At 42.4% G+C, this 203,110-nt stretch carries 200 protein-coding genes and 1 tRNA gene (1 of these 201 only partly in view); 77 read left to right on the forward strand and 124 right to left on the reverse strand.

What is annotated here, in order from left to right; all coding sequences use genetic code 11:
* Both leuE and F891_RS09235 read left to right on the forward strand, forming a co-directional pair.
* Nucleotides 1-563, forward strand: partial view of a leucine efflux protein LeuE gene (gene leuE / locus F891_RS09230; protein ID WP_004278829.1) — the 3' portion only. 97 nt of this gene lie to the left of the window's left edge; the window shows 563 of its 660 coding nt (coding positions 98-660); the start codon falls outside the window, past its left edge; it ends in the stop codon at nucleotides 561-563.
* Nucleotides 564-672: 109 nt separating this feature from the next.
* Nucleotides 673-1,848 (forward strand): benzoate/H(+) symporter BenE family transporter, encoded by a 1,176-nt coding sequence (locus F891_RS09235; RefSeq protein ID WP_005263304.1) that lies wholly within the window; start codon nucleotides 673-675, stop codon nucleotides 1,846-1,848.
* Between the two features lie 42 nt (nucleotides 1,849-1,890).
* Here the strand turns inward: F891_RS09235 and F891_RS09240 are convergent, their stop codons facing one another.
* From F891_RS09240 to F891_RS17425, 3 genes are all read right to left on the reverse strand, one after another.
* Nucleotides 1,891-2,235, reverse strand: a complete 345-nt coding sequence (locus F891_RS09240) for an SMR family transporter (RefSeq protein ID WP_005263305.1) — start codon at nucleotides 2,233-2,235, stop codon at nucleotides 1,891-1,893.
* 90 nt (nucleotides 2,236-2,325) lie between these two features.
* Nucleotides 2,326-3,312 carry an alpha/beta hydrolase gene (locus F891_RS09245; RefSeq protein ID WP_005263306.1) on the reverse strand — a complete coding sequence of 329 codons (987 nt, stop codon included), beginning with the start codon at nucleotides 3,310-3,312 and terminating at the stop codon, nucleotides 2,326-2,328.
* Between the two features lie 170 nt (nucleotides 3,313-3,482).
* A protein-coding gene (locus F891_RS17425) for an IS5 family transposase (RefSeq protein ID WP_155756697.1) occupies nucleotides 3,483-4,305 on the reverse strand; the annotation gives its coding sequence in 2 pieces (ribosomal slippage) (nucleotides 3,483-3,923 and nucleotides 3,925-4,305; 822 coding nt in all).
* A gap of 159 nt (nucleotides 4,306-4,464) precedes the next feature.
* Here F891_RS17425 and F891_RS09260 point away from each other — a divergent pair.
* Both F891_RS09260 and F891_RS09265 read left to right on the forward strand, forming a co-directional pair.
* Nucleotides 4,465-4,908 (forward strand): universal stress protein, encoded by a 444-nt coding sequence (locus tag F891_RS09260; RefSeq protein ID WP_004278834.1) that lies wholly within the window; start codon nucleotides 4,465-4,467, stop codon nucleotides 4,906-4,908.
* A gap of 133 nt (nucleotides 4,909-5,041) precedes the next feature.
* Nucleotides 5,042-5,488, forward strand: coding sequence for a universal stress protein (locus tag F891_RS09265; RefSeq protein WP_004278835.1), 447 nt, complete (start codon nucleotides 5,042-5,044; stop codon nucleotides 5,486-5,488).
* 33 nt (nucleotides 5,489-5,521) lie between these two features.
* On the opposite strand, the gene F891_RS09270 is transcribed toward F891_RS09265, so the two are convergent.
* Nucleotides 5,522-5,731, reverse strand: a complete 210-nt coding sequence (locus F891_RS09270; protein ID WP_005263307.1) for a hypothetical protein — start codon at nucleotides 5,729-5,731, stop codon at nucleotides 5,522-5,524.
* Between the two features lie 215 nt (nucleotides 5,732-5,946).
* Nucleotides 5,947-8,553, reverse strand: a complete 2,607-nt coding sequence (gene pepN / locus F891_RS09275; protein ID WP_005263309.1) for an aminopeptidase N — start codon at nucleotides 8,551-8,553, stop codon at nucleotides 5,947-5,949.
* 358 nt (nucleotides 8,554-8,911) lie between these two features.
* On the opposite strand from pepN, the gene F891_RS09280 reads away from it, so the two are divergent.
* From F891_RS09280 to thiM, 3 genes are all read left to right on the forward strand, one after another.
* Complete coding sequence (locus F891_RS09280) at nucleotides 8,912-9,169, forward strand: hypothetical protein (protein WP_005263317.1); 258 nt, start codon at nucleotides 8,912-8,914, stop codon at nucleotides 9,167-9,169.
* 160 nt (nucleotides 9,170-9,329) lie between these two features.
* The gene (locus tag F891_RS09285) at nucleotides 9,330-10,490 is read left to right on the forward strand and encodes a hypothetical protein (RefSeq protein ID WP_005263319.1); all 1,161 of its coding nucleotides are present in this window, start codon (nucleotides 9,330-9,332) and stop codon (nucleotides 10,488-10,490) included.
* Between the two features lie 32 nt (nucleotides 10,491-10,522).
* The gene (gene thiM, locus F891_RS09290; protein ID WP_005263322.1) at nucleotides 10,523-11,371 is read left to right on the forward strand and encodes a hydroxyethylthiazole kinase; all 849 of its coding nucleotides are present in this window, start codon (nucleotides 10,523-10,525) and stop codon (nucleotides 11,369-11,371) included.
* Nucleotides 11,372-11,941: 570 nt separating this feature from the next.
* Here thiM and F891_RS09295 read toward each other — a convergent pair.
* Nucleotides 11,942-13,465, reverse strand: a complete 1,524-nt coding sequence (locus F891_RS09295; RefSeq protein ID WP_005263323.1) for a TerC family protein — start codon at nucleotides 13,463-13,465, stop codon at nucleotides 11,942-11,944.
* A 741-nt stretch (nucleotides 13,466-14,206) separates the two neighbouring features.
* On the opposite strand from F891_RS09295, the gene F891_RS09300 reads away from it, so the two are divergent.
* The gene (locus tag F891_RS09300) at nucleotides 14,207-14,671 is read left to right on the forward strand and encodes a MarR family winged helix-turn-helix transcriptional regulator (protein WP_004278843.1); all 465 of its coding nucleotides are present in this window, start codon (nucleotides 14,207-14,209) and stop codon (nucleotides 14,669-14,671) included.
* Nucleotides 14,672-14,749: 78 nt separating this feature from the next.
* Here F891_RS09300 and F891_RS09305 read toward each other — a convergent pair whose 3' ends face one another.
* From F891_RS09305 to F891_RS09325, 5 genes are all read right to left on the reverse strand, one after another.
* Nucleotides 14,750-15,412: an SOS response-associated peptidase family protein gene (locus tag F891_RS09305; RefSeq protein ID WP_005263324.1), complete on the reverse strand. Its 663-nt coding sequence runs from the start codon at nucleotides 15,410-15,412 to the stop codon at nucleotides 14,750-14,752.
* 90 nt (nucleotides 15,413-15,502) lie between these two features.
* Entirely contained in the window at nucleotides 15,503-16,951 is a 1,449-nt protein-coding gene (locus tag F891_RS09310; RefSeq protein ID WP_005263325.1) for an aldehyde dehydrogenase family protein, read from the reverse strand.
* 128 nt (nucleotides 16,952-17,079) lie between these two features.
* Nucleotides 17,080-19,245 carry a malate synthase G gene (locus F891_RS09315; RefSeq protein ID WP_005263330.1) on the reverse strand — a complete coding sequence of 722 codons (2,166 nt, stop codon included), beginning with the start codon at nucleotides 19,243-19,245 and terminating at the stop codon, nucleotides 17,080-17,082.
* Nucleotides 19,246-19,611: 366 nt separating this feature from the next.
* Nucleotides 19,612-20,763, reverse strand: coding sequence for a cell division protein ZapE (zapE, locus tag F891_RS09320; RefSeq protein WP_005252217.1), 1,152 nt, complete (start codon nucleotides 20,761-20,763; stop codon nucleotides 19,612-19,614).
* Nucleotides 20,764-20,847: 84 nt separating this feature from the next.
* Nucleotides 20,848-21,855, reverse strand: a complete 1,008-nt coding sequence (locus F891_RS09325) for a helix-turn-helix domain-containing protein (RefSeq protein ID WP_005263331.1) — start codon at nucleotides 21,853-21,855, stop codon at nucleotides 20,848-20,850.
* Nucleotides 21,856-21,999: 144 nt separating this feature from the next.
* On the opposite strand from F891_RS09325, the gene F891_RS09330 reads away from it, so the two are divergent.
* Nucleotides 22,000-23,496, forward strand: coding sequence for a flavin-containing monooxygenase (locus tag F891_RS09330; protein WP_005263332.1), 1,497 nt, complete (start codon nucleotides 22,000-22,002; stop codon nucleotides 23,494-23,496).
* A gap of 68 nt (nucleotides 23,497-23,564) precedes the next feature.
* Nucleotides 23,565-24,473 carry a LysO family transporter gene (locus F891_RS09335; protein WP_005263337.1) on the forward strand — a complete coding sequence of 303 codons (909 nt, stop codon included), beginning with the start codon at nucleotides 23,565-23,567 and terminating at the stop codon, nucleotides 24,471-24,473.
* A 122-nt stretch (nucleotides 24,474-24,595) separates the two neighbouring features.
* Here F891_RS09335 and F891_RS09340 read toward each other — a convergent pair whose 3' ends face one another.
* The 29 genes from F891_RS09340 to F891_RS09480 form a co-directional block, all read right to left on the reverse strand.
* Nucleotides 24,596-24,823, reverse strand: coding sequence for a hypothetical protein (locus tag F891_RS09340; protein WP_034439435.1), 228 nt, complete (start codon nucleotides 24,821-24,823; stop codon nucleotides 24,596-24,598).
* 86 nt (nucleotides 24,824-24,909) lie between these two features.
* A complete protein-coding gene (pyrF, locus tag F891_RS09345) occupies nucleotides 24,910-25,590 on the reverse strand; it encodes an orotidine-5'-phosphate decarboxylase (RefSeq protein WP_005263339.1) in 681 nt (226 codons plus the stop codon).
* Between the two features lie 36 nt (nucleotides 25,591-25,626).
* Entirely contained in the window at nucleotides 25,627-25,986 is a 360-nt protein-coding gene (locus tag F891_RS09350; protein WP_004278852.1) for a lipopolysaccharide assembly protein LapA domain-containing protein, read from the reverse strand.
* Between the two features lie 24 nt (nucleotides 25,987-26,010).
* Nucleotides 26,011-26,316, reverse strand: a complete 306-nt coding sequence (locus tag F891_RS09355; protein WP_004278853.1) for an integration host factor subunit beta — start codon at nucleotides 26,314-26,316, stop codon at nucleotides 26,011-26,013.
* Nucleotides 26,317-26,479: 163 nt separating this feature from the next.
* Nucleotides 26,480-28,156 carry a 30S ribosomal protein S1 gene (rpsA, locus tag F891_RS09360; RefSeq protein ID WP_004278854.1) on the reverse strand — a complete coding sequence of 559 codons (1,677 nt, stop codon included), beginning with the start codon at nucleotides 28,154-28,156 and terminating at the stop codon, nucleotides 26,480-26,482.
* A 110-nt stretch (nucleotides 28,157-28,266) separates the two neighbouring features.
* A complete protein-coding gene (cmk, locus tag F891_RS09365) occupies nucleotides 28,267-28,950 on the reverse strand; it encodes a (d)CMP kinase (protein ID WP_004645457.1) in 684 nt (227 codons plus the stop codon).
* 17 nt (nucleotides 28,951-28,967) lie between these two features.
* On the reverse strand, nucleotides 28,968-29,399 hold the full coding sequence (locus F891_RS09370; RefSeq protein WP_005263340.1) for an SRPBCC family protein: 432 nt from the start codon (nucleotides 29,397-29,399) through the stop codon (nucleotides 28,968-28,970).
* A 60-nt stretch (nucleotides 29,400-29,459) separates the two neighbouring features.
* Nucleotides 29,460-29,975: a tRNA adenosine(34) deaminase TadA gene (tadA, locus tag F891_RS09375; RefSeq protein ID WP_005263341.1), complete on the reverse strand. Its 516-nt coding sequence runs from the start codon at nucleotides 29,973-29,975 to the stop codon at nucleotides 29,460-29,462.
* 6 nt (nucleotides 29,976-29,981) lie between these two features.
* Nucleotides 29,982-31,103 carry an enoyl-CoA hydratase/isomerase family protein gene (locus F891_RS09380; RefSeq protein WP_005263342.1) on the reverse strand — a complete coding sequence of 374 codons (1,122 nt, stop codon included), beginning with the start codon at nucleotides 31,101-31,103 and terminating at the stop codon, nucleotides 29,982-29,984.
* Entirely contained in the window at nucleotides 31,100-31,813 is a 714-nt protein-coding gene (gene ung / locus F891_RS09385; RefSeq protein WP_005263343.1) for a uracil-DNA glycosylase, read from the reverse strand. The genes F891_RS09380 and ung overlap by 4 nt, the downstream gene beginning before the upstream one ends.
* A 46-nt stretch (nucleotides 31,814-31,859) precedes the next feature.
* Nucleotides 31,860-32,456, reverse strand: coding sequence for a 6-pyruvoyl trahydropterin synthase family protein (locus F891_RS09390; protein ID WP_005263344.1), 597 nt, complete (start codon nucleotides 32,454-32,456; stop codon nucleotides 31,860-31,862).
* A 152-nt stretch (nucleotides 32,457-32,608) separates the two neighbouring features.
* Nucleotides 32,609-33,580, reverse strand: coding sequence for a type II secretion system minor pseudopilin GspK (gspK, locus tag F891_RS09395; protein ID WP_005263345.1), 972 nt, complete (start codon nucleotides 33,578-33,580; stop codon nucleotides 32,609-32,611).
* 6 nt (nucleotides 33,581-33,586) lie between these two features.
* Nucleotides 33,587-34,228 (reverse strand): type II secretion system minor pseudopilin GspJ, encoded by a 642-nt coding sequence (gene gspJ / locus F891_RS09400; RefSeq protein ID WP_005263346.1) that lies wholly within the window; start codon nucleotides 34,226-34,228, stop codon nucleotides 33,587-33,589.
* Nucleotides 34,225-34,650, reverse strand: a complete 426-nt coding sequence (gene gspI, locus F891_RS18420) for a type II secretion system minor pseudopilin GspI (RefSeq protein ID WP_415867431.1) — start codon at nucleotides 34,648-34,650, stop codon at nucleotides 34,225-34,227. Before gspI ends, gspJ begins: the two co-directional genes overlap by 4 nt.
* 133 nt (nucleotides 34,651-34,783) lie before the next feature.
* Nucleotides 34,784-35,335 (reverse strand): type II secretion system protein, encoded by a 552-nt coding sequence (locus F891_RS09410; RefSeq protein ID WP_005263348.1) that lies wholly within the window; start codon nucleotides 35,333-35,335, stop codon nucleotides 34,784-34,786.
* Between the two features lie 9 nt (nucleotides 35,336-35,344).
* Nucleotides 35,345-35,959 (reverse strand): TetR/AcrR family transcriptional regulator, encoded by a 615-nt coding sequence (locus F891_RS09415; RefSeq protein WP_004278873.1) that lies wholly within the window; start codon nucleotides 35,957-35,959, stop codon nucleotides 35,345-35,347.
* A 41-nt stretch (nucleotides 35,960-36,000) separates the two neighbouring features.
* A complete protein-coding gene (locus F891_RS09420) occupies nucleotides 36,001-36,774 on the reverse strand; it encodes a TatD family hydrolase (protein WP_005106566.1) in 774 nt (257 codons plus the stop codon).
* 27 nt (nucleotides 36,775-36,801) lie between these two features.
* Nucleotides 36,802-37,143 (reverse strand): PilZ domain-containing protein, encoded by a 342-nt coding sequence (locus F891_RS09425; protein WP_004278877.1) that lies wholly within the window; start codon nucleotides 37,141-37,143, stop codon nucleotides 36,802-36,804.
* A gap of 15 nt (nucleotides 37,144-37,158) precedes the next feature.
* Complete coding sequence (locus tag F891_RS09430; protein ID WP_005263350.1) at nucleotides 37,159-38,139, reverse strand: DNA polymerase III, delta' subunit; 981 nt, start codon at nucleotides 38,137-38,139, stop codon at nucleotides 37,159-37,161.
* Between the two features lie 14 nt (nucleotides 38,140-38,153).
* The gene (kdsB, locus tag F891_RS09435; protein ID WP_005263351.1) at nucleotides 38,154-38,915 is read right to left on the reverse strand and encodes a 3-deoxy-manno-octulosonate cytidylyltransferase; all 762 of its coding nucleotides are present in this window, start codon (nucleotides 38,913-38,915) and stop codon (nucleotides 38,154-38,156) included.
* A 12-nt stretch (nucleotides 38,916-38,927) separates the two neighbouring features.
* Nucleotides 38,928-39,932, reverse strand: a complete 1,005-nt coding sequence (gene lpxK / locus F891_RS09440; protein ID WP_004645471.1) for a tetraacyldisaccharide 4'-kinase — start codon at nucleotides 39,930-39,932, stop codon at nucleotides 38,928-38,930.
* Between the two features lie 3 nt (nucleotides 39,933-39,935).
* Complete coding sequence (gene msbA / locus F891_RS09445; RefSeq protein WP_005263352.1) at nucleotides 39,936-41,663, reverse strand: lipid A export permease/ATP-binding protein MsbA; 1,728 nt, start codon at nucleotides 41,661-41,663, stop codon at nucleotides 39,936-39,938.
* Complete coding sequence (locus F891_RS09450) at nucleotides 41,663-42,085, reverse strand: ExbD/TolR family protein (protein ID WP_004278885.1); 423 nt, start codon at nucleotides 42,083-42,085, stop codon at nucleotides 41,663-41,665. The genes msbA and F891_RS09450 overlap by 1 nt, the downstream gene beginning before the upstream one ends.
* 10 nt (nucleotides 42,086-42,095) lie before the next feature.
* A complete protein-coding gene (locus F891_RS09455; RefSeq protein ID WP_005263353.1) occupies nucleotides 42,096-42,734 on the reverse strand; it encodes a MotA/TolQ/ExbB proton channel family protein in 639 nt (212 codons plus the stop codon).
* A gap of 31 nt (nucleotides 42,735-42,765) precedes the next feature.
* Complete coding sequence (locus tag F891_RS09460; protein WP_004731487.1) at nucleotides 42,766-43,653, reverse strand: ParB/RepB/Spo0J family partition protein; 888 nt, start codon at nucleotides 43,651-43,653, stop codon at nucleotides 42,766-42,768.
* The gene (locus tag F891_RS09465; RefSeq protein ID WP_004278889.1) at nucleotides 43,650-44,432 is read right to left on the reverse strand and encodes a ParA family protein; all 783 of its coding nucleotides are present in this window, start codon (nucleotides 44,430-44,432) and stop codon (nucleotides 43,650-43,652) included. The genes F891_RS09460 and F891_RS09465 overlap by 4 nt, the downstream gene beginning before the upstream one ends.
* A 25-nt stretch (nucleotides 44,433-44,457) precedes the next feature.
* Nucleotides 44,458-45,090, reverse strand: a complete 633-nt coding sequence (rsmG, locus tag F891_RS09470) for a 16S rRNA (guanine(527)-N(7))-methyltransferase RsmG (RefSeq protein WP_004645477.1) — start codon at nucleotides 45,088-45,090, stop codon at nucleotides 44,458-44,460.
* An 85-nt stretch (nucleotides 45,091-45,175) separates the two neighbouring features.
* The gene (gene murU / locus F891_RS09475) at nucleotides 45,176-45,865 is read right to left on the reverse strand and encodes an N-acetylmuramate alpha-1-phosphate uridylyltransferase MurU (RefSeq protein WP_005252252.1); all 690 of its coding nucleotides are present in this window, start codon (nucleotides 45,863-45,865) and stop codon (nucleotides 45,176-45,178) included.
* The gene (locus tag F891_RS09480; protein ID WP_005252253.1) at nucleotides 45,866-46,879 is read right to left on the reverse strand and encodes an aminoglycoside phosphotransferase family protein; all 1,014 of its coding nucleotides are present in this window, start codon (nucleotides 46,877-46,879) and stop codon (nucleotides 45,866-45,868) included. It abuts the gene before it with no gap.
* Between the two features lie 121 nt (nucleotides 46,880-47,000).
* Here F891_RS09480 and F891_RS09485 point away from each other — a divergent pair, with 121 nt between their 5' ends.
* The 3 genes from F891_RS09485 to F891_RS09495 all read left to right on the forward strand — a co-directional run bounded on the left by F891_RS09485 (nucleotide 47,001) and on the right by F891_RS09495 (nucleotide 52,235).
* The gene (locus F891_RS09485) at nucleotides 47,001-49,454 is read left to right on the forward strand and encodes an LPS-assembly protein LptD (RefSeq protein ID WP_005252254.1); all 2,454 of its coding nucleotides are present in this window, start codon (nucleotides 47,001-47,003) and stop codon (nucleotides 49,452-49,454) included.
* A complete protein-coding gene (locus F891_RS09490) occupies nucleotides 49,454-50,761 on the forward strand; it encodes a peptidylprolyl isomerase (protein ID WP_005252255.1) in 1,308 nt (435 codons plus the stop codon). Before F891_RS09485 ends, F891_RS09490 begins: the two co-directional genes overlap by 1 nt.
* A 169-nt stretch (nucleotides 50,762-50,930) precedes the next feature.
* Nucleotides 50,931-52,235 carry an IS4 family transposase gene (locus F891_RS09495; RefSeq protein WP_005104965.1) on the forward strand — a complete coding sequence of 435 codons (1,305 nt, stop codon included), beginning with the start codon at nucleotides 50,931-50,933 and terminating at the stop codon, nucleotides 52,233-52,235.
* A 49-nt stretch (nucleotides 52,236-52,284) separates the two neighbouring features.
* Here F891_RS09495 and hfq read toward each other — a convergent pair whose 3' ends face one another.
* The 4 genes from hfq to tsaE form a co-directional block, all read right to left on the reverse strand.
* The gene (gene hfq / locus F891_RS09500) at nucleotides 52,285-52,812 is read right to left on the reverse strand and encodes an RNA chaperone Hfq (RefSeq protein WP_005252256.1); all 528 of its coding nucleotides are present in this window, start codon (nucleotides 52,810-52,812) and stop codon (nucleotides 52,285-52,287) included.
* Between the two features lie 92 nt (nucleotides 52,813-52,904).
* The gene (gene miaA / locus F891_RS09505) at nucleotides 52,905-53,849 is read right to left on the reverse strand and encodes a tRNA (adenosine(37)-N6)-dimethylallyltransferase MiaA (RefSeq protein WP_005252258.1); all 945 of its coding nucleotides are present in this window, start codon (nucleotides 53,847-53,849) and stop codon (nucleotides 52,905-52,907) included.
* Nucleotides 53,850-53,855: 6 nt separating this feature from the next.
* Nucleotides 53,856-55,823: a DNA mismatch repair endonuclease MutL gene (mutL, locus tag F891_RS09510; RefSeq protein ID WP_005263356.1), complete on the reverse strand. Its 1,968-nt coding sequence runs from the start codon at nucleotides 55,821-55,823 to the stop codon at nucleotides 53,856-53,858.
* On the reverse strand, nucleotides 55,813-56,292 hold the full coding sequence (gene tsaE, locus F891_RS09515) for a tRNA (adenosine(37)-N6)-threonylcarbamoyltransferase complex ATPase subunit type 1 TsaE (RefSeq protein ID WP_004645485.1): 480 nt from the start codon (nucleotides 56,290-56,292) through the stop codon (nucleotides 55,813-55,815). The genes mutL and tsaE overlap by 11 nt, the downstream gene beginning before the upstream one ends.
* A gap of 126 nt (nucleotides 56,293-56,418) precedes the next feature.
* Between tsaE and F891_RS09520 the strand changes: the two genes are divergently transcribed.
* The 3 genes from F891_RS09520 (at nucleotide 56,419) to F891_RS09530 (ending at nucleotide 58,330) form a co-directional block, all read left to right on the forward strand.
* Nucleotides 56,419-57,327, forward strand: a complete 909-nt coding sequence (locus tag F891_RS09520) for a pseudouridine synthase (protein WP_005103488.1) — start codon at nucleotides 56,419-56,421, stop codon at nucleotides 57,325-57,327.
* Between the two features lie 114 nt (nucleotides 57,328-57,441).
* Nucleotides 57,442-57,789, forward strand: coding sequence for a type II toxin-antitoxin system RelB/DinJ family antitoxin (locus F891_RS09525; RefSeq protein ID WP_004645487.1), 348 nt, complete (start codon nucleotides 57,442-57,444; stop codon nucleotides 57,787-57,789).
* A gap of 97 nt (nucleotides 57,790-57,886) precedes the next feature.
* Nucleotides 57,887-58,330 (forward strand): GNAT family N-acetyltransferase, encoded by a 444-nt coding sequence (locus tag F891_RS09530; protein ID WP_005103489.1) that lies wholly within the window; start codon nucleotides 57,887-57,889, stop codon nucleotides 58,328-58,330.
* Between the two features lie 43 nt (nucleotides 58,331-58,373).
* Here F891_RS09530 and F891_RS09535 read toward each other — a convergent pair whose 3' ends face one another.
* Nucleotides 58,374-59,081, reverse strand: a complete 708-nt coding sequence (locus F891_RS09535; RefSeq protein WP_005103491.1) for a pseudouridine synthase — start codon at nucleotides 59,079-59,081, stop codon at nucleotides 58,374-58,376.
* Between the two features lie 140 nt (nucleotides 59,082-59,221).
* On the opposite strand from F891_RS09535, the gene F891_RS09540 reads away from it, so the two are divergent.
* Entirely contained in the window at nucleotides 59,222-59,674 is a 453-nt protein-coding gene (locus tag F891_RS09540) for a DUF441 domain-containing protein (RefSeq protein WP_005103492.1), read from the forward strand.
* 258 nt (nucleotides 59,675-59,932) lie between these two features.
* Here the strand turns inward: F891_RS09540 and F891_RS09545 are convergent, their stop codons facing one another.
* From F891_RS09545 to hrpA, 6 genes are all read right to left on the reverse strand, one after another.
* Nucleotides 59,933-60,259: a gamma-glutamylcyclotransferase family protein gene (locus F891_RS09545; protein ID WP_005103494.1), complete on the reverse strand. Its 327-nt coding sequence runs from the start codon at nucleotides 60,257-60,259 to the stop codon at nucleotides 59,933-59,935.
* 30 nt (nucleotides 60,260-60,289) lie between these two features.
* Nucleotides 60,290-62,005: an AAA family ATPase gene (locus tag F891_RS09550; protein WP_004645492.1), complete on the reverse strand. Its 1,716-nt coding sequence runs from the start codon at nucleotides 62,003-62,005 to the stop codon at nucleotides 60,290-60,292.
* Nucleotides 62,006-62,095: 90 nt separating this feature from the next.
* Nucleotides 62,096-64,102, reverse strand: a complete 2,007-nt coding sequence (locus tag F891_RS09555) for a hypothetical protein (RefSeq protein WP_005103496.1) — start codon at nucleotides 64,100-64,102, stop codon at nucleotides 62,096-62,098.
* A 196-nt stretch (nucleotides 64,103-64,298) separates the two neighbouring features.
* Nucleotides 64,299-65,051 carry a 1-acyl-sn-glycerol-3-phosphate acyltransferase gene (locus tag F891_RS09560; RefSeq protein ID WP_005103497.1) on the reverse strand — a complete coding sequence of 251 codons (753 nt, stop codon included), beginning with the start codon at nucleotides 65,049-65,051 and terminating at the stop codon, nucleotides 64,299-64,301.
* A 26-nt stretch (nucleotides 65,052-65,077) separates the two neighbouring features.
* Nucleotides 65,078-66,187, reverse strand: a complete 1,110-nt coding sequence (locus F891_RS09565; RefSeq protein WP_004278914.1) for a beta-ketoacyl-ACP synthase III — start codon at nucleotides 66,185-66,187, stop codon at nucleotides 65,078-65,080.
* Nucleotides 66,188-66,217: 30 nt separating this feature from the next.
* Nucleotides 66,218-70,156, reverse strand: coding sequence for an ATP-dependent RNA helicase HrpA (gene hrpA, locus F891_RS09570; RefSeq protein WP_171065635.1), 3,939 nt, complete (start codon nucleotides 70,154-70,156; stop codon nucleotides 66,218-66,220).
* Between the two features lie 489 nt (nucleotides 70,157-70,645).
* Here hrpA and ahpC point away from each other — a divergent pair, with 489 nt between their 5' ends.
* Entirely contained in the window at nucleotides 70,646-71,209 is a 564-nt protein-coding gene (gene ahpC, locus F891_RS09575; RefSeq protein WP_004278916.1) for an alkyl hydroperoxide reductase subunit C, read from the forward strand.
* 292 nt (nucleotides 71,210-71,501) lie between these two features.
* Nucleotides 71,502-71,708 (forward strand): KTSC domain-containing protein, encoded by a 207-nt coding sequence (locus F891_RS09580; RefSeq protein ID WP_004645498.1) that lies wholly within the window; start codon nucleotides 71,502-71,504, stop codon nucleotides 71,706-71,708.
* Between the two features lie 11 nt (nucleotides 71,709-71,719).
* On the opposite strand, the gene F891_RS09585 is transcribed toward F891_RS09580, so the two are convergent.
* Both F891_RS09585 and F891_RS09590 read right to left on the reverse strand, forming a co-directional pair.
* Nucleotides 71,720-72,310, reverse strand: a complete 591-nt coding sequence (locus tag F891_RS09585) for an O-methyltransferase (protein ID WP_005103501.1) — start codon at nucleotides 72,308-72,310, stop codon at nucleotides 71,720-71,722.
* A 24-nt stretch (nucleotides 72,311-72,334) separates the two neighbouring features.
* Entirely contained in the window at nucleotides 72,335-72,553 is a 219-nt protein-coding gene (locus tag F891_RS09590) for a DUF1653 domain-containing protein (RefSeq protein ID WP_034436473.1), read from the reverse strand.
* 233 nt (nucleotides 72,554-72,786) lie between these two features.
* On the opposite strand from F891_RS09590, the gene ahpF (F891_RS09595) reads away from it, so the two are divergent.
* A complete protein-coding gene (ahpF, locus tag F891_RS09595) occupies nucleotides 72,787-74,352 on the forward strand; it encodes an alkyl hydroperoxide reductase subunit F (protein ID WP_005263359.1) in 1,566 nt (521 codons plus the stop codon).
* A gap of 58 nt (nucleotides 74,353-74,410) precedes the next feature.
* Here the strand turns inward: ahpF (F891_RS09595) and F891_RS09600 are convergent, their stop codons facing one another.
* Nucleotides 74,411-75,808 (reverse strand): serine hydrolase, encoded by a 1,398-nt coding sequence (locus F891_RS09600; RefSeq protein ID WP_005263361.1) that lies wholly within the window; start codon nucleotides 75,806-75,808, stop codon nucleotides 74,411-74,413.
* A gap of 381 nt (nucleotides 75,809-76,189) precedes the next feature.
* Here F891_RS09600 and F891_RS17430 point away from each other — a divergent pair, with 381 nt between their 5' ends.
* Together F891_RS17430 and F891_RS09605 are read left to right on the forward strand one after the other, a co-directional pair.
* A complete protein-coding gene (locus F891_RS17430; RefSeq protein ID WP_005103506.1) occupies nucleotides 76,190-76,438 on the forward strand; it encodes a hypothetical protein in 249 nt (82 codons plus the stop codon).
* Between the two features lie 144 nt (nucleotides 76,439-76,582).
* On the forward strand, nucleotides 76,583-76,789 hold the full coding sequence (locus F891_RS09605; protein ID WP_005103508.1) for a hypothetical protein: 207 nt from the start codon (nucleotides 76,583-76,585) through the stop codon (nucleotides 76,787-76,789).
* Here the strand turns inward: F891_RS09605 and F891_RS09610 are convergent.
* Together F891_RS09610 and F891_RS09615 are read right to left on the reverse strand one after the other, a co-directional pair.
* Complete coding sequence (locus F891_RS09610; RefSeq protein ID WP_005103510.1) at nucleotides 76,773-77,411, reverse strand: LysE family transporter; 639 nt, start codon at nucleotides 77,409-77,411, stop codon at nucleotides 76,773-76,775. The genes F891_RS09605 and F891_RS09610 overlap by 17 nt on opposite strands.
* Before the next feature lie 118 nt (nucleotides 77,412-77,529).
* On the reverse strand, nucleotides 77,530-78,096 hold the full coding sequence (locus F891_RS09615) for an FxsA family protein (protein WP_004278924.1): 567 nt from the start codon (nucleotides 78,094-78,096) through the stop codon (nucleotides 77,530-77,532).
* 125 nt (nucleotides 78,097-78,221) lie between these two features.
* Between F891_RS09615 and ruvC the strand changes: the two genes are divergently transcribed.
* On the forward strand, nucleotides 78,222-78,767 hold the full coding sequence (gene ruvC, locus F891_RS09620; protein ID WP_004278925.1) for a crossover junction endodeoxyribonuclease RuvC: 546 nt from the start codon (nucleotides 78,222-78,224) through the stop codon (nucleotides 78,765-78,767).
* Between the two features lie 3 nt (nucleotides 78,768-78,770).
* Here the strand turns inward: ruvC and F891_RS09625 are convergent, their stop codons facing one another.
* Together F891_RS09625 and F891_RS09630 are read right to left on the reverse strand one after the other, a co-directional pair.
* Complete coding sequence (locus F891_RS09625; RefSeq protein WP_005103512.1) at nucleotides 78,771-79,043, reverse strand: acylphosphatase; 273 nt, start codon at nucleotides 79,041-79,043, stop codon at nucleotides 78,771-78,773.
* Nucleotides 79,044-79,053: 10 nt separating this feature from the next.
* A complete protein-coding gene (locus tag F891_RS09630) occupies nucleotides 79,054-80,511 on the reverse strand; it encodes a bifunctional ADP-dependent NAD(P)H-hydrate dehydratase/NAD(P)H-hydrate epimerase (RefSeq protein WP_005103514.1) in 1,458 nt (485 codons plus the stop codon).
* 23 nt (nucleotides 80,512-80,534) lie between these two features.
* On the opposite strand from F891_RS09630, the gene queG reads away from it, so the two are divergent.
* From queG to bioB, 3 genes are all read left to right on the forward strand, one after another.
* Entirely contained in the window at nucleotides 80,535-81,629 is a 1,095-nt protein-coding gene (gene queG, locus F891_RS09635) for a tRNA epoxyqueuosine(34) reductase QueG (RefSeq protein ID WP_005103516.1), read from the forward strand.
* 104 nt (nucleotides 81,630-81,733) lie between these two features.
* Complete coding sequence (locus F891_RS09640) at nucleotides 81,734-81,937, forward strand: hypothetical protein (RefSeq protein WP_004278929.1); 204 nt, start codon at nucleotides 81,734-81,736, stop codon at nucleotides 81,935-81,937.
* A 133-nt stretch (nucleotides 81,938-82,070) separates the two neighbouring features.
* Entirely contained in the window at nucleotides 82,071-83,072 is a 1,002-nt protein-coding gene (gene bioB / locus F891_RS09645; protein ID WP_005106532.1) for a biotin synthase BioB, read from the forward strand.
* Nucleotides 83,073-83,079: 7 nt separating this feature from the next.
* Here bioB and F891_RS09650 read toward each other — a convergent pair whose 3' ends face one another.
* The 3 genes from F891_RS09650 to F891_RS09665 form a co-directional block, all read right to left on the reverse strand.
* Complete coding sequence (locus F891_RS09650; protein WP_034436202.1) at nucleotides 83,080-83,316, reverse strand: hypothetical protein; 237 nt, start codon at nucleotides 83,314-83,316, stop codon at nucleotides 83,080-83,082.
* 834 nt (nucleotides 83,317-84,150) lie between these two features.
* Entirely contained in the window at nucleotides 84,151-84,837 is a 687-nt protein-coding gene (locus F891_RS09660; protein ID WP_005103523.1) for a metallophosphoesterase, read from the reverse strand.
* 33 nt (nucleotides 84,838-84,870) lie between these two features.
* Complete coding sequence (locus tag F891_RS09665; protein ID WP_005103524.1) at nucleotides 84,871-85,860, reverse strand: hypothetical protein; 990 nt, start codon at nucleotides 85,858-85,860, stop codon at nucleotides 84,871-84,873.
* A gap of 103 nt (nucleotides 85,861-85,963) precedes the next feature.
* Between F891_RS09665 and F891_RS09670 the strand changes: the two genes are divergently transcribed.
* Entirely contained in the window at nucleotides 85,964-86,836 is an 873-nt protein-coding gene (locus F891_RS09670) for a competence protein CoiA family protein (protein WP_005103526.1), read from the forward strand.
* Between the two features lie 122 nt (nucleotides 86,837-86,958).
* Here the strand turns inward: F891_RS09670 and F891_RS09675 are convergent, their stop codons facing one another.
* From F891_RS09675 to F891_RS09685, 3 genes are read right to left on the reverse strand one after another with little or no spacing between them, the layout of a single operon-like run.
* Nucleotides 86,959-88,236 carry an McrC family protein gene (locus F891_RS09675; RefSeq protein WP_005103527.1) on the reverse strand — a complete coding sequence of 426 codons (1,278 nt, stop codon included), beginning with the start codon at nucleotides 88,234-88,236 and terminating at the stop codon, nucleotides 86,959-86,961.
* A gap of 12 nt (nucleotides 88,237-88,248) precedes the next feature.
* Complete coding sequence (locus F891_RS09680) at nucleotides 88,249-90,387, reverse strand: AAA family ATPase (RefSeq protein WP_005263363.1); 2,139 nt, start codon at nucleotides 90,385-90,387, stop codon at nucleotides 88,249-88,251.
* A gap of 24 nt (nucleotides 90,388-90,411) precedes the next feature.
* On the reverse strand, nucleotides 90,412-90,690 hold the full coding sequence (locus F891_RS09685; RefSeq protein WP_005263364.1) for a hypothetical protein: 279 nt from the start codon (nucleotides 90,688-90,690) through the stop codon (nucleotides 90,412-90,414).
* A 263-nt stretch (nucleotides 90,691-90,953) separates the two neighbouring features.
* Here F891_RS09685 and F891_RS09690 point away from each other — a divergent pair, with 263 nt between their 5' ends.
* Complete coding sequence (locus F891_RS09690) at nucleotides 90,954-91,886, forward strand: IS5-like element IS17 family transposase (protein WP_000743272.1); 933 nt, start codon at nucleotides 90,954-90,956, stop codon at nucleotides 91,884-91,886.
* 161 nt (nucleotides 91,887-92,047) lie between these two features.
* Here the strand turns inward: F891_RS09690 and F891_RS09695 are convergent, their stop codons facing one another.
* The gene (locus tag F891_RS09695; protein WP_005103529.1) at nucleotides 92,048-93,022 is read right to left on the reverse strand and encodes a calcium/sodium antiporter; all 975 of its coding nucleotides are present in this window, start codon (nucleotides 93,020-93,022) and stop codon (nucleotides 92,048-92,050) included.
* Between the two features lie 172 nt (nucleotides 93,023-93,194).
* Here F891_RS09695 and F891_RS18555 point away from each other — a divergent pair, with 172 nt between their 5' ends.
* The 3 genes from F891_RS18555 to F891_RS18560 all read left to right on the forward strand — a co-directional run bounded on the left by F891_RS18555 (nucleotide 93,195) and on the right by F891_RS18560 (nucleotide 94,394).
* Nucleotides 93,195-93,290 (forward strand): hypothetical protein, encoded by a 96-nt coding sequence (locus tag F891_RS18555; RefSeq protein ID WP_410110854.1) that lies wholly within the window; start codon nucleotides 93,195-93,197, stop codon nucleotides 93,288-93,290.
* On the forward strand, nucleotides 93,284-93,808 hold the full coding sequence (locus F891_RS09700; protein WP_005263365.1) for a TIGR00645 family protein: 525 nt from the start codon (nucleotides 93,284-93,286) through the stop codon (nucleotides 93,806-93,808). The genes F891_RS18555 and F891_RS09700 overlap by 7 nt, the downstream gene beginning before the upstream one ends.
* A 331-nt stretch (nucleotides 93,809-94,139) precedes the next feature.
* The gene (locus tag F891_RS18560) at nucleotides 94,140-94,394 is read left to right on the forward strand and encodes an ArsB/NhaD family transporter (protein ID WP_415867432.1); all 255 of its coding nucleotides are present in this window, start codon (nucleotides 94,140-94,142) and stop codon (nucleotides 94,392-94,394) included.
* Here the strand turns inward: F891_RS18560 and F891_RS09705 are convergent.
* Complete coding sequence (locus tag F891_RS09705) at nucleotides 94,281-97,535, reverse strand: type I restriction endonuclease subunit R (RefSeq protein ID WP_005263366.1); 3,255 nt, start codon at nucleotides 97,533-97,535, stop codon at nucleotides 94,281-94,283. The genes F891_RS18560 and F891_RS09705 overlap by 114 nt on opposite strands.
* A gap of 34 nt (nucleotides 97,536-97,569) precedes the next feature.
* Entirely contained in the window at nucleotides 97,570-98,487 is a 918-nt protein-coding gene (locus F891_RS09710) for an Abi family protein (RefSeq protein ID WP_005263367.1), read from the reverse strand.
* Nucleotides 98,488-98,530: 43 nt separating this feature from the next.
* On the opposite strand from F891_RS09710, the gene F891_RS17445 reads away from it, so the two are divergent.
* Nucleotides 98,531-99,753, forward strand: a protein-coding gene (locus F891_RS17445) for an IS3 family transposase (protein ID WP_148335412.1) whose coding sequence is annotated in 2 segments (ribosomal slippage) — nucleotides 98,531-98,867 and nucleotides 98,867-99,753 — 1,224 coding nt in all. Because the reading frame shifts where the segments join, the coding sequence is not laid out codon by codon here.
* A gap of 235 nt (nucleotides 99,754-99,988) precedes the next feature.
* Here the strand turns inward: F891_RS17445 and F891_RS09725 are convergent.
* Genes F891_RS09725 through F891_RS09735 form a run of 3 tightly spaced genes read right to left on the reverse strand, consistent with a single transcriptional unit; the run spans nucleotide 99,989 to nucleotide 101,718 of the window.
* Entirely contained in the window at nucleotides 99,989-100,345 is a 357-nt protein-coding gene (locus F891_RS09725) for a restriction endonuclease subunit S (RefSeq protein ID WP_228129153.1), read from the reverse strand.
* Between the two features lie 22 nt (nucleotides 100,346-100,367).
* Entirely contained in the window at nucleotides 100,368-101,300 is a 933-nt protein-coding gene (locus tag F891_RS09730) for an IS5-like element IS17 family transposase (RefSeq protein WP_000743272.1), read from the reverse strand.
* 7 nt (nucleotides 101,301-101,307) lie between these two features.
* Nucleotides 101,308-101,718 (reverse strand): transposase family protein, encoded by a 411-nt coding sequence (locus F891_RS09735; protein ID WP_005263371.1) that lies wholly within the window; start codon nucleotides 101,716-101,718, stop codon nucleotides 101,308-101,310.
* 109 nt (nucleotides 101,719-101,827) lie between these two features.
* On the opposite strand from F891_RS09735, the gene F891_RS09740 reads away from it, so the two are divergent.
* The gene (locus F891_RS09740) at nucleotides 101,828-102,544 is read left to right on the forward strand and encodes a hypothetical protein (protein ID WP_005263373.1); all 717 of its coding nucleotides are present in this window, start codon (nucleotides 101,828-101,830) and stop codon (nucleotides 102,542-102,544) included.
* Here the strand turns inward: F891_RS09740 and F891_RS09745 are convergent.
* On the reverse strand, nucleotides 102,539-102,862 hold the full coding sequence (locus tag F891_RS09745; protein WP_005263381.1) for a hypothetical protein: 324 nt from the start codon (nucleotides 102,860-102,862) through the stop codon (nucleotides 102,539-102,541). The genes F891_RS09740 and F891_RS09745 overlap by 6 nt on opposite strands.
* 147 nt (nucleotides 102,863-103,009) lie before the next feature.
* On the opposite strand from F891_RS09745, the gene F891_RS09750 reads away from it, so the two are divergent.
* Complete coding sequence (locus F891_RS09750) at nucleotides 103,010-103,336, forward strand: helix-turn-helix domain-containing protein (RefSeq protein WP_005263383.1); 327 nt, start codon at nucleotides 103,010-103,012, stop codon at nucleotides 103,334-103,336.
* Between the two features lie 154 nt (nucleotides 103,337-103,490).
* Here F891_RS09750 and F891_RS17455 read toward each other — a convergent pair whose 3' ends face one another.
* The 3 genes from F891_RS17455 to F891_RS09765 form a co-directional block, all read right to left on the reverse strand.
* The gene (locus F891_RS17455) at nucleotides 103,491-103,856 is read right to left on the reverse strand and encodes a helix-turn-helix transcriptional regulator (protein WP_005263385.1); all 366 of its coding nucleotides are present in this window, start codon (nucleotides 103,854-103,856) and stop codon (nucleotides 103,491-103,493) included.
* 37 nt (nucleotides 103,857-103,893) lie between these two features.
* Entirely contained in the window at nucleotides 103,894-105,141 is a 1,248-nt protein-coding gene (locus tag F891_RS09760; protein ID WP_005263388.1) for a tyrosine-type recombinase/integrase, read from the reverse strand.
* A 193-nt stretch (nucleotides 105,142-105,334) separates the two neighbouring features.
* A tRNA-Ile gene (locus F891_RS09765) sits at nucleotides 105,335-105,411 on the reverse strand.
* A gap of 798 nt (nucleotides 105,412-106,209) precedes the next feature.
* Here F891_RS09765 and F891_RS09775 point away from each other — a divergent pair.
* Together F891_RS09775 and F891_RS09780 are read left to right on the forward strand one after the other, a co-directional pair.
* Nucleotides 106,210-106,764, forward strand: a complete 555-nt coding sequence (locus F891_RS09775; RefSeq protein WP_026056524.1) for a 1-acyl-sn-glycerol-3-phosphate acyltransferase — start codon at nucleotides 106,210-106,212, stop codon at nucleotides 106,762-106,764.
* A 248-nt stretch (nucleotides 106,765-107,012) separates the two neighbouring features.
* Nucleotides 107,013-107,762 (forward strand): YebC/PmpR family DNA-binding transcriptional regulator, encoded by a 750-nt coding sequence (locus tag F891_RS09780; protein WP_004278933.1) that lies wholly within the window; start codon nucleotides 107,013-107,015, stop codon nucleotides 107,760-107,762.
* Between the two features lie 68 nt (nucleotides 107,763-107,830).
* On the opposite strand, the gene F891_RS09785 is transcribed toward F891_RS09780, so the two are convergent.
* Nucleotides 107,831-108,301 (reverse strand): Lrp/AsnC family transcriptional regulator, encoded by a 471-nt coding sequence (locus tag F891_RS09785; protein WP_004645518.1) that lies wholly within the window; start codon nucleotides 108,299-108,301, stop codon nucleotides 107,831-107,833.
* Between the two features lie 380 nt (nucleotides 108,302-108,681).
* Here F891_RS09785 and F891_RS09790 point away from each other — a divergent pair, with 380 nt between their 5' ends.
* Complete coding sequence (locus F891_RS09790) at nucleotides 108,682-110,316, forward strand: beta strand repeat-containing protein (protein ID WP_005103556.1); 1,635 nt, start codon at nucleotides 108,682-108,684, stop codon at nucleotides 110,314-110,316.
* A gap of 64 nt (nucleotides 110,317-110,380) precedes the next feature.
* On the opposite strand, the gene F891_RS09795 is transcribed toward F891_RS09790, so the two are convergent.
* Nucleotides 110,381-111,145 (reverse strand): glutathione S-transferase family protein, encoded by a 765-nt coding sequence (locus F891_RS09795; RefSeq protein ID WP_004645522.1) that lies wholly within the window; start codon nucleotides 111,143-111,145, stop codon nucleotides 110,381-110,383.
* Nucleotides 111,146-111,439: 294 nt separating this feature from the next.
* Here F891_RS09795 and ychF point away from each other — a divergent pair, with 294 nt between their 5' ends.
* Together ychF and F891_RS09805 are read left to right on the forward strand one after the other, a co-directional pair.
* Complete coding sequence (gene ychF / locus F891_RS09800) at nucleotides 111,440-112,531, forward strand: redox-regulated ATPase YchF (RefSeq protein ID WP_004645523.1); 1,092 nt, start codon at nucleotides 111,440-111,442, stop codon at nucleotides 112,529-112,531.
* Between the two features lie 210 nt (nucleotides 112,532-112,741).
* Nucleotides 112,742-113,359 (forward strand): superoxide dismutase, encoded by a 618-nt coding sequence (locus tag F891_RS09805; RefSeq protein ID WP_005103557.1) that lies wholly within the window; start codon nucleotides 112,742-112,744, stop codon nucleotides 113,357-113,359.
* A gap of 190 nt (nucleotides 113,360-113,549) precedes the next feature.
* Here the strand turns inward: F891_RS09805 and F891_RS09810 are convergent, their stop codons facing one another.
* Entirely contained in the window at nucleotides 113,550-114,047 is a 498-nt protein-coding gene (locus F891_RS09810) for a hypothetical protein (protein ID WP_005103559.1), read from the reverse strand.
* A gap of 103 nt (nucleotides 114,048-114,150) precedes the next feature.
* On the opposite strand from F891_RS09810, the gene F891_RS09815 reads away from it, so the two are divergent.
* The 6 genes from F891_RS09815 (at nucleotide 114,151) to dapC (ending at nucleotide 121,201) form a co-directional block, all read left to right on the forward strand.
* Complete coding sequence (locus F891_RS09815) at nucleotides 114,151-114,903, forward strand: AzlC family ABC transporter permease (protein WP_004278940.1); 753 nt, start codon at nucleotides 114,151-114,153, stop codon at nucleotides 114,901-114,903.
* Nucleotides 114,900-115,247 carry an L-valine transporter subunit YgaH gene (gene ygaH / locus F891_RS09820; RefSeq protein WP_004278941.1) on the forward strand — a complete coding sequence of 116 codons (348 nt, stop codon included), beginning with the start codon at nucleotides 114,900-114,902 and terminating at the stop codon, nucleotides 115,245-115,247. Before F891_RS09815 ends, ygaH begins: the two co-directional genes overlap by 4 nt.
* A gap of 94 nt (nucleotides 115,248-115,341) precedes the next feature.
* Nucleotides 115,342-115,986 (forward strand): hypothetical protein, encoded by a 645-nt coding sequence (locus tag F891_RS09825; protein WP_005252263.1) that lies wholly within the window; start codon nucleotides 115,342-115,344, stop codon nucleotides 115,984-115,986.
* A 114-nt stretch (nucleotides 115,987-116,100) separates the two neighbouring features.
* On the forward strand, nucleotides 116,101-117,315 hold the full coding sequence (gene purT / locus F891_RS09830; protein ID WP_171066343.1) for a formate-dependent phosphoribosylglycinamide formyltransferase: 1,215 nt from the start codon (nucleotides 116,101-116,103) through the stop codon (nucleotides 117,313-117,315).
* A gap of 26 nt (nucleotides 117,316-117,341) precedes the next feature.
* Nucleotides 117,342-120,014, forward strand: coding sequence for a [protein-PII] uridylyltransferase (glnD, locus tag F891_RS09835; RefSeq protein ID WP_005263392.1), 2,673 nt, complete (start codon nucleotides 117,342-117,344; stop codon nucleotides 120,012-120,014).
* Nucleotides 120,015-120,031: 17 nt separating this feature from the next.
* Complete coding sequence (gene dapC, locus F891_RS09840; RefSeq protein WP_004278945.1) at nucleotides 120,032-121,201, forward strand: succinyldiaminopimelate transaminase; 1,170 nt, start codon at nucleotides 120,032-120,034, stop codon at nucleotides 121,199-121,201.
* 102 nt (nucleotides 121,202-121,303) lie between these two features.
* Here the strand turns inward: dapC and F891_RS09845 are convergent, their stop codons facing one another.
* Nucleotides 121,304-121,780 carry a glutathione peroxidase gene (locus tag F891_RS09845; protein ID WP_004278946.1) on the reverse strand — a complete coding sequence of 159 codons (477 nt, stop codon included), beginning with the start codon at nucleotides 121,778-121,780 and terminating at the stop codon, nucleotides 121,304-121,306.
* Complete coding sequence (msrB, locus tag F891_RS09850) at nucleotides 121,777-122,196, reverse strand: peptide-methionine (R)-S-oxide reductase MsrB (RefSeq protein WP_004645533.1); 420 nt, start codon at nucleotides 122,194-122,196, stop codon at nucleotides 121,777-121,779. The genes F891_RS09845 and msrB overlap by 4 nt, the downstream gene beginning before the upstream one ends.
* Before the next feature lie 228 nt (nucleotides 122,197-122,424).
* On the opposite strand from msrB, the gene F891_RS09855 reads away from it, so the two are divergent.
* On the forward strand, nucleotides 122,425-123,855 hold the full coding sequence (locus F891_RS09855; RefSeq protein ID WP_005252270.1) for a pyridoxal phosphate-dependent aminotransferase: 1,431 nt from the start codon (nucleotides 122,425-122,427) through the stop codon (nucleotides 123,853-123,855).
* A gap of 212 nt (nucleotides 123,856-124,067) precedes the next feature.
* Entirely contained in the window at nucleotides 124,068-125,279 is a 1,212-nt protein-coding gene (locus F891_RS09860; protein WP_005263393.1) for a YbfB/YjiJ family MFS transporter, read from the forward strand.
* Here the strand turns inward: F891_RS09860 and F891_RS09865 are convergent.
* The 3 genes from F891_RS09865 to icd all read right to left on the reverse strand — a co-directional run bounded on the left by F891_RS09865 (nucleotide 125,258) and on the right by icd (nucleotide 127,644).
* Nucleotides 125,258-125,815, reverse strand: a complete 558-nt coding sequence (locus F891_RS09865; RefSeq protein ID WP_005263394.1) for a M23 family metallopeptidase — start codon at nucleotides 125,813-125,815, stop codon at nucleotides 125,258-125,260. The two genes, F891_RS09860 and F891_RS09865, sit on opposite strands and share 22 nt — an antisense overlap.
* A 143-nt stretch (nucleotides 125,816-125,958) precedes the next feature.
* Nucleotides 125,959-126,090: a hypothetical protein gene (locus F891_RS18425; RefSeq protein ID WP_004645538.1), complete on the reverse strand. Its 132-nt coding sequence runs from the start codon at nucleotides 126,088-126,090 to the stop codon at nucleotides 125,959-125,961.
* A gap of 297 nt (nucleotides 126,091-126,387) precedes the next feature.
* Nucleotides 126,388-127,644, reverse strand: coding sequence for an NADP-dependent isocitrate dehydrogenase (gene icd / locus F891_RS09870; RefSeq protein ID WP_005263395.1), 1,257 nt, complete (start codon nucleotides 127,642-127,644; stop codon nucleotides 126,388-126,390).
* 194 nt (nucleotides 127,645-127,838) lie between these two features.
* Here icd and F891_RS09875 point away from each other — a divergent pair, with 194 nt between their 5' ends.
* From F891_RS09875 to F891_RS09885, 4 genes are all read left to right on the forward strand, one after another.
* Complete coding sequence (locus tag F891_RS09875; RefSeq protein ID WP_005263396.1) at nucleotides 127,839-128,627, forward strand: rRNA large subunit pseudouridine synthase E; 789 nt, start codon at nucleotides 127,839-127,841, stop codon at nucleotides 128,625-128,627.
* A 117-nt stretch (nucleotides 128,628-128,744) separates the two neighbouring features.
* Nucleotides 128,745-129,140, forward strand: coding sequence for a hydroxyisourate hydrolase (uraH, locus tag F891_RS09880; RefSeq protein ID WP_005265745.1), 396 nt, complete (start codon nucleotides 128,745-128,747; stop codon nucleotides 129,138-129,140).
* A gap of 299 nt (nucleotides 129,141-129,439) precedes the next feature.
* Nucleotides 129,440-129,835: a transposase family protein gene (locus F891_RS17460; RefSeq protein ID WP_008306679.1), complete on the forward strand. Its 396-nt coding sequence runs from the start codon at nucleotides 129,440-129,442 to the stop codon at nucleotides 129,833-129,835.
* Complete coding sequence (locus F891_RS09885; RefSeq protein WP_004809604.1) at nucleotides 129,783-130,253, forward strand: IS5/IS1182 family transposase; 471 nt, start codon at nucleotides 129,783-129,785, stop codon at nucleotides 130,251-130,253. Before F891_RS17460 ends, F891_RS09885 begins: the two co-directional genes overlap by 53 nt.
* A gap of 1 nt (nucleotide 130,254) precedes the next feature.
* Here F891_RS09885 and F891_RS17465 read toward each other — a convergent pair whose 3' ends face one another.
* Nucleotides 130,255-130,902, reverse strand: a complete 648-nt coding sequence (locus F891_RS17465; protein WP_322111759.1) for a DUF2971 domain-containing protein — start codon at nucleotides 130,900-130,902, stop codon at nucleotides 130,255-130,257.
* Between the two features lie 399 nt (nucleotides 130,903-131,301).
* Between F891_RS17465 and paaI the strand changes: the two genes are divergently transcribed.
* Nucleotides 131,302-131,694 carry a hydroxyphenylacetyl-CoA thioesterase PaaI gene (paaI, locus tag F891_RS09900; RefSeq protein WP_004645544.1) on the forward strand — a complete coding sequence of 131 codons (393 nt, stop codon included), beginning with the start codon at nucleotides 131,302-131,304 and terminating at the stop codon, nucleotides 131,692-131,694.
* A 76-nt stretch (nucleotides 131,695-131,770) separates the two neighbouring features.
* Here paaI and F891_RS09905 read toward each other — a convergent pair whose 3' ends face one another.
* Nucleotides 131,771-133,474, reverse strand: coding sequence for a M61 family metallopeptidase (locus F891_RS09905; protein ID WP_005263414.1), 1,704 nt, complete (start codon nucleotides 133,472-133,474; stop codon nucleotides 131,771-131,773).
* Between the two features lie 175 nt (nucleotides 133,475-133,649).
* Here F891_RS09905 and F891_RS09910 point away from each other — a divergent pair, with 175 nt between their 5' ends.
* From F891_RS09910 to slyD, 3 genes are all read left to right on the forward strand, one after another.
* Nucleotides 133,650-134,963, forward strand: coding sequence for a D-alanyl-D-alanine carboxypeptidase PBP6B (locus tag F891_RS09910; RefSeq protein WP_005263415.1), 1,314 nt, complete (start codon nucleotides 133,650-133,652; stop codon nucleotides 134,961-134,963).
* A gap of 250 nt (nucleotides 134,964-135,213) precedes the next feature.
* On the forward strand, nucleotides 135,214-136,500 hold the full coding sequence (locus F891_RS09915) for an NAD(P)/FAD-dependent oxidoreductase (RefSeq protein ID WP_005263416.1): 1,287 nt from the start codon (nucleotides 135,214-135,216) through the stop codon (nucleotides 136,498-136,500).
* Between the two features lie 136 nt (nucleotides 136,501-136,636).
* Nucleotides 136,637-137,119: a peptidylprolyl isomerase gene (slyD, locus tag F891_RS09920; RefSeq protein ID WP_004278960.1), complete on the forward strand. Its 483-nt coding sequence runs from the start codon at nucleotides 136,637-136,639 to the stop codon at nucleotides 137,117-137,119.
* A 167-nt stretch (nucleotides 137,120-137,286) separates the two neighbouring features.
* Here the strand turns inward: slyD and F891_RS09925 are convergent, their stop codons facing one another.
* From F891_RS09925 to F891_RS09945, 5 genes are all read right to left on the reverse strand, one after another.
* Entirely contained in the window at nucleotides 137,287-138,060 is a 774-nt protein-coding gene (locus F891_RS09925; protein ID WP_005263417.1) for a M48 family metallopeptidase, read from the reverse strand.
* Between the two features lie 112 nt (nucleotides 138,061-138,172).
* Nucleotides 138,173-138,481 carry a hypothetical protein gene (locus F891_RS09930; protein ID WP_005263419.1) on the reverse strand — a complete coding sequence of 103 codons (309 nt, stop codon included), beginning with the start codon at nucleotides 138,479-138,481 and terminating at the stop codon, nucleotides 138,173-138,175.
* A gap of 160 nt (nucleotides 138,482-138,641) precedes the next feature.
* The gene (locus F891_RS09935; protein WP_004278963.1) at nucleotides 138,642-139,961 is read right to left on the reverse strand and encodes an adenylosuccinate synthase; all 1,320 of its coding nucleotides are present in this window, start codon (nucleotides 139,959-139,961) and stop codon (nucleotides 138,642-138,644) included.
* 70 nt (nucleotides 139,962-140,031) lie between these two features.
* Nucleotides 140,032-141,198 carry an ATP phosphoribosyltransferase regulatory subunit gene (locus F891_RS09940; RefSeq protein ID WP_004278964.1) on the reverse strand — a complete coding sequence of 389 codons (1,167 nt, stop codon included), beginning with the start codon at nucleotides 141,196-141,198 and terminating at the stop codon, nucleotides 140,032-140,034.
* 206 nt (nucleotides 141,199-141,404) lie between these two features.
* Nucleotides 141,405-141,860, reverse strand: a complete 456-nt coding sequence (locus F891_RS09945; RefSeq protein ID WP_004645552.1) for an Lrp/AsnC family transcriptional regulator — start codon at nucleotides 141,858-141,860, stop codon at nucleotides 141,405-141,407.
* 147 nt (nucleotides 141,861-142,007) lie between these two features.
* On the opposite strand from F891_RS09945, the gene F891_RS09950 reads away from it, so the two are divergent.
* Together F891_RS09950 and F891_RS09955 are read left to right on the forward strand one after the other, a co-directional pair.
* On the forward strand, nucleotides 142,008-142,757 hold the full coding sequence (locus tag F891_RS09950) for an AzlC family ABC transporter permease (protein ID WP_005263420.1): 750 nt from the start codon (nucleotides 142,008-142,010) through the stop codon (nucleotides 142,755-142,757).
* Nucleotides 142,754-143,053, forward strand: coding sequence for an AzlD family protein (locus F891_RS09955; protein WP_005263421.1), 300 nt, complete (start codon nucleotides 142,754-142,756; stop codon nucleotides 143,051-143,053). Before F891_RS09950 ends, F891_RS09955 begins: the two co-directional genes overlap by 4 nt.
* A 42-nt stretch (nucleotides 143,054-143,095) precedes the next feature.
* Here F891_RS09955 and F891_RS09960 read toward each other — a convergent pair whose 3' ends face one another.
* Nucleotides 143,096-143,392 (reverse strand): hypothetical protein, encoded by a 297-nt coding sequence (locus F891_RS09960; protein ID WP_004278968.1) that lies wholly within the window; start codon nucleotides 143,390-143,392, stop codon nucleotides 143,096-143,098.
* A 192-nt stretch (nucleotides 143,393-143,584) separates the two neighbouring features.
* Nucleotides 143,585-144,607 carry a type I glyceraldehyde-3-phosphate dehydrogenase gene (locus F891_RS09965; RefSeq protein ID WP_004278969.1) on the reverse strand — a complete coding sequence of 341 codons (1,023 nt, stop codon included), beginning with the start codon at nucleotides 144,605-144,607 and terminating at the stop codon, nucleotides 143,585-143,587.
* A gap of 388 nt (nucleotides 144,608-144,995) precedes the next feature.
* On the opposite strand from F891_RS09965, the gene alaS reads away from it, so the two are divergent.
* The 3 genes from alaS (at nucleotide 144,996) to csrA (ending at nucleotide 149,539) form a co-directional block, all read left to right on the forward strand.
* The gene (gene alaS, locus F891_RS09970; protein ID WP_171066344.1) at nucleotides 144,996-147,689 is read left to right on the forward strand and encodes an alanine--tRNA ligase; all 2,694 of its coding nucleotides are present in this window, start codon (nucleotides 144,996-144,998) and stop codon (nucleotides 147,687-147,689) included.
* A 64-nt stretch (nucleotides 147,690-147,753) separates the two neighbouring features.
* The gene (locus tag F891_RS09975; protein ID WP_004278971.1) at nucleotides 147,754-149,034 is read left to right on the forward strand and encodes an aspartate kinase; all 1,281 of its coding nucleotides are present in this window, start codon (nucleotides 147,754-147,756) and stop codon (nucleotides 149,032-149,034) included.
* Nucleotides 149,035-149,284: 250 nt separating this feature from the next.
* The gene (gene csrA / locus F891_RS09980) at nucleotides 149,285-149,539 is read left to right on the forward strand and encodes a carbon storage regulator CsrA (protein ID WP_004278972.1); all 255 of its coding nucleotides are present in this window, start codon (nucleotides 149,285-149,287) and stop codon (nucleotides 149,537-149,539) included.
* Nucleotides 149,540-149,634: 95 nt separating this feature from the next.
* On the opposite strand, the gene rnhB is transcribed toward csrA, so the two are convergent.
* Nucleotides 149,635-150,222, reverse strand: a complete 588-nt coding sequence (rnhB, locus tag F891_RS09985) for a ribonuclease HII (RefSeq protein ID WP_004278973.1) — start codon at nucleotides 150,220-150,222, stop codon at nucleotides 149,635-149,637.
* A 59-nt stretch (nucleotides 150,223-150,281) separates the two neighbouring features.
* Entirely contained in the window at nucleotides 150,282-150,653 is a 372-nt protein-coding gene (locus F891_RS09990) for a hypothetical protein (protein WP_004278974.1), read from the reverse strand.
* A 217-nt stretch (nucleotides 150,654-150,870) separates the two neighbouring features.
* Between F891_RS09990 and F891_RS09995 the strand changes: the two genes are divergently transcribed.
* The gene (locus F891_RS09995; RefSeq protein ID WP_004278975.1) at nucleotides 150,871-151,434 is read left to right on the forward strand and encodes a cytochrome b; all 564 of its coding nucleotides are present in this window, start codon (nucleotides 150,871-150,873) and stop codon (nucleotides 151,432-151,434) included.
* Between the two features lie 43 nt (nucleotides 151,435-151,477).
* Here the strand turns inward: F891_RS09995 and F891_RS10000 are convergent, their stop codons facing one another.
* The 4 genes from F891_RS10000 to yaaA form a co-directional block, all read right to left on the reverse strand.
* A complete protein-coding gene (locus F891_RS10000) occupies nucleotides 151,478-151,831 on the reverse strand; it encodes a hypothetical protein (RefSeq protein ID WP_004278976.1) in 354 nt (117 codons plus the stop codon).
* Between the two features lie 46 nt (nucleotides 151,832-151,877).
* The gene (locus F891_RS10005; protein WP_004278977.1) at nucleotides 151,878-152,879 is read right to left on the reverse strand and encodes an adenosine deaminase; all 1,002 of its coding nucleotides are present in this window, start codon (nucleotides 152,877-152,879) and stop codon (nucleotides 151,878-151,880) included.
* A 76-nt stretch (nucleotides 152,880-152,955) separates the two neighbouring features.
* The gene (locus F891_RS10010) at nucleotides 152,956-154,278 is read right to left on the reverse strand and encodes an NCS2 family permease (protein WP_004278978.1); all 1,323 of its coding nucleotides are present in this window, start codon (nucleotides 154,276-154,278) and stop codon (nucleotides 152,956-152,958) included.
* A 1,208-nt stretch (nucleotides 154,279-155,486) separates the two neighbouring features.
* Entirely contained in the window at nucleotides 155,487-156,269 is a 783-nt protein-coding gene (yaaA, locus tag F891_RS10015; RefSeq protein ID WP_004278979.1) for a peroxide stress protein YaaA, read from the reverse strand.
* Nucleotides 156,270-156,392: 123 nt separating this feature from the next.
* On the opposite strand from yaaA, the gene F891_RS10020 reads away from it, so the two are divergent.
* On the forward strand, nucleotides 156,393-157,025 hold the full coding sequence (locus tag F891_RS10020; RefSeq protein WP_004645565.1) for an alpha/beta hydrolase: 633 nt from the start codon (nucleotides 156,393-156,395) through the stop codon (nucleotides 157,023-157,025).
* 32 nt (nucleotides 157,026-157,057) lie between these two features.
* Here F891_RS10020 and F891_RS10025 read toward each other — a convergent pair whose 3' ends face one another.
* From F891_RS10025 to pheA, 5 genes are all read right to left on the reverse strand, one after another.
* Entirely contained in the window at nucleotides 157,058-157,600 is a 543-nt protein-coding gene (locus F891_RS10025) for a GNAT family N-acetyltransferase (RefSeq protein ID WP_004278982.1), read from the reverse strand.
* The gene (locus F891_RS10030) at nucleotides 157,588-157,950 is read right to left on the reverse strand and encodes a hypothetical protein (protein WP_004278984.1); all 363 of its coding nucleotides are present in this window, start codon (nucleotides 157,948-157,950) and stop codon (nucleotides 157,588-157,590) included. The genes F891_RS10025 and F891_RS10030 overlap by 13 nt, the downstream gene beginning before the upstream one ends.
* A 99-nt stretch (nucleotides 157,951-158,049) precedes the next feature.
* Entirely contained in the window at nucleotides 158,050-160,296 is a 2,247-nt protein-coding gene (locus F891_RS10035) for a bifunctional prephenate dehydrogenase/3-phosphoshikimate 1-carboxyvinyltransferase (protein WP_004278985.1), read from the reverse strand.
* A gap of 3 nt (nucleotides 160,297-160,299) precedes the next feature.
* Nucleotides 160,300-161,391, reverse strand: coding sequence for a histidinol-phosphate transaminase (gene hisC, locus F891_RS10040; protein ID WP_004645569.1), 1,092 nt, complete (start codon nucleotides 161,389-161,391; stop codon nucleotides 160,300-160,302).
* A gap of 66 nt (nucleotides 161,392-161,457) precedes the next feature.
* Complete coding sequence (gene pheA, locus F891_RS10045; RefSeq protein WP_004278987.1) at nucleotides 161,458-162,567, reverse strand: prephenate dehydratase; 1,110 nt, start codon at nucleotides 162,565-162,567, stop codon at nucleotides 161,458-161,460.
* A 487-nt stretch (nucleotides 162,568-163,054) separates the two neighbouring features.
* Between pheA and F891_RS10050 the strand changes: the two genes are divergently transcribed.
* A complete protein-coding gene (locus F891_RS10050) occupies nucleotides 163,055-163,573 on the forward strand; it encodes a DJ-1/PfpI family protein (protein ID WP_004731605.1) in 519 nt (172 codons plus the stop codon).
* 85 nt (nucleotides 163,574-163,658) lie between these two features.
* On the opposite strand, the gene F891_RS10055 is transcribed toward F891_RS10050, so the two are convergent.
* Both F891_RS10055 and F891_RS10060 read right to left on the reverse strand, forming a co-directional pair.
* The gene (locus tag F891_RS10055; protein WP_004278989.1) at nucleotides 163,659-164,801 is read right to left on the reverse strand and encodes an acyl-CoA dehydrogenase family protein; all 1,143 of its coding nucleotides are present in this window, start codon (nucleotides 164,799-164,801) and stop codon (nucleotides 163,659-163,661) included.
* Between the two features lie 159 nt (nucleotides 164,802-164,960).
* On the reverse strand, nucleotides 164,961-166,304 hold the full coding sequence (locus F891_RS10060; RefSeq protein ID WP_004278990.1) for a dicarboxylate/amino acid:cation symporter: 1,344 nt from the start codon (nucleotides 166,302-166,304) through the stop codon (nucleotides 164,961-164,963).
* A gap of 409 nt (nucleotides 166,305-166,713) precedes the next feature.
* On the opposite strand from F891_RS10060, the gene F891_RS10070 reads away from it, so the two are divergent.
* Complete coding sequence (locus F891_RS10070; protein WP_004278991.1) at nucleotides 166,714-167,715, forward strand: glycosyl transferase family protein; 1,002 nt, start codon at nucleotides 166,714-166,716, stop codon at nucleotides 167,713-167,715.
* A gap of 85 nt (nucleotides 167,716-167,800) precedes the next feature.
* Here F891_RS10070 and F891_RS10075 read toward each other — a convergent pair whose 3' ends face one another.
* Both F891_RS10075 and F891_RS10080 read right to left on the reverse strand, forming a co-directional pair.
* Entirely contained in the window at nucleotides 167,801-168,073 is a 273-nt protein-coding gene (locus tag F891_RS10075) for a YeaC family protein (protein ID WP_004278992.1), read from the reverse strand.
* A 3-nt stretch (nucleotides 168,074-168,076) separates the two neighbouring features.
* A complete protein-coding gene (locus tag F891_RS10080) occupies nucleotides 168,077-169,015 on the reverse strand; it encodes an NAD(+) kinase (protein WP_004645573.1) in 939 nt (312 codons plus the stop codon).
* 191 nt (nucleotides 169,016-169,206) lie between these two features.
* On the opposite strand from F891_RS10080, the gene mrcB reads away from it, so the two are divergent.
* The gene (gene mrcB, locus F891_RS10085; protein WP_005103605.1) at nucleotides 169,207-171,597 is read left to right on the forward strand and encodes a penicillin-binding protein 1B; all 2,391 of its coding nucleotides are present in this window, start codon (nucleotides 169,207-169,209) and stop codon (nucleotides 171,595-171,597) included.
* Between the two features lie 14 nt (nucleotides 171,598-171,611).
* Nucleotides 171,612-172,157, forward strand: coding sequence for a hypothetical protein (locus tag F891_RS10090; protein ID WP_005103606.1), 546 nt, complete (start codon nucleotides 171,612-171,614; stop codon nucleotides 172,155-172,157).
* Between the two features lie 58 nt (nucleotides 172,158-172,215).
* On the opposite strand, the gene F891_RS10095 is transcribed toward F891_RS10090, so the two are convergent.
* Complete coding sequence (locus F891_RS10095) at nucleotides 172,216-173,115, reverse strand: NUDIX domain-containing protein (RefSeq protein WP_005103610.1); 900 nt, start codon at nucleotides 173,113-173,115, stop codon at nucleotides 172,216-172,218.
* 138 nt (nucleotides 173,116-173,253) lie between these two features.
* Here F891_RS10095 and hemP point away from each other — a divergent pair, with 138 nt between their 5' ends.
* Nucleotides 173,254-173,424, forward strand: a complete 171-nt coding sequence (gene hemP / locus F891_RS10100; RefSeq protein ID WP_004645578.1) for a hemin uptake protein HemP — start codon at nucleotides 173,254-173,256, stop codon at nucleotides 173,422-173,424.
* Nucleotides 173,425-173,497: 73 nt separating this feature from the next.
* Here hemP and F891_RS10105 read toward each other — a convergent pair whose 3' ends face one another.
* From F891_RS10105 to F891_RS10120, 4 genes are all read right to left on the reverse strand, one after another.
* Nucleotides 173,498-174,832, reverse strand: a complete 1,335-nt coding sequence (locus tag F891_RS10105; RefSeq protein ID WP_005263428.1) for a sensor histidine kinase — start codon at nucleotides 174,830-174,832, stop codon at nucleotides 173,498-173,500.
* A 4-nt stretch (nucleotides 174,833-174,836) separates the two neighbouring features.
* The gene (locus tag F891_RS10110; RefSeq protein ID WP_005263430.1) at nucleotides 174,837-175,502 is read right to left on the reverse strand and encodes a response regulator transcription factor; all 666 of its coding nucleotides are present in this window, start codon (nucleotides 175,500-175,502) and stop codon (nucleotides 174,837-174,839) included.
* Nucleotides 175,503-175,637: 135 nt separating this feature from the next.
* Nucleotides 175,638-176,003, reverse strand: coding sequence for a NirD/YgiW/YdeI family stress tolerance protein (locus tag F891_RS10115; protein WP_004645581.1), 366 nt, complete (start codon nucleotides 176,001-176,003; stop codon nucleotides 175,638-175,640).
* Nucleotides 176,004-176,096: 93 nt separating this feature from the next.
* Nucleotides 176,097-177,854, reverse strand: a complete 1,758-nt coding sequence (locus F891_RS10120) for a type IV pilus assembly ATPase TfpB (RefSeq protein ID WP_004279001.1) — start codon at nucleotides 177,852-177,854, stop codon at nucleotides 176,097-176,099.
* A gap of 209 nt (nucleotides 177,855-178,063) precedes the next feature.
* On the opposite strand from F891_RS10120, the gene F891_RS10125 reads away from it, so the two are divergent.
* A complete protein-coding gene (locus tag F891_RS10125) occupies nucleotides 178,064-179,314 on the forward strand; it encodes an MgtC/SapB family protein (protein ID WP_005103613.1) in 1,251 nt (416 codons plus the stop codon).
* Nucleotide 179,315: 1 nt separating this feature from the next.
* Here F891_RS10125 and tsaA read toward each other — a convergent pair whose 3' ends face one another.
* Nucleotides 179,316-180,035, reverse strand: coding sequence for a tRNA (N6-threonylcarbamoyladenosine(37)-N6)-methyltransferase TrmO (gene tsaA / locus F891_RS10130; RefSeq protein WP_004731629.1), 720 nt, complete (start codon nucleotides 180,033-180,035; stop codon nucleotides 179,316-179,318).
* 105 nt (nucleotides 180,036-180,140) lie between these two features.
* On the opposite strand from tsaA, the gene F891_RS10135 reads away from it, so the two are divergent.
* Complete coding sequence (locus F891_RS10135; RefSeq protein WP_004279005.1) at nucleotides 180,141-180,920, forward strand: ferredoxin--NADP reductase; 780 nt, start codon at nucleotides 180,141-180,143, stop codon at nucleotides 180,918-180,920.
* A 64-nt stretch (nucleotides 180,921-180,984) separates the two neighbouring features.
* Here the strand turns inward: F891_RS10135 and F891_RS10140 are convergent, their stop codons facing one another.
* The 3 genes from F891_RS10140 to F891_RS10150 all read right to left on the reverse strand — a co-directional run bounded on the left by F891_RS10140 (nucleotide 180,985) and on the right by F891_RS10150 (nucleotide 182,232).
* The gene (locus tag F891_RS10140) at nucleotides 180,985-181,167 is read right to left on the reverse strand and encodes a YgdI/YgdR family lipoprotein (protein ID WP_004279008.1); all 183 of its coding nucleotides are present in this window, start codon (nucleotides 181,165-181,167) and stop codon (nucleotides 180,985-180,987) included.
* A gap of 18 nt (nucleotides 181,168-181,185) precedes the next feature.
* On the reverse strand, nucleotides 181,186-181,437 hold the full coding sequence (locus F891_RS10145; RefSeq protein ID WP_004279009.1) for a hypothetical protein: 252 nt from the start codon (nucleotides 181,435-181,437) through the stop codon (nucleotides 181,186-181,188).
* A 171-nt stretch (nucleotides 181,438-181,608) separates the two neighbouring features.
* Nucleotides 181,609-182,232 (reverse strand): cation efflux transmembrane domain-containing protein, encoded by a 624-nt coding sequence (locus tag F891_RS10150; protein WP_004279010.1) that lies wholly within the window; start codon nucleotides 182,230-182,232, stop codon nucleotides 181,609-181,611.
* A gap of 86 nt (nucleotides 182,233-182,318) precedes the next feature.
* On the opposite strand from F891_RS10150, the gene F891_RS10155 reads away from it, so the two are divergent.
* From F891_RS10155 to F891_RS10165, 3 genes are all read left to right on the forward strand, one after another.
* Nucleotides 182,319-182,729, forward strand: a complete 411-nt coding sequence (locus F891_RS10155) for a Cd(II)/Pb(II)-responsive transcriptional regulator (RefSeq protein WP_004279012.1) — start codon at nucleotides 182,319-182,321, stop codon at nucleotides 182,727-182,729.
* Nucleotides 182,730-182,862: 133 nt separating this feature from the next.
* Nucleotides 182,863-184,272: a prephenate-dependent tRNA uridine(34) hydroxylase TrhP gene (gene yegQ, locus F891_RS10160; protein ID WP_004645587.1), complete on the forward strand. Its 1,410-nt coding sequence runs from the start codon at nucleotides 182,863-182,865 to the stop codon at nucleotides 184,270-184,272.
* Nucleotides 184,273-184,274: 2 nt separating this feature from the next.
* A complete protein-coding gene (locus tag F891_RS10165; protein WP_004645588.1) occupies nucleotides 184,275-184,529 on the forward strand; it encodes a YfhL family 4Fe-4S dicluster ferredoxin in 255 nt (84 codons plus the stop codon).
* A gap of 250 nt (nucleotides 184,530-184,779) precedes the next feature.
* Here F891_RS10165 and ahpF (F891_RS10170) read toward each other — a convergent pair whose 3' ends face one another.
* The 7 genes from ahpF (F891_RS10170) to F891_RS10200 form a co-directional block, all read right to left on the reverse strand.
* Nucleotides 184,780-186,345, reverse strand: a complete 1,566-nt coding sequence (gene ahpF / locus F891_RS10170; protein WP_005263434.1) for an alkyl hydroperoxide reductase subunit F — start codon at nucleotides 186,343-186,345, stop codon at nucleotides 184,780-184,782.
* 245 nt (nucleotides 186,346-186,590) lie between these two features.
* Entirely contained in the window at nucleotides 186,591-187,508 is a 918-nt protein-coding gene (locus F891_RS10175; RefSeq protein ID WP_004279019.1) for a hypothetical protein, read from the reverse strand.
* A gap of 37 nt (nucleotides 187,509-187,545) precedes the next feature.
* On the reverse strand, nucleotides 187,546-188,679 hold the full coding sequence (locus tag F891_RS10180; RefSeq protein ID WP_004279020.1) for a toxic anion resistance protein: 1,134 nt from the start codon (nucleotides 188,677-188,679) through the stop codon (nucleotides 187,546-187,548).
* Between the two features lie 16 nt (nucleotides 188,680-188,695).
* Entirely contained in the window at nucleotides 188,696-189,487 is a 792-nt protein-coding gene (locus F891_RS10185; RefSeq protein WP_004279021.1) for a hypothetical protein, read from the reverse strand.
* A 341-nt stretch (nucleotides 189,488-189,828) separates the two neighbouring features.
* Nucleotides 189,829-190,233, reverse strand: coding sequence for a nucleoside diphosphate kinase regulator (rnk, locus tag F891_RS10190; RefSeq protein ID WP_004279022.1), 405 nt, complete (start codon nucleotides 190,231-190,233; stop codon nucleotides 189,829-189,831).
* Between the two features lie 505 nt (nucleotides 190,234-190,738).
* Complete coding sequence (gene glyA, locus F891_RS10195; protein WP_004279023.1) at nucleotides 190,739-191,989, reverse strand: serine hydroxymethyltransferase; 1,251 nt, start codon at nucleotides 191,987-191,989, stop codon at nucleotides 190,739-190,741.
* 154 nt (nucleotides 191,990-192,143) lie between these two features.
* Entirely contained in the window at nucleotides 192,144-193,388 is a 1,245-nt protein-coding gene (locus F891_RS10200; protein ID WP_005263436.1) for an alpha/beta hydrolase, read from the reverse strand.
* A gap of 331 nt (nucleotides 193,389-193,719) precedes the next feature.
* Here F891_RS10200 and F891_RS10205 point away from each other — a divergent pair, with 331 nt between their 5' ends.
* The 3 genes from F891_RS10205 (at nucleotide 193,720) to F891_RS10215 (ending at nucleotide 195,737) form a co-directional block, all read left to right on the forward strand.
* Nucleotides 193,720-194,418 carry a DUF3820 family protein gene (locus F891_RS10205; protein WP_004645595.1) on the forward strand — a complete coding sequence of 233 codons (699 nt, stop codon included), beginning with the start codon at nucleotides 193,720-193,722 and terminating at the stop codon, nucleotides 194,416-194,418.
* 101 nt (nucleotides 194,419-194,519) lie between these two features.
* Entirely contained in the window at nucleotides 194,520-195,185 is a 666-nt protein-coding gene (locus F891_RS10210) for a hypothetical protein (RefSeq protein ID WP_005263439.1), read from the forward strand.
* A 201-nt stretch (nucleotides 195,186-195,386) separates the two neighbouring features.
* Nucleotides 195,387-195,737, forward strand: a complete 351-nt coding sequence (locus tag F891_RS10215) for a hypothetical protein (protein ID WP_005263440.1) — start codon at nucleotides 195,387-195,389, stop codon at nucleotides 195,735-195,737.
* Nucleotides 195,738-195,988: 251 nt separating this feature from the next.
* Here F891_RS10215 and F891_RS10220 read toward each other — a convergent pair whose 3' ends face one another.
* Entirely contained in the window at nucleotides 195,989-196,207 is a 219-nt protein-coding gene (locus tag F891_RS10220; RefSeq protein ID WP_005263443.1) for a hypothetical protein, read from the reverse strand.
* Between the two features lie 993 nt (nucleotides 196,208-197,200).
* Between F891_RS10220 and F891_RS10230 the strand changes: the two genes are divergently transcribed.
* Both F891_RS10230 and F891_RS10235 read left to right on the forward strand, forming a co-directional pair.
* Nucleotides 197,201-198,772, forward strand: a complete 1,572-nt coding sequence (locus tag F891_RS10230; RefSeq protein ID WP_005103628.1) for a sensor domain-containing diguanylate cyclase — start codon at nucleotides 197,201-197,203, stop codon at nucleotides 198,770-198,772.
* An 887-nt stretch (nucleotides 198,773-199,659) separates the two neighbouring features.
* Entirely contained in the window at nucleotides 199,660-199,935 is a 276-nt protein-coding gene (locus tag F891_RS10235; protein WP_005263446.1) for a hypothetical protein, read from the forward strand.
* 96 nt (nucleotides 199,936-200,031) lie between these two features.
* On the opposite strand, the gene F891_RS10240 is transcribed toward F891_RS10235, so the two are convergent.
* The gene (locus F891_RS10240; RefSeq protein ID WP_005263448.1) at nucleotides 200,032-202,809 is read right to left on the reverse strand and encodes a class I SAM-dependent DNA methyltransferase; all 2,778 of its coding nucleotides are present in this window, start codon (nucleotides 202,807-202,809) and stop codon (nucleotides 200,032-200,034) included.
* Between the last annotated feature and the right edge of the window lie 301 nt (nucleotides 202,810-203,110).

Below are 203,110 nucleotides of genomic sequence, written 5' to 3' on the forward strand. Positions count from 1 at the left end.
CGCGCTTTGGGATTAAGACGGGATATATGGGTGCCTTGGGGGTTTATACGGGCGATCTGATCCTGATTATATGTACAGCATTGGGAGCAGCTTCTTTACTGCATGCCTTTCCGGTACTGTTTATTGCACTGAAAGTTATTGGAGCGATCTATCTCAGTTACTTGGGTATCAAGCTAATCATTGCGGCCTACCAGACTTTCTTTCCGGAAAAGTCATCACAACGCGTCCAGATTAAAAAGACGACTCCAGATACGGTAGAATCTGTTCAGCCCTTTCGTACAGCGCTCACAATCAGTATTTTAAATCCCAAAGCGATTCTGTTTTATCTGTCTTTTTTTGTGCAGTTTGTCGATCCTGCCTATCCTTATCCAGCCCTGACATTCACGCTTCTGGCTGTAATCTTGCAATTGATCAGTATGACCTATCTTTCAATCCTGATTTTTTCTGGTGTAAAACTGGCGTCCTATTTCAACCAAAATTATAAAGTGACTGCCAGCTGTGTCGCAGCGGTCGGGATCCTGTTTTGCGGTTTTGGCCTTAAACTGGCGACTTCAACTTTCTAGCAATGATCGGCTTCAAACCAGTAGACCTTTGGATAAAATTGTTAAAAACATTGTGTTGATACGTGAAAAGCGTATGATTTAAACGCATTTAAATATTGTGTCATGGATGATGCCAAAACTTTTACAAGATCTCTCCTTTCCAGCCATTATGGCCGGTTTTATTACCTGCATGATTGGTATCAGCGTTTCCGCCGTACTCGTGATTGAAGCTGCTCAAAGCCTGGGCGCGAATGCTGCACAAATCAGCTCCTGGTTATGGGCACTGGGTATCGGCATTGGTGTATCCGGACTTTTACTGTCCTGGAAATACCGCTATCCGATTTCAACGGCCTGGTCGACTGCCGGTCTGGCCTTGGTCATTGCCTCTGCTGGCCAGTACAGTCTGGGCGAAGCCATTGGTGCTTTTCTGATTTCCGGAATCCTGGTGGCCTGTCTGGGATTTTTTGGAATTTTCGAGCGAATTTTCCAGTTTATTCCACAAAGTTTGACCAGTGCCATGCTGGCGGGCGTGTTATTAAAATTTGGCATCTCGGTCTTTGGCAGCCTGCAACAGTCATGGGAATTTGTACTCTGTGTGCTGGCCATTTATCTGGTTTCCAAGAAACTGACAATGCGCTATAGCATCGTAATTACGGTCTTGATGGCCATTACGCTCTGCCCATTCTTTATTGATTTCAGCGTTCCGCAGCTGAACTGGAGTATTGCCCAGCCGGTATGGATCACTCCCGAATTTAGCCTGCAGGCTGTTTTAGGACTGGCATTACCCTTGATGGTCATTAATCTGGCTTCACAGTACCTGCCTGGCTTGGCCGTCATTAAAAGCTATGGCTATCCACCCAAGGTAAATCCGATTTTAGGCTGGACGGGTATGACACAGGCACTGCTGGCTCCTTTTGGCTGTTTCAGTGTCAATCTTGCCGCCATCAGTGCAGCCGTCAGCCTGGACGCCCAGGCACATCCCGATCCGGCCAAACGTTATATTGCAGGGATGAGCTGTGGCCTGTTTTATATTCTCATGGGTTTCTTTGCTGCGACCCTGACCAGTCTATTGATGGCTTTTCCTGGCATTCTGATTACGGTATTGGCAGGAATTGCCCTGTTTGGCACCATTGGCCACAATATCGCGCTGGCTTTTCAGGACAGTCATGACCGTGAAGCAGCACTGATGACATTCCTGTTTAGCGCCTCTAATATCCAGTTTTTCGGGATTGGTTCAGCGTTCTGGGGCCTGCTACTAGGCCTGATGGTTTACATGCTGTTTAAGCTCAAACCGCAAGCGGCTTAAGTTCATCTAGAAAATAGAGGCAGTGATCATCTCTGTCTCTGTTTAATGGCTTGCAGTTTGGGAAAACAGGTTAATCACCACCACACCTGCAATAATCAGCGCGATCCCAATGAAAGCAGGCAAATCAAGTGCCTGCTTAAAGATCACATAGCCCACAATGGCGGTCAAAATGATGCCTACTCCCGCCCAGATTGCATATGCAATGCCTAAGGGGATTACTTTAATCACCTGAGACAGCAAATAAAACGCAATACAGAATAAAACGACTACTGCCAGAGATGGCCATAATCGGGTAAAGCCTTCAGACTTCACCAGAAATGTTGATCCAGTCACTTCGGCAATAATAGCCAATGCCAACAACAAATATGCCCATGAGACAGGATTCATTTTTTAAACTCCAAACAATTTTTCAATGATTGCTGTCGGGACGATCTGACATGATCAATCTTGAGAGATTCATTTTGCACCGTTTTCTCTTCAAGGGGAAAGCTGATGTAAAAAATCCAGGGTTTTGACAAAGGTTTGCTGACTTTCCTTTTTTCCCATAAAAAACTGATATTCATGAATGAGCCAGGCCTTAGACTCTGGATAAAATATTTCAGTCACAGGAATCTGCTGTTCCTTCAAAGCTTTTACAAATGGTAGCGACTGAGTATCGGTCAGGAAGTCCTTATTCCCGCCACTGATGAACACGGGCGGATAAGACGGCGTAATATACTGAATCGGAGAAATCTGCTTTAAAAACTCGGCATCATATTTACGATCGCCGGTATAAGCCTGAATCAGGTTAAAGACACCCCATTCGATAATTTTCATTTCTTCAGGTGCTGTGCTGGCAAATGCTTCCAAGTCATAAATTCCACAATGCAAGATTAAACCTTTAAGCTGCGTAGGTTGCAGATGAGGCTGAATACCGGATTGGTTGGCAAATACAGGGTTGGTCAAAAGAGCGGCGTAATGGCTGGCCATATTCGCCCCGGCAGAATCTCCGGCCAGATATAAGTTCTGGGCATCGATTTGGTAGGTGTCTGCATAGGTATCGAGAAATTCAAGTGCCTGATTGATCTGGTGTAACTGGCTAGGATAGGTCGCTTTTGGTGCAAACTGGTATTGTACGGATACCACATTATAGCCCTGTGCCGCCAGCAGCTTGAAATAACCGCGTGCATGTTCTTTAGAACCTGAAATCCAGCCGCCGCCATGAATCCAGACAATAGTCGGTCGCGGGCCAATACTGGCAATATTCTGCGGCTGATACAGATCCAAAGATAATTTCTGTTGCGGCGCATAGGTAATATTTTGCTGGACGATAACCGCACCAGGCGCATAATGATCCATCACTTTTTGCTGCAAGCCTGTGGTCAGGTTAAAAGCACCGGCAATGACTTTACTGTTCTGTGCGGTCTGACAGCCGGAAAGAATAACTGAACTTATGAGCAAAAGATGAATGGCAAAAAACCTCAAAACAGTCCCCTATACATGATCTAAAAACAGGCTACGGCAGTTTAAACCATCCTGCTGTAAACGAGGACTATTCATCCTCTTATTTTTGATCATTAAAACTGCAAATCCGAGTCTTTTACTCTGTTTTTTTCATCACTTTTACATGAAAAATAGATCTCTTGCGAAAGTCATTATTGCAAGTTTATCCGGTTTACGAGTGCAGCAATTAAGTTAATGCGTAAACCGAATCTTTTCCGTCTATTTCGATAGCGTTCACTTAATATTCTAAATGTTTTCAATTGACTATTAATGTGTTCGATCACAACTCGTATTTTTCCAATCATTTTATTGTACCTTTTCTCAACATCAAATAAGGGTAAATTCTTCTTTTTCTTTATTGGCAGCAATAATTTAAAGCCATCTTGCTCTAATCCGTAGTACCCTAAATCGGTCATAACATATTCACAATGTTTGAATTTCTTAACCGTTTTTCTTGCCAATTTAATATCATGCTGACTGCCATTCGATATATCTAGCCCTATGATTTGTTTGCTGTTCGGATGATAGATCACTTGTGCTTTTAGCGTATGTTTCTTCTTTTTACCACTGTAGAACTTACTCTGATTTTTTTTTCGGACGTTCTATTGAACATTCTGTCGCATCAATAATGACCCAGTTAAAGTGTTCGTCTGCTGTGGTAATGCTTCGTTTTGGCAGAGTAAAACGTCTTGATTTCATCAATGCATCTTCAACCTTTTTAATGGTTCGATTCACATTACTTTCAGCGATATGGTAATTTGCCGCTAATTCCAGTTGAGTGCTGTAGTTCCGTAAGTAATTGAGAGTTAATAACAACTGATCCTCTATATCTAAAGTATGAGGACGACCTGATTTCTTTTTGAGTGATTCTGCTTTTTCTAAAACCTCTACCATTTCAGTAAAAACTTGTCGAGGTACGCCAACCAAGCGTTTGAATTCAGAATCTGAAAAACGATTTAATTTCTGATATCTCATGAAATTTATATTGAGGTGGTTTTTACTTTCGCAAGAGGTCTAATATTTGTAATTTAATGAGTTTTTTCAATTTTACCGCTTTTTTGCAATTGCACCCGCCACAGCACTGTGCTATCAATAAACCAAGCCTAAAAATCAGACAACCTGCGGAGAAAAGCCATGGCTTATCAACATATTTTAGTCCCAGTGGACGGTTCAGAAATTTCCTTTTCTGCAGTACGACATGCTGCCAAAATTGCCAAGGCATTCGGTAGTCAGCTTTCCCTGATCAGCCTGATCGCAGAAGATCCTTTTACCGAGGCTGATTTCTATTATAGCTCCTCCATCATGAAGGAATATTTTATCGAAGCACATGCCAATGCCAAAAAGGCCTTGAAAGAAGCCACTGCCATCGCAGCCGGTGAAGGTATTGAAGCGCAATCCCGCATTGTCACAGGTTTAGTCAATGCAGAGCATATTGCTGAAACCGCGGGTGAAGTGAAAGCAGACCTGATTGTTATGGGTTCTCATGGCCGTAAAGGCTTCCAGAAAATGATTCTGGGCAGCTTTGCACAAGATGTATTGGGTGCGAGTGAAATTCCCGTACTGATCGTGAAAAAATAATCCTGACGCTGCGCATCTTCAAGATGCGCAGTACTTGCTACTTTACATTTGAACCTCTAGCAAAACATGCTGTGGAGATTTACTCGCTCAAACCACCCCCCGCTTACTGCAATAATAAATATGAGGAAGCACCATGAATAACTATGATCATCTTCTCGTAGCACTCGATGAGTCCTCGATTTCCTATGCTGCCGCAGATCACGCCCTGGAACTGGCCAAAGTATTTCATAGCCATGTCACTTTACTCAGTGTGATTGCGGTAGATCCCTTTAAGGGCGTAGATTTTTACAAAGTTGCTCCAGCAGTCACAGATTACTTTATGCATGCAGAACAAAATGCACTTGATCGTTTAAATGAACTGAAACTGAACTTTGTTCGTGATGGCATCCAGGTGACGACAAAAATCCTGCATGGCATGGCACCGTCAGAAGGCATTATGCAGGCTGCAAATGAATCCCCGACCGATATGATCATTATGGGTTCACATGGTCGTAAAGGTCTGCAAAAACTCATGCTGGGCAGTGTCGCTCAGAATGTTCTGGCACTTTCCTCTATTCCCGTACTTATCGTCAGACAATAAGATGCTTGATCAAAGCCTGTATGATGCAGGCTTTTAACGAAGTTTTTGATTTAACTCAGTCAAGAAAATTTCAGCATCAAGCTGGCTTTGAAATACTTTTTTGTATTCTCCGACCTGCTGAATGGAATGCGGCGTGTATTGAATGGAGATTTCAAGTAAGCCATTTTCAGGATTCTTGCTGACATGTACGGCAATAATATGCTGGCTATTTAAATAAAAACCATCTTCAATTTTCACTAACATATCTTGGACAACCTCTAGTAAGCGAATCTGTAGATCCCTTTACCTAGCTTACAGCTTAATAAACAAATACTCTTTTCCGTATAATCATACTGTAACACCCTTTGGTACTTAACTCGGCCTTTAGAGAAATTCAACTGTATTTAAAGCCAGCGTTTGAAATAAACAGGAAATAAAAAACCGGATCAGGTCGATCCGGTTTTTTATGAATATTGATGTTATACGCTGAGCATACTATTGAGTGTCTCAGACACATTTTTAGATTTAACCAGTGGCTTTAAGGTTTCAAGCTGTGCTTTCACTTCACTGCGTTGCGGTTCTGCCAAGGTATACCAGCGTGACAATACCTGTAGCAAACGTGAGCCTACAATCGGATTTTTCTCGTCCAGATATTTTGCCAGTCCAATAAAATGCTGCACGCCAAAGCTCCAGGTATTGACCGGATTAGCATTCAGCCCCCCGCTCACTGCACGGATACGGTTAGGCACAGCCAGATCATAATCCGGATGCTGGGTCAGATACGCAATCGTTGCATCCGTTGCTTTTGGATGTGCTGCCTGAACCATAAACCATTGGTCTAAAGACAAGGCTTCATCTTCAAAGCGGCTATAGAAATCTGCCAAAGCTTCTTCTGCTTGTGGTGCATCATTCCAGACCAAGACTTTCAGCGCACCCAAACGTTCAGACATATTGCCTGTGTGATATTGCTCATGGGCTAAATCAAAGGCAAATGCATCTCCCTGACGAGCCATCATCGTCAGCATGATGTTTCTTAAGGCGCGCACACCCATTGCTTGCGAAAACTCAGATTGCAGATCAGGATCCAGATTGAGATAAGTTTCTTTCGCTGTTTCTCCAAAGGCACGTGCCAAGGTATGCAGCAAAGCCTCACGCTTTTCCTGAATCATGACCGGATTATAATCCTGATCAATACGGCTACCCAAATAGCCTTCAGACGGTACATCAAACAGACGTGATGCCAACAGTGGATCTTTCTCAATCACATCCGGCAAGGTATTAAGCATAGCCTCGATATAAATTTCTGCAGGCTGGTCATCCAGCAAGATACGTTCAAGTAAGGTTTGGGTCGCCTGCCACTGGTTAAAACCATTGGTCTCATATTGCAACAGGAAAGCCAGTTCTTTTTCTGAATAGTCAAAGTCCAGATTCACAGGTGCAGAGAAATTACGCAGCAAGGACACCACCGGTTTTGCTGTCACACCGCTAAATTCGATCGTGGCTTCATCCTGATCAAATAGATACACGCCATCTTTGACGCCATTTTCAAAGAGTGCTTCAGAATTTAGCGTTAGCTGTTCACCGCTTTCAGCATCAAACAGTGCCAAAGCCACGGGAATGGGTACTGCTTTCAGATTTGGATATTTAGCATGGGTTTTCAGGCTTTGCTTAAAGCTGAGGCGATAGATTTGGGTCTCTACATCATATTCAGCTTTTGCTTGAAGTTTAGGCGTACCCGGCTGGTTATACCAGGTCAGGAAATTTGAAAGATCTACACCTGAACCTGCTGTTAGTGCAGCCACCCAGTCCTCAACCGTTACCGCCTGACCATCATGACGGCGGAAATATTCATCGGTTCCCTGACGGAATTTTTCCTTGCCAAGCAAGGTCGCCATCATGCGGTTAATTTCCGCACCTTTTTCATAAACGGTGGCGGTATAGAAGTTGTTAATTTCTACAAAATGATCCGGACGCGGTGGATGTGACAATGGTCCTGAATCTTCCGGGAACTGATGCGCTTTCAGAACCGCCACATCATCAATACGCTGTACCGCAGCCGACTGTAAATCTTCCGAGAAAGACTGGTCACGGAATACAGTCAGGCCCTCCTTAAGACATAACTGGAACCAGTCACGACAGGTAATCCGGTTACCGGTCCAGTTATGGAAATATTCATGCGCAATGACTGACTGCACTCGCATGATAGCAGCATCAGTGGTGTACTCTTCATCGGCCAGCACGCATGAAGTATTAAAGATATTCAAACCTTTATTTTCCATGGCGCCCATATTGAATGCACTGGTCGCCACAATCATGTAGTTATCCAGATCATAAGGCAGACCATAATGCTCCTCATCCCAGCGCATGGAATGTTTGAGCGCTTCCATGGCGATTTTGCATTTTGGAATATCTTTTTCTTCTGCATAGATTTCCAGAGCTACATTGCGACCTTCTGACGTGACATAAGAATCTTTCATCACTGCCAAATCACCAATGACACAGGCGAACAAATAGCTCGGTTTCTTGGTCGGATCCTGCCAGATGGCATAGTGACGATTGGCATCGACTTCACCGGTTTCCAGCAGGTTACCATTCGCGAGCAAAACCGGATATTTCTTGTCTGCTTCGACACGCGTCGTAAAGACCGACAACACATCCGGACGGTCTGGATAGAAAGTAATTTTACGGAAACCTTCTGGTTCATTTTGGGTCACAAACAGATCTGAACTGGCCTGATACAGACCTTCCAGCATAGTGTTACTTTCAGGATGAATTTTAACCACAATTTCAAGTGAGGCCTGATCAGGTGCATGTGCAATGACCAGCTGTTCAGCATCCAAGTGGTAGTCACTGGCATTCAGGGTTTGACCATTTAACCGAATCGATTGCAGCTCCAGATCGCGGCCAAGCAGAACCAGATCGCCAGCAGTCTGACGCTGCATCTCCAGCTTGCTGCTGACCAGACTGTGGTCACTGTAGACTTGAATATTCAGGTCGATGGAATCAACAACAAAGGAAGGTTTTTGATAGTCTTTTAAATAAATGGTTTGATCCGCTTCGATCACCGGGTTTGCCGCAATATTCATGTCCTGTCCTAATCTTTTATCGTGTTCGACATTGTTCATGTCAAAATCATACGCCAAGTTTTAAACGCTGTCTTTGCATTTGTATTGTTAGATCTAATATGGGCATTTCATGCACCACTTTCAATGCATTCTGCCTAATTGAGCAGCACTCGGCTCTACATAAGAAATATCTGTGCCATAAAAATAGTCAGGATCATAATTTCTTACATTTTCATAAATCACTGATTTAGAAATATATAATTTTATTTTCAGAGTACTACATAAATACTGATTAAAAAATGAGCACACTTCTTGCTACAGTTAAACTGTGTTTTTCCACACTTCCAATGAAAGAATAATGATAACGATGAGGTGAGCCATGTATTTAAAACAGCATGTTGTACGGATCGAAAATATCAAAACTTTGCAGACCCTGGATCAGGCCAATATTGACCATAAAGTGATTGCACTGTTGATGAGCTGTGAAGGAATTCCACTTCAGGCCCATGAAGTAACTGCCATTCTCAACAGCTACGATGCACTCGGTGCCAAAAAAGTGCCCTCTAAAAAGGTTCAGGCCTTAATTCATGCTAAACATCGCGGCGAGGAGGACGACACATTACCCTGCCCGGTTTAAAAAGCATCATTTCATGTTTTAAAATCAGAGCTACTTCGGTAGCTCTTCTTCTGTTTGGGTGACTATTTTTGATTTAGAAAAATTGCACCAGTCCACTACGTTTGCATCTCATCAGCCGTGTATAATCAAATGCCCGTCCATTCTAGAGTTGCCCGCGACCATGGTATTCAGTGTTCTGCAAAAACAGCTTGATGAAAGTACCCACTGCCCGCTGTGTAAGGCATCGATGTATTGGATTGAGGCAGAGCAATATGATCAGGAACTGAGCTATCATGAATGCAGCCATTGCCAGCATCAGCTTTATTCTGATCAAAAACACAATTGTTATTGTGAACGATGTCTGGCGCAGCGTAAACGCATGCTCAAGGAAGTCCGTTTACAGGAAAATCGTCAATATCATAAAAAACAGGATCGACCGGTTCTTGAGCTAAATCAGCTCAGTTTTATTAATAAACTGTTTTTACTCGCGATTCTGGATGAGCAGGTTCAGGAATATAGCCAGCACCGCGAATATATTGACTGGCATCAAATTCGATATTACTCCATCAGTCCCAACTATCTGTTCCAACATGGTCTGGTGAAAAGCCTGATCAGGGATCAGGTTCTGATTCCCAAAGATCTCCAGCAGGAAAATCAGCATTATTATATTAATGTCCGACTGGATGGCTATTCTGAACCGACCCTGTTCAGCATTACCCAGCAGCTGCGCAATTGGTTTTATCAAAACCTGAGTCAGGGTGTGCCCTTTAAAAGTGCAGATGAAGTCAAAGATGCACTCTATTGCCTGCTGTATGAAGAAATCATTCAGTTTGCCCAATTCTATTGCCGTAGCTGGAATGTGCAGATTGCCGGAAATCAGGGCTTTCAGACTTTTTGCTATCGTCTTTTGGATGTACTGGCTGTGGGCCAGATTTATTATCTGGTACAAACGGGACTTGAATATCTGTACAAACAAAAAGCCCTTAAGCCACGCAATGAAAACTTTATTAATACCAATCTGCTGAAAAAAACCTTGCAGCAGTATCGCGAACGTTCAGTGACAGAAAAATGGGAAACCTCTACCCTGCCACGTCCATCGCAACTGGCATTCAGCAAGATGAGCGAAATCCTGTTTTATCGTTTTCTGGGCTATGATGAAAATATCTTCTTCCAGCCAGTGTGGCGTTCGTGGCACAAGATCGAACCCCGCCTGAAATTTTATTCCCAGAAACGTTGTATGCACTGCGGCTCACAGGAACTGTCGGTAGATTATGATGCCAGTGACTATGTCAGCCTGTTCTGTCGTAGCTGCAAGCATCAAGACCATTATTTTACCCGCTGACCGAATAGACAACTTATCTTCCACTTTTATAAATGATCATTATGACGACTTCTACGCAAGCACTACAGCAAACGCTTCTAGATCAGATCTGTGAGGCCTGGTTAAAGCTACAGCAACAGCAGCCCTTGGTACATATCATGACCAATACCGTGGCCAGCAATTATGTCGCCAATGTTGTACTGGCTGCACATGCGTCTCCGGCCATGATCGACAATCCGTTTGAAGCTGAAAGTTTTGCCAAGATTGCAGCAGCAATCAGTTTGAATCTGGGTACACCGACGACAGAGCAGGTTCAGGCGATGCAGATTGCTGCGAAAACTGCACATCAATTGCAAAAACCGTGGGTGCTTGATCCGGTCGGTTATGGAACAGTTCTGCACTGGCGTTCTGGCATCGTAGATCAGTTGATGCATTCCCAACCTACGATTTTACGAGGCAATGCTTCTGAAATTGGCGCTTTGGCCGGTAAGCAGATTGAGTCCAAGGGTGTAGACAGCACGGTAGACAGCGCAGATGTTTATTTACAGGCGCAAACTTTGCTGGATGATTGTGAATGTATCGCGATCTCCGGTGAATCCGATTACATTATTTCTAGAGACTATCCTGTGATACAGGTGTCAGGTGGTTCTGCTTTACAGCCCCGAATCACGGCAATGGGATGTGCACTCGGTGCACTGATTGCTGCCTATAGTGCGGTGACCTCTCCAACCCTCGCTGCATTAACGGCACATGTACATTTTGCCATTGCCGGACAATTGGCATTCGAACGCGCACAACAGTTAGGCAGTTTTAATGTCGCCTTTCTAGATGAAATCCATCAGCTTAATACTGAAACAATCCGACAATATGCCAGCTTCAAAATTCTGCCGGAATTCATTTAGTTTATTGGCTGCTTTACGGGGTGTTTAGGCTTAAATAGGTGAACGCCCCTATTTAGATTGATCCTGCTCATTTGCTCTATTGATCTCCTTAGAAATGTTCTGTCTAGCTCTTTCGGAGATCATTTTTGAGTAATTCTATTCCGGATTGAGCAGGCTTCATACAACTTATCTAATGATTTTCATACAAACGGTTTCCATTTTACTTAAGATCTGTTTGCATCATGCAAATCTAGTTCATGTGAATTGTAGTTCAATTTTTTGTCGGTATTTAAACATGACCTTTAAGTTTTGATTAACAGGTTACATGAATCAATATTTGAAGCCTGATCATGCTTACTTTTGATTGCTGATTTGACTTTTTCGGTTTCAAAATCTCAGCACAATACCCGGATATTCAGCTCAATCGGGAACATGACTAATAGTATGAATAGACTGATAAAAATCCGTTCAAACAATGAGCTAACTTTCATTTCAATGAATCAGCTTTATAAATATGCATTAAAAAAGCCAGCTGTCACCAAAGCAACTGACTTTTAAGATTTGAACAAACAAAGTGTTTAAAACACCTGTTTAACCTGCGTAATGAATGCTGACCGACTTGATACGATTGCTTTCAATTTCAGTGACTTTGAACTGAACACCTTGATAATTTAACTCGGTACCCACTTCAACCGTACTGTTGGTTTTATCCAGAATCAAACCCGCCACACTGATATAACCAGCATCTTCATCAATCAGATCAATCATGCCAAGTTCCAGCTCAAGCTGATACAAGTCTAACATGCCCGATGCGATCCAGTGCGTATCATCCACTTTCACCAGATCCAGCTGTTCGTCTGCATCCGGGAATTCACCAGCAATTGCTTCAAATACATCCAGCGGTGAAATCAGACCCTGTACATTACCAAACTCGTCACTCACCAAGACCAAAGAACCTTTAGAAGTACGCAAGGTATTAATCGCGTCAATAACTTTCATCTTTTCAAAGATATAAATTGGGCGATGACGTTTAATCAGTGCTTTTAATTCTTCCGGCTCTTCCAGTACATCCAATAATTCTTTGGCACGTACTACGCTAATCACCTTATCTAGGCTACCGCGACATACCGGGAACAGACTGTGTGGAACAGACAGAATTTTTTCACGGATCTGTTCTGGGTTATCTTCTAGATCAACCCATGAAATCTGACCGCGCGGCGTCATGATCGAAGCAACTGAACGCTCTGCAAGGGTAAGCACCCCACCAATCATATAGCGTTCTTCATCTGCAAAGGTTTCTTGTGCCTCATTATTTTGACTGTCGGTCGTCTCTAGCTTGCCACCCATTAACTTCAGGATTGAGTCAGCCGTACGATGACGCAAAGGAATCTTAGATTCATGTTTAGCAGCATTACGCTGACCGAACTGGTTGAATGCTTCGATTATGATCGCAACACCAATACCTGAATAGATATAGCCTTTAGGAATATGGAAACCAAAACCTTCTGCAATCAGACTGATACCAATTAAAAGCAGGAAGCTTAAACACAGAATCACCACGGTTGGATGGCGGTTCACAAAGTTAGTCAATGGTTTCGATGCCAGTAGCATCACGCCCATTGCAACAATCATGGCAGCCATCATGACATAAATGTTGTCGACCATACCAATGGCGGTAATTACTGAATCTAAAGAGAAAACAGCATCTAAAACAACAATCTGTGCAACAACAGCAGTGAAACTTGCATATACCACATTGGTAGACACTGTGACTTCAGGTTTACCTTCAATCTTTTCATGCAGCTCAGTAACGGCCTTATACACCAGGAACAAGCCACCAAATAACAAGATCAGGTCCCGACCAGAGAAGGTCCAGTTAAACACAGTAATCAATGGTTGTGTCAAAGTGACCAACCAGGCAATGGCAAATAACAGGCCTAGACGCATGAATAATGCGAGAGACAAACCAATAACACGTGCTTTATCGCGTTGTTCAGGAGGAAGTTTTTCAGCCAGAATGGCAATGAAGACTAGGTTATCAATACCTAAAACAATTTCAAGAATAATAAGAGTAATTAAACCTACCCAGATTCCGGGATCTAATAAAAATTCCATTAGAGAATGACCCCGTTCGAGTAAGCTAGAAATAGAGATGGAAGATCAACGCACGGCGAGGGATCCATTAAAATTTAACCTATGCAACTTAAGACTATTCCATTATGCATAAACTGAGTATTTTGTAATGTATTAATTTACAAAAAAATTACATGATCATGATTTTATTGAGACTTTTATGATCAACTGATTGATGCTGAAACTGATTAATTTTAATTTTTTCTACATCATTTATTCGAATTGAATTAAAAATAAACAGAATTTAGTTTGATTAGACCATTACTTTTAAGGTCACTTAAAGATTAGAGCATAAACTATTTTTTTATTAAAAGAACAATCACTTAAAAATATAGCTGTAAATAATCATTTACTATATTGACTAAAACCACTCAATCACCCTATATTTCTTAAATCGATTAATTTATTGAAATACAATTATTTGCATTAAAACCTATTGAGACAGGCTGCTTAAGAACAATAAAAAGTCTTGGAAAACATTTCTACTCACGAAATACATAATGAGGAATTAAATTTATACAAAATATTATCGCCTTTCATCCGATTTTAAAGAACAGTCTCCGCGCCAGATAAGGCTCACATGCAGAACTGATCAACTCCTTGGGATGTTAAGCAAAACTAAAAGTGTTAGCGCTTTAACATTTTTAAAATAAAGGTTGAAATATGCATAAACTTTTTCATAAAATGAAAGGGCCCTAGAAAAATAAATACAAGGAACATTTCATGACTAAGAAATATGCAAAATTTTTGCCGTGTACGGAAGAATTTAATTTAGAAAACTTTCCATATTATTGGGTAACTCAGGTTCATGCTCAATACGTCGTTAATGTCGATCATGCACTAAAAAAGTATGGTGTTGACAATTCCCGCCGCCGCATCCTTCTTGCACTAAAAGCCAAACCGCATGCCAGTGTTTCTGATTTGTCAGAGATGGTTGTTTCTAAAATGTCGACCACGACTAAAATTGTCTACCGCTTAAAAGACGAAGGTCTGGTTGAAACCTATTCATGTGAGGATGACGCACGGATTACCCGAGTATTTTTGACCGACAAAGGCATGCAAATGACGCATAAGATCAATGATCTGACAAATGTGGTACTGGAACAGTCATTTGAAGGCCTGACGCCTTTGCAAATTGAAAAAACCATGGAAAGTTTACGTCATATTTTCAAAAATTTAGCTCGTTAAGAGACCTACTTTTTATTTTAAATAGACGCTGGCGAATTGGCGCATACTTTACAATAATAAATAATTCGCCAGAGCTTTCTAAAAATCAAAAAAGTTCAGTTGTGGACTGACTTTTTTGATTTTTTCTTTTGGTACATGTGAACATTCAAACTCTTCTACCGGAAAGCCCTCTACAAAGCTACGAATATCCGGATGCCTTAGCGTTAGCCATTCTTGCAGTCGCTGCTGTGGAATCACAATAACCGAGCGTTTGATATTACCCGGCTCATGAAACTCCTTCATCATGGGATGGTCAATTGCATCCATGGTAATCATACTGGCAGAGCGTACAATTTCACCTTGTACCCGAGCAATCTCATACACAGCTGCAATAAAAGTCGCCTGACCATCTTTACGTCTTACACCCCAACGCTGCGGTTTATTGTCAAAATATTTGGACTCATAAAATTCTGATACCGGAATAACGCCAAAATGACATCTAGCAGTGGCCTCAGCAAAGGTGGGCTTTTGCAATAAAGTTTCATTTCTGGCGTTATAAGTCTTGGTGCCTATAGTTTTGTCTTCTGCCCATTTCGGAATAAGTCCAAAATTCACGGAACGCCATTCCAGTCCTTGAGCTGAATGAAATAAAAGCGGCGTAGCATAATTGGGATAGACCTCCTCTGGATATTCAAAAGGAATTTCTGGCAATCCCAGATTATGCAACTGTTCTAAGGTTAAAGGCTTAAAGTTGGCGCACATGGCTTATATATAAATCATTCGACCATAAGATTATAGCGTGATGCCAAGTCGAAGCCTGTCGTATTTCTATAGTTTTAGGCGCGTTGACTGTTATGAATTCGGTACAGTCAACCAATGTGTCCGGGTAAACTCCTCAAAAATCCAGCGACCATTAAAACGACCCAATCCTGAATTTTTCTCGCCGCCAAAGGGTGCGTTTGATTGGTCTGCAACACTAATGCCATTAATATGTGTCATACCAATATCCAGTTGTTCCGCAAACGCGCTGCCTCGCTCGATGTTTGAGGTACATACTGCACTGGACAAACCGAACTCGGTCGCATTGGCCAGATTTAAAGCATGTGCTTCATCCCGGGCTTTTAAAATAGGTAAAATCGGCCCAAAGCTTTCTTGCTGCGCTAAATCGGAATCTCCCGCGACATCAATAAAAATATGTGGATAAACCAGATTTCCTTCAATTCCCCCCTCATACACCAGTTGTGCGCCCTGCTCGCTGCCTGTTTGAATGATCTGTTGATGCTTTTTAACCTGACTCTGGTTAATGATCGGACCAATCACGGTATCTTCCAGATTTGGATCACCCACCGGAATCATTTTGATCCGATCCAGAAGCTTATCTACATAAGCATCATGAATAGAGGCATCGACAATGACCCGATTGGTACTCATGCAAATTTGTCCCTGATGCATAAAACGCCCCATCAGCGTCAGTTCAACTGCTAGATCAAGATTGGCATCATCCAGAATGACCAAAGGTGCATTGCCACCCAGTTCAAGTGCCAAACGCTTGATTCGGGAACTGGCCAAGGCTTTGCTACCGACACTTTTCCCCACTTCAGTCGAACCGGTAAATGAAATCATTTTCGGCACCGAATGCTCAACAAAATAATCCCCGATTTCACTACCAGCACCGGCAACAATATTCAGTGCACCTACAGGCAAACCTGCCTCTTCAAAGAGTTTGCCGATTAAGGTACCGCCAGTCACTGGCGTATCACTGGCCGGCTTCAGCACGACGGTATTGCCACAGGCAATTGCAGTAGCCACTGAGCGTAAAGACAAATGAAATGGGAAGTTCCATGGACTGATGACTGCAATCACGCCTAAAGGCTTGCGCAAAACCATACTTTTACGTGCTGGATCTTTGCTTTGGAGCTGTTCAGTTTGGATCTGATCTGGAAAAGCCAGACTTTCCTGAATGATGCCCAGAGCAGCATCTACCTCAACACCAGCTTTAATACGTGTACTGCCTGATTCAATAATGAGCCAGTCAATGATTTCATCACGACGCTGCTGAATAATTGTGATCACATTTTGCAGCACTGTTTTACGTACTTCAATGGATTTCAAAACACCCTGCTGGAAAGCCTGCTCTGCTGCGGTATAAGCACTGTCGACATCGACAGAACGGGCAGCTGGCATACTAAAAATTTCGCTCTGGGTATAGGGGTTGATATTTTTTATTGTTCTGGTTGAAGTACCGGCTTGCCACTGACCATGAATAAACTGCTGGTCTAAATTTTGATATACCGTTGTCATTTTATTGTTTCCTCGCATGCTTTGCCCCACTTTAAAAGTTCGGCTGGAAAATTTCTAGTCAGAACGACAGCGGCTTACCATTAGACAATAAAAAAGCCTCCGAAGAGGCTTTTTTAAGCTAGACAGGATTAATCACCTGTATAACCTTTTAACTTTAAACGCGCTGCATGTAAAAGCGGCTCGGTATAACCTGATGGCTGCTCACCACCTTTAAAGATCAGGTCAGATGCTGCCTGGAATGCAATATTGTTGGCAAAGTCAGCAGACATTGGCGTATACAGTGGATCATTGGCATTTTGCTCATCCACAATTTTCGCCATACGTTGCATGACTTCTTCTACCTGTTCACGACTTACGATACCGTGACGCAACCAGTTCGCAACATGTTGTGAAGAAATACGTAAAGTCGCACGGTCTTCCATTAAACCGACATCATTGATGTCTGGAACTTTAGAACAACCTACACCCAAATCTACCCAGCGAACCACATAACCTAAAATACCTTGACAGTTATTTTCGAGTTCTTTGGTTTTTTCTTCTTCAGACCAGTTAGTGTCTTTCGCCAATGGTGGTGTCAACAAATCATCTAGAGATAAAGGCTGAGTCGACAATAATTCTTGCTGACGGTCTGCAACATTAATCTGGTGATAGTGAATCGCGTGAATCACCGCACCTGTAGGTGATGGAACCCATGCACAGCTCGCACCCGCTTCAGGATGTTCAGTTTTGGTTTTGTACATGTCAAGCAGCATGTCTGGCTTTGGCCACATGCCTTTACCGATTTGTGCTTTACCACGTAAACCTGCTTGCAGACCAATCATCACGTTACGGTTTTCATAAGCCGGGAACCAGATTTGGCCTTTTACTTCGCCTTTACGAACGAATGGACCAGCTTCCATAAAGGTATGGATTTCATCGCCGGTACGGTCCATGAAACCTGTATTGATGAAGATCGTACGATCTTTGGCTTGTGCAATACAGTTCTTCAAGTTCACAGAAGTACGGCGTTCTTCATCCATAATCCCGATTTTTAAAGTTTTTGCAGGTAAGCCAAGTGCCTGTTCTGCACGTTCAAACAATTCAACGGCAAATGCCACTTCTTCAGGACCATGCATTTTCGGCTTAACGATATACATTGAACCTTGACGCGAGTTCTTGATCGTGTTTTCACCTTTGATGTCTACAAAAGACAACAATGGCGTAACCAATGCATCCATGATGCCTTCATAGATTTCTGCGCCATCTACCAGAATCGCAGGGTTTGTCATTAAATGACCAACATTACGCAGCAACATCAATGAACGGCCGTGAACTTTAGTTTCACCACCTTCTACATTTTTGAAAGTACGGTCTTCATTCAGTTTACGGGTAACAGTTTTACCGTTTTTCTCAATAGACTCTTCTAAAGTACCTTTCATCAGGCCTAACCAGTTACGGTAGCCTTCTACTTTCTCTTCAGCATCAACAGCTGCAATCGAGTCTTCCAAGTCCTGAATGGTCGTAACCGCAGCTTCAAGAACTACATCTTTTACACCAGCGGCATCAGTTTGGCCAATCGGGCTGCTGGCATCAATTTGCACAATAGCGTGCAGGCCATTATTTTTAAATACGATTTCAGTCGGTGCTGAAGCTTCGCCATTGTAGCCAACGAATTTAGCTGCATCTGCCACAGTTGTTTTTGAACCGTCTTTTAGGGTAACAACCAGTGCATTAGCTTCAACTGCGTATTGAGTTGCATCTGCATGCGAACCTTGTGCCAATGGGAAAGTTTCGTCGAGGAAATTCTTTGCAAATGCGACAACTTTTTCACCACGTTTCGGGTTATAGCCTTTGCCTTTTTCCGCGCCATCTTCTTCAGAGATGACATCGAAGCCATAAAGTGCATCGTACAAAGAACCCCAACGTGCGTTTGCAGCGTTCAAGCAGTAACGTGCATTACGTACTGGTACCACCAACTGTGGACCTGCCAGTATTGCAATTTCTTCGTCTACATTTTCAGTGCTGATTTGAAAATCTTCTACTTCTGGTAACAAGTAGCCAATTTCAGTCAAGAAAGCTTTGTAAGCTTGTAATTCAAATGTGTTATTGCGGTGCCATTCATCAATTTTCGCCTGAATGTCATCACGCTTAGCCAAAAGTGCTTTATTTTTAGGGCTAAGATCAACAACGACTTGTTCAAAGTTTTTCCAGTATGTTTCGCTGTCTAAACCAGAACCTGGTAGTGCTTCATTTTCGATGAAATCGTAAAGTTCTTTAGCAATCGCTAACTTGCCTTTTTGAATACGTGCAGTCATTGTCTTTCCTGATATTGCTACTTTTTATACAAGAGATTCTAGTATACCGATTAAAATCTAGCTGAATAGTATTATCACATTGCTAAATACTGAGCATTTTTTCCAATATGAATACCCTCATAAACATATTTGATATTTCTCAGTTACAAATAGATATCATTCTGCTAAATACCTTAATGACAGTGTATAAAGTTTTCGAAATGTAGAAATTAGACTTAAGTTCAGATTTTCGAGTAAAAATTATGCATTCTAGTTATACACGATCATATTTAGACCAAGATTAAGCCATGTTTAATCAGGCTTGTCGACAATTCAAGTGGTTATTTTTATAAAAAAAGCGCTGGTGAATGACCAGCGCTTTTATTCTTACTCTCCGTTCACGGAGGCGATTTTCTCAATCTGGCGATGTTCAGAATTCAGGTATTCATCTGACTGCATTTCCAGCAAACGGGAACGGGTCCGTTCAATTTCAAAGGCCAGTTTTTCACCCTGATAAATATCCACGATATTATCTTCTGAGGTTAAGAGTAACTTGACGCCACGGTCATAAAATTCATCGACCAGATAAATAAAACGGCGCGTTCCATCATTCAGGAAATCGGTCAGATGCGGTACATTACTCACCAAAACCGTATTATAAATATTGGCGATTTCAATAAAATCAGCCGGACTGCGTGGCTTTAAACACAGTTCAGAAAATTCACACCACAATACATCTTCAGTATGTGACACGGTTTCAACAATACGGTTGTTGATAATAATCGGCTCTTCAGAACAGGTCTGAGTCTGGGTCAAAGCGCTAAAACGTTGAGCAATCCAGTTTTTATGATCATGTGTTAACGGGAATTTAAACAGTTGTGCCTGTTTCAAAACCCGTAGACGGTAATCGACTCCGGCATCGACATTTAAGACCACACAGTTTTTCTTGACCAGTTCGATGGTAGGCATAAAACGGTCACGGTGAATGCCGTTCTTATATAAACCGTCCGGTGCGATATTCGAAGTAGCGACCAAGGTGATACCACGTTCAAACAGCTTCTGGAACAGATCGCTCAGGATCATTGCATCCGTCACGTTAGACACAAAAAATTCATCAAAACAGATAATGACCGCTTCTTTATAAATTCGATCCGCCACGATATCTAGCGGATTACGCTGTCCGGATAATTTGTTTAACTCACGATGCACATGCTGCATAAAATGGTGAAAATGCATCCGGGTTTTACGGCGAAACGGAATCGAATCGTAAAACTGATCCATTAACCAAGTTTTTCCACGCCCCACACCACCCCACATGTACACCCCTTTCGGAGATGTCTGACGGCGAAAGCGGCGAAATGCTTTTTTCGATGCCTTAAAACGCTGAATCAATTCCAGCCAGACACGATTCAGTTCATGTACTGCCATTGCCTGTGCTTCATCAGGCATAAACTGTCCCGAAGAGATCGCTTGTGCATAACGTTCTGCAGGAGAAATCGGACTAAAAGCGGTGCTGTGCTGTGAATTAAAATCGGACATAGAATTTCATACTATTTGGGATCAATTTAATTATAGCGGAGTTTAATCAACACGCTATAACACTTTGGCATAAACAAGCTTAGGCTATTTTATATATTGCCGAGGACTTTGCCCAAACCAGCGTTTAAAGGCATGGTTAAAAGCAGCCGGCTCGGAATAGCCTAATAATTCTGCAATCATTTCAATCGAATACTGTTTGTATTCAATCAGTCGCAAAGCTTTATCTTTAATAATTTCTTCGCGAATCTGCTTATAACTGGTATCACACTGCTGTAACTGATGCCGTAAGGTTCGTTCCGGGATATTCAGCGCCTGTGCCGTTTCAGCCATGCTCGGCATCAGGCCGCTTTGGATCTCCAGATAATCCTGCACGCGCTGCACCACAGTCGGCGTCTGCTCATCCTGTTGCAAGCGTTCCAGTTCAGCCAGACATTTGGCTTCATAGACGGCAAAAGTCACCGCATCCGCAGAGGGAATTTTAATATCCAGCACTGCTTCATCAAACCAGAATGCTGCCCGAGATGCATCAAACTGTACCTGTGTTCCATAATAATCATGGTAGACCTTTAAGGTATTCAGATCTTCTGGATAGGCAAATGGCAACTCGATCCGCAAATCAGGTTTGGATAAGCTCATCAATTTGTAGATTTCCCGGATAAACTTAAACGTTCCGGAAATCTCTGCCTGTGCCAGCAACATTCTCAAATGATCATCCTGCTGCTTGGCTCGATAACATAGCGCGCTATGATGCTCGCTTTGCTGCAAGGCCAACTGACCGGTCAAATGCGTCAACTGCTGAAAACGGATCACCTGATTCAATGCATCACGTACCGTAGGACTGGTCACCAGCAACATGAGTAAGGGACCATAACCTGCCAAAGCATAATGCTGGCCAATCAATAATCCCTGTTCAGGTTGGATTTCCTGTCCTACAACCTTAAGCACATCATGTTCCAGACTGGGGTGGATCACCGAGCTTGGATCAAAGGCATCTACACGCAGTCCAATGTTTTGCAGTTTCTGATCGACATCCATGCCAGCCTTGCGCATCCCTTGAAGCAAATACATCAGACTGAGAACAGAACGTTTCATAACCATACAAATACAATGTGATTGCTCTAGTTGTACTATAAAAATAATGTGTCGGCTATTGCCGTTTAGATCAATTTTCTATCTAATCACCAAGGAGCAAATTACGATAAATATCCAACATTAAAATAAGTAAGGAATGTACTGATGCTAGATCATGCCACCGCTACACGCTCCCACCCTCATACCAAAGTTGCCATTATTGGAGCCGGTTTCGGCGGTATTGCCATGGCAATACGTTTACAACAGCATGGTATTTATGACTTTATTATTCTGGAAAAAGGGAGCGATTTTGGCGGAACTTGGCGGGACAATCAGTACCCTGGAGCAGCCTGTGATGTGCAATCACATTTGTATTCCTTGTCATTTGCTCCAAAAAGTAATTGGTCCAAGCGTTATGCGGAAGCACCCGAGATATTTTCTTATATTCAGGATCTGGTGACCGATTATAACCTGCGTGCTTTTTGCCGTTTAAATACCGAGGTACTGGCAGCACATTACCAGGCAGAGCGCTGTCTGTGGCAATTGCAGCTACAGGATCAAAGTATCCTTGAAGCCCAGTTTGTTATCTTCGCTTCCGGGCCATTACATATTCCCCAAATCCCACATATACTCGGTATTGAGAAATTTCAGGGCAAAGTTTTTCATTCTGCGCAATGGGATCACGCTTATGATCTGACTGGCAAAAATGTTGCATCGATTGGGACAGGTGGCAGTGCCATTCAATATATTCCGGAAATTGCCCCGCAATGCAAACATCTGTATGTCATGCAACGTACTGCGGCCTGGGTCATTCCTCGTGATGAACGCGCCTACCCGAATCTTGAAAAGAAACTCTTTAAAAAATATGACTGGTTTCGAAAGTTACATCGCACGCGCCTATATTGGTCAAATGAATCGCGTGTCGTACCGATTGTCAAACCGAGCATTATGAAATTCACCCAAAAACTGGCAGAACTACTGATTAAATATGAGGTTAAAAATCCTGAATTAGCCAAAAAACTGACTCCCGATTACATCATGGGCTGTAAACGCATTCTGGTTTCAAACCGCTACTTTCCGACTTTTAACCGCCACAATGTAGAACTAGTGACCGAGAAGATTCAGGAACTGACTGAACACAGTATCATTACACAAGATGGAAAAGAGCGGCCGATTGACTGTCTGATTTATGGCACTGGATTCATTACCGATCCGCGCATCTATATGAAGAATTTTCAATGTACCGGGCTCGATGGCGTAGAACTGAATGAAGTCTGGAAACAAGGCGCTGAAAGTTATTATGGCATTTGCGTGAAAGACTTCCCAAACCTGTTTCAGTTATTGGGCCCAAATACCCTATTGGCACACAACTCTGTCATTTTTATGATTGAGGCACAAGTCGAATATATTTTGCAATTGATGCAACTGGTCGATCGATCCCAAAGCGATGCCATCATGGTCAAAGACCAGGCACAGGATGCATTTAATCAGCAGGTGCAACATATGTTTGAAAAGACTGTGTGGCAATCTGGCTGCGTCAGCTGGTATCAGCAGGAAGGCGGCAAGAACTTTGCCTTATGGCCAACCTATACCTGGAAATACTGGCTCAAAACAAAAAAGCCAAATGCCGCAGATTATCGATTATTGAATAAAGTCGCCTAAAAGCTTTTTACCATCTGACATCAAGCGGTGGCATAATTTATAGGTAATTTTTTCAATCCATTAAACTTATGCAATCGCTTTGGCTTATCTTTCAGCTTCTATTCTGTCTAGCACTCGGTTTTGCCATGGCAAAACGAATTCCGATTTCGATTATTAAAATCTGTTTCAAGCTATTGCCCTATTTTAGCTATGTTTTATTGATTGCAATTGCCTTTGAATTTTCACAACTGGTAGATGAATTACAGCATCCTCTCCAGATTTTGAGTACGTCAATTAGTATTGCCTTTCTAACCTCACTCGGCGCTTTTGCATTTTGTTACCTACTATTTAAATGGGCAGGTTTTCTTCCGAGTTCAGGCCGGGTATCTCTCGATCTGGTAGTTAAATCCTTGCTGAATATGAGCTATGCTTTTTTAGCTCTCGCAGGTGGATATTGTTTACATGCGGGCTTGAATCTGTTTGATCTATCCTTGCAAATCAGCACCTGGCATTTGTTGCTGGTATTTATGTTCATGATTGGCTTGGATCTGGCTTATTCACCTTTAGATCGTTCCTGGTTAAATTTTAAAATTCTAATGGTTCCGATCGGTTGTATTTTCGGTTCATTATTTGCAGTCATAGCCTATTCATTCTGGAACACCGACATTAGTCTGAAAGATTTGATCATGCTGTCACAAGGCTATGGATTTTACTCAATGTCAGGCGTTGTCGTGACAGAACTTCGAAATGCAGAACTCGGCAGCATTGCGCTAATGAATGACCTGTTTAGAGAAATTTTTGCCATCTTACTGATGTATTGTATGGGCTGGAGATACCCAAGATCCGCCATTTCCGCAGCGGGTGCAACTGCGATGGATGTGACTCTACCGATGGTTAAACAGGCCTGCGGGCATGATTTTATTCCACATGCCATGGTCAGTGGTTTTATTTTGTCACTGTTAGCACCAGTCATGGTGAGTGTACTGGCAGCGATTTAATTGCTTTATCGCTATCTCAATCTCACTAAATTCCTCTTTTATAAAGAGGGACTCTCCTCCCTGATTCAGTTTAAAAGCAGAATTTTAAAACGAAGCACAAGCAAGTAGGCCAAGAGGGCTGACTAAAAACTTAAATCAATATCACTTAAGGTATCGCCTACTGTTTCAATAACATCTGAAGCAAGACTGATGGCATCAGATGCAAAACTGACCACATCGATCCCCGCTGTCCAATCTGCTGAGCTTGCCTTTTGTTGTTGCTGTTTTTGTTGCTTAAGCTGTTCCGCCTGTTGAATATTTTGAATCAGGTCATTGTGTGCTTTTTCTAATTGTCGTTCAGATGAAGTCATCATTTTTTCTTTTTATTTTATAACCAATTTTTTCGATATATAAAAAAAGCCTTTCGACTGAAAGGCTTTTTGTCATTCAAACCATATTAAAGCGTTGCCAAAATATCTTTTAAGGTTTGGCGCATATTTTTAGACTGAGTAATCGGGCGACCAATGACCAGATGTGTTGAGCCATCTATCATTGCCTGTTTCGGTGTCACAATACGTTTCTGGTCATCTGCATTCGACCCTTCTGGACGAATGCCGGGTGTCACCAATGCAAAGTCTTTTCCAATCGTTTCACGCAACATTTTCGCTTCTTGAGCTGAGCAGACGACACCATCTAGACCACTATCTTTTGTTAGTTGTGCCAGACGTTTTACATGCTCATTTGGTTCAATATCCAGACCAATATCTTTCAAGTCTTCACGGCCCATTGACGTCAATACAGTTACTGCAATCAACTGAGTCTTATAATTACCTGCTTGCAAACGCTCTACACAGGTTTCCATCATCTTACGGCCACCTGATGCATGCACATTCACCATCCACACACCCAAATCTGCTGCCGCGCATACAGCCTGTGCTGTTGTATTTGGAATATCATGAAATTTCAGATCCAGAAATACATCAAAGCCTTTATCTTGAAGTGCTTTGACAATGATTGGACCTTCATGGGTAAATAACTCTTTACCAACTTTTAGTCGACACAAGGCAGGATCTAACTGTTCTGCAATGGCTAAGGCATCAAATTGGCTTTTGGCATCTAGTGCGACGATGATACTCAAGAGATTACCCCTTCATATAGGCAAAAAATAAGCCCATTATAATGGGCTTTGATTTTCATTGGTAATATCTAATACAGTTTTTTCATGCCGGGTATGGGCTGCTGCTTCAGCTGCCATTAACTTGGCTGTATTCAACTGTTCCTTACGTAGATGTTCAATGTCTTTACGCAGTCGTTTTATTTCCCAATTCGTCTGAAAAACCCGGAAGATCTGAACGCCCAATAACAGGCCCAAAACGACACCTAAAGATAACGTGAGGAGAAGCAATAATCCAAGGCGCATTGCGGGAACTTGAGTAAATAACAAGTCCACTGACAATTCGGTACCGTTTTGCAAAACCAAAGCTAATGAATAACCAAACAGGACCAATAAAAGAATGACCAGAACGTAACGCATGAACACCCCGCAAAATATTTACAATTATTTTTGTGCAGACTCGTTCACAGCGTCACGAAGTGCCTTGCCTGGTTTAAAGTGCGGGACTGCTTTTGCAGCCACTTCTACAGATTTACCAGTTTTAGGGTTACGACCTACGCGCGGTTCACGGTGATGCAATGCAAAACTACCAAATCCACGAATCTCGATACGATTGTCAGTTGATAAAGCTTCTATCATTTGATCGATCATAATTTTAACGGCTTCTTCCACTAAAGGCTCAGCCAAATGCGGATTTTTTAACGCAATACGCTCTATTAAGTCAGACTTATTAAGTGCTTCAGTAGTCATCTGCGACCTCTTTAATTATCAAGCTACTTGGGATCTATTTCCCGATAATAACCTGTTTAAATACAAAACGGTAGCGCAATAATTAAATACTACGCTACCGTTTACAGTATTTGTATAAAAAGTATTAGTTAACTTACATTAACAATACAATTCAAACGCTTACTTAGTTGCCCATTTGAGCTTTGATCAGGTCACCAATCGTCTTAGGACCATTGTCTTGACCAGCAGGAGCTGTTTTCAAGTTAGCAACTGCTTCTTTCTCTTCAGCTTCGTCTTTCGCTTTGATAGACAAGTTGATTGCGCGAGATTTACGATCTACGTTGATGATCTTCGCTTCAACTTCTTGACCAACTTCAAGGAACTTAGTTGCATCTTCAACGCGATCGCGGTTGATTTCAGATGCTTTCAAAGTCGCTTCAACTTCGTCAGCTAACTTAACAGTAGCGCCTTTAGCGTCAACTGCAGTTACAGTACCTTTAACCAAAGCACCGCGTTCGTTAGCAGCAAGGAAGTCATTGAACGGATCGTTGTTCATTTGCTTGATGCCAAGGCTGATACGGTTGCCTTCAGCGTCTACAGAAAGGATAACCGCTTCAACAGTGTCGCCTTTCTTGTAACGACGAATCGCTTCTTCGCCTTGTTCGTTCCAAGAAATATCAGACAAGTGAACTAGACCGTCGATACCGCCTGGTAAACCGATGAAGATACCGAAGTCAGTGATAGATTTGATCGTACCAGAAACTTTTTCGCCTTTATCGTGGTCTTTAGCAAACTCTTCCCATGGGTTAGCACGAGTTTGTTTGATACCAAGAGAAATACGACGACGTTCTTCATCAACTTCAAGAACCATAACATCAACTTCATCACCAATCTGAACAACTTTAGATGGGTGGATGTTTTTGTTAGTGTGATCCATTTCTGAAACGTGTACTAAACCTTCAACGCCTTCAGCGATTTCAGCGAAACAACCGTAGTCAGTCAGGTTAGTTACGCGCGCTTTAACGATTGAACCTTTAGGGTAACGGTTCATGATCGCTAACCATGGATCTTCCCCAAGTTGTTTAAGACCTAGAGAAACACGGTTACGTTCGCGGTCGAATTTAAGTACTTTAACAGTAACTTCTTGACCAACTTCAACAACTTCTGAAGGGTGCTTGATACGTTTCCAAGCCATGTCAGTGATGTGAAGAAGACCATCAATACCGCCAAGGTCAACGAATGCGCCGTAGTCAGTAAGATTTTTGATAGTACCAGTAACTGTTTGACCTTCTTCAAGCTGAGCAAGAAGAGCTTCACGGTCAGCTGAAGATTCAGCTTCCATAACAGCACGACGTGAAACAACAACGTTGTTACGTTTAGCGTCAAGTTTGATTACTTTGAATTCTAACTCTTTGCCTTCTAGGTGAGTAGTATCACGAATAGGACGAGTATCAACTAAAGAACCTGGAAGGAACGCACGTACTGGACCGATGTCAACAGTGAAACCACCTTTAACTTTACCAGAGATAACACCAGTAACGATTTCGCCGTCTTCAAAGATTTTTTCAAGTTTAGTCCAAGTTTCTGCGCGTTTAGCTTTTTCGCGAGAAAGAACTGTTTGACCCATACCGTTGTCAAGTGCTTCAACAACTACGTCTACAGTGTCGCCAACTTGAACTTCAAGTTCGCGCTGTTCATTTAAGAACTCAGCACGGTCAACAACGCCTTCAGATTTAAGGCCAGTGTCAACAGTTACCCAATCAGAGTCAATGCTTACTACAACGCCTTGGATAACTGCACCCTTTTCAACGTTGAGGTTTAATTCGCTTGCTTCAAAGAGGGCTGCAAAAGATTCGGTCATGATATTTCCGATAAAGTCAGCGGTCTTGGATCAGACAAGGCCGGTTTAATTAAGCATCTACATAGTCCATATAAAACTGATCAAGCTATGCGTTTGCTGATAAAATTGGGTTAGTTTGCTAATTGCTGATCCACATAAGTGGTCATCAGCTGGAATACTTCATCGATATTCAAATCTGAACTATCGATAATGTAAGCATCATCCGCAGGCTTGAGTGGAGCGACAGTGCGTTCCATATCTCGTTTATCGCGAGCGATGATATTAGCTAAAATGTCGCTTATTTTAACATCCAGCCCCATGCCCTGCAACTGCTTTACACGTCTTTGCGCACGGGATTCAGCCGAGGCCGTCAAATATATTTTTGCCTGGGCGTTCGGGAAGATACTTGTCGCCATATCGCGTCCGTCTGCTACCAGACCCGGTGCCTGCGCAAAGGCATGTTGGCGTGAAACCATCGCTGTTCTAAGCTCAGGAATTGCTGCAACTTTTGAAGCAAACTCTCCTACCCGCTCAGTGCGAATAGTTTGGGACACATCTTCACCATCCAGCCACACCTGCACTCCAGTGTCGGTACTGACAAACTGGATATCTAAATTTGTTGCGATTTGTACGCATTCTGGCAATTTCGTGTCTAGAGAATCCAGCAAATCATGGTGATGCAATGACAAACCCAAAAGGCGGTATAAAGCACCAGAATCCAATAAGTGAAACTGATAATGTGCAGCCAGTTTCGCTGCTAACGTGCCCTTGCCAGACCCACTTGGACCATCAATGGTAATAATTTGAACTGTCATTGCTTTCCCGTTGTTGTTTAAACAGATTTTGCGAGTTTTGTCAGGCCTAGTTTAATCGCTGCCTGTAACTGTGCAAGGATTAATTTACTCACAAAAGGCGCACGTGCCTGCAATTCAATCGTATAAGTTACTAGCGTTTTGTCATCAGCCAGTGCTTCAAATTCAATAATACCCAAATGATGCTTGATTAACGGATTTTTAATAATCTGGTATTCGATGCGATTATTTGGCTCGAACAAGGTAATTTGTTCTTTCAGCGGCTTTATTGGCCCCATACCCATTGCACGTACCGAACCGAGTCCATCAGGATATTCAGCATCCGCAGAATCCTTGATCCGCTCAACCTGCATCGGCGCGAAAGCAATATTATAGGTGGCATGCTTAGACATTAAATTAAAGACATCATCAAGCGCTGCCGGGAATTCTTTTTTTACTTGAATACTATTCATTATTGTTCCTGAAGATTGCAGATATTTGAAAGTAAGCAAATTTTAGCGGATAAAGCAGATTTATTTCTGCGTATTTAATAATTTTTCTTGTAACTTGAGTTCTCGTTTCTGCTCGCGGCGCAACTTAAAAAATGCACTGAGCTGTTCAGAGCATTGCTGCTGCATGCAGCCTGCCTCGAAAGGAAATACGTGATTATAATAACCAGTTTCAAACAGTTGACGCGCACTCACCAGTGAACCTGCTTTCGCTTCAAATGCGCCAAATACTACCCGTGAAACCCGTGAATGCACCAGCGCCCCAACACACATGGTGCACGGCTCAAGAGTCACATAGAGCACTGCATCATCAGGTAAACGATAATTTTGGATGTTTTGACACGCGTCACGTAGCGCAACAATTTCAGCATGCGCAGTCGGATCATTCAACGAGATGGGCGCATTAAACCCCCGACCAATGATCTGATTCTGGCTGACGATAATTGCCCCAACAGGGATTTCTCCCTGTGCAGCAGCAAGTGCAGCCTGCTCGTAAGCACGCTGCATCCAGTATTCATCTGTAAATTGTGTTTCGGACATTGGGGCTTAAATCACACCATAATGTTTGAGCAGCTCATTCCAGCTTTCAATAGTCGTAACTGGAGGATTTCCAGACAGGATGCCTTTTAAACTCATATCTGCACCCTTTTTCCACTCAGGACTAAGGTCTTTATCGACCAGACGTGCACGCACACCTTCGACAAAATCATGATGACGGATTTTCCAATCAGAAATTTGAACTTCCAGTTCGAAAACTTCATTCCAGGAATGTACCTGCTTACCCCATTGCCATAATAGCCAGGTCAAGGCTGCAGTGGTTGGTGAACCTTTTTTCAGGTTTTCACTGGCCTGACGTAACCAGTCACTGCGTGCATCACTCAGGCCAATAATCGACTCATAATCATGCTCAAAGTTGATGCCACGGCAAACACTATGAATCACGTCCAGAGAGTTTTGTAGCGGTCCCGGGCCTACCGGACGGTGCATACTATTCAGGGTATCATCAATGGCACGGAAGTCACCCGCAGGATAATGTTCCCAGTCAATATTAATGACTTTATCCAAAACTGAATCACGCTGTGCATCACAAATATGCGTTGCCCAACCAATACCATAAGCACCAGCAGCGGTCATGATCGAACCGGTCAAGCCGGTAAATAGACCAATCGCACCACGATCTGCCAGGAAGCGGGTTGCACCCACGTCTGGATACAAACCGATATTGATTTCAGGCATGGCCAAACGTGAATATGGCGTCACTAAACGGAAAGGCGCTGCCATAAACAGGCCCAAGCCACCACCCATCACATAACCTTCACCCCAGACTAAAACGGGTTTGGCATAATTATGCAATAACAGATCAAGTGCATATTCTTGTTCAAAGAATTTATTGGCAGCCGCGACTTCGTCATTAATAACTAACTGACGCAGCTTACGCACATCCCCACCCGCACAAAAAGCTTTCGGAGTGGTTGAATCCAGCCAGATAGCCTTTACGCTGTCATCATGATGAAAATCCTGAAATACTTCCAAGAGTGCGGAAGCAATCGATTCATCGAGAGCATGCAAAGATTTAGGGCGATTTAAACGAACGATACGCCAACCATTGTGCGCTTCTTCAACAATCAAATCCGGATGATAATGTTTAGTAAGGGGAGAATATTTCATGCGTCCAGCTGCCAATCTATAGGCTCAATGCCATGTTGTTTGAGGTAGTTATTCGATTTTGAAAATACTTTACAACCAAAAAAACCACCACGGTTTGCGGCCAAAGGCGATGGATGTGCTGCCTTTAACACGAGATGCTTGTCTTGATTAATGCGCTGTCCTTTACGCTGTGCGTATGCGCCCCAAAGAATAAAGACAATATGTTCACGCTGTTCATTTAATACATCAATGACGTGATCAGTAAACGCTTCCCAACCGCGCTTTTGATGCGAAGTCGGCTGACCTGCTTCGACGGTCAGTACTGCATTTAACAGAAGCACACCCTGCTCTGCCCAATGCGTCAAGTCACCATGCTTCGGTCTTTCAACCCCGACATCAGCATGTAACTCATGAAAAATATTACGCAAAGATGGTGGTAATGCAACCCCCTTTTGCACGGAAAAGCTTAATCCATGCGCCTGATTTGGGCCATGATAAGGATCTTGCCCTAAAATCACCACTTTTACCCGATCTAGCGGTGTGGTATTCAAAGCATTAAAAATCAGATGATTGGGAGGATAAATGATTTTATCTGCTTTTTTTTCTTCAACGAGAAACGCTTTTAATTCATCCATTTTCGGACTGAGCAAAAATTCACTCAATCCATATTTCCAGCTTTCATCCAACTGAACTTTATTCAGCTTGGCCAGTTGCTGTTCATTTAAAGACATTCTTCAATCCTAAATCTATGTCAATGGATTTAAAGTCACGCAGACTTTAAATCTGTACCTGTAAATCTACTGTAGGGTTATGAAATGGTGTGCCCTGTTTGAGCTTGGCAAACATGTCCGGATCTGTCCATTCAGCTTGCACCTGTTCAGAGAACTCAAGTTGTTGCAGGCTCAAAATTCCCATTTGTTCATTTTGAATATCTTCTAAAAAGCTTTGTGCATAGCCGGTGTCGGTTTCATGCACAATCACAGAATAGACTTCGACATCGCCTTCGCCATTTTGCGTCACCGTCGATGCCAGCACCTGTTGTGCCAGAAAGAAGAAAATACGAGAAAACTGTTCAGCTGATGGCGATACCGGCAAAGACACCCAGCGCGCACTGAAATTCTTGCAGGCCTGAATATATTCCGGATCGTCATTTTGCCAGAAGCAGATGGCATGATCGAAAGAATCAAAGAAATCCTTAATCACACCTTTAAGCAGGCCAAAGTCATAGACCATTTGACCATGATCTAGCTTCGAGGCTTTTAGCAATAACTCGACTTTATAACTATGGCCATGGATCGAACGCTTACAGCGATCTGACGTGCAGTTACGCACAATATGAGCATTCTCAAACTTAAATAACTTACGAATTAACATATGCCGTAATGTCGTCAAAAAATAGGTGAATTAATTTTGATTATAAAGCAAAAGTAAAGCTTTGAGGATTAATTTTGCTGTTTAGCATAATAGGGAAAAGGCATCAGCCCGGCATTTGCGCTTATCCAGCCTGTACAATTCATGAGCTAAAATTAAAAGGGTGCCATACTGCGGTAGGCCACATAAACCTGTTTGTCCTGACGAACCAGATCACTACTAAACTGACGTTTACGCTCACTCAGCATCACTTCAATACGTGCTTTAAAGTGATTGGATTGCACTCCAAGCAGGTTATTAAACAGGTTATGTTTGGCTGCATCCACCTGAGCAAAGGGTTCTAGTGTCCAGAGATCAGCCACATTGGAAAAATATTCCAGATTTGCCTGACGGCGATCCAGCAATTGCTGCACAGTATTCACATCCAGCTTTTCATCCATGCTCGCCAAAAGAAATGCAGATGCGGTATTAATATTGACCGTAGTATCTGCTACAGACGCAGTACTTAGATAAGGTGCGATTAGTTTGTACTTATTCTCTTCAAAACCTCGTATCAGTTTCAGCTCTTCAACGCTATGAAATTTAGCATTCGGAGGCAGAGAACCATTCGGCAAACCCTGATAATAATTGGATTCTGCACCCATAGGTCCACTCGGCATTTCATCTTCATCCTGCCAGTCGATCACGGCTTCACTCAACTGCTCTGGCAATCCAGCACGTTTTAATATCAGCTCGAACCAGGCTTTAGCGTTTTCATTCACCGTGCCTTCGGCGGTGATCAAGCTATTTAAATTAAACTTGCCTGATTCATCCTGCACAATTCCGGAGACATAACCGTCATCTACCGGAAAAGCCGGCATGGGCTGCGCCCAGGTTTCCTGCAGATGGTCGACCTCTGCAGCATTTTCAGCATCATCGACCAGCAATTCAGAAAAAAAGGCCTCGGCACTCTTGGCATACATGAGAGACTGGTTTTGTCGCATCAAATAGGCAGTGCTTTCAGCAGTTGCAGCCTGACGCTGGGCAATCGTGGCCGCCAAAATAGTCGCTAGCGCTACCATCACCAGAATGGTAATCAGTGCAATGCCCTGCTGCTGCTTGATCATGATCGCTTTCTTCATTTTCATTTCTTATTATTCTGAGCTGGGTTGACCGGTGTTCTGAGTATCAAGCAAAAAGTCCGTATTTAATAAACTAAACATCCATTCATAACTGACGCCATTCACGGCTAAATTGATTTTAATCCCTTTAGGCAACCTTTGCTTCTGCTCTAATTGGTTCAGGTCTGCAGAAGCGTCCGGCCATTGCGTGAGTCCATTCGGATTGAGTACGACGATCTGGAATTGTTCCACTTCCGACAATAAAACACTGGATTCGGGCTGATCTTGACCGGTCTGATTCAGATTCCGGTATTTCAAGCGATAAAGTTTCTGTTCATCGGCTCGATACTGATATTCAATGCGTTCATCTGGGGAAATCCCCTCTTCCAAAGGGTCAGTCACTCCAGTTTTACTGAAATTAAAGCGTCCGTTCTGCAGCACTAGAGCCGGCTGAATATCGCCATTGATATTGGCCGTTAAGGGTACTGCCTGTACGGTATCTCGCAGAATCTGCTGATAGGTTTGCTGTAACTGACCTAAACGCTGTTCATGAATCACATTCTGATCTTTGGTTTTGACAATATAATCAAAAACTTTCCAGCCCAAAGCAGACAGCACCGCAAAGATCGCAATTGCGACCATTAATTCAACCAGGGTAAATCCTTTAGGCTTCATGGAGTATTGTTCATACGATGATTAAAGAACATCAGGCTGGTGATACCAGATTCCACCTGACCACTGTCCTGATTAACCAGACTCACCTGCAGCTCGATCCGTTGTACATTCGGACTGACCGTCGGTTCGCTGCGCTTGTCAATCTGCCAGGTTTCACCTTGCTGGGTCAGCTGTTTGGAAGCCGTCCCTTCCATCCATTCCTGATTGATTTCCATTTGTGCCACTTCATTTAAGGCAACAAACTGTGCTTTGGTACGTAGAATTGCATTCGAGGTCGACTGGGTATATTGCATTGCGACTTTGGTCAAGGTCATGGCTGCGGTCGCAAAAATTGCCAGGGCCACCATGACTTCCAATAAGGTAAAACCTGAGGCACGATTAAGTCGAGTAACACTCGACCGTGCCGCAAGTCCGAAAGCTATGCTTGAGGAGCAGCTATAAACGAAACAACGTTTCGTCCGAGCGCAAGATGAAGAACTCTGTTCAGAGTGCACACGATTAAGGCGAGTAATACTCGGCCTGATAGCACCAAATCCAGTATTCTGCTTGAAATATCTAGATTTCATTGATTTTACCCAGATGATCAATCTCAATCGCAGCACCCACTTCACGGTCTTCCAAAAAGAATTGAATCCGCACCGGTTTGACTTCACCATTGCCGAGCCAGATCAGTTTAGGTGCATTGGCCTGAGTCAGATCACGATTTTGTGCATTGGTATAACGCTGCTGTTCCAGCGCCTGCATCTGAAAGGACACATGATCAGGTAAATTACGCAATTTGAAATCTGCATAACTCTGCCATTTCTCATTTTGCAGGTTCTGTTCAGTCTGCGCTGCTGAACGATATTCTATAATTCCATAACGAAATGGCGTGACATCTGTTGCTGGCTGAACGTCAAGCGCGAGTATTCTAGACTGGTCATTGGCCTCGCGTAGCACCCGTTGCAAGTCTACTAATAAAATTTCCCGTGCCTGCATTGCTTTGCGCTGATCGACACCACTGGTATTGAGCAGCACTAGTGAAGCCATAATCCCCATAATCACAATCACCACCATCAATTCGATTAAGGTAAAGCCACGAACTGCACTGTGAGGTGATCTGATCATAGGACAACCTTAGACAAACTGGTCGGCAGAATGCACCTGCTTGGGCAAAGCCAGCGCCTGATCGATATAGGCCACACGCAAGGTATCGCGTGAACCCAAGTAACGCTGATAGAAACTGGAATTGAGAATTGCGGCTGCACCATGGGTCAGCGACCAGATCGACGCTAGATAATCGCGTACCGACATGCGGCTGTTGATCGATGCCAGATAAGTTTCTGTCATACGGATAATCAGGCGTAAGCGCTGTTTGCGCACCTGATAAAGTTCGCTAAACAGGTGCTGGATTCCAACCCCAGTCGTCGACAGGCGTTCTTCAATTTGATGAAACAGCACAGTACGTTCAGGATGATGCAAATGATGCAGCATAAAGAAGGCCAGATGTTCAGGAAAGGCTTTATCGCTATCCTGAATCATTTCCAGCAACATGCGCTCATTTCGGATAATCAGCAGCATGTATAGTTCATCTTTACTCTGGAAATGTTTATAAAGTGTCCCTTTGGCCAGATCAAGCTCGGCGGCAAGCGCATCAAGCGTCATTCCTGCTTCACCATTTTCTAACAGGAGTTGCTCTGCTACTTGAAAAATCAAGGTTTCTCTTGCTCGAAACTGAGCTTGACGATCCATCTTCACCCTATAAACTCTCTTTGTACTTTATATAACTTTATTTACTTTAAATTCAGAAGATTTTCAAAGTTCTGCTTTGTGATAAAAGCCATTTCTTCTAGCGACTTATCATATACATCGCAAAGCGCTTTGGCTACATAAGGAACGTATTTAGGCTCATTAGATTTGCCACGATACGGCATTGGCGCAAGATAAGGACTATCGGTTTCAATCAGCACACGATCCAGCGGAACCTGTTTGGCGACATCACGCAGATCCTGCGCATTTTTAAAGGAAACAATGCCGGAAAATGACACATAATAGCCGCAGTCCAGTACCGCTTTGGCGGTTTCCCAGTCTTCGGTAAAACAATGCAAAATCCCGTGAGTCGATTTTTCCGCGCGAATAATATCGACGGTATCATGCTTGGCGGAACGGGTATGAACGACTACAGGTTTTTTGGTGATTTGTGACGCATGGATATGCCGGGCGAAACAGGCTTTTTGCTCTGCAATAAAATCGGTACTGTGATAATAGTCCAGACCTGTTTCACCGAGTGCCCAGACTTTCTCCGGTTGCGCCAGTTCGACCAGATATTCAGTCGTGGCACGCGCCATGGTTGCAGCATCTTCGCAAGGATGTACGCCAACGGTATATCCGACATCTGCATGACGCGCGGCAATTTTGGCCAGCTCGATATGATCATCCAGATCGACCGAGATACTCATGAATTTGGAAACACCGGCTTCACGAGCCTGAGCCAATGCCTGATCCAGATCACCATGATATGGTGTCAAATCAAGCAGGGTTAAATGACAATGAGTATCTACAAACACGATGCGTTCCTACCAAGGGTAAATTAACTACATAGTGTAACTTTTACGTCCTTCAGATTTAAGACCTGCAACCAGACGATCTGCTTCATTTTTAAAATAAACGCCTTTTTCACCGCTTAACTGGATGCCAAAGCCTTGTGGCTTGATGCCATTCTGCTTTTGCGAGACCCAGATGACTTTACCGGTTAAAGGAATTTTCTGGGTCTGGTCAGGCAAAGTCGTCAATACAAAAACCTCTTCGCCCAGTTTGACCGGCTGCTTGGAAGGAATAAAAAGCCCACCACCCACAACATAAGGCATATAGCTGGCAAACAGTGTTTCAATGTCAGGAATATTGGCCTGAATAATACCGCCCATACGTGGTTGCATGTGATTTCCCCTTAATTAAAGATTCATCAGCTTGATAAACAATTCATCAATAACCAGATTGCTTTGGACATTCTGTTCAAGGAATTGTTTAGCGCGCTGAAAATCTTCATAAATTTTAAAAAGTGCTTCTAATGAATATTGTTCGGCAAGTACATTGAATTCAAGGTCAATGTTTTTCACCGTCTGATTTAGCTTGACACAAATTAAATCGGACAACAAGTATTCAAACATTTGAGCAAAGTCACCAAAATTCAGGTTTTTATTCCATTTGGTCGCAATTGCCATCGGCATATTTTTTTGCATGACCAGTTTTTGCCAGTCTTGCAGGAATTCCTGACGTAGTGGCAGCCAGGCACTTTGTGCAACCTCTAGTGCCTGTAACGGCATCTGATTGGACAGGTTCATCAATAACTGTTGTTGGCTAGCACCTGCATCTGGGAGCTGATTCTGGACATAATCGCTAAATTGTTCTGCGGAAATCCGGTCCAAAGCAAAATGCTGCAAACGACTGCGTATAGTCGCGGGCAATTTTAAATAATGATTCGCCAGTAAAATAATGACCGTATTATCACCGGGTTCTTCCAGTGTTTTGAGTAAGGCATTGGCAGAGGCAATATTCAAGGCTTCTGCCGGCTCAATCATAATCACGCGCCAGCCATCTACAGTCTGTTGCACAAAAGGCAGCAGATCGCGAATCTTCTCGATCTTGATTTTGGCATTCTGTTTTTTATTGTCGTCATCGGTACTGATATGCACATAGTTGGGATGGGTGTCTGCCTTTAACCATTGACAGCTACTGCATTCACCACATGGCCCGGCAGGCTGACGATTCAGGCATAACACCCAAGCCAGAAACTGTTGGGTAAACGCTTCTTTGCCACAGCCTTTTTTTCCATAAAACAATAAACCATGCCCAAGCTTGGGAAAGCGCCCGGTCAGGGTTTCCCAAACCTGTTGCTGCCATGGATAGATATGTGCATTGACATCAAAAGGCATGTATTTGACTCTTCTTAGGCAAAATGGGAAAGATCCATCTGATTCAGGCGATCCAGATCTTCCTGGGTATCCACCCCTGGCGGCAAATTGGCTTCAGCCACCGCAATGGCAATACGGTGTCCATTTTCCAGTACCCGTAACTGTTCTAGAGATTCCAGTTTCTCCAGCACACCCATTTCCCAGGTCACATATTCTTGCAACAGTGTTACCCGATAGGCATATAGACCTAAATGACGATAGGCCTGATCATGCAACTTCAGTTCAGCCAGTTTCGCGCCATCACGGTCATAAGGAATGGTAGCACGGCTAAAATACAGTGCCTGCTGCTGTTTTGACATTACGACTTTTACAATGCTGTCGCGTTTGAATTCATCCAGTTGATGGATCGGCTCACATAGCGTCGACATGGAAGATTCAGGCTGATCTTCCAAGAGTTGAGCAACCTGTTTTACCAGTTGCGCCGGCAGTAAAGGTTCATCCCCCTGTACATTGACAATGATGTCATCACTGGCCCAGCCTTTAGTTCGAGCCACTTCACTCAAGCGGTCTGTGCCTGAAGGATGATCCGCTGAGGTAATCACCACATCAATGCCTTCAGCACGGCAAACGGCTGCAATACGCTCATCATCAGTTGCCACACACAGATCGTCAAAACCTTGCACTTTTTTGGCTTGGTCCACTACCCGCAGAATCATGGGACGACCATGAATTTCCAGCAAAGGTTTACCCGGTAAACGTGAACTGGCGAAACGTGCAGGAATAACAATGTGTTTCATAATGAATGAGCCTTAAGAAATTTGAATACCGTATTGTTGTAACTGTTGCTGCAAGACTGTATAGCAGGCTGGCGATAGGACTGCATCGACTGGCACCACCCAGATATCCTGTTTAAAATCTGGATATTGTTTAAGTAGCGCCATAATTTTTATTGCGTCTTTTTCAGTGGTAATAATCGGATTGTTATCATCGAACTGTAAATCTTCAATGTCATAGTCATGATGGTCTGGAAACTCATGACACTGAAATTGTTCTATGCCTAAATTTTGCAAGGTCTGATAAAACCGCTGTGGAAAGCCAATGCCGACTACCGCATAAAAAGCCGCTTGAGGATCAAAGATTTTATTGTTGTCCTGATTAAGCAAATAAGGCTGTGATGCAGCCAGATGCATATGCAGTTCAGAGCTTGGGTTAGCCGAATGCTCAATTACGGTTCCCGTTTTCAAACGGGTCACTGGTTCACGTAGATAACCTTCTGGAAGCAGTTTCTGATTACCCAGACCGCGATTATTATCCAGCACAATCCACTCAATCTGGCGATTCAAGGCCCAATGCTGCAGGCCATCATCACAGATAATCAGATCCAGTTCATGTTTGTGCAGCAATAACTCGATACTTTTCTGCCGGTTGGGACCAACTGCCATCGGCACGCCTGTTGCCTGTACAATCAAGGCAGGCTCATCTCCGACAATCTCCGGCAAGGTATTAAAGTCGACATAGGCAGGAAATGGACCTTGGCCGCCATAGCCTCGACTGATCACGCCTACCCGAACATTTTTCTCGGTTAAATAATCCACCAGATGAATCAGCAAAGGTGTTTTACCGCTGCCACCGACTGTGATGTTACCAATCACCATAACGGGAATCGGTGCACTATAACTTTTTTTAATGCCTTTTTGATAAAGCCAGTGATTGCTGACAAAACCCAGGCGATATAACCATGACAAAGGACGCAGCACCACCAGCCACTTTGCCTGTGCATTCCAAGCATCCTGAATGATTTGTGCCAGTGCCATAAGTTACTGTTCCTCAAAGTTACGCTGATGCAACTGATAATAAGCACCATGTAACGCAATCAGTTCGGCATGACTGCCCTGCTCAACAATACGGCCCTGATCCATGACCACAATACGATCAGCATTTTCAATCGTCGATAAACGATGTGCAATTACGATGGTGGTACGGTCCTGCATGGCTTTATCAAAGGCACGCTGAATAAAGTATTCCGACTCGTTATCCAGTGCACTGGTTGCTTCATCCAGAATCAGGATAGAGGCATTTTTCAAAATTGCGCGTGCGATGGCGATGCGCTGACGCTGGCCACCAGACAGGTTTAAACCCTGGGCACCCAGCTGAGTATCATAACCTTGCGGCAATGCCATAATAAAATCATGTGCATAGGCTGCTTTTGCTGCCGCAATAATATCTTCATCGGAGGCACCTTCAAGCTGACCATAAGCAATATTTTCCCGCACGGTTCTGTTAAACAGTACTACTTGCTGGTTCACCATGGCAATCTGGGTTCGCAAGGCGGTAATTTCAAAATCTTCAATCGGTTTCTGATCCAGCAGGATCTGCCCCGAAGTCGCATCCTGATAACGTACCAGCAGGTTCACCAGCGAGCTTTTACCGGCCCCAGAACGACCGACCAGCGCCACTGTTTCACCGGCCTTCACCTTTAAATTAAAATCATGAATGGCATGATGACCATCATCATAAATCAGGTTGACATCTTTAAATTCAATGTCGCCTTTTAGGCTATCAGTCAACGTCCCGGTATTTTTTTCCTCAGGCATATCTAGCAATTCAAATACTGAATGCGCTGCGGCCATACCACGTTGAATCTTCTCGTTAATGTCGGTCAAAGCCTTGATTGGTCTTGCCAGCATACCCGCCGCAGTAATATAAGCGACAAATTCACCCGCAGAGGTATCACCCAGAATTTGCGGACGCAAGGCAATAAACATCACGATACTCAGTGAAATCGACATGATCAGCTGAACCACAGGACTATTCAACTGTTGCACAGCGACCATTTTCAAGCCACGACGCAAGTTTTCAAGCGAGTTCTGTTTAAAGCGTTCCTGCTCAGAACTTTGCCCGCCAAAACCCTTGACGATCAGGTTGGCATTCACCGTTTCCTGCACCACATGGTTCACATCACCCATGGTGTCTTGTACTTGCTGCGATAATTTACGCATCCGTCTTGCAGCTTTACTGATAATAAAACCGATGACGGGTGCAAAAATCAGGATACACATAGTCAGACGCCAGTTGGTATACAACAGGTAGCCTAACAATGCCAGAGTGATCAAACCTTGTTGCAACAAGGTCCTTAAAGCTTCAGTTGAAGCAGCCGTCAGCTGTTCAACGTTATACATAATTTTGGCAGTAATATGCCCGCTGGTATTGTCCAGATAATACTGGGACGGTAAACGCAGCAATTTTGCAAAAACTTCCTGACGGATATTGAACACCAGATTACGGGAAATTACTGCAGTAAAATACCCCCCCATGAACAGACCCAAGCCCCGGAAGAACATGAGTATGACCACCAAAAATGGGAAAAGTGAAGTGAAACTCTGGTCTTTATTTTGAATCGCCTCAATAATATATTCCAGTAATTTAGCGACAGAGACTTCCGTAGCCGCATTAATAGAAAAACCCAGCAGGACAAGCAATGCAATGCCCCAAAACGGTTTTAAATAACTTAAAAGGCGAAGATAGACCTTAAAATCGTGCTTCACTAATAACCTCGGGTGGGTACTTTGGTACTGATATTGATATTCACAAAGCCGAGCTGCCCGGCCACATCCATGACACGAATCACGTCCTGATGACTGGCTTTTGCGTCAGCTGCGATGACAAACATTAAATCACGGCGTTCATTTGAAATCTGTTTAATTGCAGTATTTAAATCCGCAACTTCCTTGCTGGCCAAGGATTGACCATTGACTGCATAATGACCATTAGCATCCACAATCACTTCAACTTTCTGATCATAGCTTTTAGGCGGTACCCCTTGCGCGTCAGGCAAGGTTAGATTCATTCGGCTCATTTGACTAAAAGTCGTCGACAAAAGCAAAAAGACCAGAATAAACAGCAGACAGTCAATCATTGGTGTCAGATTAATATGCACATCTTCCACCTGGTTGCGTTTGAATTTCATCATCCGCCTCCTAGCTGGCTTTTTGCATGTCTTGGTCTATGTCTGCATGATTGCGATAAAAAAGATCCGCATGAAACAAAGTCGCTTGCTGCTCAAGTTCAGCCACATATTCCTGAACAAGACGCTGAAAATAACGGTGCGCAAACAGTGCAGGAATTGCAATCAGCATACCGGCTGCTGTGGTAATTAAAGCCTTAGAAATACCGGGCATCATCAAGACCGGATCACTTCCAGTTCCCACATCGATCATCAGGAAAGACTCAATAATCCCAAGTACAGTCCCCAACAAACCGAGTAAGGGTGCAACTGCACTCAGCGTACCCAGAAAATTAATATTTTTTTCCAGATACCCGATTTCCTGTGAAGCCGCTATTTCCATCTGCGCGCGAGCATACTGCTCACCCTGCTGTTTAGTCGCATAACCTGCGGTAAATACCCGGCCCAAAGTGCTTTGCTTTAAGGCCGCACTTTGATTCATTTTTTGCATAACTTGTGCTGTATTTTGCGAAGGCCCCATCAGCAGGGTCAACGGAAGCACTGCATTCTTTTTCAGACGAATCAGACGCTCGATCGAAATCGCCAGCATAAAGATAGAACACAAGACCAGGGGCAGCATAAGCCAGCCACCTGCTTTAACCAATTCCCACATCTAATTTATTCCCCAATAAAAAATAGATAAATTATTCATCTTCTAAAATAGAAAGAATGCCATCCAGCTCTTCTAAAGAGTGATAGCTAATAACCAGTTTCCCTTTACCTTGCTTGTTATAGTCAATTTTAACATCTGCACTGAAACGCTCTGAAAGGCGCTGAGTCAATTGCTGAATATCCGGTGCTACAGCTTCTTTTACTTTTTCTTGTTTAGGTGTATTGAAATCACGGACTAACTGCTCGGTTTGACGAACAGACAGACTTTTTTCAATTACGATATCTGCAACTTTGAGCTGATCTTTAGCTTTTAAGGTTAAGATCGCACGTGCATGCCCCATATCCAGCAAACCTTGCTGCATAAAGTCTTTCACTTCTTCTGCCAGGCTAAGCAGGCGAAGTAGGTTACTCACTGTCGTACGCGCTTTACCCACGGTATCGGCAATTTCCTGATGGCTTAGGCCAAATTCTTCATGAAAACGCTGCAAGGCCATCGCCTGATCAATCGGATTCAGATCCTGACGCTGGATGTTTTCAATCAAGGCCAGTGCAATCGCAACCTGATCATTCAGATCACGTACAATCGCAGGAACCTCGGTCAAACCCGCTAACTGTGCCGCACGCCAGCGACGCTCACCCGCAATAATTTCATACGGATAGCGTTCATCATCAACCGGACGGATCACGATGGGCTGCATGATGCCATGCTTTTCAATCGATGCCGCCAGTTCCTGCAAATCCTGCTCGTTAATATAACGGCGTGGCTGGTATTCACCGCGCTTGAGCAAGTTTACATCGATCTGTTTCAGCTGACCATGGTCAAGACCTTGGGCTTCGAGTTGTAATTTTTCTTTTTGAATTGATCCCAGCAAGGCATCCAAGCCACGACCTTTGGCGAGTCCACGTTTCTTGACGGTCATGCTTTACTTCCTTTTTTCACTTTGCTTTTCTTTAATACTTCAGCTGCCAGATTTAAGTAAGCAACTGCACCCTTTGAGCTTTTTTCAAAATAAATCACCGGCAAACCGTGTGCTGGCGCTTCTGCCAGACGAATGTTCCGTGGAATCACGGTTTCATACAGTTTTTTACCGAAATATTGTTCTAATTCTTCAGATACGTCACGGGTTAAGGCATTACGTGCATCGTACATGGTGCGTAATACACCAACAATTTGCAGGTCCGGATTCAATGCTTGCTGAATCCGATCGATGGTTTGGGTTAAATCCGCCAGACCTTCCAGTGCATAATATTCACACTGCATTGGAATCAGCACACCATCCACGGCTGCCAAAGCATTGACAGTAATCAGGCTAAGACTCGGTGCACAATCGACAATGATATAGTCAAATGAAGATTCAATTTCCTGCAATGCATCCCGCAAAATGAACTCGCGCCCTTCCTGTTCTGCAATCGCCAACTCAACCCCGGCCAGATCACGGTTTGCCCCAAGAACCTTGTAACCCACTTCCGCCTTAGAGATCGCCGTTTCAATCGGCACTTCACCCAGCAGTACATCAGTGACCGAATAAAGCAGATCATTCTTCTGAATGCCAGACCCCATGGTCGCATTGCCTTGCGAATCCATATCGACCAGCAAAACACGTTTTTTTAACACAGCTAAAGATGCCGCCAAATTTACTGCGGTTGTGGTTTTACCTACACCACCTTTTTGGTTTGCAATCGCAATAATTTGTGCCATGTTGCCCCCAATCCCTTTAAAAATCTTAAATACGTTTTAATAGAAGTAAATGACGCTGTTCGTCTAAGCGCGGAACTTTAAGTTCAATAATCTCACAACTAAATTCATTTTTTAAAGTAGCAACTTCATCTTCAGGAATTAAGCCTTTCATTGAGGCAATAATTGTTTGCTCATGCATATACGGTTTAGAAGCATCCACAAAGTCTGTTAATGATGCAAAGGCACGACTGGTAATCACATCAAATTGACCCAGCTCATTGATGCTGTCTTCGTTTTCTACACGCGTTTGCACGGCAATGACATTTTTGAGTTTTAAGTCAGCAATAAACTGCTTGAGGAAACGAATTTTTTTACCGTTAGAATCCAGTAATACACATTCACGCTCAGGCTGACATAAAGCAATGATCATGCCCGGCATACCACCACCTGTGCCGATATCCAGTAAACGGCCTGCTGGTAAATCTTTCAGAATGCTCAGACTGTCGAGCAGATGCTTGACCAGCATTTCCTTAGGATCACGGATTGCAGTCAAATTGTATGCTTTGTTCCACAGCACCAAAGCATCCTGATACTTGAGTAATAAATTTAAAGCCTCATCAGATAGCTCTAAACCCAAAGCCTGGCTACCCTGCTTTAGTTCTTGAAAAAACATGTGCATAAACAATCTACGCTCGAAAAAGTTAGGTGGAAGTATACCGTTTTCTCTATATTGGCACAGTAGGCAGTGCTTAGCGAATATTCACTTAAGCAAACTTCCCTTCACGGATCGCCGTATCCAGTGCCGTTAAACGCTCCGGGGTTCCTACATCAACCCAAATGCCTGTCAGTTTAGAAGCGGCTACCTGCTGACTCTGCATTGCTGCTTTTAGCAAGGGCGCTAAAGGACGTTTTCCAGCCTCTAAGCCTGCAAACATTTTCGGATCAAGTACGGATACACCACTAAAAGTCAGGTTTTCACCTTCGACTTGCTGATCAAAGGTATAAGCTTTCCCTTCTGCAAGCGTGAAATCACCCTCTGGATGTTGTTCAGGGTTCTGCACAAGTACGAGATGCGCCAAATTATCCTTTAGATCAATATCCAGTAAAGGTGCAAAATCCATCGTGGTCCAGACATCACCATTTAACAGAATAAAAGGTTCATCACCGAGTAGTGGCAAGGCATTGATAATCCCCCCAGCGGTTTCCAGACCTTCACCCTCATGTGACCAAAGGATGTGTACACCAAATTGTGAACCATTACCCAAAACTTGAGCGAGTTTTTCACCCAACCAAGCCGTATTGATGACAATTTCAGTGACTCCGATCGCAGCCAGTTTTTCAATATGCCAGACGATAAGCGGTTTGCCACCTACCTCAAGCAAAGGCTTGGGGGTATGCAAAGTTAATGGGCGCATACGATTGCCGAGTCCTGCGGCCAAAATCATCGCTTTCATTTACGCAGCCACCTCGTATGCACCGTATTTAGCTTCAAATGTAGGCATTACTCGTTCATGCATAAACTGCATAAATGGCTGTAATTCCGGATAAGGCTTAGATTCTTCTAACAAGTACCACATCACACGTGGTAAGTCTTTGAGATAACCTGATTTACCATCACGCTCAAACAGACGTACAAAAATACCTAAAATCTTGATATGGCGTTGAATTGCCATCATATCGGCATCTTTTTTAAACTGGACAAAGTCACGATCTTGTTTAGATGCTGCGGGCAACAAATCATAGAAAGTCTTGAACCAGCGATAAACACGATCGGCATTCCACTGTACATAGGCATCGCGGGTAATCGAGATCAGGTCATAAGTATCTGCACCAATCACGGCATCCTGAAAATCAATCACACCGAGTTCGGTTTCATTGTCGATTTTCATCAGGTTACGGCTATGAAAATCCCGATGTACAATCACCTGTGGCTGTGCCAATGCGGCATTGGCCAGAATCGCAAAAGTACGTTTGATCAAGGTGTTTTCTGATTCAGTCGGTTGAACCTTTAACGCTGGCAACATCCAGTCAGTCAGCAATTCCATTTCTGAGATCATTTTTTCATAAGAATATGCCGGGAAATGCCCTTCTCCAGCAATCGATTGCAGCTGAATGAGCTGCTTAAAGCTTTGCTCATAATAGGCATCTACAGTCTCGTCATTGAGCAGATTCGACAGCAGCACATCACCAAAGTCTTCAAGGAGTAAAAAGCCATTTTCCAGGTCTTTTGCCACGATATGCGGAACGCGCACGCCATGTGCATCAAAAAACTCATCTATCGTCACAAAAGGCACACAATCTTCTTTTTCTGGTGGTGCATCCATCAGCATAAATGTTTTATTATTCAGTTTGATTCGTGCATAACGACGGAAGCTGGCATCACCTGCTAAAAAATGAGTTTCAAATTGATCTGAACCGAGTACAGAGGCAATCCAAGATTGTATCAATTGTTCGCGTTGTGTATTCATTTGCAATTAATTCTAATACAGGCTGAGTTTTTAAAGTGCTAAGTGTAGCTACTTATCAACTTTTTCTCTATGATGCGACAATAATTAATTGCGATAAAAGCATGATTGGTTAATGAGACAAATGAAGCATCACTTTAAAATAAATCCTCTAGCGACTGCGATCTTAACCCTTTTATGTGGCAGCTCAGCCTCCGGCTATGCTGCATCAAATGTCTCGTCCGATGTAAACGCAGAACAACTCAAACAGCGCATTAATGAGACCTATCTAGGTGAAGCATTCTTCTCGCAATATTATGTCGATAAATCCTCTGCTGAAGCACAGCAACGTCAGGGACAATATTTAAGCTCTGCCTACTGTAAAGGTGCCTGGGTCACCCCGATTGCCCCAGATGCAGCAACCGTTGCGCCAGATCAGGCTACATCCACCATTACTGCAGATTATGGTCACTACAATCCAGCAGGCGACTCTTATTTAGAAGGCAATGTCATCATTGACCAGCAAGGTCGCCAGATTCGTGCCGAACGCGTAACCATTGATCAAACCCAGACTTATGCCAAGGCAGAGGGTCGAGTACAACTTGCGCAAGGTGGATTAATCTCGCAAAGTGATGATATCAACTATAATCTGAAAACCCAGCAAGGCGATCTAAATAACAGCTTCTATATCGCAGAACAGCAACATGCGCATGGTCGGGCAGAAAAGATCGCCAGAACCTCAACCGAGACGGTAGAACTGGAAAATGCGACCTATACCACCTGTCCACCTGAGCAAAAACCGACTTGGAAAATCCAGGCAGAAAAAATCAAGCTGAACCAGGAAACTGGACGTGGTGAAACCCGTAATACCAAACTCTATGTCAAAGATGTTCCGGTCTTGGCAGTTCCCTATTTTAACTTCCCGATTGATGACCGCCGCACTACTGGTATTCTAACCCCCACATTTGGCTTTACCAATGATGGTGGTCTGGAACTGGGTGTTCCGGTTTACCTGAATTTAGCACCGCAATATGATGCGACGATTACGCCGCGTTATATTGGCGATCGCGGTGCAATGCTGGATGGCGAGTTCCGTTATTTGACTGAGAATTATGGTGAAGGCCGTATTTGGGGAGGTTATTTACCTTCTGATGAAAGCTATAGCGATGAAGACCGTAAAAGCCTGCATTTCTTACATAACTGGCAGATCAATAATCAGCTCTCCACCAACCTTGAATATAACTACGCTTCAGACAAAGATTACTTCGCCGATCTGGATAACAACCCGAACTCTAAAACTGATCTGAACTTACGCCGTGCCTGGGAAGTCAATTACAAAAATGGTATTCCTGGCTTAAAGGCACAATTCAAAGTCGAAGATTTCCAAACCCTAGATCCAACCGTACTGGATGAAGACCGTCCTTATGCACGTTTGCCGCAGCTTTTAGTCAATTATAAAACTGGCAATCCATTGGGATTACAGCTTGAGTTTAATAACGATACGGCTTATTTCCAGAAAGACCTGCGAAATTTCGCTGATACTGATCCAAAGGGTGAGAAGGTATATCAACCAAGTGGTACACGAATCTATAACGACTTTTCCGTGCGTTATAATCATTATACCCCGTGGTCATTCTTCATACCTCAGGCGACTGTACGCAATATCAATACTTTCTATGATGAAAAAACCCAAAGCCGTAGCGTGTCTAGTGAAAATAATTCAATTGTAGTACCACAATTCACGCTGGACACCGGTTTAATTTTCGAAAAAGAAGGTACGTATCTACAGACCTTAACGCCTCGTCTGTTCTACGCCTATTCACCATATGAAAACCAGCAGAATCAGCCGAACTTTGATTCAGTCGTTGCTTCGATTAATTATGATCAACTTTTCAGTGCGCGTCGCTTTTATGGTAATGACCGTTTGGAAGACAATAATTTCGCTTCTCTCGGCCTCAGCTATAGCCTGTTTAATGAAGAAGGTCTGGAGCGCCTGCGTGCCAGCGTTGGACAGAGCTTTTTCTTTGAAGATCGCCGTGTGACACTGGAAAATGATGCAGATGAATTTGACCGTGAAAGCCATACCGGCCCTGTTATTCAACTGACGAGTCAACTGTCAAATAATGTTCACGTTAATCTGAACTCAAGCTGGATGTCGAATGGATCGAATGCCCAGCGCGATCTGCAGGTTTATTATACCGGTGATCAAGGCAATCTTTATAACTTAGGCTATTTCTATCGCAAAGATATTCCGAACCGTCAGGACAACTATGACCAGATTGTCGGTTCATTTATCCAGCCCATTGCCAACAACTGGCGTCTGGTTGGACATGCGCAGTTTGACCTGGATAATAGTGTCGCACGGGAATATTTACTTGGCGTGAACTATGAGTCATGCTGTTGGGGAGTTTCTGTTTATGGTCGCTCATATTACAATGACTTAGATGACGTTAATGATTCAAACGTCAAAGCCAAACGCGCTATTATGGCCGAAGTCAGCCTGAAAGGCTTAGGTGGGTTAAGCAGCAAACTCACCTCATTACTAGAAAATCGTATTCTAGGTTTTAACAATATCAATCAAACTTGGACAGAACGTTAATGAAGACAAAACAGTTAAAACAAATTTTTAAAGCAACCGCACTTGCGCTATGCCTTTCTTCAGCGATGACGACTTTTGCTGTTGCCCAACCTAAAGATGAAGTTGTAGCTGTAGTCGACAATAGTATTATTCTGCGTAGTGATTTGGCTCAAGGTGTAGCTGAAATCTCTCATCAGCTGCAAAAACAGAAAAAGGCAGTTCCACCACAACAATATCTTGAGCAACAAGCCTTAGAGCAACTGATTATTCGTCAAGCACAGCTTGAACAAGTTAAACGTTATAATATTCGTCCAGATGAAAAAGCTTTAAATGAAGCCGTTCTGAAAGTTGCCCGTGATTCTGGTTCACCGAGTCTGGAAGCCTTCCAGCAGAAGCTGGATGCCATGGCACCAAATACCTATGCTTCTTTACGTAACCGTATTGCTGAAGATTTAGCACTGAATCGTTTACGTCAACAAATCGTGACTTCACGCATTCAGATCACAGATCAAGATGTTAAAAACTTCCTAAACACCCCGCAAGGTCAGGCTTTGCTTGGCAGTCAGGTCCATGTACTGCATTTACGGGTAAGCGGTGAAAATGCTGAACAAATTGCAACACAGGTAAAGCAAGAATTAAATAGCAGCAATGACATTCAGGCGATCAGTAAAAAATACAGCACTGGCGGCATTAAGGTCGAAGCTGCTGATATGGGTGTGAGAAACCTGTCAGAAATTCCAGCAGAACTGGCTGCACGCGTGACCACCCTGCAACCGGGCCAGACGTCTGAACTGATCCCTGTCGCTGATGGTATACATGTTCTGAAACTCTTGGAGCGTAAAGGTGGCGAACAGAAAGCCCTTGTTCCTCAATATTTAACAGGACACATTCTGATTCAACCGTCTGAAGTGGTCAGTCCTGAAAATGCCAAGCAGATGATTGACAGTCTGTATAATCGCCTGAAACAAGGTGAAGATTTTACTGTTTTAGCTTCAACTTTCTCTAACGATACTGGCTCGGCTCGTGATGGCGGAAGTCTTGGCTGGGTTAGCCCTGGGGTAATGGTGCCTGAATTTGAACAGCAGATGAAAAGCACCCCAGTGGGTCAGTTCAGCAAGCCGTTTCAATCCCAGTTTGGCTGGCATATTCTGCAAGTGAGCGAAACACGTCAACAAGATATGACCCAAGAATATCAGGAACGTATGGCTCGCCAATTACTGGGTGAGCGTCAATTTGATGCCGAATTAGATAGCTGGTTACGTGAAACACGCAATAATGCCTATGTGGAAATCAAAGACCCACAACTGGATCCTAAACGTAACCGTTAAGTCTTACCAGAATGCTAAAAAGCCAATGGTATCTCGTTGGCTTTTTTATTTAAACAACTAAAACTTACAGATCTAAAAAAACCTCTCATATAGAGTAATGCCAGTCAGTTAAGCAGACATTAGAAAAATGTAGTAAAAATGAGTGTATGCCAATACGCTCATTTTTTTTATGACTTTATCTGAAAATTTAGATTGCACCCTTCAACATTCTTTGCCTTCACTCAGCCATTTCAGTGAACTCATTGATTTAAACTGGATTAAAGAAAGCCTACATCAAACAGGTAAGGCTTCTATCAGGAGAAGAAAATTACCTGCCGAACATGTGGTATGGCTGGTAATTGGGCTTGCCCTATTTCGAGATCAACCGATCGGGTATGTCGTAGAGCAACTAAAACTTGTGTTTGGTACAACAGAATATTGTGTCCCCAGTGCAGCAGTGCAAGCACGACAACGTTTAGGACGAGAGCCCTTGAATACCTTGTTTTCTCTACTCAGCCAAGCCTGGTTTGAAGAATCCCAACAGCAATACTCAAACTTTCATGGCCTTAGTGTATGTGCTGTTGACGGGGTGGTTTGGTCTATGCCTTATACAGACGAGAATTTTGAACACTTTGGCTCATCTAAGGGTAAAACCGCTGCAGCCCCTTATCCACAAGTGAGAGCAACCTGCCTGGTAAATACCAGCACCCATGAAATCATTGATGCCCAAATAGGTAGCATGGATCAGGGTGAACTTACACTGGCAAATCGATTATGTCCTCCATCGCATAGTATTACCTTGTTTGATCGAGCCTATTTCTCTGCTGATTTCTTGATTGACTGGCAAACACGAGTAGAAGCCAGTCATTGGTTAATGAGAGCAAAAGATAATTTACGCTATGAGATCATTAAACGTAATTCCCCGCATGACTTTCAAATCAAAATGCCTCTTTCAGCTAGAGCCAGGAAGCTAAATCCATCATTAGGAGAATATTGGGAAGCGCGTTTGATTGAAGTTGAGCAGGCAGGGAAAATTAGACGTTATATCACTTCATTAATGGATTCAAAGGCATATCCACTGATAGGCTTGGCGAAGCTTTATGCCCAGCGCTGGGAAATAGAAATGTGTTACCGAGAAATCAAAAGTGATTTACAGGAAGGTAAGCATTTGAGGAGCAAGCAACCTGATTTAATTTATCAAGAATTATGGGGGGTCTTCATTGCCTATAATATTCTAAGAAGACAAATGAAACATATGGCTCAACGTGCAAAAGTCAGTCCTTTGAGAATCAGCTTTCATATTGCCTCTATCAGCATCCTGAATATATTAAGATTTGATTCTTTAGACTCCGCAGGGAATTTACCTAAACATCTAGAAAGTTTACTGGAGAAATCGAGGAGGTATGTTTTGCCTGAGAGAAGGGTTAGAAGTTGCCCACGAGTTGTGAAAGGAAAACCGCAGAAATACCCAAGAAAATGCCAGTCAATTTCTTAACTGACTGGCATTACTCATATAGAGAGGTTTTTTTAATTTTCAAACTCGATTAACGATTGTTTTCATCGTCTGAAGAGTCTTCAAATTTAGTATCGTTGTCAAAGCCAGCGCCTTGACCGCCAAAGCCTGCACCTTGACCACCGAAGCCGCCTTGACCACCGAAGCCAGCGCCTTGACCACCGAAGCCACCTTGACCACCGAAGCCAGCGCCTTGACCGCCGAAGCCGCCTTGACCACCGAAACCGCCGCCTTGACCGCCGAAGCCGCCTTGACCACCGAAGCCGCCAGTGCCTTGACCGCCACCAAAGCCACCTGCAGCACCTTGACCACCGAAGCCTGCACCTTGTGGACCAGCAGGCGCGCCAGCAGGACGTGGATTACGTGCAGGCACTACAGTTGAAATTGCATGCTTATAAACCATTTGGCTTACTGTATTTTTTAATAAAACCACGTATTGGTCAAAAGATTCGATATGACCTTGTAATTTAATACCGTTTACCAGGAAGATAGATACTGGGATACGTTCCTTACGGAGAGAATTCAAGAATGGATCCTGTAAAGTTTGACCTTTAGACATGTTATAACTCCAAAAAAAATTAAAAATCAGCGCAAAAACTATCTCTATTTTTCAATTAAAAATTATAAAAAAGATAGTCCCTAAATTTTGCTTTATCCGTGACAGTTTCGCAAGTCTTCTTGAGCCTGCTGTAGCGTAAAATATGTTGTAAATTTATGCTTTTCTTGCAAAGACCTTAACCACGTATATTGACGTTTTGCAAGTTGTCGTGTCGCAAATAAAGCTTTATCCTCCATTTCCCGTTGCTTTTCCTTGGTTTTATCAGCATTTTTTAAGAATTCTATAGCCTGACGATAACCCACAGAACGCATGGAAGGTAAATTTTCATTAAAATCGTATTTTTCAATTAAATTCACAACTTCATTTAAAAAACCGCTTTTCCACATAATTTCCAGACGTTGTTCAATACGCCCATGTAATTCTAACCGATCTGGCATCAGCGCATAATTATGGAAACTGTAACGATATGGTAAGTTTTTAGGTTGTTCTGCCTGTAGTTTTGTAATCGGCTCACCAGTCAATTTAAAAACTTCCAAGGCACGAATAATGCGCTGCTTGTCGCTGACCTTGAATTTTTCACCGGCAATCGGATCAACTGCACATAATTCTGCATAAACAGCCTCCCAGCCTTCCTGCTCACCCTTGGCTTCGATCTCAGCTCGAATAGCATAGTCTGCACTTGGTAGGTTATCTGACAAGCCTTCAAGCAAGGCCTTAAAATACAGCATGGTTCCGCCAACCAGAATTGGGGTTTTACCACGCGCATGGATATCATCAATCAGGCGGCAAGCATCTTCGACAAAGTTGGCTGCAGAATACACTTCAAGTGGACTGATAATATCAATCAGATGATGCGGATAGCGCGCCAGCTCCTCTTTAGAGGGCTTGGCTGTACCAATGTCCATTTCCCGATAAACCAGCGCAGAATCGACCGAAATCAGCTCAAATTTTCCTTGCTCATACAGCTCACATGCCAAAGCGGTTTTACCACTTGCAGTTGGCCCCATTAAATTGATGACCGGCAATTGATTGGACATGTAAAACTACTCTCCTCGAGCAAAAAGTTTATCTAGTTGAGCCAATGGAAAGGCGCGCCAAGTCGGACGGCCATGATTACATTGACTGGCAAATTCGGTTTGCTCCATCTGACGCAGCAAGGCATTCATCTCAGACAAGCTTAAAATACGATGTGCACGCACTGCACCATGACAGGCCATGCCTGCCAGAATCTGGTCACGCTTCTGCAATAGACTTTGTGCCTGATCACCCGGATCTAAATCATTCAATAATTCAGGAATCAGGGCATCGAAATCGGCCTTGTGCAGAATAGCCGGTACACCACGTACGATGACTTGCTCATCACCATACTGATCGATTTCCAGACCCAAACGTGCTAGTTGCTCCTTAAGTTCTTCTACCCGCATCGCCTGCATCCGGCTAATGTTTACGACCTTTGGAATCAGCAGTTGCTGTGACGTCCAGAATTCAGGCTTATCCCAAGCCGATTTCATTTGCTGCAAAACGATACGTTCATGTGCTGCATGCATATCAACAATAATCAGACCTTCGGTATTTTGCGCCAGAATATAGATACCATGTAACTGGGCAATGGCAATGCCCAATGGATGCTCATCGACTTTAGACTTTACATATGTCTGAAAAGACTGAGCAGGATTAAGGGTTTCAGTTTCTGAACTCTCTCTCAGCGGAGCTAAATAACTTTGCAAGGCATTATTCAGCTGCTGTGAACCTGCATAGGATGCACTGTAGTCTCGAGCATAATTCACAGCTTGTGGATGTGAAGAAGCAAAATCGGTCGGCACATCAGAAGCTTCGTTTTCATCTGCAGTAGATATCGTTCTAGCTACCTGTTGCTGCGAATGCGCAGCCTGATGCAGGCTAAACTGCTCCTGATAGCGTGGTTGTGGCGCCACAAAATTAGGCTGTTGATCCTGTTTCATCGCCTCGGCCAGATCCGCAGTCGCAGTCTGGAATTGTGCCAGCGTTTCCTTGGCATAATGCCGCACAAACTCATGTACTTCACGTTGATTCAGGAAGCGAATTTCATGCTTGGTCGGATGGACGTTAACATCGATATTTTCAGGATCAACTTCCAAAAACAGTAAATAGGCCGCATGCTGATGACCATGCAAAATACCGTCATAGGCCATACGCAAGGCATGAGAAATAGTTTTGTCTTTGACAATCCGGCCATTTACATAGACATATTGTAGATCCGCCTGTGCACGCGCATCTGAAGGATGGCCGAGCCAGCCAGATAAACGCATGTTGATACTGTCTGCATCCATCCAGTAGGCATTTTCAGTAAACTGGCGGCCAAGCAATTGCTGTACCCGCTGAAAACGCAAAGCGCCGCTATCCGCCACGGGTAAATTCAGTTTGATGCTTTCATTATGTTCTAGCACAAAACGGATATCAAAATGCGTCAGTGCCATACGGCGCACAATTTCTTCGATATGACCAAATTCAGTGCCCGGTTTTTTCAGGAATTTACGCCGTGCAGGCACATTAAAAAACAAATCCTGAACCCGGATATGCGTCCCTTTTGAGGCCGCAACAGCCTGAATTTCCTGATGATCAAAAGCCGTGCCATTGACTTCGACCTGATAACCGATGCCCTCGTCACTTTGACTGCTGATCATGGTCAGGCGTGAAACTGCTGCTATCGACGCCAGTGCTTCGCCACGAAAGCCCAGACTGCTAATCGCATACAGCTCATCAGCACTCTGGATTTTGCTGGTGGCATGACGCATCACGGCCAGCGGCAAATCCTCATGATGAATTCCGCGTCCATTGTCGATGATTTCAATTAAAGTACTGCCGCCCTGTTCGACCCGAATGATCAGCTCTGTCGCCCCCGCATCAATCGAGTTTTCCAGTAACTCCTTGACCACAGAAGCCGGACGTTCAATCACCTCACCTGCGGCAATCTGGTTGGCAAGTGCAGGATCAAGGGCACGAATACGGCGCAGACTTAAATCATTCGACATGTGAAAATTGACGCTCCAGAGCCTCTCGTAAAGCAAGATTCGATGAAATCAGGCTTGCAGTACGGGTAAGTTCATCTTCAGATTTTAAAATTTCAATAATCAGGTCAGCTTGCGGAATTTCATCACCACCTTTAGATGGCCATTCAAATAAAAATAGCGCATTCGGTGTTTCCAGGTAATCCCGGATGCCCATCAGTTCCAGTTCATACGGATCATTCAGACGATACAAGTCAAAATGAAAAATATCCTGACCATTAATTTGATAGGGTTCGACCAGTGTATAAGTTGGACTTTTCACTGAACCTTTATGACCCAGCTGTTGCAAATAATAACGTGTTAACGTCGTTTTTCCTGCCCCTAGGTCACCAATCAGATACACGACCCCCGCAGGGAAATTCTCCGCCAGAACCTTGGCTAGTTTTTGGGTATCGTCTTCATGATTTAAAGTGACATTAAATGAATAAGGCATATTACTCACGACATGATGCAAAAGAATAAATATGATAGCATCGCCACGCTTTAAAAGCCTATTCACCCGTGTGAGAAACTGTATTTTTTCACAGCATCTGTTCCTTAAGAGGTTAATCTGCCTGCCATGCAACCAACTGTTGAATTTAACCCGCCCATGCTCAATGGGGTCAGTGCCAGTAAAGTATTTTTGCCAGCCAGTCCGGATGCGTCCCTGACAGTTTTTGCTTATTTATGCACACAATTCGCGCATATCACAGCAGATGAATGGCAGTCCCGTTTCAACGAAGGTCTGGTCTATGATGCTCAGGGCAATCAATTAACCACAGAAAGTCCATTTCAGGCTAATAGCCATTGTTACTATTATCGCTTTTTGGCACATGAAGTGCATGTTCCTTTTCAACATCAGATTTTATTTGAAAATGAGCATTTCATGGTGGTCGATAAACCGCATTTTTTGACTATGAGTCCGACCGGACAATATGTGCAGGAAACGCTATTGGTTCGGCTTAAAAAACAAACCGGCAATGAGCATTTAACGCCCATTCACCGGCTGGATCGTGAAACGGCAGGTGTGGTCCTGATTTCCAAATGCGTGGAATCGCGTGGAATCTATCAGCAGATGTTTGCCACACGTCAGGTTCAGAAAACCTATCATGCGATTGCGGCCTATCACCCTGATTTAAAATTTCCATTGATCACGCGATTAAGAATGGAAAAGGGACAGCCCTTTTATACCATGCACGTGCTAGACGGAACGCCGAATAGCGAGACGGTGATTGACCTGCTGGAACATAATACAGAATGGGCTAAATATGAGCTGAAACCGCATACTGGCAAACAACATCAATTACGGGTGCATTTGAATCATCTGGGTATTCCGATCCGTCATGATCCCTTTTATCCACAGGTAGCACACAAGGCGGAAGATGATTTTTATGCACCTTTAAGTTTATTGGCCAAACATATTCAATTCATCGATCCGATCACGCAGAAAAGCTTAAATTTCAGCTCGCAACTTGAATTGACACTGTAAATCGCTTGTCATTACAGATTATTTTCTAAAATCGGTCGCTTTAAGATTGAATTTCAAACGTAATTGATTAGAATAAAGGCGAAAAGTTAAGTAATTTAAAGCTTTAAAAATATTATGAGAAAAACTGAAGTTTATCAAATTCGCTTGGACTCGCAAGAGAAGAAACAAGCCTTTGCGGTATTTAAGCAATTGGGGATTACGCCAGCTCAGGCCGTACGTCTTTTTTTCAAGCAGGTGGTGATTACCAAATCGATCCCCTTCTCGATTGAAAACCAGAATATCAATCTGGAACAACTGATCCGCTTGCGCAAGCTGAAACAAAATGAAGCTAAAACCGAGCAAAATGCACTTTCCAGTTCTGCCCTGAATCTGCTGGATGATCAGGAGATCCAGCTGGATGATGATCATCTTGATTTATTTGAAGAACTGAATGCCATTTTGGGTGAAAGCGACAAAATTTAACATTGTTGCATTTCCGAACAATTTCTAAAGCCTGCCACTCATAAACTTCGCTATGCTTGATGCTGATAATCAATAAAAAATTAGCATGGAGTATGCAATGCTTGTACGACGCGCCCAGTCAGCAGACCTGAATCAGCTGGCGGTATTATTTGATGAATATCGACAGTTTTATGGTACGTCTTCCAATCCTGAACTCTCTTACCAATTTTTAAAACAGCGTTTTGAAGATGGGCAGACTGTTATTTTTATCAATACCAAAGATGATACATTTACCGGCTTTATTATCCTGTATCTGGGTTTTTCTTCGGTGGCCTGCTCGACCTATTATATTCTGGATGATGTCTATATCACGCCGGTTTTTCGGCGTCAGGGCGCAGCCAAACAACTGATTGATACCGCGATTTTATTTGCCAAACATGAACAAACCTTAAGAATCACCCTAGAAACCCAAAAGAATAATTATCAATCGCATAAAGTGTATGAATCCATGGGATTTATCAAGGATGATGAATTTCAGACCTATCACTGTTTCCTGAAATAAGTCCTAATCTTTTTCATCACATTTCAAGCGAATAAAAAATTTATTATTCTGAGCGGAATTTGGCCTGTGCCACCTGTTCAGCATTTAAATACAGCCATTCTCCTTCAGCCAGTTCAGGCAAGGCCAAAGCACCAATCTGTGCACGATGTAGCTGTTCCACTTTATTGCCTACGGCAGCTAGCATGCGCTTCACCTGATGATAGACGCCTTGATGAATGGTCATTTGTAGACGATTTTCAGCCAATCGAGTCACTTCAGTAGCTGCAAAAATTCCTTTTTCATTTCTCAATTCAACACCCTGTTCTAGTTGCTGAATCTGTTCATCCGTGACTGGATCTGCAGTTTGCATCTGATAAACTTTGGCGACATGCTTTTTCGGATGGGTGAGCGCTTGCAGGAACTGTCCATCATCGGTCAGGAGTAGCAGTCCGGTGGTATCCTGATCCAGACGGCCTACACACTGAATCCCCCGATTCAGCAGAATGTCATCAAACAGATCAAACACACTAAAATGATGCGTCGCCTGATGCGAACACTCGTAGCCTTGTGGCTTATTTAATGCGATATAGACTTTTTCCCGATAGGTATGACTTTTCCCATAAACCTCGAAATTTAAGTTATTCAAATCCAGTTTATGTTTAGGATTGTCAATCACTTCATCTTGAATTGAAACAGCACCATTTTTAATCAGTTGCTGACAATGCTTGCGGGAGCCGAAACCTTGTGACTGCAACATTTTTTCCAATAGCATCTGTTTATACCTGTATCGAGTGAAGACCTGTGCATTCTATCCTGAAACAGTCCTGAATTTGGTTTCTTCCGCTGTTTTCTAGGTATCATGCGTTGAAAAGCTCTACAATAGCTTTATTTTTCATTCTTTCTCTCCCGCTTATGTCGCAACTTGATCTGAATCTGATTGTTCTTTTGGTTTTACTGGCTTGCGGTATTTTCAGTCACAATAGTGCCGTCACCATTGCTGCAGCGGTGTTAATCGTTTTAAAAATCACGCCTCTCAGCAGTTTATTACCCTATGTACAGGCGCACGGTTTAAATATCGGGATTATTATTCTGACCATTGGTGTTCTGACACCAATTGCCAGTGGCAAAATTTCAGGGGAAAGTACTCTCAAATCTTTCCTGAGCTGGAAGTCTTTGCTGGCAATTGCGATTGGGGTCTTTGTCGCTTGGCTGGGAGGACGTGGAGTGAAGCTGATGTCCAATCAGCCAGATGTAGTGGCCGGACTGTTATTAGGCACAGTAGCAGGTGTAGCAGTATTACGCGGTGTTCCAGTCGGTCCTTTAATTGCGGCTGGGATTTTATCCTTATTGATTAGTACACAATAATGTTCAAATCATCAGCGCCCTTCACCAGTATGCAATGATTTCTCAAGAAGAATCACATGACCGGAAATATGCAGATCACCCCTTGATTATCTTGCGCTAAGCTTTAAAGCAGTGCTTCAGGCTTGCTCAGAAGATACTACCGAATCAACAGAATACTTTATTAATCCAATCTTTCAAAACTGAGATAAAGGAAAGTGCATGATCTTTAAAAGTGGTAATCCGATAAAATTTGAAACCCAATAAATGACACCTACCAGTCTAATCTTTCAAAGCATAGACCAAACTTTCTATCATCTCACCATTTTCCAAATATACTTTAACCGGAATACGCTGATATTCATCGCCTTCAAATGCATCCAGTTCATCCCAATATTGGGGAAGATTCTCGGATATGAATACATAACCCGGAACAGTCTCACCCGAATCACTAAGCTGAATACCCGGGCTACCCAGCTCAGCACCCCAACCACGCTGCTGCAAATGCCCACGAATATAACCGGCTTTCCAGCTTCCTTCAATCCGCTCCATGACAGGGGCATTGGGTTGCTGCGGACGAAGCGTGCCGTATACGAATAAACTGTGCATCTTAAGAACTCTTAAACATCATTTTGATGATTATTCTACAAATAGTAGAGCCAAACGCACCTGGTCATAAGCCATTTTAGGTGTAGTGAGTTCCACAATCGGACGCAGCTTAATAGAACCGTCATCATTAAAATGTTCCGAGTTTTGACGCTTGGTCAGGCGTTTATAAATCTTGCGCACCTGCTCCACCACTTCCTCACCCGGATGCGCCAGCGAGATATCTAGTCCTTGCTCTTTATGCAAACGCCCCAAATGATTAATGATGGTTGCCGGGGTCAAACCACGTTCAGTCGCGATATCGGCAATTTCATAACCTTCTTCAAACAGTTCACGCGTTTCGTCTAGCGTTGCAGTGGCATAGCTTTGTTTTCCAGCATTCTTGGAAATTTTCTTCTCATTGCGCTGAATTTCAACTTCATTCAAAGTCCCGCCACAATGTCGGATAAAGGCCTTATGCTGTGCCGTCAAATCGACATTTTCAAAATTCGCTTCAGCCTCATCAGAAAGTTCCTGAAAACGGCGATCGGCTTTAATCGCCAGACTATCAAGTTCCAAAGCCTGTTCATTAAAGCCTTTTAAACGTAAGCCATTTAAGCTTTTTAAACGGGACAACGCGACATAGCCCTGTCCTTTTTCAAAGGTATGACTCAGATCAATTTCAGCGGCTTCCAGGGTCATGCCTTGTGATTTATGAATGGTAATCGCCCAAGCCAGACGCAATGGAATCTGCTGGAAACTGGCAATGGTTTTACCGGCCTCATTGTCTACCGACCAGGTTTCAGGCTCAACGACCAGTGTCGTGCCATCAGTCAGTTTGACTTTAGGCAGCACACCATATTCATCATCTTCTTCAAAACTGATCACTTCGCCCAGACTGCCATTGATATAACCCATATCAAAGTTGTTTTTCACAAACATGACTTTGGCATGTTTTTTCAGGGTTAAGGCTTCAGGCGCTCGCACTGACGATTTTAAAGTCTCGATCAGCTTTTCATTGCCATCACACTGCGCATCAAACTGACGCGGATCATTGTCAATTTCATTCAGATGTTTAAAGTTAATACTGTCCACATCCATATTATGCGTATACAGGCGCGTATAGGTCTCGCCGATTTCTTGATGTCGGGTGGCCTGTAAAGCCGTGCGATGTTCATGGCTAATCGCCTGCGCACGGATCGCATTCAGAATGTCATTCAGATAATCATTGCCCTGACGATGCTGCTCGGTCAGGTAACAGACACGAAACTTGGCTTCGACCCAAGCATCCGACATAAAGCAGAATTTGTCGCGGTTGCGCTCATCATTTTTACCGACTGGCGGTAACTGGAAAAAGTCCCCTGCTACAATCACCTGAATACCACCAAAGGCTTCATCACTTTCTTTGAAATATTTCAGTACCTGATTGACCAGATTCAGTTGCTTGGCATGCAGCATTGAAATTTCGTCAATAATCAGGACTTGCGCATTTTCCAGATGTTCTTTTAAGTATTTGCGCTCTTTCATCCGCTTTAAGTCTTCTTCAGACAAAAAGTCTTTAATGCCAATGCCTGCCCAAGTATGAATGGTCATACCGTTCATGTGTGTGGCTGCAATACCGGTCGATGCGGTAATCGCGACGGCGACCTTACGTGCCTTTAAATAATTAATATATTGATTCAGCGTATAGGTTTTTCCTGCACCGGCAGAACCGGTTAAAAAGACATTTTCTCCTGCTTTGAGTAACTTAAGGGCAGTTTCCTGTTTCATAAGAGCAATACCGTAAAAGAACGGCTATAGCCTAACGATTTTTAGCGGAAAAGTTAAGCGTCATGGAGGAAAACAAGCTGTATTGAACTGTCAGGCCTGCAAGTTGAGCCAGTTAATAAAATGCATGGCGATATTACTGTATTCAGCTTCTGCTTTCTGGTTATTCGGATATTCCAGCTGATCAAAAATCACCTGTCCATTCACTAATTGACACCCCAAGATCAAGGGTAGGCGCACAGCAGGATGAGACATACGAAAGGCCACATACTGCCCTTCCAAAATTTGCTGAGCATAGCTTGCCGCCAGACAGTTCCTGAAAATTTTAGATTCCTCTAAAATCCGATCCAAAGTTTTAAGTTCTTCAAAACGCCAGTTGAAATACAGTAAAAATGAAACCTGAGTGATTGGTGTCCAGTTCACCAGTGCGAACTGTTTTTTCAGCTTGGCGATCATTTCCTGCTTTTGAACCTGATCATGCCAGACGACCGCCTGATTAAACAAACTGGTCCAGCTCAGATTTTTCGGTATTTCTGTATGGCTGGAAAAATACTCTACCAGATAGTCACGCACATAACTGTCAAATAGCGACTCACGTACATGCCCGCTTTGCAAATAAAACAGCTGCCTGAACTCAGTAAAAGGAATGCGATAGCGGTGCAGAACATTATAGAAATCACGATTCTGCTGGCTTTGAGGCTGAATATACACCAGAACCTCATCGGGTAAATGCGCCGTAATTTTATATAAATGCTGCATATAAGCCTGCATCATCCGGCTCAAGTTCAGATAAACCTTTTTAGTCAGCTGATCATCCATTTTAACCACATTGCGCAGCAGCTCCATCCATTCGTCCAGATACAGAATTGAAGGGCTAATCGCAATCCGCTGATCCTCAATCGATTGGCGTGTGCCTTTTAATACCACCGCCTGATTATACTGATGCTGAAACCAGTCATGCTGGATTGCATATTCATGCATGCTATGAATAAACAGTCGCGCCGAGACATATTGAAAATATTGCAAAGTCGCCAAAATAATCTGGGGATGAATATGATGGCTGTCTACAAAACTTAAGGCAGTTACTGCAACGCGTACACTGCTATGCTGGATATTATTACTGATCCAGTCCAGTACCTCGGCCGGTTGCTTGAAGATCCAGTTCACGGCACGATGACAATCAAATAGTGGCAATCGGGCTACTTTTTTCTGCCATAAATACGGATGATTTTCCAGGAAATTCCGTTTGGATAATAAATCATCCCGATGCCACACGTCCCGGTTCATCAATCGGACAAAACCGAGCAAATTACTTTGCTCCTCAGCATGCCGATATAGCAAACAGATATCATCAGTATGATCATTCAATTCATGCAGATTAAAGCGCTCTTCAAAAGACAGCGACATAATCCGGAACAGTGCCGGAGGCAAAAACTGTGCGGCGCTAAAATAGAACTCATCCAGACTGTCCATCAATGACTGGATCGACAGGAATTCATCCTGCTGTAGACACTCCAAAGAAAAAGCCTGTTGCAAGCTTTCAAGAATCTGCTGTGGAATCTCTTGTTCAGCCTGAATAAAGTTTTGCATGACAGGTGCTGTATACAACCCGGCCTTGATCAGCTGCTGGTCGATAATCTCAGCTTGAACAATCGACATTTGCTGCAAAAATTCGGACACCCGTTCCAGGCCATTAACCCACGCATAAACCTGAGCCAGGATAAGCTGACGTAACTGTTTGGCTTTGTCGCGTAAATACAGCGAATGCTGTGGTTTTAAATCGCCAGTCAGGAAATAGATATCCTGTAAAAAGAATTCCTCCAGGGCTTCTGCCTTACATTGCTGAAAATAAAAATGACTGTCAACCAAAGCAGGTGCAGCTCCAGAGTCTAGTGCATAGGGAGTATGAAACTGGATATAAAACAGACCATCCAGCAATTCAATCCGGCACTGATCCTGCTGAATTTTTATTAAATTTTGTGCATTCAGATGACCAATTATTGCCATCTGATCAAGATAAAGCTGGTTCAGCTCTGGAGAAATCCGTAAACATTGTTGTGCCAATAACCTTAAAGATGCTACCAAGCTTTCCTGTTCCATACGTACACCTCGGTCATCTTAGAATCATCTTATTTTTATATTGGATCATGCTGAGTCCTTGATCGCCAATCAGTGAACACTTAAAAATACATTATGGCATCACTTGCACTATAAAACCGTCCATGCATCCTCATTGCTAAAAATAGAACATTTCAATAGATCATAGCCTAGATTTTACAGGAAGAATTTTTCTTTTTTAGTCTTGCTGACGTAGCGCCTTAAGCTCGGCCAAGCCGGTATAAATATGTTGCTGCAAGCTGTGTCGAAATGCAATCAGCTCTTCCTGAGTCTGAACCTGAGCAATCGATTGTCGCGGCATAAACTGAAAATAAAATGGCAGGCGTTTTGGGAATAATCGTTTAGGCAAAGATGGAATCACATCGCCCTGACGTAATAATTTATTGAGTTGTGGTACTTTGAGGAGTTTTTGAAAATATTTATGCTGGATGATCTTATTGGCATCAAAGCCAATCTCATAGACTTCATCCCCACCAAGCGCAGCAAAAGGGACAATATCATAGTTGAATTCCTGAGCCAGCTTTAAAAATCCGTAGCGTTGCTTCCAGATCAGTTGATACTGTTCACCCTGACGTTTGAGTACTTCGCGTCCACCTCCCGGAAAGACCAGAATAGAATAACCCTGCTGCATCACAGCACGTACATAATGCTGGATGCCATCAACTGCCCCAAACTTCTTCACGGCTTCACGCCATAACGGTACATAAAAATGGCTATGATCCGCAATACTGACCACAGCCACCTTATGTTCGTTATAGAGATAATCAATCAGCATCGGCGAATCAAAGATGCCGTACATGGAATGATTACCGACATACATTGCAGGCCGACTGGCATCAATATATTCAGCCCCTAAAAAGGTAGGGGTAAAATATAATTTGGATAAGCCACTTAAGCGTCTAATCCATTGCCCATCATGTTTGACCTGCAAGCTGTCTGCTCCTTATCTACTCCGGACTATGCCACGCGCTTTTGGACCAGAATCGAACCCACCGAATAACCGGCACCAAATGAACACAATACACCGTATTCACCATCTTCAACTTCATGTGCAGTACGGTGCAAGGCAATGATCACCCCGGCAGAAGAAGTGTTGGCAAACTCATTCAGAATGATCGGTACCAGACCAGGTTTGGCATTTTCTTTGCCGACGACCAGTTTCAGGATTAGTTCATTCATGCTGGCATTGGCCTGGTGTAACCAGAAGCGTTTAACACCTGTCGGCTCAATCTGATTCTTTTCCAGTTGCGCAGTAATCATTTTCGCAACCAGTGGACAGACTTCTTTAAATACCTTACGACCATCCTGACGGAAACGCTTGTCGTCAATGTCAGCATTTTCAGAGGTATTCAAGAAACCGAAGTTATTGCGGATGTTATTCGAGAACTGGGTAAACAACTCAGAATCCAGAATTTCAAAACCGGTTTTGCTGTCGGTATTTTCAATAATTGAAGCGGTTGCCACATCACCAAAAATAAAGTGACAGTCACGTGAACGGAAATCGGTATGTGCAGAGGTAATTTCCACATTCACTAATAACACACGGCGCGCGCCTGCTTTGATCGCATCATAAGCCTGTTTCAGACCAAATGTTGCTGCAGAACACGCCACGTTCATGTCATAGGCATAACCTTTGATGCCTAGAGCGGTCTGAATCTCGATCGCCACAGCAGGATAAGCACGTTGCAAATTCGAACATGACAAGATCACGATATCAATGTCTTCGGCAGTCACACCGGCATTTTCCATCGCCTGCTTGGCTGCGATTACACCCCATTCTGCCTGCAGTGAAATTTCATCATCTGCACGTTCACGTAAATTTGGACGTAAGCGTTTTGGATCAAGAATACCTGATTTTTCTACGACATAACGGCGTTGTACGCCAGATGCTTTTTCAATAAAGTCTGCGCTAGAACCACGACGTGCTTCCACTTCGCCTGCAGCGATTTTGTCAGCATTTTCGTGATTAAACAGTTCCACATAAGCATTTAAACTTTCAACTAATTCTTCATTGGTGATGACATGTTCCGGATGGAATAAGCCAGTACCCGTAATGCGGATGCCCATGTAAAATTCCTTATCTGAATTACCTATATCTTAACTGATTCCAAGACGATCCCATACTTTTTGCAAGCGAGTTGGAGACACGGGTGCTTTTGTTTTCATCGGTTGTGAAAACAATGAGATTCTTAACTCCTCGACCATGAAATATAATTCTTTCAGACGAGGGTCATCTTTAAACTGAAATAATTTTTCCATCCATTGATCAATTTGGTCAATGGCGGAATTGTCCCTTTGTAGATTATTGGGCAAGCGCTCCAAACGTAAGATCAAAGCTTTTAAATAACGTGGAAATTCAACCCAGACATCAGAAGGTTTACGATAAACAAAATCAGAAAGACTCATTAAATCAAGCTGATCTTCAATATCATTGATATTTTTTTCAAACACAGAATGGTCTAAAACCAATAATTTCCGGCGGATTTCCTGCCACTGGATATAAATATCCGTGATCTCTTTCAGGGAAATTTGGCCATAAGTTAGGAAAGATTTTTTTACATCTTCAACCAGCTTTTGGAACTCTTGCGCATTGACAGGAAGCTCATTAATGGACATGTGTATTGTGGCATAAACTAACATTTGTTCCAGTTGTGCCTTATCACCGAGTGGTGAATAAGCCAGCGCCAGAGGTTTGGAAATCTGTTTTTTCAACTGACGAGTCAAGTCTCCGAGTTGCATATGCACCAGTCGGATCACCCCTTCACGATGTTTTTTGACCGCTTCAGCCTGATCATTGAAAGTCTGAATCACTACACCCGATTCATCTTTCTGCTCTAGGGCAGCAAAAGCTTTGGTTGGAACCAGCGCCTGATATTGCTTGACCACGACACCGGTGACTTTTTGCGAGGCTTCAAATACAAAGCTTTCTGGGAAGGTTTTAAATTCACCTTTAAGCTGTTTGACCGGACTATGCGTTTCAGTCCGGCAGCGCGCTTTCAGCTCAGCAAGATCACGCCCTTGTTCAATGACACGGCCTTTTTCATCAGTAACTTTAATAAAAGGCAACAGATACTGATCGACCCGGTCAAAGCTGAAATCTTTCTCCGTGATTTGATCGCCTCGCAACTGGAATGCCAAGAAACTAAAAATATGTTTCTGTAAATCCTGCGCATCTACTTTTGCTATGAGTTTTTGTGCAGTATCCGGAATCGGCACCAGATTACGGCGCTTATCCTTCGGCAAAGCTTTTAGCAATGCTTCAATCAGATCCAGACGCCAACCCGGAATCCCCCATGACCAGATACCTTCATCGACCTGGGCCAAGGCTTGCAGGGGAATTTTAACTGTCGCGCCATCTTCATCATGACTCGGGTCAAAACGATAGGTTGCAGCCAGACGCAGGCTACCATTGTGCAAATAGTCCGGAAATTGTTGTGTCGTCGGCCGGTCATTCAGCCATAGCGCATCATCATCGACAAATAAATAACGCGGATTCTGAGGCTCAACCGTGGCACGCCAGTCTTCAAAAGTACGACGGCTGGCCACTTCAGGCGGCACTTTCGAGGCATAGAACTGGTAAATGGTTTCTTCATCAACCACCAGATCACGACGGCGTAATTTGTCTTCTACTCGCTCGACTTCTTCCAGTTTAAGCAAGTTATGCTTTAAAAATGGTGGAGTAATGCCTAAATGCCCAGTGGTTAAAGCATCCCGCAAGAAAATTTCATGCGCGGCCGCCTGATCTACTTTTTCATAATTGATTGGGCGTTTCGGCTCAATAATCAGACCAAATAATGAAATCTGATCATAGGCATTCACCACACCAGCTTTTTTCGACCAGTGCGGTTCAAAATAATGATGCTTGAGCAGGTCACGCGCGGCCAGCAGAATCCATTCCGGCTCAATCTTGGCTAGGGTACGCAAATACACCTGGGAAGTCTCGACCATTTCAAAGGCCATCACCCACGGCGTATTGGTCTTGTGCAAGGTAGAAGCTGGGAAAATCCGTGCTTTTTGCTGACGCACCGCCATAAAAACATTACGCTCATCGGTCTTGTTGGCGATAAATGATAAGAGACCGGTCAACAAGGCACGGTGCAGATTCTCATAACTGGCTTTATTTTCATTAAATGACAGTTTTAAACCCTTAGCCAAATCCACCAGCTGCTCATGAGTTTTCTTCCATTCACGTAAACGCAGCCAGCTCAGGAAGTGATTACGCGCAAAAGTACGGCGCTTATTTTCACTCATGCTTTCGCGATTATTGTGTAGCGTTTCCCAAAGCTTGATATAGAACAGGAAATCAGAATCGGCTTCACGGAATAGTGCATGTTTCTGATCCGCCTGCATCTGCTTGTCCGCAGGGCGTTCACGCGGGTCCTGAACTGCAAGTGCGGCCACAATCACCAGCACTTCATTCAGCACGCCAAAATGTGCACCACCAAGAATCATGCGGGCCAGACGTGGATCGATCGGCATTTTCGCCATTTGCTGACCGATCTTGGTTAAGCCACGGCTTTGAAGTCTCCCTTTCTCGAAGGGTGAGGCGTTATGCGACGCAAGAGAGGGATTTGCTTGATCATCTTCAGTTTTAGGAGAATTTTTCTCAGCCATTGCCCCCAGTTCAATGAGGAGCTTGCGGCCATCATTGACCAAACGATGATCTGGTGGTTCGATGAAATCAAAATCTTCGAGTGAACCCAAGCTCAGACTTTGCATCTGCAAAATTACAGATGCCAGGTTGGTTCGCTTTATTTCTGGTTCGGTAAACTCAGGACGGCTCAGGAAGTCTTCCTCAGAATACAGACGTATACAGACACCCGGCGCAATACGACCACAACGACCTTTACGCTGGTTCGCGGCTGCCTGAGAAACGGCTTCAATTGGTAGACGTTGCACCCGTGAACGATAGTTATAACGCGAAATACGGGCAAAACCGCTATCAATCACATACCGGATATTCGGAACGGTTAAAGCTGTTTCTGCTACGTTGGTGGCAATAATAATGCGTCGCCCGCCACCAGAAGGATTAAAGATTTTCTGCTGTTCGGCCAGCGCCAGACGCGCATATAAAGTTAATACTTCCGTATGGCGTGGCCCATGTTTGATCAGGGTTTCCTGTAACTCGCGAATTTCCTGCTCGGTACTGGCAAAAATCAGGATATCGGCATGTTCGGGATGACCTTTTTCCTGTGCATCCTGAAAGCATTCTTCGACTGCTTTGACCACAGCGCGAGGCAGGTTTTCTTCAAAATCATCAAACTCATCATCATCACTACCGCCAATGCTCATTTCCGAGATCGGGCGATAACGCAGCTCTACCGGGAAGCTGCGGCCTTCCACTTCAAAAATTGGTGCACCATTAAAGTAACTGCTAAAACGGTTTACATCCAGGGTTGCTGAAGTAATGATGACTTTCAGATCGGGACGACGTGGCAATAGCTGCTTCAGATAACCCATAATGAAGTCGATATTCAGCGAACGTTCATGCGCTTCATCAATAATAATCGTGTCATATTTGGTCAGGTATCGGTCATGCGTCAGTTCGGCCAGTAAAATACCGTCTGTCATCAAACGCACAATTGAGTCTTGTGAACCCTGTTCCGTAAAACGTACTTTAAAGGAAATTGATTCACCGAGTTTTTCGCCAACTTCTTCGGCAATACGCTGTGATACGCTGCGGGCTGCCAGTCGACGCGGCTGGGTATGTCCGATCATTCCGGTCAGGCCACGTCCAGCCAGCATAGCAATTTGCGGTAACTGGGTGGTTTTACCAGAACCGGTTTCACCAGCTACAATAATAACCTGATGCTTTTGAATCGCGGTAATCAGCTTGTCAGCATACTGGGTTACCGGCAGATCCTGATTTAGCTTGATGTTCGGAAGACGCTCAAGCCGTTGCCGTACTTTCAGATTGGATTTTTCAAATAATTCCTGATACTGCTTAGCATCTGCGTCTTTCCCTTTTTTCAGTCGATTTAAACGGTGACGGTCACGCGCCATTATCCATTGATCTACATTTAAATGACTCTGCACAGAGAAAACACCCACATCAAAAAACCGGAAAGGTTTATTTTACTTGGTTCATTAGATTTCAGATAGTCGTAGTTCTGTTAAGTGCCGGACAAATTGGCTTTGGCTGCCTGATTTCTCTCAATTCCGCACTATAAACCTGTCAAAATATCTAAATGACACGCATGAGTTTCCCTGATTAGATTTAATCATAAGTCCAAGTTTGGAATTGATATTTAAATTATTTTGTGGAAATTATGCTTTTTTCCGAATTGACCCTTGAATTTTTTGGTTTCAACATCATGTTTGCTAGCACGAGGAAAAAGAGATAATTTTGTCATCAGGCCATCATCTTGATGCTGCTCAATGAACAAAGCGATTTTGCCAAAGTGGCGCGTTTTTACTTAATTCGGTTTTTCCGATGTTTGTAATGTAAAAATACCATTTTAGCATCAACCAAAATTTCGATACTCTTATTCAAAATCAAAGACTACCTCAATCATGGAGACAATGATGAGCTTAATTAATACTGAAGTTAAACCATTTAAAGCAACTGCATTCCAAAACGGCAAATTCATTGAAGTTACTGAAGCTGACCTGAAAGGCAAATGGTCTGTTGTATTCTTCTACCCAGCTGACTTCACTTTCGTTTGCCCGACTGAACTTGGTGACCTTGCTGACAACTACGCTGAATTCCAAAAACTAGGCGTTGAAATCTACTCAGTTTCTACTGACACGCATTTCACTCACAAAGCTTGGCACGATTCTTCAGAAGAAATCAAAAAAATCCAGTATGTAATGGTTGGTGATGCAAACTGGACTCTTGCTAAAAACTTTGACGTATTAATCGAAGCTGACGGCCTTGCTGATCGTGGTACTTTCGTGATCGATCCAGAAGGTAAAATCCAAATCGTTGAAATCAACGCTGGTGGTATCGGCCGTGACGCTCAAGAACTTCTTCGTAAAGTTAAAGCAGCTCAGTATGTACACGCTCACCCAGGCGAAGTTTGCCCAGCTAAATGGAAAGAAGGCGATGCAACTCTTGCTCCTTCAATCGACCTAGTGGGTAAAATCTAATTTTAATTAGATTGAACTGATTCAAAAAAACCACGCTTTTTAGCGTGGTTTTTTATGGTTTGAACTTTTATGTCAGTGCAATACTGGATTTTATTTTTTTAAATTATTTTGTTAGGACTTAAAATATTGCAGTCCTATTTCTTTCTTGATCCATCATATAAAAATTCAGGCATATCTTTTGCTTCGCTTTCTCATAATCCTTACCGATTCTTACAATTGAGCTATACATCTGCAGAGCCATATGGCATAAGTTCAAATGATAAGATAAGAAATATTCAGTGGAGGAACGCATATGCAAAAACTGCTTACCGTGATTTCTTGGAAATACAATCCCTCAAGCCGCCACCTGAAAATTGTATACAGTAATGGTCATGCCGAGCTGTATCATCCCGTACCTGAATTTATTTATGACAACCTGTTAAGACGCCAAGACAAAGCCGCATTCGTAGAAAAGTATCTCGAATATAATTTACATTTTAATAAAATTTGCATGGATTGAAGTGAATCCATTTAACGAAATCCCACCATCAGCAAACCTGCGCCTATGGGTACAATACTCATGATAAAACGTGGGTCTTGCTGAATTAAGGCAATAAACTCTTCGACTTCTGCTGCATGTGAAATGACATTATCAACTACCAGTAACCCGCCCTTTGCTTTAAGTAATCGACTCAAATGTGGCCAGTAACTGACATAAGCATCTCGTTCAGCATCTAACAGGATAAAATCAAATATTTCCTTTTCTGCCTCCAGATAAACCTGAGCATCAATTACTTTAAAATTGATTAAATCTGCAAGATCTATTTCTGTCGCATATTGCTTTGCCTGAGCAACCCGTTCTGCATTAATTTCAAGAGTTGTAATCATGGCTTGAGTCTGCCGAGCCGCTTCTGCCAGCCATAAAGTGGAATAACCAGTAGAAGTCCCAATTTCCAGAATACTTTTGGATTGTTGCGCACGAATCAGCATAGATAAAAATCGGCCTGATTCTGGTTCTATATTACGATATCGGTGCAGTCGATCTGACTGCTTAAGATCATGCCTATGAAATTTTTCATATAATTTTTGCATGAATCCTTCAAATTCATCTGAGTTTTGCATCACTCTTCCCTGAGTCTGTTGGGCTTAAAGTGCCTGAATCAATTTAAAACGCTCTACTTCACGATCATCGTTAGTGGTAATGGTTTCAGTGAACATCGTTAAAGGACGTACCCAAATTGAATAATCACCGTAGAGACATTGATAAACCACCAGCTTTTCTTCAGTTTCACTGTGCGTGGCGACATGAAACACCTGATAAAGCTGTCCCTTATAATGTTGATAAATACCGCGTTGTAATTCCATCATTCAAGTCTCAAATATCTTGTTTTAATCTTAGCTGAAAATCATTATTCTTGCTCTAAACTACTTGAAAATTAATCTTTTGAATCCATATAGAACTTTGAAATTAATGATGAATTTTTCAATAAATCTGTAAATCCGATCAACAAAATAAAAACAAACTGTTTTACCTATTTATGCAATTCATTTAATATCCTGTTATCAAATAAACATTTACTCCTTTGGAGACGTTAGCAATGTTAGACCAAAATACTTCAGCTCAACTTAAAACCTTATTAGAACGCCTGGAAGGCCCGATTGAACTGGTCGCGACTTTAGATGGCTCTGACAAATCAGCCAAAATCCAGGAACTGGTTGCCGAAGTGGCTGCACTGTCTGACCTGGTCACTGCACGCTTTGACGGGACCAATGCACGTGCGCCAAGTTTCGGGATTGCCAAACAAGGTGAGGAACCGCGTGTGTTCTTTGCAGGCTTGCCAATGGGCCATGAGTTCACTTCGCTGATCCTGGCATTGCTGCAAACTTCCGGTTATGCACCGAAAGTCTCGGATGAAGTGCTGGCGAATATCAAGAGCCTGGGTGTTCAATCCAACTTTGACGTATTTGTATCGTTAAGCTGCCATAACTGTCCGGATGTGGTTCAGGCACTCAACCTGATTGCCATCTATAACCCGGGCACTACTGCCACTATGATTGATGGGGCTTTCTTCCAGGAAGAAGTGGAAGAACGCAAGATCATGGCGGTGCCGATGGTATTCCAGGACAACCAGCATATCGGTCAGGGTCGTATGACACTGGAAGAAATCATTGCCAAGCTGGATAGCAATGCCGCTGCCAAAGATGCGAAAAAGCTGAATGCCAAAGATGCCTTTGATGTCCTGGTGATCGGTGGTGGTCCTGCAGGGAATACTTCAGCCATCTATGCAGCACGTAAAGGCATTAAAACCGGGATCGTGGCTGAACGCATGGGCGGTCAGGTCATGGATACCATGGATATTGAAAACTTTACGTCTGTACAGAAGACCCAAGGTCCGAAGTTTGCTGCCGAGATGGAAGCCCACGTGCGTGAATACGGGGTCGATATCATGAACTTGCAACGTGTCTCTAACATCAAAGGTGCGGATGAAACTGCGAATGGTTTAGTTGAAGTGACACTTGAAAACGGTGCAAAACTTGAATCGAAGACTGTGATCCTATCTACAGGTGCACGCTGGAGAGAGATGAATGTTCCAGGTGAGCAGGAATACAAAACTCGTGGTGTGGCATACTGTCCGCACTGTGATGGTCCACTGTTCAAAGGCAAACGTGTTGCTGTGATTGGTGGCGGTAACTCAGGTGTTGAAGCCGCGATTGACCTGGCAGGGATTGTAGAACATGTCACGCTGGTGGAATTTGATACTAAGTTGCGTGCGGATCAGGTGCTGCAAGACAAACTCAACAGTTTGCCAAACACTACGGTGATCAAGAATGCCCTCTCGACTGAAGTACTGGGCGATGGCTCACAGGTGACCGGCCTGAAATATAAAGACCGTGCCACCGATGAAGAGCATGTGGTTGAGCTGGCGGGGATCTTCGTGCAAATCGGTTTGTTGCCAAATACGGACTTCCTGAAAGAAACAGCTGTTGAGCTAACCAACCGTGGCGAGATTGTGATTAATGACCGCAACGAAACCAATGTGAAAGGCGTATTTGCTGCAGGTGACTGTACCACTGTACCCTACAAGCAGATCATCATCGCGACCGGTGAAGGTGCCAAGGCGTCATTGTCTGCATTTGATTACATTATCCGTTCAGGGCAGTAATCTCAGCGATAAAAAAGCCAGTCATCATGACTGGCTTTTTTTGTTTTAAGTACAGTTTCTATTTCAATAACTCGACTGCTAACTGCTCGATATTAGCCATTTCTGGATGAGCGGCAGATACGTTGGCTAAGATGGTCACTGCTTTTTTCTTATTTAGATCCAATACCAAAATTGAGGTATGCCCTGCGGTATTCCCCCCATGCCAAATCATTTTCTGGCCATTTTCGCCTTCACGAATAAACCAACCCAATCCCATTTGGTAATTCCCAACTTTGGCTGAAGTGGGTTGCTGGGTCAGCTGAATGGCAGGATTTTTTGCCTCAAGTTGGGCTTTCACAAAACGTTTCATATCTTCAACCGTAGAAAGCAGCCCGCCCGCACCTAAAAACACGTCGAAATCCCAAGTTGGAATTTGTTTGCCAGTTACATCCAAAGCAGGTACAAGACGTTTGTCCGCTTGCACTTGATTCACAAAGCTACTTTGCATGCCGTATGGCTTAAAAATATATTGCTGATACAAGTTTTCTAGTGTGGTTTTTTCTGCCAAAGCCAATGTATGCCCAAGTAAACCTATTCCTAAATTAGAATAAATTGGTGCTTTGCTGTTTAACTGGTCTGCATATAAGGTCAAATTATTTTTCAGATACGCATTTAGTTTTTCTACATCATAATCTTTATAAGGATTTGAATCGTCATCCGTTGCCAAGTTACTTGGTAAACGCTCCAATCCTGAAGTATGGTTGGATAAATCTTTGAATTTCAGTTGAATATTATCTTTAAACTGAAATGGATAATAACGGTTGATACTATCTTCCAACCCAATTTTCTTTTGGGTGACCAATTCCGCTAAGACTGTCGCTGTAAACACCTTGGTGATGGAACCAATGCCAAAAACAAGATCTTGATTAGCTTTCTCATGAATTTTATTGTCATGTTTATGCACACCCAAATATTGTGTTTTGCTAGGGTCTAACACAGCAATCGCTACTTGAGTATTTTCAGGAAAAGTACGTGTGGCTGCAAAAATTTTCTCTGCAAGGTTTTTTGGATAGCTTTGAATATAGTTTTCCGTTGTGTTATTAGCAGCATTTGATTCAATATATGGGCTAAATAATAAACCTGTCATTTGCTGTTGATCATTCAGGCTCAAAGATAATTTAAGACGATCCTTTTCAAACATCACTTTATAAATCGCTGTAGATTTACCTTTGTTCTCAATGAACTCAATATTTTGAATAGATCCTAGCTGCTTTTTGATATCTTCAGATACTTTTTTTAGCACGGTAACAGGAAAAGCTTCTTGCATTTTAGGAGAAAAACGTTGATACATTGCTTCATATGCAGCCGCGTTAAAGTCTTGATGAAACTGTGTGATTACTTTTTTTTCTAGATCAGTTTGTGAAAAAACTTGCCCCATCGTACATAATGCTGCAAGTAACACTGCCATTTTTTTCATGCTGTTGCTCTTTGTTCTAGTATTTATCTTTACATAACATAAACTATCATAATTGTTTAAATATTAAACATACTTTCATGCATGAATTTCCATTATATACGACTGATTTTAATTAAAATTCATGAATTAATTTCAGCACTTATGATTGTTTATACAGAATCTAGACTGTTCAAACAACATCACTCGTCAGCTCTAAAAATTCTGTTAAATTAATTATTTTTAACTGTATATTTATTATGCAAACAATGCTTCAGTAATTTTTTTGTTAAACCCCATAGGCATAGTTCATGCATTGATTTAGAATCTAATGTGTAAAAAATGCTGATGTACATTAGAAAAATAAATTATTCACTGGAATGCTGTGAATTCAAGGAGATCATCATGCTACGTTACCAGTATCATTGTGCCTGCTGTGAAAAAGTAGTCGACTCTACAGAAAAATCATGCTCAAACTGCGGCTCACATCATATTCGCAGCCCTTTTGGTTTCTGGGTTTTGTGTGTAATCGCCTGTCTCGTTACAGCAATTGTGTTTAAAGTGGTGCATTTGTATGTGCAGTCACAACAAGAAGTTCCCGTACAACACTCTATACTGGACGTTTTAAAAGAAGAAGATAAAAGACTTCGCTAATTTCATTCATCTCACAGCAAAGACCTGTTGGTTCAAACAGGTCTTTTTATTACTCTTGAATAATTCAAATAGCTATGCGGAAAATAGCCTCATCAAATCCAGATTTGATTTACAATAGTTGTGGATTTGAATGAGAGATGTGCCATGGTTCAGTTAATTAAAAAAGGTGGATTGCGCGAACGTGCCAACCGTAGCCGTAGCTATCAAGGCTCTGAAAATACTGAAACCACCTTAAAGCCTAATCGTTATCAAACGGCGGTTAAAACACTAGACAACTCAGCCTCTCCTGCCCCGACCTCACCAATATCTCCAGTATTAAATGAAGATATACCACTTAATTCATCAGAATAAGTGCGTCATACCATAACCACAATGCAAATAGCAGAAATAGTCCGCCTGAAATCATATCAATATAACTCCCCGAACGCTGGTACAAGGTTTTAATTTTTGGTTGGGAAATCAACAGCATCAATAAAGCAAAGGTGATAAAGGTCTGCAAAGGAATAATCACTGCCAGCTGTGTTTTCAAATAATCAGAAGCAGACGAACTTAAGGCCAGTGAAAATACGCTACTAAAATAGATCAGTGTTTTGGGATTAGAAAGATTGGTCCATAAGCCCAACATAAAATAGTTTTTAGCTTGTACCTGTCCATTTGTATCGTCGTCGGCCTGATGTCTATTTTTAAAGCTATGCACACCACCCTTTAACATGGCCCATCCCATCTTCGCCAGGAACATGCCACCGAGCACCATCAATACCTGTTGAATCCATGGAAACTGGTCAATTAAAACAGTAAAACCCGCAAGTGTCAGTATTACCCAAACCACGATACCAGCAGAGATCCCTGCAATAATTTTCAGGGCATTCTGGCGTGTGGTGGATGCGGCACTTTTGGCAATGAGCAAAATATCGGGACCGGGACTTAGTTGAGCAACAAAATGTAGGAGACAGATCGTAAAAAGCAGAGACATTAAAATAAGGTAAATTTATAAAAATATATTATAACGTTTGTTTAAAGACATTAGAAAGTTCCAATAAAAAACCGAATCATCAGATTCGGTTTAAATAGAGTTTTTTTAAAGAAAACAATTATTTCGGATTGATATCTTTCATTTCAATTTTTTTCGCCTCAGGTCTTACTTCACGCGCTTCACCATCAATAATGGTGGAATCGCCGCGACCTGATTGCTGATTTTGCATATCCTGCATTTGACGCATCATCTCGGCAAATGGATTTTGGCCTTGTGCCCCACCCATATCGCCCATCATGCCACCCATCATTTTTTCCATCATGAGTTGCTGACGTTTCATCATCGCTTTCATTATGGCCGCCTTAAAGACCTGCTGAACCGCTGGAATGAGCATCAATACAGCTAATACATCGGTAATCAATCCAGGAATAAGCAGAAAGAAACCTGCCAGAATTTTAGGTAAATTTCCTGTTAATGCAGGATCTGCACTCATCTGTCCCATCTGCATTTGCTGCATCTGTGGCATGACACCGGCCGAGTATTTACGGATCAGATTCATACCAATAAAAAATGCGGCTACAAACCAGAAAAATACGTACCACATGCTCCCGACGAGGTCACCCACGCCAATCCAGACAAATACTTCTAGGATTAAGCCTGCAAGGATAATAAGAAATAATTTCATGAAAATTAATCTAATCTCAGTAAAATAAATAATAGGATGCTGGAATCAACTGCTTCATCAGGATCAAGCTTTTTTGATACGCTTATGTAACAATATGGGCATTATTCTATTTTTAAAGTGCGGGCATGTCATTAATTATTGGGATTGACCCCGGTTCTCGTTTAACCGGTTACGGAATTATCGAAAAAGACGGCTCCAAACTGACTTTTGTTGATGCCGGCACCATCAGAACAGAAACGACAGAAATGCCTGAACGTTTAAAACGCATCTTTGCCGGCGTGGAGCGCATTGTAAAATTTTATGGCCCCACTGAAGCTGCGGTCGAACAGGTCTTTATGGCACAAAATCCGGATTCTGCCTTAAAACTCGGTCAAGCCCGTGGTGCTGCTGTTGCTGCCTTGGTCAATCTGGATTTGAAAGTCGCTGAATATACCGCGCGCCAGATCAAGCAGTCGGTAGTAGGTTATGGTGCTGCCGATAAAGAACAGGTGCAGATGATGGTGATGAATATTCTAAAACTCAGCATCAAACCGCAACAGGATGCTGCCGATGCCTTAGCTGCTGCCATTTGTCATGCTCATGCTTCAGGCAGTATGAGTAAAATGGCGGTGTTGAATGCTCTAGGCGGTATGGCACGCGGCCGGAGTCGTGTCAGCAGCCGTCGTCGCTAAGGTTCAGCGCAATATTTTAAAGTCTTGAACATCTAGGTCAGATTCCAGATGCTCTTGAATAACCGCTTGTACAGTTGCACGAGCAGGCCCTTGCCAACTTCGTGCAATCATTTCGTCAAGCTGGGAGTCTGTTCCAACAATAACAGCCTCCACCTCACCTGTGCTCAAGTTTTTCACATATCCTTTCAGTCCAAGTGCTTGAGCCTGCTCGGCAAACCAGTAACGGTATCCAACTCCTTGGACTTGGCCTGAAATATTCAGTTTGATGACTGGCACACTATTCTCCTTAACGATTCACCACCTGATAAATCGCATATTTCATATTTTGAGCCTGTAAACCGCGTTCACCATTCTTGGCCAATTCATCACCTGCAAGTGCATGTAAAGTTACGATTTCATGCAAATGAATTTTTTGTGCAAATTGCGCCTTTAGACTGGCAATCATGCCAGCCAGCACGTCCCCCATTCCGCCAGTGCCCATACCAGCATTCCCAGCATTGCAGATGTAAAGCCTTTCTTCCAGAATCAGGCTGCCTGAACCTTTTAGCACCCACTGTCCCTGATATTTTTGTTGCAGGGCATGAATGGCTGCAATCCGATCCATTTCAACTTCCGCAGTGCTACATGCTAGCAAAGTTGCAGCTTCTCCTGGATGTGGTGTGGCATAAGTCTGGGAATTCAAAACTTGAGGCTGCTTGGCCAGAAACCATAAGGCATCCGCATCCAAAACAACCTCCAGATCAGATTGCTGAGTCAGCTCAAACCAAGCTGTATATTGTTGCTCTGACCAAGAATCACGACCTAATCCCATGCCAAAACAGACTGCATCGACCTGCTGAATCAGTGCTTGGCGTTGCTCCTGAGTTAAAAGATTGATATCACGCAGCATGATATTTGGTGCACGTGACAAAATCGCAGTATGGTGTTTTGCATCACAGACGATCGTCACTTTACCTGCTCCGGCAGCAAATGCTGCCTCTGCTGCCATGATCACTGCCCCCCCCATATCGGCATGACCACCTACAACCAAGACATGACCATAACTGCCTTTATGACCAAAGGCTTCACGCTTCGGCAATTGAATCTGATGTGATGAAAGACAAGCAATTGGTTGAAGCTCAGTATCTGTCGGGATAGCAGAAATCAGTTCGATCTTGCCCGCATATTCTTTGCCTTGTCCGGTAAACAGTCCTGCCTTAAGCCCTAAACCCGTGAAAGTGTAGTCAGCTTTAATCGCAACAGGCAAAGGCTGGCCGGTATTGGCATCCAATCCACTCGGAATATCAATTGAGATTTTTAATCCAGTTTGCTGATTGATCGTTTGAATAACATTTTGCCAGTCAAAGTCCAGCTGACGGTTTAGACCAATTCCGAATAAGGCATCGATATAGACCTCACATTCAGATTGAAAATCAAAATGCGAATAAGGCTGCAAGCCAGCTTGCTGAGCTTCCTGCACAGCCGATGCTAAATCTTTGGAATTACCCAAATCAACTGCATAAATATCAACACTGAAGCCCGCCTGTTTGAGATATTTGGCCACAAGATAGCCATCGCAGGCATTATTACCCTGACCACAGCAGACAGCGATTTTTTTTATTTTTTGCTGGGAAAATAAAGTGATCAGCCGCTGACTAATCCCCCAGGCGACTTGTTGCATTAAACCGTAGGAACTATTTTGCTGTTGAAACCAGCGCTGCTCCCATGCTTGTAGATCACGGCTATGGTAAACTTGTTGCTGCATTTCTTATTCCCTGTCTTTGGTTTATGGCAACTCCCGATTCTCAAGCGCAAATTAAAGTTTATCAACAAGATCCAGCCGAGCTAAAAGCATGGATTAAAGCGCAGGCTTTAGAATTGGGTTTTTCTGATTGTGTCATTGCCAAACCAGATGCTCAAGCAGAATTAGCACGCTTACAGGAATATCTGGATCGTGGTTATCATGGTGACATGAAGTTTCTGGAAGAGAATCTGGAAAAACGTGCCAATCCCGCCTTACTGGTTCCCGGCACACGTAGCATTATCTGTGTGCGTATGGATTATCTGGTCGACGCACCAGAACCACGTTATATCCCTTATGCACCCAACTCTGCCATTATCGCGCGTTATGCTCGTGGCCGGGATTATCATAAAACCATGCGCGGTCGCCTGAAAACCTTGGCGACAAAAATCCGGGGAAAAATCGGAGATTTTGAATCACGTCCTTTTGCGGATTCTGCACCCATTTTTGAAAAATCGCTGGCTGAAAGTGCCGGCATGGGCTGGACAGGTAAACACACCCTGCTGATTCATAAAACATCAGGCTCATTCTTTGTACTGGGTGAACTGTTTACTTCACTGGAACTGCCCTTTGATGAACCCGCGACCAAACATTGTGGCTCCTGTACTGCGTGTATCGACATCTGTCCGACTCAAGCCATTGTCGAGCCTTATATGTTAGATGCTCGCCGCTGTATCGCCTATCTGACCATCGAATATAAAGGCATTATTCCAGAAGATTTGCGACGCGGAATTGGTAACCGGGTTTTTGGTTGTGACGATTGCCAGCTGATATGTCCATGGAACAGTTTTGCCCAAGTGACCTCGATAGAGGATTTTCATCCGCGGCATGGACTGGATCAAGTAAGTTTACTGGATTTATGGCAATGGGATGAAGCCACGTTTTTAAGTGCGACTGAAGGCAGTCCGATGCGTCGTACGGGTTATCAAAGCTTTATGCGCAATATCGCCATTGGTTTGGGCAATGCACCCTTTGATGGGCAGATTATTCCGGCCCTTCAGCAACAGCGTAATCAACATGATGAAATTGTGCAGGTACATATCGATTGGGCTATTCAAGAACAACTGGCAAAATCCAGTTAATTTTCCATCTTTACCTAGCGTCACAGTTTCACTTAAAAGCCTTACACACCCATGTTTCAGACTATGGCATAAATAAAAATAGTCAGAAATGAAGTGGAGGAAAGATGATGTCATCAAAAAATCCAAATCAAGAACTGCTGGAGCAGCTTCAGCATGACCAGCAGAAGCAACAACAGCAGCAGCCGCAACATGGCCCGATTAATTCCCCAAAAAACAATCAGCATGAACAGGATCAGCGCGTGTTTAACAAGCAGCACCGTAGTGATCTGCATGGCCAGGATATTCATGGAAATCACAGTAATAAATAATCTGGCAACTGAAAAACAAAGCTCACCTCGTGTGGGCTTTGTCATTTATATAAGGTCATATTTTGCTAGTGAAGCAAAAGCTTATTTTTATTAAGATGAACCGAATGATAAATAAGCACAGATAGGGAAAGAGATGAACAGTAGTGATGCGGTACGTAATGATTGGTCACGTGAAGAAATACAAGCTCTATATCAACAGCCTTTAATGGATTTAGTGTTCCAGGCGCAACAGGTTCATCGTGAACATTTCACTGCGAATACCGTTCAGGTGAGCACCCTGCTTTCGATTAAAACCGGTAAATGTCCTGAAGACTGTAAATACTGTTCACAATCAGCGCATTATGATTCCAAACTGGAAGCTGAAAAACGCATTGCAGTCGATAAAGTGATTCAGGAAGCCAAACAGGCGCTGGCATCAGGCAGTTCACGCTTTTGTATGGGGGCTGCATGGCGCAACCCGCATGAACGCGATATGCCTTATGTGCTGGAAATGGTACGTGAAGTTAAAGCACTCGGTCTGGAAACCTGCATGACACTGGGGATGCTAAATGGATCACAGGCTGAACGCTTGAAAGATGCAGGACTGGATTATTACAACCATAATCTGGACACTTCTCGTGAATACTATTCACATATCATCAGCACGCGTAGCTTTGATGATCGTCTGGATACTCTGGATCATGTGCGTCAAGCTGGTATGAAAGTCTGTAGTGGCGGTATTGTGGGTCTGGGCGAAAGTCGTGATGACCGGATTGGTTTGTTATATGAGCTTGCAACTCTGGCAATCCATCCTGAATCTGTGCCAATTAATATGTTGGTGCCGATTGAAGGCACACCGATGGCAGATGTAGAAAAACTGGATGTGATTGAATGGATTCGTACCATTGCCGTAGCACGCTTGTTGATGCCTAAAAGCTATATTCGCCTTTCTGCAGGGCGTGAATCCTTAAGCGATTCGGATCAGGCTTTGGCATTTATGGCTGGTGCCAATTCTATTTTCTCTGGTGAAAAACTGCTGACGACCCCTAATACATCCCAAAGTCGAGATCAGCAACTTTTTGCAAAATTAGGTTTAGTTGCAGAACAGCCAAAACCGAGTGTTCGCAGTCTGGCTACAGATGCCATGGCAAGCTAACAACTGTTTAACTTGATGAACTCGCAGAAAAGTTATGTGCAGTAATTAAAATGCCATAACGGGCATTCAGATAATCTCCGACTCGGATTTGATCTACTCCATTGGCATGATGCACCATCAGCGCTTGCGTGACTGCATCATAGCTAAAGGAGTCATAACTATCTTGATGCAGGCTGAGCCAGTGCAGCGTATCTGCCAGGTTGCTGTCGACGATATAGGTATCTGCATGAAAATCTTTACTCATATGCCTGTTCATCGTGATGAAATTTCCCTTTAATTTTAACGGAAATTAGCCCATAACAAGCATAAAAAAGTGAGCCATTGCTCACTTTTCTTGCAAAAACTTTAGTCCTTATTCGTACCGCACTTACGACACTCCCTGTGTTCCCCGATTTCTTGCATTTGCTCATATTCATAAATATGCAAACAAAACAATTTTCTTAAAAGCTGAAGCATCATTGAAACTCCTGTTTAATCATTTTTTTAATACGCTTCTTAAGATATTCCGTCCTGAAACATCATGATTTTTGACTAAAAAATCATCTCATATTAATTAGCATAATTTTTTCAGTTGTAAAATGCATTTCATCTACTTTTCACTTTTTTTGCAGATATTCTTTGAACTACATCACAATTATTTCATAAATATGAACTTTTTTTTGATTAAAGAGGATGTTTATGGAATTTAGATAACAAAAGTAATATCTGAGGGAGATGCTTTTTTATTAAGCTGGTAACGAAGAATCTTTATTGAAAGGCAAACTAGAAAAGTTCATTATCAGTGGAGGCAACCCATTTTAAGCCCTTCGAGATAAGAACGACGATCAATTAAGTGAATTGCTTACTTCAGATTTCATAATATCCAAAAACAAAAAACCCTTTACGATTAATGCACGTAAGGGGTTGTTTTATATGGTGGGCCCAGACGGACAAAAACTATCACCTATCCTATTGTTTTTATTACACTAATTACTTTAAAAAAATTACAGGATACAAGCTAGGATACATGGTTTAAATGTTCATTTTTTAATCAATTAAACTTTATTTACCACCAAACTCCCCTACCACATCGCCAGATTCATTGGATTTTTACAATACAAAGTTTCTTGGTAAAAAAGGAACCAACATCAATGTAATGGCAGTTATCGATTTTAGTATGCTCTTTTACAATGGTATGTCCTAGATAAATTTCATCTATATTTTCGACAACATCATAGTGAACGTAATGCTGACGAATTCGTCCTCTCCCCCACAGCGCATTAGCATAAGCAGAACTTACACCTGAAATTTTATAGTCGCCTTTTGCAATGTCTTGCTTGAAAGCATTCCAATCATGTATATCAATATCAGCATGTACCACACCAATCTTTTTATGTTCCAATTGAACTTCGATTACTAAAGGCAATTGCTTAAAACGCTCGATAATTTCTAGTTGCTGTATTTGGGATAACTGATAAAACCATTCTCCACCGTTACGTGCGTGAATATCTCTAATTTTAGAGTCATGAAGTGACTTTATACACATTTCCTCATGGTTACCACGCACCGTATAGAACCATGGCTCACCCAATAAGGAAATACATGCTAAGTTTTCTTCACCTCGATCTACAAGATCGCCAGTACAAATAAGCACATCATTTTGAAAATCAAAATTAATGTTTTGGAGCTCCTGCATCAACAGGCTATAACAGCCATGTAAATCACCAACCACATATATATTATCCATTTGATTTGCATTGATTGTACAAATAGGAGAATAGCTCATTGACTTAATTCTTCACACTTAATTTTAATATCATTACCGACTTAACAGCTTTCCAATCATAAGCACTCGATCAAAGCTATACACATGCGCAAAAGGACTTTCTACACAACGTCCAACTAATGGCAAATTATGATCAGTTTGGCCAGTTCTAAGTACAACCTCTGCTGAACAAATAGGACATATCCCTCTAAACCGAGTTACACGTGTTAATTGATTACGCTCTCTATCACGATACATCTCAATATCAGCATGTTCTTCAGCTAATGAAATAAACGTCATAGGTGCTTTAATGACACGATGCTCCGGTAAATTCCACATTGGAACGAACCAATATTTGAATGATAGGTAAGAAAATCCAATTAGACAGACTATAAATAACAAATCAAGTGTCGTGAAGTTTTGTCCTTCACGTACTAAAACTATTGAAAATGCACAAATATATAAAGCCCATGAAATAAAACCGCCAAAGAGAACTATCAGCATAAACAGTCCTCTTATACTTTTATTTTTTATTTCACCATTCTTAAATATAAATCGATAAAACCACGACATCTTTATTGCTGAAGAATCTACACGTTCATAAGTGATGTACTCAATATCTTCCTCATTTACTAATTTTTCATCAACACTTTCAATTACAGTCTCTTGAATGTCCAACCAAAAAAGACGCTCATTACCTTTTCCACCAACAGTGTCGTTCGTGCGTACAACCGGCACATATCCGATTTCGGAAAATTTTTGAATATGCTTAGAACTTAAACGCTCAAGGTATTCATTCAGTTTTCTTTCATTGATCCATTTTCCTAATTCTTTTGGATCTACGTTATCCGCAGAAAGCTTCCCATCTACAGCTGCCTTCAATTTATACCTTGAATAGGCAACATGATCATCAACTTGCCCCTTTAATAGCCCAAGCGTCGCAGCACACATTACCTTTAAGCATTCATAAGCCCTATTTTGTGCTAAATCATCCTTGAGCACATTCCATAAAATTGAAAAAACTTTTAATTTTAATTCAAACACTTAAACCCCCACATACCCGTATATACCCCGTTTATACAGTGTTATCAGAATTAGACCATAAGCATAGTGAGTGAGTAAATCAACTTCACTAAGGATTTTAGTCATGACGATGCATATTGCATTAAACGAAAATAATAAATTGGTTAATATTGAGCAGGTTGAACGTGGACTCGCTTGCCAGTGTACTTGCTTTGAATGCGGTGAAGCCGTTATCGCTCGTAAAGGTGAGATTAAGGAACATCATTTTGCTCATGCAAGTAATAAAGTAAGCTGTACGATTAACTCTGAATCCGTACTACATAAATATGCCAAAGAGGTTATTCTTGAATCTATGGGACTTATGCTTCCTGCTCTACCTGACTCAGATAGTGAAGCTGCATGGTGGACCTTCGAAAAATTATTACCTGAATTTTCTCTCGGTTTAATTCGCCCTGACCTTATTGGTTATTTTGATGGCGAACCTATTTTAATTGAGATCGCAGTCACTCATTTTATTGATGCTGAAAAACTAAAACGCATTGAGGTTTTTAAATCAAAATGTATTGAAGTCGATTTATCATCACTTCTTAAAAATGATATTGCAATTCCAAGTACAGAAGCCAAACAGCAAATCCTCGAGAACCTAGACAATAGAAAATGGATTTACCCACTTCCGCAAGAACAATCCACTCAGCAACAAATAGCTTCTACTTCCTTCAAAGTAACCACCACACTACCAGTAACGCCTGAACTACAGAACACCAGTCCGAATTGGCAGGACTATAAATTTAAAGTTAAAGGCATGCACCTTAATGTTCGCCATTTTGCTAGTGGTATGATTTCAGTAAATAGTGCATACAACCCTGCAATCACTGCGATGCTAAAAGAATGGAAACGTGAAGGACGCGGCTCATACAATCCTACATATAAATCTTGGAACTACTGGCTCCCATTTTCGGAACAGGTTTTACAAAGACTCAAAGAACTCAATGAATAAAGGCATATTACCCATAAATACTTGTCTAATCACGACAAATGATAAGTACTTAAATTGGGACCTATCTAGCTAAAAAGTAGCTTTAAGTCCCAAATATGGTACTAACCTCACAAGATAAAAGACTAAATAATTTTAAAATTTTCTGGCTCATCCAGATTAAATGGTACGACTCGCAGCTTTGCACCATCCGTTTGCCTAAACTCAAACTCATCTAAAGGCCGATTAAACTTTTCAACTCTATAAGGATAAATCAATATTACTTCGCTCTCATGTTCTAAGTAAAAGTGACTGTAAGCAAACATCTGCTGAATATCACTGTCTTTTAAACCGTATCGTCCACTACGATCACTTTGATCAATCAACTTCCATTTGGTATCCATGACAATATTTTTATCATCAGATCGCTCAATAAAAATATCTGGCTTGAGTTTGAAGATATTGCTATTTTGATGTTTACAGATATGTTCCATCGCATGCTGTGTCTTGACCTTGGATTCAGGCAAGTTACGGCGCAGATGATAGGCCACGTAGTGCTCGAACAACTTTTCCATTGGGAACAGCAGGCTCATACCACGCCACTCACCGGACGTTGATACAGGCATATATTCGCCAAGGATTAGCTCAGTCCAAAGCTTAATCTCATCATAGAGCGCAAGTAAGCGTCCTGATTGCCATTGTCTCAAATCCTGCCTTATGTTCTGACTTCGTGGTATTTCACCCGTCATCAGGCGGAGTTCTTGCGCTAATTTCCAATTACTCGCATCTTTAGCCTTTTTACAGACGATTTCCAATGCGGTACGAATCAGCCTATTTTCAGGGCGATTGACCTCATATACATCATGTTCGATTGGGAAAATATGCCTTTTAGAAGGAGGCTGGCGCATGTATTTTACATGCTGCAACTGCCCTCTTAAGAATTTCTGCTCTTCCTGAACTCGATTGTAGTCAAAACGTAAGCCACGTTGAACCAATCGTTCAAAAGAGGCTAAAAACTGGCTGATAATCCACTCATGCAGTGACTGTTTAAAGCGATTTAGGTTCGCCGCACCCGCTTCACGGTAGGGTAAATGCAAAGAAACACTGAGCATTTTCTGAAGCAGTCTACGTTCTTGCTGAATGATACTTTGATCATCAGTCCCACTCATTTCCACATGCTTCGGCAGTATTTCAATACGTGTGCCACATTTGGTTTCAATGACACCCACATACTGATCTAGCTTGATCTTTCTTCGACCTGCCAATTCAAATACTTTCGCGCCGTGCTTTGAAAAGGATGCAGCCAACTCACACAAATGCTCAAAGGCAGACTCAGAAATATAAGCATGGTCTAGTGTCGACTTAGGACAGCCTTCATAAGCGATACTGATGAAGGCATATTCTCGAACTGTAAAATCAGGCATAGATATCCCCGATTAATGCTTAATGATCTTAGTAAAACTTTCAATTGAATCAAATGTGGAATCAACTAATTCCCAGGTTTTTTGATCTTCAAAGAAGCCTTCTGAACCAGTATCGACATTAGGGAATAAAGCTGATTTTTCCACTACTTTTGGTTTAAGCATGCCATTGGCATTTAAGACCATATTGATCTTTGACCAATCATCAAAAAAGTATTCTTGAAGCTGTGGAATAATCCTCTGCTTAAAAATATCTGCGAGATTTTGCAAGGTTGGCTGATCTTTCAATGACATGAAATTAGCATGACCAATGCAATGATCACGATCCAGCAGGACTTCAATACGTTGATTAATGACCGTTAGTAACTGTTGAACATCTACGTCTTCGACATTCACATCATTTAGTAATTCTGGCTTTGGAGGCATTTCAATAAAGGTAAAGCGACGGCGCAAGGCAATATCTAAACCTGTTAAAGAGCGGTCAGATGAGTTCATCGTCCCAATCAGATAAACATTATCAGGCACACAAAATTCTTTTTTAGAATATGGCAAAGTTACAGATAAAGCTTCATCTGCTCCTTCACGTTTTGAAGCTTCAATTAAAGTAATCAATTCACCAAAGATACGTGAAATATTACCTCGGTTGATTTCATCAACAATCAATACATATTTATTTTCTAAGTTACTTGAATGCTTAGCTTCTGGCTGTAACAAAGCTGATAGCTTCGATTTATCAACAGCATTTTCTAAGTTATAGACTGTTGATTGAGAGAAAATTTTCTTAAAGTAATCCTCATTTTTCAAACTTGGTGAAAAAGTTTTTAGCCAATTGACCTTTCTGAGCTGATGATATCCAAACTCCTGATTTTCATCATACTCATAATTCCCTGTAACCTCAGCAATTGCTCTAAACTTCAAATTCCCATCAGTAATAACGACTAAATCACCATTCTGAATTTTATTCTTGAAAGTATTCACATAACCAGCAGCTGTATCTTCACTGTCTTTAGGATAATTAACTTCAGCTAATTTACTCTTGATGAACTGTATATTTTCGCACTTACTAAAATTAACTGCATCCCCCCATCCTAGCAGAATGACATTATTGTCTAAACAAGAGCGGTACAGGTCATCTTCAATCCCTGCTTTCCCCAAAGACATCTTCCAGACTTTTTTATTTGATAGGTCAATTTCATCTTCAATATTGGATTGAACATTTCCTTTAGCCAACTCAACGATTTCTTTAAATACCCCTGCTTTAACCGGATATTTTAAATTTCCTTTATCATCCGTTTCAGCACGAATCCCTTCTACAAAATCTTCATAGCTAAAGCTTTGATGAAAGGTGACAAATTTGATTTGCCCTTGAGATTTATATTCATCAAACCGTTTTTTGAGCACCGTGCGATCTTCATTCTCTAATGATTCAAGGGTTTTATTTTCAATAATGGATAGTGCATGGTTGATTGTATGAAATGTCTTACCTGTACCCGCAGCGCCAAATAAGATACGGTTTAAAGGTTGTTGAGTCATGACTTCATCCATTAATTCTTCAGTTTGCTGTTTCTTTTGTTTGTTATCCAGGTAGCCTTTTCTTACCATCGCAAAAAGCTTTTCTACATAAGGGAAAAATTGCTGTTCTCCCTTATCAGCCAATAAAAGAGGTAAAAACTCTGGAAGTGGTAATTTAGGGTATAGATGATCATAGCCAATACGTTTTGTATTCACTTTACTCACAATTGGAATGATGAAAGGATCGTTAAAATCCTGATATAAAAATGCAATCGTCCACTTCAGTCCTTTAGTAAACTGAATTTGGTCAATTGCCTTTAAGTCACGGCGCTGAGCTGCATCTACAATCTCAAGTATTTCTTGCTTGAGTGTTTCAAATGCGAGACTTGCATCATCCCCAAGCCGTTTATTCCATGAATACGGCTTTTCATTATGATATTTGTCGTTATCTCCTAGGCCTATAGGCTCCCAAATATCAAAATAACAAGCAAAGGTAGGATCGCCTTGTGTTGGATCAAAGCTGTCAATTTGCGTAATAAAACATTCTTTATTTTTAGCTTGGTGGTAGTGCTCAAGTGTAAGGTCTTTTAAACGGTCTATTGGCCAAAACTTTAAAAATTCCTTTACTTTGCGCTCAAGCACCGTAGCGTGAGATTGATGTATTTCTTATTCATACCAATCACAGAATTCCTCAAGTTCTTGAGCCGATTCTATCTCGATATAATAAGCTCTATTACCTAACCACAAGTTTTTACTTTGTGATTTTAATCCACTATGCCGCCCATCATGCTCAGAGTATTTTCCGTTAGGAACTTCTTTCGTGGATTTGAATTGAAATCTATAATCCGTACAACCTTCAGGATCTATTTCAATAAAGAAACTTGCTTTTGAACCCGTCAGTACCAATGCAATTTCACGTCCAACCTCATTGGTAACAACAGTCATCTTTTGACGACTGATATATTGATCAGGATATTTTGCATTTAAAATTTCATCTGCTTCTGTTGGTGTCAGATAGGTCTGCTTAGGATGAGCCTCTATATACTCTTGCGCGCTATCATCTTGACTAACGCGTTTTTAGGTTTGATATTCAACTAAGCTTTCTGTCGCTTTAACCTCTGTGGTCTAACGGTCCAAACCATGATCTCCAATACGGCTTTGTTGCACAAACCTATCTGTAAAGGCTTTTTCAGCGATATAATTTTCAAATGAAGAAGCCTACACACAAAATCTACCGCACAACCAATTGGCCCGCATATAACCGAGCACTCATGAGTCGCGGAAATATTGCCATTTGGTTTGATCCTGCTACGCAATGGTATGCTCCATCAAAAGGCAAACAAGGGCGAAATCAAACCTACTCCGACGCAGCTATCCAATGCTGCTTAATGATTAAATCCTTATTCCGTCTATCTTTACGTATGGTCACTGGCTTTGTGCAAAGTCTGATTAAACTTTGCGGATTAAATTGGACCGCACCAGATTACAGTACGCTTTGTAGAAGACAAAAGCATATTGATATTGCAATCAGCTACCAAAAAAGTAGCGATGGGCTGCATCTACTCGTAGACTCTACAGGCATGAAGTTTCTAGGTGAGGGCGAATGGAAACGCAAGAAACATGGAGCTGAATATCGTCGCCAATGGCGTAAACTACATATTGGTATAGATGCCAAAACCCTACAAATACGCGCTATTCAGCTCACAACCAATAATGTCAGTGATTCACAGGTGCTTGGTGATTTACTTAATCAGATTCCACAAGATGAGCAGATTGACTCTGTTTATACCGATGGAGCTTATGACACCAAGCAATGCCGTCAGGTCATTGCAGATCGGCAAGCACATGCGGTGATTCCACCTAGAAAAAATGCGAAACCATGGAAAGATACAAAGAGTAGCTCGCTAGAGCGAAATGAATTACTTCGAACAGTTAAACGTTTAGGCAGGACATTATGGAAAAAATGGTCAGGCTATCATCGGCGCAGTTTGGTGGAAACCAAGATGCATTGCATCAAATTATTAGGCGATAAATTAATGGCAAGAAGCTTTCCTAGTCAGGTGAATGAAATTCATGCACGTGTAGCAGTCCTCAACAGATTTACGGAATTAGGTCGACCACTTACCCAAGTTACGCCTTAAATTTGGCTCAATTAGGGGCGCTTTGCATTTCAAATCTTTGTGCAACAAAGCCCTCCAATACTATCACTTTGAATACGCCTAGGTAGTTACATGAAAATCTATGACGGATCATTAGAAACTGTAAACTGTCGAATCAAACGTAGGTGATTATTAGTAACTTGCTACAGACTGACCGTCTGAATTAACCAGACAGTATAGCCGACGAAAAATAGTACTAAAGTAGTGCCAGAAGTACGACCGAATACACGCTTGGTTTTAAATGCAAATAGACACATCACAAACAGTAGTAAGGTTAAGAGACTCATCGCTAATATATCACGCGACAGAATAATGCTACTCGGAGTAATAGGCGCAATGAGTGCTGCTATACCTACGACTCCTAAAGTATTAAAAACGTTAGAGCCTATAATATTACCCAAAGCCATATCATGCTCACCTTTACGTGCGGCCGACAAGCTCGCAACTAATTCAGGCAGTGACGTACCGATAGCGACGATAGTGAGACCAATGATAAGCTCACTCAAGCCCCATAAAGTAGCAAGTTCAGTAGCGCCCCAAACGATAGCGCGCGAGCTTAGTATTAATACGAACAAACCAAGAAATAACCTACCTAAACCTTGTGCCATACTGTGTTCAGCCTTTGCAGTTTCTTCTACAGTATCGTCTTCATGTTCGTGGTTGCCTTCACGCAGGCTCAAGATGATTTGTATGCCTAAGACAACGACTAGAAGCACTATCAATACTATACCGTCGGTATTACCTAAGACACCATCGCTTAATTGCCAAGCAGCTACTGCCGTCACCAACAGTAGTAAAGGCATATCACGATTGATAATACTTTTTCGGATAATAATTGGACTTATTAATACCGTTGCGCCTAATACTAAGGCGATATTAACAATGTTAGAACCATAAGCATTACCCAATGCCAGCCCAGGGCTACCTTCTAAAGCAGCTAACATGGACACTATCATCTCTGGTGCTGAAGTGCCTAAACCTAGAATGATGACACCAATCAAAAAGCTGGGTACATTCAGCTTATTAGCTAAAGCGACGGCACCATCAATAAAAACATCAGCACTCCAAACCAAGATTGCTAGACCTACTACTACTACTGCTAGCATTGCTAACCACATCAGTGCGTTTCCTTATAAAAATTAGAGTAATCGTTAAGAAAAATGGGCATAAAAAATTGAGCAATAGAAGGCTCAGTTTTATAGTAGCATAAGCAACCAGCGCAATTATGAGGAAAGGTATTATTGTTTTTTATACTTTGAAGTCCTTAATGTCTCATTCAGTCTTGAAAGCATGATTAGTGCATTTGCGATTACCAATGATGTGATTGTCATCATATTAAGCCTTATAATTAATACCATCAAAAACCTTAAGATATCCATATGCTAAAGAAAACTGAGCAAAGATTAGAGAAAATCATATTTAATAGCCGTTGGCTACTAGCCCCATTTTATTTGGGATTAGTGCTCGGTATTATTTTATTATTTATCAAGTTTTTCCAAGAAATGTGGCATATGATCACCCATGTGCTCAGTGCGTCTGAAGCCGATGTGATCGTTGGTGCGTTAGCTCTTATCGACATGTCATTGGTCGCAAGTTTGTTACTCATCATTATATTCAGTGGTTACGAAATTTTTGTCTCAAAAATTGATACAGGGGGTCATGAGGATCGTCCTGAATGGATGGGAAAAACTAATTTCTCTGGCCTAAAACTTAAAGTCATTGGTGCTATTGTTGCCATTTCTGCTATCGATCTTCTTAAATCATTTATGGATATACCCAAAGATATGAGCGAGGGTGATGCTGATAGATTGATGTGGAAAGTGATTATTCATATGACGTTTGTACTTTCAGGCCTATTGTTTGCCTTGATGGACAAGATTGTTGGTGATACTAAAAAACATTAAAAAAAGCTCAATAGAAATCTATTTATTAATTTACGCAAATAGGCGCAAAGGAGCGTAGATGGCATGAGCTAGTTTATTAACCTTATTCGATGACATTAGTATGATGAGTGTTTATGTGACTTGTGCATTAAAATCCTGATGGTAATCTAATCAAGATCTATGAACGTCTAACAGAGATAGAGATTTTAACAAAACTTAAAAATAAGCAGCCAACCTTTTTAGTAGCAGGCACTGAGGGTAATTATGTCAACTAAGATATTTGATGTGGTAGTAACTGGCGGCGGTTGGCACAGGCTTTCTATCAGCTATCGTAGCGTATGTAATGAATAATATGCCGTCAACCCTTATCGGCGCACTTGCTATTGATAGCGCTCAAGTGCCTGCCGCAACGCGTCAGCTGATGATTTATGCCAATGTTATTGGTAATGATTTAGGGACAAAATTAACCCCAATTGGTAGCCTAGCAACCTTGTTATGGTTCTTTATTCACCAACACATCATAAATAATATGCGCAAATTGCTTCATCTTCGCAGGATCACTCATCAACTGTGTCATTTGCTCCATATGCGCTGCATTACTGTCTAATACAGCATCATCAAGCGCCGTGTCAAACTCACCCAGCATGGCCTGTTCACGGGTATTGTTTTGGATCTGCTTCATCATGCGTGTGTTCTCAGACATCTTATCTGCGACGGTATGCACATAATTAATCATGTCTTTATCGGTCAGCTTATCCGTGATAAAGATCTCATTCACACGGCTTAAAATCACCGACAGGAAGTCTTCTTTCTTGTCTTTCGCCTTGGCTGTACCCAAATCATTCCCAGGCTCCAATTTATGCTCAGTACTGTCTGCTTTAAGCTGAATATCCTGCTGACGAAGCTTAGACAAGCGGTAATGGCTCATTGCTACATTACTCAGATCAATTTCATCTTCGTCCGCAGCTTGTTCACGCAGCATCGGGCGCAAGTTACGGGCAAAAAGACTGAGCTTCTCCAACTCCTTGTCGTCATATTCCACGATCTGCGACATAAACTCATAGAAACGGGTAAAACTGCCTAAATCCTTTTTAAAGATTTCCAGAGCATCACGGGCTTTCTTCGCTTCTGCAAACTCATTTTCCGCATTGGCAATTAGTACGGCGTCACCTGTCTGTTTACAGCGTTCTAAACGGTTCTTAGTGACATCATAATCATTCACGGCTGCCGTGTAACGATGTTGCCAGCGTTGCATCGCAGGCTTACAGATATTGGCAAGTGCCGCATTGGATTTGTTCTTGCTATAAAAAGCTTCTGTAAACTGCTCTACCTCAGTCATCAGGAACATACCTGCTGACTTCAACTTGTTGGCCAAATCGTACACCTGATCAGGATTGGACACATCTGCCAGTTCTGCCGTTTGGTAGTAAGGTTGGAAGGCATCCAGAATATCTTGCGGTTCATTAAAGAAATCCAGAACAAAGGTGCCAGTTTCTGCTTTACCCGGATAAGTACGATTCAAACGAGATAATGTCTGTACGCATTCCACGCCACCCAATTTCTTATCGACATACATTGCACACAGTTTTGGCTGGTCAAAGCCGGTCTGGAATTTATTCGCCACAATCATCACCTGAAAGTCATCGCTATCAAATGCCTTACGCATCTCACGACCTTTCATATTCGGGTTCATATTGCTTTCAGTAAATTTCTGACCTAACAGATGGCTACTGTCTGCATCATTGGCATTAAATTCTACATCGCCTGAGAATGCCACCATGGCTTGAATGTTGGCATAGTTCTGTTCAGTAATGTATTTATCAAAGGCTTGTTTATAGCGTACCGCTTCTTTACGAGAACTGGTCACCACCATGGCTTTGGCTTGTCCGCCGAGTAAGCCCATAATATTTTTCTTAAAATGCTCAATAATGATATGCACTTTTTGCGAGATATTATGATCGTGTAAGCGTACCCACTGATTCAGCTTGGTCTTGGCTTTCTTGGCATCGACCTGAGCATCTTTTTCTTCGATCTTCTGCTTGAGCTTATAGATCACTTTATAGTTGGTGTAATTCTTCAGCACGTCCAAAATAAAGCCTTCTTCAATCGCTTGGCGCATGGAATAGACATGATATGCCACAGGAATATTGGTTTTAGACGGCGGCATGCTTGGATCGGGCAAGCGTCCAAACAGTTGTAAGGTTTTATCCTTTGGTGTTGCGGTAAAGGCATAGAAGCTTAGGTTAGCACTGCCCTTACGTGATGCCATCACTGCATCGAGTACATCTTCAGAAGAAAGCTGTTCATCTTCTTCACGCTCTTCAATCATTAGGGTTTCTTTGAGCTGACGCGCCGTGGAACCGCTTTGCGATGAATGGGCTTCATCGGCAATGACGGCGTATTTACGTTCTTTTAAACTGGTGCTGTTTTCAATGGCACGTAGGACAAATGGAAAGGTTTGAATGGTCACAATAATAATTGGCTGCGCCATTTCCAAGGCTTTTGCCAATTTCTCAGATTTTGAACCATCGCCTTCTTTGTTGTTAATTCTGCCCACAACGCCATCAGCATGTTCAAACTGGTAGATGGTATCTTGTAGCTGTGCATCCAGGATGGTTCGGTCTGTCACCACAATCACCGAATCAAACATCTTTTTGTTATTGGCATCATACAGACTGGAAAGCTGATGCGCCGTCCATGCAATCGAGTTGGATTTACCCGAACCGGCACTGTGCTGAATCAGGTATTTTTGCCCTGTGCCTTCTTTAAGGGAATCTTGAACCAAGTTATTCACCACTTTCCATTGGTGATAGCGGGGGAAGATCAGGCTTTCTTTTTTGTATTTACGCCCTTCCCAGTCTTCCTTTTCTTCAATCTGTAAATGAATGAAGTTACCCAAAATATTCAGCAAGCTATCCGGGGTTAAGACTTCATTCCATAAATAGCCTGTAGCGTATTCATTGACATCTTCAGGCACATCATTGCCTGCACCCTGTTCTTTGGTGCCTTTGTTAAATGGCAGGAAGTAGGTGCTGTCACCACTTAAATGCGTCGCCATATAGACTTCATACTGACTGACGGCAAAATGCACCAATGCCCCGCGTTTAAACATCAGCAAGGGTTCAGGCTTGTTGGTTTCAGGGTCTTTGGGCAATCGGGTTTTTCGATACTGTGTCATGGCATTTTGCACAGCCTGTTTAAACTCGGACTTGAGCTCCAGAGTTGCCACAGGAAAGCCATTGATAAACAGTACCAGGTCAATCCGCCATTTTTTGGCTTGCTTGCCTGTTGCCTCTAATTCGGCTTTGGATGTGTATGGGCTATAGACTAGTTCAGGCACGACACGGCAGATGTTTTGCTGATAGCGTTCATTCAGTTCAGGGTTTAAGCTATGTTCAGGTTTAAACTGACAGAATGAAAAGCGTGTGCCACGGGTCTTGATGCCATGACGTAGTATGCCCAATGTGCCATAACTACGGGATTCAACATCGGTGGCATTGATATCGGCTTTTTTAAGTTGAGCCACCACGGTATCTAAAAAATGGCGTTCGGTATCATTGGGGAAGATGTTTTTAAATTTCTGCCACTCGACCTGTTGGGTCTTTTGTACAAAGTCTAAAACATCTTGCTCATACAAGGCTTTTTCACAATTGTAGCCTTGCCCAGAACCCACAATCCAACCATGCGATTGCATTTGCGCAATAATATCTTGCTGGAAGATAGTTTCTAAAGTTGCATCTAATCTCATGTTTCCCCTACCCCTAAATACTCAAATTTCTTTATTACTGTTCTATTTGCCAAACTGGATAGCTTTGCCAATCTTCAGGAAAGCCCATCGCTGTTTTTGATATGTTGTGATGTGTCAAAAGCAGATCAACCAGACGTTTACGCCATGTATGCTGCGGGGCGATTTTGTCCATGAAATAGAGTAGAAATACCAGACTGTTATAAATTTTTCGATCTGATGCGTTGGTATTTTCAAAATTGCATTGCACCCGAAGCCCCAGTGGCTTACTGCGTGGCTTAGCAATGGTTTTGGTAAATTTTCGGTTCCATAGTCTTGAATGATGGGCACAGGTATTTCTTAAGTAAACAAAGTGCTGTAACAGCCCTTCAAACTGTTTTTCATCGCAATCAAAATGACTGGAAATGGCTTTACGTGTCTGAATCGGTGCCAGCAGCTGATACCATTTAGACAGTTGCCCAAAACTCATGACTTCGCAGGTGGCCCAGATTGGTGGTAATTCAGGATCATCATAGCTGCGTTTATAGTGTTCTATAAAAACTTCATCTGCGCGGGACACTTCAGTTTTCAGTGATTCGAGTAAGCTTTGCCATCTAAAGGCGGGTTTAAAGTATTGCCCTTGCAGATAGGCATGACAACCATGCCGATGTGCCAGTTCATAGGCAAAACGGGTACGAACGGCAACTTCCAGGCGTTCTATGGCATCCAGGATAAGTAACCTTAATTCACGATCAAATACATACAGCTCTAACACCTGTTCAAAACTGGTATCTGGTTTAAAGCAATGTGGTGAATGGCTGTATTCAAACGGAAGCCAGTAGGCACCTAAGCGATAATAATTGATTTGCTCTAGGTAAAATTGTGCCTGTTGTTCATTGGCAAACTGCATACCACGCGCTTTTAATAACTCGATCTGTTCAGCAAAGGTTTTGGCAGGCTTATTAAAAGATTTCATTGTCCCGTCCTGAAATAAGTTTACACCTTAAGAGACTTATTTTATGGAACATAAACGAGAACAACGAGTTAAACGTACACAACGTGACTATAGCTTTGCCTTTAAAATGATGGTGGTACATGAAGTAGAAAAAGGGCAAATTACTTATAAGCAAGCTCAGGCAAAATATGGTATTCAAGGAAGATCAACTGTGCTGGTATGGTTACGCAAGCACGGACAACAGGACTGGACTTCGAATATGCCGACTTCTTCTAAACGCCAATTGACACCCCAACAACGAATCCGCCAATTAGAAAAGCAGTTAGCCGCAGAAAAGCTTAAAACTGAATTTATTCAGGATGTGATTTATCACATTGATAAAGAATGTGGGACTGATCTTGGAAAAAAGTATACCGAGCACGTTTCAAAGATTGGCAAAGCCAAAGAAGACTAAGCGTTTCACGTTATTGTCAGTGGTTGGGAATCACCCGACAAGCTTATTATCAAGCAGAAAAACGTGCTCAAATGACTGCACAAGCAACTGAACAAATACTTGAGTTGGTTATGGAATATCGCTGTCTCATGCCAAGTATCGGAACACGTAAGCTGTATTGGCTTATTAAAGGCAAATTGTTGCAACGTGGTTTAAAGTGTGGACGGGATCAGTTATTTAAAATATTGAAAGAAAATAACTTATTGATTCGCCCTAAGCGTCGCTATACAAAAACTACGGATAGCAAGCATTGGATGAAGAAGCATCCAAATTTATTAAAGGATTATTCAGCGGTGCAAGCCAATGAAGTCTTTGTTAGTGATATTACCTATGTTGAGAGTGCTGAAGGTGTGCATTATTTATCCTTGGTGACAGATGCTTATACCCGACAGATTAAAGGTTATAAGTTATCGAATGATATGCGTGCAGAGAATGTTGTGCAGGCACTACATATGGCGATGCAGCATGTGACAGATCGGGCAGCCAGGATGATTCACCATTCAGACAGAGGCTCTCAGTATTGCTCTGAGCTATATCAATCGGCATTGCGCCATTATGGGATATGTCCTTCCATGACAGATGGCAAGGACTGTTATCAGAATGCATTAGCAGAGCGAATTAATGGAATATTAAAGCAGGAGTTTTTAACCACGCGATGTCAAACCATGAAGGAGTTAGATCACTTAATTGCGGAATCTATCATGATTTACAATTGTTATAGACCGCATTTAAGTTTAAATATGAACACCCCGAATCAGATGTATGAGCAAACAAAAACCGAGCTAATTGCTTAACTCGGTTTGAAGTGGAATACTGTCAATCTATTTCAGGACAAGACACATAGAGGACTTACCCCTATTTTTATATTTTTTAGGGCTCCTGAAACAAGTAACCCGACAGTTTGAGGATGCAATTGCTTGCCTAGCCTTGTCGGGTGTTGTTGAGCATATAGTGAATCATTGCAATTATTTATGCAATGATTTTTTGTATCTGCTTGATTCCACATTTGTTTGAGGCAACTGAGAATATTCATAGGCTTAACTCCGTTTTAGCCTCATTGGGGTGTTGCCAGTTGCTGACATTGATTTTGCCTGTCACCGCAGATGAAATTAGAGCTGTACGGCGTTCTTTTAATAATTCAATTTGCTTTATACAATCATTGACTAGTTTGTCAAAAACTCGTTCTTTAGCAGAAAGAAAATCCGCAATTTGCTTTTGTTCTTCTAAACTTGAAAATGGAACGGCTAGTTTTTTTAGTAACTCTTGGCTGAGCGATGCTCGTGTTACAAGGTTCATTTCTTTAACGAAGAATGCCCTTAATAGAATATTACGGAAATAAAATTTTGAATATTCAGGGGCTTTGTTGCACAAAGATTTGAAATGCAAAGCGCCCCTAATTGAGCCAAATTTAAGGCGTAACTTGGGTAAGTGGTCGACCTAATTCCGTAAATCTGTTGAGGACTGCTACACGTGCATGAATTTCATTCACCTGACTAGGAAAGCTTCTTGCCATTAATTTATCGCCTAATAATTTGATGCAATGCATCTTGGTTTCCACCAAACTGCGCCGATGATAGCCTGACCATTTTTTCCATAATGTCCTGCCTAAACGTTTAACTGTTCGAAGTAATTCATTTCGCTCTAGCGAGCTACTCTTTGTATCTTTCCATGGTTTCGCATTTTTTCTAGGTGGAATCACCGCATGTGCTTGCCGATCTGCAATGACCTGACGGCATTGCTTGGTGTCATAAGCTCCATCGGTATAAACAGAGTCAATCTGCTCATCTTGTGGAATCTGATTAAGTAAATCACCAAGCACCTGTGAATCACTGACATTATTGGTTGTGAGCTGAATAGCGCGTATTTGTAGGGTTTTGGCATCTATACCAATATGTAGTTTACGCCATTGGCGACGATATTCAGCTCCATGTTTCTTGCGTTTCCATTCGCCCTCACCTAGAAACTTCATGCCTGTAGAGTCTACGAGTAGATGCAGCCCATCGCTACTTTTTTGGTAGCTGATTGCAATATCAATATGCTTTTGTCTTCTACAAAGCGTACTGTAATCTGGTGCGGTCCAATTTAATCCGCAAAGTTTAATCAGACTTTGCACAAAGCCAGTGACCATACGTAAAGATAGACGGAATAAGGATTTAATCATTAAGCAGCATTGGATAGCTGCGTCGGAGTAGGTTTGATTTCGCCCTTGTTTGCCTTTTGATGGCGCATACCATTGCGTAGCAGGATCAAACCAAATGGCAATATTTCCGCGACTCATGAGTGCTCGGTTATATGCGGGCCAATTGGTTGTGCGGTAGATTTTGTGTGTAGGCTTCTTCATTTGAAAATTATATCGCTGAAAAAGCCTTTACAGATAGGTTTGTGCAACAAAGCCTTTCAGTGGCATCAATCACAACAACTTCCCAATCCACTTCATCTCGATTAGGAAGTTGTTTTGGCAAGTTGAATTTTCCAGAACGGATTAAGGTATCTTCAATAACACGTGTGATACGAATTGCACTCGTTTCAGATACACCGTAACTCATACCAAGATGGAAAAATGTTCGATATTCTCTCCAATATTCTATACATAAGAGCAAACGATCTTCCAACGGTAATTTATGCGGTCGTCCTTTACCAATATGACCAGGTAAATGCTTATTTAGCTCGGCCAACATGAGGTTAAATGTAGCCCAACTAACACCGGTAAGCCTACGAAACTTAACGTCTGATAATTTTTGAATATCTTTGAATTTCATCCAAGGATTATCCCTTGAATTAAATAATTTTGCTGATTAATTTAAGATCAAATAAATTGTACGTTTTTTGATTTATGACGGAAGTCTAATAAAAATAAAACCTATAACAATGCCTGATGAATACATCAACACATCTAAGATTAAAGGTGATTTAGTTCAAGCAGAAGATAGCAATTTTTTCTATGGAACCAGTAAATCTAGTTATCCATTTTCTCTAGTCATAAAAATACTCAAGGCATTAGATCAATCTTATACACCTGAGCTTCTTGCTCAAAAGTATGACTTTTCAATTGAGACCCTCATACTGTGGCAACAAAATATACTTAGACTCAAACAACTCAAAAATCGCAAGAACCGGCCTCGCTTCATTATTAATGCTGATAAATCACAACGCATACTTCCGCATATTGAAACAACGGAAGAAAAAATAGTCTTAGAATATTTTTTTAAACAGCTCAACCAGCATAGTTGTGATGATATCCATATATTAAATTCACTCCATATTTTTGAAATGAAGGCTAACATTTCACATGCTGGATTAATCTTTAATAGTGCTGAAGTAAGACTAGCAAATCGATTTTTGACAGGTATTTATTCTTTATTTCCAACAAAATATTGGCAGATCGCTCTACCCCTTAAAATCTCACAAGATAAGCTTACTGAAAAACTGCAGATTAAATCAATACCTTACCGAATGAACAGCAGTTTAAGTAATGCTTTTAAGCTTGAGCTAGTATCCCAAAATAATGAAAAGGCACTAACCGTCTTACGCTATTGCATGTTGGTTTTACTGATCCTATGTACACCGTCGCAACCTAGATCATAGCTGATCTGGCTGATAACCTGAAAACTCATAAAAGTCATGCAACAATTGAGTATAGACATCTGAAAAATTTATTAAGTTTTCTGGTTGTAAACCATAATGGTCAAAATAGCGATCATCAATGAAATAAGCTAATCCTATGTGCGTGTTGAGATAAGTTGATACGCCCAGTTGCCTACAAAAGTCAGGATTATATTGCAACTGTAATTGCGTATTACAAATAATTTTTGAGGCTACAATTTTAGCTACATTGCGAATATTCAGATGTCGAATACTAGGATGCATCGATGTCAAAATTCGACTCGAAGAATAATTCATCATGAGCGTTTGGCCTTCAATTGATTTAGATTTTTATCAAGTAATGATTTAGTTACTTCTCGTTTCACAAGTAAGCATCTAAACTATGTCTATATTTATATAAAAACATGACTAAAACGTCAAGTTTTTATTGTCTATTTGGCGGTAATAATGACACTTGAATTAGACTCGAATGAACTTAAAATTCGATTGAAAGAAGTCAGAAAGATACGAAAGCTGACACAGCAAGAACTTGCTGAAAAAACGGGAATACCCGTAACCTCTATTGCGCATTTTGAGTCGGGCTCACGTAAACCTTCTTTAGAAAATTTTTATAAGCTCATTGTCGTACTTAATATATCAGCAGACTACATCCTAGGACGAAGTAAAGATATGAGTGCATTAGGTGTTGATCCCCTTGTGAGCACCCTGCAAAAATTACCTGAGGTTGAGCGAAGAATGATTGAGAAATTTATTGTTTCTTTAGATCATAACTAGAGTCGACCCTGCATATAGAATCTGAAGACTAGAAAATTAAAAAACCACTTAAAGTGGTTTTTTTGCATAGCCCCGAAATGGATATAAACACATTGTGTGTTTGCTATGTGGAATTGATCATCTAGTATTGCCTAGATGGTTGTTTAAATAGTGATTATTCACTCCTACATTTAGCTTTGTAAGTTTTATACCACTCTTCAATTTCGGCTGTATCAAAATATACTGCTGCTTGACGAGTACTACATTCTTTTAATGGCCGTGGAAATGAAAGATCATTTTCGATGATTTTACGTAAGCAATCTCGTGTTACATTAAGCAACTCACAAACTTGGTTGTATTTTAAGCGAAATGGCTTCATATTGTGACAAACCACTGGTATATCTAAATCATCAATTTTTTTAACAGTACGTACAATACTACGACGAGTATGTGATGTATGTGCTCTAAAATGATCCAATTGAGGATCCTCGTTTAATAATAGAGAAATCATGCTATCAAAAAAAAATAATTCAAATCCCATCCGTCCTAAAACACAAAAAAGTGATCACTTTTTTGTGTTAATGCTTGAGTAAAGACTCTATATAATTACTCCACCACTCCATTATTTCGTAGCGTTCTTCTAGATGTGCTTCTTTATCATATGCCCCTTTAACGCCACCTTTTAAATGGGACAATGCAGACTCGATCACCTGAGATTTAGAACTAAAATTTTTATTCAAATTTGTTGATGCAATATGCCTAAATCCATGAGGATTTTGCTTACCTCGATACCCCAACCTGTTTAATGCCGCATTAAATGTCAGATTAGAAATCGGTTTATTAATATTGTCACGGCTTGGAAATAAGTATTCACTTTCTGGAGAAATCTCTTTTAACTCTATTAGAAGGTTCATAACATGTTGAGATAGCGGTATACCATGCTCAATGCCTCTTTTCATCATACTCGGCGGTCGGATCCATACAGCTTCAACAAAATCAAATTGTTCCCATCGTGCCTGTCTCAGCTCCCCTGGTCGAGGGAACATGTGAATTAAAAGCTCTAAGCCGATCGCCACGGGTCGAGAAGATGAATTTCTGATTAAAGAAATCATTTCAGGTAACTCATGAATTTTTACATGCTTCATGCTCTCTGTTTCCCCTTTAGCTAAATGATCTCTTATACCTTCTAAAGGGTTATATAAGAGATCTTTCTTAAATTTAGCTAAACTATAGGCTCCATAGCAGTATGAGATCAATTTTTCAATACGGTTAAAAATACCTTCGTTAATTTGTTTTTCTGTATAATGATTTAACCACTCTCTAGAAGTAATTGTAGCGTACTCCCGATCCCCAAAAACTGATAAAAGATGTTTCTCAATAGACTGTTTTTCTTTTCGATATGTTTCAGCTTTCCACGTTAATTTCTTACGTTCTAACCACTCATTCATTAAAGTAGAAAATAAGGCATCTTTATCTTGTAACTTTATTTTTTTAATCTCAGCCTGTGTTTTTATTTCAAGCGTGCCATTTAACATACCTTCTGCTTTTTCTCGTGCCTGTACATAATTTACTGTTGGATAAGCCCCCAAACCAATCCATGCCCATTTACCTTGATCATTCTTATAGCGATACTGCCAAGACTTTTTACCGTTTGGCTGAACTCGACAATACAATCCAGCAATGTCTGTGGGTTGACGATATTCTTTAGCTTTCGGCTTGAGTGCTTTGTAAATATCTTCAACGCTTTTTTTACGTCTTACACTTACATTCTGAGGTGTATTTTTTGAATGAGCGTTTACATCACTTTTTACATCATTTGTTTTCATAACTTATGGAATCTCCAGAGATTTTTTCCTTGGTGTATCCCTGAGTTATATTTTATTTAAAGGATACAAACAAGGATACACAGGACGTGTTCCCATATGAAGTTATATACATTTAAGTAAAGCATTAAAAAACCCTTAACTCTATTAGAATTAAGGGTTTAGATCTTATATAAAGCTATATAAGTATAAAATTTGGTGGGCCCAGACAGACTTGAACTGTCGACCAACGGATTATGAGTCCGCTGCTCTAACCAACTGAGCTATAGGCCCTATATGCTGAAAACTTTATTTATCAATAAGTTCAGGCGTCATGAATACTAGCTAAGATTTTTTGGAAAGACAAGTGCTTTTATAACTGCTTGAACATTTAGGCAGCAATCATGGGCGACTTGTCTTAGTCAAAATTCAGTTACTTAAGACTTCAGTATAGGAGGCATATAGAAAAATGAGATACATGCTGCATCATTTAAGATAAATGAGCCTGTATCTTGAATTTAATCCGGTCTACTAAGCGTAAAACTGATAGATTTAAGGTCTTAGTATATCTATAAGGTATCAAAATTCTTTATTACTCAGGCAGCAATGTTAAAGGAATAGCCTAGAACTAAAGAAGATAGAATGACTAGAATTCAGACTTCATTTCTTCGTCTTTATGTAAATCCTGCTTAATTTCGATCAAAGACCATACAATTATAAGCGCAAAAATCAATAGGGAGACTACGAAGGCTGTCATGTACGTCATACTTTTCAATCTCAGAGTAGAAAGAATAAGAAAATAGAAAAGACCTGTATCAGTCTTCTTCTTCGACAAAAGTCTAATAACTAAAGTGTGCTCTGGATAGTCATTTTTTCATCATTTTAAGACTTTTTTTGTATCTAATGATATTTTTAAGATCTTAATATTGTTTTATTTATATATATTAACTCTTAATCTTGCAGCTTAAAAAGATGAATAAATCATAGATTTTTACATTATTCGCTGATTTTATTGGAAAGCCTATTGACTGTATGGGCGAACAAGATGAAATTATGCAGTTCTCTACATACAGCTTTTACTTCTCCGTACTTATGCTAAATAAATTCCTTGGCGAATCTGCATTTAAACTTGCAGGTTGGCAATATCATGTCGAACCCGATGTGCTTGAAGATAAACAGGTCATTATTGGGTTTGAACATACCTCAATGATGGATGCGGTACTGTCAATTGCCCTGTTCCAGATTTATGACCTCAAGGTTCATACCTTGATTAAAAAAGAATTATTTAAAGGACCGTTTAAACCGCTATTGAACGCTGTGGGTGGTATTCCGGTTGACCGCAAGGCCAGTAAAGATATCGTGACCCAGATGGTGGAACATTTTCAGAACAATGAAAAGTTCAATCTGGTGATTGCTCCCGAAGCAACACGGGCTAAACAAGGTGAAGCACGCAAACCAATCCGTACCGGTTTCTGGCATATTGCCAAGGCTGCCAATGTACCAATCGTGTTGTTATACGCCAATTCCAGAACCAAGCAAGGTGGCATTCTTGGCAAGATCTATCCGACAGACCTTGCGCATGACCTGGCTTTGATCAAGCAACTATATAAAGACAAGGTTGGCCTGGATATCGTTATTCCAGAATAAGCTTTTTAAAAATAAAAGCACGGACATAATCAGCGATTCTGCTGTTTATGTCCAAGTCATCTGTCTATATCAATGTATAAATAGAATTATAAATCTCCCTATCCTCTTTCTATTTTTCCTCGATATTGCACTTTTTTTGTTTTTATCCTGAAATCTCAAATCCAGGCACTTTTTTTTAAAAAAACGCTTATGGTAGAATTTCGGCATTCTGATAGGCATACAGCCAATCTACAAGGAGCATAGTTCGCATGGCGGGTCATTCCAAGTGGGCCAATATTAAGCATCGCAAAGCAAAACAAGATGCGAGTCGTGGTAAAGTTTTTACCAAATACATTCGTGAATTAACCACTGCTGCAAAGCTTGGTGGTCCAGATACTGCAAGCAACCCTCGTCTACGTGCTGTGGTTGAAAAAGCATTATCAGTGAATATGACACGTGATGTGATCAACCGTGCCATTCAACGTGGTGCTGGTGGCGAAGATAACGACGACCTGAAAGAAGTGACCTACGAAGGTTATGGTGTAGGTGGTGTTGCGGTTATTGTTGAAACCATGACTGACAACTTGAACCGTACTGTGCCTGACGTACGTCATTGCTTCTCTAAAACTGATGGTAACTTAGGCACCAATGGTTCGGTGGCATTCCTGTTCACGAAACGTGGTGAGATCACTTTTGAAGATGTGTCTTTGGAAGATCAAATCATGGAAGTGGCATTAGAAGCAGGTGCTGAAGACATCGAAGTCACTGAAGATGATATCCTGGTCATTACCACACCTGAAGCTTTCGGTGATGTTCAAGATGCTTTAACTGCTGCAGGTTTAAAATCTGACAATGCTGAAGTAGTGATGAGCCCTTCTACCAAAGCAGAGATCACAGACATCGACCAGGCGAAAAAAATCATGAAAATGATTGATATGCTTGAAGATCTGGATGATGTACAAAACGTATATACCAACGTTGAATTCTCAGATGCTGTTTTAGCAGAACTTGATGCTTAACTGTCACTGATTCAAAAAACGCACCTTAGGGTGCGTTTTTTTGTGGCTGTCGACCACCCTAGCTTTGATTAAACTTTATTGAGTAATCCGCTACAGTTAAAGACATTATATTCTTTAATGACAAAGCTGGAATGCAGTGCCACCACATGCTCAATTTTTCCAATCCGCTTAAGCAGGATTTCACTATAATTTTCCATATCCCTTGCCACCACTTCGACAATAAAGTCCGCAGACTGACCGGTGACCAAAAAGGCATTAATCACTTCGGGAATACTTTCCAGTTCTTCCAGGAATTTAGCAAAAGTATCGCTATCATGTTTGCTTAAGGATACCTGTAACAGCACATGCAGGCTGAAACCTAATTTCTGGTAATTGATTTCACGTTTTAAGCCACTGATAATATTATGATCGATTAAGTGTTTGATCCTGCGATGCACCGAACTGACAGATAAATTCACCCGCTCGGACAGTTCATTCAGATTGACATCTTCATGGGTCAATATTTCTAGAATATGTTTATCGAAACGATCCAGTTCCATTTTTATACTCTTATATCAATAATCAATAGATGCAGAAAATTTTGCGCCATCTCTGTTATACAATATTTATTTATTTTTCACAAAATTTTCATATTCTGAAATTTTTTTCCAAATGGGATCTTATTTTATAAATACGGTTTTCATACTGAATCAAATGACCGTTAATCGCATTAATTAAAAATATGACCAATGGTATTTTACGTTAAATCTTTATTTTTAAATTATTTAAATTGGGTAAACACGGCAACAGATAGGCTATTCCCCTCAGCCCCCACACGACTTAACCGCCCATCTTTTACAAGTGTATAGAAATAGATTAAAACAAAGGCGCTTTAAAAACAAAAATAGCGCATTTCAAAAATATTACACAAGGAACGGTCATGGCTTCTAAACTTTTAAGCTTGATAAAAACAAAAGTGAGTCCTGTTTTAACCGTCGAAACCCAAACGAAGAGCTTATTGGGCGGCTTATTCGGTGGAACGACATCAGGCACCCTCACCAATCTTATTGGCAATCTCACCGGATCCAATACTCAACCTTCAGTCAGCTCATTATTAAATAATCTCCTTTCTGGAAGCAGCCTGAGTACGACAAATCTCAGCAATTTATTAACTCAGTTTTCTGGTTCGAATGCCTCAAGTTTAAATATTCAAAGCCTGATCAGTAGCTTAACTCAATCCAATGGCGGTAGCTTTAATATTACCCAGGTCACCAACTTATTAAAGAGCTTAATGGGGAGCAATAGCAGCAGCCTGGATCTTGAGGCTATTTCTAAACTGGTGGGCGGCTTATTGGGCGGCAGTACGGGCAATATTGATATTGGTAAAATTTCTCAACTGGTCGGTGGCCTGATCGGCGGTTCAAGTAATATTGATATTGGTGCCATTGCGGGTCTGGTCAGCAACCTCATCGGTGGTAATGGTGATATCGATATCGCGAAAATTGCTCAACTGGTTATTGGCTTAATCGGTGGTTCAAGCAATATTGATATCGGTGCGATTGCTAGTCTAGTCGGCAACCTGATCGGCGGTAATGGCGAGATTGATATCGCACAAATCGCTCAACTGGTTGGCGGCCTGATTGGTGGGTCTGGCGGCCTAGGTGGCGTGGACATTGGTGCGATTGCAGGTCTGGTCGGCAACCTGATTGGTGGCAATGGCGAGATTGATATCGCACAAATTGCTGAATTGGTCGGTGGTCTGATCGGCGGTTCTGGCGGTTTAGGTGATATAGATATTGGAGCAATTGCAGGTCTGGTGGGTGGCTTAATCGGTGGCAATGGCGAGATTGATATTGCGCAAATCGCTCAACTGGTTAGTGGCCTGATCGGCGGTTCTGGCGGATTGGGCGGTGTAGATATTGGTGCCATCGCAGGTCTGGTCGGCAACCTGATTGGCGGTAATGGTGAAATTGATATCGCACAAATTGCTGAATTGGTCGGTAGTCTGATCGGTGGTTCTGACGGTTTAGGTGATATAGATATTGGAGCAATTGCAGGTCTGGTGGGTGGCTTAATCGGTGGCAATGCAGGCGGTGATTTTGATCTTGGTGCTATTACCGATTTAATTAGCGGCTTTGTAGGCGGAAATGCAACAGGTGGTTTTGATGTCGGTGGCTTCACTGACTTACTGAGCGGTCTGATTGCGAATGGTTCAAATGGCATAGATTTAGGTGGATTATTAGGCAATCTCAATCTCGGTAGCGATCTGGATCTGGGTGGTATGATCGAAGGTATTTCCTCTGCTTCAAACGGCTTTGACTTAGGCAGTATTGCCGAAGGTGTTGGTCAGTTGGTTGGTAGTGGCTCTTCGATTGAATTGCCTGACCTCGGTGATCTTGTCCAAGGTGTGGGTACGACTGATTCCAATATTGATCTGTCTGCTATCCTGCCGGGCATTAAAGATACAATTCAGAATATCGGCAGTGGCGGTTCTTCATCCGGATTTGATTTTGGTTCACTCCTCAATAATTTTACTAAAAATATTGATATCGACCAGACTAATCCTTGGGGTTAATCATAATCTCATTAAAAAACGCGCTTCATGCGCGTTTTTTTAATTCTTGGATTAGCATTTAAACTTATACACCACGCCAGTCTACCCGTGCATTGCGTTCGGTTCGGTAAATACGGCAAATATATTCACCCAGTGGTAGCTCATTCAAATACTGCTGATAGTCGCGATATTCTTCGGACAAGGTTTCAAAATTTTCTTTTTCCCACGGCGTACCTGGAATCGCCAGAAGCGGTGCCAACATGGAACAAACTGCAATATCCGCCAGACCTAAACGATTTCCGACAAAATAATGCCCACCTTGGCTGACCAGCATCTGATTAAGCTGCTGTACAGCAACATCGATGTGTTGTTTAGATTCCGCCACGGTTTCCTCATTCAATGCATACCCCTTGGCCACCATCGCTTTCAATAAAGGTTTAGAAAATTTTTCAAACTGGCGCAGATAGCCCTGCTCACCAATTAAAATATCCAGAGATTCATGATCAGAAGTCAGTGCTTGAGAGAGCATCCAGCGACGGACATGACGACCCAATTCCAAAGTAATTTCATTAATTTCTAAAGCTTTATTTCGAAAATATCCTTCCGCGTGCAGTAAACGATGTTCTGGATAAGTATCATCCAGATACAGAGCAATCTGGGTGGAATCTGCGATCCATCGATCCTGATCACGCAAAATAGGCAGACGATTCTGTCCTGTTTTCAGGCGGGCAAAAGCGCGGTGTACCCCGGGTATCAGATTATGAGCAACATAATACAACTCTTTATGGTCCAGCATCCAACGTGCTTTTTCGCAAAAGTGAGATAAAGGAAACTGGTATAAAGTTCGCATGTATGCTCCATGTTTATCGTTATTGGATCAGGGCGTGTAGGCCGCTGTTTTATTCAGATACTTTAGTCACTCACTTTTAGAAAAACAATGTGATTTTTATTCAAAAGTAAAATACTGGCTGATTATTCCTCTATGGTTGGTGGACTCACTACACATCCCGGAAAGCTCAGCGAGTCATTTTAGGTCGCCAGAAGCATTTGATTGCAATAAACCACAAGCACATGACCTGACTTTAGTCATGCTTTCATGTAAAATCGGGGGCAATTTTTATATAACGCTTTTGTGAGTTATTTCATGGGTTTTAATTGCGGTATTGTCGGCTTGCCGAACGTTGGTAAATCTACACTTTTCAATGCCTTAACCAAAGCTGCTATTGCTGCAGAAAACTTCCCTTTCTGTACGATCGAACCAAACACCGGAATTGTACCTGTTCCTGATCCACGTTTAGACAAATTGACTGCAATTGTTAAACCGCAACGTGTTATTCCGACTTCTATGGAGTTTGTAGACATCGCAGGTCTGGTAGCAGGTGCTTCTAAGGGTGAAGGCTTGGGTAACCAGTTCCTGGCCAACATTCGTGAAACTGATGCAATTGCTCACGTTGTGCGTTGTTTTGAAGATGAAAACGTGATTCATGTGAATGGTCGTATTGATCCACTGGATGACATCGCTACGATTAATACCGAACTTGCGCTCGCAGACTTAGATGCTGTAGCCAAAGCAATTACGCGTTTGACTAAATCTGCTAAAGGTGGTGACAAAGAAGCGCTAGCCACTAAAGCTGTATTGGAAAAAATCCAGCCTTTACTGGATGAAGGTAAACCGGCTCGCGCAGCAGACCTAGATGATGACGAACGTAAACTGGTTCGTGGTTTTGGCTTAATGACCCTTAAACCAACCATGTATATTGCCAACGTTGCTGAAGACGGTTTTGAGAACAACCCACATTTAGATGCAGTGAGAAAATTGGCTGCTGAAGAAAATGCGATTGTAGTTCCACTGTGCAACCAGATTGAAGCTGAAATTTCATTGCTTGAAGATGAAGACCGTGCTGAATTCCTTGAAGCAATGGGCATGGAAGAACCTGGCTTAAACGTGGTGATTCGCGCGGGTTATTCACTGCTTGGCCTACAAACTTACTTCACCGCGGGTGTACAAGAAGTTCGTGCCTGGACCGTAAAAGTTGGCGCAACTGCACCACAGGCAGCAGGCGTGATTCATACCGACTTTGAAAAAGGCTTTATCCGTGCAGAATGTATCGCTTATGATGATTTCGTGCAGTACAACGGCGAAGCCGGTGCGAAAGAAGCAGGCAAATGGCGTCTAGAAGGTAAAACTTACATCGTTCAGGATGGCGATGTTTTACACTTCCGTTTTAACGTTTAAGTCATTGCTGTTAAAAAAAGCCCCTTCTTGGGGTTTTTTTATTGCTTATAAAAAGAGGATTCATACGTATAACAGGCTTTCTGGAAGCGCATAAGATCAACACATATTAACAATAATGATAACTATTCTCATATATGAATATTAAATTAGAGTGTATCTTAAATCTAATGAAAAATAACCTAACTCCATTCTCCCCAAGGAATCCTGCCAATGAGCTACACCTTGCCTGTACTGCCTTATGCTTATGATGCGCTAGAGCCTCATATCGATAGCAAGACTATGGAAATTCATCATAGCAAGCATCATCAAACCTATATCAATAATATTAATGCAGGAATAGCAGGCACTGAATGGGAAGATTTATCAGTCGAAGCCTTAATTAGCAAATTCAATGAAGTGCCCGAGCAACTCAGACAGAACGTGATGAACAATGCTGGTGGACATGCCAATCATTCCCTGTTCTGGACAGTGATGAGTCCAGACGGCGGTGGTCATCCCGAAGCTGAAATTGCCAAGGCAATCGAACATGAATTAGGAGGATTCGAGGCATTTAAAGAAGCGTTTACCCAAGCAGGGCTTAGCCGTTTTGGTAGTGGGTGGGCCTGGTTAAGTATGGCGCCAGATCAAACGCTTATTGTAGAAAGTAGCGCCAATCAGGATTCTCCGCTGATGCATGGCAATATTCCCCTTTTAGGTCTGGATGTTTGGGAACATGCCTATTATTTACAATATCAAAACCGTCGTCCGGAATATATCTCGGCTTTTTTCAATGTCGTGAACTGGGAAGAAGTGAATCGTCGTTATCTGGAAGCGTTGAACGCGCTTTAAATCTTTGAGGAGATCGGTCATGTCTATACGTACACTGATTCAACGCATGATTGGCAGCACACTCCTGATCTGCGGTGTAATGGTGCTTTTATTAGAACATGTATGGATGCCCTATTTTTAAAGTTTATTTTGCTAAAAAAGCCAGTCTGAATGACTGGCTTTTTATAGGTACATTTAAATGGGCAAAGGTTTATTGCATATTGGCAATTGCAGTACCTTTTTGCTTAGGATCGGTATTTCCGAGTGCAGGATGGGCAATGGCATTCTGACATTGCATTTTATCGCGCTCATAATCTGCCTGTTTTTGTTGTAGGCTGTTGCCATTTTCCATGGTCGTCCGCGCCCAGATTTCCAGACTGGTCAAAGCTTTACGACACAGAGCATATTTGCCTTCGGTCACCGAATCGGTCATTTTGACATTAATACGCCAGTCTGTACTCAATTTACGTGCTGGTTGACGTACCTGTGTTTCCAGCTGATCCACTTCTTTATTATAGACCAGTGGATCCACTTCATTGATCAGTTGCCATGCGGCATTGGCATAAGTCGTCGCATCATTAGTCAATTTAGGTGCCGGTTTAATTTCTGGCTTATCAGTCGATTGACTGTCATTCCCACACGCTTGTAACAATATTGCCGTGCTTATTAAAGCAGCAATCAGCATCGCACGTGTCTTGAACATCCACATATCAGGCTCGCCAATTTAAACATTTCGGCACTATGCTATTAAATTCACGTAGAATACACAATCTTCATTTGACCCATCGTTCAACTCTCCTTCAAGGTGTGTCGTGTCTGAACCGAATCAACTCGCTACGCAACCTGCTGGCTTCTGGCAAGGTGCAAAAGATAGCCAAGCGATTATCTTCACTTATTTACCAGTGTCGTTTGCTTTTGGTGTTTCAGCCACCCAGTTTGGCTTTACCGCCTGGGAAGCACTGTTCCTGTCCTGCTCGATGTATGCAGGTGCCAGCCAGTTCCTGGTGGTCGCGCTCTTAGGTAGTGGAACATCTATCTGGATGACGGCATTAACCGTGATTGCCTTAGACATTCGTCATCTGCTTTATGGCCCTGCGTTACAAAATCTGATTCAAGACCGGCTGAATTTAAAGAAAACGGCAATCTGGTCTTGGGGTTTGACCGATGAAGTTTTTGCCTCCGGCATGATCAAGCTCTCGCAACGGCGACAGGAATGGTCAGAATCCTGGATGCTGGGTTTAAGCCTGTTTAGCTGGATGTCCTGGGCACTCGGATCTTTCCTCGGTGGATTGTTTGCCGATCAGGTCAGCAACCTGCCGCAATTCTTACAGGCTGCGCTGGATTTCTTGTTACCTGCGCTGTTCCTGAGCTTCTTGTTAGCCGCTTTTGAGAAAAAACATACTTTTGTTGTAGCTGTCACAATTCTGGTGTCTGCGATTGCCTGTTATTTTATCGACCTGTCTGCCGCGATCTTTATCGGTATAAGTTCTGGTATTTTCGCAGGCCTGTTCAAGCACTATATTTTGAAACAGCCAGATCCTGAACACGCAGGAGATCAAGCATGAATCTAGAGATTATTCTGGTCGGGATTTTAGTCGGGATTGCCAATTTTGCCTCGCGCTTTGGTCCTTTTTTTGTCATTCAAAAATTTCAGCAAGGTTCGCAAAAACGTGGAGCATTGTGGCTAAAAATTGCCTTGGGTTCAATTGGCATTGCTGCGATCAGCTCCATGTTGGTGGTTGCTACCCTGCCACCTTTATTAGAAACACCGAATAAAAGTTTTGCGATGCTGGTTGGCTTTATTGTGCTCACGGTTTTGTACTTTAAGTTTAAACGGATTGTGATGGCGACACTGACCGCAGCGCTCACCTATGGGTTGGTTTACACTTATGTTCCGGTACCCTTTTAAGCTTTAACTCGTTGATCAATTGAAACAAAGACTTATGCTAAACTCATAGTATAGGTCTTTTTTTATATAACAATAAAAACAAGGAAGGATGCGCATGTTTGAAGTCAAACAGGTGATTGAAGGCAAAATCTTTATTCATCATCGGCGCGATGAAATGTTAACCGTATTCCATCGACATGAAGTGCCGGCACAATATTTTGAATGTTTTATCAATGCTCAAAATTTTACCGGACATTTTGTCGAAATACATGCTCAACCAGCAGATCAAGTTCGGGTGGTTTATATTAAAAAGAATAGCACCCATCAAATTATTGCTATGCTTAATCAGAGCCAATACGTGCTGCATCTTCATCCTTTGACATTGATTTTGGGTAAATGGAGCTTCAGACATCGTGTCCTGCCGAATACTCTAAAAATTTTTGCTGGTTTATTTGCGCTCCTTTTTATTCTTTTTTCAGCTACCGCCTTTTCAGCAGATCAGTTCCAGCTCACCACCATCTTGCGAGACTGCATTCAATTCACAGTTTTTGGGCTACTGTTATTTTTGCTGTGCTTTGTACTGCCTTTTGTATTGCCCTATGCGTATTTCCTGCATGTTCGTACATTACGTCTGTTAAAGATGCTAAATATCAATACTGAACAAGTTGCACAAATAGAAAAGCTCAAGTCTCAAAGCGGGATTTATCTTCTGCAAACGCAGTCTGACAGCGATGTGAAAATGACAGCGCCTCCTTATTAAATCTAGAAAAACTTTATAAATAAAACTGTTGGTCAATATCACAATTTTGTATGAATCTTGGCTTAACTGTCGGCTCAGTTCTGCTATGCTAAAAGTCCATAAAATCAAGCATGGATGATCCACATGAGCGTGACTATTGGTACTCCCCTTCAATCTTCTGCCTATAAAGTTCTATTATTGGGTTCTGGTGAACTGGGCAAGGAAGTGGTGATTTCACTACAACGCCTTGGAGTCGAAGTTCATGCTGCTGACCGTTATGATCATGCCCCTGCCATGCAGGTTGCGCATTATTCCTATACCTTGAATATGGCAGATGCTGTAGAACTCAAACAACTCATCAATCAAATCCAGCCACATTTAATTGTTCCTGAAATTGAAGCGATTGCGACCGAAGTTCTGCTTGAAATAGAAGCCCAGAACATTGCTACAGTCATTCCTTCTGCTAAAGCCGTCAATCTGACCATGAACCGTGAAGGTATTCGTCGTCTGGCTGCGGAAGAACTCGGTCTGCCAACTTCAGCTTACCGTTTTGCCGACAGTTTAGAATCCTTCCGCGCGGCCTGTGACGATGTCGGCTATCCAAACTTTGTGAAACCGGTGATGTCATCTTCAGGCAAAGGTCAGTCTCGTGTTACCCGTTTTGATGAAGTCGATGCTGCCTGGGAATATGCGCAAACCGGTGGCCGGGTCAATCAGGGTACTGTGATTGTAGAATCACAAATTGACTTTGATTTTGAAATTACCTTATTGACTGTTCGTGCAAAAAATCCAGAAACCGGCGAAATCGAAACGTCTTATTGCGACCCGATCGGACATCGTCAGGACTCAGGTGATTATGTGGAAAGCTGGCAGCCTCAACCGATGACTCCAGCCGCGCTGGAAGAATCCAAGCGCATTGCCAACAAGGTCACTACAGCACTTGGTGGCTGCGGAATCTTTGGAGTGGAACTCTTTGTAAAAGGCGAAAAAGTATGGTTTAGTGAGGTTTCCCCACGTCCACACGATACTGGACTGGTGACTTTAGCCTCCCAATTTCAAAGTGAATTTGAGCTGCATGCACGTGCTATTTTAGGCTTGCCGGTGAATACTGCACGACATAGTGTGGCTGCCAGTGCGGTAATTTATGCTGGGGTAGATGATCGCAATCTTTCCTTTTCTGGCCTGAATCTTGCTTTAGCAGACGGCAATACCGATTTGCGCCTGTTTGGCAAACCTGAAGGTTTTAAACGTCGTCGTATGGGCGTTGCCACAGCACGTGCGGAAAACATTGAACAGGCACGTGAACTGGCCCTCCAGGTCGCCAACCAAGTTAGCGTCAACCAAAACTAAGCTGAAATACCAACGGACGACTGTATATGATCAACACCCATCCACTGCTGAATTACGCTAAAAGCAACCATGACATTAAAGCCATCAATCAATGGCGCAGTGATGTCGAAAATCAGCTTCAGGAGAGTTTTGAAAATGGCCAGTCGATTCGGGATATTATTCTGGCGCGTTCCAATCTGATCGATGAAGCCCTGCAGTTTCTCTGGCAGCATGCCGAACTGGATCAAACCGATTTGGCCCTGTTTGCTGTCGGGGGTTATGGCCGTCGTGAAATGCTGCCTTATTCTGATGTCGATATCATGATCTTGTCAGAAGACGAGATTAACCCGGAACAGGAACAACTGATTTCTACATTTATTTCATCGCTTTGGGATGTAGGGAATTTCAAACCCGGTATCAGTGTCCGCACCATCAATGAATGTGTTAATCAGGCCAGCAGTGATCTGACCGTTGCCACCACCCTGATTGAAGCCCGCCTGATTATTGGCAATGAAAACCTGTGCAAATGGCCACGTCGCATCGTGTCACGTACCTGGACCGACAAAACCTTTTTTGATGCCAAGATGGATGAGCAGCATAAACGCTATGCTCAGCACAACAATACCGAAAGCAATCTGGAACCGGATATTAAAAATGCGCCGGGCGGTATTCGTGACATCAACCAGATTGGATGGATTGCCAAACGGCATTTCCGCGTCAATCGCATTTACGATCTGGTGCACCTCGGTTTTATTTCAGAATTTGAACTCGGTGTGCTCGAGGAAGCAGAGAGTTTTCTCTGGGAAATCCGTCATCACCTGCACCGCCTGACCAAGCGCGATGAAAACCGCTTACTGTTCGATTATCAGCGCGACATTGCAGCCAAATTTGGCTATGTACGTGAAGAGGCGCATCATCCGAACTATCCAATTGAACAGTTCATGAAGCGCTATTACCGCAGTGCGCAGCAAGTGTCTACACTGAACGAAATGCTGCTGGCCTATTTTAATGAATCGGTCATTACGCCACGTTTACCGCAATATGAACGCCAGATCGAAGAAATCAACCAGAACTTTAAACTGGTCGATGGCAAACTGGCTGTGCAACATCATAAGATTTTCTCGGAAAATCCAAGCGCAATTCTGGAAATTTTCTATCTGCTGGCCAATCGTCCTGAAATCGAAGGCATTCGTGCGCGTACCTTACGCCTGCTGACCTTGGCTGGAAAACGTATTGATCAGGATTTCCGTGATAATCCGGTGCATCAGGCACTGTTTATGGCGATTATCCGTTCACCGCATCGACTCTATGACACCATGGTTGCCATGAAGCGTTATGGTGTGCTTGGAAATTACATCCCGGCCTTTGGACAGATTCTGGGACTGATGCAATATGACCTGTTCCATATCTATACGGTCGATGCACATACCTTATTGCTGCTGCGTAATTTAAACCGCTTTAAAGAACCTGAATTTGCCAAGGAATTTCCGGTGGTCAGTTCAGTGTTTCAGCGTCTGACCCGTCGTGACATAGTCTATCTGGCAGCAATTTTCCATGATATTGCTAAAGGTCGTGGCGGTGACCACAGTGAACTCGGTGCCAGCGACGCGATTAAATTCTGCCGTAGCCATGGCTTTACTGAACGCGAAAGTAATCTGGTGGCCTGGCTGATCCAAAATCATCTGATGATGTCGGTGACTGCCCAGAAAAAAGATATTTCCGATCCGGATGTGGTCAAAGAATTCGCCGAAAAAATGGGTGACATGGAACATCTGGACTATCTGTACACCCTGACAGTCGCCGATATTAACGCCACCAATCCGAAGCTGTGGAATACCTGGCGCGCTTCGCTGATGCGTCAACTATATACTCAGGCACGTGACGTAATCCGTTCTGGTCTGGGCCGTCCGGTTGATTATCAAATGCTGATTGAAGATACTAAATTTGCAGCCAGTGAACTTCTGGTTCAGGACTTCTCACTGGATGAGGTAGAAAAAGTCTGGCAGGAACTTGGTGATGACTATTTCCTCAAAGAAACAGCAGATGAAATTGCCTGGCATACCCGTGCCATTTTACAACACGGCGATAATCCTGCCCCACTGGTGCTGATGCGGGCGCACCGTAAATATGCGCAGGATGCGGTACAGATCTTTATTTATACGCAGGATCAACCCAACCTGTTTGCCACCACCGTGGCTATTCTGGATCGTATGAATCTGGATGTACAAGACGCACGGATTATTACAGCGACTAAAGCCTTCAGTCTGGATACCTATGTAGTACTGGACCGTTTTGGTACCTTATTGACCGATCCGGAACGCGAAGCCACAGTGATTGAAGCTCTGAAAGATGCCTTGAGTCATTCTGATGAATATCCGGGCCTGATGCAGCGCCGGATTCCGCGTCAATTACGTCATTTCGATATTGAAAATACAGTCGATATTAGTATCAATCCTGCCTTGAATCAAAATATGGTCGAAATCGCTACTCTCGATCATCCCGGTTTACTTGCCAAAATCGGTGGTTTATTTATGATGCAAGGCCTGGATATCCACTCTGCCAAAATTGCTACACTTGGCGAACGTGCCGAAGACATATTTTTTGTCACCAAAAAAGATGGCAACCCTATGACACCTGAAGAATCTGCTGAATTTGCAGCTGCACTTAAAACTGCGCTGGATGAAGCCTCTCATCAGGTTTGTAGTCAACACTCACATTAAAACGCGGTTACTTATTCATGAACTCTAGCTTGTCTCTACTGCATCCTTATCCGTTTGAAAAGTTAAATCAGCTTTTTGCGGATATCCAGCCTGCAAATATGCCTTTAATTCCCCTGTCGATTGGTGAACCGAAGCATCCTGCACCGGAGTTTGTGAAACAAGCGATTATCGATAACTTTAAACATTTATCGACCTATCCAAACAGTAAAGGCCTGCCTGAGCTACGCGAAAGTATTGCTCAATGGCTGACGCGCCGTTTTAAGCTAAATAGCATCAGTGCAGACAGCAATATCCTGCCTGTTTCTGGTACGCGTGAAGCGATTTTCTCGTTTGTACAGGCTTTGGTAAATCGTGAAGAGGCACCTTATGTGGTGATGCCGAATCCGTTTTATCAGATTTATGAAGGTGCAACACTGCTCGCAGGCGCCAAACCATATTTCATCAACTGTACTGAAGAAAATAACTACCTTGGTGATTTTGATGCTGTTCCGGCAGAAGTCTGGGAAAAAACGGCACTGTTATTTGTCTGTACTCCGGGCAATCCAACCGGTGCAGTGCTGTCTAAAGAACAGTTTAAAAAACTGATTGCCCTGTCGGATCAATATAACTTTGTGATTGCTTCAGACGAATGCTATTCGGAGCTGTGGTTTGATCAGGCACCTGTAGGTTTACTGGAAGTTTGTGCTGAAATCGGCCGGGATGACTATAAAAACTGCGTGGTGTTCCATTCACTGTCTAAACGCTCTAACCTTCCGGGTATGCGTTCAGGTTTTGTTGCCGGTGATGCCAGCCTGTTAAAACCTTATTTGCAATATCGTACTTACCACGGCGCAGCGATGCCGGTACAACATCAACTGGCTTCAATCGCTGCCTGGGATGATGAAGCGCATGTGGAAGAAAACCGGGTGCAATACCGTGCCAAGTTTGATTTATTTCAACAGGAACTCGGACATTTATTGCCACTCAAAAAACCGGATGCAGGTTTCTATTACTGGTTAAAAGTTGACAATGATGAAGCCTTTGCTAAACGCCTGATGGAAGAAGCACATATTAAAGTACTTCCGGGTCGTTATTTATCCCGCGATACTGAACAGGGTAATCCGGGTGAAAATCATGTACGTCTGGCACTTGTGGCCGATCTGGCGCAATGTGAAGAAGTCATTCAACGCCTGAAAGCCATCCTCTAAGTTTTAATCAAAACTAAAAAACCCACTGGTTTAAAGTGGGTTTTTTACTTGAAATCAGATGAGTTCTATTTTTATCTCATACTGAGAAAATAACACAGAGTCTTACAACACTTTTGCAATTTCATCCTCAAGATCTTCAGGCTTGGTGGTTGGTGCAAAACGGTTCAATACCTTGCCATCACGGCCAATCAGGAACTTGGTAAAATTCCATTTAATTCCATTGCCTAAAATACCTTTGGAATTATTGGTTAAATAGCGAAAAATGGCGTGCGCTTCAGGGCCTTTGACATCTACCTTGGAAAACATCGGGAAAGATACCCCGTAATTCTTCTGGCAAAATTCACCAATCTGTTCATTGGAACCCGGATCTTGGCCGCCAAACTGGTTACATGGAAATCCCAAAATTTCCAGACCTTGATCTTTATATTTTTCGTAAAGTTTTTCTAATCCTGAAAACTGGGGGGTAAAACCACACTTACTCGCTGTATTGACGATCAAAAGTACCTTGCCTTCATAATCTGCAAGTGGCTTGCTTTTGCCATCTAACAATTCAGCTTCAAACTGATAAATGTTAGTCATGGATAGGTTTCCTCATCATTTTTTTCTTGTGTTTCTAAGTCCAAAGAAGCCGAGTTGACACAATAACGCAAACCGGTCGGTTCTGGGCCATCCGGGAAAACATGCCCTAAGTGTGCGTCACAATGATGACAAACAATCTCAGTTCTGACCATTCCGTGTGAAGTATCAGGTAATTCTTCTACCACCGAACTACTGACAGGACGGTAGAAACTTGGCCAGCCACAGCCGCTGTCATACTTGGTCTCAGAAGAGAACAGTGGCGTGCCGCAGCAACGACATACATAAGTGCCATCTTGCTTGGTATTCCAGTATTTTCCAGTAAATGCCGGCTCGGTTCCCTTCTCGCGCGTAATGCGAAACTCCTCAGGTGATAACTCTCTTTGCCATTCCCGGTCTGATTTATTGAGTTTTCCCATGATCACATACCTTTTTATCTTGCTATTTAAAATAGGATAATCCTATATTTACGTGATTCATTTTAAAAATTCTAGTCTTTATTCAACATTTTACAAAAGACATATAATGCCCAAAAAAGCAAAAAGAAAGCAAATATAAAAATAAAAGTAAGCAATTTTTACATTAAATGTTTTTTAGTGAGCAAATTTAATGGTATTCTTAGCTCTAAATTTGCTCAGGATTAAAAAATGTCGCAAAAAAAGAGCGTAATTTTTAAAAATCTGCTGCCTGTGATCAAACAATATCAGCAGCTTGGATTTACGCATGAAAAAATTGTTGCACTACTTCGAGATGAACATGATCTCGATCTAGTCACAACTGAGACATTTAAAAGTTATTTATATCGTTATGCAAAAGTGACCTCCACTCCTTCCGAGAACATCAAAATGCCGAACACTTTCCAAACCCCTCGCGAGATCAAGAAATCATCTAAGCTCGAGCATGTATGCTACGACATTCGCGGACCTGTGTTACGAGCGGCCATCGAGATGGAAGAAGCCGGTCACAAAATTATCAAATTAAATATTGGCAATCCTGCCCCATTCGGTTTTGAAGCGCCGCAGGAAATTATCAACGATGTGGCTTTAAACCTGCCGAATGCGATTGGCTATACCGATTCCAAAGGGATTTTCCCGGCGCGTAAGGCGATCTGTCAGTATTATCAGCAAAAAGGCATTCTAGATATGCACGTCAATGACGTCTATATCGGTAATGGTGTGTCTGAACTGATCGTGATGGCCATGCAGGGTCTGCTGGATGATGGCGATGAAATGCTGATTCCAATGCCAGATTATCCACTCTGGACGGCGGCAGTGAATCTGTCTGGAGGTACAGCGATTCACTATAAATGTGATGAAGAAAATCACTGGTATCCAGATATTGCTGATATGGAAAGCAAAATCACGCCGAATACCCGTGGTATTGTGATTATCAACCCGAATAACCCGACCGGTTCGGTTTACCCACGTCATGTGTTGCAACAAATCGTCGACTTGGCCAAGAAATATGACCTGATTTTATTTGCTGACGAAATCTACGACAAAATTATTTACGATGGGATTGAGCATGTTGCTGTAGCAGCTCTGGCTGGCGATCAGCTCTGTGTTTCGTTTAACGGTTTATCTAAAGCCTATCGTATTGCTGGTTTCCGTTCCGGCTGGATGGCCATTACCGGCAATAAAGCACGTGCAGCAGACTATATCGAAGGTCTGGATATGCTTGCATCGATGCGTCTGTGTGCCAACCATCAGGCACAATATGCAATTCAGACTGCACTGGGCGGTTATCAGTCAATTAACGACCTGATTCGTTCGGGTGGGCGTTTATATGAACAGCGCAATATTGCCTGGGAAATGCTGAACGAGATTCCAGGTGTGTCTTGTGTCAAACCTGAAGGCGCAATGTATTGCTTCCCGAAACTGGATCCGAATGTGTATCCAATTCAGGACGATGAAAAACTGATGCTGGATTTGTTACGTGCAGAGAAAGTACTTCTGGTTCAAGGAACAGGCTTTAACTGGCCAACACCGGATCATTTCCGTGTAGTGTTCCTGCCGGCTGAAAATGAACTGCGTGAAGCCATTACCCGTGTTGGCCGTTTCCTGGCCAAGATGCGTTAATTCTTGAAATAGACAATATAAAAAACCGCGTTGATACGCGGTTTTTTATTTCTCTGAAAAAATTCAGGCTTTTGACTGATGAAATCTTAAAAATCATACCGGTTTCTTTGAGCAAATTTCTGCACTCAATGGTTTCTTCTCAGGCAATTTCCCCTCAATCATGAAGATTCATGTTATTTTTTGATCAAATATAAAATTCTATGAGTACACGGATGTCCTCAAACACAATGAAGCTCAGCCTGTTTCTCTGTCTTAGTATGTGCTTGGGCATTGGCATTCTTCGTTTCTCTTACACCGCGTTGTTACCTGGCACACGCGAAGCCTTTGGCTGGAGTACAGATTTTGCCAGTCTCTTGGGCAGTGCCAATTTGCTGGGTTATTTAATCGGTGCATTTACGGCCATGCGTCTGCCTCAAGACCGCAGCATGAGTACCTATATTCAAATTTCAGCCTTTGCCGGTATGCTCAGCCTGATGTGCTGTGCATTTTCTGGTTTTTCTGAAGTATGGTATATCGCTTGGCGGATTATTTCCGGGATCAGCGGTGGACTGATGATGATCTTATCGCCGAGTGTGGTTGCACAGTGCTGTGAACTTCAAGACCGTCTTAAAATCAACTTTATTGGTTTTAGTGGGATTGGACTAGGCGTTTTAATTGCGACCCTGTTTCTGCCTTATCTGGATCAAATTTCCATACAGACTGCATGGCTAATCTTATGTGGTTTTGCTTTGCTTATCTGTATCGTTTTAAGTCTACTGATTCAGAAATTTAAGCCATATTTGTCGGCACAAGCTCCTGCGGTTACCTCTCATCTATCTCTGAATAGCGTCTTTTATAGTTTACTTACAGTTTATGCTTGTAGTGCTTTCGCTTATATACCGCATTCACTCTTCTGGATTGATTATTTAAGCCAGCAGTTGGGATTGAGCTTGTTCTGGATTAATTTCAACTGGATTCTGTATGGACTAGGTAGTGCTTTAGGCGCCTTGAGTGCTTATGCACTGGCCAGAAAATGGGGTAATTTTGTTGCCCTGAAAATTCTTTATAGTCTTTATATTGTGGCTATTTTTATTGCAACCCTAGATGCCAGCCCATTGCTTACTTTTAGCTCTTCCTTTTTTACCGGGATGCTAAATCCGGCTGTGGTGTTCCTGACCTCCTATACCATTTTGCAACTGTATGGACTGGCTTATAAAAAGCTCTGGAGTATTGCCACCTTGTGTTTTGCCTCGATTCAGCTAATCGGTGGGCTCAGTTTTAGTGCGCTGCAATATTTTGGATTGAGCTATCATCAACAGTTCATACTGGCCACATTTGTTCTTTTATCAGGAACGTTACAATTGTTCTGGTACACACGTCCTGTCAGACTCAAATCTGAACAACAAACTCAGCCAGTGTCTGCTCATGGAGAAAGGACTAAATAAGGATAAGGATTGGTTGCTCCTTGCCCACCTAAATAAATCCCATAATGTAAATGCGGCGGGGTATTTTTGGCATTACCTGTATTCCCCACATAAGCGATGACTTCACCTGCCTCAACCCAGTCGCCTTCCTGAATATGTTCTGCATAGTCATCCAGATGTGCATAATAATGTTGGCTCATATTTGGACCGGTCACCCAGATGATTTTTCCACCCAGATTGTTGGTGCCAATCCTACGCACAATCCCTGGGGTCGCGCTAAATACTGGCGTACCGCGTTTGGCAAAAATATCCGTCCCTTCGTGTTTACGACCGTCACTACGCGCTGCTCCCCAAGTATCATTAATCTGACCAACTCTGACGCCTTCAACCGGAATCTGTAGCGGAGCTTCTAACTGGGCTCTCTGTAATTGCCAATACAGATAAGGGCTTTTCCAACCTGCTGCTTCACCTGAAGGCGGTGGCTGACAGGCAGTTAGTAGAAAACCTATAGATAACAGTAAGCTTATAATCCGAAGAAATTTCACCAATATTCGCATTAAATTAAATAGATGACTTTTATCTTAATCACAACCGCCTAATTTAAAGTCACAATCCTGTTATTTTTAGTGATGATTTTATACAAGCGTTCAAATAACAAAACCCTCAAATGAGGGTTTTGTTATTTTAGGTGGATAGGAGATTATCTACGTTTTTTAGCACGAGATGGTTTCGATGGTTGTTGCTGTTGTTGCTGTTGCTGCTCTTCATTCTGAGCATTGTCCTGCTTGTCTTTTTGTTGGACCTGCTTATGTCTCGCTTTAGCTTTAGCCATGATTTACTCCTTTGGAGAAACGTCTCTATTCACTGGAAGTTCCATTCATCACTGTAACGTTTATACAAAATAAGCCAATCGCTGAGCTGTATCCAAATACGTCAATGTAATACAGTGTTTACTAAGTTATTCAGCTTAGAACGAATCATTTCTAGGCTCATTACACTTCTTACATGATCTTGCAGCCTGATACTTATTTTAACGTTTAGCTCTTAGCTGTTCAGACTTTTTCTGAAAATAAAACTATAAAAAACCCGCAATTACTGCGGGCTTTAACTCATAAATTGCCTCGCAATTTTAGGCATCCATCTTAGCAATAATCGCTTCACCAAACTCAGAACAACGAAGCAAGGTCGCCCCTGGCATCAAGCGTTCGAAATCGTAAGTCACCGTTTTTTCCGCAATCGCACCCGAAATCCCCTTAATGATCAGGTCGGCAGCTTCTATCCAGCCCATATCACGTAACATCATTTCTGCAGACAAAATAATCGAACCCGGGTTTACTTTATCCTGTCCAGCATATTTAGGTGCTGTACCGTGGGTTGCTTCATAAACTGCAATCGAACCGCCAATATTGGCACCTGGTGCAATTCCGATCCCACCGACTTCCGCAGCCAGCGCATCAGAAATATAGTCACCATTTAAGTTGAGTGTCGCAATCACAGAATAATCCGCCGGGCGCATCAAAATTTGCTGCAAGAAGGCATCGGCAATGACATCTTTAATAATAATGTCTTTGCCTGTTCTTGGATTTTTGATTTTAACCCACGGACCACCATCTAAAAGCTCACCGCCGAAACGTTCCAGCGCGACTTCATAGCCCCACTCTTTAAATGCCCCTTCAGTGTATTTCATGATATTGCCTTTGTGTACCAAAGTCACACTAGGCTTGTCATTTTCGATGGCGAACTGAATCGCTTTACGCACCAGACGCTGGCTACCTTCTTTGGAGACAGGTTTGATTCCGATTCCACAATTGTCTTCAAAGCGGATGTTGGTTACACCCATTTCTTCTTTCAGAAACTTGATAACTTTTTTCGCTTCCGGAGAATCTGCTTTCCATTCAATACCGGCATAAATATCTTCTGAATTCTCACGGAAAATCACCATGTCGGTCAGTTCCGGATTATGTACTGGCGAAGGTACCCCTTCAAACCAGCGCACCGGACGTACACAGACATATAAATCCAGTTCCTGACGTAAAGCCACATTCAAGGAACGAATACCACCACCGACTGGCGTGGTCAGTGGACCTTTAATCGATATCACATAATCGCGCAGTGCTTCGAGAGTTTCTTCAGGCATATAGGTGCCGTAAATTTTGTCAGCTTTTTCACCGCAGTAGACTTCCATCCATTCGATGGAACGCTTCCCGGCGTATGCTTTTTGCACAGCAGCATCTACCACAGTTCGCATTGTTGGTGTAATATCTGCACCGATTCCATCCCCTTCGATAAATGGGATAATTGGATTATTTGGTACGTTGAGTGACAGGTCTGCATTAACGGTAATTTTGGTACCATCCACAGGTACTACGATTTTTTGATATCCCATTATTAGTATTCTCCCGGATGCCGCTGACAAATCTAAAATAATTGCCGATTAGGCAATACTTTCAACTGTTCTTAACGCATAATATTCTAATCCAGATTTGTTGTTTTTGAGATTTATACGGGAAATAACTAAATTTCCCTTTTAAATAAACCTCTACATTTTTTAAATTAATGTAATTATAGAAGTTATTTCCTATGAAAATCGTCATTCTAAACAAACCTTATGACGTCCTCTCCCAATTCCGTGCGGATGAAAAGCACCCAACCATGGCTGATTTTGTCAACAACAAAGATTTACGTCTTGCTGGCCGTTTGGACATGGACTCAGAAGGTCTGGTTTTCCTCACCGATCACGGTGGTCTCAACCAATATATCACCAATCCTGCCAATAAAAAGTTTAAAACTTATATGGTGCAAGTTGAAGGTGATGTGACCGAAGAAGCACTAGAACAGCTTCGTAAAGGCGTTGAACTGAAAGATGGCATGACGCTTCCTGCACGTGCTGAAAAAGTATCTGAACCTGAATGGTTATGGGAGCGTAATCCTCCTGTACGTTTCCGTGCCTCTGTTCCAACGTCTTGGGTTGAGATTTCGATCTGTGAAGGTCGTAACCGTCAGATTCGTCGTATGACATCTGCTGTCGGCTTCCCTACACTGCGTTTGATCCGTACCAAAATTGGTGAGATTGATTTGGTTCGTATGGGATTGCAACCGGGCGAAACCAGAGAAATTGAACCCTTACTTTATCCAGACTTTCAGAATGTTCCTGCGGAAGAACCATACCGTTCACGCTCTTATGTTAAAAAGCCGGGTGGTACGGGTGGTAAGCCAATGGTTCGTAAAAATAAAGATGGTTCTGTGAAAAAGTCTGGCACCAAACGTATCTGGCAAATGGATGAAAGTGAAAAGCCGCGTCGTAAGACCAATGGCACAACTCGTCCAAATACCAAAGCACCACGTGGTCGCGGTCGCGGTCGTGGCTAAGTTTGAATAGATTTAATCAAGCTCACTTCGGTGGGCTTTTTTTATTACATAACTTCAATATTTTTTATTTTTCAGTCTATTAGAATCAATTGAAGTGTTCATTTTACGATGAGTCTCATGAAAAGAATAATTTGTGCTTTAGCTGCGACTTCCCTTTCAACTTTTAGCTTTGCCAATCCACTAAGTGTTCATGTGCTTAATCAAGAAACTGGCCTACCCTCTGCTAATGTCACGGTCACCCTAGAAGCTCAGCAAGGTGAGAAATGGGTAAAGCTCAATGAAGCCAAGACAGACAGTAATGGTCGTATTAAAGAATTTTATCCTAAAGACACCGCGTTACAAAAAGGCGTTTATAAAGTAACGTTTAAAACGGGTGATTGGTTTAAGGCCAATAATCAACGGACGTTCTTCCCTGAAGTACCGGTGGTTTTTGTGATTGATGGTGCTTTAGAGCACTACCATATTCCACTGCTATTAAGTTCTTATGGGTATTCGACGTATCGGGGGAATTAAAATGTAGGACATGTTGTCACCAAATTTTTAACCCATATTCAAAAGGCTATATTTTTCATTGACTTCATCCAAAGTGAAATATCTTTTAATTTGGCGTAAATTATTCTTTTCATAAAAAAATCCTGCGAAGATAACAGGCTGATTTTTCTTAATCGATTCTTCCTTCGAGATATGGATACTATTTAGCTCATAAAAATATGGTTCTTTACTAATAGATCTCTTTCATAAATCAAAAAACGACCTTCTTTTTGGTTAATATTTGCACTCCGGATTTCTTGGCATTCGTGCATAATCTGCGGATGAAATACATCGATTCAAACAAGCTTTCTGATCCTCAGTTCAAGCGATACACAGGCATCTCATGGTCAACTTTCTATTTGATGGTTGAGCAATTGCAGAAGCATGTCTCTGCCAAAGGCAGACCGCCCAAGTTAAGCCTGGAGGATCAGGTTCTGCTCTGTCTGAGCTATTGGCGGGAATACCGAACCTTATTTCACGTTGCGACGAGTTACGGGGTTTCAGAGCCCACAGCCTCAAGAATTGTCCGTCATGTTGAAGACTGCCTGATTCGGTCCAATCTGTTTAATTTACCCAAAGATTTACCCGAGGGCGAAGGCATCGACTGGAATGTTGTGATCGTGGATGCCACGGAAATTCCAATCCAAAGGCCTAAAAAAACAGAAGAAAAGCTATAGCGGTAAGAAAAAGACCCATACCTTTAAAGTACAGGCCATGATTCACTACAAAACTCAGCAAATTCTGAGTTTATGTACCAGTCGCGGTGCAGTGCATGATTTCGAGTTGTTCAAACGCAATTTAAACCAGATTCCTTTTGGGGCTTTTATCCTTGCAGATAAAGGCTATCAGGGGATTTATGTGTTGTATCCGAATAGCCTGTTGCCATTAAAAGCCAAAAGACACTGTAAATTGGATCCTGAATTGAAAATCTATAATCAAGAAATCAATAAAAGAAGAATCGGAATTGAGCATGTATTTGGCAGCCTGAAAACCTTCAAAATCCTTGCTGAGCGTTATCGAAATAGAGGTAAAAGGCTTGGTTTGAGATTCAATTTAATCGCTGGAATCTACAACTTGGAGCTGAGTAAAAAATGATTTATGAAAGACATCTAATGATGTCTGCAACCTTATCAAAATAACCTCTTTCAACCCCTCGACCATAGTCATTATAGTCAATCAAATTCTTTGAAATTAGATGAACTTTGTCTTTGTATTTTTGAGCATCTTGATAAATATCTGCTATCTCATAACAATCAAACTCATAACTATCCGATTTTAATTTCATTTGATAATACTTAATACCTCTTCCTTTCAATACTTCCATGACTTGCTGTTGGCATACTGTTGCATAAGAATCCGGCAATTTATTGTTGTTTTTTACGAGATCAATTTTTGATTTAGGCATCCTCATTCCGAAGTAGATTGCTTTCACTGCCCTATAATCATAGTTAAATCTACCAAAAGGTTCGATACAAATCCTGTACTCTTCTTCGTGTCGCCATTTTATAGATTTAGTCCCTGTTGTAACTCGCAATAATTTTTCCACAGCTGTCGCTCCATTTTTGAATACATGATCAAACTTCAACTCTGGTCTTTGTTCAGCATAATCAATCTCAAACGCAGCACTTATAGGTCTCAGCTCATCAAGCTTTTCAAAATCATATTCAATACAGAATCCAGTATGTGAATCGGCATAATATGCCCAAAGTAATTCGTCCTTTTGAATTCGACTTAGAGAGTAAATCCCGACCTCCTTCCTAACTTTTTGACATAGTTAATCAAATTCTTTCCTAATATCAGAAGTCGAAGAACCAAATATATTATGAAACAGCTCAAATACTTTATGAATGTCTTTTTCACTGAATAGATTCTCAGATGAATCATTCAGCTGTGTCGAATGTGGAGCATAAAAATAATTTTTCTGTAAAGCTTCCAAATCACGTTTTGAACCATATCTATATTTATATAATTTCATTTTATCCAATACAAAACCCATACCTAAATATAGGTTTTACCTGCTTTTTCTTATGTGTGCAAACAAGATTTTTAACTCTGCCCTCTTGTCATTCTGACTATCTAATGCTATTTATGATTCATATATTTAATAATTTAAAATAAAACGTATCTTAAAAGGAGTTTTGTAATGGATCAGCAAGTCAGCCAGATGTTTAATCAGGACCGGTTAATTCAGCATCTTGGTGCTCATCTGGTTTCTTATAACCACAATTATGCAAAGATCGAATTAAAGGTGACTGAACAGCATTTACAGGGTCATCAGACCTGTAACGGTGCCGTGATTTTCGCACTGGCAGATGCAGCTTTTGCAATTGCCTGCAATACCGGTGAACATCCGGCAGTTGGTCAACATTGCGGTATTCATTATTTAAAACCGGGCTTGCTTGGCGACACACTGACTGCTGTAGCTGAACACAAAGCCAGCAGTGGCCGTAGTGGCATTTATGATATTCAGGTGATGAATCAACATAATCAAATTGTGGCAGAATTCCGTGGCACATCACGACTGATCATTAAATAATTTTTTCTCAAAATTTAATGCAATAAAAAACCGGTGACTATGCACCGGTTTTTTTAAATGACGAACAAGTGAAGCTTTAAGCTTTAAGCCATTTCTCGACTTTAGCCGGATCTTCCACTTTCAATTCCACTTCGGTCAGTTCAGAACCCGCGGCTTGAACGTCGAAGGTCATCATTTCATCACGACGGAATGCATGTACCGTAAAAATACCTTGCTGTTTTGCATAGCTTTCAATGAGTTTGGTCGTTGCTTTTAAGCCATCAATTGCAATAATGACATCATTGGCAGAAAGGCCAGCGAGCACAGCGGCACTATCACGACGCGCAGATTGAACCAGCACACCTTCCGGCTTATCTACCAGCTTTAGACCGAATGGCAAAGACTTGTCATTTTTCAGGCTATAACCCATACCAAACTCAGGGAAGAGCTGATCAAGCGGCAATTCATCTGTGGTATTGATCAAGTGATTAATCTGTTCTGACCAATCATCACCAGTCAGCTCTTTGCATAATTCAAAGATTGTCCGTTCATGTACCTGAACACCCTTCTGAGCGTTTTCATACAAACGACGCATCAGGGCATCCAGACTTGAACCACGTAAACGCAGACCTAAGTCTAGGCACAATGCAACTAAACAACCTTTGTTGTAATAGCTGGTACCCGCATTATTCGAGTTTTCATCCTGACGATAGAATTTCACCCAGGCATCAAAACTGGATTCAGACACTGACTGAATCGCACGCCCTGGATTTTGTAAATAACGGTCAATCTGTGCTTTTAACAAAGCAATATACGATTCCTGATTAATCACGCCACTGCGCAGCAAAATCAAATCATCGTAATAAGAGGTAAAACCTTCAAAGATCCATAACAGAGAGGTATAGCCTTCTCTGTTTAAATCATAGTTAACAAAGTTTTCAGGGCGAATGAATTTCACCAACCAGGAATGGAAATATTCATGGCTACATAAGCCGAGGAAACGCTGATAATCTTTCGACGGTTCTTCAGGTTCATTGGCTTTCGGCAAGTCATCACGCGGTGAAATCAGGCTGGTAGAATTTGGATGCTCCAAACCGCCATAGCTATTGCCGGTTGCCATGGTCATAAAGGTATAGTCTGTAAACGGCGCTGAACCAAACATTGAAATTTCTGTGGCACAGATTTTTTCAATGTCCTGCTGCATACGCGCGGCATTCATGGCATGTTTACCTGAGACCACAAATTCATGTGGAATGCCATTTGCTTCAAAACTGAAACGGGTTTGTTCTGCCAGCTCAAATGGTGCGTCAATCAATTCGGCATAGTTTTTGGCTTTGAGCGTGAAACGGCCTTTGACCAGACTTTTGGCTTGCATACCGGTTGCCAGCTGAAAATGCTTTAATTCATCTGGCAGGAAAATTTCCAGTTCAATTTCTTTATTTTCCTGACCTTCTAGCCCTAAACATGCACAAGCCGGGTTCACGTAGAGACGATTTTGATCCACATATGCACCACGAACGGACAGATCATAGGCATAGACATCATATTCCACTGTAATCAGTTCATGATCAGTATTGAATAAACGCCATTTGTTCTTTTCAAATTTCTGGATCTGTAACTGGCGCCCATCTTCATCATAGGCTTTAACTGCTTCAATGTGCTTGGAAAATTCCCGGATCAGATAGCTTCCCGGAATCCAGGTCGGCAATGACAGGACTTGGGTTGGGTCCGCAAGAAAACGAACAGTCACGTGAATAAGATGCTGACGATAATCGTCAAATTCAATTTGATAATGCAACATAATGAACGATATAAAATTAAAATAAATGAGATATAGCTTAGCTTAGCATTTTTTAAGCCAGTATGGTTTAGCTGTCTTATTTGTCTACATTTACGACTAGCTATCTGTATAAAAAAGGCATAGCATGCGTGAAAATTAAATCGTTCAACACCCAGCGGGTTATCAAGGAACACCATTGAAATACATCATCTCACTGATTGCGGTATTCAGTTTATTTATTTCTGCATTTTCACATGCTGCCCTACTCAATATTGTGCCTGAAAGCGTTGAAGCTGAAGCCTGGACCATTCTGGATTCACAGTCTGGTCAAGTCATTGCAGAGCACAATGCCGACGTTCAGCGTGCTCCGGCTTCGCTGACCAAAATGATGGTGGCTTATATTGCCTTAAAGGAAATTGAGGCCGGAAAATTAAATAAAAATGAAGTGTTAACCGCGACCTCTGTGGTTAAAACCGTGATGTGGGATGAGTCACAGATGTACCTGAAAGAAGGTGATCTGATTTCAGTCGATCAGCTTCTGGCGGGCTTAATTATCATGTCTGCCAATGATGCCGCGGTGACGCTGGCTGAGAAAATTTCGGGTGGTATTCCGCAGTTTGTTGAACGTATGAATCAGGAAGCCAAAGCACTGGGCATGCAACATACCAATTTCCAGAATCCGGCCGGTATTACCATGCCTGAGCATTATTCGACTGCCGCCGATTTAGCCAGACTGTCTATGGCGGTGGTGAATGAAACTCCGGATTATCTGTATTATTCCAAGCAGCCAAGCTTTACCTACAATCAGCATTTTCATCGTGCGACCAACCGTGTGCTTCAGGTCGATCCTACAGTAGATGGTTTAAAAACCGGTTTTACCCGTGCAGCGGGCTATAATCTGGCGCTGACAGCCAATCGCGTCACCGCAGATTTTGAAATGCCAAATCGCCGTCTGATTGTGGTGGTGCTGGGTACTAAAAGTGCAGCAAAACGCGCTGAAGTATCACATAAGCTGATGAATCTGGCTTATACCTATACCCGCAATGAAGTGGCGATCAAAGATCAACAGCTACTGGCTGAATTGCCTGTGATTAAATCCACTTTAAAAATGTTTAAGGTGCAAACCAAGCAACCGCAGATCATTACCACTTCTTTATATGATCAGGGCTACAGCATTGACCTGAACCAGTTTGATCAAACCCAACAGCGTGTCATGCTGAATACAGGTGATGGCGTTTTAAAAAGTATCGAGCCATTACAGGAAACTCAGACTCATATCAATGTTGAAGTGAAAGCATCTGAACTCATTGCACCTTTGGCGACCATGATGCCTTTGGCGACCATTCAGGTTTATCAGAATAATCAGTTGATTCGCACCATTCAAATTGAAGATCATGTCGAAATTGAAGAAGCCAATCTGTTTCAGAAGTTCTTTAGCTGGCTACAAGGCTTATTCGGTTTATTTTCAGACAATACACCAAGCGTAAAGCTTTATCCTTTAGATAGATAATAGCGCTACATCTCAAGTCACTTTTCTTTAAGCTAGAAGATCTCCTCTCTGATCTTCTAGCAGATTCCCTTTATCAATCTCGCTCTCCCCTTGCTTCCTCAAAGCAGCGATACTTACCTGCTCTCACAGAATTGCTACGTTTTGTAATTTGTATAACAATTTTAATCAAGACGCGTTTTAGTGCATGCCATAGTATATTTTCTCTCTATTTCTCTTATTTTTATTAAAAAAATAAACAGGTTAATCATATATGACAGCACATAAAATCGTGATTGTGGGTGGTGGTGCCGGTGGTCTGGAACTGGCGACTCAGCTGGGTGAGAGCTTGGGTAAAAGCGGTAAAGCCCAGATTATTCTGGTCGATCAAAAACTGACACACATTTGGAAACCGCTGCTGCATGAAGTTGCCGCAGGCACCTTAAATCCACATGAAGAAGAAACTAATTATTTTGCCCATTCAGCCGCACATCATTATGAATTTGTCTTGGGGACATTTACCGGTCTGGATCGTGAAGCGAAACAGATTGTGGTAGAAACAGAATATTTCTCCAAAAAAGCCCAAGCCAAGAAGAACCAGCGCATCGACTATGACACCCTGGTACTGGCCTTGGGTTCTACCTCGAATGACTTTAATACCGAAGGCGTCAAACAGTTCTGTCATTTTCTCGACAGCCGTCCACAAGCTGATATCTTTCAGCAGGATCTGTTGCATCTCTACTTGAATGCTCAACATGAAGCTTCGAGCCGTGAACTGAATATCGCGATTATTGGCGCCGGTGCAACCGGAGTAGAACTGGCAGCTGAACTGGTGGAAGCCAAACACAATTTCTTTAAATATGGCTTAAACAAGGTCGACCCAAATAAAGTCAAAATTACCCTGATTGAAGCGGCGGATCGTATTCTGACTGCACTCTCGCCGAAAGTCGCCGAACATACCATGCAACAGCTGGAAAAATTTGGCATTGAGGTTTTGACCAGTCACCGCGTGGCCAAGGTTGATGAAGACAAGATTTATTTTGCAGATGGCTCAAGTCTGGATGCCGAGATTAAAGTCTGGGCTGCAGGCATCAAAGCACCTGAAGTCTTGGCACAACTGCAAGATATGGAAAAAGACAATATTCACCGGTTGAAAGTCTACTCCACCCTGCAAACCAAATCTGATCCAGACATTTTTGCTTTTGGTGACTGTGCACACTGCCAGCCTGCTGCAGATGAACCAGTCTTGGGTCCACGTGCACAAGTGGCTAGCCAACAGGCCAATTTTCTGGCGAATGCCTTGAAAGCGCGTGTCAATGAAGAAAACTATTTACCGATGTTTAAATTTTCTGACAAAGGTTCACTGATTTCCTTAAGCCAGAATAAAGCCGTCGGCGAGTTGCTCGGTCAGGTGAATGTTCAAGGCTTTGTTGCCAAGTCAATGTACGTTTCTTTATACCGAATTCATCAGGCGACCATTCATGGTTATGCGCATGCCGGCATTCTGACTGCAAAAGATTTTGTTACACGAAAAATTTCTCCAAAGCTGAAATTGCATTGAAATTCCAGAATTTGGCCCAATCAATGAAAAAATCGTCAACAAAATTGTCAAATTGCGTTTTTTTGCTAATTTTAGTCTACAAAAATGCAATTTCACTTTATGATGTACCCTTAAAAAATTGAATGGATCAATTAACATGACTGCTATTGCAAATAACCTCGTGGTTTCTTTCCACTACACATTGACTAACGCAGAGGGTGAAACTCTCGACCAATCTCAAGGTGAACCACTTGCCTATTTGCACGGTGCAGGTAACATCATCCCAGGTTTAGAAAATGCGTTAGAAGGCAAAACTGTAGGTGAAAAATTCACTGTAAACGTTCCTGCTGCTGAAGGTTATGGCGAATACAACCCTGACCTAGTTCAAGAAGTTCCTGCGCAAATGTTCCAAGGCGTAGACAACATTCAGGCAGGCATGCAGTTCCAAGCTCAAACTGATGACGGCGTGCAAATCGTAACTGTTAAAGCAGTTGAAGGCGACAATGTTGTTGTTGATGCTAACTTCCCACTTGCTGGTCAAGACCTGACTTTCGAAGTTGAAATCGTATCTGTTCGTGAAGCTTCTCAAGAAGAATTAGATCACGGTCACGTACACGGTGTAGGCGGTCACCAACACTAAGATCTTATGATCTTGAGTGAAAAAAGGCAAAGTCTGACTTTGCCTTTTTTATTGCCTGAAAATAGCCCGTAGAATATTAATCACCCAATTAGCTATAAAAAAAAGCAGAGCCATTGCCCTGCCTTTCCAATCCGATCAAGATCTCCTTTTACAGGATGATTAGTGGATTATTTGTTTTGGTTATAAATCTGCATGGCTGCTGGCAACTGTTGACGCATTTGTCCAATACGCTGGCTATTCGATGGATGCGTAGACAGGAAGGTTGCACCACTGCTGCCACCGAGTTTGTTCATTTTTTCCCACAGGGTAATGGCTGCATTCGGGTTATAACCTGCGCGCGCCATCAGCATTAAACCACCTTGGTCAGCACGGCTTTCCAGATTACGCGAGTATGGCAAGCCAATTCCGATCTGACTACCCAATTGTGCGGCTGCAGCACCACCTTGACCCACACCTGCTGCATTCAAGCCGATACCCAAGGCCAGATCAGTCAGGGCCTGAGCACCGATTTTCTGCTTAGAATGCTCTTCTAAAGCATGCACCATTTCATGACCCATAATCGCTGCAATTTCAGCATCGGTCAGATTCAGTTTATTCACGATACCCGTATAGAATACAACCTTACCACCTGGCGCAACAAAGGCGTTAACCTGGTCAGATTTGAGCACAGCCAATTGCCACTGGAATGCCGTACCGGTTTGATTCATCTGGTTAGCAACCGGTTTCAAACGGTTAAATACATTATTAATCCGTTTATAGGTCGCTGAACTGGTATCCAGTTGACCTTTGTTCTTCGCATCATTGACCATGGCATTATAGCTTTGGCTCGCAGATGCATTTAAGGTCGCAGTATCTGCCCCTGCCATATCGGCAATGGTGGTACAACCTGATAATGTGACGACTGTAGCAGCAGCCATACTCAATAAAAGTTTATTCTTCATTATAATTTACTCCACCTTGGCTCAAGGGCAATTTACATTGTAAAAATTATAAGTGAAAGCGCGTAGCAGCTAAACGCTTAATTCATTCATCTTCTTATAAATTATGTAATTTTTAAGCCAAATACTGTATCGCCAACCAATAAATCAGACAAATAATATTGAGGCCCAAGTAAACCTGACTCAGTGGTTTGATTTTCTGTTCAAGCACTTCGTCTTTACGTTTGAAATATAAAAAAGCATTTTGCAATAAAATAATAGGCACTAATATACATGCAATAATGACACTCAGACCAATCAGCACCGCATAAATCACTTCGGGGTTTTGGGTTTGCGCACGAATAATCATCATGGCCATTGTTGGCGCCCCGCCCATCGCGAATAACAATGAATAAAACATGGTCGCCGATATATTTTTTTGCATCCTGCTGCTCATTTTTCTTTCTTTATATACCGCTATGTTAAAGCACATCACGTGGTATTACCGATGCAACTTTAGTCTTGAAATAGCTGCATAAATTCAGGATATAAAAAAACCCATCCGGAAATGGGTTTTTATCATTCAAGCTTTAATCAAATGAAGATTAAGCATCAAACGGGTGGCGAAGAACAATCGTTTCTTCACGGTCTGGACCTGTTGAAATGATGTCGATTGGACATTCAATCAATTGCTCAAGACGTTTTACATAGTTCAATGCAGCTTCTGGCAATTGATCCAGTGATTTCGCACCGAAAGTTGACTCAGACCAGCCTGGCATAGTTTCGTAAATCGGTTTTAAAGTTTCGAATGCAAGCGCATCAGAAGAACCGACACAACCAGAATCTGCAGCTTCATAACCCACACAGATTTTCACTTCTTCTAAACCGTCAAGAACGTCAAGTTTAGTCAGGCAAATACCAGAAAGTGAGTTTACATCAACTGAACGGCGTAGGATTTCAGCATCGAACCAGCCACAACGACGTTGACGGCCAGTAGAGGCACCAAATTCATTACCAATCGTACCGAGGTGTTTACCAATCGCATCACCCGTGTCATTTGCAGCGTCATACACCAACTCAGTTGGGAATGGACCTGCACCTACACGCGTTGTATACGCTTTGGTAATACCCAGTACATAGTCAAGATGCAAAGGACCCAGACCTGAACCAGAGCTTACGCCACCAGCAGTGGTATTCGAAGAAGTCACATACGGATATGTACCGTGGTCAACGTCAAGAAGTGAACCTTGCGCGCCTTCGAACATGATGTTGTCACCGTTTTTACGGTAGTTATGCAATTCAGTGGTCACATCCACAACCAGTGGCGCAACAACTTTACGCCATTCGTCGCAAAGTGCCAGCACATCTTCCAATTTAACTGCTTCAACACCGTAGTATTCAGTCAGCTGGAAGTTATGGTAGTCCAGAAGTTCAGTTAACTGAGCAGTCAGATGTTCACCACCACGTACTAGGTCAGCAACACGTACTGCACGACGCGCTACTTTGTCTTCGTATGCAGGACCGATACCACGACCTGTCGTACCAATCTTCGCATTACCACGTTTTTTCTCACGCGCCTGATCAAGTGCGATGTGGTTCGGAAGAATCAATGGACAGTTAGGAGAAATGCGTAAACGTTCTTTAACAGGAACGCCTTCTTTTTCAAGAATGTCCATCTCTTTGATGAGCGCTTCAGGAGAAAGAACAACACCGTTACCAATTAAGCACAATACGTTTTCACGTAAAATACCTGATGGAATGAGGTGTAAGACAGTTTTCTTACCACCAACCACAAGAGTGTGACCTGCGTTATGTCCGCCTTGATAACGAACTACCGCTGCCGCTTGATCTGTGAGCAGGTCGACGATTTTACCTTTACCTTCGTCGCCCCATTGGGTACCAAGTACCACAACATTCTTGCCCATAATAGCCTCATTACATCATGCTGTTAAAGTTGAAAGCCCCGCTCAGCGACATGAACACTGAGCCAAGCAGTTAAATCGTTTTGACTGTCCACTCACCATTCGCATTCACCAGCTGGTGCGTCGCATATGGAATCGAGTTTAAATCATCATTACCCAGTAACTGAATTACACTTAAGCCTTGTGCACGAATATTCTGAATTGCATTCAGAAGTTCTGCATCAGTGCCTTTAGGTGCAACCACGACCTGTACCGCATCAAACTGGCCTGCGCTTAAAGCATATAAGTCACAAGAGAAACCGGTTGCCGGACGCGCACGGCCAAAATGTTCACCAATGCCATCATAACGGCCACCTTGTGCCAGTGCAGCTGCACGGTTCGGTGCATAAACTGCATACATCAAGCCAGTATGATAATGGTATGAACGTAATTCAACCACATCAATACCAATACTCAAGTTTGGCCAACGGGTTTGAACTTCGTCTTTGGTGGTTTGCAAGACATTAAAAGCCTGCGTAAATGCTGGATTTGCCAACACTTCAGCACTTAAATGCGCTTGTAATGCATCCAGGTCGCTGGCATAGCGTCCAAGGGCATAAAAATCCTGACCAAATTTCAGGTCTGCCGTGAATTCTTCTAATTCTGGCAAAGCCTTGCGTTGGTATAAATCAGATAATTGCTGTTCAGCGACTTTGTTCAAGCCTGCTTGAGCCACCAGACTGCGGAATAAACCGACATGACCTAAGTCCAGATGGATACCATCTGCCAGACCTGTCTCCTGAATCAGACTGATCATCAAATCGACCATTTCCACATCGGCATCGATGCTGTCTGAACCAAAGAGCTCCGCACCTAACTGTAGTGGCGCGCGCGAGGTATTAAAACCGCGAGGCTTGGTATGCAGAACGGTTCCTGCATAGCAGTAACGTGCCACACCTTCCACTGGATGTACATGCGCATCAATACGAGCCACTTGTGGTGTCATATCGGCACGCACACCAAGCAAACGACCAGAAAGCTGATCGATTACCTTAAAAGTGGCTAAGTCTAAATCTTGATTCGATTCTGAGAGAGAAGATAGAGATTCGATGTATTCAATGAATGGCGTGTACACCAGCTGATAACCTCGAGATGCAAGGAAATCCAGTGATTTACGGCGCAGACTTTCAATAACTTGCGCTTGTTCTGGTAATACATCAGCTACACCATCAGGTAATAACCATGTCTCTGAAATGGGCATGTTGTAAACCTAAATTCTTGTCAGCGCGGAACGAATCCGCATAAAAAAATCGGGAGCACACCCGATTTCTCCTAGTCTAGCACGATAGTTTTGGCTGTGCATCGCAAATTTTATAATTTTCGCTACCTGATGAAATCAACAACAATAGTGTCAACTATCAGCGTTTTAATGCACATTCAAAACAAATAGCATGAAAAAATCCGGTATTAAACCAAAGGCAATGCAGTCGTGCTTTTAACCGTTTGCAATGGAATTTCAGTTTTTACGCTTTGAATGCAGGGAATTTGGGTTAAATGATGAATCTGAAATTTACGATAGGCATCCAGATCAGCCACCACAATTCTTAAAAAGAAATCACAATCGCCCGCCATTAGCTGGCATTCAACCACTTCTGGCATTTCCTTGATCGCTTCGACAAATTGGTCGACCACGGCAGCTTCTTGAGACTTGAGCCAGACACGTGCAAACACACTCATCGCCAAATTGACCTTTTGCGGATTCAGCAGCGCGACATATTGCTCAATCACACCATCATCTTCCAGCTGTTTCACCCGTCTTAAACAGGGTGACGGTGACAAGCCAATTAATTGAGCCAGTTCATTATTTTGTAGTTTTCCATTCTTTTGCAGCTCATGCAAAATGCGTTTATCTATTTGATCCATATTTATACTTTGGCATTTAAAACCCTTTAAATTTAATTTAGCGCAATTTAATTTCAAATAAAACTCAAATATCTTTCATTACAATAGCAAATAGCCTGAATATCGCCATAAAATATGGTTTAGTTTTGCAGTACCCAGGTCATTTCCATGCTTTTGTTTAGACAAAGCACCGCAGCGGTGGTTGTTCCTACCGATTTCAGCGAATTTCAACGTGGCATGAAAGATTCTATCCCCATGCTTTTAGGGATTATTCCCTTTGCGCTGGTGTTGGGTGCGACGGCGGTACAGAAGAATTTCAGCTTGCTCGAAGTGCCGTTACTGACAGGTCTGAACTTTGCCGGTGGTTCTGAGTTTGCCATTTTGGAAGTCTGGAGCAGTCCGCCAAATTTACTCATGCTGATGTTCATTACCTTTCTGGTAAATAGCCGGCATCTGTTGATGGGTGCCAGTTTGGTGCCGTATTTAAAGCATCTCCCGAATCGTAAAGTTTTTCCGGCGCTATTTTTTATGGTCGATGAAAGCTGGGCGCTCGGTCTAGCTGATGCACAAAGGAAACAGGCGCACTTGGGTTATCGTGCTGCGTTTAGCATGCCTTATTATGCTGGCCTGTGTTTTTGCCTGTACTTGATGTGGGTCGGATTTACCACACTCGGCGCCATGCTTGGACCTGTATTAGGTGACATCAACCGTTTTGGTTTCGATATGGCCTTTCCTGCTGTATTTCTGGTGTTACTGAGAAGTATGTGGAAAGGTTTTGAGGCTGCCCGGCCATGGCTGGTCAGTTTAGTCTGTGCGGCTTTGGCTTATTTATATTTACCTGCGGGCTGGTATGTACCGATTGGCGCCTTGTCTGGAATCGCTTCGGCATTTTTCCTGATTCAAGAGGATCAAACATGATCCAGATGAGCACCTTGGTGGCCATTATTCTGATTGCTGCGACCACTTATTTAACCCGGATCTTGGGCTATGTCTTGTTAAAAAATAAAACACTAACACAGCGCCAGCGAAAAATTCTGGAAGTAGTCCCCGGCTGCGTGCTGATTTCAGTGATTGCACCCTATTTTGTACGCGACCATCCTGCAGACCTGATCGCCTTGGCTTTAACGCTATTTGCCGCTACACGTTTTGGATTATTACCGACCGTCGCCATCAGTATGGTTTCTGCTGCAATTTTAAGAATTTTAATAATCTAACGCTAGAAAAACCCCTTTAAATGATCTCTAAAGGGGTTTTGTTTATTTCTGTGGATCAACCACTTTGGTCAGCAAACTGACCAGTTCGGCATTTTGCAATTCAACCTGCTGAAGTTTGGCTGTGGTCTGATCCAGCACTTCCTGCTGCACATGCATTTTTTTGGCTAGATCCTGCATGATTTCCAGGGTCTTTTTTAAATTTTCTTCCAGATGCACGATTTTTTCTTCGACTGGCACGCCTTCCACGCTACGTGGCTCATCACTCTGATTAAACTGCAGCCAGATCAGAAAAATTACCGCCAAAGTCAGCAGTATAATAAATCCCCAAACCACCATCATGTGCTTGCTCTTATTTCATTTTATTGTCTTTATCTTAACGAAAAATGCTGCAGATAACGTAAATAATTCAGCCTCAATTCCTGATTTTCGATCAATTACCGGCAAATTCTCTTAAAACATGGCTTGCAGAATATTTACAGGCAAGAAAAAAGCACCGTATCTCGGTGCTTTTGAGGTTTAGATAACCCGAACTTAATGAAATGATTCACATAAATCCAGCAGACGGTTGGCATAGCCCCACTCGTTATCGTACCAGGCAAAGACTTTGGCTTGATGCCCAACGACTAGAGTCTGGGTCAAATCCACAATCAATGAATATGGGGAATGATTAAAATCACTCGATACCAATGGCTCATCTGTCACGGCCATAATTTCCGCAAAATCCTGCTGGGCAGCCTTGATCAGCACTTCATTCAGCTTGTGATCGGTAATCGGCGACTGGGAGACAAACGTTAAATCAATCGCGGCCACATTAATGGTCGGCACCCGAATTGAATAACCATCAATACGATCTTCCATTTTTGGCATGACACGCTTTAAGGCACCGAGTGCGCTCGAAGTCGTAGGAATGATGTTATGGCCTGAAGCACGTGCACGACGCAAATCACGATGCGCATGATCCAGTACCGACTGATCCGCCGTTACAGCATGGATTTCAGTCATCAGGGCGCTAGTGATGCCAAAAGCATCATCGACAATTTTGACCAGTGGCACCAAAGCCTGTGTAGTACAAGAAACACTGGAAATGATCTGGTCCGATGCTTTGACTTCATGATGATTGACACCATAGACAATCGCGGCATCGACCGTATCAAAAGGTGCTGCGCCGATAATCACACGTTTCGCCCCTGCTCCAATATGCTGGGTCGCGGCTTCACGAGAACGGAACAGTCCAGTACATTCAAGCACTACATCTACCGCCAAGTTTTGCCAAGGCAACTTAGCCGGCTGCGACTCACACAAAACCTGTACTTTTAATGCAGCATCTTGATAGCTGATATGCATATAGATATGTTCAGTATCATAGCTGAGATCCACCTGCCCCGGAAAACGGCCATGGGTCGAGTCATATTTAAACAGGTGAATCAGGGTTTCAACATCGGCAATATCGTTAATGGCAACGATTTCAAAATTAAAATCTTTCGGGTTTTCAAACCATGCACGCAGTACATTCCGTCCAATACGCCCAAATCCATTGATTGCCACTCGTTGCATGACTCGACCTTTTATATGCCTATTTTAAAACTCTTCTATGTTAAAGGATTTCTGGCGCCGTACATTAAAAAACTTCAGTGAAAATACTGATTTTCGATTATTTTATTTCTGATCCATCCGTCTGTATCTGGGTCATTTAAAATTCCAGTTATTTTTAATGTGATGGATATCCACGAATTCTACTGTGGGAAAATTCAATTTAATTATTCAGCGAAAAACCTGAGTAAATAAATCCTTCGCAATTGGTTTTAAAATGATTGGTGCATACTGCTTTTTCCGTTATAATTTGGCGTTTTAAATTTTTAAGCCCCGCATTGCAGCAGAGCTCTTGTATGCTTGTCAGACTGTGGTGTTTTAGCCAAATCGGAAATTATGGAGTGACTTGGTTGTGAGTACTCGTTTTATGACATCAGCTGAAATTCGTGAAGCATTTTTGCGTTACTTTGAATCGCAAGGGCATACACGTGTCGCGTCGAGTTCTCTAGTACCTGCCAATGACCCAACTTTGCTGTTCACCAATGCTGGTATGAACCAGTTTAAAGATTGCTTCTTAGGTCTAGAAAAACGCGATTATGTACGTGCAGTGTCATCACAAAAATGCGTACGCGCAGGTGGTAAGCACAATGACTTAGACAATGTGGGTTATACAGCACGTCACCACACTTTCTTTGAAATGTTGGGTAACTTCTCATTTGGTGATTACTTCAAACGTGATGCGATCAAATTTGCCTGGGACTTTTTGACTAACGAAGAATGGCTTGGTCTTCCTAAAGATAAACTCTATGCAACCGTTTACCACACCGATGATGAAGCCTTTGACATCTGGAACAAAGAAATCGGTCTAGACGCTTCTCGCATTATCCGCATTGGCGATAACAAAGGCGGTCAATACGCATCAGATAACTTCTGGGCAATGGGCGATACCGGTCCATGTGGTCCATGTTCTGAAATCTTCTTTGACCACGGTGAGCATATCTGGGGTGGCCTGCCAGGCACGCCTGAAGAAGATGGTGACCGCTTCATTGAAATCTGGAACAACGTTTTCATGCAGTTCAACCGTACTGCGGATGGTGTATTACACCCTCTTCCAGCGCCTTCTGTGGATACAGGTATGGGCTTGGAGCGTATTTCTGCCGTTTTACAGCACGTCAACTCAAACTACGAAATCGACCTGTTCCAGCATTTACTTAAAGCTGCGGCTGAAATCATTGGTTTGAACACTACAGCACTTGAAGCTGAAGCTGCTGAGAAAGGGACACCAGTTCAGTATCCTGCTTCATTGAAAGTCGTTGCGGACCATGCACGTTCATGTTCATTCTTGATCGCTGATGGCGTAAATCCATCGAATGAAGGCCGTGGTTATGTACTACGTCGTATTATCCGTCGTGCAGTACGTCATGGTAACAAATTAGGCGCAACAGGTTCGTTCTTCCACAAAATGTTGAAGCCACTGATCGAAGTGATGGGCGATGCATACCCTGAACTTGCTGCTCAACAAGCACGTATCGAAGCACAACTTCTTAAAGAAGAAGAACAATTTGCCAAAACACTTGAGCAAGGTTTGAAATTGCTTGAAGGTGAATTGGCACAGTTAAAAGGTTCTGTGATTCCGGGTGAAGTAGTATTTAAACTTTACGACACTTACGGCTTCCCGACAGACTTGACTGCAGATATCGCACGTGAACGTGACTTAACTATTGATGAAGCTGGTTTCGAAACTGAAATGGCTGCACAGCGTCAACGCGCACGTGATGCAGGTAAATTCGCGATCGACTATAATTCTGTTGTGAAAGTCGAAGGTGAAACTCAGTTTGATGGTTATGACGCAACTGCAGGTGAAGGTCAAATCATCGCAATCTACAAAGATGGCGAGCAAGTTGATGAAGTGTTTGAAGGCGATGAAGCACTGATCGTACTCAACCAAACACCTTTCTACGCAGAAAGCGGCGGTCAAATCGGTGATACAGGTATCTTTAAAAACGATACTGGTATTTTCGAAGTTCAAGATACCAAAAAATCTGGTGGCGCATTTGTACACCAAGGTATCGTGACGATGGGTAACTTGAAAGTTACTCAAAATGTAGAAGCAACAGTAAAAGCAGATATTCGTGCAGCAACTGCGCGCAACCACTCTGCGACTCACCTGCTACATGCTGCGTTACGTCAAATTTTAGGTTCACATGTACAGCAAAAAGGTTCATTGGTTGCATCTGATGTGTTACGTTTTGACTTTGCCAATGACCAACCTGTAAGCTTTGAACAGCTGCAAGAAATTGAACGTTTGGTCAATGCTGAAGTGATTGCCAATACTGCGGTGTCTACTGAACTTCTGGATATCGAGTCTGCGAAAGCTAAAGGCGCGATGATGCTGTTTGGCGAGAAATACGGTGACGAAGTACGTGTACTGTCTATGGGTTCAGTGATTGAAGAGAAAAACTTCTCAATCGAACTTTGCGGTGGTATTCACGTAAAACGTACCGGTGATATCGGTCTGTTCAAAATCACCTCTGAAGGTGGTGTGGCAGCCGGTGTACGTCGTATTGAAGCAGTAACAGGCACTAAAGCAGTTGAAGTTGCGCAAAAAGCCGATCGCGATATCAATACGATTAACGGTTTGCTCAAAGCACAAAAAGACCAGACTTTAGAAAAAGTTGAAGCGTTGGTTGATACTGCATCGAGCTTGCAGAAACAGATCGAACAACTCAATCAAAAACTTGCTAGCCTGCAAGCCGGTGAACTTCTAAGCCAAGTTCAAAGCATTGCAGGTCGTGCAACCTTGATTACAACTGTTGAAAACATGGATGCGAAAGCACTTCGCAACCTGCACGACGGTGTGAAATCAAAATTAGAAAATGCAGTGATTGTTCTTGCAGGTGTAGAGGGTGACAAGGTGAGCTTGATCGCATCTGTGGCAAAAGACTTTACTGCTTCTATTAAAGCAGGTGACATCATCAAACATTTAGCGAATGAGCTAGGTGGTAAAGGTGGTGGTAAACCTGACTTGGCACAAGGTGGCGCGCCACTTAACGAGAAGTTTGCTCCAGTGATGGCAGATTTAACTGCCTGGCTTGCAGCAAAATAAAACTTCAATTTTGTGTAACTGACCCTGATGGGTACATCAGGGTCATGGCTTATATGGAACAACTATGGCATTAATCGTTCAAAAATATGGCGGTACCTCTATGGGTACTCCCGAGCGCATTTTAAATGTTGCTCGTCGTGTAAAGCGCTGGCATGACCACGGCCACAAGGTAGTGGTAGTGGTATCAGCAATGAGTGGCGAAACCAATCGTCTGCTTGCTTTAGCGAAGGCCATTACCGAAACCCCTGACCCACGTGAACTAGACCAAATGGTATCTACGGGTGAACAGGTTACGATTTCTATGTTAGCAATGGCGCTGAACTCAATTGGAGTTGAAGCAAAATCACTAACAGGTCGCCAGGTTGGCATGAAAACCGACAGCTCATTCAATAAGGCACGTATCGAATCCATTGATACTGAAGTCCTAAACTCAAATCTGGATGCAGGCCGCGTACTTGTCGTTGCCGGTTTCCAGGGTTTTGATGAACATGGCAATACCACCACTTTAGGGCGTGGCGGTTCTGATACTTCAGGTGTTGCAATTGCTGCCGCCCTCAAAGCAGATGAATGCCAGATTTATACCGACGTTGACGGTGTATATACCACCGATCCACGTGTTGCACCAAAAGCAAAAAAAGTTGATCGTATTTCATTTGAAGAAATGCTTGAGATGGCGTCACTCGGTTCTAAAGTCCTGCAAATTCGTTCAGTTGAATTTGCTGGTAAATACCAGGTGCCTTTACGCGTATTATCAAGTTTCGACAATGACAACGATGGCGCATTCGACGAAGAGTTTAAGCAAAACGTTGGTACACTTATTACGACTGAATTGGAAGACAATATGGAACAGCCAATTATCTCCGGTATCGCATTTAACCGTGACGAAGCAAAATTAACTATTTTAGGCGTGCCTGACGAACCGGGTATTGCTTCTAAAATTTTGTGCCCGATTGGTGATGCCAATGTTGAAGTGGATATGATTATCCAGAACGTTGAAGAAGATGGTACAACTGATTTCACTTTTACTGTGAACCGTGGCGAATTAAATAAAGCCAAAGCCATTCTTGAAGCAACTGCTCAAGAAATTGGTGCACGTGAAGTTGCGACTCGTTCAGATATCGTAAAAGTATCGATCGTAGGTGTCGGTATGCGTTCACATGCCGGTGTAGCGAGCAAAATGTTTACAGCATTGGCAGATGAAGGTATTAACATCCTGATGATCTCGACGTCTGAAATCAAGATTTCTGTGATCATTGAAGAAAATTATCTTGAACTTGCGGTTCGTTCATTGCATACCGCATTCGGTTTAGACCGTGAACAAGGCGAATCTAGCGCACGTGCTTAAGCGTTAAGACAGAATATTGTCATTGTTTGACAGTATTTTATAAAAGTCTACAAAAATGCAGAGCCACTATAGTTTTTTTTATAGTGGCTCTGTTATATTAAGCCTGAGGATTTTTAACCAGCTGAGATAGATTAAAATCTTTCACCCAGATGACAGAATTTCTATCCAGATCTTATTTTGTAATTTTTGGTTGTGCTTTTTGTTTTACATTCAATAGATTGCAGGTTTTGCATTTTGCAAGGAGAAAAACATGCTGATTCTGACTCGACGCGTCGGGGAAACTTTAATGATTGGTGATCAAGTCAGTGTGACTGTGCTTGGTGTAAAAGGTAACCAGGTTCGTATCGGGGTAAATGCTCCGAAAGAAGTCTCTGTGCACCGTGAAGAGATTTACCAGCGTATCCAGCATGAACGTGCAATGCATGAACATCTTCAACATATCGATCAAGATTACCAACCTTCTTATGAAGACGATAGCCAGACACAAAATAACTTTAACCGTTAATGTTTGTGCGAAGAATAAAGCGGCTTTTGAGCCGCTTTAAATTTGTCTAAATTTTATACAAAAATATTAAATACTTAGATAATTTAAAATAAAACTTAAAGTTCTGCACCCTGCTGTAATGCTGCAATCACCTTTTTTACCGGCCCAAAACTGCGACGATGCTCATCAATCACGCCATGTAAGGCAATCGCTTCAAAATGTGCCTTGGTCGGATAACCCTTGTGCTTGGCAAAGCCAAATTGCGGATGCTTCTGGTCCATCTCGATCATCTGATGATCACGGGTTACTTTCGCCAGAATACTGGCTGCTGAAATTTCAGCATGCAGTGCATCACCACCCACCACGGCATCACAGCTCATAGCAAGGCCCTGTGGAATCTTGTTGCCATCGACCAATACATGCTCAGGCTGAACTGGCAAAGCTTCTACAGCACGGCGCATGGCCAGCAAAGAAGCTTGCAAAATATTATGTTCATCAATCTCTGCCGCAGAAGCCTCAGCAATGGCCCATGCCAGCGCTTTTTCCTGAATCTCGATAAAAAGTTTTTCACGCTTCTTTTCAGTGAGTTTTTTAGAATCATTTAAACCCTCAATCGGGTTGTTCGGATCCAAAATAACTGCCGCAGCGACCACCGAACCCACTAATGGCCCACGCCCTGCTTCATCTACACCAGCAATCTTCATGTCTATTTTTCCATAAAAAATAGGCTGAACCAGTCAGCCTATTTCAATTTAATCTTGGCTTAGTTTACAGCTTCAGCTACACAAGCGTTAATGGTTTTTGCAACCACATTGCCGACAATCGTCGCACGTGCTGCCGGGTCAATCGCTGCAGTCGCCAAATCTACCGCTGTTACGCTTTGGGGTGCTTTTTCGCTGACACAGCCACAAATTTCAGTCTGGATATTCTGCTTTTGGGTCGTAGTCATTAGACGTGTAGCTGTTTGCCATGCTGGAATATTATTCAGCTCAGTCGTACATTTTGCATTGATCGCGATTTTAAGCGCAGCCCCACCCAGCTGTTGAGTCGTGGTTTGCGTTTCAGGGCTGCCTGTTGTTGCACAAGCCGATAAAACCAAAGTAAGCGGAGCAAGTGCAGCCAATAATTTTTTCACAGATCTGTTCCTTGTTTATTCATATATGAAGCGTGACGCTATTGTGCCGAAATTCACCTGAATAAGAAATCTATAAATCATCCTGAATGTTTAATCTGCACCCAGCCATTTCAATGGATGTTGCATGAAAGCCACCATAGCGTTGCAGATTTGGAATTGCTGGGCTGATTCGCCCTTTGCTAAGGTGCATCCATCTTTGAGGGCAATCGAAAATCACATGGAAAAAGTACAATATTACACGCGCACGGTACAATGGTTGCACTGGATCATGGCAGTTATCTTTATTGCGGCCTGGCTGATTGGTTTTTATAGTGGGAATTTTTTAAGTTATGAAGTCGATGGCAGCTTTAAAGGCGATGTCATCACCCTGCATAAAAATATCGCCACCACCATTATTTTCCTGTTGGTTGTGCGAATTTTCTGGCGTTATACCCACCCTGCCCCTGAACTACCGGACACTATGTCACCCCGGATGAAAACTTTGGCACATGCAGGTCATCTGGCTTTGTATTTTATGCTGATTGCCCTACCTGTCACCGGCTGTTTATATAGCTGGAGTCTGGGCTATCCAGCACCAGTGCTATATTTATTTAACCTGCCGGCACTGATTTCAGAAAATCCGGCTGTAACCGCGATCGTAAAACCCCTGCATATCTGGCTTTCCTGGGCAGTTGGCTTACTTTTAGTTGGACATATTTTCGCAGCACTGAAACATCATTTTATCGATAAAGATCATGTACTCAACAGCATGACCCGACAATCCAAATCTTCTAAAAAATAATCTGCAAAACCACACTCAATCAGCTTTCATTGCAAAGCTGATTTTATTTTAAGAACTCGGTCATGCAGCCTTTCAGACTGTTTGCAATAGCCTGTTGCGTGAGTTTTGACTTTACTTCTTCATCCAGAGTCGCTTTCAGTAAAGTGCTTGCCGGAATATCCTTGAGTGCATGCTCACCTACACATGAACAGACATTTTGCTCAAGTTCAGCTTTATTTTTGTCCTGCATAAAATAGGTCGAGGCAGTCCAGAATTTAGATGCTTTCAATTCTTTTGCACATTGGTATTCAATCACGGGTTTTAAAGTACGCTGTGTCAAAGTCATATCTGCATTTGAGCAGGCAGATATCAACACGCTACTGATGAGTAGAATTACATGTTTCAACTTCATATCCATTTATAAAAAACAAAGGCAGAGCGTACCCTGCCTGTTATCTAAAAACTTAAACCAGGGCACGGATCTGGTTGATCCATTGCTCTTTATCAGCATCGGTAATAAAAGAAGCTTCAAATGAGTTGATGGCCAACTGCTTCAATTCCTCGTTGCTTAAATCCAGTGCTTCAGCAATGGCAATAAAATTGTCATTCATATAACCACCAAAATAAGATGGATCATCTGAATTGACCGTGACATGCACACCTTGCTGTAAGAGGCGACGGATATTATGCTGCTGCATATCATCCACGACGCAGAGTTTCAGGTTTGACAATGGGCAAACCGTCAGTGGCATCTTTTCTGCGATCAGGCGCTGCATTAACGCCGGATCCTCTTCCGAACGTACACCATGATCAATACGATTTACTTTCAGCAAATCTAAAGCTTCCCAGACATAGGCTGCCGGGCCTTCCTCACCTGCATGTGCTACAACCAAGAAACCTGCTTCACGCGCTTTAGCAAAGACACGTTCAAACTTTGAAGGTGGATGCCCGACTTCACTTGAGTCCAAACCGACTGCAATAATCTGGTCTTTATAAGGTAAGGCCTGTTCCAATGTTGCAAATGCAGCATCTTCACTTAAATGACGCAAGAAGCACATAATCAGATGTGAACTGATACCAAGTTTAGTTTTGGCATCATCACAGGCTTTTTGCAAGCCGTTGATCACGGTTGCAAAAGCAACGCCACGATCGGTATGGGTCTGTGGATCAAAGAACATTTCAATATGCACGACCCGGTCTTCAGCACATTTCTCAAAATACGCCCAGGCCAGATCATAAAAATCCTGTTCATGAATCAATACAGTAGCACCAGCATAATAAATATCCAGGAAGGACTGAAGATTATGAAAGTTATAGGCCTGTTTAACTTCTTCAACAGATTTATACGGGATGGCAATTTTATTACGCTGAGCGATCGCAAACATTAGCTCAGGCTCAAAAGTGCCCTCAATATGAACATGAAGCTCGGCTTTTGGCAAAGCTCGAATCAACTCAAGACGGTTCATCGCTTCTCCTCATGAAACCTAAAATAATAAAAAAAGGGTGCAAACTGAGTTTACACCCTTTCCAAATCTAGAAAAATTAGCCGCCAAATAGTGCGAATTTAAGCGTCCATAGTACTGCAACAATCCAGACCATATACGGTACAGTTGATGCCTTACCGGTTAACAATTTGATCAGTGCATAGCTAATGAAGCCCATCGCAATACCATCCGCAATCGAATAGGTAAATGGCATAAATACAATGGTTAAAAATGCAGGGACTGCTTCTGTAATGTCTTCCCAGTCAATATGCACGATACCTTGAATCATTAAGACACCGACAAATAACAGCGCTGGCGCGGTTGCAAAGCTTGGTACAGACTGTGCCAATGGTGCCAGGAACAAACAGGCAACAAACAGGATACCGACTACGACGGCAGTTAGACCTGTACGGCCACCGGCTGCTACGCCTGCAGAAGATTCAATGTATGGTGTAGTCGATGAGGTACCTAAAGCTGCACCTGCAACAATTGCAGAAGAGTCAGCAAAAAGTGCTTTTTTCAAACGCGGCAGTTTGCCATCTTTCAACAAGCCTGCACGGTGTGAAACACCTACGAGCGTACCGGTTGAGTCAAACAGATCAACCAGAAAGAAGACAAAAATCACGCCAATTAAACTGGCAGTGAACAGACCTTCAAAGCTCATTTGCATAAATGTGGGTGCAATCGATGGCACTGCGCCAACCACACCTTTAAATTCACTCAGACCCAATGCTGCTGAAATACCGGTTAACACCAAAATACTGATGATGATCGCACCACGCACTTTAAAGTGATGCATCACAACAACCAGAAGGAAACCAAATAATGCAAGTAAAACCGATGGTTGTTTTAAATCACCCAAACCTACCAATGTAGCGGGATTATCCACAATCAGGCCGGCATTTTTCAAAGCAATCAGCGCAAGGAATAAGCCAATACCACCACCGATGGCCAGTTTCAGCGACATTGGAATCGCATTGACAATGGCTTCACGGATTTTGAATATGCTGATCGCAATAAACACAAGACCGGAGATAAACACAGCCCCAAGTGCTGTTTGCCAAGGCACACCCATTCCCAAACATACGGAATAGGTAAAGAAGGCATTCAAGCCCATGCCTGGTGCAAGTGCAATTGGATAATTTGCAATCAAGCCCATGACTAAACAGCCAATCGCGGCTGCAAGACAGGTTGCTACAAAGACAGCCCCATGATCCATCCCCGTTTCGGACAAAATCATCGGATTGACAATAATGATGTAACACATCGTTAAGAATGTTGTCACACCGGCAAGAACTTCTGTACGGAAACTGGTTTTGTTTTCACTCAGTTTAAACAGACGTTCAAGCATACTTTCTGAAGATGGATTAGGAGTCGTCATGACCTAGCCCCTATTGAGTAAACTTTATGCTTTAAGCAAGCCGTCAAATAAATGAAATTTTATAAAAAAATTCATCAATTTTAAGGATGTGTTAGCAACGAATATGCCAGCATAGCCATTTGACGGGTTAAAATGTTGGAACAGCTTACAGCCCCAGGGCTATGCTATAAAAACCCAAAAAAAATCTAAACAAAAAAGCTGCATAACCTTTATGCAGCTTTATTTTCTCGATTTAAATCAAATGCTTAACAAGATGAATTCTGCTTCATCCTGATCGTTGGCAAATTATAACACATTGATTTCTTATTGCTTATTTGATTTTACACTTTATTAGAAATTAATATATTCCAGGTGAATATTTAAAAAATTTTATTATATTTATTATGTTTTTAATTTTACTAATCCAGCCCAATTGGCGGGAGGAAGGTAGTACAAGCTGCTTAATGTCGATGCCGATTGGATTCCAGCAATTTGCTTGAATCACGTCCATCGTTCAAGACATGACGGATCTTTTCATATTTTCTGATTTCGGACTGTTTATGGACACAAAATCCTAATAAACTGATCATTAAGGCAAAAACAGGGATAGCATATATTTTCATTTTTATTATGCTGCTTTGTAACACTATGCAATTATGCTAACAAAAAACCTAACAAACTTGTGACATAGTTTACATTTAACCCGATAGAAGGCATTTATTTATCCTCTAAATATTAATTTTATGTCGTTTTATTTATTAATACTTAATTAATTTATAATTCTTTTTTCAAAAAATCGATCCTATTAAAAATCCTTTTAAAAAAAACTAAATAATTGAATTTAATATATTTTTTAAACCACCTAAAAGAAGTTTATTCAAAATTAAGATATGGAGATAAATGAAATCTAACCTATTCAATAGAAATTATTTCGATTTATTTTATCGGCCTTTTCCAAGAATGCTCAACTTTAATTTTTAGAATAAAATGATCTAAATAAGGGAGATTTTGCTAGGGATTTCAAGATGTTTAGCGATATTTTTTATTTTTAATTACCTTGAAGCTCTACCTGATATTCAAGAATTACAGATTTTATAGTTGTCATGATGCTGTCTATTATTCCCTACTCACATCACATGCATGTACATAGTTCAAGAACCTAACCATAATAACGACATCCCAATATCCGGCATATATATCCTCATGCTGAATACTGGGAATCATCTCATTTATGCACTCAGTTGTTCATCACGTTTGAACACCAGTTCTCCCTTAAGTGAACTGTCTGCATCGAAATAATAGCCATCGCTATTAAAAGCTTTCAACTCTTCGACACAATCAATTTTATTTTCAATCATAAAACGCGCCATGAGACCGCGTGCTTTTTTGGCATAGAAACTAATCACTTTATATTTGCCATTTTTCTGATCCAGAAATACCGGCTTGATAATGTCTGCCTGAATTTTGCACTCGTTGACTGATTTGTAATATTCATCAGAGGCGATATTCACCAGGATTTCAGAATTTGCTGCTGCTAGATCCTGATTAATCAGATCAGTAATGTGATGTGCCCAGAAGTCATATAGGTTATGCCCGCGGGAATTGGCCAATTTGGTTCCCATTTCCAGACGGTACGGCATCATCAAATCCAAGGGACGTAAGAGTCCATATAATCCAGACAACATGCGTAAACGGTCTTGTGCATAGTGCAGATCTTCATGTTTTAAACTATAGGCATCCAGACCTGTATAGACATCGCCTTTAAATGCAAAAATCGCCTGACGGGCATTGGCTAAATTAAAATTCGGTTGCCAGTCATTAAAACGTGCGGTATTTAAAGTGGCAATTTTTTCACTAACACTCATTAAGCTGGAAATTTCTGTTGCAGAAAGTGTGCGACAAACGTTGATCAAGTCCTGTGAATGTTCTAATAATCTCGCTTGAGTAAATTGGTCAGTCGGTAATGGAGTATCGTAATCGAGAGTTTTGGCTGGAGAAATTAAAGCGAGCATGGCAACCTGGTCAAAAAATGATTAATCAAACTATATCAGTCTGCTTATTTTAATTCCAATTCATGTTTTTATTCACCATAATCGTTAAAATGCACGATTCTCCTGTTAATCATCGGTTTTTATATGCCCGAGCAAATTTTTCTTCAAGGGCCTGCGGGTCAGATTGAAGTTTTTGTGGATTATCCTCAGGGTGAAGTGAAAGGATTCGCGGTAGTTTGTCACCCCCATCCATTGCAAGGCGGTACACCACAACATAAGGTTCCGGTTTTACTGGCACAAATGTATCTGGAACGTGGCTGTATTGTGTATCGTCCAAGTTTCCGTGGTTCTGGTCAAAGTGAAGGTATACACGACGAGGGCTTCGGTGAGACGGATGATGTATTAGAAGTCATTCGGTTCGCTCGCAACCAGCATATTGCCCTGCCTTTTTATGCAGGCGGTTTTAGTTTTGGTGCGCATGTCATGGCAAAAAGCTATGCAGCCTTACCGGTAGAACTGCAACCAAAGCAAACCATTTTATGTGGTCTGCCGACTGCAACAGTAGCTGGTATTCGTCATTATGTGACACCAGCCATCAAAGGCGACATTCTGTTCATTCACGGTGAAGCCGATGAAGTGACTTTGCTCTCAGATATGATTGAATGGGCAAAGCCACAACGCCATTTAGTGACCGTATTACCTGGTGCCAACCATTTCTTTACCGGCTATTTAAAGCAATTACGGATCGCAATGACCCGGTACTTAGCGCTTGGCTAAATAAAAAAACCCATCAAATGATGGGTTTTTTATTAAAAGACAAAATCTTCTGCAAAAATTTCATACATCACAGCCCGATATTTAGGCTTATCGATGTAGCGGATAATTTTTCCGCCCAAGCGTTCTGCAATTTTACGGCTAGCCCAGTTTTCTTCTGCTACCGGGTAGCTTAAAACTTGAATCCCTAATGTATTGAAAGCATAAGCCACAACACAATGCACTACCTCATGTCCATAATGATGACCATGTGCAGTTTCACGAATCCAAATACCGACTTCAGGTATTTCATCATGAAGTCGATGCAAACCACATAGCCCAATAAATTCTTGTGTTTCAATATGACGGATCACAAATACATATTCTTTATAATCAGTCATATTTTCCAGCCAATTTTGCCAGACTGTTGCAAATCCCTGTTCAGATTGTGGTGGGTCCCACGCCATAAAACGTGTCAAACTCGGCGTAATTGAAGCATAAGTTTCTTTGGCATCGGCTGATTTAAAACAATTCAGGATCAAGCGTTTACTTTGCAGTGTAGGCAAAGCTGATTGAGTCTGTTGAATTAGCTCTTCCATTCAAACTCGCTAAAGCGTTCCTGCTCTTTTAGAGAGGTTTCCACTGCCTGTGCAAGCTGATTAAGCAAACTTCTTTCGGTGATACGATCCAGCCAGTCCTGTTCTTCTTCAGGATATGAGGCAATCTCACAGACCAGATGCCCTTGTTCATCTCTGGTTTCGCAACTCACTGATAAAGGCAGCGCATGTTCTTCTACGCTGACGGCAACCTGAGCACCACTTTGGCTTAAGGTCTGAAAACCGTATTTACCTAATTTTTCGGCAAGTAAATGTGCTACATATTCCTGGGTTTCTTGACCATCCCGTGGTGTTTGGCTCTGGGTATTGGCCATGAATTTTAATTTTCGCATCGCTACTTCCAAATGGCTTTTTTCTTATATGGGTTTAGCATAAGCAATATAAACAAAACAGCCAAGCAAAAGCTTGGCTGTTTCACATAATTTTAAAAATTATTCTGATACTTGAATTGGCAGTCCTGCGATTGAGGTCAATTCTGTGAAGGTCGGGAAACTGGTTGCGACCGTTTCGGTTCCGACAATCTTGATCTGCTCCGAATTACGCAAACCGGCAATCGAAAAACTCATCGCGATACGGTGATCGTGATGCGATTCAATTTCACCACCCGTAAAGATTGGCGACCAGTCACCAGACTTGCCCTTACCTTCAATGATGATGCCATCGTCCGTTGGGGTACAGTCGATGCCCATGGTTTGAAGACCGTCGGCCATCACTTGAATACGATCCGATTCTTTTACGCGAAGCTCGGCAGCACCGGTCAGGATGGTTTGACCTTCGGCACATGCAGCCGCAATGAATAGCGCCGGGAATTCATCAATTGCCAATGGCACCTGATCTTCCGGCATATGAATGCCTTTTAAGGTACGTGTACCACGGATACGAATATCGGCAATCGGTTCACCGCCTGCAATACGCTCGTTTTCAACTGTAATGTCCGCACCCATTTGCTTGAGGATTTCGACCACACCAGTACGGGTCGGGTTAATGCCAACTGCTTCAAGGGTCACATCCGAGTTTTCAGTAATGGCCGCACCGACCATAAAGAAAGCAGCAGAAGAAATATCTGAAGGCACCTGAATATTGGTTCCAACCAGCTTTCCGCCACCTTGCAGTGAAATTCGATTACCTTCGGTTTTCACTTCATAACCAAAGGCACGTAGCATACGTTCAGTATGGTCGCGTGTTGGTTCTGGTTCAGTCACCGAAGTTTCACCTTCTGCCCATAGACCTGCAAGTAAAATCCCTGATTTCACCTGAGCAGAGGCCATTGGCAAATCGTACTGAATCCCTTTCAGGTTTTGGTTGCCGGTGATGGATACAGGTGGCGTACCTCGCTCACCAGTGGTCTGAATTTGCGCACCCATTTCACGTAAAGGCTTGGCAATACGCTCCATTGGACGCTTGGATAAAGATGCGTCACCAGTCATGACTGAATCAAATTTCTGTGCTGCTAGCATACCCGACAGCAAACGCATTGAAGTGCCTGAGTTGCCCATATAAATGGCAGACTGCGGCGCTTTTAAGCCTTGCATGCCAACACCATGAATGGTGACTTCACCATTTTTAGGGCCTTCAATGCTGACTCCCATATCACGGAAAGCTTGCAGTGTCGCTAGAGCATCCTCACCTTCCAAAAAGCCGGTCACATGTGTGGTACCTTCTGCAATCGCACCAAACATGATCGAGCGATGTGACACAGATTTGTCACCTGGCACGGTAAATTTACCCTGAAATTTCTTGGCACCCGGCTGAATGGTAAATTGTTGTGTCACTTTATTTTTCTCCATGAAAGGTTTCTTGGCGAGCATATGGTTGAAATGCTGGCGAGCTGCCTGCGCATGACCCAATAAGCCCATCAATGCGTGGGAATCTTCATCTTCAATCAATTTGCGAATAATCGCGAGCTGCTGTTCAAAGCCATCAACAGCATTCAGAACTGCTTTTTTGTTGGCAAAAAAGATGTCATGCCACATTTGTGGATCGCTAGCGGCAATTCGCGAGAAATCCCGGAAGCCACCGGCAGCATAACGAAATATATCTAAATTGTCTTCACGCTTGGCCAATTGCTCAACCAAGTTGAATGCCATGAGATGCGGAAGATGACTGGTATGCGCCAGCACTTCATCGTGCTTGTCGACATCCATACAAATCACTTCGGCTTTCGCCGCTTGCCACAGCTGAATCAGTTTATCGACGGCCCAGTCTGCACTGCTTGGCAGTGGCGTCAAGATCACCTTGTGATTGGCAAATAAATCAACTTTACCTGCATGCACCCCGGTATGCTCGGCACCTGCAATCGGATGGCCCGGTACAAAACCTTCAGGCAGTTCATCGCCAAAAACCGCTTTCGCTGCATCGACCACATTACCTTTGGTACTACCCACATCAGTAATAATGGTATTGGCAGATAAATAAGGCTTGATGGCTTCCAGCACCTTTTGCGTGGCACGCACCGGTAATGCAAGCACTACCAGATCAGCACCTTTGACCGCTTCCACAGGATCTGCATAGCCTTCGGAAATCAGGCCAAGAGATTTAGCATCTTCCAAAGTCTTTTGTGAACGTGTCGATGCAACAATGTCATTGGCCAAATGCTCAGCTCGAATGACACGCGCCAGACTTGAACCAATCAGTCCAAGCCCGATAAATGCAACTTTTTCAAACAGTGGCTGCGACATGGTTTAAGCTTTTGCCTCTAAACCGAGTACTTTAGCCAATGCGCTTAAGAATTTCGCATTTTCTGCTTCAGTACCAATCGATACACGAATGTGATTAGAAATACCGACCGGACGCACAATCACCCCTTGCTTAAGCAAACCATTGAAGGTTGCTGATGGGTCTGCTTGTACATCTACCAGAATAAAGTTGGCACGTGAAGGTACATAGTTAAGACCCAAAGCCTTAAAGCCAGCCTCAAGTTGCGCCATACCGGCTTTATTCACTTCACGAGAACGCGCGATAAAATCTTCATCTTTCAGTGCAGCCACCGCAGCCACCATCGCAAGATGGTTGACATTAAATGGTTGACGAATACGGTTCAGGTAATCTGTCACTTCAACTGAAGCCAGAGCAAAACCAACACGTAGTGCAGCCAAACCATAACACTTCGACAAAGTACGGCTAACGATCAGGTTTGGATATTGCGCAAGGAATTTCAAGCTGTTGAAGTTTTCCGGGAAATATTCAACATACGCTTCATCCAGAACCACAATCACATTGGCAGGAACTTTTTGCATGAAAGCTTCAAATTCAGCTTCTTCGAACCAGGTTCCAGTTGGATTGTTCGGGTTTGCAATGAAGACGAGTTTGGTATTGTCTTGAATTGCAGCCGCCATTGCTTCCAAGTCATGCGAGAAGCCTTTTGCTGGTACTTCGATCGCTTGTGCATTAATGGCTTGAGTTACCAATGCATAAACTGCAAAAGCATGCTGGCTATACACCACCGAATCATTTTCTGAAACGAATGCACGGGCAAACATTTCCAGTAAGTCGTTTGAACCATTCCCTAAGGTAATCTGATCATGATTAAAACCAAACTGGGTTTTGATCTGATCTTTCAGGATAAAACCACCACCATCCGGATAACGGCCAATTTCAGCAATTTCCGCAGCTACCGCTTCTTTGACTTTATCTGAACAACCTAGCGGGTTTTCATTTGAAGCCAGTTTGACGATATCGGTAAGCCCCAACTCGCGCTCAAGTTCACTGATTGGCTTACCCGGTTGATATGGCTTTAATTTTGAGATGCCTGAATTGGCTGGAACAAACGACATTTTAGACTTCCAATTTTAGGTATAAAACAGTGGTCAGCATCCTCGCCCTGACCACGGATAGCTGACTTAAAGTACAGCTGCAGGATATGAACCGAGCACGCGAACTTCTTTGACCAAAGGACGAATTTCTTCAATGGCTGCTTTCACGTGTTCCTGCTCAATATGGCCTTCAAGATCAATAAAGAACACATAAGCCCATTTTTCAGGAAGTGCAGGCCGGGTTTCAATACTGGTCAGACTGATATTGTGCTTGGCAAATGGCGCCAGAATTTCCAGCAAAGCCCCGGCACGATCATGTGCTGAAATCAGTAATGAAGTCTTGTCATTACCACTTTGCGGCACTTTTTCACGACCAATCACCAAGAAGCGTGTGGTATTTTCAGGATTGTCCTCGATATTGCTATGCATGATTTCGAGATCATAAATGCTCGCGGCAATTTCAGAGGCAATCGCGGCAGAATGCCATTCATTACGAATACGGCGCGCTGCTTCTGCGTTGGAGCTTAAAGCGACACGTTCCACACCCGGATAATGGGCATCCAGCCACTTACGGCATTGTGCCAAAGTCTGCTGATGCGCATAAATCTGCTTGATGCTGTCTTTACGGGTATTTTCAGAAATCAGGAACTGATGGTGAATCGGTAATTCAACTTCGCCAATTACATTCAGGTTCGATGTTTTAAAACAGTCCAAAGTATGGTTGACCACGCCTTCAGAAGAATTTTCTACCGGCACCAGACCATAATGGGCACTGCCCGCTTCCACGTCACGGAAAACTTCATCAATGGTCGGTAAAGGACGAACCACAGCATCATGACCAAAGTGCTTGAGTACCGCAGAATGGGTATAAGTCCCGACTGGGCCAAGGAAAGCAATGCTTTGCGGAGCTTCAAGTGCAAGACAGGCCGACATGATTTCACGGAACAGACGCGCCATGGTGGTATCAGACAATGGCCCTTCATTACGTTCCATGACATTACGCAAAACCTGAGCTTCACGTTCTGGGCGGTAAAACAGCGGATTCTCTTCTGAGGCAAACTTTGCTTTTGCCACAGCTTCAGCCAAACGTGCCCGACGGTTAATCAATTGCTGAATTTGCTGATCAACAGAATCGATATCTTCACGAATTTTTACCAAATCAAGAGAAGTCGTGGTGTTTTGATCGTCGTTGATCATTGTTCTGTCGCCCTTCATAAACCTTATCTGTTCAGTATAACAATAGTGAGCTTTCAAATGTTACGCAATATGACATTGGTAGATTAAGTCTTAAAAACATACAGTTGATTTTAACCGTTTATCGCTTTTGGTCATATCTAGTAACATTTACTTCAGCTTTTCTGCTTGATTTACATTATTAAATTGTAAACTTTGCCTGTCCATATTAACTGATTTTAAGGAAGATGAAATATCACTATTTCTTAATCTATATAGCGGTTTTAAGCATAAGAAAATTAAAATAATTGCTTTGCAAACGTCATTTTTGAACCATTCATATCTAAGATAGATTTCACAATAAAATGCACACTCTGCAACACCATTTTTATCGACTTCTCTTTGATTTCACTTATTTTTTACATTAAATCACTACTCCATTACAAAGCAGAGACGATTTTTTAACCAATCATAGATAGTCTAACTTAAAACAAGCGTTTGGGTGTCAGTCATGCCAAAAAGAATAGCTGTACTTTTGACGAATAATTTTGAAGATCAGGAATATCTTGAACCCGTTGCGGCCTTGCTTGAAGCAAAGCATAGCATCTGTAATATTGAGTTTAATGCAGGAAACGTGGTCTATGGTCTGCATGGCTGTTCTGCAGTGACGATTGACCGGGGCATCGAACAAATCAGTATTGATGATTTTGATGCCTTGCTGATTCCTGGCGGTGAATCTGCAGTTTCCTTATCTACCGATCTCCGGGTGCTGCAGTTTATTCAGGCTTTTAATCAAGCCAAGAAAACCATCTTTAGTTTATGTGATGCATCATTATTACTATGTGAAGCAGATGTGCTAAAAAATCGAATTATTACCAGTATTCGCGCGCATGCCAGTCGCGTACAACGTGCCGGTGGCACGTATTATGATGCAGAACTGGTGAATGACAATAATCAGTTGATTTCATCGCGTCTACCCAATGATTTACCCATTTTTATTCATGAATGTTTGGATGTCTTAAAATCATAAAGTCTTAAAAAATATTTCCCATCTTGGCTATGTTCTCCCCCTATAAAAAAGAGTCCTTCGGGACTCTTTTTTTATGGTTGAGCTATTAACGTCCTAACAGACCGCGTGCCACGATCTCTTTCATGATTTCATTGGTACCCCCATAAATCCGCTGGATCCGCGCATCAACGAAGAAACGTGAAATTGGATATTCAGTCATATAGCCATAACCCCCAAATAATTGCAGGAGATTGTCCGCGATTTTCATCTGCATATCGGTAGAAAAGCTTTTCAATGCTGCTGCAGTTTCTACATCCAGCTTCCCTTGCATATAAAGCTCAAGATTCTGGTTATAAAAAGCTGCGGTCGCCAATTCATCAATTTTCGCTTGCGCAAGCACAAAACGGGTATTCTGGAATTGGCCGATGGCCTGACCAAAAGCCTGACGCTCTTTCACATATTGTGTAGTCACATCAATAGAGCCACGAATAGCGCCTAAAGCGGTGGCAGCAATGGCGGTACGCTCACGCGGCAATTCCTGCATCAGGTAAGCAAATCCCTGTCCCGGCTGACCCAGTAATTGCTCCTTTGGCACTTTAACATTGTCGAAGAACAGCTCAGACGTATCCTGAGCATGCAGGCCAATTTTGTCCAGATTGGTGCCTTTTTTAAAGCCTTCCAGATGAGTATCAACCAGCAGCAATGAAACGCCTTTGGCGCGGGCTTGCGGATCAGTTTTGACGGCAAGCACCACCAAGTCAGCATGCTGACCATTGGAAATAAAGGTTTTTGAGCCATTTAACAGATAATATTCATCCTGCAAGATAGCGCTGGTGCGCATGGCTTGTAAATCTGAACCTGCGCCTGGCTCGGTCATACCGATCGCACCGACCACTTCACCGGTCACCATTTTTGGTAACCAGTATTTTTTCTGTTCTTCGGTACCGATATGCAGGATATACGGTGCTGCAATATCGGAATGACAAGACAGACCTGTGGCAATGGCACTGTATCCGGCACGTGCAGATTCTTCGATCAACATCAATGAATAATCGGTCGGCACCCCATAGCCACCATATTCTTCCGGAACATCGACACACAAGAAGCCATTTTCACCGAGTGCATTCCAGACTGAACGCGGCATCAGACCTTCACGTTCCCACTGGTCATAGTATGGTGCGACATGTTCGTTCATAAAGCGTTTAAAATTATCGCGGAATAATTCTAGATCGGCATCGTAGGCAAGCATTCTATTGTCCTTGTTGTTTATCATTTGAGTTTCCTTTTCACAGACTATCGACTTTCATGCTCCCTGTCATGTGCCGGCATTCATCTTTTTACTAACTTCACAGTCAATAAAAAAGGGAAGCCGAAGCTTCCCTTTTAGACACGAAAGACAGACTCAAACTTAGTGAGCGTTATTTCCTTCTTGCGCCATTTTTTCATCAATTTCTGCAGGATTTGCTAAAGCATAGTTCAGCTTGTCCATATCTAACTGGCCAACCCATTTCGCAACCACTAAAGTCGCCAAAGAGTTACCAACCAGATTGGTCAAGGCACGAGCTTCAGACATGAAACGGTCAATACCGAGAATCAAGGCCAGACCTGCAACAGGAATATTACCTACGGCAGCCAAGGTTGCCGCCATCACAATAAAGCCTGAACCAGTCACACCTGCCGCACCCTTAGATGAGATCAGAAGTACCAGAAGCAGGGTAATTTGATGAGACAAATCAAGTTGCGTATTGGTCGCTTGTGCAATGAAGATCGCAGCCATCGTCAAGTAAATCGACGTACCATCCAGGTTAAATGAGTAACCAGTTGGAATCACCAGACCTACTACCGACTTCTCGGCACCGGCAAGTTCCAGTTTCTTCAACATACGTGGTAATACTGACTCTGAAGATGACGTCCCCAGTACAATCAGAAGTTCTTCGCGAATCAGGCGGATCATCTTCATGATGCTGAAACCAGCAAAACGCGCAATTGAGCCCAATACGATGAAAATAAATAGTACACAGGTGATATAGAAACAAATGATCAACTGTGCCAGCTGAGCAAGAGAACCAATACCATATTTACCAATTGTAAATGCCATCGCACCAAATGCACCGATTGGAGCAAGTTTCATCACCATGTTCACGATGTTGAAGAATACATGTGAAATCTGGTCAATGAGTTTCAGGACTGGCTTGCCTTGATCACCCAGCTTATGCAGTGCGAAACCAAAAATGATCGCGAACAATAGAACTTGCAGAATTTCGCCTTCCGCAAATGCGCCCACAACCGTATTTGGAATGATGTTCATCAGGAAGTCGATAGTCGATTGTGACTCACCTGAAGCGACATATTTACTGATGCCAGTGGTATCCAGTGAAGCAGGATCAACGTTCATGCCCACACCAGGCTTGACGATGTTAATCACGACCAGACCGATGACCAAAGCAATCGTGGATACGATCTCGAAGTAAAGTAAAGCCACACCACCAGTTTTACCGACTGATTTCATGCTTTCCATACCTGCAATACCGCTGACCACGGTACAGAAAATCACAGGTGCGATAATCATTTTAATCAGACGGATAAATGCATCACCAAGCGGTTTAAGCTGTTCGCCCAAGCCAGGGACATGCTGTTCTACGCCATTGATAATTTGCGTACCACTAGGCGAAAAATGCCCGACCAGAATACCTGCGATAATGGCCACAATCACTTGAAAATACAGTGACTTATAAATTGGTTGTTTCGCCATAATAAATCTACTTGAACGATATCAAAAATAAGAAAGACCATTTTGAGAAATATACTGACCTCTTCATCCCTTCTCAGGATGAACCGGATCAAGTCTCAAAAGGCTCAAGAGAATGTTCAAAAATGATAATCAGCCATGCATTGAATCTGACACTCAAGTATCAGACCAAAGTATTAAATGGGAGAAAGAGATTAAGAAAAATTAAACAGACTCTAAAAATTGCCTAAATTTTACCGAATATTCAGACTAAATGTGCATAACTTATTATGCGCTTGTTTATGTTTTAACCAGAATAGATTAGACATTAGTCGATAATCAGATTTAACTGATTGTTTTACGTATACTGAAATGTTTATGGATTTTCACCCTCTCCCTTGACATTAATATTTTCTGCAAGCTGTAAAAAGTTATGAATACCAAAAGAAATATTTATAAAGATTTCGAACATCCCTTTGCCCAATATGTACGCATTGTGGGTAAAGGGAAAAATGGCGCCCGCTCTCTCAGCTATGATGAAGCCTATCAAGCCTTTAGCATGATTTTAAAAAATGAAGTGCTGGATGTGCAGTTAGGTGCATTCTTGATGTTATTGCGGGTCAAGGAAGAATCTGTAGATGAGTTGGCCGGTTTTGTACAGGCGACACGGGATCAGCTGAATTTCAAAAAACTGGATGTCGATCTGGACTGGTCTTCATATGCAGGCAAACGCAAACATTATCCATGGTTTATTCTGGCAGCCCTGACACTGGCCAAGCATGGTTATAATATTGTGATGCATGGTGCCTCGGGCCATACCATGAACCGCGTTTACACCGAACAGGTGCTGACTTACTTAGGCTATCCAATCTGTCAAAATGATGCCGAGGTTGAACAGCAGCTACAACAACAGCATTTTGCTTATATCCCGCTAGAAGTGATTTCTCCAATTCTGGCGGACTTGATTACGCTGCGTAATGTCATGGGGCTACGCTCCCCAATTCATACCTTGGCGCGTCTGATCAATCCGTTTAATGCCAAAGCGACCCTGCAAGCAATTTTCCATCCGGCTTATCGTGGTTCGCATCAGCAAGCGGCTTTCCGCTTAGGCTATAAAAACAGCGCAGTGATTAAAGGTGAAGGCGGCGAATTCGAGCGTAATCCGGATGCCAAAACGCTTATCTGTGGCATTAAAGATGGTGAACTATATGAGCATGAACTGCCGAAACTAACTGACTACCGCAGTCCGATTGAAGAAGAACTGGATCTGGCGCTATTTAAAGCTGTCTGGGACGGTCAGCAAAGCCATGATTATGGCGAGATTGCAGTGATAGAAACTATGGGCATTGCGCTATATACCATGGGCGTGTGTGACAGCTTTGAAGCTGCGATGCAAAAAGCCAAAACCTTATGGGTGAATCGCCACACGGTTTAATCTTTATAGTATAAAGAAAAAAAGCATTGTTAATCACTTAACAATGCTTTTTTTAATTGTATTGCTATTGGCTGGGAATTAAGCCTTAAACAAAACGAATCGGCTTGAATTCTGGTTCATTTTTGTGATGATCATCATCACATTCCTCACCCTCTTCTTTAGTACCGCGATCGATATAACCGCTGCGCTCATTTTCAGGCAGGTTTTTCATTTCCCAGGCATACACTGCCTGCATACAGGTCTGACGCTGTTCTGGTGTCAAGGCTACACCGTTTGGCCACTTTCCAATTTCGACTGCTGTTCTTAGACGTTCAACAATCTCAGGATTGAGTACGGCAAGCATTTGTTCAATATTCATGATTTAATCCTGCTTAAAATAATCAAAGTCCTGATTCCACCCCAGTTTGGTTCGACAGGCATTATAAAAGTCATAACCCGGTGGATGCAGAAGATTCAGTTTAAAGGGATGCTTGCGAATATGGACGCTATCTCCCACATTCAAAGACACACTGTGTTGTCCATCCGCACTAACCATCGGCAGTACGCGATTTTCACGAATCAGTAATTTAATTTCACTATGTCCACCGACCACAATCGGGCGTGAAGACAAGGTATGCGGATGCATCGGTACCAAGGCAATCGCATCCATACTTGGATGTACAATCGGGCCACCACCAGAAAGCGCATAAGCCGTAGAACCAGTCGGCGTAGAGACTATCAGGCCATCGCTGTGCTGACGATAGACATATTGTCCATCAATATTCAGTTCAAAATCGATCATATGTACCGATTTCCCTGAATGTAGCACCACATCATTTAGAGCAATGGCATCGTAAATCACTTCACCTTTGGAGCGAATTTCGACTTCGAGTAAAAAGCGTCGCTCAGTCTGAAAGTCACCCTTTAATACCTGATCCAGCTTGAATATCACTTCAGTCGGCTTGATATCCGTTAAAAACCCCAGACGACCACGGTTAACCCCGATCACCGGGGTATTGTACTTGACCAAGGCGCGTGCTGCATGTAATAGCGAGCCGTCACCGCCCACGACAATCACCAGATCCACCACCTCACCCAATAAGGCACGACTGACGGTTTGGGTATTTTGATAGGGAACAAGTTCAGCTGTCGCTGCATCAAAAACTGGGTGTAGGCCTAAATTGAGAAGATGATCGTGAATAAGGCATAAGGTTTCAACCACCGACGATTTATCAGGACGTCCTATTAACCCGATATTTCGAAAGGTCTTATGGGAAATTTGCACCAGTGTCGTCGCTCCGCTACGAATCCTGCTTATCATAACATTAAGCTATACCTGGATGACAATTTATAACAGTGCTTCATAGGTAGGAAATTATTTGAAATATATTCGAATTAAGGAGAAATTGTGGGGTTTCATTTTAATTTTAAGCGCATTTCTTGATTAAATATTGCAAAATAATGAAAAGCTTCGCATGATTAGCACAATTTCACAGGATCTTATAAGTATTTATGAAATCTGAACGTGGCATGGGGTTTCTTGCCTTAATTTTTTCTATTATTGTCATTTCTATCTTTGTAGCATTTAGTATCTATTTGATTAGATTAGACAATATTGTACGCGACAAGTTTGAAGGTCAGCGCTGGGATATTCCGGCCAAGGTCTTCGCACGTCCGATGGAAGTGTACGTGAATGCCCCAGTCAGCCTGCAGGATTTCCAACAAGAATTAAAATTACTCGGTTATAAAAATTCGGATAGTTATACTAAATCAGGCAACTTTGTCACCACGGGTAATACCCTGTATGTGCATACACGCGGCTTTGATTTTGGTGACCGGGTTGAACCGGAACAAATATTGAAAGTCAGTTTCAGCGGTGAACAGATTGCAGAAGTCAGCGCAACCAAACCGTCTTCAAGCGGGATTGCGCGTTTAGAACCTTTATTAATTGGTGGGATTTATCCGCAGCATAACGAAGACCGTGTGCTGATCAAGCTAAATAAAGTGCCTAAGCCCTTGATCGAAGCGCTGATCGCGACCGAAGACCGTAAGTTCTATGAGCATCATGGGGTTTCACCGCGTGGTATTGCACGTGCCGTAGTCAGCAATATTACCGGTGGTAAACGTCAGGGTGGCTCAACCTTGACCCAGCAGCTGGTCAAAAATTTCTATTTAACCCCTGAGCGCACCTTAAAACGTAAAGTGAATGAAGCCTTTATGGCGATGCTGATTGAATTGCATTATGACAAGAATGAAATTCTAGAAGCTTATCTGAATGAGGTAAATCTCGGCCAGAATGGTAACTACTCCATTAATGGTTATGGTCTGGCATCGCAGTTTTATTTTGGCCTGCCACTGCGTGAACTGAATATTTCCCAGCAAGCATTTTTGGTGGGTTTAGTCCAAGGCCCGAGTCTATACAATCCATGGCGCAATCCTGAAAGTGCGAAAAAACGCCGTGATATCGTCCTGAATAATATGCTGGTGATGGGCTATCTGACTCAGGAACAATATGAAAAAGAAACCGCACGTCCGTTAAATGTCATTTCAAAACCGACTTTAGGCCCTGCCCGCTTCCCGGATTTTCTGGATATTGTACGTCGTCAATTACGCACAGATTATCAGGAAACCGATCTGACCAATCAGGGTCTGCGAATTTTCACTACTTTAGATCCTTTGGCCCAAACCAGAATTCAGGACAGCTTTAAAGAGACGGTGGCGCGTTTAAGCAAATCCAATCCGGGTCGCCTGAAAGATTTACAGGGTGCGGTATTGGTATCGCATCCGGAAAATGGTGAGCTGGTGGCCGCACTAGGTTCTACTCAAGATTTTACCGGCTTTAACCGTGCAGTCGATGCCAAGCGTCAAGTCGGTTCCCTATTAAAGCCTGTGATTTACCTGAGCGCACTAGAATCGAACCGTTATCACTGGGCGAGCCCGATTGAAGACAGTGAAATCAGCATTAAGAGTGATGGCAAAACCTGGACGCCGAAAAACTATAGTGGTCGCGGACATGGTGTCATTCCAATGTCACAAGCACTATCGCAATCCTATAACCTGTCTACTGTGCGTTTAGCACAAGAATTTGGCCTGTCTACCTTTATTAATCATCTGAAAAAATTTGGTGTAACTTCAGATATTCCATCTTATCCGTCGATTTACTTGGGTGCGGTAGATATGTCCCCGATGGAAGTGATGAACATTTACGGCAACTTTGCTACAGGCGGCTTTAAATATCCAACTAAAGCCATCCGCTCTGTGGTGGATGCCAACGGCCGCTCTCTGGATCGTTATAGCCTGAGTGTACAACCGACTATTGATCCTGCTTCCGCTTATGCCCTGAATTATGGCTTACAACAGGTCATGTCGAATGGTACAGGCCGTGCAGCCTATAACAGCTTGCCACGCAGTCTGAATCTTGCCGGTAAGTCCGGTACCACGAATGACAGCCGTGACTCATGGTTTGCCGGATATTCAGGTAATTATATGACCGTGGTCTGGCTCGGTCTGGATGACAATAAAGTCACTGGCTTGACCGGTTCATCGGGTGCCCTGCCCGTTTGGACCAATGTCATGAAACAGTTGCGCCAGAAACCGGTGAATCTGCCACAGCCGAATGAAATCGAATGGCATTGGCTAGATCGTCATACGGGTTTGTTGTCTGCACAAGGCTGTGAAGGCGCCATGTATATCCCGATTTCGCGTCATGCCCTGCCAAATCAGGCGACTGCCTGCGGCATCTCGCACTATGCGACGGAACCTTATGATATTGATTCAGAACCTGCGCCATCTGATGCTGAACAGGATGATATGAGTCGCTACATACAAGAAAGTGAAACAGAAATAGAACGCGATCTTGAGAGCGAAACCCGTATTATCGCCAGTGGAAGTTATAGCCATTAATTGAGTCTATGTTTATGTTAAGAAAAATCCTCCCTGGTTTGCTCATCCTCAGTCTGGTGGGCTGCCAAAGTATCTCTGAGCCAGAAAAGCCAGTTACCCCAGTCAAGCCTGCGACGGAAAAACCTAAGGCAAAAACGCCAGACAGCGTAGTGATTACGCCTTATGACCGTCCTGACATCAAACGTCAGAAAATTGTCATTCCTGAACAGAAGCCGAAAAGCCAAAAGTTTGATGATGGCCGTAATCTGCCGGCTTTCAAGAGTCTGATGCAGCAAACCCAGCAGGCCTATACCAAGCAGCAGTTCGCTCAAGCTGAAGCGTCTGCAACTCAGGCACAGCGACTGGCCCCTCAGGCACCGGAAACCTATTTATACTTGGGTATGATTGCTAACCGTAAAAATCAGCCAGCAAGCGCCGATGCTTTTGCCTTACGTGGCCTGAGTTATGCACAATCTAGTGCCATGAAAAAGCAGCTTTGGCAAGTGCGCCTTAAATCTGCTCAGTTGCGGAAAAATGCCAAAGCGATTCAGCAAGCTCAACAGGCATTGAAAAAGCTTTAAGATAATTTTCCATAGAAACTGACTTACCAATAGAAAATTTATTTTATAAATAAAGTGTTTAAATATAGCGAATGCCGGCAATGCCATAAGCGTGCTGGCTTTTTGCATACTCAAGCTCATCAGCCTTCATTCCACCCAAAGCAAAAACCGGAATCTGTACCTGCTCTGCCATTTGCTTGAATTGCTCCCAGCCTAGCGCAGGCGTGTCCGGATGCGTTGCGGTCGCCAGTACCGGACTCAGCAAGGCTGCTTCACAACCGATCTGTTCTGCATGCATTAAAGCACTCAGGTCATGACAGGCTGCCAGATAACGATAACCAGATTTCAATTCACCTTGTTTCAAGTCCATCAATTGAATCTGTTTTAGATGAATCGTACGAATCGTCTGCTGCTGCAATTCATTCAGTTGTGACCAAAGCTGCTGATTAATGATTAACTTGGAGAGTTGATCTACCGGATATTGCTGTAATTGCATGATCCGTTCAGGCGTTGCTTCCACGCGCCAATACAACATTTGATCTGTATCCAGACTTGATAAGATATCCAGATCCTCAGCAATCTTGATGCGCTGCGGCCATTGCAGCTTTTGAATCATGGACTGATTGGCTTTCGGGAAATTCAGCTGACCAGGTTCTTCCCGGCTATACCAACGCCAAGGCTGTTTGATTTCAGCCAGTTGAGTAGGCTGTACTGAAGCATGAAAAATATGCAAATTGACGATGAGATCTTCATATTCATGAGAAATAAAATCAGAAGCATGCCAGCGTTCGATATCAACCCCGACCTCTTCAATCACTTCGCGGCGGCAGGCTTCGACTGGTAATTCGCCCTGTTCAACTTTTCCGCCTGGAAATTCATATTTATTGCCCTGATGCTGCTTGGCCTCACGCCAGCCGACTAGAACCTGATTTTGATAAAATAAAAGCGCAATTGCGACATGAATTGTAGCTTTAGTCATGATGTACAGAACCGGTAAAGTTTTACAGATTGTAAGCAAATTAGAGTTTTTTATAAATTGCTCAATATTTCGTTGACAGATCTATTCGATAATGATTATCATTTAAATCAATCCAAAACACACCACGGAGTCGACGGAATGAACGCCCCATTTAGCCTATTCACCCGTAACAATGATACTCACCATGCCTTGCCAATGCTGCACTCCAACAATCTGTTTGCACTGGGTCGTGAAATCCGGATCATGCATGCCGGCGAAGAATACCGCTTGCGCCTGACCCGCAACAACCGTCTTATTCTGACCAAATAATTAAAACAATCTAAAATAACAAACGTGGGAAGCAGCAGTATGAATCAGCGCATACTGCTTTTTAATCTTCTAATCATGAGATTTTGCCATCAGGCTCAAAACTCAATGACACTTTAAGTCCACCCAAGTCCGACGGCGCATAGTCAATTTTAGCTGCATGCAGTGCCATAATTTTCTGGCAAATGGACAGGCCTAAACCCGAACCCTGAGTTCGCGTACCCAAAGCCCGATAAAAACGTTCACCTAAACGTTCCAGTACCTCATCAGCAATCCCCTCTCCTGAGTTTTCAATCAGTAACTGTATCTGATGCTGCTCAATAACTGTTCGGATCTCGACCTGTCCCTGTTGCGGCGTATAACGGATCGCATTGTCGACCAGATTGCGAATACAACTAAAAATCAGTTCTGGATTCGCTTCGATCACAGCATCCTCAAGTTTTAGATTCCAATGAATGTCTTTTTCTTCTGCAAAAGGCTGCAAGGCCTGCAAAGCCTCCTGAACCAGATTCTTAAGATTAATCGTTTGCGTTGCTAATTGCCCTGTTCGCTCCGGATCGAGTCGTGCCAGCAAGAGTAAATTTTCCAGCACCTGCGTACCGCGGTTGACATCATTTTGGATCAACTGTAATGCCTGAGGGAGCTGTGCATCATCTTGATATTTGCGTTTTAAAACCTGTAGCCGCATTTGAATCGCAGACAGTGGCGAACGCAGCTCATGTGAAGCATCTGCAGTAAAGCGCTGTTCAGCAGCCAGTGATTTCTCCAGCCGGCCGAGCATGGCATTCAGCTGACGAATGATCGGTTGCAGTTCAGTGATTTCAGGGTCAGGTGTTTTAATAGGACTCAGATCCTGAGCAGTCTTGGAACCAATCGCGCGGGAAATCTTGTTTAATGGCCGTAACTGGCGTCTGATCGCAACACGCAAAATCAGCCATTGCACTAGCCATAAGATGAATAAGATCCCGGCAAAGCCCAAGGTGGTTTGCCAGAGTTCATCGAAACGTACTGAAAGTGGCTGTACGATTTTGACCTGAAGGTCGTCATCTTCCGCAGTCAGAATACGGATAAAATGGCCATTTTCATAAGCAAACTGGAAGCCGTTGTTCTGTGCTTTTGGAATGGGATTAATTAATTCATCATCAATCGAAGTTGTCAGTACCTGCTGATCCAGCAACAAGGCATACTGGATATCGAACTGTTCACTGAGTTCATCGACCTGGGCGTCTTTGGCCTGGGTCACATCGCCAAGCAGCAACTCAGAAATCTGCTCCATTAATTCATCATGCAGCTGACTGGCTTGATAACTGGAAATTCCCAATAACAGCAGCCAGGCCAATATTCCAGCCAAGATGGAACTAAACAGTGCATGTTTGATCAGCCGGGTTTGCAGGGAAATAGCAGCCGACATGGGGTTAAGCCTCAGCCTTATGCATACGATAGCCCAAGCCACGAATGGTCTTGATCATCTGGCTGCCAATTTTTTTACGCAGCTGATAGATAAATACTTCAATGGCATTACTTTCAATTTCATCGCCCCAGGCGTACAGCGATTCTTCCAGCTGTTCACGGGTGACAATATGTTCAGGCTGCTGCATCAGCTTGTATAGAATTTGAAATTCCTTCGCAGTCAGATTCACAGCTTGACCTTCTTTAGTCAGGGTTTTGGCTTGAGTATCCAGACTGAGATCCTGCCAGAGCAGGATATGATTCGGTGTTTGCTGCTTCTGTCTGAGCTGGGCACGTACCCGGGCCGAAAGTTCTTCCAGACTAAAAGGTTTGACCAGATAATCATTCGCGCCTAAATCCAGACCTTCAACCCGGTCATCAATACTGTCTTTGGCCGTAATAAAAATCACCGGCGTATCTTGCTGTTGGCTGCGCAAACTTTTCAAAATCTCGTCTCCAGTGGCATTCGGCAGGCCGCGATCCAGCAAAATGCAGTCATATTGATGCTGTTCAATCGCCAGGATCGCATGATCACCGCGCTCTACCCGATCAATCACATAACCATCCATTTCCAGCCAGGTCTGGATACTGTCTGCCTGAGACTGATCATCTTCTGCCAAAAGAATACGCATATTCTGCTCCGTTTGCTTCCTTGTTCTATCTTGCCCTGAAAAAGCAGCAGACTCAAAAAAACCACATGCTTTTTGGTAACTTGCATGTGGTTTTTTGTTGCTATGTTCAAACTGATTTCAGCAAATCAGGCGATATTAGAAGCGAACCTGATCAACCTCAATTTCAACACGTTTTGCCGGTTTATAATCAATGTCGATTTCACCTGTGATGATTACCGGTGTTTTGGCTGAAATCGGTTTGCCTTGCCAAAGTTCGTCATCAATCTCAACCGTAATGGTGCCTGTACTGTCGCGGAACTGGTATTTTTCATCACCGACTGCTTTCACGACATAACCTTTGAGCTGAACTTTGCTGTCATCTTTCATGGCCAGTGCCTGTTTGACTGTAGTCGATTTAGCAAAAGCGGCCTGATTCACAGCCGTGTCACTACTTGCTATCGTAGCTGTCGCGATAGAACCCATCAATGCAGCTGCCAAAACCGTATTTATCATCATTTTCATCGCAGTTACCTCTTTAAAGTCTTGCCTTGTTTCGATGATGCTATTAAAACAGCCAAACATGAATTGAATCTTAAGATTGCTTCATTTTCAAAATTAATTTAAGGGCACCACTCTCAGGACTTCTTCAAGCGTGGTCACACCTTCCAGAATCTTGCGCGCCCCGGCAATTCTGAGCGGCTCTACGCCTTCTTTTTTCGCCTGCTGACGCAGCTGGTTCAGGTTAGCATCCGCACCAATCAACTGTTTGGTGGTCAGACTCAGTGGCATAAACTCATAAATCCCGATACGGCCTTTATAGCCGGTATGCCGACATTCTTCACAGCCTACCGCCTTAAAGACAAATTCCGGTCGCGGCAAAGGATAATCGGCTGCCAGATGCTGCCACTCCTGCTCGTTCAGGAAACTTTCCTGTTTGCAGTGTGGACACAGCTTACGAACCAAACGTTGAGCCAGAACACCCAAGATGGTTGCTGCTGTCAAAAATGGCTGTACGCCTAAATCATGCAGACGGGTCAGACTCGACGGCGCATCATTGGTATGTAAAGTCGATAGAACCAGGTGACCGGTCAATGCTGCCTGAATCGCCATATTGGCAGTGTCCTGATCACGAATTTCTCCAACCATGATAATGTCCGGGTCCTGACGCATTAGTGCGCGCACGCCGTCAGCAAAACCGAGATCAATACCATTATTGACCTGCATCTGGTTAAAGCTAGGTTCCAGCATCTCGATCGGATCTTCAATCGTGCAGACGTTGACCTGTTCAGTCGCCAGCTGCTTCAGAGTTGAATAAAGCGTAGTAGTTTTACCGGAACCGGTCGGACCGGTCACCAGAATAATGCCATGACTATGACTGGTCAGATTGTTCCAGTCGTTGAGCAGATGACCTTCAAAACCGAGTTGCTGAAAACTTCTCACCAGCACTTCCGGATCGAAAATACGCATTACCAGTTTTTCACCAAAAGCTGTCGGTAAGGTCGACAGGCGCAGTTCAGTTTCCTGTCCTTTGGGCGTGCGGGTTTTCAGTCGGCCATCCTGTGGCTTACGTTTTTCCGCCACGTTCATTCGGCCCAGAATCTTGATTCGGGAAATGACGGCGGTCAATGTATTGGCCGGCATATTGTAAATCGTATGCAGCACCCCATCAATCCGGAAACGGATCTTGCCGGTGTCTTTACGTGGTTCCATGTGAATATCACTGGCACCTTGTTCAAAGGCAAATTGCAGCACCCAGTCCACCAGTTTGACAATATGCTGGTCATTGGCATCCGGATTCTGTGAATCACCCAATTGCAGCAAGGCTTCGACGCCCTTATTTTCCCGGTCATAGGCAGAGGATTTTTGTGAACCACTGACTGCACGACTGACCTGATAATATTCAGTAATATAACGTTGTAATTGTTCTGGATTCAGTAATACCCGTTGTATTTTTTTCGGGGAAATATTTTGCTCGAGATTCGACACCCATTCGGTTTTATAAGGCTGATCCGTGGCGATCAGAACTTTGTCTGCCTGAATTTCTACTGCCAAAATATGGTTGCGCAGTGCATATTCCTGCGACATGACATGGGTCAATGCCTGTACATCAGCTTTAAGCGGATCAATAATATAGAACATCAATCCGGTTTTTTCTGCCAGCCACTGACATAAACGGTTCAGGGTCAAAGTCGTTTGGGGATGGGACTGATCGACCAGATTAAAATTGGCAATCCACTGTAAAGGGTGCCATTTTAATTGTTCACGTTGCCGATGAGTGGTTTGTACCAGCATTCGGTCGCGTTCACTGATTTTACCGTCTTTAAAGAGTTGGTCTAGACACCATGCCGTATCCATTTCAAAGTCAAATTTCATTATTATCAGTCCCCAAACTTGCCTCCACTATAACAAGTTTTTGCAGTTTTTCGCATGCTCCCCACCTTTTGAATGTACGTTTCTATTTCAATCTCAAAAAGAAAGTAAAGAATGGATTTGATCGTTACCGCAACATTTTTAATCTATGCAAACCTGATCTCATCACATATATTTTTAAATAATCAACTCTTAGCTTGCTGAGGTCACAGATGGATCTGACTGCGGTTCCCCTGCATGCGCATTCTTTTCATGAACTGCTCACGATACTCACCTCGGCATTGGGCTGCGGCCTATTGATTGGTCTGGAGCGGGAACGACATAAACAACGTGAGCAGCAACCGAGTTTTGCCGGCTTACGTTCCTTTGCAATCTGTGCTTTATTGGGTGCACTGTGTTTCCTGTTTGGAATCGTGATTGCTGTAATAGGTGCTTTGATCGTGGGTGGTATGGTCATTTTATCCATCAAAAATCAGCCTGATGATCCGGGCATTACCACAGAGCTTGCATTTGTGATGACCTATTTTGTTGGCGCCATGTGTTTGTGGAATATTCCTCTGGCAGCCGGTCTTTCTGTGCTCTTAACCGGTATTTTGATGGCCAAACATACCATGCACAATATTGCCGGAAAATGGATTAAAGAAGCCGAATTTAGGGATGGACTATTATTACTGGCCTTAATTTTGATTGGTCTGCCGCTGACCCCTGACCGGCCTTTTTGGGGCGAAGTGCTTAATCCTTATCTTATTCTCAAATTACTGACCTTAATTTTAGTGGTACAAGCTCTGGCTCATATTGCGAAACGCTTTTTCTCGACTAAAAATGCCCTGATGCTGTCCTCCATCGCTTCCGGTTTTGTTTCCAGTACGGCGACCATCGCTCAGTTGGGCTTACAGGTCCGTAAAGGTGAAATGGATGCACGATCGAATGCCGGTGCCGCGCTGATGTCCTGTATCTCGACTATTGTGTTGCTATTGATTGTGATCGGGGGCGTATCCTGGAGCTGGCTTAAAATCCTGCTCTTGCCCTCTTTAGTTGCCGTAATCCTTCTGGCAGCCTGTGCATTTTTATTATTGCGCAAGGCAAAACCTGCGCCGAGCATGGAATCGTCAGACAGCCAGATGTTCAGCTTAAAAGAAGCTGTGATTATTGCAGTCACATTAACATTGATTCAGGCTGGAGTTTACGGACTGGAGGTCTGGCTCGGGGATGCCGGCTTACTGGCCGGGACCTTGCTCGCCTCTTTATTCGAGATTCATGCCGCGATGGCCAGTGTCGTCGTTCAAGGCGATCCTTCAAATATGCGTCTGATTTATGCCCTGCTTTTAGGTCTGGGTGCTCATGCCCTGGCCAAGTCAGCCAATGCAGCTTTGACCGGTGGCTGGAAGTTTGTCCTTTATTTTGCGCCTGTGCAGATTTTGCATATGGCAGTGTTGATTGGGGTTTTGTGGTGGAACCTATAATCTAGGAAGGAATATGCTGGATAGCAACAATTAGCACTTGCTGAGCATGAATTTTGAAATGGATATCAACATTTGCAAACTTCATCCCATATACCCGTTCTTCATCTTCCTGATATGCAGGTCTTGGATCTAAAGATAAGACAGCTTCCAGTTCCTGAATAGTCTGCACAGAAATTTTTCCATTTCCTAGTAATTGTTGCTTTTGCTGCTCCGCTTCATCGCTCCAAATGACGGTTTTACGTGGTGGTTCATCCTGTGCATAACCGCTTTGTGCTTCAATGATGGCATCCGAATATTGAATATAAGGTTTGATATCCATAATTGGCGTGCCATCGAGCAAGTCACTCCCTGTCACATACACTCGAACATGTTTGCTCACTTTTCTCACTTCTTTGAGTTTGACCACAGATAAACCAATCGGTGATGGACGATACATGCTGCGCGTAGCAAACACGCCTATTTTCTTGTTACCACCCAAACGCGGCGGACGCACTTGTGGACGAAACTGGCTGTTGTGCTGGTTTTTATTGTCATGAAATTGCCAGACCAGCCACAAATGACTGAATTCTTCAATTCCCTCAAAGGCGAGCAGGTCATTATAGGACCCGACCATTTCAATATAGCTTTCGACCTGAACCAGATTCGGCTGACGAGGAATACCAAATTTTTCTTTATAGGGAGAACGCATATAACCAATAATCGGCAGCGTCAGTTCAGTCATCATCACTTTTTTTGATAAGCTCAATTAAATATATTCAGTTTATCGAGAATGAATTTAGATTAGAATAGCAAGCTGTTCTAATTTGATAATTTATTGAGACCTTTAATGGCTGCTTTTAACGTCGAAAAGATTACTCACGTCCACCACTGGAATGATACTTTATTCTCTTTTAAAACGACTCGTGACACTGCTTTGCGTTTTAAAAACGGTCAGTTTGTAATGATCGGCCTTGAAGTCAATGGCAAGCCGTTAATGCGCGCATATTCAATTGCAAGCGCCAACTACGAAGAAGAGTTAGAATTTTTCTCAATTAAAGTGCCTGATGGTCCACTGACTTCGATTTTACAGAAAGTCAAAGTCGGTGATGACATTTTGGTTTCTAAAAAGCCGACAGGTACATTGGTACTTGATGACTTGAACCCAGGTAAAAATCTTTACCTTCTTTCTTCTGGTACTGGTCTTGCACCGTTCCTGTCGACTATTCGCGATCCTGAAACTTATGAGCGTTTTGAAAAAATCATCGTAGTTCACGGTACCCGTTTCATTTCAGAACTGGCTTATCAAGATTTGATCCTGAATGAAGTGCCAAATCATGAATTCTTCTCTGAACTCGGCGCGAAAGAAAAATTGGTATATTACCCAACCGTCACCCGTGAAGAATATCCAAACCAAGGTCGTGTAACCACCGCGATTGAAACCGGTGAACTGTTTGAAAAAATCGGTCTGCCACGTTTCAACCCGGAAACTGACCGTGCCATGTTATGCGGTAGCCCTGCATTCCTAGATGACGTTGCTGCGCTTCTTGATCAACACGGTCTGAAAGAATCTCCGAAAATGGGCGTTTTAGGCGATTACGTGATTGAACGTGCATTCGTTGAAAAATAAGATTTTCTAAACTAAAAAACCGGACTTAAAAGTCCGGTTTTTTATTGGAACCATCACTAAATAATTAACGATCGCGACCTTCCTGGTTTGCAGAACCTGAACAGCCTGCGCCACCTGCAATGATGAAACCCGTTTGCGCTTTACATGAACCAATCATACGGCCATGAGAGTCAAATGTAGTTACTGACGATGCACAGCCCGTCAATACAACAGTCGCTACAAGTGCAATAAGTGCTGATAATTTCATGATATTCCCCTTTATTATTTACGGTTTTAAATTAATCTGATTTTGGCTTGGTGGCGTTGGTAATAGGCCTGTATTCGCATCTGGCGTATTGTAATTCACACCTAAGGCATCGCCTGAACCACTACAATGTGCACTTGCGGTCGAAAGTAGGCCACGCGTCGCCATACATGAACCGATGATTTTTCCTGTTGCATCATAAGTCACGACTTTGGAACTACAAGCGGCTAGCCCCGATATTGCCAATATTGAAAAAATTTTAATTAAATTCACATTAACCCTCGCACGATGCAAAAAACTAAATTATTAAAATTTATGTATATTTTCTGAATTTCGCCAGAGATTCTAATTTAATTTGTTTATTTGTAAAGCTTTATTTTTCAAATATTATAAAAATGGAAATAAATAAAAAGCTGCCCTGCAGGACAGCTTTAAATATAAAAATTAGCTGGATTTATGTTTAAGTGATCTTTCTTCCAGAGACTGCTTAATCACTTGATAACCTGATGTGATGCCGAGTGTAGCGATAATTACAGCCACAATAATATCCGGCCAAAGACTGCCTGTACCAAATACGCCTACGGCTGCCAAAATGACCGCAAAGTTGCCAATTGCATCATTACGGCTACAGAGCCAGACCGACCGCATATTGGAATCACCTTCACGAAAAGCATAAAGAATTGCTGCTGTAAATACATTCGCCACTAAGGCTAGGATGCCAATCAGGCCCATTGTCAGTGCTTCAGGTGGAATGCCTTGCAGATAGGCGTAAATCACTTTGCCAATCACTACCAGACCAAACAATGCCATGGTCATCCCCTTTACCAAAGCGACTGTTGCCCGCCAATACAGACTCGCACCAAGTACAGCCAAAGAAATCCCGTAATTGACGGCATCACCAAAGAAATCTAGCGCGTCTGCCCACAAGGCTGATGAATGTGCATATGCACCACCGATCAGCTCCACTACAAATAAAGTGAAGTTTACCAGCAAGGCAATCCATAGCGCTGCTCTAAATTTGCTGTTGGGCTTGATGGGTGCCGGTTCAGGACTACAACTACAGGCCATATAACTCCCCCGATGATTTTTTATCCAAAATACGATAAATTGATTAGAAACTATGGACTAACTCCAAGGTCAAGCATGAGGGCGATATGTCAGTTTATTTGATTTCAGAAATGGCCAAAAAAACTGGTCTAAGCACCGATACCTTACGTTTTTATGAGAAAAAAGGCTTTATTCAGCCGAATTTTCGAGCAAGTAATCAGTATCGTTATTATGGTGAAGACACATTAAAAAGACTGCTTTTTATCAAGCGTTGTCGTGCCTTGGACATGTCATTAAAAGAGATTGAAACCCTGATTCAACTTGAACAAAATCCGGAGCAGGAGTGCTGTGCCGTAAACCAATTGATTGATCAGCATCTTTCGGATATTTCAAATAAAATTAAAGAATTACAAATATTTGAACGGCAACTGATCACACTGAGAGAACGTTGCAACACCCCAACCACTATTGATCATTGCCAGATTTTAAAAACGCTTGAAAATCCTGAAAATGACTGAATATTGAAGATATTTTATGGAGGATTCCCTACTTAAAAAAGAACCTTGTTTTACATCCAAATCGCGTATTTCCGAGTGATTTACTAGGTTGAATCCAAATTCCAGATGATTAGAATAAAGCCGTACTTTTTATATGTCTTTCGATTTGATCATGAGCATTACCACTGTTACCGAACTTCTCTCACCTGCTGGCTCACTGAAAAATATGCGCTATGCCTTTGCTTATGGTGCAGATGCAGTCTATGCCGGTCAGCCGCGTTATAGCCTGCGGGTTCGGAATAATGAATTTGACCATGACAATCTCGCCATTGGCATTAAAGAAGCACATGAACTCGGCAAAAAGTTCTATGTGGTGGTCAATATCCAGCCGCATAACTCCAAGCTGAAAAATTTTATTCGTGATTTAGCGCCTGTAGTGGCGATGCAGCCAGATGCGTTGATCATGTCCGATCCAGGTCTGATCATGCTGGTGCGTGAACATTTTCCAGAGATGGATATTCACTTGTCTGTTCAGGCCAATGCCGTGAACTGGGCAACCGTGAAATTCTGGAAAAATATGGGCCTGACCCGCGTGATTCTGTCACGTGAATTGTCGATTGAAGAAATTGCAGAAATCAAACAGCAAGTGCCCGATATGGAGATTGAAGTCTTTGTTCATGGTGCACTGTGCATGGCCTATTCTGGCCGTTGCATGCTGTCAGGCTATATGAACAAACGTGATGCCAATCAGGGTGCCTGCACCAATGCCTGCCGCTGGGAATATAAAGTGCTGGATGCTAAGGAAGATGAAACCGGTGATGTGATTCCAGTGAAAAATCTGGATTCAGGCTGCTGCTCCAAAGATGCCGACGAACAACACATGCAAGAACAACATCAGTTTGATGAGCCTGTGTTATTGCAGCGGAATGATGAAGATATGTTTGCCGCAGAAGAAGATGAACACGGCACTTATTTTATGAACTCGAAAGATCTGCGTGCAGTCCAGCATGTAGAGCGCTTAACTAAAGTGGGTGTGCATTCACTGAAAATCGAAGGCCGTACCAAGTCTTATTTCTATTGCGCCCGTACTGCTCAAATTTACCGTAAAGCGATTGATGATGCGCTTGCGGGTAAACCTTTTGATCCGTCACTGATGACACAATTGGAAGGCTTAGCGAATCGTGGTTATACCGAAGGTTTTCTACGCCGCCATGTGCATAGTGAATATCAGAATTATGAACATGGTTCTTCCAGTTTTGATCATCAAATTTTCTGTGGTGAAGTACTGGAGCGCAATGGAGATTACATCAAGATCGATGTGAAAAACCGTTTTATCGTCGGTGACTCACTCGAACTGATGACGACTAAAGGCAATATCACTTTCAATTTAACCGAAATGAAAGACAAAAAAGGTAATCTGATCGAAGACGCCAAAGGTTCAGGTCATATCGTTGAGATTCCAGTTCCGGCAGATGTTGATATGCAATATGCCCTGCTCATCCGTAATCTGCCAAGCTCGACTATGGATATTTCGGCATCTTCACTGGCTTATCAAGCGAGTTAAATATGGCACTACTAATTACCGACAAATGCATCAATTGCGATATGTGTTTACCGGAATGCCCAAATGACGCGATTTATGAGGGTGCGAAAGTTTATGAAATTGATGTGAACCGTTGTACAGAATGCGTCGGTTTTTATGAGCATCAGACCTGTGTAGATGTCTGTCCGATTGAATGCATTGTTCCACATCCGGAGTATCGGGAAACACAAGAACAATTACTGGAAAAATTTAAGGGTTTGAACTTATTTAAATCTTAAAAATGAAGCGATGGAATAAACATTGCTTTATATAAAAACAACCTTGGGGAAAGTATAAAAATAAGGGTTGAAAACAAAAACTGTGCAGAGGAAAGGAACAGCTGAAAGTGCGTGGGGACACTTTTGGCTGTTCCAATAATAAATATAAAAAAAGGAACTCGGGTGTTAGCGTCCTGAGTTCCTATAAAGCGATAATAATGTATTTATAAGATATAGCACCTCGGTTTTGGGGAACCCAGGTGCTATTTTTTTATTGTCCTGAACGGATGATGTAATCAAAAGCAGACAGTGACGCCTTGGCACCTTCACCGGTCGCGATGATGATCTGCTTGTACGGCACTGTGGTACAGTCACCTGCAGCAAATACACCTTTCACATTGGTTTCATTGCGATCGTTAATCACGATCTCACCACGGTTGGTCAGCTCAACTGGGGTTTCTTTCAGGAAGTCCGTATTTGGCAACAAACCGATCTGCACGAAGATCCCTGCAAGTTCAACTGTATGCTCTTCATCCGTAGCACGGTCTTTGTATTTCAGTGCAGTCACTTGTGCACCGTCACCCAGTACTTCAGTCGACAAGGCATTCTTGATCACGGTGGTGTTCGGCAAGCTGTTCAGTTTGTCTTGCAGCACCTGATCCGCACGCAATTTGGTATCAAATTCCACCAAAGTTACATGCTCTACAATCCCTGCCAGGTCGATCGCAGCTTCCACCCCCGAGTTACCACCGCCAATCACGGCGACGCGTTTGCCTTTGAACAGTGGACCATCACAGTGCGGGCAGTAGGCCACACCACGAGTTTTGTATTCCTGCTCACCTGGAACGTTCATCTCTCTCCAGCGTGCGCCGGTCGACAGAATCACGGTTTTAGATTCCAGTTTGGCACCATTCTCTAAAGTCACTTCCACCAGACCATTGGCCGTTTCGTCTGCCCCTTTGATATCAGACACGCGTTGCAGGTTCATGATGTCGACCCCGTATTCACGCACGTGGGCTTCCATCTCGGCAGCAAATTTAGGACCTTGGGTCTTCTGTACAGACGTAAAGTTTTCAATATCCATGGTATCCATGACCTGACCGCCCATGCGTTCAGCCACGATCCCGGTTTTAATGCCTTTACGTGCTGCATAGATGGCTGAAGTATTCCCTGCAGGACCACCACCGATCACCAGGACATCAAAGGCATCTTTGGCATTCAGCTTTTTCGCATCTTTGGCAGCGGCATTGCTATCCAGCTTGGCAATGATTTCTTCCAGTGTCATACGACCCTGACCGATATGCTGGTTGTCCTGGAATACCATCGGCACCGCCATGATCTTGCGTTCTTCCACTTCTTCCTGGAAGAAAGCCCCATCAATCATAGTGGCAGTAGTGCCCGGGTTATAGATGGCAATCAGGTTGAGTGCCTGAACCACATCCGGACAGTTATGGCAGCTTAACGATACAAATACGTCAAAGTTGGATTGAACACCCAGGCTCTTGATATTCGCCAGCACTTCATCCGAGACTTTCGGTGCATAACCGGAAGTTTGCAGCAATGCCAGGATCAGCGAAGTGAACTCATGGCCCATTGGCAAGCCTGCAAAGAACACACGCGGTTCCTCACCTTGTTTGGCAATCCCGAAACTTGGCGCACGTGCATTGGTCCCGTCAAAGCGTGCAGTGACCAGGTCAGACAGTGCAGCCACTTCGGCAACCAGTTCCTGGATTTTGGCTGATTTGTCAGAGCCATCTAAAGTCGCGACCAGTTCAATCGGGCCTTCCAGGCGTTCTAATAAGGTTTTAAGTTGAGCTGAAGTATTTTGGTCTAACATTGCTAACGTCTCCAAAGGAGTAAATGTTTATTTGATAACAGGATATTAAATGAATTGCATAAATAGGTAAAACAGGTTGTTTTTATTTTATTGATCGATATTTTAGATTATTAAGCTAAACCTAGTTTTTTTTACTGCCTTATTTAAATTTTTGAGCTGTGTTAAGCAAGTTGAATAGGTTATCTTAAAAATAGCATTGAAATTTTATCAAAAAAATGCTCCCTATTCAGGAGCATTTTGGGAAATTAATGAATCCGCTGTTCGATACGGAGTGATCGACCCTTGATTGAGTTGGCCAAGAAAAACAAGATTAGGCTAAGTAGTGCCGATAAAATAGCAACACCAATAATAACCAGATTCGTGATCTGATTTAACTGATCCGCCTGTTGCACCTGTGTATTTACACTCTTGGCGACTGGTGTCATGGCTTGACCATAGACCTGTTGCTGCATGGTCCAGATTTGTTCAGGCTTGAAACCATATTGTTCAAATTTAGGATCCTGTTTTTCTGCTTCAACCAGGTTTAAAACATAAGGTTTTGCGGCAGATAAATCCTGCGGCTTATGCAGCAATGCCGTTTGCGCCAGTAAATAAGATTTCACCGGTGCTGCAATCTCTGAATCAGCCAGATAACGAGCAATTTCACTGTCATTAATATTGCTGTCATAATACACCACTTGCTGATAAGCATCATCCCGATCATTACGTAGATCATGCTGCCAGTAAGTCAATCCTGACCAGATCACGATAAAAGCAATCAGCCAGGCGACAAATTTCAGCACAAAAGACTGAAAGCGAACATAAAAGAAACGCAACTTTTTCAGTAAGCCAATCACAAAAAATGCACCGATAAAAGAGGCAAAAATTTTAATAATCAGCCAGCCAAACCAGCTCAGCAAACTAAAAAAATAATCCGGACTATCACCAATGCTGGCCAGTGTGGCATCTACACTGACCGGTAAATGCAATTGCTGTACTTGGGTACTCAGGCCAAAAAAGCCATAGACCAGTTCCTGCTGGAAAAATAGGCTGATCAATGAGGCTATAAATATGGTAGAAGTAGTCAAACCCAATAGCATCAAATTGCGTTGACGTTTCTTGAGTGCAACTACCCCCTGCTTGATGTCCTGAGGCTTAACGGCGTATTCATCTAAGGGCGGCAATCTCTACTCCTTCTTTCAGATTTTGGCCCTACCTGATTTAGTTGGGCGTGGATCCACTGGTACTTGATTCAATCACCAAATGATTCAGATTATCTTGCAAAGCTTTCAAACGCACGGTTGCTTCTGTGCGTTTTTGTACACCTTCTTTCTGGATCTGAATCACATCATTTACAGTTTTAATGAGGGTATTTTGCACATGTTCAAGCGTTTCGATGTCAATCACCGAGCGCTGGTTGGCTTTAGCAGTATCGACCGAGTTCTGATGTAACAGGTCAGCATTACGGCGCAGCAGCTCATTGGTGGCATCATCAATGGTATTGGCCAGCTGTACACTGTTCTTCTGTTCGCTCAATGAAATTGCGAGACTGATCTGGTTTTTCCACGCCGGTAAAGTAATGTTTTTGATCGCATAGAACTTGTCGACCAGCATCAGGTTATTCGACTGGATAATCCGGATCATTGGCAAGGTCTGCATGGCAGATTGCTGCAATACCTGTAAATCACTGACACGTTTTTCCAGATTATTGGCCAGATGGTTCAGGTCATAAATTTTCTGGGTGGTGCTCTGATCGTGCGGCAAGGCGGTTAAAGTGGAAATTTCCTGCTGCAGCTCCTGTTCGCGTAAACGGCCTGCGGCGATATGTACCCCGAGCTGTTTATATTCATCCTGTACCCCGTCAAACATTTTATCCAGGGTATCAACACGTGCTTTCAAACCGGATTGCGAGGTTTCAATCTCTTTCACCAGTACATCTAGCTGCTCTTTAGTGGTATTGAAATGCGCATCAAAGTTATCTTTCGCACCTTTGAATTTGCTAATGATATTGCCAAAAAAACCCGAACTTTTCTTTTTATTGAGAATACTGCTGGTATTCAGCTGCTGAGCCACCTGTACCACCTGATTCAGCTTCTGTCCTGTCGCATCCAGATCTCTATTTTGCACCAGATTCAGTAATTCATCGGTATAGGTCGAAGTTTTGGTCGCAATATTTTTGCCATATTCAGCCACGCTGTTATGACTCATGTTCTGCAACTCTTTACGTGCAGCCAGCACCTCCTGAAAGTCAGCAGGCTGTAAGCCCAGTTCTTTCAGGTCCATTTGCTGGAATTTTTGTTCGACCAGTTCATTCGAGCTTTCAACAGGTAAATTTACTAAATCAGACTTGGTCATAGTTCACCTTATATTGTTATGTTTTCGAGGGTTTCTCGAGGGATTTTTTTAACGTTTTAATCAGACTCTCACGGCTATTATCAAGTTTTTCCAGATCACTTGTCGAGTGTTTCGTCTGGCTTTGTTTGACATGATATTGCCAGGCCGGAATCAAGACCTGCTGTGCTTCCTTAAAGCGATCCAGCAGGCTAAAGGAAAGCTGCTGCGAAAGCTGCATCTGGGTAATGGCGATGTCATTACTGCTTTGCAAGGTACGTAAGGTATTAATTTTCTTGGAGAGGCGTTCTGAAAAATTATCCAAGGGATGCTGGTTTTTGACGAATAGCGGATATTCAGACAGAAACTCGTCTGCTGCGACAATGTGCTTGGCCATCTGTTCGCGCAACCCCAAAAGCTGCTGAAAACGTGACTGCGATTTCTGAATTTCAATCTGCAATTTACGGCTTAAGTGATCGGCCTGATCGAGCAAACGGTCTAGCCGTTGATAATATTCCACCTGACTTGAGCCATAATCCAGATCGATGCCTAGCCATTTCTGTAGGGCATTAAATTTACGTTTTTTCAGATATTTTTTAGATTCTGCCAAAGCCTGAATCAATTGCTCAATGGTATGGCTTAACTGTTGGGTCAAGTGCGGGTCTACACCATTCAGTAGAACGGACTGTGCCTGAATCAAAGCATCTGCATAATGATTCAGCCCATATTGATTATCCAGTACAGGCACAAGCTCATTACGCTTAATCGCCAGAATTTCCTCACGATCAAGCATCATGTCAGTCAAGGCAGGTAGAGCTTCAAAGCGCGACATGGTTGAGGCGATATCCTTTAAAAAAAGTGAAACAAAGAAGTCTAGAACATCTTCGAATGTAGCAAAAAAACAGACTGCGTTGTGTATATTTATCCAGAAATTCGTTACATCACTTTAACTAAATGCATGTTTTATCTTTATTTTAATTATGATTTTGGCAAGACAATCCAATTACAGAGATAAATGGCTACGTAGCATCTTGAGAATTGTTTAACTTTAAGCATTTAGAACTTTAAAATGTATTCAATCTGATCTAAATGCTTACAACACCAGGTTTTACTTAAAATCCATATACAAAAAAGCCATATTGCTATGGCTTTCAAGGATGATCCAACGCTGGCTTAAAGATAATCCCCTTCGCTCTCCGGCTGAAACAGCACTTTTTCAATGGTCACTTTCATGGTATTACCATCCGGTTGTGGCCATTCAATGGTTTGACCTTCTGCTAAGCCCAAAATGGCTGCACCTATCGGTGCGATGACATTGACCTGCCCCTTTTCACCTTTAAATTCGTGTGGGTAAACTAGTGTCACCTCAACAGCTTCCGTAGAAGGTGCAATGGTCAACAACACACGGGAATGCATGGTCACGATATTGCTTGCGATCGCTTGCGGCTCGACCACTTCGGCACGTGCCAATTCATCCTCTAAGCGGATCATGGTTTCGCTCAGCTTGCTCTGATTCTCCAGCATCGTTTCCAGACGATGTAAATCTTGCTCAGATAAAATAATGTTGGGTTTAGTCATCCTTATTACCTTGTTTAATGCATAAATGAAAAATTAATCAATCAACCGCCAGCAGCATTTTTAAATACAGGATTTACCCATATTCAAATGATACCGATCCATATAACGTTTAAATAAAAAGAATGATGTCATTCACGGCGCTTATATCAGCACCACCTTACAGTAACATGGGATTCACTCAAGCGCTTCATCTACCATGATCTTCAGCTCAATAACCTATTATTTTTAAAGTGTCAGGTTCTGAAAATAATTCCTGTAAATAATTTCAAGCAAAGCATGCAACGAATGCATTCATTCTTTTAAAGCATTTAAAAATACAAATAGTTGATAAAAGACTTTAAGCCAGATTGAGAAAAACTCAATATGATTTTATTGATGACTCAATCTCTTACGGCATGGAAATTGATCTATATAAGCCCGATCAAGTCTAAACATCTTTTACATCGTTATTTTTACAGCTATAAAAAAAGCTCCCGGTTGGGAGCTCCTTTCCGTTTATAAGCGATTATGCATAAACTGGGAATTTAGCACATACCGCTGCAACTTTCTCTTTCACCGCGTTGATAACAGCTTCATCGCCTTTAGCATCTAGGATGTCAGCGATCCAGCCTGCAAGTTCACGCACTTCAGCTTCGCCAAAACCGCGAGTTGTTACTGCAGGTGTACCGATACGGATACCTGAAGTGACGAACGGAGAGCGTGGATCGTTTGGTACAGAGTTTTTGTTCACAGTAATGTGAGCAGCACCTAACCAAGCGTCAGCTTCTTTACCTGTGATGTCTTGTTTGATTAAAGACAACAAGAACAAGTGGTTTTCAGTACCACCAGAAACTACGTCATAACCACGAGCGATTAATACTTCAGCCATTGCTTTCGCATTCACAACTACTTGTTGCTGATAAGCTTTGTATTCAGGTGCCATTGCTTCTTTGAAGCAGATTGCTTTCGCAGCAATCGCGTGAACCAAAGGACCACCCTGGTTGCCTGGGAATACAGCCGATTGAAGTTTCTTCTCGATTTCTTCGTTTGCTTTCGCAAGGATCAGACCTGAACGTGGACCACGAAGTGTTTTGTGAGTCGTAGTCGTAGTAACGTCAGCGATTTGCACCGGGCTTGGGTAAACGCCAGCGGCAACCAAACCTGCAACGTGAGCCATATCAACAAACAGATAAGCGCCAACTTTGTCCGCGATTTCACGGAAACGCTGCCAGTCAACGATTTGGCTGTATGCAGAGAAACCAGCAACGATCATGCGTGGCTTGTGCTCAAGCGCCAAACGCTCAACTTCTTCGTAATCGATCTCGCCAGTTACAGGATTTAAACCGTACTGAATCGCGTTATATGTTTTACCAGAGAAGCTTACTTTTGCACCGTGAGTCAAGTGACCACCGTGAGCAAGGCTCATACCCAGAACTGTATCGCCTGGGTTAAGAAGCGCTAAGTAAACTGCTGAGTTTGCTTGTGAACCAGCATGTGGCTGAACGTTAGCATAATCAGCACCAAAGAGTTCTTTAGCACGGTCAATCGCCAATTGTTCGATAACGTCTACATACTCGCAACCGCCATAGTAGCGTTTACCTGGGTAGCCTTCCGCATATTTGTTAGTAAGTTTTGAACCTTGAGCTTCCATAACTGCTGGTGAGCAGTAGTTTTCAGAAGCGATTAGCTCAATATGAGCTTCTTGACGAGCATCTTCATTCGAGATTGCTTGAGCTAATTCTGGATCAAATTCAGCGATAGAGATATTGGCAAACATTAGCGAGGTCCTATTGATTTAGGGCTTTTAAGCCGTGCTAAGATTGGCGCGTATTGTAGCATGAAGTTTTAAATTTTCGATCATGAACTTTATTCAGTTTGCAATAAAAATGGCTCATATCTAAAAAAACATGAGCCATTCAGATAAAAATAAGTTATTGAATTGGCATTAGAGATTTTACATCTGAAATAATATTAGGAATATTCAGTGCATAGACGCTACCATGATCCCATTTAGTCGCATTTGACTCATCCGTAATATAACGTACTGAAGTTTGTTTCTGATTGGCGAGTGCAACCAAAACATCTGTTGCTGCTTTCGGAACGGTACTATCTGCTGAACCCTGATAAATAATCACTGGCGTAGAAACTTTAACAAGTAAAGGCTGAGAATCTTTTTCCAAGAAGCTCTTTACGACTGGAATACTCATAAAGTTAGTTTGAGTACGAGGATATCCTTCTAAAGTTCCGTTATTTTGAGCATACTGTCCCATTGCAGCACCAAATTTATTACCCAGTACATCATAGCAATCAGTTTCCGCATTCTTAGCGATCTGGTCAGTCGGTGTTTTAAAAATCTGGCTATATTGCAGATTTGGGTTTGGATTACGTAAACCGGCAGTAATCAATGCCGTGAACGTATCTAAAGACGCCAAAGTTTCAATCTTTTTACCCAGATCGGTTTCTTGTCCAGCTTGCGCCTCACCACCTGACAAAATCAGGCTAAAATTAGAAGCAGGTGCTAGAGCCACTGTCCCCTTATAAGTCATTTGAGCAGCTCGTGCTGCATATTGTGCAGCACCTAAAGCTGCCTGTCCCCCTTGAGAATGCCCAACAGCCATCCATTGACTAGATGCATCTGTCCCTAAATAATCTTTTGCAGCGACAACGGCATCGGTAATCGAATAGGCTTCACTCTTGAGATTCAGGAAAGGATGGAGCTCTTTTCCACCAGGCTCACCTAAACCTTCATAATCGGGTGCAACGACCACATATCCCGCTTGAAGAAATCCAGCAATCATATTCCTGATAAAAGGATTCAGTGCATTTCGACTTGGTGCACATTGGTCAGCAACGCCAGTCGTGCCATGAGCCCATGCGACGATCGGCCATCCCTTTGCTGGTGGTGTTCCCTCAGGGGTGAACACCAATGCAGTCGCTTGTGTTTCTTTACCATTAATCCCTAACATCTTATAAGTCATGATCACACTTTCGTCAGCGATCCCGGCGAAATCCGTTTCAGTATAGGCCACCGGGGTTGCCACCACCGGATTGTCTATATCATTTACAGGAAGAGCAGGTTTGGACTCGTAAAAACGATCATTATCACTATCATCGTTACAAGCAGTTAAGGCCACACTTAATGTGAGAAGAGTACAGGTCAATACTTGACGTTTCATCGATCTTATCCTTATCTTATTTATTATCATCTCTAATGAGTTTTTCTGGTTTTATCTTTAACAAACGATAAAACCACATGTAATTTCCCAATTTATCTAAACAATATCAAGAAAAGAATGCGTTATTTTTTCTATTAAATTCGCACCGGTTTAGATTTATTATGAAATCAACAAACTTTAAAATAGAGAATTTCTCCTCTCCAGAACTATACAAATAGTCGTCATACGTTAAAAAGCCTGCAATTAATACAGAAATAAAGCAATTCAATTGTCAGTTGCAAAATAATAATGTTAGATTTTACTCTCCTCTCTTTTCAGGCACATTTCCGACATGCAGGCCATTATTCTTGATACCGAAACGCATACTTTAAATGGTCAACCCATCGAAATTGCTTATGCGCCTGTCGAAATTGTAGAGCATAAAATCAGTCTGGATAAAAGCCGCCTGTTTGATCAGCTTTATTCATGTGACGAAGCCATTTCTTTTGCTGCCATGGCCGTGCATCATATTCTGGAATCGGATCTGGAAGGTCAGCCGCATTACAGTACCTTTCGCCTGCCTGATGAAACCGTCTACATGATCGGCCATAATATTGATTATGACGTCCGTGCCATCGAAAAATGTGGTGTAGATACTTCAAAAATCAAGGCGATTTGTACACTGGCTTTAGCACGTCGGGTCTGGCCAGATGCGGAAGCACACAATATTTCTGCCCTGATTTATATGATCACCAAAGGCAGCGAAAGAGCGCGTGAAATGATCCGTAAAGCGCATCGTGCCGATATGGATATTATTTTAACGGCCAATATTTTAATGCATATTGTGCATCATTTAAAAATCAACAGTATGCAGGAATTATTCGATGCTTCTGAAGATGCCCGAATTCCACGTACGATTAATTTTGGTAAACATCGCGGCACCGCTATTGCAGAGCTACCTGCTGACTATGTGCAATGGTTGTTGCGTCAAGATGAGCTAGATCCTTATTTACGTAAGGCACTTGAAAATACGGCGATCACGACATTATAGTTTTTATCAAAATAAACCTCTGTATTTTAATAAATACTTCATATTAATGTAATTTTCACAGACTATGCTCTAGCTGAATTTAAGCAACCATCTATTCAGTTATGATGCATTTTTATAAAACTCAACGTGGGATCGAGGTGCTACAGGATCGCTCCATCCCACTGACCGCACGCCAACGCCGCTTATTGGTTCTGATCGGCAGCCAGGATTTCAACTTATTAAATGATGGCTTAAAACACCAGCTTGCTCCTGCCGAACTCTTAGATCAGCTTTATGCCATGGATCTAATCGTTCCGGCTGAAACTGGCGAGGTAGCTATCAGTCAAAAGCAGGCTGATGCAAGATCAGATACAAAAGTTGATCTGGCACACTCTGAGATTCACCGTTCGTTGAATTCCTCGATAGCAGCGGATTCTGCGACAAAAGAACTCCATCCTGAGATGGAATCCATTAAAGTAGCGCAGGACATTCCATCTGCTGAAACGGATTCAAGCCATGCAAAAAAGCTGCCTGAACTGCAACCTATGTCTTTTGAAGACCTTAAATATATGATGATGGAAAGCTTACAAAAATATTGTGGCTTGATGGCCAAGCAGCAAATTCATCAGATTTTACAGGCGCCGGATACGCGCAGTTTAAAACTGTGCCAAATGCAATGGATCACGTCCCTTCAGGAAAGCCGTATTGCTCCCCAAGAATTGAATCACATTCTGAAGCAGATCAATTTTGCTTTAGATCAATTACAGCAAAATAAAGCTGAAGACTAATAAGATCTTAGTCTTTAAAACTCTTAAATGAGCAAGTTTAACAATAAGCTAGCTTTGATTATTTAAGATAACTGATTGATTATTTGAAATATTTATATTCAAGCGAAATTTAAAGCTCGGAATATCCGACTTAAGCGTGATAGAAAAAATAATTACAATCCCGCCATATAGTGAGCATAGACATCCGGTAGGATCATGTATATGTCACATTATTTAGAATTCGATGCGTTCGATAATCCAATGCAACTGAGTAAAGTTGGCAACTGGGTGATCACCTTTTTAAGTCCGGTTGAAGAACTGCAATTTGTGCAACTGGCGATTACCTATGTGCTTCCCCGCCAGATCAGTGATAGCTTGCAACCGCGCCGTATATTGATTCAAAAAAGTCCCATTGAGCATCATTGGCTGATTCAGGCCATTGAATGTTTTGATAGCACGACTCGTCAGGAAATTTCTTTAAGCCCTGAGCATACAACCGCACAGCAAACTTTAGCGCAGATTTTGCAAGAATTTGAAAAATATGATGTGAATTTACAGCTTAAACAGATTTAACCACCTGCCCATTCTATTGATTTTTTATCAAAATTGGATATTTCTTCGGCCAATCAAGGCCCACTACCACGTTGTCTTCTCTTAGAGATTGAATCAACTTATGATTATAGCTGCACACATTAGCATCCAAGCTAGCAAATACCAAAGTATAAAAAAACTCACCTAAATGGTGAGTTTTTTAACTGCTGAATCGGTGATTTCGGATAAATAAGTTCAATTTTTTTCTACCTATCTGAAGTTCACTGATTAAATTATTCGACAACGCGATAAATATTTGAAGATTGTTGGCTTTCAAATAATAGCTCAATACTCGGCAGAATGGTTTCACCATCCACCACAATATGTTCAATTTTTTTGACCAACTCAGCTACATGATGAGTGTTGTGCTCTGCAAAGGAACGCAGCATAGCTTTCGCCTCAGTCACTTGACTAAATTGATCTTTCACCTTGATATCAATCATCTTTGACATTTTTCCTTCCTCTCTCATTATCCAATTTGCAGTTTTTTATACCATAATTAGCCAAGCGATTAATCTTCAAGATGTTAACGAATTTGGCAATGTAAACTTTTTTATCTGGAGGGATTATAATAAAAAGAATATTAAACTGAATGAATTGCGCAGACATTAAAAAAGCTCGCATTTCTGCGAGCTCTGTGTTGGATGGCTAGTGCTAGATTTATTGTCTGGTGATGAACATCAAACTCAACTAACTGTCATTGATCCGTCCAACTTATCGGTAGCGTCTTATTGGTTTTACGACCTACCATGAGTTCAATATAACAGTATTTTTTTAGCCAACAATACTCTTTTACACTTCTAAAAGAAGACTTATACAAGATTCCAATTGTCATTTTTTTAAAGCAGATTAGAATATTTCTGGCTTGTCTTACGAAGAATTTTGCATTCATATCATCTTTATCTAATTTATTGATTTCTAGAAAAATACCTTATTAAGCATACAACTTCCCATTGCATAGACGGCTCAATACTCTCGTTCATAATCTCAATAAGCGCTTTAAAATTTAAGTTGGAATATGATTTTTTATAAAAAAATACTTCCGGAAAAGGACGCAATATTCAAAGAAACTACTGTCATAGAATCGATACGACTAATTTTAAAATGATTATTTTTCAAAAAATGGCAACAATTTAATCTCCCATCAAGATCAATTAACCATATTTTTGTCTGAGTATTTAATTACTTACATAAGGAAATCAAAATTATTCAATTGATTTTCTGAACGTTAAATACCATATTTTTATTTGCAGCATAGTCAAATATTCAGAACCTTACTCAGCTTTTCAAATCCACCCTATTTACAGCCAAGCGATCTATAGATTCTCAATTTGATTAAAATAAAAACATCCACTTAATGAAAATTTAATTTTATATCAACCTTAAACATTGAATATAAATGCAATACAATGCTCATAAATACATCGAGATATATCTAATTTTTTATGTCAGCTAATAATTTTAGGAAACACCTTGATCTCAATTTAAGGCAGTTAATACTTTTATTGGCTATTTTTAGTGTGTCTAGCCTTTTTATTATTTCTCTCATTATTAGCTATCAGATCGTAAAAAATCAGTTAATCGACAATTCTCTTGCCTTAAACTCTGATCATGCACATAAAATTGCATTAAGCACAGACAACCATTTTAGAAATATGCTTCTTGAGCTGGACTATAGTGCCAAGATATTAGGTCAAGACTTTAATAACAATGAGCTAAGAGAAGCCGAGGTCAATAAATTAAAATATCAGTCTGAACACTATAACAGTGTTGTGATCAGTGACACCCAAGGCAGACTGATAAACTTTTCCCCTAATATTCTGCATATTGATAAAAGCAAAATACAACATACTCAAGGGATTATTGACTCTCTTCATAAAAAATCGACTTATATATCTTCGCCCTATTTTTCTGTGCAAAAAAATATGATTGTGTTTATTTCTCAACCTATTTTTGACAAGTCAAATCACTATCAGGGCTTCATCGGTTCAGCGATTTATTTAAAAGAAAAAAATGTAATTAATCAGCTTCTAACCACTTATAAAAATTATAAGAATAGTTATATGTATGTGATTAACAATGAAAATAAAATTATTTTCCATCCCGATCGTGAAAGAATCGGTCAATTGGCCAGCAATAATACTGGTCTGGAATATATGCATGCGCATAAAAATGGTCAAATTCGTTTAATCAATAGTCAAGGCGTTGATAATCTGGCAGGTTTTTCTCATATTCCGACTTCAAACTGGATCGTGGTTTCCCAACAACCCACCCATGACTTACTTAAACAGGCAAATTCTATCCTCTATAAATTAGCCGCAGGATTCTTTTTATTTTATCTGCTTGTTTTTTATATTGTATGGCGACTGTCTGACTCTATCTCGGCCCCGTTGAACCAACTGGCAGATATGGCGAGTTTACTGAATCAGGCAGAAATCGGCTCAAAAATTAAGAATATCCAGCCCTGGTACTATGAGGTCACAAAATTCAAGTTAGCCCTACTGCTCAGTGTTCGCAAATTTTCGCAACAAATGAGCAAGATGGATCATCATATTAATACAGATCCTTTAACCGGCTTGATGAATCGTCGTGGTTTGAATTATGCCATGACTCAAAACATGAAGATGAACATCCCTTTTTCAGTACTTCTGATGGATGTGGATCATTTTAAAAACATTAATGACAATTATGGTCATGATCAAGGTGATGTTGTCTTAAAGCATATTGCCAAGACGATGCAGCAAAAATTTCGTAAAGATGATATTTGCTGCCGCTACGGTGGTGAAGAATTTATCATTATTATACCGAACAGCAATCTCACTGAAGTTTATGAAAGCGCAGAAAGGTTCAGAAAAGAAATTGCAGGTAAAGAGATTCAGGACATAGGTCACATTAGCATTTCGATTGGTATTGCTTCTTGGCCAGACAGTTCTAAAAATATTCTAGACGTTTTGAAAACTGCCGATAACAATCTTTATCGGGCGAAAGACGATGGACGCAACTGTGTGCGTTACTAATTTGATTTTTCAGATTTATAGTTAAATAAATGGTGCGCTCAGCGGGGATAGAACTATACCTTGTAAGCCATATACAGCAAGGCTTTACCATTTATAACTATTGCTTTGTATCCTCTTATGTATCCTCATTTCTGAATGTACCCTTTTTTTTAATCAAGTTATCTAACTTCTTGTTTCTCCGTACTAAGCCTGCTTGATTGGTAGAATGTAACGATTTTGAATACATATTTTTATATCGGCCATTCAAGGTTGTGTTTTGTGCGGTTTTCAAATCCACGTTCCTGTGATTCCTGTTGCTTGTTTCCAATATAGCCCGTCCATCATTACTCAGGTAGTTAGTTTTCTTATTGATTTAATCATGGCTGAACTATGATAATGTTGCTCAAGTTTTAAACCTCTATCATCGCTGAAAAGCCTCTATGCCTACTAATAAGCATGGGGGCTTTTTCAATTCCGTGATGCAGAATATTTCTAATTGTTTGATAGCTAATTTCACACCCTGTAATAGTGATATTTTGCCAATCCCTTATTAAAAAAAATATCTTTTACCGACTTGCATCATGGGGTTAATTCCCTAAACAGCATAAACAACCCTAAATTTTCGGTTGAAACCCCAATAAGCTATTGTTTTATATTAGTAATATACGGCGTAAACGATAGGCATTAAAAAGGCTCGTCTTGAGCCTTTTTCTTGGTAGTTTATGCCAATAAAAATAAAGCATTTCTGCTTTGCTCAAGCAAGGTTTCATGAATTTTTATGCTGTACTTTTCACTATTTCATTAAGGTAAATTGAATTTAAGATTAGCTTCTAAAAAAATACCGGTTTCATGCAGTCTTTTCATCTATGATGGTCTATAACTTTAATCATAAAAAAATAGGGGTTTATATGGGGTTTATTCTTCTTGTTATTCATGCAGTTGTTTCTTTTGCTGTGGGTAAAGCAGTTGTTAATTCTAAGCCAGAAATAGCCAATTGGTCGGTAAACAAAAAACAAGCTGTAACGCTTGTCTGGTTTTTCTTGAGTGTGCTTTTTTGGGCTGTCATCAAAACAATACAATTGAACTCCTCTATTGAAGAACATATTTTTAGTAGCTTTGGTATATCAATCATTATGGGTATGATTTTCTATATGGCTTTAGCCCCTAAAAAACAAACAGCCTAGAAACCAAAAGCCAGTATTAAACTGGCTTTTTTATCTTAAAAGTTAAAAAAATCATCTTTTCACGAAGCCCTTATTCATTAAGATGAATAAGGTTTTTTAACTTTCTACTGTCTTTTTTGTTGCCTTTGGCTTCTTAGTTTTGACGTTTCTCTCTTGCACCGCTTTTTCTGCCTCCACATATTGCTCATAAAGTTCAAACAGGAAAGTGACCCGCTCTGCTTCAGAATTGAACTTTTTACGAGAATACGCCGCCTCTACAGCCTTATCTAAAGCTTGATGCGCTTTTGACAGCTCAATAGGCATAAGCAATGGGTCATACAAGTCAGCTAATGAACTGTCCGGGTATTTAATACGAGCGTCTAATATTGCTTGCGCTGCATCTTCAACAGCTTTTTTTTGTTTATCTGTTGGCTCTAAAGGCCAAGGGAAATTATTGTATGTAATTAATGCTGAATATTGATAGTCACTTTTTAATCTTCCTGAAACTATGCGTGACCAAGCATTATGCATCAATGAGTTTAATATCCCGAATGCATATAAAGAAGCGTCTGGAACCAATTGCAACTTATCTCCAGCAATATGATGAGCGGGCAGGAAACCAATAGGTATATATTTTCGTCTTTCGGATGACACTCGAGGGAGTGCTAAATAAGCCGTGTTTGGTTGGCGTATTGCTTGAAAGCGTGTAGGGCTACCAGCTGCTTTTCTTGTTGCAGCATCAGTACTCTTTTCCCGCATAGCTTTAACAGCTTCTACTCTCCTCATAACATAGGGCATCTTTTTAAGCTCAGATGGAGAACAATCAACAAGCCATAAACAATACCGAGGAATATTATTAATAAATTCTTCCCCCATAGAAAATGGATGAATCCACGCCTCAGAAAGCGGTTCTTTTTCAATAAGCTCTTTTGCTTCTATATCTGATAATAGTAAATTTCCACCATCCGTAGGCTTACTACCATTCACCATTTTAGAAACTGAACATAATGGACTTGTTCTTTTTTGAACAATAAGGTTTTTACCATCAACCAGGTAAGGATTGATATTGGAAGCAGTAGTACAAACCACTCCTTCATCTGTAGCATCAAATAGATATTTAGGCTTGTTAATTTGACCTGTACAGAAGCCAATAATTACACAATGTACAGCAGCTTTTCCTTTCGCTGCACTTTGCCACTGGAAAGTTCGATGTGCAAAGAAAATGGATACTCCTTGTTTAAGCATCCAATTCCATAAGGTAATTACTTGTTCCCCTTGAGTGATGGAGTTGGTGGAAACAAAAGCTGTTTTTACTAATGGGTTGGCTGCCATTATGATTGTCGCTTTGATATACCATCCAGACACAAAATCTAGTGATGCAACCCCTGCTATATCTTTCCCGACTTTTGCCAAAGAACTTTTCTGTTCAGGTGTTTGGTAGTTTTTCCCCACAAATGGAGGATTACCAAATATGAAATCTACAGTTGGCCATAATACTTCAAGAGAATTGGCTCTTTGGATATGTGCTTGAGCTTTCAATGGGATACGGGCAAAGTGAGTTCCATAATGTTCTGAAACTAGCATATTCATTTGATGGTCAACCAACCACATGGCGACACGGGCAATTTGGCTTGGGAAATCTTCAATTTCAATACCATGAAACTGACTGACATTGCAGCGCACAATGGTGGATACATCCAATAACTGACCTTTGGCATGGATTTCTTCAATCACATCCAGTTCCAGTAAACGCAGCTCTCGGTAGGCCACAATCAAGAAATTTCCACAACCACATGCTGGGTCTAGAAAATCCAGATTAGCTAACTTCTCATGAAAGGCATCAAGTGCCGCAGTCCTAGCTTTACCTCTTCCTTTTCTTCTTAACTCTTCAAATTCAGTTCGAAGGTCATTCATAAATAAAGATGAAATGACTTTGAGAATATTTTCTTCACTGGTGTAATGTGCACCCAAGCTACGGCGTTGTTCAGTGTCCATTACGGATTGGAACAGTGCACCAAAGATTTCAGGAGAAATCTTGCTCCAGTCCATCTCACAAGCTTCGAGTAACAGGTTACGCATCTCATCATCAAATGATGCTGGAGGTAATTGCTCTGCAAATAGCTGTCCATTGATATAAGCGAAGTCTGCAAAATCTTGATCTAGATTCCTGAGGCGTTGTTGTTCGGGTTGATTCAACACATAAAACAGCATAGCTATTTGCTGTGCTAAATCTGAACCATCTGCTTTAGTTTTACGTTGAATAAAGTTCGTAAACTGGTACTTGGCAAAGATTCCAGTATCTTCAGCAAATAGACAGAACAACAAACGAATCAACATAACTTCAAGTACATGACCATCATAACCAACTGCTTTTAACTGGTCATGCAGCTTACCCATCTTCTCGGCTGCTTCAATATTGGCAGCTTCTTCGGCTTGTTTAATCTCGCTAATTTGATCATGTAAAAAACCGAAGAGGTGGACATGATCGGCTAACTCAGCAATAAGAATCTGGGTCTGATCTTGTGTTTCCAAATCATACAGTCGAAGAAACTCAAAGTCGCAGACAATTACATAACGAGGTAATTGAGCAGGATCGACTTTCGCAGTCGCTTCCAAATATCCAATAGCTTGATGGAAAGCCTTTTCTAAGTCTTGACCTCGACTTTTTTGCTCACAGACCAATTTACCGGGCCAGAACACATCAATAAAACCACGATGCCCATTGAGCTTAGTAAGCTTGGCTTCAAATATCCCGACTTGACGGCGGCTAATGCCAAAAACCGCAAAAAACTCATTCCAGAATGTTTGAGACTCAGCTTTTTCACTAACCTCATCTTTCCAATCTTTACTGAACTTACGTGCATTCTTAATGATTTGATTGCGTGAAATTAACACTGACACCCTCACATAAATATTTTACTTTATTAGCTTCAACTGAACTGAATAAAAATTTCTATTTGCTAAACCTATTAAGGCTTGGTTACCCCTAACCAATTCGAAGTATATACGCTGATTGTTTGTTTTATCTATCCATCTTTTTAAGAGCATTTTTTGCCAATAAAATCCTTTCTTTAAAAGTACTTGACATGGAGCATCATGGGGTTGTTTCCCTAAACAGCATAAACAACCCTAAATTTTCGGTTGAAACCCCAATAAGCTATTGTTTTATATTAGTAATATACGGCGTAAACGATAG

Source organism: Acinetobacter sp. CIP 101966 (genome assembly GCF_000369725.1).
GTDB lineage: Bacteria > Pseudomonadota > Gammaproteobacteria > Pseudomonadales > Moraxellaceae > Acinetobacter > Acinetobacter lwoffii_Q.

Coding starts and splice junctions, on each gene's coding strand:
- F891_RS09235 (WP_005263304.1), top strand. CDS start 673: ATGCCAAAACTTTTACAAGATCTCTCCTTTCCAGCCATTATGGCCGGT.
- F891_RS09240 (WP_005263305.1), bottom strand. CDS start 2,235: ATGAATCCTGTCTCATGGGCATATTTGTTGTTGGCATTGGCTATTATT.
- F891_RS09260 (WP_004278834.1), top strand. CDS start 4,465: ATGGCTTATCAACATATTTTAGTCCCAGTGGACGGTTCAGAAATTTCC.
- F891_RS09265 (WP_004278835.1), top strand. CDS start 5,042: ATGAATAACTATGATCATCTTCTCGTAGCACTCGATGAGTCCTCGATT.
- F891_RS09270 (WP_005263307.1), bottom strand. CDS start 5,731: ATGTTAGTGAAAATTGAAGATGGTTTTTATTTAAATAGCCAGCATATT.
- pepN (WP_005263309.1), bottom strand. CDS start 8,553: ATGAATATTGCGGCAAACCCGGTGATCGAAGCGGATCAAACCATTTAT.
- F891_RS09280 (WP_005263317.1), top strand. CDS start 8,912: ATGTATTTAAAACAGCATGTTGTACGGATCGAAAATATCAAAACTTTG.
- F891_RS09285 (WP_005263319.1), top strand. CDS start 9,330: ATGGTATTCAGTGTTCTGCAAAAACAGCTTGATGAAAGTACCCACTGC.
- thiM (WP_005263322.1), top strand. CDS start 10,523: ATGATCATTATGACGACTTCTACGCAAGCACTACAGCAAACGCTTCTA.
- F891_RS09295 (WP_005263323.1), bottom strand. CDS start 13,465: ATGGAATTTTTATTAGATCCCGGAATCTGGGTAGGTTTAATTACTCTT.
- F891_RS09300 (WP_004278843.1), top strand. CDS start 14,207: ATGACTAAGAAATATGCAAAATTTTTGCCGTGTACGGAAGAATTTAAT.
- F891_RS09305 (WP_005263324.1), bottom strand. CDS start 15,412: ATGTGCGCCAACTTTAAGCCTTTAACCTTAGAACAGTTGCATAATCTG.
- F891_RS09310 (WP_005263325.1), bottom strand. CDS start 16,951: ATGACAACGGTATATCAAAATTTAGACCAGCAGTTTATTCATGGTCAG.
- F891_RS09315 (WP_005263330.1), bottom strand. CDS start 19,245: ATGACTGCACGTATTCAAAAAGGCAAGTTAGCGATTGCTAAAGAACTT.
- zapE (WP_005252217.1), bottom strand. CDS start 20,763: ATGTCCGATTTTAATTCACAGCACAGCACCGCTTTTAGTCCGATTTCT.
- F891_RS09325 (WP_005263331.1), bottom strand. CDS start 21,855: ATGAAACGTTCTGTTCTCAGTCTGATGTATTTGCTTCAAGGGATGCGC.
- F891_RS09330 (WP_005263332.1), top strand. CDS start 22,000: ATGCTAGATCATGCCACCGCTACACGCTCCCACCCTCATACCAAAGTT.
- F891_RS09335 (WP_005263337.1), top strand. CDS start 23,565: ATGCAATCGCTTTGGCTTATCTTTCAGCTTCTATTCTGTCTAGCACTC.
- F891_RS09340 (WP_034439435.1), bottom strand. CDS start 24,823: ATGACTTCATCTGAACGACAATTAGAAAAAGCACACAATGACCTGATT.
- F891_RS09350 (WP_004278852.1), bottom strand. CDS start 25,986: ATGCGTTACGTTCTGGTCATTCTTTTATTGGTCCTGTTTGGTTATTCA.
- F891_RS09355 (WP_004278853.1), bottom strand. CDS start 26,316: ATGACTACTGAAGCACTTAATAAGTCTGACTTAATAGAGCGTATTGCG.
- rpsA (WP_004278854.1), bottom strand. CDS start 28,156: ATGACCGAATCTTTTGCAGCCCTCTTTGAAGCAAGCGAATTAAACCTC.
- cmk (WP_004645457.1), bottom strand. CDS start 28,950: ATGACAGTTCAAATTATTACCATTGATGGTCCAAGTGGGTCTGGCAAG.
- F891_RS09370 (WP_005263340.1), bottom strand. CDS start 29,399: ATGAATAGTATTCAAGTAAAAAAAGAATTCCCGGCAGCGCTTGATGAT.
- tadA (WP_005263341.1), bottom strand. CDS start 29,975: ATGTCCGAAACACAATTTACAGATGAATACTGGATGCAGCGTGCTTAC.
- F891_RS09380 (WP_005263342.1), bottom strand. CDS start 31,103: ATGAAATATTCTCCCCTTACTAAACATTATCATCCGGATTTGATTGTT.
- ung (WP_005263343.1), bottom strand. CDS start 31,813: ATGTCTTTAAATGAACAGCAACTGGCCAAGCTGAATAAAGTTCAGTTG.
- F891_RS09390 (WP_005263344.1), bottom strand. CDS start 32,456: ATGTTAATTCGTAAGTTATTTAAGTTTGAGAATGCTCATATTGTGCGT.
- gspK (WP_005263345.1), bottom strand. CDS start 33,580: ATGAAAATGAAGAAAGCGATCATGATCAAGCAGCAGCAGGGCATTGCA.
- gspJ (WP_005263346.1), bottom strand. CDS start 34,228: ATGAAGCCTAAAGGATTTACCCTGGTTGAATTAATGGTCGCAATTGCG.
- F891_RS09410 (WP_005263348.1), bottom strand. CDS start 35,335: ATGATCAGATCACCTCACAGTGCAGTTCGTGGCTTTACCTTAATCGAA.
- F891_RS09415 (WP_004278873.1), bottom strand. CDS start 35,959: ATGGATCGTCAAGCTCAGTTTCGAGCAAGAGAAACCTTGATTTTTCAA.
- F891_RS09425 (WP_004278877.1), bottom strand. CDS start 37,143: ATGCAACCACGTATGGGCGGTATTATTCAGGCCAATATTCCTGACATT.
- F891_RS09430 (WP_005263350.1), bottom strand. CDS start 38,139: ATGCCTTTTGATGTCAATGCACATATCTATCCATGGCAGCAACAGGTT.
- kdsB (WP_005263351.1), bottom strand. CDS start 38,915: ATGAAACACATTGTTATTCCTGCACGTTTCGCCAGTTCACGTTTACCG.
- lpxK (WP_004645471.1), bottom strand. CDS start 39,932: ATGGCACTGGCACAAATCATTCAGGATGCTTGGAATGCACAGGCAAAG.
- F891_RS09450 (WP_004278885.1), bottom strand. CDS start 42,085: ATGAAATTCAAACGCAACCAGGTGGAAGATGTGCATATTAATCTGACA.
- F891_RS09455 (WP_005263353.1), bottom strand. CDS start 42,734: ATGTGGGAATTGGTTAAAGCAGGTGGCTGGCTTATGCTGCCCCTGGTC.
- F891_RS09460 (WP_004731487.1), bottom strand. CDS start 43,653: ATGACCGTCAAGAAACGTGGACTCGCCAAAGGTCGTGGCTTGGATGCC.
- F891_RS09465 (WP_004278889.1), bottom strand. CDS start 44,432: ATGGCACAAATTATTGCGATTGCAAACCAAAAAGGTGGTGTAGGTAAA.
- rsmG (WP_004645477.1), bottom strand. CDS start 45,090: ATGCACATGTTTTTTCAAGAACTAAAGCAGGGTAGCCAGGCTTTGGGT.
- murU (WP_005252252.1), bottom strand. CDS start 45,865: ATGAAAGCGATGATTTTGGCCGCAGGACTCGGCAATCGTATGCGCCCA.
- F891_RS09480 (WP_005252253.1), bottom strand. CDS start 46,879: ATGAATACACAACGCGAACAATTGATACAATCTTGGATTGCCTCTGTA.
- F891_RS09485 (WP_005252254.1), top strand. CDS start 47,001: ATGAAGCATCACTTTAAAATAAATCCTCTAGCGACTGCGATCTTAACC.
- F891_RS09490 (WP_005252255.1), top strand. CDS start 49,454: ATGAAGACAAAACAGTTAAAACAAATTTTTAAAGCAACCGCACTTGCG.
- F891_RS09495 (WP_005104965.1), top strand. CDS start 50,931: ATGACTTTATCTGAAAATTTAGATTGCACCCTTCAACATTCTTTGCCT.
- hfq (WP_005252256.1), bottom strand. CDS start 52,812: ATGTCTAAAGGTCAAACTTTACAGGATCCATTCTTGAATTCTCTCCGT.
- miaA (WP_005252258.1), bottom strand. CDS start 53,849: ATGTCCAATCAATTGCCGGTCATCAATTTAATGGGGCCAACTGCAAGT.
- mutL (WP_005263356.1), bottom strand. CDS start 55,823: ATGTCGAATGATTTAAGTCTGCGCCGTATTCGTGCCCTTGATCCTGCA.
- tsaE (WP_004645485.1), bottom strand. CDS start 56,292: ATGCCTTATTCATTTAATGTCACTTTAAATCATGAAGACGATACCCAA.
- F891_RS09520 (WP_005103488.1), top strand. CDS start 56,419: ATGCAACCAACTGTTGAATTTAACCCGCCCATGCTCAATGGGGTCAGT.
- F891_RS09525 (WP_004645487.1), top strand. CDS start 57,442: ATGAGAAAAACTGAAGTTTATCAAATTCGCTTGGACTCGCAAGAGAAG.
- F891_RS09530 (WP_005103489.1), top strand. CDS start 57,887: ATGCTTGTACGACGCGCCCAGTCAGCAGACCTGAATCAGCTGGCGGTA.
- F891_RS09535 (WP_005103491.1), bottom strand. CDS start 59,081: ATGCTATTGGAAAAAATGTTGCAGTCACAAGGTTTCGGCTCCCGCAAG.
- F891_RS09540 (WP_005103492.1), top strand. CDS start 59,222: ATGTCGCAACTTGATCTGAATCTGATTGTTCTTTTGGTTTTACTGGCT.
- F891_RS09545 (WP_005103494.1), bottom strand. CDS start 60,259: ATGCACAGTTTATTCGTATACGGCACGCTTCGTCCGCAGCAACCCAAT.
- F891_RS09550 (WP_004645492.1), bottom strand. CDS start 62,005: ATGAAACAGGAAACTGCCCTTAAGTTACTCAAAGCAGGAGAAAATGTC.
- F891_RS09555 (WP_005103496.1), bottom strand. CDS start 64,102: ATGGAACAGGAAAGCTTGGTAGCATCTTTAAGGTTATTGGCACAACAA.
- F891_RS09565 (WP_004278914.1), bottom strand. CDS start 66,187: ATGGGCATCCGCATTACGGGTACTGGCTTATTCCATCCGGAACATGTC.
- ahpC (WP_004278916.1), top strand. CDS start 70,646: ATGAGCTTAATTAATACTGAAGTTAAACCATTTAAAGCAACTGCATTC.
- F891_RS09580 (WP_004645498.1), top strand. CDS start 71,502: ATGCAAAAACTGCTTACCGTGATTTCTTGGAAATACAATCCCTCAAGC.
- F891_RS09585 (WP_005103501.1), bottom strand. CDS start 72,310: ATGCAAAACTCAGATGAATTTGAAGGATTCATGCAAAAATTATATGAA.
- F891_RS09590 (WP_034436473.1), bottom strand. CDS start 72,553: ATGGAATTACAACGCGGTATTTATCAACATTATAAGGGACAGCTTTAT.
- ahpF (WP_005263359.1), top strand. CDS start 72,787: ATGTTAGACCAAAATACTTCAGCTCAACTTAAAACCTTATTAGAACGC.
- F891_RS09600 (WP_005263361.1), bottom strand. CDS start 75,808: ATGAAAAAAATGGCAGTGTTACTTGCAGCATTATGTACGATGGGGCAA.
- F891_RS17430 (WP_005103506.1), top strand. CDS start 76,190: ATGCTACGTTACCAGTATCATTGTGCCTGCTGTGAAAAAGTAGTCGAC.
- F891_RS09605 (WP_005103508.1), top strand. CDS start 76,583: ATGGTTCAGTTAATTAAAAAAGGTGGATTGCGCGAACGTGCCAACCGT.
- F891_RS09610 (WP_005103510.1), bottom strand. CDS start 77,411: ATGTCTCTGCTTTTTACGATCTGTCTCCTACATTTTGTTGCTCAACTA.
- F891_RS09615 (WP_004278924.1), bottom strand. CDS start 78,096: ATGAAATTATTTCTTATTATCCTTGCAGGCTTAATCCTAGAAGTATTT.
- ruvC (WP_004278925.1), top strand. CDS start 78,222: ATGTCATTAATTATTGGGATTGACCCCGGTTCTCGTTTAACCGGTTAC.
- F891_RS09630 (WP_005103514.1), bottom strand. CDS start 80,511: ATGCAGCAACAAGTTTACCATAGCCGTGATCTACAAGCATGGGAGCAG.
- queG (WP_005103516.1), top strand. CDS start 80,535: ATGGCAACTCCCGATTCTCAAGCGCAAATTAAAGTTTATCAACAAGAT.
- F891_RS09640 (WP_004278929.1), top strand. CDS start 81,734: ATGATGTCATCAAAAAATCCAAATCAAGAACTGCTGGAGCAGCTTCAG.
- bioB (WP_005106532.1), top strand. CDS start 82,071: ATGAACAGTAGTGATGCGGTACGTAATGATTGGTCACGTGAAGAAATA.
- F891_RS09650 (WP_034436202.1), bottom strand. CDS start 83,316: ATGAGTAAAGATTTTCATGCAGATACCTATATCGTCGACAGCAACCTG.
- F891_RS09660 (WP_005103523.1), bottom strand. CDS start 84,837: ATGAGCTATTCTCCTATTTGTACAATCAATGCAAATCAAATGGATAAT.
- F891_RS09670 (WP_005103526.1), top strand. CDS start 85,964: ATGACGATGCATATTGCATTAAACGAAAATAATAAATTGGTTAATATT.
- F891_RS09675 (WP_005103527.1), bottom strand. CDS start 88,236: ATGCCTGATTTTACAGTTCGAGAATATGCCTTCATCAGTATCGCTTAT.
- F891_RS09685 (WP_005263364.1), bottom strand. CDS start 90,690: ATGACTGTTGTTACCAATGAGGTTGGACGTGAAATTGCATTGGTACTG.
- F891_RS09690 (WP_000743272.1), top strand. CDS start 90,954: ATGAAGAAGCCTACACACAAAATCTACCGCACAACCAATTGGCCCGCA.
- F891_RS09695 (WP_005103529.1), bottom strand. CDS start 93,022: ATGTGGTTAGCAATGCTAGCAGTAGTAGTAGTAGGTCTAGCAATCTTG.
- F891_RS18555 (WP_410110854.1), top strand. CDS start 93,195: ATGATTAGTGCATTTGCGATTACCAATGATGTGATTGTCATCATATTA.
- F891_RS09700 (WP_005263365.1), top strand. CDS start 93,284: ATGCTAAAGAAAACTGAGCAAAGATTAGAGAAAATCATATTTAATAGC.
- F891_RS18560 (WP_415867432.1), top strand. CDS start 94,140: ATGCCGTCAACCCTTATCGGCGCACTTGCTATTGATAGCGCTCAAGTG.
- F891_RS09705 (WP_005263366.1), bottom strand. CDS start 97,535: ATGAGATTAGATGCAACTTTAGAAACTATCTTCCAGCAAGATATTATT.
- F891_RS09710 (WP_005263367.1), bottom strand. CDS start 98,487: ATGAAATCTTTTAATAAGCCTGCCAAAACCTTTGCTGAACAGATCGAG.
- F891_RS09730 (WP_000743272.1), bottom strand. CDS start 101,300: ATGAAGAAGCCTACACACAAAATCTACCGCACAACCAATTGGCCCGCA.
- F891_RS09735 (WP_005263371.1), bottom strand. CDS start 101,718: ATGAAATTCAAAGATATTCAAAAATTATCAGACGTTAAGTTTCGTAGG.
- F891_RS09740 (WP_005263373.1), top strand. CDS start 101,828: ATGCCTGATGAATACATCAACACATCTAAGATTAAAGGTGATTTAGTT.
- F891_RS09745 (WP_005263381.1), bottom strand. CDS start 102,862: ATGATGAATTATTCTTCGAGTCGAATTTTGACATCGATGCATCCTAGT.
- F891_RS09750 (WP_005263383.1), top strand. CDS start 103,010: ATGACACTTGAATTAGACTCGAATGAACTTAAAATTCGATTGAAAGAA.
- F891_RS17455 (WP_005263385.1), bottom strand. CDS start 103,856: ATGGGATTTGAATTATTTTTTTTTGATAGCATGATTTCTCTATTATTA.
- F891_RS09760 (WP_005263388.1), bottom strand. CDS start 105,141: ATGAAAACAAATGATGTAAAAAGTGATGTAAACGCTCATTCAAAAAAT.
- F891_RS09775 (WP_026056524.1), top strand. CDS start 106,210: ATGCTAAATAAATTCCTTGGCGAATCTGCATTTAAACTTGCAGGTTGG.
- F891_RS09780 (WP_004278933.1), top strand. CDS start 107,013: ATGGCGGGTCATTCCAAGTGGGCCAATATTAAGCATCGCAAAGCAAAA.
- F891_RS09785 (WP_004645518.1), bottom strand. CDS start 108,301: ATGGAACTGGATCGTTTCGATAAACATATTCTAGAAATATTGACCCAT.
- F891_RS09790 (WP_005103556.1), top strand. CDS start 108,682: ATGGCTTCTAAACTTTTAAGCTTGATAAAAACAAAAGTGAGTCCTGTT.
- F891_RS09795 (WP_004645522.1), bottom strand. CDS start 111,145: ATGCGAACTTTATACCAGTTTCCTTTATCTCACTTTTGCGAAAAAGCA.
- ychF (WP_004645523.1), top strand. CDS start 111,440: ATGGGTTTTAATTGCGGTATTGTCGGCTTGCCGAACGTTGGTAAATCT.
- F891_RS09805 (WP_005103557.1), top strand. CDS start 112,742: ATGAGCTACACCTTGCCTGTACTGCCTTATGCTTATGATGCGCTAGAG.
- F891_RS09810 (WP_005103559.1), bottom strand. CDS start 114,047: ATGTGGATGTTCAAGACACGTGCGATGCTGATTGCTGCTTTAATAAGC.
- ygaH (WP_004278941.1), top strand. CDS start 114,900: ATGAATCTAGAGATTATTCTGGTCGGGATTTTAGTCGGGATTGCCAAT.
- F891_RS09825 (WP_005252263.1), top strand. CDS start 115,342: ATGTTTGAAGTCAAACAGGTGATTGAAGGCAAAATCTTTATTCATCAT.
- purT (WP_171066343.1), top strand. CDS start 116,101: ATGATCCACATGAGCGTGACTATTGGTACTCCCCTTCAATCTTCTGCC.
- glnD (WP_005263392.1), top strand. CDS start 117,342: ATGATCAACACCCATCCACTGCTGAATTACGCTAAAAGCAACCATGAC.
- dapC (WP_004278945.1), top strand. CDS start 120,032: ATGAACTCTAGCTTGTCTCTACTGCATCCTTATCCGTTTGAAAAGTTA.
- F891_RS09845 (WP_004278946.1), bottom strand. CDS start 121,780: ATGACTAACATTTATCAGTTTGAAGCTGAATTGTTAGATGGCAAAAGC.
- msrB (WP_004645533.1), bottom strand. CDS start 122,196: ATGGGAAAACTCAATAAATCAGACCGGGAATGGCAAAGAGAGTTATCA.
- F891_RS09855 (WP_005252270.1), top strand. CDS start 122,425: ATGTCGCAAAAAAAGAGCGTAATTTTTAAAAATCTGCTGCCTGTGATC.
- F891_RS09860 (WP_005263393.1), top strand. CDS start 124,068: ATGTCCTCAAACACAATGAAGCTCAGCCTGTTTCTCTGTCTTAGTATG.
- F891_RS09865 (WP_005263394.1), bottom strand. CDS start 125,815: ATGCGAATATTGGTGAAATTTCTTCGGATTATAAGCTTACTGTTATCT.
- F891_RS18425 (WP_004645538.1), bottom strand. CDS start 126,090: ATGGCTAAAGCTAAAGCGAGACATAAGCAGGTCCAACAAAAAGACAAG.
- icd (WP_005263395.1), bottom strand. CDS start 127,644: ATGGGATATCAAAAAATCGTAGTACCTGTGGATGGTACCAAAATTACC.
- F891_RS09875 (WP_005263396.1), top strand. CDS start 127,839: ATGAAAATCGTCATTCTAAACAAACCTTATGACGTCCTCTCCCAATTC.
- uraH (WP_005265745.1), top strand. CDS start 128,745: ATGAAAAGAATAATTTGTGCTTTAGCTGCGACTTCCCTTTCAACTTTT.
- F891_RS17460 (WP_008306679.1), top strand. CDS start 129,440: ATGAAATACATCGATTCAAACAAGCTTTCTGATCCTCAGTTCAAGCGA.
- F891_RS09885 (WP_004809604.1), top strand. CDS start 129,783: ATGCCACGGAAATTCCAATCCAAAGGCCTAAAAAAACAGAAGAAAAGC.
- paaI (WP_004645544.1), top strand. CDS start 131,302: ATGGATCAGCAAGTCAGCCAGATGTTTAATCAGGACCGGTTAATTCAG.
- F891_RS09905 (WP_005263414.1), bottom strand. CDS start 133,474: ATGTTGCATTATCAAATTGAATTTGACGATTATCGTCAGCATCTTATT.
- F891_RS09915 (WP_005263416.1), top strand. CDS start 135,214: ATGACAGCACATAAAATCGTGATTGTGGGTGGTGGTGCCGGTGGTCTG.
- slyD (WP_004278960.1), top strand. CDS start 136,637: ATGACTGCTATTGCAAATAACCTCGTGGTTTCTTTCCACTACACATTG.
- F891_RS09925 (WP_005263417.1), bottom strand. CDS start 138,060: ATGAAGAATAAACTTTTATTGAGTATGGCTGCTGCTACAGTCGTCACA.
- F891_RS09930 (WP_005263419.1), bottom strand. CDS start 138,481: ATGCAAAAAAATATATCGGCGACCATGTTTTATTCATTGTTATTCGCG.
- F891_RS09935 (WP_004278963.1), bottom strand. CDS start 139,961: ATGGGCAAGAATGTTGTGGTACTTGGTACCCAATGGGGCGACGAAGGT.
- F891_RS09940 (WP_004278964.1), bottom strand. CDS start 141,198: ATGCCCATTTCAGAGACATGGTTATTACCTGATGGTGTAGCTGATGTA.
- F891_RS09945 (WP_004645552.1), bottom strand. CDS start 141,860: ATGGATCAAATAGATAAACGCATTTTGCATGAGCTGCAAAAGAATGGA.
- F891_RS09950 (WP_005263420.1), top strand. CDS start 142,008: ATGCTTTTGTTTAGACAAAGCACCGCAGCGGTGGTTGTTCCTACCGAT.
- F891_RS09955 (WP_005263421.1), top strand. CDS start 142,754: ATGATCCAGATGAGCACCTTGGTGGCCATTATTCTGATTGCTGCGACC.
- F891_RS09960 (WP_004278968.1), bottom strand. CDS start 143,392: ATGATGGTGGTTTGGGGATTTATTATACTGCTGACTTTGGCGGTAATT.
- F891_RS09965 (WP_004278969.1), bottom strand. CDS start 144,607: ATGCAACGAGTGGCAATCAATGGATTTGGGCGTATTGGACGGAATGTA.
- F891_RS09975 (WP_004278971.1), top strand. CDS start 147,754: ATGGCATTAATCGTTCAAAAATATGGCGGTACCTCTATGGGTACTCCC.
- csrA (WP_004278972.1), top strand. CDS start 149,285: ATGCTGATTCTGACTCGACGCGTCGGGGAAACTTTAATGATTGGTGAT.
- rnhB (WP_004278973.1), bottom strand. CDS start 150,222: ATGAAGATTGCTGGTGTAGATGAAGCAGGGCGTGGGCCATTAGTGGGT.
- F891_RS09995 (WP_004278975.1), top strand. CDS start 150,871: ATGGAAAAAGTACAATATTACACGCGCACGGTACAATGGTTGCACTGG.
- F891_RS10000 (WP_004278976.1), bottom strand. CDS start 151,831: ATGGATATGAAGTTGAAACATGTAATTCTACTCATCAGTAGCGTGTTG.
- F891_RS10005 (WP_004278977.1), bottom strand. CDS start 152,879: ATGAACCGTCTTGAGTTGATTCGAGCTTTGCCAAAAGCCGAGCTTCAT.
- F891_RS10010 (WP_004278978.1), bottom strand. CDS start 154,278: ATGACGACTCCTAATCCATCTTCAGAAAGTATGCTTGAACGTCTGTTT.
- yaaA (WP_004278979.1), bottom strand. CDS start 156,269: ATGCTCGCTTTAATTTCTCCAGCCAAAACTCTCGATTACGATACTCCA.
- F891_RS10020 (WP_004645565.1), top strand. CDS start 156,393: ATGCCCGAGCAAATTTTTCTTCAAGGGCCTGCGGGTCAGATTGAAGTT.
- F891_RS10025 (WP_004278982.1), bottom strand. CDS start 157,600: ATGGAAGAGCTAATTCAACAGACTCAATCAGCTTTGCCTACACTGCAA.
- F891_RS10030 (WP_004278984.1), bottom strand. CDS start 157,950: ATGCGAAAATTAAAATTCATGGCCAATACCCAGAGCCAAACACCACGG.
- F891_RS10035 (WP_004278985.1), bottom strand. CDS start 160,296: ATGTCGCAGCCACTGTTTGAAAAAGTTGCATTTATCGGGCTTGGACTG.
- hisC (WP_004645569.1), bottom strand. CDS start 161,391: ATGTCGTTTGTTCCAGCCAATTCAGGCATCTCAAAATTAAAGCCATAT.
- pheA (WP_004278987.1), bottom strand. CDS start 162,567: ATGATCAACGACGATCAAAACACCACGACTTCTCTTGATTTGGTAAAA.
- F891_RS10050 (WP_004731605.1), top strand. CDS start 163,055: ATGCCAAAAAGAATAGCTGTACTTTTGACGAATAATTTTGAAGATCAG.
- F891_RS10055 (WP_004278989.1), bottom strand. CDS start 164,801: ATGCTTGCCTACGATGCCGATCTAGAATTATTCCGCGATAATTTTAAA.
- F891_RS10060 (WP_004278990.1), bottom strand. CDS start 166,304: ATGGCGAAACAACCAATTTATAAGTCACTGTATTTTCAAGTGATTGTG.
- F891_RS10070 (WP_004278991.1), top strand. CDS start 166,714: ATGAATACCAAAAGAAATATTTATAAAGATTTCGAACATCCCTTTGCC.
- F891_RS10075 (WP_004278992.1), bottom strand. CDS start 168,073: ATGAATATTGAACAAATGCTTGCCGTACTCAATCCTGAGATTGTTGAA.
- F891_RS10080 (WP_004645573.1), bottom strand. CDS start 169,015: ATGATAAGCAGGATTCGTAGCGGAGCGACGACACTGGTGCAAATTTCC.
- mrcB (WP_005103605.1), top strand. CDS start 169,207: ATGAAATCTGAACGTGGCATGGGGTTTCTTGCCTTAATTTTTTCTATT.
- F891_RS10090 (WP_005103606.1), top strand. CDS start 171,612: ATGTTAAGAAAAATCCTCCCTGGTTTGCTCATCCTCAGTCTGGTGGGC.
- F891_RS10095 (WP_005103610.1), bottom strand. CDS start 173,115: ATGACTAAAGCTACAATTCATGTCGCAATTGCGCTTTTATTTTATCAA.
- hemP (WP_004645578.1), top strand. CDS start 173,254: ATGAACGCCCCATTTAGCCTATTCACCCGTAACAATGATACTCACCAT.
- F891_RS10105 (WP_005263428.1), bottom strand. CDS start 174,832: ATGTCGGCTGCTATTTCCCTGCAAACCCGGCTGATCAAACATGCACTG.
- F891_RS10110 (WP_005263430.1), bottom strand. CDS start 175,502: ATGCGTATTCTTTTGGCAGAAGATGATCAGTCTCAGGCAGACAGTATC.
- F891_RS10115 (WP_004645581.1), bottom strand. CDS start 176,003: ATGAAAATGATGATAAATACGGTTTTGGCAGCTGCATTGATGGGTTCT.
- F891_RS10120 (WP_004279001.1), bottom strand. CDS start 177,854: ATGAAATTTGACTTTGAAATGGATACGGCATGGTGTCTAGACCAACTC.
- F891_RS10125 (WP_005103613.1), top strand. CDS start 178,064: ATGGATCTGACTGCGGTTCCCCTGCATGCGCATTCTTTTCATGAACTG.
- tsaA (WP_004731629.1), bottom strand. CDS start 180,035: ATGACTGAACTGACGCTGCCGATTATTGGTTATATGCGTTCTCCCTAT.
- F891_RS10135 (WP_004279005.1), top strand. CDS start 180,141: ATGGCTGCTTTTAACGTCGAAAAGATTACTCACGTCCACCACTGGAAT.
- F891_RS10140 (WP_004279008.1), bottom strand. CDS start 181,167: ATGAAATTATCAGCACTTATTGCACTTGTAGCGACTGTTGTATTGACG.
- F891_RS10150 (WP_004279010.1), bottom strand. CDS start 182,232: ATGGCCTGTAGTTGTAGTCCTGAACCGGCACCCATCAAGCCCAACAGC.
- F891_RS10155 (WP_004279012.1), top strand. CDS start 182,319: ATGTCAGTTTATTTGATTTCAGAAATGGCCAAAAAAACTGGTCTAAGC.
- yegQ (WP_004645587.1), top strand. CDS start 182,863: ATGTCTTTCGATTTGATCATGAGCATTACCACTGTTACCGAACTTCTC.
- F891_RS10165 (WP_004645588.1), top strand. CDS start 184,275: ATGGCACTACTAATTACCGACAAATGCATCAATTGCGATATGTGTTTA.
- ahpF (WP_005263434.1), bottom strand. CDS start 186,345: ATGTTAGACCAAAATACTTCAGCTCAACTTAAAACCTTATTAGAACGC.
- F891_RS10180 (WP_004279020.1), bottom strand. CDS start 188,679: ATGACCAAGTCTGATTTAGTAAATTTACCTGTTGAAAGCTCGAATGAA.
- F891_RS10185 (WP_004279021.1), bottom strand. CDS start 189,487: ATGTCGCGCTTTGAAGCTCTACCTGCCTTGACTGACATGATGCTTGAT.
- rnk (WP_004279022.1), bottom strand. CDS start 190,233: ATGACTAAACCCAACATTATTTTATCTGAGCAAGATTTACATCGTCTG.
- glyA (WP_004279023.1), bottom strand. CDS start 191,989: ATGTTTGCCAATATCTCTATCGCTGAATTTGATCCAGAATTAGCTCAA.
- F891_RS10200 (WP_005263436.1), bottom strand. CDS start 193,388: ATGAAACGTCAAGTATTGACCTGTACTCTTCTCACATTAAGTGTGGCC.
- F891_RS10205 (WP_004645595.1), top strand. CDS start 193,720: ATGCAGGCCATTATTCTTGATACCGAAACGCATACTTTAAATGGTCAA.
- F891_RS10210 (WP_005263439.1), top strand. CDS start 194,520: ATGATGCATTTTTATAAAACTCAACGTGGGATCGAGGTGCTACAGGAT.
- F891_RS10215 (WP_005263440.1), top strand. CDS start 195,387: ATGTCACATTATTTAGAATTCGATGCGTTCGATAATCCAATGCAACTG.
- F891_RS10220 (WP_005263443.1), bottom strand. CDS start 196,207: ATGTCAAAGATGATTGATATCAAGGTGAAAGATCAATTTAGTCAAGTG.
- F891_RS10230 (WP_005103628.1), top strand. CDS start 197,201: ATGTCAGCTAATAATTTTAGGAAACACCTTGATCTCAATTTAAGGCAG.
- F891_RS10235 (WP_005263446.1), top strand. CDS start 199,660: ATGGGGTTTATTCTTCTTGTTATTCATGCAGTTGTTTCTTTTGCTGTG.